Source organism: Sulfitobacter sp. 1A15258, assembly GCF_043557045.1.
GTDB classification, from domain to species: domain Bacteria; phylum Pseudomonadota; class Alphaproteobacteria; order Rhodobacterales; family Rhodobacteraceae; genus Sulfitobacter; species Sulfitobacter faviae.
Map to the genome: position 1 here is coordinate 1 of NZ_JBIFFK010000004.1, position 221,288 is coordinate 221,288.

General features: G+C 62.7%; 225 protein-coding genes and 1 tRNA gene (1 of these 226 running past the window's edge). 149 read left to right on the top strand and 77 right to left on the bottom strand.

Translation table 11 applies throughout. The features are described from left to right. Positions 1-481 precede the first annotated feature (481 nt). The 11 genes from ACGYK9_RS09565 to ACGYK9_RS09615 all read left to right on the top strand — a co-directional run bounded on the left by ACGYK9_RS09565 (position 482) and on the right by ACGYK9_RS09615 (position 14,671). Entirely contained in the window at positions 482-841 is a 360-nt protein-coding gene (locus ACGYK9_RS09565) for a hypothetical protein (RefSeq protein WP_394410784.1), read from the top strand. A gap of 76 nt (positions 842-917) precedes the next feature. After that, positions 918-1,115, top strand: coding sequence for a preprotein translocase subunit SecE (gene secE, locus ACGYK9_RS09570; protein ID WP_007118815.1), 198 nt, complete (start codon positions 918-920; stop codon positions 1,113-1,115). 206 nt (positions 1,116-1,321) lie between these two features. Continuing rightward, positions 1,322-1,855 carry a transcription termination/antitermination protein NusG gene (gene nusG, locus ACGYK9_RS09575; RefSeq protein WP_067264099.1) on the top strand — a complete coding sequence of 178 codons (534 nt, stop codon included), beginning with the start codon at positions 1,322-1,324 and terminating at the stop codon, positions 1,853-1,855. A gap of 145 nt (positions 1,856-2,000) precedes the next feature. Beyond that, positions 2,001-2,426, top strand: a complete 426-nt coding sequence (gene rplK / locus ACGYK9_RS09580) for a 50S ribosomal protein L11 (protein WP_067622128.1) — start codon at positions 2,001-2,003, stop codon at positions 2,424-2,426. A gap of 1 nt (position 2,427) precedes the next feature. After that, positions 2,428-3,126, top strand: a complete 699-nt coding sequence (gene rplA / locus ACGYK9_RS09585; RefSeq protein ID WP_168612833.1) for a 50S ribosomal protein L1 — start codon at positions 2,428-2,430, stop codon at positions 3,124-3,126. A gap of 272 nt (positions 3,127-3,398) precedes the next feature. Then, the gene (gene rplJ / locus ACGYK9_RS09590) at positions 3,399-3,914 is read left to right on the top strand and encodes a 50S ribosomal protein L10 (RefSeq protein ID WP_067267943.1); all 516 of its coding nucleotides are present in this window, start codon (positions 3,399-3,401) and stop codon (positions 3,912-3,914) included. 74 nt (positions 3,915-3,988) lie between these two features. Next, on the top strand, positions 3,989-4,360 hold the full coding sequence (gene rplL / locus ACGYK9_RS09595) for a 50S ribosomal protein L7/L12 (RefSeq protein WP_067267945.1): 372 nt from the start codon (positions 3,989-3,991) through the stop codon (positions 4,358-4,360). A gap of 243 nt (positions 4,361-4,603) precedes the next feature. Continuing rightward, positions 4,604-8,740 (top strand): DNA-directed RNA polymerase subunit beta, encoded by a 4,137-nt coding sequence (rpoB, locus tag ACGYK9_RS09600; RefSeq protein WP_394410779.1) that lies wholly within the window; start codon positions 4,604-4,606, stop codon positions 8,738-8,740. 94 nt (positions 8,741-8,834) lie between these two features. Continuing rightward, complete coding sequence (gene rpoC, locus ACGYK9_RS09605) at positions 8,835-13,085, top strand: DNA-directed RNA polymerase subunit beta' (protein ID WP_394410776.1); 4,251 nt, start codon at positions 8,835-8,837, stop codon at positions 13,083-13,085. A 180-nt stretch (positions 13,086-13,265) separates the two neighbouring features. Next, a complete protein-coding gene (locus ACGYK9_RS09610; RefSeq protein WP_067267950.1) occupies positions 13,266-13,670 on the top strand; it encodes a two-component system response regulator in 405 nt (134 codons plus the stop codon). Between the two features lie 113 nt (positions 13,671-13,783). After that, a complete protein-coding gene (locus tag ACGYK9_RS09615) occupies positions 13,784-14,671 on the top strand; it encodes a DMT family transporter (RefSeq protein ID WP_394410773.1) in 888 nt (295 codons plus the stop codon). On the opposite strand, the gene ACGYK9_RS09620 is transcribed toward ACGYK9_RS09615, so the two are convergent. Further along, entirely contained in the window at positions 14,644-15,447 is an 804-nt protein-coding gene (locus tag ACGYK9_RS09620; RefSeq protein WP_394410770.1) for a putative rhamnosyl transferase, read from the bottom strand. The two genes, ACGYK9_RS09615 and ACGYK9_RS09620, sit on opposite strands and share 28 nt — an antisense overlap. Before the next feature lie 401 nt (positions 15,448-15,848). Between ACGYK9_RS09620 and rpsL the strand changes: the two genes are divergently transcribed. The 15 genes from rpsL (at position 15,849) to rplP (ending at position 28,560) form a co-directional block, all read left to right on the top strand. Beyond that, entirely contained in the window at positions 15,849-16,220 is a 372-nt protein-coding gene (rpsL, locus tag ACGYK9_RS09625; RefSeq protein ID WP_007118826.1) for a 30S ribosomal protein S12, read from the top strand. An 87-nt stretch (positions 16,221-16,307) separates the two neighbouring features. Next, positions 16,308-16,778 carry a 30S ribosomal protein S7 gene (gene rpsG / locus ACGYK9_RS09630; RefSeq protein ID WP_067267956.1) on the top strand — a complete coding sequence of 157 codons (471 nt, stop codon included), beginning with the start codon at positions 16,308-16,310 and terminating at the stop codon, positions 16,776-16,778. Between the two features lie 65 nt (positions 16,779-16,843). After that, positions 16,844-18,970 carry an elongation factor G gene (gene fusA, locus ACGYK9_RS09635; RefSeq protein WP_209219795.1) on the top strand — a complete coding sequence of 709 codons (2,127 nt, stop codon included), beginning with the start codon at positions 16,844-16,846 and terminating at the stop codon, positions 18,968-18,970. 93 nt (positions 18,971-19,063) lie between these two features. Next, positions 19,064-20,239 carry an elongation factor Tu gene (gene tuf, locus ACGYK9_RS09640; RefSeq protein WP_067260569.1) on the top strand — a complete coding sequence of 392 codons (1,176 nt, stop codon included), beginning with the start codon at positions 19,064-19,066 and terminating at the stop codon, positions 20,237-20,239. A 427-nt stretch (positions 20,240-20,666) separates the two neighbouring features. Then, positions 20,667-20,987 (top strand): 30S ribosomal protein S10, encoded by a 321-nt coding sequence (gene rpsJ, locus ACGYK9_RS09645; RefSeq protein ID WP_067267998.1) that lies wholly within the window; start codon positions 20,667-20,669, stop codon positions 20,985-20,987. An 18-nt stretch (positions 20,988-21,005) separates the two neighbouring features. Next, the gene (rplC, locus tag ACGYK9_RS09650; RefSeq protein WP_082852159.1) at positions 21,006-21,884 is read left to right on the top strand and encodes a 50S ribosomal protein L3; all 879 of its coding nucleotides are present in this window, start codon (positions 21,006-21,008) and stop codon (positions 21,882-21,884) included. Next, positions 21,881-22,498, top strand: a complete 618-nt coding sequence (rplD, locus tag ACGYK9_RS09655; protein WP_067267960.1) for a 50S ribosomal protein L4 — start codon at positions 21,881-21,883, stop codon at positions 22,496-22,498. Before rplC ends, rplD begins: the two co-directional genes overlap by 4 nt. After that, positions 22,495-22,791, top strand: coding sequence for a 50S ribosomal protein L23 (locus ACGYK9_RS09660; RefSeq protein ID WP_067267962.1), 297 nt, complete (start codon positions 22,495-22,497; stop codon positions 22,789-22,791). The genes rplD and ACGYK9_RS09660 overlap by 4 nt, the downstream gene beginning before the upstream one ends. Positions 22,792-23,188: 397 nt before the next feature. After that, complete coding sequence (locus ACGYK9_RS09665; RefSeq protein ID WP_394410766.1) at positions 23,189-24,220, top strand: fatty acid desaturase family protein; 1,032 nt, start codon at positions 23,189-23,191, stop codon at positions 24,218-24,220. A gap of 242 nt (positions 24,221-24,462) precedes the next feature. Further along, the gene (locus tag ACGYK9_RS09670) at positions 24,463-25,605 is read left to right on the top strand and encodes a PRC-barrel domain-containing protein (RefSeq protein WP_394410763.1); all 1,143 of its coding nucleotides are present in this window, start codon (positions 24,463-24,465) and stop codon (positions 25,603-25,605) included. 312 nt (positions 25,606-25,917) lie between these two features. Then, positions 25,918-26,760, top strand: a complete 843-nt coding sequence (gene rplB, locus ACGYK9_RS09675; RefSeq protein WP_067267965.1) for a 50S ribosomal protein L2 — start codon at positions 25,918-25,920, stop codon at positions 26,758-26,760. Positions 26,761-26,763: 3 nt separating this feature from the next. Continuing rightward, entirely contained in the window at positions 26,764-27,042 is a 279-nt protein-coding gene (gene rpsS / locus ACGYK9_RS09680) for a 30S ribosomal protein S19 (RefSeq protein ID WP_067267967.1), read from the top strand. A 3-nt stretch (positions 27,043-27,045) separates the two neighbouring features. Further along, positions 27,046-27,426, top strand: coding sequence for a 50S ribosomal protein L22 (rplV, locus tag ACGYK9_RS09685; RefSeq protein WP_067267968.1), 381 nt, complete (start codon positions 27,046-27,048; stop codon positions 27,424-27,426). Then, on the top strand, positions 27,426-28,133 hold the full coding sequence (gene rpsC / locus ACGYK9_RS09690) for a 30S ribosomal protein S3 (RefSeq protein ID WP_067267970.1): 708 nt from the start codon (positions 27,426-27,428) through the stop codon (positions 28,131-28,133). Before rplV ends, rpsC begins: the two co-directional genes overlap by 1 nt. 13 nt (positions 28,134-28,146) lie before the next feature. Next, positions 28,147-28,560, top strand: coding sequence for a 50S ribosomal protein L16 (rplP, locus tag ACGYK9_RS09695; protein WP_007118841.1), 414 nt, complete (start codon positions 28,147-28,149; stop codon positions 28,558-28,560). A gap of 72 nt (positions 28,561-28,632) precedes the next feature. Here the strand turns inward: rplP and ACGYK9_RS09700 are convergent, their stop codons facing one another. After that, positions 28,633-29,187, bottom strand: a complete 555-nt coding sequence (locus tag ACGYK9_RS09700; protein WP_394410760.1) for a hypothetical protein — start codon at positions 29,185-29,187, stop codon at positions 28,633-28,635. A gap of 287 nt (positions 29,188-29,474) precedes the next feature. After that, the gene (locus tag ACGYK9_RS09705; protein ID WP_394410757.1) at positions 29,475-30,098 is read right to left on the bottom strand and encodes a TIGR02466 family protein; all 624 of its coding nucleotides are present in this window, start codon (positions 30,096-30,098) and stop codon (positions 29,475-29,477) included. A gap of 181 nt (positions 30,099-30,279) precedes the next feature. Here ACGYK9_RS09705 and rpmC point away from each other — a divergent pair, with 181 nt between their 5' ends. The 28 genes from rpmC to ACGYK9_RS09845 all read left to right on the top strand — a co-directional run bounded on the left by rpmC (position 30,280) and on the right by ACGYK9_RS09845 (position 50,806). Next, entirely contained in the window at positions 30,280-30,483 is a 204-nt protein-coding gene (gene rpmC, locus ACGYK9_RS09710; RefSeq protein ID WP_209218384.1) for a 50S ribosomal protein L29, read from the top strand. Between the two features lie 14 nt (positions 30,484-30,497). After that, positions 30,498-30,743: a 30S ribosomal protein S17 gene (gene rpsQ / locus ACGYK9_RS09715; protein WP_067267977.1), complete on the top strand. Its 246-nt coding sequence runs from the start codon at positions 30,498-30,500 to the stop codon at positions 30,741-30,743. Between the two features lie 63 nt (positions 30,744-30,806). Next, the gene (gene rplN / locus ACGYK9_RS09720) at positions 30,807-31,175 is read left to right on the top strand and encodes a 50S ribosomal protein L14 (protein WP_005621870.1); all 369 of its coding nucleotides are present in this window, start codon (positions 30,807-30,809) and stop codon (positions 31,173-31,175) included. 2 nt (positions 31,176-31,177) lie between these two features. After that, the gene (gene rplX, locus ACGYK9_RS09725) at positions 31,178-31,489 is read left to right on the top strand and encodes a 50S ribosomal protein L24 (RefSeq protein ID WP_067267981.1); all 312 of its coding nucleotides are present in this window, start codon (positions 31,178-31,180) and stop codon (positions 31,487-31,489) included. Next, on the top strand, positions 31,482-32,045 hold the full coding sequence (gene rplE / locus ACGYK9_RS09730; RefSeq protein WP_209218383.1) for a 50S ribosomal protein L5: 564 nt from the start codon (positions 31,482-31,484) through the stop codon (positions 32,043-32,045). The genes rplX and rplE overlap by 8 nt, the downstream gene beginning before the upstream one ends. Positions 32,046-32,063: 18 nt before the next feature. Beyond that, complete coding sequence (rpsN, locus tag ACGYK9_RS09735) at positions 32,064-32,369, top strand: 30S ribosomal protein S14 (protein ID WP_136720403.1); 306 nt, start codon at positions 32,064-32,066, stop codon at positions 32,367-32,369. A gap of 12 nt (positions 32,370-32,381) precedes the next feature. Beyond that, positions 32,382-32,774: a 30S ribosomal protein S8 gene (gene rpsH / locus ACGYK9_RS09740; RefSeq protein WP_067267987.1), complete on the top strand. Its 393-nt coding sequence runs from the start codon at positions 32,382-32,384 to the stop codon at positions 32,772-32,774. Positions 32,775-32,784: 10 nt separating this feature from the next. Further along, positions 32,785-33,318 carry a 50S ribosomal protein L6 gene (gene rplF, locus ACGYK9_RS09745; RefSeq protein WP_067267988.1) on the top strand — a complete coding sequence of 178 codons (534 nt, stop codon included), beginning with the start codon at positions 32,785-32,787 and terminating at the stop codon, positions 33,316-33,318. Between the two features lie 11 nt (positions 33,319-33,329). Beyond that, positions 33,330-33,689, top strand: coding sequence for a 50S ribosomal protein L18 (gene rplR, locus ACGYK9_RS09750; protein ID WP_271692971.1), 360 nt, complete (start codon positions 33,330-33,332; stop codon positions 33,687-33,689). Between the two features lie 170 nt (positions 33,690-33,859). Next, positions 33,860-34,441, top strand: a complete 582-nt coding sequence (gene rpsE / locus ACGYK9_RS09755; protein ID WP_067267992.1) for a 30S ribosomal protein S5 — start codon at positions 33,860-33,862, stop codon at positions 34,439-34,441. 2 nt (positions 34,442-34,443) lie between these two features. Next, positions 34,444-34,632, top strand: coding sequence for a 50S ribosomal protein L30 (gene rpmD / locus ACGYK9_RS09760; RefSeq protein ID WP_067267994.1), 189 nt, complete (start codon positions 34,444-34,446; stop codon positions 34,630-34,632). Positions 34,633-35,063: 431 nt separating this feature from the next. Further along, the gene (gene rplO, locus ACGYK9_RS09765; protein WP_067263142.1) at positions 35,064-35,546 is read left to right on the top strand and encodes a 50S ribosomal protein L15; all 483 of its coding nucleotides are present in this window, start codon (positions 35,064-35,066) and stop codon (positions 35,544-35,546) included. Positions 35,547-35,665: 119 nt separating this feature from the next. Further along, positions 35,666-37,048: a preprotein translocase subunit SecY gene (gene secY / locus ACGYK9_RS09770; protein ID WP_209218380.1), complete on the top strand. Its 1,383-nt coding sequence runs from the start codon at positions 35,666-35,668 to the stop codon at positions 37,046-37,048. Then, positions 37,045-37,692 carry an adenylate kinase gene (locus ACGYK9_RS09775; RefSeq protein WP_271688297.1) on the top strand — a complete coding sequence of 216 codons (648 nt, stop codon included), beginning with the start codon at positions 37,045-37,047 and terminating at the stop codon, positions 37,690-37,692. The genes secY and ACGYK9_RS09775 overlap by 4 nt, the downstream gene beginning before the upstream one ends. 260 nt (positions 37,693-37,952) lie before the next feature. Then, positions 37,953-38,321, top strand: coding sequence for a 30S ribosomal protein S13 (gene rpsM / locus ACGYK9_RS09780; RefSeq protein WP_067263150.1), 369 nt, complete (start codon positions 37,953-37,955; stop codon positions 38,319-38,321). Between the two features lie 15 nt (positions 38,322-38,336). Further along, positions 38,337-38,726: a 30S ribosomal protein S11 gene (rpsK, locus tag ACGYK9_RS09785; RefSeq protein WP_067263152.1), complete on the top strand. Its 390-nt coding sequence runs from the start codon at positions 38,337-38,339 to the stop codon at positions 38,724-38,726. A 114-nt stretch (positions 38,727-38,840) separates the two neighbouring features. Further along, complete coding sequence (locus ACGYK9_RS09790; protein ID WP_007118862.1) at positions 38,841-39,857, top strand: DNA-directed RNA polymerase subunit alpha; 1,017 nt, start codon at positions 38,841-38,843, stop codon at positions 39,855-39,857. Between the two features lie 163 nt (positions 39,858-40,020). Then, entirely contained in the window at positions 40,021-40,437 is a 417-nt protein-coding gene (rplQ, locus tag ACGYK9_RS09795; protein WP_271688296.1) for a 50S ribosomal protein L17, read from the top strand. A 117-nt stretch (positions 40,438-40,554) separates the two neighbouring features. After that, on the top strand, positions 40,555-41,928 hold the full coding sequence (locus ACGYK9_RS09800) for a trypsin-like peptidase domain-containing protein (protein WP_394410752.1): 1,374 nt from the start codon (positions 40,555-40,557) through the stop codon (positions 41,926-41,928). 1 nt (position 41,929) lies between these two features. Further along, a complete protein-coding gene (locus tag ACGYK9_RS09805) occupies positions 41,930-43,237 on the top strand; it encodes a replication-associated recombination protein A (RefSeq protein WP_394410749.1) in 1,308 nt (435 codons plus the stop codon). Positions 43,238-43,268: 31 nt separating this feature from the next. Next, entirely contained in the window at positions 43,269-43,622 is a 354-nt protein-coding gene (locus tag ACGYK9_RS09810; RefSeq protein ID WP_271688293.1) for a CrcB family protein, read from the top strand. Beyond that, a complete protein-coding gene (locus tag ACGYK9_RS09815; RefSeq protein WP_394410746.1) occupies positions 43,619-44,665 on the top strand; it encodes an RluA family pseudouridine synthase in 1,047 nt (348 codons plus the stop codon). The genes ACGYK9_RS09810 and ACGYK9_RS09815 overlap by 4 nt, the downstream gene beginning before the upstream one ends. Next, complete coding sequence (locus ACGYK9_RS09820; RefSeq protein ID WP_394410743.1) at positions 44,662-45,345, top strand: HAD-IA family hydrolase; 684 nt, start codon at positions 44,662-44,664, stop codon at positions 45,343-45,345. The genes ACGYK9_RS09815 and ACGYK9_RS09820 overlap by 4 nt, the downstream gene beginning before the upstream one ends. Next, a complete protein-coding gene (locus ACGYK9_RS09825; RefSeq protein WP_394410741.1) occupies positions 45,342-46,055 on the top strand; it encodes an ATP12 family chaperone protein in 714 nt (237 codons plus the stop codon). The genes ACGYK9_RS09820 and ACGYK9_RS09825 overlap by 4 nt, the downstream gene beginning before the upstream one ends. Before the next feature lie 193 nt (positions 46,056-46,248). Next, the gene (locus ACGYK9_RS09830) at positions 46,249-47,265 is read left to right on the top strand and encodes an amino acid ABC transporter substrate-binding protein (protein WP_209218372.1); all 1,017 of its coding nucleotides are present in this window, start codon (positions 46,249-46,251) and stop codon (positions 47,263-47,265) included. A gap of 242 nt (positions 47,266-47,507) precedes the next feature. Further along, positions 47,508-48,722 (top strand): amino acid ABC transporter permease, encoded by a 1,215-nt coding sequence (locus ACGYK9_RS09835; RefSeq protein ID WP_067263100.1) that lies wholly within the window; start codon positions 47,508-47,510, stop codon positions 48,720-48,722. Between the two features lie 3 nt (positions 48,723-48,725). Next, positions 48,726-50,024: an amino acid ABC transporter permease gene (locus ACGYK9_RS09840; RefSeq protein WP_394410738.1), complete on the top strand. Its 1,299-nt coding sequence runs from the start codon at positions 48,726-48,728 to the stop codon at positions 50,022-50,024. Positions 50,025-50,038: 14 nt separating this feature from the next. After that, positions 50,039-50,806, top strand: a complete 768-nt coding sequence (locus ACGYK9_RS09845) for an amino acid ABC transporter ATP-binding protein (protein WP_067263096.1) — start codon at positions 50,039-50,041, stop codon at positions 50,804-50,806. Positions 50,807-50,868: 62 nt separating this feature from the next. Here the strand turns inward: ACGYK9_RS09845 and ACGYK9_RS09850 are convergent, their stop codons facing one another. From ACGYK9_RS09850 to rpmH, 10 genes are all read right to left on the bottom strand, one after another. Then, a complete protein-coding gene (locus ACGYK9_RS09850) occupies positions 50,869-51,363 on the bottom strand; it encodes a SixA phosphatase family protein (protein WP_394410735.1) in 495 nt (164 codons plus the stop codon). Positions 51,364-51,429: 66 nt separating this feature from the next. Next, complete coding sequence (gene argB, locus ACGYK9_RS09855; protein ID WP_394410732.1) at positions 51,430-52,293, bottom strand: acetylglutamate kinase; 864 nt, start codon at positions 52,291-52,293, stop codon at positions 51,430-51,432. Between the two features lie 37 nt (positions 52,294-52,330). After that, positions 52,331-52,981, bottom strand: a complete 651-nt coding sequence (gene yihA / locus ACGYK9_RS09860; RefSeq protein WP_394410729.1) for a ribosome biogenesis GTP-binding protein YihA/YsxC — start codon at positions 52,979-52,981, stop codon at positions 52,331-52,333. After that, positions 52,981-53,718 (bottom strand): MOSC domain-containing protein, encoded by a 738-nt coding sequence (locus ACGYK9_RS09865; protein ID WP_394410726.1) that lies wholly within the window; start codon positions 53,716-53,718, stop codon positions 52,981-52,983. The genes yihA and ACGYK9_RS09865 overlap by 1 nt, the downstream gene beginning before the upstream one ends. Continuing rightward, entirely contained in the window at positions 53,718-55,589 is a 1,872-nt protein-coding gene (yidC, locus tag ACGYK9_RS09870; RefSeq protein ID WP_394422501.1) for a membrane protein insertase YidC, read from the bottom strand. The genes ACGYK9_RS09865 and yidC overlap by 1 nt, the downstream gene beginning before the upstream one ends. Positions 55,590-55,890: 301 nt before the next feature. After that, the gene (locus tag ACGYK9_RS09875; protein WP_394410721.1) at positions 55,891-57,432 is read right to left on the bottom strand and encodes a putative bifunctional diguanylate cyclase/phosphodiesterase; all 1,542 of its coding nucleotides are present in this window, start codon (positions 57,430-57,432) and stop codon (positions 55,891-55,893) included. A 107-nt stretch (positions 57,433-57,539) separates the two neighbouring features. Further along, positions 57,540-58,409 carry a tRNA 2-thiocytidine(32) synthetase TtcA gene (gene ttcA, locus ACGYK9_RS09880; RefSeq protein WP_067267458.1) on the bottom strand — a complete coding sequence of 290 codons (870 nt, stop codon included), beginning with the start codon at positions 58,407-58,409 and terminating at the stop codon, positions 57,540-57,542. 66 nt (positions 58,410-58,475) lie between these two features. Beyond that, complete coding sequence (gene yidD, locus ACGYK9_RS09885; RefSeq protein WP_394410718.1) at positions 58,476-58,697, bottom strand: membrane protein insertion efficiency factor YidD; 222 nt, start codon at positions 58,695-58,697, stop codon at positions 58,476-58,478. Next, a complete protein-coding gene (rnpA, locus tag ACGYK9_RS09890) occupies positions 58,694-59,116 on the bottom strand; it encodes a ribonuclease P protein component (RefSeq protein WP_394410715.1) in 423 nt (140 codons plus the stop codon). Before rnpA ends, yidD begins: the two co-directional genes overlap by 4 nt. A gap of 26 nt (positions 59,117-59,142) precedes the next feature. Continuing rightward, entirely contained in the window at positions 59,143-59,277 is a 135-nt protein-coding gene (rpmH, locus tag ACGYK9_RS09895) for a 50S ribosomal protein L34 (RefSeq protein WP_007118882.1), read from the bottom strand. Positions 59,278-59,593: 316 nt separating this feature from the next. Between rpmH and ACGYK9_RS09900 the strand changes: the two genes are divergently transcribed. The 4 genes from ACGYK9_RS09900 to ACGYK9_RS09915 all read left to right on the top strand — a co-directional run bounded on the left by ACGYK9_RS09900 (position 59,594) and on the right by ACGYK9_RS09915 (position 63,293). Then, positions 59,594-60,328 (top strand): TVP38/TMEM64 family protein, encoded by a 735-nt coding sequence (locus tag ACGYK9_RS09900; protein WP_394410712.1) that lies wholly within the window; start codon positions 59,594-59,596, stop codon positions 60,326-60,328. Further along, positions 60,325-61,746 carry a dihydrolipoyl dehydrogenase family protein gene (locus ACGYK9_RS09905; protein ID WP_394410709.1) on the top strand — a complete coding sequence of 474 codons (1,422 nt, stop codon included), beginning with the start codon at positions 60,325-60,327 and terminating at the stop codon, positions 61,744-61,746. Before ACGYK9_RS09900 ends, ACGYK9_RS09905 begins: the two co-directional genes overlap by 4 nt. 8 nt (positions 61,747-61,754) lie before the next feature. Next, positions 61,755-63,140 carry a sensor histidine kinase gene (locus tag ACGYK9_RS09910; protein ID WP_394410706.1) on the top strand — a complete coding sequence of 462 codons (1,386 nt, stop codon included), beginning with the start codon at positions 61,755-61,757 and terminating at the stop codon, positions 63,138-63,140. A 76-nt stretch (positions 63,141-63,216) separates the two neighbouring features. Further along, positions 63,217-63,293 (top strand) — tRNA-Arg (locus tag ACGYK9_RS09915). 38 nt (positions 63,294-63,331) lie between these two features. Here the strand turns inward: ACGYK9_RS09915 and ACGYK9_RS09920 are convergent. From ACGYK9_RS09920 to ACGYK9_RS09950, 7 genes are all read right to left on the bottom strand, one after another. Beyond that, on the bottom strand, positions 63,332-63,973 hold the full coding sequence (locus tag ACGYK9_RS09920) for a 2-hydroxychromene-2-carboxylate isomerase (protein ID WP_394410703.1): 642 nt from the start codon (positions 63,971-63,973) through the stop codon (positions 63,332-63,334). Positions 63,974-64,101: 128 nt separating this feature from the next. Further along, the gene (locus ACGYK9_RS09925; protein ID WP_394410701.1) at positions 64,102-64,245 is read right to left on the bottom strand and encodes a hypothetical protein; all 144 of its coding nucleotides are present in this window, start codon (positions 64,243-64,245) and stop codon (positions 64,102-64,104) included. Positions 64,246-64,404: 159 nt separating this feature from the next. Then, a complete protein-coding gene (locus ACGYK9_RS09930; protein ID WP_394410698.1) occupies positions 64,405-64,902 on the bottom strand; it encodes a GAF domain-containing protein in 498 nt (165 codons plus the stop codon). Next, positions 64,899-65,654 (bottom strand): ABC transporter ATP-binding protein, encoded by a 756-nt coding sequence (locus ACGYK9_RS09935; protein WP_394410695.1) that lies wholly within the window; start codon positions 65,652-65,654, stop codon positions 64,899-64,901. The genes ACGYK9_RS09930 and ACGYK9_RS09935 overlap by 4 nt, the downstream gene beginning before the upstream one ends. Beyond that, on the bottom strand, positions 65,651-66,490 hold the full coding sequence (locus ACGYK9_RS09940) for an ABC transporter ATP-binding protein (protein ID WP_394410816.1): 840 nt from the start codon (positions 66,488-66,490) through the stop codon (positions 65,651-65,653). Before ACGYK9_RS09940 ends, ACGYK9_RS09935 begins: the two co-directional genes overlap by 4 nt. Next, the gene (locus ACGYK9_RS09945) at positions 66,484-67,389 is read right to left on the bottom strand and encodes an ABC transporter permease (protein ID WP_394410692.1); all 906 of its coding nucleotides are present in this window, start codon (positions 67,387-67,389) and stop codon (positions 66,484-66,486) included. The genes ACGYK9_RS09940 and ACGYK9_RS09945 overlap by 7 nt, the downstream gene beginning before the upstream one ends. A gap of 9 nt (positions 67,390-67,398) precedes the next feature. After that, positions 67,399-68,430: an ABC transporter permease gene (locus ACGYK9_RS09950; RefSeq protein WP_394410689.1), complete on the bottom strand. Its 1,032-nt coding sequence runs from the start codon at positions 68,428-68,430 to the stop codon at positions 67,399-67,401. Positions 68,431-68,636: 206 nt separating this feature from the next. On the opposite strand from ACGYK9_RS09950, the gene ACGYK9_RS09955 reads away from it, so the two are divergent. The 3 genes from ACGYK9_RS09955 (at position 68,637) to ACGYK9_RS09965 (ending at position 72,083) form a co-directional block, all read left to right on the top strand. Then, the gene (locus tag ACGYK9_RS09955) at positions 68,637-69,245 is read left to right on the top strand and encodes a helix-turn-helix domain-containing protein (RefSeq protein ID WP_394410813.1); all 609 of its coding nucleotides are present in this window, start codon (positions 68,637-68,639) and stop codon (positions 69,243-69,245) included. A gap of 52 nt (positions 69,246-69,297) precedes the next feature. Next, positions 69,298-70,887 (top strand): ABC transporter substrate-binding protein, encoded by a 1,590-nt coding sequence (locus ACGYK9_RS09960; RefSeq protein WP_394410686.1) that lies wholly within the window; start codon positions 69,298-69,300, stop codon positions 70,885-70,887. An 89-nt stretch (positions 70,888-70,976) separates the two neighbouring features. Beyond that, positions 70,977-72,083 carry a M24 family metallopeptidase gene (locus ACGYK9_RS09965; RefSeq protein ID WP_394410683.1) on the top strand — a complete coding sequence of 369 codons (1,107 nt, stop codon included), beginning with the start codon at positions 70,977-70,979 and terminating at the stop codon, positions 72,081-72,083. Positions 72,084-72,164: 81 nt separating this feature from the next. Here ACGYK9_RS09965 and ACGYK9_RS09970 read toward each other — a convergent pair whose 3' ends face one another. The 5 genes from ACGYK9_RS09970 to ACGYK9_RS09990 all read right to left on the bottom strand — a co-directional run bounded on the left by ACGYK9_RS09970 (position 72,165) and on the right by ACGYK9_RS09990 (position 83,223). After that, positions 72,165-72,893, bottom strand: coding sequence for a hypothetical protein (locus ACGYK9_RS09970; RefSeq protein ID WP_394410680.1), 729 nt, complete (start codon positions 72,891-72,893; stop codon positions 72,165-72,167). Positions 72,894-73,118: 225 nt separating this feature from the next. Next, positions 73,119-78,860 carry a hypothetical protein gene (locus tag ACGYK9_RS09975; RefSeq protein ID WP_394410677.1) on the bottom strand — a complete coding sequence of 1,914 codons (5,742 nt, stop codon included), beginning with the start codon at positions 78,858-78,860 and terminating at the stop codon, positions 73,119-73,121. 119 nt (positions 78,861-78,979) lie between these two features. Continuing rightward, positions 78,980-81,613, bottom strand: coding sequence for a beta strand repeat-containing protein (locus tag ACGYK9_RS09980; protein ID WP_394410674.1), 2,634 nt, complete (start codon positions 81,611-81,613; stop codon positions 78,980-78,982). A 58-nt stretch (positions 81,614-81,671) separates the two neighbouring features. Then, complete coding sequence (locus tag ACGYK9_RS09985) at positions 81,672-82,184, bottom strand: hypothetical protein (RefSeq protein ID WP_394410671.1); 513 nt, start codon at positions 82,182-82,184, stop codon at positions 81,672-81,674. Positions 82,185-82,602: 418 nt separating this feature from the next. Beyond that, positions 82,603-83,223 (bottom strand): response regulator transcription factor, encoded by a 621-nt coding sequence (locus ACGYK9_RS09990; RefSeq protein WP_067267389.1) that lies wholly within the window; start codon positions 83,221-83,223, stop codon positions 82,603-82,605. Between the two features lie 251 nt (positions 83,224-83,474). Here ACGYK9_RS09990 and ACGYK9_RS09995 point away from each other — a divergent pair, with 251 nt between their 5' ends. From ACGYK9_RS09995 to ACGYK9_RS10035, 9 genes are all read left to right on the top strand, one after another. Further along, the gene (locus ACGYK9_RS09995) at positions 83,475-83,957 is read left to right on the top strand and encodes a molybdopterin-dependent oxidoreductase (protein WP_394410668.1); all 483 of its coding nucleotides are present in this window, start codon (positions 83,475-83,477) and stop codon (positions 83,955-83,957) included. A 78-nt stretch (positions 83,958-84,035) separates the two neighbouring features. After that, a complete protein-coding gene (locus ACGYK9_RS10000; protein WP_394422519.1) occupies positions 84,036-86,570 on the top strand; it encodes an ATP-binding protein in 2,535 nt (844 codons plus the stop codon). A gap of 529 nt (positions 86,571-87,099) precedes the next feature. Continuing rightward, on the top strand, positions 87,100-92,211 hold the full coding sequence (locus ACGYK9_RS10005; protein WP_394410662.1) for a GEVED domain-containing protein: 5,112 nt from the start codon (positions 87,100-87,102) through the stop codon (positions 92,209-92,211). Positions 92,212-92,397: 186 nt separating this feature from the next. Continuing rightward, the gene (locus ACGYK9_RS10010; protein WP_394410810.1) at positions 92,398-93,315 is read left to right on the top strand and encodes an iron-siderophore ABC transporter substrate-binding protein; all 918 of its coding nucleotides are present in this window, start codon (positions 92,398-92,400) and stop codon (positions 93,313-93,315) included. Next, a complete protein-coding gene (locus tag ACGYK9_RS10015; protein WP_394410659.1) occupies positions 93,315-94,316 on the top strand; it encodes a FecCD family ABC transporter permease in 1,002 nt (333 codons plus the stop codon). Before ACGYK9_RS10010 ends, ACGYK9_RS10015 begins: the two co-directional genes overlap by 1 nt. After that, positions 94,313-95,344 (top strand): FecCD family ABC transporter permease, encoded by a 1,032-nt coding sequence (locus tag ACGYK9_RS10020; protein ID WP_394410656.1) that lies wholly within the window; start codon positions 94,313-94,315, stop codon positions 95,342-95,344. Before ACGYK9_RS10015 ends, ACGYK9_RS10020 begins: the two co-directional genes overlap by 4 nt. Then, complete coding sequence (locus ACGYK9_RS10025; protein ID WP_394410653.1) at positions 95,341-96,165, top strand: ABC transporter ATP-binding protein; 825 nt, start codon at positions 95,341-95,343, stop codon at positions 96,163-96,165. Before ACGYK9_RS10020 ends, ACGYK9_RS10025 begins: the two co-directional genes overlap by 4 nt. A gap of 98 nt (positions 96,166-96,263) precedes the next feature. Continuing rightward, complete coding sequence (locus ACGYK9_RS10030) at positions 96,264-98,387, top strand: TonB-dependent siderophore receptor (RefSeq protein ID WP_394410650.1); 2,124 nt, start codon at positions 96,264-96,266, stop codon at positions 98,385-98,387. Positions 98,388-98,447: 60 nt separating this feature from the next. After that, positions 98,448-99,491: a siderophore-interacting protein gene (locus tag ACGYK9_RS10035; RefSeq protein ID WP_394410647.1), complete on the top strand. Its 1,044-nt coding sequence runs from the start codon at positions 98,448-98,450 to the stop codon at positions 99,489-99,491. 7 nt (positions 99,492-99,498) lie between these two features. Here the strand turns inward: ACGYK9_RS10035 and htpX are convergent, their stop codons facing one another. From htpX to ACGYK9_RS10050, 3 genes are all read right to left on the bottom strand, one after another. Then, positions 99,499-100,422, bottom strand: coding sequence for a zinc metalloprotease HtpX (htpX, locus tag ACGYK9_RS10040; protein WP_209218342.1), 924 nt, complete (start codon positions 100,420-100,422; stop codon positions 99,499-99,501). A gap of 159 nt (positions 100,423-100,581) precedes the next feature. Then, positions 100,582-100,830, bottom strand: coding sequence for a DUF6552 family protein (locus tag ACGYK9_RS10045; RefSeq protein ID WP_394410644.1), 249 nt, complete (start codon positions 100,828-100,830; stop codon positions 100,582-100,584). After that, complete coding sequence (locus ACGYK9_RS10050; protein ID WP_394410641.1) at positions 100,820-101,524, bottom strand: SDR family oxidoreductase; 705 nt, start codon at positions 101,522-101,524, stop codon at positions 100,820-100,822. Before ACGYK9_RS10050 ends, ACGYK9_RS10045 begins: the two co-directional genes overlap by 11 nt. Before the next feature lie 130 nt (positions 101,525-101,654). Between ACGYK9_RS10050 and ACGYK9_RS10055 the strand changes: the two genes are divergently transcribed. Next, positions 101,655-102,530 carry a LysR substrate-binding domain-containing protein gene (locus ACGYK9_RS10055; protein WP_394410807.1) on the top strand — a complete coding sequence of 292 codons (876 nt, stop codon included), beginning with the start codon at positions 101,655-101,657 and terminating at the stop codon, positions 102,528-102,530. Here the strand turns inward: ACGYK9_RS10055 and ACGYK9_RS10060 are convergent. Beyond that, complete coding sequence (locus ACGYK9_RS10060; RefSeq protein ID WP_271688255.1) at positions 102,527-103,183, bottom strand: GntR family transcriptional regulator; 657 nt, start codon at positions 103,181-103,183, stop codon at positions 102,527-102,529. The genes ACGYK9_RS10055 and ACGYK9_RS10060 overlap by 4 nt on opposite strands. Positions 103,184-103,356: 173 nt before the next feature. Here ACGYK9_RS10060 and ACGYK9_RS10065 point away from each other — a divergent pair, with 173 nt between their 5' ends. The 3 genes from ACGYK9_RS10065 to ACGYK9_RS10075 all read left to right on the top strand — a co-directional run bounded on the left by ACGYK9_RS10065 (position 103,357) and on the right by ACGYK9_RS10075 (position 106,132). Continuing rightward, positions 103,357-104,166: an ABC transporter substrate-binding protein gene (locus ACGYK9_RS10065; protein WP_394410638.1), complete on the top strand. Its 810-nt coding sequence runs from the start codon at positions 103,357-103,359 to the stop codon at positions 104,164-104,166. A gap of 81 nt (positions 104,167-104,247) precedes the next feature. Continuing rightward, positions 104,248-104,919 carry an amino acid ABC transporter permease gene (locus tag ACGYK9_RS10070; RefSeq protein WP_067265504.1) on the top strand — a complete coding sequence of 224 codons (672 nt, stop codon included), beginning with the start codon at positions 104,248-104,250 and terminating at the stop codon, positions 104,917-104,919. 73 nt (positions 104,920-104,992) lie between these two features. Beyond that, positions 104,993-106,132, top strand: coding sequence for an aminotransferase class V-fold PLP-dependent enzyme (locus tag ACGYK9_RS10075; protein ID WP_394410635.1), 1,140 nt, complete (start codon positions 104,993-104,995; stop codon positions 106,130-106,132). Positions 106,133-106,157: 25 nt separating this feature from the next. Here ACGYK9_RS10075 and ACGYK9_RS10080 read toward each other — a convergent pair whose 3' ends face one another. After that, complete coding sequence (locus ACGYK9_RS10080; protein WP_394410631.1) at positions 106,158-107,747, bottom strand: ATP-binding protein; 1,590 nt, start codon at positions 107,745-107,747, stop codon at positions 106,158-106,160. A 249-nt stretch (positions 107,748-107,996) separates the two neighbouring features. On the opposite strand from ACGYK9_RS10080, the gene ACGYK9_RS10085 reads away from it, so the two are divergent. Beyond that, on the top strand, positions 107,997-108,851 hold the full coding sequence (locus ACGYK9_RS10085) for a fumarylacetoacetate hydrolase family protein (RefSeq protein ID WP_394410628.1): 855 nt from the start codon (positions 107,997-107,999) through the stop codon (positions 108,849-108,851). A 31-nt stretch (positions 108,852-108,882) separates the two neighbouring features. Here ACGYK9_RS10085 and ACGYK9_RS10090 read toward each other — a convergent pair whose 3' ends face one another. Continuing rightward, a complete protein-coding gene (locus tag ACGYK9_RS10090; RefSeq protein ID WP_394410625.1) occupies positions 108,883-110,955 on the bottom strand; it encodes an ATP-binding protein in 2,073 nt (690 codons plus the stop codon). A 162-nt stretch (positions 110,956-111,117) separates the two neighbouring features. Continuing rightward, the gene (locus ACGYK9_RS10095) at positions 111,118-111,981 is read right to left on the bottom strand and encodes an alpha/beta fold hydrolase (RefSeq protein WP_394410622.1); all 864 of its coding nucleotides are present in this window, start codon (positions 111,979-111,981) and stop codon (positions 111,118-111,120) included. Positions 111,982-112,214: 233 nt separating this feature from the next. Here ACGYK9_RS10095 and ACGYK9_RS10100 point away from each other — a divergent pair, with 233 nt between their 5' ends. After that, positions 112,215-112,820 (top strand): helix-turn-helix transcriptional regulator, encoded by a 606-nt coding sequence (locus tag ACGYK9_RS10100; protein ID WP_067265514.1) that lies wholly within the window; start codon positions 112,215-112,217, stop codon positions 112,818-112,820. Between the two features lie 13 nt (positions 112,821-112,833). On the opposite strand, the gene ACGYK9_RS10105 is transcribed toward ACGYK9_RS10100, so the two are convergent. Then, complete coding sequence (locus ACGYK9_RS10105; protein WP_394403211.1) at positions 112,834-113,058, bottom strand: hypothetical protein; 225 nt, start codon at positions 113,056-113,058, stop codon at positions 112,834-112,836. 286 nt (positions 113,059-113,344) lie between these two features. Between ACGYK9_RS10105 and ACGYK9_RS10110 the strand changes: the two genes are divergently transcribed. Together ACGYK9_RS10110 and ACGYK9_RS10115 are read left to right on the top strand one after the other, a co-directional pair. Then, complete coding sequence (locus ACGYK9_RS10110; RefSeq protein ID WP_394410619.1) at positions 113,345-115,870, top strand: PAS domain-containing protein; 2,526 nt, start codon at positions 113,345-113,347, stop codon at positions 115,868-115,870. 1 nt (position 115,871) lies between these two features. Beyond that, complete coding sequence (locus tag ACGYK9_RS10115) at positions 115,872-116,510, top strand: response regulator transcription factor (protein ID WP_394410616.1); 639 nt, start codon at positions 115,872-115,874, stop codon at positions 116,508-116,510. A gap of 105 nt (positions 116,511-116,615) precedes the next feature. Here ACGYK9_RS10115 and ACGYK9_RS10120 read toward each other — a convergent pair whose 3' ends face one another. Continuing rightward, the gene (locus tag ACGYK9_RS10120; RefSeq protein WP_394410613.1) at positions 116,616-117,737 is read right to left on the bottom strand and encodes a Do family serine endopeptidase; all 1,122 of its coding nucleotides are present in this window, start codon (positions 117,735-117,737) and stop codon (positions 116,616-116,618) included. 162 nt (positions 117,738-117,899) lie between these two features. Between ACGYK9_RS10120 and ACGYK9_RS10125 the strand changes: the two genes are divergently transcribed. The 6 genes from ACGYK9_RS10125 (at position 117,900) to ACGYK9_RS10150 (ending at position 123,653) form a co-directional block, all read left to right on the top strand. Beyond that, the gene (locus ACGYK9_RS10125; protein WP_394410610.1) at positions 117,900-118,571 is read left to right on the top strand and encodes a response regulator; all 672 of its coding nucleotides are present in this window, start codon (positions 117,900-117,902) and stop codon (positions 118,569-118,571) included. Beyond that, a complete protein-coding gene (locus tag ACGYK9_RS10130; RefSeq protein WP_394410607.1) occupies positions 118,568-119,917 on the top strand; it encodes a sensor histidine kinase in 1,350 nt (449 codons plus the stop codon). Before ACGYK9_RS10125 ends, ACGYK9_RS10130 begins: the two co-directional genes overlap by 4 nt. Positions 119,918-120,007: 90 nt before the next feature. Beyond that, the gene (locus tag ACGYK9_RS10135; RefSeq protein WP_394410604.1) at positions 120,008-121,486 is read left to right on the top strand and encodes a cytochrome ubiquinol oxidase subunit I; all 1,479 of its coding nucleotides are present in this window, start codon (positions 120,008-120,010) and stop codon (positions 121,484-121,486) included. 1 nt (position 121,487) lies between these two features. Continuing rightward, positions 121,488-122,495 carry a cytochrome d ubiquinol oxidase subunit II gene (gene cydB, locus ACGYK9_RS10140; protein ID WP_209218325.1) on the top strand — a complete coding sequence of 336 codons (1,008 nt, stop codon included), beginning with the start codon at positions 121,488-121,490 and terminating at the stop codon, positions 122,493-122,495. Continuing rightward, positions 122,495-122,605, top strand: a complete 111-nt coding sequence (locus tag ACGYK9_RS10145) for a DUF2474 family protein (RefSeq protein ID WP_136720396.1) — start codon at positions 122,495-122,497, stop codon at positions 122,603-122,605. The genes cydB and ACGYK9_RS10145 overlap by 1 nt, the downstream gene beginning before the upstream one ends. Positions 122,606-122,687: 82 nt before the next feature. Continuing rightward, positions 122,688-123,653, top strand: a complete 966-nt coding sequence (locus ACGYK9_RS10150; RefSeq protein ID WP_394410600.1) for an NADPH:quinone oxidoreductase family protein — start codon at positions 122,688-122,690, stop codon at positions 123,651-123,653. On the opposite strand, the gene ACGYK9_RS10155 is transcribed toward ACGYK9_RS10150, so the two are convergent. Beyond that, positions 123,650-124,630, bottom strand: coding sequence for a DMT family transporter (locus ACGYK9_RS10155; protein ID WP_394410597.1), 981 nt, complete (start codon positions 124,628-124,630; stop codon positions 123,650-123,652). The two genes, ACGYK9_RS10150 and ACGYK9_RS10155, sit on opposite strands and share 4 nt — an antisense overlap. 103 nt (positions 124,631-124,733) lie before the next feature. On the opposite strand from ACGYK9_RS10155, the gene ACGYK9_RS10160 reads away from it, so the two are divergent. The 10 genes from ACGYK9_RS10160 to ACGYK9_RS10205 all read left to right on the top strand — a co-directional run bounded on the left by ACGYK9_RS10160 (position 124,734) and on the right by ACGYK9_RS10205 (position 133,378). Beyond that, the gene (locus tag ACGYK9_RS10160; RefSeq protein ID WP_394410594.1) at positions 124,734-125,255 is read left to right on the top strand and encodes a CoxG family protein; all 522 of its coding nucleotides are present in this window, start codon (positions 124,734-124,736) and stop codon (positions 125,253-125,255) included. A gap of 63 nt (positions 125,256-125,318) precedes the next feature. Further along, the gene (locus tag ACGYK9_RS10165; RefSeq protein WP_394410591.1) at positions 125,319-126,248 is read left to right on the top strand and encodes an ABC transporter ATP-binding protein; all 930 of its coding nucleotides are present in this window, start codon (positions 125,319-125,321) and stop codon (positions 126,246-126,248) included. Further along, complete coding sequence (locus ACGYK9_RS10170; protein ID WP_067265544.1) at positions 126,245-127,006, top strand: ABC transporter permease; 762 nt, start codon at positions 126,245-126,247, stop codon at positions 127,004-127,006. The genes ACGYK9_RS10165 and ACGYK9_RS10170 overlap by 4 nt, the downstream gene beginning before the upstream one ends. Before the next feature lie 59 nt (positions 127,007-127,065). Next, complete coding sequence (locus ACGYK9_RS10175; RefSeq protein WP_394410588.1) at positions 127,066-127,863, top strand: S49 family peptidase; 798 nt, start codon at positions 127,066-127,068, stop codon at positions 127,861-127,863. Positions 127,864-128,030: 167 nt separating this feature from the next. Then, positions 128,031-128,990 (top strand): calcium/sodium antiporter, encoded by a 960-nt coding sequence (locus tag ACGYK9_RS10180; RefSeq protein ID WP_394410585.1) that lies wholly within the window; start codon positions 128,031-128,033, stop codon positions 128,988-128,990. A gap of 12 nt (positions 128,991-129,002) precedes the next feature. Then, positions 129,003-129,782, top strand: a complete 780-nt coding sequence (locus ACGYK9_RS10185; RefSeq protein ID WP_394410582.1) for an SDR family oxidoreductase — start codon at positions 129,003-129,005, stop codon at positions 129,780-129,782. Positions 129,783-130,067: 285 nt separating this feature from the next. Further along, a complete protein-coding gene (gene uvrC, locus ACGYK9_RS10190) occupies positions 130,068-131,936 on the top strand; it encodes an excinuclease ABC subunit UvrC (RefSeq protein ID WP_394410579.1) in 1,869 nt (622 codons plus the stop codon). Between the two features lie 84 nt (positions 131,937-132,020). After that, positions 132,021-132,686 carry a CDP-diacylglycerol--glycerol-3-phosphate 3-phosphatidyltransferase gene (gene pgsA / locus ACGYK9_RS10195; RefSeq protein ID WP_067265553.1) on the top strand — a complete coding sequence of 222 codons (666 nt, stop codon included), beginning with the start codon at positions 132,021-132,023 and terminating at the stop codon, positions 132,684-132,686. After that, a complete protein-coding gene (gene moaD / locus ACGYK9_RS10200; protein ID WP_209218317.1) occupies positions 132,686-132,931 on the top strand; it encodes a molybdopterin converting factor subunit 1 in 246 nt (81 codons plus the stop codon). The genes pgsA and moaD overlap by 1 nt, the downstream gene beginning before the upstream one ends. Before the next feature lie 3 nt (positions 132,932-132,934). Continuing rightward, entirely contained in the window at positions 132,935-133,378 is a 444-nt protein-coding gene (locus tag ACGYK9_RS10205; RefSeq protein WP_394410576.1) for a molybdenum cofactor biosynthesis protein MoaE, read from the top strand. Positions 133,379-133,387: 9 nt separating this feature from the next. On the opposite strand, the gene ACGYK9_RS10210 is transcribed toward ACGYK9_RS10205, so the two are convergent. From ACGYK9_RS10210 to ubiA, 4 genes are read right to left on the bottom strand one after another with little or no spacing between them, the layout of a single operon-like run. Further along, entirely contained in the window at positions 133,388-133,783 is a 396-nt protein-coding gene (locus tag ACGYK9_RS10210; RefSeq protein ID WP_394410573.1) for a VOC family protein, read from the bottom strand. 23 nt (positions 133,784-133,806) lie between these two features. Continuing rightward, a complete protein-coding gene (locus ACGYK9_RS10215; RefSeq protein WP_007118939.1) occupies positions 133,807-134,130 on the bottom strand; it encodes a hypothetical protein in 324 nt (107 codons plus the stop codon). Further along, the gene (locus ACGYK9_RS10220; RefSeq protein ID WP_394410570.1) at positions 134,117-136,042 is read right to left on the bottom strand and encodes an OmpA family protein; all 1,926 of its coding nucleotides are present in this window, start codon (positions 136,040-136,042) and stop codon (positions 134,117-134,119) included. Before ACGYK9_RS10220 ends, ACGYK9_RS10215 begins: the two co-directional genes overlap by 14 nt. A gap of 59 nt (positions 136,043-136,101) precedes the next feature. Beyond that, the gene (gene ubiA / locus ACGYK9_RS10225) at positions 136,102-137,076 is read right to left on the bottom strand and encodes a 4-hydroxybenzoate octaprenyltransferase (RefSeq protein WP_394410567.1); all 975 of its coding nucleotides are present in this window, start codon (positions 137,074-137,076) and stop codon (positions 136,102-136,104) included. 12 nt (positions 137,077-137,088) lie between these two features. On the opposite strand from ubiA, the gene ACGYK9_RS10230 reads away from it, so the two are divergent. The 3 genes from ACGYK9_RS10230 to ACGYK9_RS10240 all read left to right on the top strand — a co-directional run bounded on the left by ACGYK9_RS10230 (position 137,089) and on the right by ACGYK9_RS10240 (position 139,822). Next, positions 137,089-137,808 (top strand): 16S rRNA (uracil(1498)-N(3))-methyltransferase, encoded by a 720-nt coding sequence (locus ACGYK9_RS10230; RefSeq protein WP_394410564.1) that lies wholly within the window; start codon positions 137,089-137,091, stop codon positions 137,806-137,808. A gap of 16 nt (positions 137,809-137,824) precedes the next feature. Then, a complete protein-coding gene (locus ACGYK9_RS10235; RefSeq protein ID WP_067265571.1) occupies positions 137,825-138,355 on the top strand; it encodes a hypothetical protein in 531 nt (176 codons plus the stop codon). A gap of 96 nt (positions 138,356-138,451) precedes the next feature. After that, positions 138,452-139,822 (top strand): glutamate--cysteine ligase, encoded by a 1,371-nt coding sequence (locus ACGYK9_RS10240; RefSeq protein WP_394410561.1) that lies wholly within the window; start codon positions 138,452-138,454, stop codon positions 139,820-139,822. 34 nt (positions 139,823-139,856) lie between these two features. Here ACGYK9_RS10240 and plsY read toward each other — a convergent pair whose 3' ends face one another. From plsY to ACGYK9_RS10260, 4 genes are all read right to left on the bottom strand, one after another. Next, complete coding sequence (plsY, locus tag ACGYK9_RS10245) at positions 139,857-140,465, bottom strand: glycerol-3-phosphate 1-O-acyltransferase PlsY (protein ID WP_394410558.1); 609 nt, start codon at positions 140,463-140,465, stop codon at positions 139,857-139,859. Further along, on the bottom strand, positions 140,465-141,745 hold the full coding sequence (pyrC, locus tag ACGYK9_RS10250; RefSeq protein WP_394410555.1) for a dihydroorotase: 1,281 nt from the start codon (positions 141,743-141,745) through the stop codon (positions 140,465-140,467). The genes plsY and pyrC overlap by 1 nt, the downstream gene beginning before the upstream one ends. Before the next feature lie 252 nt (positions 141,746-141,997). Then, entirely contained in the window at positions 141,998-142,531 is a 534-nt protein-coding gene (locus ACGYK9_RS10255; RefSeq protein WP_394410552.1) for a hypothetical protein, read from the bottom strand. Between the two features lie 56 nt (positions 142,532-142,587). Further along, positions 142,588-143,535: an aspartate carbamoyltransferase catalytic subunit gene (locus ACGYK9_RS10260; protein ID WP_067265620.1), complete on the bottom strand. Its 948-nt coding sequence runs from the start codon at positions 143,533-143,535 to the stop codon at positions 142,588-142,590. Between the two features lie 109 nt (positions 143,536-143,644). Here ACGYK9_RS10260 and ACGYK9_RS10265 point away from each other — a divergent pair, with 109 nt between their 5' ends. Genes ACGYK9_RS10265 through moaB form a run of 3 tightly spaced genes read left to right on the top strand, consistent with a single transcriptional unit; the run spans position 143,645 to position 145,555 of the window. Next, a complete protein-coding gene (locus tag ACGYK9_RS10265) occupies positions 143,645-144,409 on the top strand; it encodes a uracil-DNA glycosylase family protein (protein ID WP_394410549.1) in 765 nt (254 codons plus the stop codon). Further along, a complete protein-coding gene (locus ACGYK9_RS10270) occupies positions 144,402-145,016 on the top strand; it encodes a LysE family translocator (RefSeq protein ID WP_067265585.1) in 615 nt (204 codons plus the stop codon). The genes ACGYK9_RS10265 and ACGYK9_RS10270 overlap by 8 nt, the downstream gene beginning before the upstream one ends. Beyond that, positions 145,013-145,555, top strand: a complete 543-nt coding sequence (gene moaB, locus ACGYK9_RS10275) for a molybdenum cofactor biosynthesis protein B (RefSeq protein ID WP_394410547.1) — start codon at positions 145,013-145,015, stop codon at positions 145,553-145,555. Before ACGYK9_RS10270 ends, moaB begins: the two co-directional genes overlap by 4 nt. 9 nt (positions 145,556-145,564) lie before the next feature. On the opposite strand, the gene ACGYK9_RS10280 is transcribed toward moaB, so the two are convergent. Continuing rightward, a complete protein-coding gene (locus ACGYK9_RS10280; RefSeq protein WP_394410544.1) occupies positions 145,565-146,377 on the bottom strand; it encodes a protein-disulfide reductase DsbD domain-containing protein in 813 nt (270 codons plus the stop codon). 164 nt (positions 146,378-146,541) lie between these two features. Here ACGYK9_RS10280 and ACGYK9_RS10285 point away from each other — a divergent pair, with 164 nt between their 5' ends. Next, on the top strand, positions 146,542-147,096 hold the full coding sequence (locus tag ACGYK9_RS10285) for a YqgE/AlgH family protein (RefSeq protein WP_067265595.1): 555 nt from the start codon (positions 146,542-146,544) through the stop codon (positions 147,094-147,096). Here ACGYK9_RS10285 and ACGYK9_RS10290 read toward each other — a convergent pair. After that, the gene (locus ACGYK9_RS10290) at positions 147,093-148,034 is read right to left on the bottom strand and encodes an L-threonylcarbamoyladenylate synthase (protein ID WP_394410541.1); all 942 of its coding nucleotides are present in this window, start codon (positions 148,032-148,034) and stop codon (positions 147,093-147,095) included. The two genes, ACGYK9_RS10285 and ACGYK9_RS10290, sit on opposite strands and share 4 nt — an antisense overlap. Positions 148,035-148,192: 158 nt before the next feature. Between ACGYK9_RS10290 and ACGYK9_RS10295 the strand changes: the two genes are divergently transcribed. The 5 genes from ACGYK9_RS10295 (at position 148,193) to ACGYK9_RS10315 (ending at position 152,391) form a co-directional block, all read left to right on the top strand. Beyond that, complete coding sequence (locus ACGYK9_RS10295; RefSeq protein WP_394410538.1) at positions 148,193-149,920, top strand: acyl-CoA dehydrogenase; 1,728 nt, start codon at positions 148,193-148,195, stop codon at positions 149,918-149,920. After that, the gene (locus ACGYK9_RS10300) at positions 149,920-150,996 is read left to right on the top strand and encodes an MBL fold metallo-hydrolase (RefSeq protein ID WP_394410535.1); all 1,077 of its coding nucleotides are present in this window, start codon (positions 149,920-149,922) and stop codon (positions 150,994-150,996) included. Before ACGYK9_RS10295 ends, ACGYK9_RS10300 begins: the two co-directional genes overlap by 1 nt. Positions 150,997-150,999: 3 nt before the next feature. Beyond that, entirely contained in the window at positions 151,000-151,464 is a 465-nt protein-coding gene (locus tag ACGYK9_RS10305; RefSeq protein WP_394410532.1) for a DUF6173 family protein, read from the top strand. 150 nt (positions 151,465-151,614) lie between these two features. Beyond that, positions 151,615-151,749: an aa3-type cytochrome c oxidase subunit IV gene (locus ACGYK9_RS10310; RefSeq protein WP_067265607.1), complete on the top strand. Its 135-nt coding sequence runs from the start codon at positions 151,615-151,617 to the stop codon at positions 151,747-151,749. A gap of 33 nt (positions 151,750-151,782) precedes the next feature. Further along, positions 151,783-152,391 (top strand): hypothetical protein, encoded by a 609-nt coding sequence (locus ACGYK9_RS10315; protein WP_271688200.1) that lies wholly within the window; start codon positions 151,783-151,785, stop codon positions 152,389-152,391. Positions 152,392-152,400: 9 nt separating this feature from the next. On the opposite strand, the gene ACGYK9_RS10320 is transcribed toward ACGYK9_RS10315, so the two are convergent. Beyond that, a complete protein-coding gene (locus tag ACGYK9_RS10320) occupies positions 152,401-152,727 on the bottom strand; it encodes an AzlD domain-containing protein (RefSeq protein WP_067265610.1) in 327 nt (108 codons plus the stop codon). Further along, the gene (locus ACGYK9_RS10325) at positions 152,724-153,449 is read right to left on the bottom strand and encodes an AzlC family ABC transporter permease (RefSeq protein ID WP_394410529.1); all 726 of its coding nucleotides are present in this window, start codon (positions 153,447-153,449) and stop codon (positions 152,724-152,726) included. Before ACGYK9_RS10325 ends, ACGYK9_RS10320 begins: the two co-directional genes overlap by 4 nt. 49 nt (positions 153,450-153,498) lie before the next feature. Here ACGYK9_RS10325 and ACGYK9_RS10330 point away from each other — a divergent pair, with 49 nt between their 5' ends. The 3 genes from ACGYK9_RS10330 to ACGYK9_RS10340 are packed head-to-tail and all read left to right on the top strand — an operon-like array spanning position 153,499 to position 156,756. Next, positions 153,499-154,389, top strand: coding sequence for a formate dehydrogenase accessory sulfurtransferase FdhD (locus ACGYK9_RS10330; RefSeq protein WP_394401943.1), 891 nt, complete (start codon positions 153,499-153,501; stop codon positions 154,387-154,389). 4 nt (positions 154,390-154,393) lie between these two features. Then, entirely contained in the window at positions 154,394-154,996 is a 603-nt protein-coding gene (gene mobA, locus ACGYK9_RS10335; RefSeq protein WP_394410526.1) for a molybdenum cofactor guanylyltransferase MobA, read from the top strand. Continuing rightward, positions 154,993-156,756, top strand: a complete 1,764-nt coding sequence (locus tag ACGYK9_RS10340) for a bifunctional molybdopterin-guanine dinucleotide biosynthesis adaptor protein MobB/molybdopterin molybdotransferase MoeA (RefSeq protein WP_394410523.1) — start codon at positions 154,993-154,995, stop codon at positions 156,754-156,756. The genes mobA and ACGYK9_RS10340 overlap by 4 nt, the downstream gene beginning before the upstream one ends. A 9-nt stretch (positions 156,757-156,765) precedes the next feature. Here ACGYK9_RS10340 and ACGYK9_RS10345 read toward each other — a convergent pair whose 3' ends face one another. Then, positions 156,766-157,833, bottom strand: a complete 1,068-nt coding sequence (locus ACGYK9_RS10345) for a hypothetical protein (RefSeq protein ID WP_394410520.1) — start codon at positions 157,831-157,833, stop codon at positions 156,766-156,768. Between the two features lie 14 nt (positions 157,834-157,847). Beyond that, complete coding sequence (gene greA / locus ACGYK9_RS10350) at positions 157,848-158,318, bottom strand: transcription elongation factor GreA (protein WP_394410518.1); 471 nt, start codon at positions 158,316-158,318, stop codon at positions 157,848-157,850. 365 nt (positions 158,319-158,683) lie between these two features. On the opposite strand from greA, the gene ACGYK9_RS10355 reads away from it, so the two are divergent. From ACGYK9_RS10355 to ACGYK9_RS10365, 3 genes are all read left to right on the top strand, one after another. Next, positions 158,684-160,336: a 4Fe-4S dicluster domain-containing protein gene (locus ACGYK9_RS10355; RefSeq protein ID WP_394410515.1), complete on the top strand. Its 1,653-nt coding sequence runs from the start codon at positions 158,684-158,686 to the stop codon at positions 160,334-160,336. 162 nt (positions 160,337-160,498) lie between these two features. Continuing rightward, positions 160,499-162,208, top strand: coding sequence for a tetratricopeptide repeat protein (locus ACGYK9_RS10360; RefSeq protein WP_394410512.1), 1,710 nt, complete (start codon positions 160,499-160,501; stop codon positions 162,206-162,208). Beyond that, positions 162,205-163,077 carry a 4-(cytidine 5'-diphospho)-2-C-methyl-D-erythritol kinase gene (locus tag ACGYK9_RS10365; protein ID WP_394410509.1) on the top strand — a complete coding sequence of 291 codons (873 nt, stop codon included), beginning with the start codon at positions 162,205-162,207 and terminating at the stop codon, positions 163,075-163,077. The genes ACGYK9_RS10360 and ACGYK9_RS10365 overlap by 4 nt, the downstream gene beginning before the upstream one ends. Here ACGYK9_RS10365 and ACGYK9_RS10370 read toward each other — a convergent pair. After that, positions 163,074-164,072 (bottom strand): polyprenyl synthetase family protein, encoded by a 999-nt coding sequence (locus tag ACGYK9_RS10370; RefSeq protein WP_394410506.1) that lies wholly within the window; start codon positions 164,070-164,072, stop codon positions 163,074-163,076. The two genes, ACGYK9_RS10365 and ACGYK9_RS10370, sit on opposite strands and share 4 nt — an antisense overlap. A gap of 55 nt (positions 164,073-164,127) precedes the next feature. Between ACGYK9_RS10370 and ACGYK9_RS10375 the strand changes: the two genes are divergently transcribed. The 3 genes from ACGYK9_RS10375 (at position 164,128) to ACGYK9_RS10385 (ending at position 165,372) form a co-directional block, all read left to right on the top strand. Continuing rightward, on the top strand, positions 164,128-164,343 hold the full coding sequence (locus ACGYK9_RS10375; protein WP_394410805.1) for a DUF2007 domain-containing protein: 216 nt from the start codon (positions 164,128-164,130) through the stop codon (positions 164,341-164,343). Continuing rightward, entirely contained in the window at positions 164,340-165,107 is a 768-nt protein-coding gene (locus ACGYK9_RS10380; protein ID WP_394410503.1) for a tRNA1(Val) (adenine(37)-N6)-methyltransferase, read from the top strand. The genes ACGYK9_RS10375 and ACGYK9_RS10380 overlap by 4 nt, the downstream gene beginning before the upstream one ends. Positions 165,108-165,207: 100 nt before the next feature. Next, positions 165,208-165,372 carry a YdcH family protein gene (locus ACGYK9_RS10385; RefSeq protein WP_082852182.1) on the top strand — a complete coding sequence of 55 codons (165 nt, stop codon included), beginning with the start codon at positions 165,208-165,210 and terminating at the stop codon, positions 165,370-165,372. A 162-nt stretch (positions 165,373-165,534) separates the two neighbouring features. Here ACGYK9_RS10385 and phbB read toward each other — a convergent pair whose 3' ends face one another. The 3 genes from phbB to ACGYK9_RS10400 all read right to left on the bottom strand — a co-directional run bounded on the left by phbB (position 165,535) and on the right by ACGYK9_RS10400 (position 168,514). Further along, a complete protein-coding gene (phbB, locus tag ACGYK9_RS10390; protein ID WP_209218289.1) occupies positions 165,535-166,257 on the bottom strand; it encodes an acetoacetyl-CoA reductase in 723 nt (240 codons plus the stop codon). 75 nt (positions 166,258-166,332) lie between these two features. Beyond that, complete coding sequence (locus ACGYK9_RS10395) at positions 166,333-167,508, bottom strand: acetyl-CoA C-acetyltransferase (protein ID WP_209218288.1); 1,176 nt, start codon at positions 167,506-167,508, stop codon at positions 166,333-166,335. A 163-nt stretch (positions 167,509-167,671) separates the two neighbouring features. Beyond that, the gene (locus tag ACGYK9_RS10400; protein WP_394410500.1) at positions 167,672-168,514 is read right to left on the bottom strand and encodes an EAL domain-containing protein; all 843 of its coding nucleotides are present in this window, start codon (positions 168,512-168,514) and stop codon (positions 167,672-167,674) included. Between the two features lie 105 nt (positions 168,515-168,619). Here ACGYK9_RS10400 and ACGYK9_RS10405 point away from each other — a divergent pair, with 105 nt between their 5' ends. The 5 genes from ACGYK9_RS10405 to ACGYK9_RS10425 all read left to right on the top strand — a co-directional run bounded on the left by ACGYK9_RS10405 (position 168,620) and on the right by ACGYK9_RS10425 (position 172,956). After that, positions 168,620-169,189 (top strand): DNA-3-methyladenine glycosylase I, encoded by a 570-nt coding sequence (locus ACGYK9_RS10405; RefSeq protein WP_394410497.1) that lies wholly within the window; start codon positions 168,620-168,622, stop codon positions 169,187-169,189. A gap of 170 nt (positions 169,190-169,359) precedes the next feature. Then, complete coding sequence (gene rpsD, locus ACGYK9_RS10410) at positions 169,360-169,980, top strand: 30S ribosomal protein S4 (RefSeq protein WP_271693051.1); 621 nt, start codon at positions 169,360-169,362, stop codon at positions 169,978-169,980. 182 nt (positions 169,981-170,162) lie between these two features. Beyond that, entirely contained in the window at positions 170,163-171,245 is a 1,083-nt protein-coding gene (gene hisC / locus ACGYK9_RS10415) for a histidinol-phosphate transaminase (protein WP_271693052.1), read from the top strand. Further along, complete coding sequence (locus ACGYK9_RS10420) at positions 171,245-172,165, top strand: prephenate/arogenate dehydrogenase family protein (RefSeq protein WP_394410493.1); 921 nt, start codon at positions 171,245-171,247, stop codon at positions 172,163-172,165. The genes hisC and ACGYK9_RS10420 overlap by 1 nt, the downstream gene beginning before the upstream one ends. Next, complete coding sequence (locus ACGYK9_RS10425) at positions 172,162-172,956, top strand: extensin family protein (protein WP_394410490.1); 795 nt, start codon at positions 172,162-172,164, stop codon at positions 172,954-172,956. The genes ACGYK9_RS10420 and ACGYK9_RS10425 overlap by 4 nt, the downstream gene beginning before the upstream one ends. 7 nt (positions 172,957-172,963) lie before the next feature. Here ACGYK9_RS10425 and ACGYK9_RS10430 read toward each other — a convergent pair whose 3' ends face one another. After that, entirely contained in the window at positions 172,964-173,971 is a 1,008-nt protein-coding gene (locus ACGYK9_RS10430; protein ID WP_394410487.1) for a DUF2125 domain-containing protein, read from the bottom strand. A 66-nt stretch (positions 173,972-174,037) separates the two neighbouring features. Here ACGYK9_RS10430 and ACGYK9_RS10435 point away from each other — a divergent pair, with 66 nt between their 5' ends. From ACGYK9_RS10435 to ACGYK9_RS10445, 3 genes are all read left to right on the top strand, one after another. Beyond that, positions 174,038-174,568: a gamma-glutamylcyclotransferase gene (locus ACGYK9_RS10435; protein WP_394410484.1), complete on the top strand. Its 531-nt coding sequence runs from the start codon at positions 174,038-174,040 to the stop codon at positions 174,566-174,568. A gap of 71 nt (positions 174,569-174,639) precedes the next feature. Beyond that, complete coding sequence (locus ACGYK9_RS10440) at positions 174,640-175,839, top strand: biopolymer transporter ExbB (protein ID WP_394410482.1); 1,200 nt, start codon at positions 174,640-174,642, stop codon at positions 175,837-175,839. Beyond that, positions 175,839-177,776, top strand: a complete 1,938-nt coding sequence (locus ACGYK9_RS10445) for a peptidoglycan -binding protein (protein ID WP_394410479.1) — start codon at positions 175,839-175,841, stop codon at positions 177,774-177,776. Before ACGYK9_RS10440 ends, ACGYK9_RS10445 begins: the two co-directional genes overlap by 1 nt. Before the next feature lie 15 nt (positions 177,777-177,791). Here the strand turns inward: ACGYK9_RS10445 and ACGYK9_RS10450 are convergent, their stop codons facing one another. The 3 genes from ACGYK9_RS10450 to gloB form a co-directional block, all read right to left on the bottom strand. Further along, positions 177,792-178,745, bottom strand: coding sequence for a M23 family metallopeptidase (locus ACGYK9_RS10450; protein WP_394410476.1), 954 nt, complete (start codon positions 178,743-178,745; stop codon positions 177,792-177,794). Beyond that, on the bottom strand, positions 178,742-181,063 hold the full coding sequence (clpA, locus tag ACGYK9_RS10455) for an ATP-dependent Clp protease ATP-binding subunit ClpA (protein ID WP_394410473.1): 2,322 nt from the start codon (positions 181,061-181,063) through the stop codon (positions 178,742-178,744). Before clpA ends, ACGYK9_RS10450 begins: the two co-directional genes overlap by 4 nt. A 175-nt stretch (positions 181,064-181,238) precedes the next feature. Then, the gene (gene gloB, locus ACGYK9_RS10460; protein ID WP_394410470.1) at positions 181,239-182,006 is read right to left on the bottom strand and encodes a hydroxyacylglutathione hydrolase; all 768 of its coding nucleotides are present in this window, start codon (positions 182,004-182,006) and stop codon (positions 181,239-181,241) included. A gap of 63 nt (positions 182,007-182,069) precedes the next feature. Here gloB and ACGYK9_RS10465 point away from each other — a divergent pair, with 63 nt between their 5' ends. From ACGYK9_RS10465 to ACGYK9_RS10495, 7 genes are all read left to right on the top strand, one after another. Further along, complete coding sequence (locus tag ACGYK9_RS10465; protein WP_067262215.1) at positions 182,070-182,816, top strand: class I SAM-dependent methyltransferase; 747 nt, start codon at positions 182,070-182,072, stop codon at positions 182,814-182,816. A gap of 294 nt (positions 182,817-183,110) precedes the next feature. Next, positions 183,111-183,671, top strand: coding sequence for a F0F1 ATP synthase subunit delta (locus tag ACGYK9_RS10470; protein WP_394410467.1), 561 nt, complete (start codon positions 183,111-183,113; stop codon positions 183,669-183,671). Continuing rightward, positions 183,672-185,210: a F0F1 ATP synthase subunit alpha gene (gene atpA, locus ACGYK9_RS10475; RefSeq protein WP_209218275.1), complete on the top strand. Its 1,539-nt coding sequence runs from the start codon at positions 183,672-183,674 to the stop codon at positions 185,208-185,210. 15 nt (positions 185,211-185,225) lie between these two features. Then, positions 185,226-186,107: a F0F1 ATP synthase subunit gamma gene (locus ACGYK9_RS10480; protein ID WP_136720392.1), complete on the top strand. Its 882-nt coding sequence runs from the start codon at positions 185,226-185,228 to the stop codon at positions 186,105-186,107. Positions 186,108-186,125: 18 nt separating this feature from the next. Further along, positions 186,126-187,550, top strand: coding sequence for a F0F1 ATP synthase subunit beta (gene atpD / locus ACGYK9_RS10485; RefSeq protein ID WP_271693062.1), 1,425 nt, complete (start codon positions 186,126-186,128; stop codon positions 187,548-187,550). 12 nt (positions 187,551-187,562) lie between these two features. After that, a complete protein-coding gene (locus ACGYK9_RS10490) occupies positions 187,563-188,003 on the top strand; it encodes a F0F1 ATP synthase subunit epsilon (RefSeq protein ID WP_394410464.1) in 441 nt (146 codons plus the stop codon). Positions 188,004-188,114: 111 nt separating this feature from the next. Beyond that, the gene (locus tag ACGYK9_RS10495) at positions 188,115-188,465 is read left to right on the top strand and encodes an H-type lectin domain-containing protein (RefSeq protein ID WP_067262736.1); all 351 of its coding nucleotides are present in this window, start codon (positions 188,115-188,117) and stop codon (positions 188,463-188,465) included. 76 nt (positions 188,466-188,541) lie between these two features. Here ACGYK9_RS10495 and ACGYK9_RS10500 read toward each other — a convergent pair whose 3' ends face one another. Further along, positions 188,542-189,561, bottom strand: a complete 1,020-nt coding sequence (locus ACGYK9_RS10500) for a ribose-phosphate pyrophosphokinase (protein ID WP_067262737.1) — start codon at positions 189,559-189,561, stop codon at positions 188,542-188,544. Positions 189,562-189,663: 102 nt separating this feature from the next. Here ACGYK9_RS10500 and ACGYK9_RS10505 point away from each other — a divergent pair, with 102 nt between their 5' ends. Together ACGYK9_RS10505 and ACGYK9_RS10510 are read left to right on the top strand one after the other, a co-directional pair. After that, positions 189,664-190,260: a 2-hydroxychromene-2-carboxylate isomerase gene (locus ACGYK9_RS10505; RefSeq protein WP_394410460.1), complete on the top strand. Its 597-nt coding sequence runs from the start codon at positions 189,664-189,666 to the stop codon at positions 190,258-190,260. Further along, positions 190,257-191,054, top strand: coding sequence for an alpha/beta fold hydrolase (locus tag ACGYK9_RS10510; RefSeq protein ID WP_394410457.1), 798 nt, complete (start codon positions 190,257-190,259; stop codon positions 191,052-191,054). The genes ACGYK9_RS10505 and ACGYK9_RS10510 overlap by 4 nt, the downstream gene beginning before the upstream one ends. A 4-nt stretch (positions 191,055-191,058) precedes the next feature. Here ACGYK9_RS10510 and ACGYK9_RS10515 read toward each other — a convergent pair whose 3' ends face one another. From ACGYK9_RS10515 to ACGYK9_RS10540, 6 genes are all read right to left on the bottom strand, one after another. Then, positions 191,059-192,093 carry a threonine aldolase family protein gene (locus ACGYK9_RS10515; protein ID WP_394410454.1) on the bottom strand — a complete coding sequence of 345 codons (1,035 nt, stop codon included), beginning with the start codon at positions 192,091-192,093 and terminating at the stop codon, positions 191,059-191,061. Beyond that, positions 192,093-192,563 carry a YcgN family cysteine cluster protein gene (locus ACGYK9_RS10520; protein ID WP_067262747.1) on the bottom strand — a complete coding sequence of 157 codons (471 nt, stop codon included), beginning with the start codon at positions 192,561-192,563 and terminating at the stop codon, positions 192,093-192,095. Before ACGYK9_RS10520 ends, ACGYK9_RS10515 begins: the two co-directional genes overlap by 1 nt. Then, entirely contained in the window at positions 192,560-193,492 is a 933-nt protein-coding gene (locus tag ACGYK9_RS10525; protein WP_394410450.1) for a bifunctional riboflavin kinase/FAD synthetase, read from the bottom strand. Before ACGYK9_RS10525 ends, ACGYK9_RS10520 begins: the two co-directional genes overlap by 4 nt. A gap of 62 nt (positions 193,493-193,554) precedes the next feature. Continuing rightward, complete coding sequence (locus tag ACGYK9_RS10530; RefSeq protein WP_067267345.1) at positions 193,555-193,998, bottom strand: MaoC family dehydratase; 444 nt, start codon at positions 193,996-193,998, stop codon at positions 193,555-193,557. Between the two features lie 89 nt (positions 193,999-194,087). Further along, a complete protein-coding gene (locus ACGYK9_RS10535; protein ID WP_394410447.1) occupies positions 194,088-194,960 on the bottom strand; it encodes a TIGR01459 family HAD-type hydrolase in 873 nt (290 codons plus the stop codon). Positions 194,961-195,008: 48 nt separating this feature from the next. After that, positions 195,009-195,929, bottom strand: a complete 921-nt coding sequence (locus ACGYK9_RS10540) for a manganese-dependent inorganic pyrophosphatase (protein WP_394410444.1) — start codon at positions 195,927-195,929, stop codon at positions 195,009-195,011. Between the two features lie 151 nt (positions 195,930-196,080). On the opposite strand from ACGYK9_RS10540, the gene ACGYK9_RS10545 reads away from it, so the two are divergent. The 3 genes from ACGYK9_RS10545 to groL all read left to right on the top strand — a co-directional run bounded on the left by ACGYK9_RS10545 (position 196,081) and on the right by groL (position 198,923). After that, positions 196,081-196,761 (top strand): DUF2161 domain-containing phosphodiesterase, encoded by a 681-nt coding sequence (locus tag ACGYK9_RS10545; RefSeq protein WP_394410441.1) that lies wholly within the window; start codon positions 196,081-196,083, stop codon positions 196,759-196,761. Positions 196,762-196,927: 166 nt separating this feature from the next. Further along, complete coding sequence (gene groES, locus ACGYK9_RS10550; RefSeq protein ID WP_067267338.1) at positions 196,928-197,215, top strand: co-chaperone GroES; 288 nt, start codon at positions 196,928-196,930, stop codon at positions 197,213-197,215. A 64-nt stretch (positions 197,216-197,279) separates the two neighbouring features. Continuing rightward, complete coding sequence (gene groL, locus ACGYK9_RS10555; protein ID WP_394410438.1) at positions 197,280-198,923, top strand: chaperonin GroEL; 1,644 nt, start codon at positions 197,280-197,282, stop codon at positions 198,921-198,923. Positions 198,924-199,022: 99 nt separating this feature from the next. Here the strand turns inward: groL and ACGYK9_RS10560 are convergent, their stop codons facing one another. Beyond that, complete coding sequence (locus ACGYK9_RS10560) at positions 199,023-199,451, bottom strand: response regulator (RefSeq protein ID WP_067267334.1); 429 nt, start codon at positions 199,449-199,451, stop codon at positions 199,023-199,025. A 23-nt stretch (positions 199,452-199,474) separates the two neighbouring features. Next, positions 199,475-201,274 carry an ATP-binding protein gene (locus ACGYK9_RS10565; RefSeq protein ID WP_394422506.1) on the bottom strand — a complete coding sequence of 600 codons (1,800 nt, stop codon included), beginning with the start codon at positions 201,272-201,274 and terminating at the stop codon, positions 199,475-199,477. A gap of 290 nt (positions 201,275-201,564) precedes the next feature. On the opposite strand from ACGYK9_RS10565, the gene ACGYK9_RS10570 reads away from it, so the two are divergent. The 3 genes from ACGYK9_RS10570 to ACGYK9_RS10580 all read left to right on the top strand — a co-directional run bounded on the left by ACGYK9_RS10570 (position 201,565) and on the right by ACGYK9_RS10580 (position 204,867). Next, complete coding sequence (locus ACGYK9_RS10570; protein WP_394410432.1) at positions 201,565-203,013, top strand: extracellular solute-binding protein; 1,449 nt, start codon at positions 201,565-201,567, stop codon at positions 203,011-203,013. 70 nt (positions 203,014-203,083) lie between these two features. Then, the gene (locus ACGYK9_RS10575) at positions 203,084-203,833 is read left to right on the top strand and encodes an ATP-binding protein (protein ID WP_394410429.1); all 750 of its coding nucleotides are present in this window, start codon (positions 203,084-203,086) and stop codon (positions 203,831-203,833) included. 185 nt (positions 203,834-204,018) lie between these two features. Further along, positions 204,019-204,867, top strand: a complete 849-nt coding sequence (locus ACGYK9_RS10580; protein WP_394410426.1) for a DMT family transporter — start codon at positions 204,019-204,021, stop codon at positions 204,865-204,867. On the opposite strand, the gene ACGYK9_RS10585 is transcribed toward ACGYK9_RS10580, so the two are convergent. Next, the gene (locus tag ACGYK9_RS10585; RefSeq protein WP_394410423.1) at positions 204,833-205,297 is read right to left on the bottom strand and encodes an NUDIX domain-containing protein; all 465 of its coding nucleotides are present in this window, start codon (positions 205,295-205,297) and stop codon (positions 204,833-204,835) included. The genes ACGYK9_RS10580 and ACGYK9_RS10585 overlap by 35 nt on opposite strands. Before the next feature lie 66 nt (positions 205,298-205,363). On the opposite strand from ACGYK9_RS10585, the gene ACGYK9_RS10590 reads away from it, so the two are divergent. Together ACGYK9_RS10590 and ACGYK9_RS10595 are read left to right on the top strand one after the other, a co-directional pair. Then, positions 205,364-206,161, top strand: a complete 798-nt coding sequence (locus ACGYK9_RS10590) for an esterase/lipase family protein (RefSeq protein ID WP_394410421.1) — start codon at positions 205,364-205,366, stop codon at positions 206,159-206,161. Next, the gene (locus tag ACGYK9_RS10595) at positions 206,148-207,290 is read left to right on the top strand and encodes an alpha-D-ribose 1-methylphosphonate 5-triphosphate diphosphatase (RefSeq protein ID WP_394410418.1); all 1,143 of its coding nucleotides are present in this window, start codon (positions 206,148-206,150) and stop codon (positions 207,288-207,290) included. The genes ACGYK9_RS10590 and ACGYK9_RS10595 overlap by 14 nt, the downstream gene beginning before the upstream one ends. A 2-nt stretch (positions 207,291-207,292) precedes the next feature. Here the strand turns inward: ACGYK9_RS10595 and ACGYK9_RS10600 are convergent, their stop codons facing one another. From ACGYK9_RS10600 to ACGYK9_RS10610, 3 genes are all read right to left on the bottom strand, one after another. After that, positions 207,293-208,363 carry a 5-(carboxyamino)imidazole ribonucleotide synthase gene (locus tag ACGYK9_RS10600; RefSeq protein ID WP_394410415.1) on the bottom strand — a complete coding sequence of 357 codons (1,071 nt, stop codon included), beginning with the start codon at positions 208,361-208,363 and terminating at the stop codon, positions 207,293-207,295. Further along, on the bottom strand, positions 208,356-208,841 hold the full coding sequence (gene purE / locus ACGYK9_RS10605) for a 5-(carboxyamino)imidazole ribonucleotide mutase (protein ID WP_209218256.1): 486 nt from the start codon (positions 208,839-208,841) through the stop codon (positions 208,356-208,358). The genes ACGYK9_RS10600 and purE overlap by 8 nt, the downstream gene beginning before the upstream one ends. 96 nt (positions 208,842-208,937) lie before the next feature. Then, a complete protein-coding gene (locus ACGYK9_RS10610) occupies positions 208,938-209,162 on the bottom strand; it encodes a YdcH family protein (protein WP_067267347.1) in 225 nt (74 codons plus the stop codon). A 163-nt stretch (positions 209,163-209,325) separates the two neighbouring features. Between ACGYK9_RS10610 and ACGYK9_RS10615 the strand changes: the two genes are divergently transcribed. The 3 genes from ACGYK9_RS10615 to ACGYK9_RS10625 all read left to right on the top strand — a co-directional run bounded on the left by ACGYK9_RS10615 (position 209,326) and on the right by ACGYK9_RS10625 (position 210,919). Further along, a complete protein-coding gene (locus tag ACGYK9_RS10615) occupies positions 209,326-209,739 on the top strand; it encodes an Hsp20 family protein (RefSeq protein ID WP_067267324.1) in 414 nt (137 codons plus the stop codon). A gap of 4 nt (positions 209,740-209,743) precedes the next feature. Continuing rightward, complete coding sequence (locus ACGYK9_RS10620; RefSeq protein ID WP_007119022.1) at positions 209,744-209,962, top strand: DUF1150 family protein; 219 nt, start codon at positions 209,744-209,746, stop codon at positions 209,960-209,962. 78 nt (positions 209,963-210,040) lie between these two features. Next, the gene (locus ACGYK9_RS10625; RefSeq protein ID WP_394410412.1) at positions 210,041-210,919 is read left to right on the top strand and encodes a PhzF family phenazine biosynthesis protein; all 879 of its coding nucleotides are present in this window, start codon (positions 210,041-210,043) and stop codon (positions 210,917-210,919) included. A 59-nt stretch (positions 210,920-210,978) separates the two neighbouring features. Here ACGYK9_RS10625 and ACGYK9_RS10630 read toward each other — a convergent pair whose 3' ends face one another. Continuing rightward, positions 210,979-212,691, bottom strand: coding sequence for a bifunctional sulfate adenylyltransferase/adenylylsulfate kinase (locus ACGYK9_RS10630; RefSeq protein ID WP_394410409.1), 1,713 nt, complete (start codon positions 212,689-212,691; stop codon positions 210,979-210,981). Positions 212,692-212,884: 193 nt separating this feature from the next. Continuing rightward, positions 212,885-213,889 carry a thioredoxin-disulfide reductase gene (gene trxB / locus ACGYK9_RS10635; RefSeq protein WP_271688145.1) on the bottom strand — a complete coding sequence of 335 codons (1,005 nt, stop codon included), beginning with the start codon at positions 213,887-213,889 and terminating at the stop codon, positions 212,885-212,887. Between the two features lie 215 nt (positions 213,890-214,104). Here trxB and ACGYK9_RS10640 point away from each other — a divergent pair, with 215 nt between their 5' ends. Continuing rightward, positions 214,105-214,605 (top strand): Lrp/AsnC family transcriptional regulator, encoded by a 501-nt coding sequence (locus ACGYK9_RS10640; RefSeq protein ID WP_067267317.1) that lies wholly within the window; start codon positions 214,105-214,107, stop codon positions 214,603-214,605. A 2-nt stretch (positions 214,606-214,607) separates the two neighbouring features. On the opposite strand, the gene ACGYK9_RS10645 is transcribed toward ACGYK9_RS10640, so the two are convergent. From ACGYK9_RS10645 to lgt, 5 genes are all read right to left on the bottom strand, one after another. Beyond that, positions 214,608-215,321, bottom strand: coding sequence for a Hint domain-containing protein (locus tag ACGYK9_RS10645; RefSeq protein WP_394410406.1), 714 nt, complete (start codon positions 215,319-215,321; stop codon positions 214,608-214,610). A 271-nt stretch (positions 215,322-215,592) separates the two neighbouring features. Then, on the bottom strand, positions 215,593-215,736 hold the full coding sequence (locus ACGYK9_RS10650) for a hypothetical protein (RefSeq protein WP_169306083.1): 144 nt from the start codon (positions 215,734-215,736) through the stop codon (positions 215,593-215,595). 271 nt (positions 215,737-216,007) lie between these two features. Continuing rightward, positions 216,008-216,763: a peptidoglycan editing factor PgeF gene (gene pgeF / locus ACGYK9_RS10655; protein WP_394410403.1), complete on the bottom strand. Its 756-nt coding sequence runs from the start codon at positions 216,761-216,763 to the stop codon at positions 216,008-216,010. After that, positions 216,760-217,818 carry a class I SAM-dependent methyltransferase gene (locus tag ACGYK9_RS10660; RefSeq protein ID WP_394410400.1) on the bottom strand — a complete coding sequence of 353 codons (1,059 nt, stop codon included), beginning with the start codon at positions 217,816-217,818 and terminating at the stop codon, positions 216,760-216,762. The genes pgeF and ACGYK9_RS10660 overlap by 4 nt, the downstream gene beginning before the upstream one ends. Beyond that, complete coding sequence (gene lgt, locus ACGYK9_RS10665) at positions 217,815-218,699, bottom strand: prolipoprotein diacylglyceryl transferase (RefSeq protein ID WP_394410397.1); 885 nt, start codon at positions 218,697-218,699, stop codon at positions 217,815-217,817. The genes ACGYK9_RS10660 and lgt overlap by 4 nt, the downstream gene beginning before the upstream one ends. Before the next feature lie 94 nt (positions 218,700-218,793). On the opposite strand from lgt, the gene ACGYK9_RS10670 reads away from it, so the two are divergent. From ACGYK9_RS10670 to ACGYK9_RS10690, 5 genes are all read left to right on the top strand, one after another. After that, complete coding sequence (locus ACGYK9_RS10670) at positions 218,794-219,036, top strand: accessory factor UbiK family protein (protein WP_394410394.1); 243 nt, start codon at positions 218,794-218,796, stop codon at positions 219,034-219,036. A gap of 301 nt (positions 219,037-219,337) precedes the next feature. Further along, positions 219,338-219,838, top strand: a complete 501-nt coding sequence (locus ACGYK9_RS10675; RefSeq protein ID WP_271688136.1) for a YbjN domain-containing protein — start codon at positions 219,338-219,340, stop codon at positions 219,836-219,838. Between the two features lie 31 nt (positions 219,839-219,869). Next, positions 219,870-220,685, top strand: coding sequence for a pyrroline-5-carboxylate reductase (gene proC, locus ACGYK9_RS10680; RefSeq protein ID WP_394410391.1), 816 nt, complete (start codon positions 219,870-219,872; stop codon positions 220,683-220,685). After that, positions 220,678-221,016 (top strand): tRNA-binding protein, encoded by a 339-nt coding sequence (locus tag ACGYK9_RS10685; protein WP_394410388.1) that lies wholly within the window; start codon positions 220,678-220,680, stop codon positions 221,014-221,016. The genes proC and ACGYK9_RS10685 overlap by 8 nt, the downstream gene beginning before the upstream one ends. Beyond that, positions 221,013-221,288 carry the 5' end (the start) of a 2-hydroxyacid dehydrogenase gene (locus ACGYK9_RS10690; protein WP_394410385.1) on the top strand. It continues 675 nt past the right edge of the window, so the window shows 276 of its 951 coding nt (coding positions 1-276); it begins with the start codon at positions 221,013-221,015; its stop codon lies beyond the right edge, outside the window. The genes ACGYK9_RS10685 and ACGYK9_RS10690 overlap by 4 nt, the downstream gene beginning before the upstream one ends.

Sequence of the window (221,288 nt, forward strand, 5' to 3'; positions counted from 1 at the left end):
TCTTAAGACGTGGGAGAGTAGGTCATCGCCAAACCTAATAAGTTCCTAGACTACAGTATCTCTCTACGATGATCAGAATAACAAAACCGCCGCAGCGCAAAGCTGCGGCGGTTTTGCGTTTGAGGGGGGGGGAGGGTGATGCCCAATAACTGTCTATTTTCCGCCCTTCACTTGGCGCAATGGATCAGTAACTCTTTCGCAACTGCGTAGAGAGACTGATATGACGCCCCCCATTGATAAGGCTGCCCCTTCTTCGTCCGAGCTGGACCCCGCCGCGATGTCTGCGATCCGTAATGTCATGGCTGATGCGGAGGGTGCTCCGGACCCACGCGCCGGTTCGGGCGCGGCAGAGCCCCCGGTGGCCCCTCGGCGGTCGGGGCGCGTAGCTTTTCCGGACTTGCCGGAGCCGGCGGCCGTAGAAGTTGATATCAGGAAGCCATCGCGCCGTAAGCGTACTGCGAAACGTCCTCCGGTCCGGGCGGTGATCCTCAGCCTTCTGGCGCTGGCGGTGGTTCTGCGCCCTTGGTTGGTGTTCGGCGTGGTATTCGTCACAGTGTTTGTCGTGTTGGGGGTCTTCCTCGCCCTTGGCTACGACGGGTTTTGGCAACGGGCGATGGCGCTTGGGCGCTGGTATGCCGCGCGGCAGCCCGAGCGTGCGGCGGCGCTTCATGCGCGGTTGGATGCTTTCGCGATGAAATGGGACGCCGTGCTTGACCGATTCCCCGAAGGCACCGTCGACGGGCTGTATCTTCCCGACTTTGGCGAGATGGCGGCGGCTGAAGCGCGGCATGACGCGGCGCTTGACCGCCGGTTCGATCGTCTGCGCGACCCGGAAGCCTGAGGCGCGCGCGAAGACGTCTTGAAACTAGGGGGCGGACCCGTTACATCCGCCCAATCGGGCAACAGGGAAAGATGTCATGGCCACCACCAATCCGCTTCAGTTCATCCAGCAGGTTCGCACCGAAGTTGCAAAGGTTGTTTGGCCGACAAAGCGCGAAGTGATGCTGACCACGGTGATGGTCTTTATCCTTGCCGCGCTGACAGCTGTTTTCTTTGCAATTGTGGATATCCTGATCCGCGGCGGCTTGCAGCAGATCCTTGGGATGTTCGGCTGAGCACCGCCCGCATGGGTGATTTTATCTTTACACCCTTGAAACCTGCGTCTGCGCGGGCTATTGCGCAGACCTGACCTGAAAAGGGCGTGCGGCGATTCGAGTTGCGCGCCGATTTTTTGTTCAGATGTTGCGGGGTATCTCCTCGCGTTAATTGACGAATTTCATGCCGGGGCAGCCCGCATGGCAAGACAGGGACCAGAGTTCAGATGGCAAAACGGTGGTATTCGGTCAGTGTCCTGTCGAACTTCGAAAAGAAGATCGCCGAGCAGATCCGCGCGTCCGTGGCCGAGCAGGAACTTGAAGACCAGATCGACGAAGTGCTGGTGCCCACCGAAGAGGTGATCGAGGTCCGGCGCGGCAAGAAGGTGACAACTGAGCGTCGCTTCATGCCCGGCTATGTGCTGGTGCATATGGAAATGTCCGACGCGGGCTATCACCTGATCAACTCGATCAACCGCGTCACCGGGTTCCTTGGCCCGCAGGGCCGCCCGATGCCGATGCGCGATGCCGAGGTTCAGGCGATCCTGGGTCGCGTGCAGGAAGGCGAAGAAGCACCGCGCACGCTGATCCACTTCGAGGTCGGTGAGAAAGTCAAAGTCGCCGATGGTCCTTTCGAGGATTTCGACGGCATGATCGAAGAGGTCGACGACGAGAACCAGCGTCTCAAGGTTTCGGTCTCGATCTTTGGCCGGGAGACCCCGGTCGAATTGGAATTCACTCAGGTCAACAAACAGGTCTGAGTGTGCGGCGGGGTTCGCCCCGCCATCCCGGCACCCGAGGGTGCCGGTCATTGTGGGAGGGAAGGGGCGCCGCGGCGCCTAGGCCCGGACCACGCAACGAAGAACCCGCGGGGCGCGCCCCAAGGGTGTTGAAAGGAGAAGGCCAATGGCCAAGAAACTCGTCGGTACGATGAAGTTGCAAGTTAAAGCGGGTCAAGCAAACCCGTCCCCGCCCGTGGGCCCCGCCCTCGGTCAGCGCGGCATCAACATCATGGAATTCTGCAAGGCGTTCAACGCCAAGACCGCAGACATGGAGCCGGGCGCACCGTGCCCCACCGTGATCAGCTACTATCAGGACAAGTCCTTCACCATGGACATCAAGACGCCCCCGGCGTCCTACTACCTGAAAAAAGCTGCCAAGGTGAACTCCGGCGCGAAAACGCCTTCGCGTGAAACCGTCGGCACCGTGACCACCAAGCAGCTGCGCGAGATCGCAGAAGCAAAAGCCGCCGACCTGTCCGCGAACGACGTGGAAGCGGCGATGAAAATCATCCTGGGCTCCGCCCGGTCCATGGGCATCGAGGTGAAGTAAGATGGCAAAACTTGGAAAACGCACCCGCGCCGCCCGTGAAGCTTTTGCTGGCAAAGAAGAGATCACCGTTGAAGAAGCGGTAAGCCTCATCAAAGCGAACGCCACCGCGAAGTTCGACGAAACCATCGAGATCGCGATGAACCTCGGTGTTGACCCGCGTCACGCGGACCAGATGGTCCGCGGTGTTGTCGGCCTGCCCAACGGCACCGGCAAAACCATGCGCGTTGCCGTCTTCGCCCGTGGCGCGAAAGCTGAAGAAGCCGAAAAGGCGGGCGCAGATATCGTTGGCGCAGAAGACCTGATGGAGACCGTGCAGTCCGGCAAGATCGACTTTGATCGTTGCATCGCGACACCCGACATGATGCCGATCGTTGGCCGTCTGGGTAAAGTGCTCGGCCCGCGCAACCTGATGCCGAACCCCAAGGTTGGCACCGTGACCATGGACGTCGCTGACGCCGTGAAAGCGGCCAAGGGTGGCGAAGTGCAGTTCAAAGCCGAAAAGGGCGGTGTCGTCCACGCAGGCGTTGGCAAACTGTCCTTCGACGAAGCAAAGCTGGTTGAGAACATCCGTGCCTTCGTCGGCGCCGTGTCCAAAGCCAAGCCGGCCGGTGCCAAGGGCACCTATATGAAAAAGATCAACCTGAGCTCCACAATGGGCCCGGGCGTGTCGGTCGCTGTCGAGAACGCGACTGCCGAGTGATCCCGTGGGGTGGGGGCCAGCCTCCCACCTTACGACCCGAGATTTGGCGGCTTCGGTCGCCAAATACGCAAGGACCGGAACATCGGTCCGCGCGTCTGTCCGAGACGGAGGGTTTGGGCTTTGGCCTGAATAATTCCTTCCTGAGATGGGAAACCGGAAATTCCTGCCTTCGGGCGGTTTTGGCCGGGACCCTGACATTGGACCCGAATGGGGTGCAGAAGACCGCATCCTGAACTGAGCCGGGGGGCAACCCCCAAATTTGGAGTGAAACTGTGGATAGAGCACAAAAAGAACAGTTGGTCGACGAACTCGGCCAAATCTTTGAAAGCTCTGGCGTCGTTGTGGTTAGCCACTACGTCGGTTTGACAGTTGCCGAAATGCAGGACCTTCGGGCGCGCGCACGCGCAGCCGGTGGGGCCGTGCGTGTTGCCAAAAACAGGCTCGCCAAGATCGCCCTTGAGGGCAAGCCATGCGAAAGCATTGCTGACCTTCTGACGGGTATGACCGTTCTGACCTACTCTGAGGATCCTGTGGCTGCGGCCAAGGTTGCTCAGGAGTTCGCCAAGGAAAACAGCAAGCTTGTTATCCTCGGCGGCGCAATGGGCGAGAACGCGTTGGACGCCGCCGGTGTCGAAGCCGTGTCGAAAATGCCTTCGCGCGAGGAGCTTATCTCCTCCATCGCGGGCATGCTTGGCGCACCTGCTTCGAACATCGCCGGGGCCATTGGCGCACCTGCAAGCAACATCGCATCCATCTTGTCCACCATCGAGGACAAGGCGGCCGCGTAAGGCAAATCGTCAAACCGGCGCACGGGTTGAACACGCGCGTTGGAACACACATATCGTAACGGAAAGAGCTAAACATGGCTGATCTGAAAAAACTGGCAGAAGACATCGTTGGTCTGACTCTGCTTGAAGCACAAGAACTGAAAACCATCCTGAAAGACGAGTACGGCATCGAGCCCGCCGCTGGCGGCGCAGTGATGATGGCCGGCCCTGCTGAAGGTGGCGCTGCCGAAGAAGAAAAGACCGAATTCGACGTCGTTCTGAAGAACGCCGGCGCATCCAAGATCAACGTGATCAAGGAAGTCCGCGGCATCACGGGTCTCGGCCTGAAAGAAGCCAAAGACCTGGTCGAAGCCGGTGGCAAGATCAAAGAAGGCGTCGACAAAGCCGAAGCCGAAGACATCAAAGGCAAGCTGGAAGCAGCTGGCGCCGAAGTCGAGCTGGCCTAAGCCAGAGGTGCGTGTCCTCACGCACCACGCATGAACAAGGGCTGGACGGGAATTTTCCTGTCCAGCCTGACCTGTTTTGACGAATGTTCCCCGCGGGAGCATTTCTCTGGAGAGGTCCAAGGTCGGAAGGGGTGCAGTGGGACGCATTCCAAGAATTGACCCGGATTTTCCGCTCTTATGGGCGCGCACCACGGCCCCGGTGGTTGATGCGCTCGGCGAGAGACACGAAAGGTGACACGACACATGGCACAATCCTTCCTTGGCCAGAAACGTCTGCGTAAATATTACGGCAAAATCCGCGAAGTGCTGGAAATGCCGAACCTCATCGAGGTTCAGAAATCCTCCTATGATTTGTTCCTGAATTCCGGCGACGCCGAGACCCCCACCGATGGTGAAGGGATCACGGGCGTTTTCCAGTCGGTCTTCCCGATCAAGGACTTTAACGAGACTTCGGTACTCGAATACGTCAAGTACGAGCTGGAAAAGCCCAAGTACGACGTTGAAGAATGCCAGCAGCGCGACATGACCTATAGCGCGCCGCTGAAAGTGACCCTGCGCCTCATCGTGTTCGATGTGGATGAAGACACCGGCGCCAAGTCCGTCAAGGACATCAAAGAGCAGGACGTCTTCATGGGTGACATGCCCTTGATGACCCCGAACGGCACCTTCGTCGTCAACGGCACCGAGCGTGTGATCGTCTCCCAGATGCACCGCTCCCCGGGCGTGTTCTTTGACCACGACAAGGGCAAGACCCACTCCTCGGGCAAGCTGCTCTTCGCCTGCCGCATTATCCCCTACCGCGGCTCCTGGCTGGACTTCGAGTTCGACGCCAAGGACATCGTCTATGCCCGCATCGACCGTCGCCGCAAGCTGCCGGTAACGACCCTGCTCTACGCCCTGGGGCTGGACCAAGAAGGCATCATGAATGCCTATTACAACACCGTCACCTTCAAGCTGGAGAAGAACAAGGGTTGGGTTGCGCCCTTCTTCCCCGACCGCGTGCGCGGCACCCGTCCGACCTACGATCTGATCGACGCCAACACTGGCGAGATCCTCTTCGAGGCCGGCAAGAAAGTCACCCCCCGTGCGGTCAAGAAGCTCTTGGACGAAGGCAAGGTCAAGGAACTGCTGCTGCCGTTCGACCACATCGTCGGCAAGTTCGTCGCGCGTGACATCATCAACGAGGAAACCGGTGCGATCTACGTCGAGGCCGGTGACGAGTTGACGCTGGAATACGACAAGGACGGCACGCTGATCGGCGGCACCGCGAAGGAGCTGATCGACGCCGGCATCACCGAAATTCCGCTGCTGGACATCGACAACGTCAACGTCGGCCCCTACATGCGCAACACCATCGCGATGGACAAGAACATGAACCGCGACACCGCGCTCATGGACATCTACCGCGTCATGCGCCCGGGCGAGCCGCCCACCGTCGAGGCCGCCTCCGCGCTCTTCGACACGCTGTTCTTCGATAGCGAACGCTATGACCTCTCGGCTGTTGGCCGAGTGAAAATGAACATGCGTCTGGCGCTCGACAAGCCCGACACGCAGCGCACGCTGGACCGTGACGACATCGTCGCCTGCATCAAGGCGCTGGTGGACCTCCGCGATGGCCGCGGCGACATCGACGACATTGACCACCTCGGCAACCGACGTGTGCGTTCCGTCGGCGAGCTGATGGAAAACCAGTACCGCGTCGGCCTGCTGCGCATGGAGCGCGCGATCAAAGAGCGGATGTCCTCCGTCGAGATCGACACCGTGATGCCGCAAGACCTGATCAACGCCAAGCCTGCCGCGGCGGCGGTGCGTGAATTCTTCGGCTCCTCGCAGCTGTCGCAGTTCATGGACCAAACCAACCCGCTGTCGGAAGTGACGCACAAGCGTCGCCTTTCGGCACTTGGGCCGGGCGGTCTGACACGTGAGCGTGCGGGCTTTGAAGTGCGCGACGTGCACCCAACCCACTATGGCCGGATGTGCCCGATTGAAACGCCGGAAGGTCCGAACATCGGTCTGATCAACTCGCTGGCCACCTTTGCCCGCGTGAACAAATACGGCTTCATCGAAACGCCTTACCGCGTCGTGAAGGACAGCAAGGTCACCGACGAGGTGCACTACATGTCCGCGACCGAAGAAATGCGTCACACCGTGGCGCAGGCGAACGCCAACCTCGACGACGACATGAAGTTCGTGAACGAGATGGTCTCGACCCGTCAGTCCGGCGACTACACGCTGGCACCGACCGAGAACGTGGACCTGATCGACGTGAGCCCGAAGCAGTTGGTCTCGGTCGCTGCCTCGCTGATCCCCTTCCTTGAAAACGACGACGCCAACCGCGCTCTCATGGGCTCGAACATGCAACGTCAGGCCGTGCCGCTTCTGCAGGCCGAGGCGCCGCTCGTCGGCACCGGCATCGAAGAGGTCGTGGCGCGCGATTCCGGGGCGGCCTACACGGCACGCCGCGCGGGTATCATCGACCAAGTCGATGCTTCGCGTATCGTGATCCGGGCCACCGAGGATCTTGAGCTGGGCGACGCGGGTGTGGACATCTACCGCATGCGCAAGTTCCAGCGCTCGAACCAGAACACCTGCATCAACCAGCGTCCGCTGGTGAAAGTGGGCGAGAAGGTCACGAAGGGTCAGGTCATCGCGGACGGTCCGTCGACCGACATGGGGGAACTGGCGCTCGGCAAGAACGTCGTCGTCGCCTTCATGCCGTGGAACGGTTACAACTACGAGGACTCCATCCTGATCTCCGAGCGGATTTCCCGCGACGACGTCTTCACCTCGATCCACATCGAGGAATTCGAAGTCGCCGCGCGTGACACCAAGCTCGGGCCGGAAGAGATCACCCGCGACATCCCGAACGTCGGCGAGGAAGCCCTGCGCAATCTCGACGAAGCGGGCATCGTCTACATCGGTGCGGACGTAGAGCCGGGCGACATCCTCGTCGGCAAGATCACCCCGAAGGGCGAAAGCCCGATGACGCCGGAAGAAAAGCTTCTGCGCGCCATCTTTGGTGAGAAAGCCTCGGACGTGCGCGACACCTCGCTGCGGGTGAAGCCGGGCGATTTCGGCACTGTCGTCGAAGTGCGTGTCTTCAACCGTCACGGCGTTGAGAAAGACGAACGTGCGCTGCAGATTGAGCGTGAGGAAGTCGAACGTCTGGCCCGTGACCGGGACGACGAGTTGGCGATCCTTGACCGCAACATTTACGCGCGTCTCAAGGACATGATCCTCGGCAAGGTCGCCGTGAAAGGCCCGAAAGGCGTGAAGGCGAACAGCCAGATCACCGAGGAACTGCTGGAAACCCTGACCCGTGGTCAGTGGTGGCAGCTGGCCCTTGAGGACGAGGATGACGCGAAGATCGTCGAAGCCCTGAACGAGCAGTACGAAATCCAGAAACGGACTCTCGACGCTCGTTTCGAGGACAAGGTCGAGAAGGTCCGCCGTGGCGACGACCTGCCCCCGGGCGTGATGAAGATGGTCAAGGTCTTCGTCGCGGTGAAGCGCAAGCTGCAGCCGGGCGACAAGATGGCCGGTCGTCACGGGAACAAGGGTGTGATCTCGAAAGTGGTGCCGATGGAGGACATGCCGTTCCTCGCCGATGGTACCCCGGTCGATTTCTGCCTCAACCCGCTGGGTGTGCCATCGCGTATGAACGTCGGTCAGATCCTCGAGACGCATATGGGTTGGGCCGCACGCGGTCTGGGCCTGAACGTTGATGAGGCGCTGCAGGAATACCGCCGCTCGGGTGACCTGACGCCGGTGCGCGAAGCGATGCAGCTGGCCTATGGCGAGGATGTCTACGAAGAAGGCATCACCGGCATGGACGAGGACACGCTGCTGGAAGCGGCCGACAACGTACGCCGCGGCGTGCCGATCGCCACACCGGTCTTCGACGGCGCCAAGGAAGCGGACGTGAACGACAGCCTCAAGCGGGCCGGGTTCGACACCTCCGGTCAGTCGGTGCTCTTCGATGGTCGGACAGGCGAGCAGTTCGCGCGTCCGGTGACCGTCGGCGTGAAGTACCTGCTGAAGCTGCACCACCTGGTGGACGACAAGATCCACGCGCGTTCGACCGGGCCGTACTCCCTCGTCACACAGCAGCCGCTGGGTGGTAAGGCGCAGTTCGGTGGCCAGCGCTTCGGGGAGATGGAGGTCTGGGCTCTGGAAGCCTATGGCGCCGCCTACACCCTGCAGGAAATGCTGACCGTCAAGTCGGATGACGTCGCGGGCCGGACCAAGGTCTATGAAAGCATCGTCAAGGGCGAGGATAACTTCGAAGCGGGCATTCCGGAGAGCTTTAACGTTCTCGTCAAGGAAGTGCGCGGCCTCGGCCTGAATATGGAACTCCTGGATGCGGAGGAGGATGAGTGAGGTCTAAACGGAATTTTTTGAAAATTCCGTGCCGTTTTCTTTCAAAGAAAACGGCACCCCTCCCTCCTAACGCACCCCTTTCAAGGATTTGAAAATGAACCAGGAACTGACAAACAACCCGTTCAACCCGCTGACGCCGCAAAAAGCGTTTGACGAAATTAAGGTCTCTTTGGCCTCCCCCGAGCGGATCCTGAGCTGGTCCTTCGGCGAGATCAAAAAGCCGGAAACCATCAATTACCGTACGTTCAAGCCTGAGCGTGACGGCCTGTTCTGCGCGCGTATCTTTGGCCCGATCAAAGACTACGAATGCCTCTGCGGCAAATATAAGCGCATGAAGTATCGCGGCGTCGTCTGCGAGAAATGCGGTGTGGAAGTCACGCTGCAAAAGGTCCGCCGTGAGCGTATGGGCCACATCGAGCTGGCCTCGCCGGTGGCGCACATCTGGTTCCTCAAGTCGCTGCCCTCGCGCATCGGCCTGATGCTGGACATGACCCTGCGTGACCTCGAGCGCGTGCTCTACTTCGAGAACTACGTCGTGATCGAGCCGGGCCTCACCGATCTTCAATACGGTCAGATGATGACCGAAGAAGAATATATGGACGCGCAAGACGCTTACGGCATGGACGCTTTCACCGCCAACATCGGCGCCGAAGCGATCCGCGAAATGCTGGCGGCGATCGACCTTGAAGCCGAAGCCGAGAACCTGCGTGCCGATCTGAAAGAGGCGACAGGCGAGCTGAAGCCCAAGAAGATCATCAAGCGTCTGAAAGTGGTCGAGAGCTTCCTTGAGTCCGGCAACCGCCCGGAGTGGATGGTCATGACCGTGATCCCGGTTATTCCGCCTGAGCTGCGCCCGCTGGTGCCGCTGGACGGTGGCCGCTTCGCGACCTCCGACCTGAACGACCTGTACCGCCGCGTGATCAACCGGAACAACCGTTTGAAGCGCCTGATTGAGCTGCGCGCGCCCGACATCATCGTGCGCAACGAAAAGCGGATGCTGCAGGAATCCGTCGACGCACTCTTCGACAACGGCCGCCGTGGCCGCGTCATCACCGGTGCCAACAAGCGCCCGCTGAAGTCGCTGTCGGACATGCTGAAAGGTAAGCAGGGTCGCTTCCGTCAGAACCTTTTGGGTAAGCGCGTTGATTTCTCGGGCCGTTCGGTCATCGTGACCGGCCCGGAGTTGAAACTGCACCAATGTGGTCTGCCCAAGAAGATGGCCTTGGAGCTCTTCAAGCCGTTCATCTACTCGCGGCTTGAGGCCAAAGGTCTGTCCTCCACCGTGAAGCAGGCGAAGAAGTTGGTCGAGAAAGAGCGCCCTGAGGTTTGGGACATTCTGGATGAGGTGATCCGTGAGCACCCCGTCATGCTCAACCGCGCGCCGACACTGCACCGTCTGGGCATTCAGGCGTTTGAACCCGTCCTGATCGAAGGCAAGGCGATCCAGCTGCACCCGCTGGTCTGCTCGGCCTTCAACGCCGACTTCGACGGTGACCAGATGGCCGTTCACGTCCCGCTCTCGCTGGAAGCCCAGTTGGAAGCGCGTGTTCTGATGATGTCCACGAACAACGTTCTGTCGCCTGCAAACGGCGCGCCGATTATCGTGCCGTCGCAGGATATGATCTTGGGTCTCTACTACACGACCCTTGAGCGTGAAGGTATGGTTGGCGAAGGCATGGTCTTCGGCTCCGTCGACGAGGTGCAGCACGCCCTCGACGCCGGTGCGGTTCACCTGCACTCGAAGATCAAGGCGCGGATCAAACAGATCGACGCTGAAGGCAACGAAGTGATGATGCGCTTTGACACGACCCCCGGTCGTATCCGTCTTGGTGCGCTTCTGCCGCTGAACGCCAAAGCGCCGTTTGATCTGGTCAACCGTCTGCTGCGCAAGAAAGAAGTGCAGCAGGTCATCGACACCGTCTACCGTTACTGCGGTCAGAAAGAGTCGGTCATCTTCTGTGACCAGATCATGACCATGGGTTTCCGCGAAGCTTTCAAAGCGGGCATCTCCTTCGGCAAGGACGACATGCTGATCCCCGACACCAAATGGCCGCTGGTTGAAGAAACCCGCGAGCAGGTGAAGGACTTTGAACAGCAGTATATGGACGGCCTGATCACTCAGGGTGAAAAGTACAACAAAGTCGTCGATGCATGGTCGAAGTGTAACGACAAGGTAACCGAGGCGATGATGGGCTCCATCTCCGCCGTGACTCACCATGAGAACGGTTCCGAGAAAGAGCCGAACTCGGTCTACATGATGGCTCACTCCGGTGCTCGTGGCTCGGTCACGCAGATGAAACAGCTGGGCGGGATGCGCGGCTTGATGGCGAAGCCGAACGGCGACATCATCGAGACGCCGATTATCTCGAACTTTAAAGAAGGTCTGACCGTTCTCGAGTACTTCAACTCGACCCACGGTGCGCGGAAAGGTCTGTCGGATACCGCTCTGAAAACAGCGAACTCCGGTTACCTGACACGCCGTCTGGTGGACGTGGCGCAAGACTGCATCGTGCGCGAGCATGACTGCGGCACCGAAACCGCGATCACCGCCGAGGCGGCCGTCAACGACGGTGAGGTTGTCTCTTCGCTGGCCGAGCGTCTGCTGGGCCGTGTGGCGGCGGACGACATCCTCGTGCCGGGCACCGACGACGTGCTCGTCCCGGCGGGGACGCTGATCGACGAGCGCATGTCGGATGCCATCGACGAGGCCGGGGTGCAGTCCGCACGGATCCGCAGCCCGCTGACCTGTGATGCCGAAGAGGGCGTCTGCGCCATGTGCTATGGCCGTGACCTCGCACGCGGTACGCTGGTCAACCAAGGTGAGGCCGTCGGCATCATCGCGGCCCAGTCGATTGGTGAACCCGGTACACAGCTGACGATGCGGACCTTCCACATCGGCGGTGTTGCGCAGGGTGGTCAGCAGTCCTTCCTTGAGGCCAGCCAGTCGGGCAAGGTCGCTTTCGAGAACGCACAGACGCTTGAAAACAGCGCCGGTGAAGTGCTCGTCATGGGCCGGAACATGAAGCTGTTGATCGTCGATGAGAATGGTGAGGAGCGGGCCAGCCACAAGATCGGCTACGGCACCAAGCTGCACGTCAAAGAAGGCGACGACGTGGCGCGCGGTGACAAGCTGTTCGAATGGGACCCTTACACCCTGCCGATCATCGCCGAGAAACCCGGTACGACCAAATACGTCGACCTGGTGTCGGGCATCGCGGTCAAGGAAGACACCGACGAAGCTACCGGCATGACCCAGAAGATCGTGATCGACTGGCGCGCGGCCCCCAAGGGCAACGAGCTCAAGCCCGAGATCATCTTGGTGGGTGAAGATGGCGAACCGGTCCGCAACGATGCGGGCAACCCGGTGACCTATCCGATGTCGGTCGATGCGGTTCTTTCGGTCGAAGACCAGACGCAAGTTCAGGCCGGTGACATCATCGCGCGTATCCCGCGTGAAGGTGCCAAGACCAAGGACATTACCGGTGGTCTGCCGCGTGTGGCCGAACTCTTTGAGGCACGTCGCCCCAAAGACCACGCCATCATCGCGGAAATCGACGGCTATGTCCGCTTTGGCAAGGACTACAAGAACAAGCGCCGCATCGCGATTGAAAGCTCGGATGATCCGGACGTGAAGGTTGAATACATGGTGCCCAAGGGGAAACACATCCCCGTGGCCGAAGGCGACTTCGTGCAGAAGGGTGACTACATCATGGACGGCAACCCCGCGCCGCACGACATCCTCGCGATCATGGGCGTTGAAGCCTTGGCCGAGTATATGATTGACGAGGTGCAGGACGTTTACCGCCTGCAGGGTGTGAAGATTAACGACAAACACATCGAAGTCATCGTCCGTCAGATGCTGCAGAAGTGGGAAATCCAAGAAAGCGGCGACACCACGCTGCTCAAGGGTGAACACGTCGACAAGCAGGAGTTCGATCAGGCTAACGAGAAGGCGCTCAAGAAGGGTGGCCGCCCCGCCAAGGGCGAACCGATCCTCTTGGGCATCACCAAGGCGTCGCTGCAAACCCGCAGCTTCATCTCGGCCGCCTCCTTCCAAGAAACCACGCGCGTGCTGACCGAAGCCTCGGTTCAGGGCAAGCGGGACAAGCTGGTCGGTCTGAAAGAGAACGTCATCGTGGGCCGTCTGATCCCCGCCGGGACCGGTGGCGCGACGCAGGCGATGCGCAAAGTGGCGACAGACCGCGACAACGTCGTGATCGAAGCGCGCCGCGAAGAGGCCGAAGCCGCCGCCCGTCTGGCCGCCCCGGAAGCCTCTGTGGAGGACGACATCGTCGGTGGCGATGTGTTCAACACGCCGGTCGGTGACGACGAGAGCCGCGATTGATCGCAGCACCGCATTGAAGAACAAAAGCCCCCGCAGTGACGCTGCGGGGGCTTTTTTATGGGGTGGGCAAATGCCGCGGCCAGACACCGCCCCGGGGGGCTGGTTTCTGAGGCCAAAGCCTTATATCCGCCACATAGTCCGAATAGGTTTGCAAAAGCTTAACCGTCGTAAGGTGCTTTGATGACGTCCCGCATTCTACATATCGACGACGACCCGATCGTTCTGGAACTGGTCAAGATGATCTTTTCCGACGACAGGTCGCTGAGCTTTGTCTCCTGCCTGAACGCCCGCGACGCGCTGGCGGTGGTCGATGATCTCAAGCCTGACCTGATCATCAGTGATATCTCCATGCCGGATATGGGCGGGTTGGAACTGGCCCATCGGTTTGGCGAGAATCCGGCCATTGCCGGGACGCCGATCATATTTCTCAGCGGGCGCACCCGCGATCTGGAGGTCTATGACGCCTTCCGCGATCTGGCGGCGACGGTGATGCAAAAGCCAGTCGAGCCGGGGTTGCTGCGCAGCACGGTGCGCAATCTGCTGGCCAGCCAGCAGCAGCCGGTAGCGCAGGCTTCGAACCAGTAGAGCGCGCCAGTCTGGGCGGCGGGGGCCGCCGTTCTTGACAGCTCCCGTAGCCGCTGCCAGTCATTCGGGGGCGGCAATGATATAAGCCGCACCATTTTTCCCGGAGCGCTTTCATGTCCCCCAATACCATCGGCGCGCTGCTGATGATCGCCTCGATGGCCTGTTTCACGTTTAACGACACGCTGCTCAAAATGACCGACGGGGTGCTGCCCCTGTTTCAGCTGTTGTTCCTGCGCGGGGTGACGACATCGGTGCTGATCTTGGCCCTTAGTCGGCAGCTTGGTCGGATCGACTTTCGACTTCAAGCGCGGGACTGGCAGGTCATCGGGCTGCGCTCGGTGGCCGAGATCGCGGCGGCATATTTCTTTCTCACCGCGTTGTTCAACATGCCTTTGGCGAATGTCACCGCCATCCTTCAAGTCGTGCCTCTTTCGGTGACGCTGGCGGCGGCGCTGGTGTTCCGGCAGGCGGTCGGCTGGCGGCGTTTGGTCGCCATCGGCATTGGTTTCTGCGGGGTGCTGTTGATCGTCAAACCGGGGGCGGAAGGGTTCAATATCTGGTCGCTCTACGTTCTGATCGCCGTGCTCTGCGTGACGGTCCGTGACCTGTCGACCCGTGCCTTGTCACCGGCGGTGCCCTCGATGACCGTGACCTTGGTGACCGCCCTGTCGGTGATGACGGCGGCGGGTTTGGCGTCGCTGAGCGCGCCTTGGGCGCCGGTGACGCCCTCGGTCGCGGCGCTGATCGGCGGCTCAGGGGTCTTTGTGCTAGGCGGCTATTTCTTCTCGATCCAAGTGATGCGGGTGGGCGATATCGGCTTCATCGCGCCGTTTCGCTACACCGGCCTGCTCTGGGCACTCTTGCTGGGCTGGGTCGTCTTTGGTGACTGGCCGGGGGCCTTGACCCTCATCGGCGCGGGGATCGTGGTGGCCACGGGGGTCTTCACCCTCTACCGGGAGCGGAAGTTGAAGGTTCAGGCCCAGAAGACGCGCCGCACCTGAGCTTGGTCGATGGCGAAACGCTCCTGAAACAGCGCTTCGCCTTCGGCATCCAGAGGGGCCACCTCTACATGCCGCGCAAGCCCTTGCCGCGAATCGTTCGAGCCGTTGTGGCTGCGCACGAACATTGCGCCATCGGGCAGGCTGACGCAGGGCATGAAGCGCGGCAGTTTCTCATGGGCGAAGTTCATAATGGTGAGCGGGCTGCCGCCCTTCACATACATCGCAAGTGCCGCGACGTTGAGCGGGCGGTACACTTCGGCGGCGCGGATGCCCTGCGGGCCGAATTCCGCGACATAGCCCTTGGGCCAGTCAAAGGCGACGGAGCGCTGGCCTTTCAGCAGCCCCGCGCTTTGCGCGACCGTTTGGCGCAGCCGGGCAATGAAGTCGACCGAGACGGCATCATCGTCGTCGTAGCGGAATTGCAGGCAAGGTTCCTGCGGGTTGATCCGCGCGGCGTTCAGCACCTCCTTCATCACCTCCCGATGATTGCGCGGCGGCTCGCGATGAATAACCGCCTGCGGCAAGTCGGCCAGCAGCGATTCGAGGCGTCGGGCGTGGGGCGCCGGGAACTGGTCGCCGACGACGAAGACGATGGAGAAGTCCGGGTCGGTTTGGGCCTTGAGGCAGGGCAGGGCGACGGTTTCGAGCAGGCGGAAACGTTCTTCGAGCCGGGCCGCGTCATAGAGATAGGCGATGCGTTCCTCGGTGGTCTCGTGGCCGACTTGAAAGCCGCCCAAAGCCGGGTAGGAAAAGCGGCAAAGGCCGATCGCTTGCATGGAGGTTTCCTTCTGTCCTTCGCCGGACTATGGCGAGCGGGGCAGGGGCGTGGCAAGGGTGGAATGTGGCACCCGGGCCCGGAACCAAGCCGCAGGCGCTACGCCATCACCCGGCAAACCTCCGCGACCCCACCGGGGCCCCCCTGTTGACAGCCCCCGCGCAACGCTCTATACGCCCGCTATCTCGGAGGTGGAGGCCGCTCTGCCAGTCCGAATTCATAACTGAAGTGGTCACGATCCGGCCTACTACTGGCCCGATCCTCTGTTAACCCACCGCGTCGTTTTCCTCGGTACGGGAACGTTGCGGTCATTTTGCTTTGTGGACGCATGAAGTAACCGAAATTAGCCGCATGGGGGATCCCCCGTGTACACAATCTGAGCGATACGGGGATATAACCGGAATGCCAACGATCCAACAGCTGATCCGCAAGCCGCGGCAGCCGAAAGTCAAACGTTCGAAATCCATGCACCTGCAGGAGTGCCCGCAAAAGCGTGGCGTTTGCACACGGGTTTACACCACCACACCGAAAAAGCCGAACTCGGCGATGCGTAAGGTTGCCAAAGTGCGCCTGACCAACGGGTTCGAAGTGATCTCCTACATCCCGGGTGAGAGCCACAACCTTCAGGAACACTCCGTGGTTCTGATCCGCGGCGGTCGTGTAAAAGACCTTCCGGGTGTGCGTTACCACATCCTGCGCGGTGTTCTTGATACGCAGGGCGTGAAAGACCGTAAGCAGCGTCGTTCGAAGTACGGCGCGAAGCGTCCGAAGTAATCTCGCACCGGTGGGGCCCGCCCCCGCCGATCCACCCGATGTTCGGTGGGGCCATGCCCCATCACCCGCCAAGAGGAAGACACTGACATGTCACGCCGCCACGCCGCTGAAAAACGCGAAGTCCTGCCAGACGCCAAATACGGCGATCTGGTTCTCACCAAATTCATGAACAACCTGATGATCGACGGCAAGAAATCCGTCGCCGAGCGCATCGTCTACAACGCGATGACCCGCGTCGAAGACAAGATCAAGCGCGCGCCGATCGAAGTGTTCCACGAAGCGCTGGAAAACATCCAGCCCTCCGTCGAAGTGCGCTCGCGCCGTGTGGGTGGTGCCACCTATCAGGTGCCGGTCGAAGTGCGCCCCGAGCGTCGTCAGGCGCTGGCGATCCGCTGGTTGATCAAAGCCGCCCGTGCGCGTAACGAAAACACCATGGAAGAACGCCTTGCCGGCGAGCTGCTGGACGCTGTGCAGTCCCGTGGTACCGCTGTTAAAAAGCGCGAAGATACGCACAAGATGGCCGACGCGAACAAAGCGTTCAGCCACTACCGCTGGTAATCTCAACGTCGCGCCCGGTTTCGGGCGCGATCCGTTCGTACTGATATTTTCGAGGAAGCAGCCCCATGGCACGCGACTATCCGCTCCAACGCTACCGCAACTTCGGCATCATGGCTCACATCGATGCCGGTAAAACCACTTGTTCCGAACGCATCCTGTTCTACACCGGCAAAAGCCACAACATTGGTGAGGTGCATGACGGCGCCGCAACCATGGATTGGATGGAGCAGGAACAAGAGCGCGGCATCACCATCACCTCCGCCGCGACCACCACTTTCTGGCAGCGTCAGGAAGAGCCCACAGCCGATGCGACATCCGACACCAAGTTCCGGATGAACATCATCGACACCCCCGGCCACGTTGACTTCACCATCGAAGTTGAGCGTTCGCTGGCCGTTCTCGACGGTGCGGTTGCCGTTCTCGACGCCAACGCCGGTGTTGAGCCGCAGACCGAAACCGTCTGGCGTCAGGCTGACCGCTACAAGGTGCCGCGTATCGTTTTCGTCAACAAGATGGACAAGATCGGCGCGGACTTCTTCAACTGCGTGCACATGATCAAGGACCGCACAGGCGCCACGCCTGCTCCGATCCAGATCCCGATCGGCGCAGAGAACGAGCTGGAAGGCATCGTCGACCTCGTGACCATGAAAGAATGGGTCTGGGCCGGTGAAGACCTCGGTGCCGCCTGGGAACAGCGCGAGATCCGTGACAGCCTGAAAGAGACCGCCGACGAATGGCGTGCCAAGCTCATCGAGACCGCGGTCGAGATGGACGACGAGGCGATGGAAAACTACCTGATGGACGGCGCCGAGCCCGACGTCGACACCCTGCGCGACCTGATCCGCAAGGGTACTCTGGCCATCAAATTCATCCCCGTTCTCTGTGGTTCCGCCTTTAAGAACAAAGGTGTTCAGCCCCTCTTGAACGCCGTGATCGACTATCTGCCCAGCCCGCTGGACGTTGTCGACTACATGGGCTTCAAGCCGGGCGACGAGACCGAGACCCGCAACATCCCGCGCCGCGCGGATGACGACATGGCGTTCTCGGGCCTTGCGTTCAAAATCATGAACGACCCCTTCGTTGGCTCGCTGACCTTCACCCGCATCTATTCGGGCGTTCTGCGCAAGGGCGACACGCTTCTGAACTCGACCAAGGGTAAGAAAGAGCGCGTCGGCCGGATGATGATGATGCACTCCAACAACCGCGAGGAAATCGAAGAGGCCTTCGCGGGCGACATCATCGCGCTGGCGGGTCTCAAGGACACCACCACCGGTGACACGCTCTGCGCGCAGAACGATCCGGTCGTCCTCGAAACCATGACATTCCCCGATCCGGTGATCGAGATCGCGGTCGAGCCGAAAACCAAGGCCGACCAGGAAAAGATGTCCGCAGGTCTGGCCCGTCTGGCCGCCGAAGACCCCTCTTTCCGCGTCGAAACCGATCTGGAATCCGGTCAGACCATCATGAAGGGCATGGGCGAACTTCACCTCGACATCCTCGTCGACCGTCTGAAGCGTGAGTTCAAGGTTGAAGCGAACATCGGTGCGCCTCAGGTTGCCTACCGTGAGACCATCAGCCGCGAAGCCGAAATCACCTACACCCACAAGAAACAGTCGGGTGGTTCGGGTCAGTTCGGTGAGGTCAAGATGATCCTGACGCCGACCGAGCCGGGCGAAGGTTATTCCTTCGAGAGCCGCATCGTCGGTGGTGCCATTCCCAAGGAATACATCCCGGGCGTGGAAAAGGGTATCAAGTCGGTTCTGGACTCCGGTCCGCTGGCGGGCTTCCCGGTCATCGACTTCAAGGTTGCCCTGATCGACGGTAAGTTCCACGACGTTGACTCCAGTGTTCTGGCCTTCGAAATCGCCGCCCGTATGGGTATGCGCGAAGGCATGAAGAAAGCTGGCGCCAAGCTGCTGGAACCGATCATGAAGGTCGAAGTTGTGACCCCGGAAGAATACACCGGTGGCATCATCGGTGACCTGACATCTCGTCGGGGCCAGGTGCAGGGTCAAGATACGCGCGGCAACGCCATCGCGATCGACGCCTTCGTGCCGCTGGCCAACATGTTCGGCTACATCAACACCCTGCGTTCGATGTCGTCGGGTCGTGCGAACTTCACCATGCAGTTCGACCACTACGAACCCGTGCCGCAGAACATCTCGGACGAGATTCAGGCCAAGTTCGCTTAAGGAAATCGGCGCGTGGGAAACCGCGCGCCGACCCAAATCGTTGGGTGTGTGCTGCGCATACACCATTGAGAAAGACCAAAAGGAGCCAACACCATGGCAAAGGCAAAGTTTGAACGCACCAAACCGCACGTCAACATCGGCACGATCGGCCACGTTGACCACGGTAAAACCACGCTGACCGCGGCGATCACCAAATACTTCGGTGACTTCCAAGCGTATGACCAGATCGACGGCGCGCCTGAAGAGAAGGCCCGCGGCATCACCATCTCGACCGCGCACGTCGAGTATGAGACCGAGAACCGTCACTACGCCCACGTCGACTGCCCCGGCCACGCTGACTATGTGAAAAACATGATCACCGGTGCGGCGCAGATGGACGGCGCGATCCTGGTTGTGAACGCGGCCGACGGCCCGATGCCCCAGACCCGCGAGCACATCCTGCTCGGCCGTCAGGTTGGCATCCCCGCCATGGTCGTCTTCATGAACAAAGTCGACCAGGTCGACGACGAAGAGCTGCTCGAGCTCGTCGAGATGGAAATCCGCGAACTGCTGTCCTCCTACGACTACCCCGGCGACGACATCCCTGTTGTTGCAGGTTCCGCTCTGGCGGCGATGGAAGGCAACAAGCCCGAGATCGGCGAAGAGTCCATCAAGAAGCTGATGGCCGAAGTTGACGCCTACATCCCGACACCTGAGCGTGCCGTGGACCAGCCCTTCCTGATGCCGGTCGAAGACGTCTTCTCGATCTCCGGTCGTGGTACCGTTGTGACTGGCCGTGTCGAGCGTGGCGTGATCAACGTTGGCGACGAAATCGAAATCGTCGGCATCCGCGACACCAAGAAAACCACCTGCACCGGTGTGGAAATGTTCCGCAAGCTGCTGGACCGTGGTGAAGCAGGCGACAACATCGGCGCGCTGCTGCGTGGCGTTGAGCGTGACGGCGTTGAGCGCGGTCAGGTTCTCTGCAAGCCCGGCTCCGTGACACCGCACACCAAGTTCGAAGCCGAAGCCTACATCCTCACCAAAGAGGAAGGTGGCCGTCACACGCCGTTCTTCGCGAACTACCGTCCGCAGTTCTACTTCCGTACAACTGACGTGACCGGCACCGTTCAGCTGGCAGAAGGCACCGAGATGGTCATGCCCGGCGACAACGTGTCCTTCGGCGTTGAGCTGATCGCACCGATCGCCATGGAAAACGGCCTGCGTTTCGCGATCCGCGAAGGTGGCCGCACTGTTGGCGCGGGCGTCGTTTCCAAAATCACTGAGTGATTTTGAAACGGACCCGGTGGCCGGCAGTTGCTCCGCAGGAGCGATGAGAGCCCACCCCCTGGCCTGACCTGGGACCACGGTTCAGATATTCGAAAGGCCGCAGCGTTTGCTGTGGCCTTTTGCGTTGGCGGGAGAGGGGCCTTTGGCGTGCGCGTGATACGGAGAGGACGGCGCGTCTTCCGGGTGTGATTGAACGCTGACGGGGTGCGCGGTCACGCCGTGTCCGGCATGACTTTGCGCACTGGTTCTAAAAACACGGGGGTTTTTAGAACCCTCTTGCCACTTGCTTTGATTCCCCCTATAGGACGCGCATCGAACCGGGGTGCGTTAGACGCGCCCCGTTTGATTTATTACCAAGGCGCGAAGAGGGGGCCGGATGAGCCTGCTTCCTCCAATCCGTTAGAATCCCAAAACAAGGGATATGCACATGGCCGTTCAAAGCCAGAACATCCGCATTCGCCTGAAGGCGTTTGACTACCGGGTGCTCGATGCCTCCACTCAGGAAATCGTCAGCACCGCCAAGCGCACAGGCGCTTCGGTTCGCGGTCCCATTCCGCTGCCGAACAAGATCGAGAAATTCACCGTTCTGCGTGGTCCCCACGTCGACAAGAAATCCCGTGACCAGTTTGAAATCCGCACGCACAAGCGTCTGCTGGATATCATCGATCCGACCCCCCAGACCGTGGACGCGCTGATGAAGCTCGACCTCGCCGCTGGCGTGGACGTCGAGATCAAGCTGCAATCGTAAAGCCGGGAGGGTAATCATATGTTGCGCTCAGGCGTTATTGCAAAAAAAGTCGGCATGACCCGGCTGTTCATGGAAGACGGCAAGCAGATCCCTGTGACCGTTCTTCAGTTGGACAAGCTTCAGGTTGTCGCACAGCGCACCGCGGACCGTGACGGCTACACTGCCGTTCAGCTCGGTGCCGGTTCGGCGAAAGCCAAACGCACAAGCCAGGCCATGCGTGGTCACTTCGCCGCGGCGAAAGTGGAACCCAAGCGCAAGCTGGCCGAGTTCCGCGTCGACGCGGACGCGATGATCAATGTGGGTGAGGAAATCACCGCTGACCATTACTTCGCCGGTCAGTATGTCGACGTTGCGGGCACCTCCATCGGTAAAGGTTTTGCCGGTGCGATGAAGCGCCACAACTTCGGCGGTCTGCGCGCCTCGCACGGTGTGTCGATCTCCCACCGTTCGCACGGCTCCACAGGCCAGTGTCAGGATCCCGGTAAGGTTTTCAAAGGTAAGAAAATGGCCGGGCACATGGGTGCTGCCCGTGTCACCACGCAGAACCTCGAAGTCGTCAAGACCGACAGCGCGCGTGGCCTGATCATGGTCAAAGGCGCCGTTCCCGGCTCCAAAGGTGGTTGGGTCACCGTCAAGGATGCGGTCAAAAAGCCGTTCCCCGAAGACGCGATCCTGCCCGCCGCTCTGAAATCCGCCGCTGACGAAGCCGCGAAAGCCGCCGAAGAGGCCGCCGCCGCAGCCGCAGCAGAGGCAGAAGCCGAAGCCAAGCGTTTGGCCGAAGAGCAAGCCGCACAGGAAGCTGAAGCGCTGAAAGCCGCAGAAGCCGAAATCGCAGCTGAAGGTTCGGATGCCGACAATTCCGATGCCGACGCTGACAAGAAAGAAGGTGACGCATGAAACTCGATGTCATCAAACTCGACGGTGGCAAAGCCGGGTCCGTAGACCTGGACGAAGCCCTGTTCGGCCTGGAGCCGCGTGCCGACATCCTGCACCGCGTCGTGCGCTGGCAGCGTAACAATGCGCAGCAGGGTACGCACAAGGTCAAGACCCGGTCCGAGACCAGCTACTCGACCAAGAAGATCTATCGCCAGAAGGGCACCGGCGGCGCACGCCACGGTGACCGCAATGCGCCGATCTTCCGCAAGGGTGGTATCTACAAGGGTCCGACCCCGCGCAGCCACGGCCACGAGCTGACCAAGAAGTTCCGCAAGCTGGGCCTGCGCCACGCGCTGTCCGCCAAAGCAAAAGCCGGTTCGCTGGTCATCATCGACGAAGCAACTTCCGAGGGCAAAACCGCCGCTCTGGCCAAGCAGGTCTCGAACCTGGGCTGGAAACGCGCGCTGGTCATCGATGGTGCTTCGGTAAACGAGAACTTCGCACAGGCCGCGCGCAACATCGATGGGTTGGACATCCTGCCGTCGATGGGCGCAAACGTCTATGACATCCTCAAGCGTGACACTCTGGTGATCACCAAAGCGGGGATCGAAGCATTGGAGGCACGCCTGAAATGAGCGCCAAGCATCAGCACTACGACGTGATCCGCAAGCCGGTCATCACCGAGAAGGCAACCATGGCGTCCGAACAGAACGCCGTCGTCTTTGAAGTCGCGATCGACAGCAACAAGCCGATGATCAAAGAGGCCGTCGAGGCGCTCTTCAACGTCAAGGTGAAGGCCGTGAACACGACCATCACCAAAGGCAAGGTCAAGCGTTTCCGGGGCCAGATGGGCCGCCGCAAAGACGTGAAAAAGGCTTATGTGACGCTCGAAGAGGGCAACACGATCGACGTCTCCACCGGGCTCTGATTTCCGGTTAGACATTTGGAAAAGGCCTCCGCATTGCGGGGGCCTTTTTCGTTTCGGGGATGCGCCGGGGCCCGGGACAAGCCGCGGGCGCCGGACCATCGCCTGCCCGCCCGGACGGGTAGGCGATTTGGTGAGGCTGGACGTGACCTCGCAAAAGCACATCTCGGTTGAACCATAAAGTGGCGCCAAGGTCCATCAGATCGCCGACCCGCGGGCAGGCGCTGGCCCTCGGAGCATGAATGCCACCCCGGCCATGGACTAGCCACAGGGTCAACCCTCCCCCAAAGCAGGCTGTTTCCAGCCTAAATGCCGCGACGTAACGGCAAAGGGTGACGCGGGCGTTGCTTGCGGCGTGCTTTCCTCTACAAGACCTCGGATAACGACAAAAAGCAGGTCCATGTCCCACGAAAAATCTACCTCCGGCGCGTCTGCGGACGTGTCGAACGCGCGCGACTGGGTGCGCGTGCTGGCCCGTTACCGCGAGCCGAGCACTTGGCGCAGCAGTTTTGAACTGGCGATCACGCTTGGCCCTTTCATCCTCCTATGGGCGCTCGCTTGGTGGGCGCTCTCAATCAGCGGCTGGCTGACGCTTGCCATCTCGCTGGTGAACGCGGGCTTCTTGCTGCGGCTCTTCGCGATCCAGCATGATTGCGGCCATGCGGCCTTTTTCAGCAGCCGTCGCACAAGCGATTGGGTGGGCCGCGTGTTGGGGGTGCTGACGCTGACGCCCTATGATGTCTGGCGACGGACCCATTCGATCCACCATTCCTCGGCCGGGAACCTTGGCCGTCGCGGAATCGGCGACATCCATACACTCACCGTGGCGGAGTATCGCGAGCTCGGGCTGTTCGGGCGTTTGCACTATCGCCTCTACCGCAATCCGATCGTGCTCTTCGGTCTTGGGCCGAGCTATCTGTTTTTCGTGCAGAACCGCGTCCCGCTGGGGCTGATGGCGCAGACACGCTATTGGCTGAGCGCGATGGGCACCAACCTGACGATCCTCGTAGCACTTGCGGTGATCTTCTACTTCGGGGGGATCATGCCCATTCTGCTGATCTTCGTGCCCAGCACCCTTCTGGCGGCCACGGCGGGCATGTGGTTGTTCTATGTGCAGCACCAGTTCGAGACGACCCATTGGGAGGAGAACGACGCTTGGGACCTGCATGATGCGGCTTTTCACGGCTCTTCGCATTACATCCTGCCGCGCCCGCTGCAGTGGCTGAGCGCCAATATCGGCATTCACCATGTGCACCACCTCTACAGCCGCATTCCCTTCTATCGCCTGCCGGAAGTGCTGCGCGATCATGTCGCCTTGGCGGAGGGGAACCGGATGACCATCCGCGAGAGCCTCGCCAATGCGCGGCTGCATCTGTGGGATGAGAAAAGCAAGCGCCTGTTGTCTTTCGCGCAGGCGCGCCGGGTCGCCTGAAAAAGCAGGATTTGGCTAGGATCTAGGCCCCCGCTTTGGCGGGGGTCTTTGCATTTGGAGGGCTATCATTACCTTCGCGCGATCGTCTCGGCTGCGCGTTCAATCATGCGGCGACCCCGGAAAAGTTCCGAAAAAAAGCCATCAATTTTCTTGGAACAGAGCAGAAAGCTGCCGGTTGTCTCACCGTGGAAGACGGGGTGCTGCGCGCCTCACTTATCGTAAACGAACACGGGAGAGACCTAATGATCTATACCAAAACACTCATGGCTGGCGTATCCGCCGTTGCCCTTTTCGCGGCCGCTCCGGTTCTGGCGCAGGATGCGACAGAGAACGTCGAAGAGACCATCGAGCGCAATGCCGAAGTCGAAGCCGAGATGGAAGCCGAAGTCGAAGGTGGCGCAGCCGCGACCGCGAATGTTGCTGGCGGCCAAGTGGTTGTCGAGCAGGAAGACGCCGAAGTTGACGTGACCGTTCCCGAGCCCGATGTGAACGTCTCGCAGGACGCTCCCGTGGTGACTGTTGAGCAGGGCCAGCCCGAAGTGAACGTTGCCGTTCCCGAGCCGACCGTTCGCGTGCAGCAGCAGGCCCCGATCATCACCGTAGAGCAGGCGCAGCCGCAGGTCACCGTGCGCATCCCCGAGCCGGTCGTGACCGTGCAGGTGCCGAAGCCGCAGGTTGACGTGGACACAGGCGAGCCGATCGTCGATCTGGAGCAGCCCGAACCCGTCGTGAAGTTCGTGCGCCCGGAGCCGAAAGTGACCATCGAAGAAGCCGAGCCGCGCGTGACCGTTGAGCAGGCCGAAGCCAATGTGAATGTGGCCGAATCCGAAGAGGCCCGCGTCGATGTTGAGCAGCAAGAAGCCAACGTGAACGTGCAGCAGGGCGAAGACGCGAATGTCGTCGTCGAAGAAGCCGAAGCACCGCAGGTCAACGTTGAAGGTGCCGAAGGCGCCGAGATCGACGTCGAGCAAGAGCAAGCGCGCGTGCTAATGGAAGACTTCAACGCGGACGAGCAGGGCAATATGGCCGAAGAAGACCGCGCCCGCTATCAGGAGAACGTGCAGCGTCTGCCGATCTTTAACCTGACCGCCGAAGAACTGACTGGCCGCAGCGTTGCCACCGAGACCGGTGAAGATGTTGGCGAAATCGACTTCATTGGCGTCCGTGGCGACACCGTTGTTGCGATCATCGGCGTTGGTGGTTTCCTTGGTATGGGCGAAAACGAAGTCGCCATTCCGGTTGAGAAGCTGATCATGCGTGAAGACGAAGTTATTGTCCCCGGTGTGACAGAAGAGCGTCTGGAAAGCATGCCGGAATTCAACGAAGCCGAAGTTGAAATCCTCGACCCCGGTATGCGTCTGGCCGAGAGCATTGGCCTTGACTGATACCCGCCTCGGGTAATTGCTAAACCAATAGAAGAAGGCGCTTCGGCGCCTTCTTTTCTTTTGTGCGGGGCAGGGGAGAGGATTTTCGCCATGCCCACTGGACGGGCTGTTGCGAACCTGTTAGGTCGCCACATCGGCTCAGACCCCGGATTCGTCCGGGGTTTGGCTATTTGAACGATCCCGGTGGTTGGGATGCCTGCCTCGCAAGAGATTTAAACCCATCCACCACTCCCACAGGGGACCTTCGGGGCCCTATAACCAACGCGCTTTCACCTCGGTGCGAGCGTGCCTAGCAAACGGAAGACAGAGAACATGGCACTCAAGTCGTACAAACCGACGACGCCAGGCCAGCGTGGACTGGTACTGATCGACCGTTCGGAGCTGTGGAAAGGCCGCCCGGTCAAAGCCCTTACTCAGGGTCTGACCAAATCCGGTGGCCGGAACAACACCGGACGAATCACAATGCGTCGTACAGGTGGTGGTGCAAAGCGCCTCTACCGTATCGTTGATTTCAAGCGTAACAAGCTGGACATGTCCGCTGTTGTCGCGCGGATCGAATATGACCCCAACCGTACCGCCTTCATCGCACTGATCCAGTACGAAGACGGCGAGCAGGCCTACATCCTGGCCCCGCAGCGTTTGGCCATCGGCGACAAGATCATCGCCGGCGCCAAAGTGGACATCAAGCCCGGCAACGCGATGCCTTTCTCGGGCATGCCGATCGGTACGATCGTCCACAACATCGAGATGAAGCCCGGCAAAGGCGGTCAGATCGCCCGTGCCGCCGGCACCTACGCCCAGTTCGTGGGTCGTGACGGTGGCTACGCTCAGATCCGTCTGAGCTCCGGCGAGCTGCGTCTCGTGCGTCAGGAATGCATGGCCACCGTCGGTGCCGTCAGCAACCCCGACAACTCCAACCAGAACTACGGTAAAGCGGGCCGCATGCGTCACAAGGGCATCCGTCCCTCTGTGCGTGGTGTGGTGATGAACCCGATCGACCACCCGCACGGCGGTGGTGAAGGCCGGACCTCTGGTGGTCGTCACCCGGTTACTCCTTGGGGTAAGCCGACGAAGGGTGCCAAGACCCGCAACAAGAACAAAGCGTCCAGCAAGCTTATCATCCGCTCGCGTCACGCCAAGAAGAAGGGGCGTTAATCAATGGCTCGTTCAGTATGGAAAGGTCCTTTTGTTGACTCTTATGTCCTCAAAAAGGCAGAGGCTTCCCGTGAGGGCGGTCGTAACGAAGTGATCAAGATCTGGTCGCGCCGCAGCACGATCCTGCCCCAGTTCGTGGGTCTGACGTTCGGCGTCTACAACGGTCACAAGCACATTCCTGTCAACGTCAGCGAAGAAATGATCGGTCAGAAGTTCGGTGAATACTCTCCGACTCGGACCTACTACGGTCATGCCGCCGACAAAAAAGCGAAGCGGAAATAAGCCATGAGCAAGGATAAGAATCCCCGCCGCGTGGCAGACAACGAAGCAATGGCAAAGCTGCGCATGCTTCGTACGAGCCCGCAGAAACTGAACCTGGTTGCTGCCCTCATCCGTGGCAAGTCCGTGGACAAGGCGCTGACCGACCTGACCTTCTCCAAGAAGCGGGTCGCGCAGGACGTGAAGAAATGCCTTCAGTCCGCCATCGCCAACGCGGAAAACAACCACAACCTGGACGTCGATGAGCTGATCGTGGCCGAGGCCTATGTCGGCAAGAACCTGACCATGAAGCGCGGTCGCCCGCGTGCCCGTGGCCGGTTCGGCAAGATCATCAAGCCGTTTGCCGAGATCACGATCAAAGTGCGTCAAGTTGAGGAGCAAGCCTGATGGGTAACAAAGTCAATCCGATCGGTATGCGCCTTCAGGTGAACCGCACCTGGGACAGCCGCTGGTACGCCGACACCAAGGATTACGGTGATCTTCTGCTCGAAGACCTCGCGATCCGCGACTTCATCAAGAAAGAGTGCCACCAGGCCGGTGTTGCCCGTGTGATCATCGAGCGTCCGCACAAGAAGTGCCGCGTCACGATCCACACAGCACGCCCCGGTGTCATCATCGGCAAGAAAGGCGCGGACATCGAGACGCTGCGCCAGAAGATTGCCAAGATGACCAACTCGGAACTGCACCTCAACATCGTTGAGGTCCGCAAGCCCGAGCTGGACGCACATCTGGTTGGTGAGAGCATTGCACAGCAGCTGGAGCGCCGGGTGTCTTTCCGCCGCGCCATGAAACGTGCCGTGCAGAACGCCATGCGCATGGGCGCACTGGGCATCCGCGTGAACCTCGCGGGTCGTCTGGGTGGTGCCGAGATCGCGCGTACCGAATGGTACCGCGAAGGTCGCGTGCCGCTGCACACATTGCGTGCCGACATCGATTACGCGCATGTCGAGGCGTCCACCGCCTACGGCATCATCGGGATCAAAACCTGGATCTTCAAAGGCGAGATCATGGAACACGACCCCGCCGCGCGTGACCGCAAGGCACAGGAACTCCAAGACGGCCCAGCACCTCGCGGTGCCGGCGGTCGTCGCTAAGGGGGAATGAGAAATGCTTCAACCAAAGCGTACTAAATTCCGCAAGCAGTTCAAAGGCTCGATCAAGGGTCTGGCGAAGGGCGGGTCTGACCTGAACTTCGGCACCTACGGCCTGAAAGCACTGCAGCCGGAGCGGGTTACAGCCCGTCAAATCGAAGCGGCACGCCGCGCCATGACGCGTCACATGAAGCGTCAGGGCCGTGTCTGGATCCGCATCTTCCCGGATGTTCCGGTAACCTCCAAGCCCGTCGAAGTTCGTATGGGTAAAGGTAAGGGCTCCGTCGACTTCTGGGCCGCCAAGGTCAAGCCGGGCCGCATCATGTTCGAGATCGACGGTGTCGGCGAAGACGTGGCGCGCGAAGCCCTGCGTCTGGCAGCCATGAAGCTGCCGATCAAGACCCGGGTCGTGGTCCGCGAGGACTGGTAAGCCCGTAGCCCCGCAAGGGGTGGCTGTGAGAAAGGAAACCCCCGTCGAGCGATCGGCGGGGGTTTTGCTTTGTCAGTCTTCGCGGTCCAGTGCGAGCCAGAGTTTCCCGCCCCGGTAGCCGCCTTTCGCCAGATGGCCCGGGGTGCCGATCTCGGGGTGGGCCTCGCTCCAATCCCGGAACTGGTCCCTGCTGACGATCCGGCCGCGGTGATCGCGGGCCGCTTTCAAAATGTAGGGATCGGCGGGCGTGCCTTTCGGGACGACCATCACGCGGCTTGCGGGCAGGTCGAGCTGGCTGCTCAACGCCTTGTCATGTTGGTACCGGCCAATGAGGCGGTATCCTGCGTTGGCGTCGAAGACCACGCAAGGTGATTGTCCGCGCGCGCGGAGTTCGTCCACCACCTCGCGCACGGCGCGGATGTCAGGTGCTCCGGTTTTCCAGAACATGACGTTGGAGCCGTCAACGATGACCCAGTCTCTGCGCCCCCGGCGGAGCGATTGTAGGAGGAGGATCGCGCTGGCGATGACGCAGGGCAGGGCGATGAGCAGCAGGTCGCGGAATGCAGGGGTCATGAAAGCAGCAGCCGTGGCGGCGGCAGAGGCGAGGAAAAGGATGCGGAGAAACATGGCGACGCGAATGACCTTTTAAATGCGATCAACTGTTGGGCAAGTTTTCCATCAGGGCAAGAAGCATGTCATTGCCACCCCGGCCCGATCCGCGCCGCAGGCGCCGGGCCATCGCCTGCCCGCCCGTCACGCCAGAAGCGTGCCAGAATATACGAGGCGCACCTTTGGTGCGACCGGGTAGGCGATTTGGTAGAGTTGGACGCAACTTCGCGGGCGCACATCATGGTTGAGAGATAAAGTGGCACGAGGCACCGTTGGATCGCCCACCCGCGGGCAGACGCTGGCCCTCAGCTCTCCCAGGCGTAGTTAAAACTCACCGACACCCGATCTTCCTCGATCATGTTCATCGGCACCTCATGCCGCAACCAGCTTTCCCACAGCAGCACGTCGCCCGCTTTGGGTGCCACGTAGATGAAAGGCCGCAGTTCCTCGCGTGCATCTTGCACCCGACCGGGCGCGGCCATCATCATCGGCAGCCGCGGGTCTTCGAAACGGATCGCGCTGGCGCCCTCGGGCATGGTCACATAGGTCGTGCCCGAGATCACCGAATGCGGGTGGATATGCGAGGTGTGGATGCCGCCCTCGGGCAGGATGTTCAGCCAAAGCGAGTCGAGCACCAATTTACGCTCACCAAGATCGAATTCGAGGTCCTTGGCAAAGGCCGCGACATGTTTGTCGAGCGATTTGACCAAATCCTTAAAGATCGGAAAGCGGTAGGGCAGGTCATCCAGCGAGGCATAAGAGGTGTAGCCCGCATAGCCGTTCTCCTCGCACCAGTCCTGACCGGCCTCATCATCCTCGGCAATCGAGAAGCAAGAGGCGGCCAGTTCATCGGTGTCGATGGGCTTGCCATGGTCCGACAGGGCGGCGTGATAGAGGCGGGTGGCGAAAAGCGATTTGATGTTTGACATGGAACCTCCTTACGCCGAACATACCCCTATCGCCAGCCTATTTGCGCCAAAAGCGCAGATGCGGGCCAACGGGGGTTGCCATGTGCGACCTCAACGCGTATTGGCACATTTCATCATGAACTCCACCAGAATCATGGTCACCCTGACAGGGGCCTACTGGTGATGTTGAAAGGAAGAGGCCGTGAAAGCCAGCGAACTGCACGACAAGACGCCGGACCAGCTCCGCGACGAACTTGTGAACCTGAAAAAAGAATCCTTCAACTTGCGTTTCCAGCAGGCCACCGGCCAGCTGGAGAACTCCGCACGTCTGAAGACTGTTAAGCGTGACGTGGCCCGTGTCCACACCGTGCTGAACCAGAAAGCCGCTGCTGCGGCAGCCGAATAATAGGAGCCTGAAACATGCCCAAGCGTATCCTTACAGGCACCGTGACATCGGACGCCAACGCACAAACAGTTTCCGTTTCCGTAGAGCGCCGCTTTACGCATCCGGTTCTGAAAAAGACCATCCGTAAGTCCAAGAAGTACCGGGCTCACGATGAGAACAACACGTTCAAGGTGGGCGACACTGTGCGCATCATCGAATGTGCCCCTAAGTCGAAAACCAAACGTTGGGAAGTTCTGACTTCGGACAAAGCCGAGGCCTGAGCCCCTTAAACGAAACCCTGGGATGAGGGCCGCATCGCCCCCCAGAAGGTCGGGAGAAACCAAATGATCCAGATGCAGACCAACCTGGATGTTGCTGACAACAGCGGCGCGCGCCGTGTTCAGTGCATCAAGGTCCTGGGTGGTTCCAAGCGTAAATACGCGTCCGTCGGCGACATCATCGTCGTGTCGGTCAAGGAAGCCATCCCGCGTGGTCGTGTGAAAAAGGGCGACGTCCGCAAGGCCGTCGTCGTTCGCACCGCCAAAGAAGTTCGTCGTGAAGATGGCACCGCCATCCGCTTCGACCGCAACGCCGCTGTTATCCTGAATAACAACAACGAGCCCGTCGGCACCCGTATCTTCGGGCCGGTCGTTCGTGAGCTGCGCGCGAAGAACTTCATGAAAATCATCTCGCTCGCTCCGGAGGTGCTGTAATCATGGCTGCTAAACTTCGCAAAGGTGACAAGGTCATCGTCCTGTCCGGCAAGGACAAAGGCAAGACGGGCACCATCTCGTCCGTGGACCCCAAGTCGAACAAGGCCATCGTTGACGGCGTGAAAATCGCCATCCGCGCCACGCGCCAGACACAGACATCTCAAGGCGGCCGCATCCCCAAGGCGATGCCGATCGACCTGAGCAACCTCGCACTGGTGGATGCCAATGGCAAAGCCACCCGCGTGGGTTTCAAAATCGAAGGCGACAAGAAAGTGCGCTTTGCCAAGACCACGGGGGACGTGATCGATGCTTGATACCGCAACCTACACACCCCGCCTTCAGGCCGAATACCGCGAGAAGATCCGCGCCGCCCTGAAAGAGGAATTCGGCTACAAGAACGACATGATGATCCCCAAGCTGGACAAGATCGTTCTGAACATCGGCTGCGGTGCCGAAGCCGTGCGCGACAGCAAAAAAGCCAAGTCGGCTCAGGAAGACCTGACCGCGATTGCAGGCCAGAAGGCTCTGACAACCGTGGCCAAGAAATCCATCGCTGGTTTCCGCGTGCGTGAGGACATGCCTTTGGGTGCGAAAGTGACCCTGCGTGGCGACCGTATGTACGAATTCCTTGATCGTCTGATCACGATCGCAATGCCCCGTATCCGCGACTTCCGCGGCATCTCAGGCAAGAGCTTCGACGGCCGTGGCAACTACGCCATGGGCTTGAAAGAGCATATCGTGTTCCCCGAAATCGACTTCGACAAAGTTGACGAGACTTGGGGTATGGACATCGTGATCGCCACCACGGCGAAAACCGACGCTGAAGCCAAGGCGCTGTTGAAAGCATTCAACATGCCCTTCAATTCATAAGCGCGGGAAGGATTAGAAATGGCTAAGAAATCCATGATTGAGCGCGAGAAGAAGCGCGAAGCACTGGTTAAGAAGTACGCTGACAAGCGCGCGGCTCTGAAAGAGATCGTGAGCGACGAAAGCAAACCGATGGAAGAGCGTTTCCGCGCTTCCCTGAAGCTGGCGAAACTGCCGCGCAACAGCTCTGCTGTGCGTCTGCACAACCGTTGCCAGCTGACGGGCCGCCCGCACGCCTACTATCGTAAACTGAAAATTTCGCGGATCGCGCTGCGGGACCTTGGCTCTTCCGGCCAGATTCCCGGCATGGTCAAGTCGAGCTGGTAAGGAGCGCATCAGATGAACGATCCTATCGCAGATATGCTGACACGCATCCGTAACTCTTCGCTGCGCGGCAAATCCACCGTCATGACACCGGCCTCCAAGCTGCGTGCATGGGTTCTGGACGTGCTGGCCGACGAAGGCTACATCCGCGGCTATGAAAAAGTCACGGGCGCCGATGGCCACCCCGCCATCGAGATCAGCCTCAAGTACTACGAAGGCGAACCTGTTATTCGCGAGCTGAAGCGGGTTTCCAAGCCCGGTCGCCGCGTCTACATGGCCGTCAATGACATTCCCGTCGTCCGTCAGGGCCTCGGCGTGTCGATTGTCTCCACCTCCAAAGGTGTGATGTCGGACGCATCTGCACGGTCTGCCAATGTTGGCGGCGAAGTGCTCTGCACCGTATTCTAAGGAGAAGACAATGTCTCGTATCGGTAAGAAACCAGTCGCTATGCCTTCGGGTGTCTCGGCAGAGGTGAGCGGTCAGACCATCGAAGTGAAGGGCCCCAAGGGCACCCGCAGCTTCCGTGCCACTGATGACGTGAGCCTCGCGGTCGAAGACAACGCCATCACTGTGACACCGCGCGGCAAGTCCAAGCGCGCCCGTCAGCAGTGGGGCATGTCCCGCACCATGATCGAAAACCTGGTGACCGGCGTCACCACGGGCTTCAAGAAAGAGCTTGAAATCCAAGGTGTTGGTTATCGTGCGGCCATGAACGGCAACACGCTGAAACTGAACCTCGGCCTCAGCCACGATGTCGACTACGTTGCGCCCGAGGGCGTGACCGTGACGGCACCCAAGCAGACCGAAATCGTTGTGGAAGGCATCGACGAACAGCTCGTTGGTCAGGTTGCCGCGAACATCCGCGCATGGCGCAAGCCCGAGCCCTATAAGGGCAAAGGCATCCGCTATAAGGGCGAGTTCATCTTCCGCAAAGAAGGCAAGAAGAAGTAAGGAACGGATTGATGGCAAATACCAAACGACAGCTGTTCCTGAAGCGCCGCATGCGCGTTCGGAACAAACTCCGCAAAGTCAACGCCGGGCGTCTTCGCCTGTCGGTACACCGTTCGTCCAAGAACATCTCGGCCCAGCTGATCGACGATGTCAACGGCGTGACACTGGCCTCCGCCTCCTCCATGGAGAAGGATCTGGGCGTGGTTGGCAAAAACAACATCGAAGCAGCGACGAAAGTCGGTGCCGCGATTGCCGAGCGTGCCAAGAAAGCCGGCGTCGAAGAAGCATACTTCGACCGTGGCGGCTTCCTCTTCCACGGCAAGGTGAAGGCTCTGGCCGACGCCGCGCGTGAAGGCGGTTTGAAGATCTGATTGTGCGGTGCGTGGGCAACCACGCACCCGCTCTCATACGAAGGCTATGCCCCCGTGCATAGCTCTCCTGCGAAGAGGGCCGGGAAGGCCCTCTCGATGATCCGGGGGCCTTGGGCTCACCAGGATTGATCCTAAGGGCCGGTGAGGCCACAGAAAAAGGAAGATGCCAGATGGCAAGAGATGACAACCGTGGGGGCAACCGCCGCAACCAACGCGACGAGACCCCGGAATTCGCTGACCGTCTGGTCGCGATCAACCGCGTGTCCAAGACCGTTAAGGGTGGTAAGCGTTTCGGCTTTGCCGCACTCGTGGTCGTGGGCGATCAGAAAGGCCGCGTCGGCTTTGGTAAGGGTAAAGCGAAAGAAGTGCCCGAGGCCATCCGCAAGGCGACCGAGCAAGCCAAGCGTCAGATGATCCGCGTTCAGCTGCGCGAAGGCCGCACTCTGCACCACGACATGCATGGTCGTCACGGCGCAGGCCGCGTCATCATGCGCACAGCACCTGAAGGTACCGGTATCATCGCCGGTGGTCCGATGCGTGCCGTGTTCGAGATGTTGGGCGTGAAAGACGTTGTGTCCAAATCGGTCGGTTCGCAGAACCCCTACAACATGATCCGCGCCACTTTGGACGGTCTGAAGAAAGAGCAATCGCCCCGTTCCGTCGCGCAGCGTCGCGGCAAGAAAGTGGCTGACATTCTGCCCAAGCGTGAAGACAATGTAGAGTCCTCCGCTCAAGTGGCTGAGGAGGCATAAGCATGGCCAAGACACTCGTAATCAAGCAGGTCGGTTCGCCGATCCGCCGCCCCGCCAAACAGCGCGCAACGCTGGTCGGCCTCGGCCTCAACAAAATGGGTCGCACCCGTGAGCTGGAAGATACACCTTCCGTGCGCGGCATGATCAACAAGGTCTCGCATATGGTCGAGATCGTTGAAGAGAAAGGCTGAACCTAGGGTTCAGCGGTAGGGTGGGGGACCGTCCTATGAAGACGCCTCGCAGGGATCTGCGGGGCGTTTTGCGTTGTGGGGCAGGGGGTGTCGCTTCGTGGGGCCGCAGGCTCGGAATCAAGCCGAGGGCGCCGGGCCATCGCCTGCCCGCATCGGCAGGCTGGCGATTTGGTGGGGCTGGGCACGACCTTGATAGAGTACACTATCGCGGCGCCATGAAGTGGGTCGGATAGCCGTTAAGATCGCTACCCCACGGGCAGGCGTTGGCCCCGTGGCTGCGCAAAAAGCCCTAGGCTGCATGCCCCCCTTGTCACGCCCCCCGCCATCCCCTATACGCCCCCGGTGGCCCGTGTTGGGTCGCAATGGAATCGCAACGCCGCGTTTGGCCGCTCCCGTCGCTGGGGGCCATTTCCGGCATAAGGAGAAGCGACATGAAACTGCACGAACTTTCCGACAACGAAGGCGCAGCCAAGAAACGTATGCGCGTTGGCCGTGGTCCCGGCTCTGGCAAGGGTAAAATGGGTGGCCGTGGTATCAAGGGTCAGAAGTCCCGCTCGGGTGTGAGCATCAACGGCTACGAAGGCGGCCAGATGCCCATCTACCAGCGTCTGCCCAAGCGCGGCTTCAACAAGCCGAACCGCAAATCCTTCGCTGTCGTCAACCTGGGACTGATCCAGAAATTCATCGACGCCAAGAAGCTTGACGCGGGCAACACCATCGACGCCGCAGCGTTGGTCGCGTCCGGTCTGGTCCGTCGTGAGCTGGACGGTATCCGCGTTCTGGCCAAGGGTGACATCACCTCCAAGATCGACCTGAACGTCGCTGGCGCTTCCAAGTCCGCCATCGAGGCGGTCGAGAAGGCAGGCGGCAAGGTGACCGTGACCGCCCCCAAGGCGGCCGAGGCATCCGAGTAAAGCGGCCTTAAGGCTTGTGAGCGGCGCGCCAGCCGCTTACATAACCTCAAGTTTTCCCGAACGCCGCCCGCCGGAAAACGGCCCGGGCGGCGTTTTCGCAACAAGAGAAGAGACCCCTCATGGTATCTGCCGTCGAAAACATGGCCGCGAACACGAGCTGGTCCGCATTGGGCAAGGCAACAGACCTGCGCAACCGGATTCTGTTCACGCTCGGGCTGCTTATCGTTTACCGCCTTGGCACCTTTATCCCGGTGCCCGGCATCGATGGTGGGGCGCTGCGTGACTTCATGGAAAGCGCGGGCCAAGGCATCGGCGGCATGGTGTCGATGTTCACCGGCGGCGCGCTTGGCCGGATGGGTATCTTCGCTCTGGGCATCATGCCCTATATCTCGGCCTCGATCATCGTTCAGCTGCTGACCTCCATGGTGCCTGCGCTGGAACAGCTTAAGAAAGAGGGCGAGCAGGGGCGCAAGAAGATCAACCAGTACACGCGCTACGGCACCGTGGCGCTGGCGACTTTGCAGTCCTATGGCCTTGCCGTGAGCCTTCAGGCCGGTGACATCGTGGCCGATGGCCAGATGGGCTTCGGCTTTATCGCGGCCTGTATGATTACCCTCGTGGGCGGCACGATGTTCCTGATGTGGCTGGGGGAGCAGATCACCGCGCGCGGCATCGGCAACGGCATTTCGCTGATTATCTTCGTCGGCATCATCGCCGAGGTTCCCGCCGCCATCGCGCAGTTCTTTGCCTCGGGCCGATCGGGCGCGATCAGCCCCGCCGTGATCGTGGGCGTGCTGGTCATGGTGATCGCGACAATCATGTTCGTGGTCTTCATGGAGCGCGCCCTGCGCAAGATTCACATCCAATACCCGCGCCGCCAAGTCGGCATGAAGATGTACGACGGCGGCACCAGCCACTTGCCGGTGAAGGTGAACCCGGCGGGCGTGATCCCGGCGATCTTCGCCTCCTCGCTGCTGCTGCTGCCGGTCACCGTCAGCACCTTCTCGGGCAACTCCACCAGCCCGGTGATGTCTTGGCTGCTGGCGAACTTCGGCCCCGGTCAGCCGCTTTACCTGCTGTTCTTCGTTGGCATGATCGTTTTCTTCGCCTATTTCTACACCTTCAACGTCAGCTTCAAACCCGATGACGTGGCCGACAACTTGAAGAACCAGAACGGCTTTGTGCCCGGCATCCGCCCCGGCAAGCGCACGGCTGAGTATCTGGAGTATGTGGTCAACCGCATCCTCGTCCTCGGGTCGGCCTATCTGGCGGCAGTCTGTGTTCTGCCTGAGATTCTGCGCGGCCAGTTCGCCATTCCCTTCTACTTCGGCGGCACATCGGTGCTGATCGTCGTCTCGGTCACTATGGACACGATCCAACAGGTTCAAAGCCATCTGCTGGCGCACCAGTATGAAGGTCTGCTTGAGAAGTCTCAGCTGCGCGGCAAGGGCGCGGGCAAAGGCAAAGGTACACGCAAGAAACGGAGCCCCGTACGTCGATGAATATTATCCTACTCGGGCCTCCGGGCGCAGGCAAAGGCACCCAAGCACGTCATCTGGTCGAGACCCGCAACATGGTTCAGCTGTCCACCGGCGACATGCTGCGTGAAGCCAAGGACAGCGGCACGGAGATGGGCAAGATCGTGGCCGACGTGATGGACCGTGGCGCGCTTGTCACCGATGAGATCGTAATTGGCCTGATCCGCGAAAAGCTGACCGACAAGGCCGAACATGGCGGCTTCATCTTCGACGGCTTCCCCCGCACGCTGGCGCAGGCCGATGCGCTGGCCGATCTGATGGCGCAAGAGGGGCAGACCCTCGACGCCGTGATCGAGATGAAGGTCGACGATGAGGCGCTGGTCGCGCGCATCACCGCCCGTTCCACCTGCGCAAGCTGTGGGGAGGTTTATAACGACCTGACCAAACCGATCCCCGAAGATGGTAAGTGCACGAACTGCGGCGGGACCGAGTTCAAGCGCCGCGCAGACGACAATGAGGAAAGCCTCAAAACCCGTCTGATGGCCTATTACAAACAGACCTCTCCGCTGATCGGCTACTACTATGCCAAAGACATGCTCAGCGGCGTGAACGGTCTGGGCCAGATCGAAGAAGTGCGCGGCGCGATCGCGCAGGTTCTGGACAAGTGATTTCCCGGCGGCGCGGGGCAGAGGGCGCTGTCCTTTGCCTTCGCGCTGCCGATCAGCGCTGAGTTTTGTGCGGGCCTTGACGCCCTGCGCAAAACCTCATAGTCACCCCTATCTCGTAAGAGAATCAAATTGCGGCAAGGGTTCCGCCCAACCCCGCAAGATCACCTGATCAGCCTTAGCCCGATGGCCCTATGCCTCGGGCTTGTGTTGTGAAAAAAGGGTCTGGAATCACGGACCCGCAACGAAAAGGAATAGCTAACGTGGCACGTATTGCCGGCGTAAACATCCCGACTGCAAAGCGGGTTCCCATCGCCCTCACCTATATCACCGGTATTGGCAGCTCCTCCGCCAAGGCCATCTGCGAAGCTGTCGGCATCGACGAGACCCGCCGGGTCAACGAGCTGTCTGACGCCGAAGTTCTGGCCGTGCGTGAGCACATCGACGCCAACTACACCGTCGAAGGCGACCTGCGTCGTGACACGCAGATGAACATCAAGCGCCTGATGGACCTCGGCTGCTACCGTGGCCTGCGCCACCGTCGCAACCTGCCGGTTCGCGGCCAGCGCACCCATACCAACGCACGCACACGCAAAGGCCCCGCGAAGGCCATTGCTGGCAAGAAGAAATAAGGGAGGGTCCGATCAATGGCACGCGATAAGACACGCACCAAGCGTAAGGTCTCCAAGAACATCGCCGCAGGCGTGGCGCATGTGAACTCGAGCTTTAACAACACCAAGATCCTGATCTCGGACGTGCAGGGCAACGCGATCTCCTGGTCGTCTGCTGGCACCATGGGCTTCAAGGGTTCGCGCAAGTCGACACCCTATGCCGCCCAGATGGCCGCCGAAGACGCGGGCCGCAAGGCACAGGATCACGGCGTCAAGACGCTGGAAGTCGAAGTGCAGGGCCCCGGTTCGGGCCGCGAGAGCGCCCTGCGCGCCCTGGCTGCTGCCGGTTTCAACATCACCTCGATCCGTGATGTGACCCCGATGGCCCACAACGGCTGCCGCCCGCCGAAGCGCCGCCGCGTTTAAGCCGGGATTGTTTTACATGGGGTCGCGCCTTGCGTGCGGCCCCATACCGCTTTTCAGAAACCTCGAGCGTTTGTGTCATTTGGACATGAGGCACAAACAAGGATGGAGGGACGCATGATCCACAAGAATTGGGCTGAATTGATCAAGCCGCAACAGCTTGACGTCAAGCCGGGCAACGACCCCGCACGTCAGGCGACCGTCATGGCCGAACCGCTGGAGCGGGGCTTCGGTCTGACCCTCGGCAACGCGCTGCGCCGCGTGCTGATGTCCTCGCTGCAGGGCGCGGCGATCACCTCCGTGCAGATCGACAACGTGCTGCACGAGTTTTCCTCCGTCGCCGGTGTGCGCGAAGACGTGACCGACATCATCCTGAACCTCAAGGGCGTCAGCCTGCGCATGGAAGTCGAAGGGCCGAAGCGCCTGTCGATCTCCGCGAAGGGTCCGGGCGTCGTGACCGCCGGTGACATCTCCGAATCCGCCGGCATCGAGATTCTGAACCGCGAGCATGTGATTTGCCACCTCGACGATGGTGCGGACGTCTACATGGAGCTGACCGTCAACACCGGCAAGGGCTATGTCTCCGCCGACAAGAACAAGCCGGAAGACGCGCCCATCGGTCTCATCCCGATCGACGCGATCTATTCGCCGGTCAAGAAGGTCTCCTACGACGTGCAGCCGACCCGTGAGGGCCAGGTGCTGGACTATGACAAGCTGACCATGAAGGTCGAAACAGACGGCTCCATCACGCCGGACGACGCCGTGGCCTTCGCCGCGCGCATCCTGCAGGACCAGCTCGGCATCTTCGTCAACTTCGACGAGCCGGAATCGGCATCGCGTCAGGACGACGACGACGGTCTGGAGTTCAACCCGCTGCTGCTGAAGAAGGTCGACGAGCTGGAGCTTTCGGTCCGTTCGGCGAACTGCCTGAAGAACGACAACATCGTATACATCGGCGATCTGATCCAGAAGACCGAAGCCGAAATGCTGCGCACGCCGAACTTCGGCCGCAAGTCCCTCAACGAGATCAAGGAAGTGCTGTCGGGCATGGGCCTGCACCTTGGCATGGACGTCGAAGACTGGCCGCCAGAGAACATCGAAGACCTCGCCAAGAAGTTCGAGGATTCGTTCTAAGATACGGTGCCCGGAAACTTTCAAAGTTTCCGGGGCCGATTTCTTTCAAAGAAATCGGGTGCCGTAAGACCCGGGCGCAAGCCCCAAGGAGAGCTCGTGACACGCATCGCGGGCCAGACAAAGCAAAACCGCCCGTAGAGGGCATCACGATTGGAGTAAGACTATGCGTCACGCACGTGGATACCGCCGCCTGAACCGTACACATGAACACCGCAAGGCGCTGTTTTCGAACATGGCAGGCTCGCTCATCGAGCATGAGCAAATCAAAACAACCTTGCCGAAAGCCAAGGAACTGAAGCCGATCATCGAGAAGATGATCACGCTCGCCAAGCGCGGCGACCTGCACGCCCGTCGGCAGGCCGCGTCGAAGCTGAAGGAAGACCAGTATGTCGCCAAGCTGTTCGACGTGCTGGGCCCGCGCTACAAGGACCGCCAGGGCGGCTACGTCCGCGTCCTGAAGGCCGGCTTCCGCTATGGTGACATGGCGCCGATGGCGATCATCGAATTCGTCGACCGCGACCGCGACGCCAAAGGCGCCGCAGACAAAGCGCGTCTGGCCGAGGAAGACGCGGCGGAATAAGATCCCCGCCATCGTTATTCGGAAGGCCCCGCCACTCGGCGGGGCTTTTTCTTTTCCGGGCCCTCGCGCGGAGAAATCGCAGTTGCACCGGGACGGGACCCTGCGCATATCTGGGGTATGAGATACCTCCTGCTGATCCTGATGTTGCTCGCCGCCCCCCTGGCGGCGCAGCAGGTGCCAAGCTCGGCCGCGCAGATGCAGTTGAGTTTCGTGCCGCTGGTCAAAGAGGCCGCGCCGGCGGTCGTGAACATCTACGCCCGCACCATCACCGAAGCGCGCCGCACGCCGCTGCAGGCCGACCCTTTCTTCGAAAGGTTCTTTCGCGATCCTTTTTCCGAGCGGCCCCGAGTGCAGAACTCGCTTGGTTCCGGCGTGATCCTCTCGGAAGATGGGATCGTGGTGTCGAACTACCACGTCGTCGGTACCGCGACGGACATTCGCGTCGTGCTGAACGATCGTCGCGAATACAGCGCGCGGGTGCTTCTGGGCGATGCCGACAGCGATCTGGCGATCCTCAAACTCGGCGGGGCCGATGGGCTGCCCTTCCTCGACCTGCGTGACAGCGACGGGGTCGAGGTGGGGGAGCTTGTGCTGGCCATCGGCAATCCCTTCGGTGTGGGACAGACCGTTTCGAGCGGGATCGTTTCGGGGCTGGCACGTTCGGGCACGGCGGGCGGCGGCGGGCAGGGCTATTTCATCCAGACCGACGCGCCGATCAATCCCGGCAATTCCGGCGGGGCGCTGATCGATATGGGCGGGCGTCTGATCGGGGTGAATACCTCGATCCTCACCCGCTCGGGCGGCAGCAACGGCATCGGTTTTGCCATTCCCGCCGATCTGGTGGCCGCCTTCGTCGCACAGGCCCGCGCCGGGGAGACCGCTTTCCAGCGCCCCTGGGCGGGGCTTTCGGGCCAGCCGGTCGATGCCGACATGGCGGGGCCCTTGGGGCTGGACCGTCCGGGCGGGATCATCGTTTCCGGGCTGCATCCCGCCAGCCCCTTCAACGGCGCGGGGCTGATGGTTGGCGACGTGATCGTCAGCGTCGACGACCAGCCGGTGAACACGCCCGCCGAGATGATCTACCGCATGTCGGTGGCAGGTCTGGGCCATTCCGCGCGCGTGGGCGTCATGCGCGAGGGGCGGCTGCAGGAGGTGACCGTGGCCCTGATCGCAGCGCCCGACGTGCCGGACCGGGCCGAGGTCACCTTGGGCGCGCGCAGCCTGCTGCCGGGGTTGAAAGCGGCGCGGATCAACCCGGCGGTCATTGCCGAGATGAACTTGCCCTTGGAAAGCGCGGGCGTCGTAGTGCTCGACGCCGGGCGTTTCGGCCCGCGCGTGGGGCTCAGCGATGGCGACGTGATCATTTCAGTCAACGGCGTGGCGGTTGAAGATACCGCCGCCCTCGTGGCGCTGCTTTCGGGGCAGGTGCGTCGCATCCAGATGGTGATACAACGCGGTGACCGGCGCATGGCGCTGCGGTTCAGGGGGTAGCGTGGCGGATTTGTTCGGAGACACGGAAAAGGCGGAAGAGAGCGGCCACCGCCCCTTGGCCGACCGGCTGCGGCCGAAATCGCTTGGCGAGGTGATCGGGCAGGAAAAGGTGCTCGGCCCCGATGCGCCGCTGTCGGTGATGTTGGCCGCCGGGGCGCTGTCTTCGCTGATCTTCTGGGGGCCGCCCGGCGTGGGCAAGACCACGATCGCACGGCTCTTGGCGGATGAGACCGATCTTCATTTCGTGCAGATCAGCGCAATTTTTTCGGGCGTGCCGGAACTGCGCAAGGTTTTTGACGCGGCCAAGATGCGCCGCCGTCAGGGGCAGGGAACGCTGCTCTTCGTCGACGAAATCCACCGTTTCAACAAGGCACAGCAGGACGGTTTCCTGCCGCATATGGAGGATGGCACCATCCTTCTGGTCGGCGCTACCACGGAGAATCCGAGTTTCGAGCTCAACGCCGCTGTGCTCAGCCGCGCGCAGGTGCTGGTGCTGGAGCGCCTGCCGCATGACGATCTGGAACGCTTGGCGCAGCGGGCCGAACAGGAGCTGGGCAAGCCCCTGCCGCTGCAAGCCGAGGCGCGCGAGGCGCTGCTGGAAATGGCCGATGGTGACGGGCGGGCGCTGCTCAATCTGATCGAGCAGGTGACCGCGTGGAAGGACGACGCGCCGCTCGACAAGGCGGGCCTGTCGAAACGCCTCATGCGCCGCGCGGCGCAATACGACAAGTCGGGGGATTCGCATTACAACCTCATTTCGGCCCTGCATAAATCCATGCGCGGCTCGGACCCGGACGCGGCGCTCTACTGGTTGGGGCGGATGCTGGAGGGTGGCGAGGACCCGCGCTACCTGATGCGGCGGATCACCCGCATGGCGGTGGAGGACGTCGGCCTTGCCGATCCGCAGGCGCAGGCCTTCTGCCTGCAGGCATGGGAGACCTACGAGCGGCTCGGCAGCCCCGAGGGGGAGTTGGCCATCGCGCAGGCGCTGACCTACATCTGCCTCGCGCCGAAATCCAACGCCGTCTACAAGGCCTACAAGGGCGCGCGCCGTCTGGCGCGCAGCACCGGGTCGGAACCGCCGCCGAAACATATTCTGAACGCGCCCACCAAGCTGATGAAGGAACAGGGCTACGGTTCGGGCTATGCCTATGACCACGACGCCGAGGACGGGTTCTCGGGCCAGAACTACTTCCCCGACGCGATGGAGCGCCCCAGCCTCTACGAGCCGGTCGAGCGCGGTTTCGAGCGGGAGTTGAAAAAGCGGCAGGATTACTTCGCCGGGCTGCGCGCCAAGCGGAAAACTTGACTCCGGGCCGCGCAGGCGCGATGGGGTGTCGATGATGAAAACACTGATCATGGTGGCGCTCGGCGGCGCTCTGGGGGCCTGTCTGCGCTACCTTGTCGGTCTGGCCGTGGGCTTCCCGTTGGGCACGCTTGCGGTGAATGTCGCGGGCTCGCTCGCCATCGGGGTGGTCTGGGTCACGTTCGCCGACAAGGCGCTGCTGCTGCCCTTCCTGATGACCGGGCTTCTGGGCGGTTTCACGACCTTTTCGGCGTTTTCACTCGACACGTTGCGCCTGCTTGAGGCAGGCCGCGCCGCTGTCGCATTTTCATATGTGGGGGCCTCGGTGATCTTGTCGCTGGCCGCCTGTTTGCTGGGCCTCTGGTTGGCCCGAGAGGTATTGGCATGAGCCGCGTACAGACAATGACCGTCGCCGAGGGCGATGGCGACCAGCGGCTTGACCGCTGGTTCAAGCGGATGTTTCCGCAGATCAATCAGGGCCTCATCGAGAAGATGTGCCGCAAGGGCGAGATCCGTGTCGATGGGGGCCGGGTCAAGGCCAACACGCGGCTCGAGGCGGGCCAGCAGGTGCGCGTGCCGCCGCTGCCCGATGCCGCGCCGCCCCCGCCGCCCAAGCGGACCCGGATTACCGAGGCGGATGCCAAGATGATCCGCAACTGCGTGATCTACCGCGACGACCATGTCATCGCGCTGAACAAGCCCGCCGGACTGGCGGTGCAGGGCGGCTCAGGTCAGGCCGACCGCCATGTCGATGCGCTGTCCGAGGCGCTGATCTTCGACGCCGAGGAAAAGCCGCGCCTCGTGCACCGGCTCGACCGCGATACCTCGGGCGTGCTGCTCTTGGCGCGGACCCGCGCGGCGGCCAAGGCGCTCACAGCGGCGATGCGGCACCGCGAGACGCGCAAGATCTACTGGGCCATCGTCGCGGGCGTACCGACCCCGTACTTGGGCGAGATCAAGTATGGTCTGGTCAAGGCCGGCGGCCATGGTCGCAAGGGCGAGGGCGAAAAGATGATCGCCGTGCACCCGCACGACATGGACGATACGCCGGGCGCGAAACGCGCGCATACGCTTTATGCAACGCTGTTCCGCGTCGGCTCGCGCGCGTCTTGGGTGGCGATGGAGCCGGTCACGGGCCGCACCCACCAGCTGCGGGCGCATATGGCCGAGATTGGGCATCCGATCGTTGGCGACGGCAAATACGGCGGTTCGGGGCAGGAGAACCTTGGCGACGGCTGGGGCGCGCAACTGGGCGGGATCATCTCGAAGAAGCTGCATCTGCACGCGCGGATGATGCGTTTCGAACATCCGCACACGCGCAAGGTGGTGACGATCACCGCTGAACTGCCCGACCATATGGCGCATAGCTGGGACACCTTCGGTTGGACCGAGGATCTCGCCGAAGAAGACCCTTTCGAGTCGCTGCAATGAGCAAACCGCTCCGTTTGGTGATTTTTGACGTCGACGGCACGTTGGTCGACAGCCAGGGCGATATCGTCGCGGCGATGACGGCGGCCTTTGCGGCTGTGGAGGCACCCGCACCGACGCGGGCCGAGATCCTGTCGATCGTCGGCCTATCGCTGGATGTGGCGATGACGGTGCTGGCCCCCACGCGCCTGGCGGGGGACCATCTTGCGATGGTTGAAGCTTATAAGGCTGCCTATATGACGCTGCGGGCCGAGGCGGGGGTGGCGCAATCCTCGGCGCTTTACCCCGGCGCGGTTGAGACGTTGCGGCGTCTTCACGCAGAGCCGGAGGTGCTGTTGGGCGTCGCCACGGGCAAGTCGAAACGCGGGTTGGATAAGCTGATCGCCGGTCACGGGCTGGAGGGGCTTTTCATCACGCAGCAGGTGGCGGATTTTCATCCCTCCAAGCCGCATCCGTCGATGATCCATCAGGCGATGGCCGATGCCGGGGTGGGGCCTGAGGCCACGGTGATGATCGGCGACACCTCTTTCGACATGGACATGGCCGCCGCTGCCGGGGTGACCGGGATCGGCGTCAAATGGGGCTATCACGGCCCGGAACGGCTGGCCGCCGCCGCGCATCTGGTCGAGGATTTCGCGGCGCTGCCCGCCCTGCTGGAACAAATCTGGAGCATTCCCGCATGAGTGACTGGAAAGCCAAACGCTTTTGGAAAGACGCCGCTGTGGTCGGGGTCGAAGACGGTTTCACCGTCGAGTTGGACGGCCGCCGGGTGAAAACCCCGGCCAAGCGCCCCTTGACCCTGCCGACCCGCGCCATGGCCGAGGCGGTGGCCGCCGAATGGCAGGCGCAGGAGAAGCAGATCGACCCGCGTACCATGCCGGTGACCAAGACCGCCAATGCCGCGATCGACAAGGTCGCGGTGCAAAAGGCCGAGGTCGTCGAGATGCTCGCGGCCTATGGCGACAGCGATCTTCTGTGCTACCGCGCCGACAGCCCCGAAGGTCTGGTCGCCCGGCAAGCGTCTGAGTGGGATCCGATGCTGGATTGGGCGGCGCAAACCCTTGGCGTGCGGTTGGAGACGCGGGAGGGCATCATGCATGAGCCGCAAGCGCCCGAAGCCCTGGCCGAGTTGCACCGGCGGACGGCGGCGCTCGATCCCTTTGAACTGGCGGCTTTTCATGACCTTGTGAGCCTCACCGGCTCGCTGATCCTTGGCTTTGCCGCGCTCAAACAGGCCTTTGACCCCGAGGAGATTTGGGCCCTATCGCGGCTGGATGAGACATGGCAGGCCGAGCAGTGGGGACGTGATGACGTGGCCGAGCAAGAGGCCGAAATCAAGCGGCAGGCGTTTTTACATGCATGTGCAATAATAGTGCTTTGCAAAGCTGCTTAACTTGATAAAAGCTTTGCGACGCGATGTGAAAACCCGCCCTGATTTTGCCCATCGCGCCCTTGACCTTCAAACCTGAATCCGCCCACACTGCTTTTCATTGAGCAGGGGAAACCCTGCACAAGATCGCTTTCGGCGTCATCTGGCGTCGGATTAACCGCCAGTGAACGTGGCGGACTATCAGGAAGAGGTAAAAATGAAAAAAACCGTAATTTTTGGCGCGCTGACCGTTGCTGGCCTTGCGGCCGGCGCTGCTGGTGCCGCCACGCTTGATGACGTCAAGGCCCGTGGCAAGCTGAACTGTGGCGTGACCACCGGCCTTGCTGGCTTTGCCGCGCCGAACGCCAACGGCGAATGGGAAGGTTTCGACGTGGCCGTTTGCCGTGCCGTTGCCGCCGCCGTTCTGGGCGACAAGAACGCCGTGGAATTCGTGCCGACAACCGGCAAAACCCGCTTCACCGCGCTGGCCTCGGGCGAGATCGACTTCCTCGCACGGAACACCACATGGACCTTCAGCCGTGACACCGACCTGAAGTTCGACTTCATCGGCGTGAACTACTACGACGGTCAGGGCTTCATGGTCCCGAAGGCGCTCGGCGTTTCCTCGGCCAAGGATCTGGACGGCGCGACCGTCTGCATCCAGACCGGCACCACCACCGAGCTGAACCTCGCGGACTTCTTCCGCAAGAACAACATCAGCTACGAGCCCGTCCCGGTTGAAACCAACGCCGAAGGCCAGCAGCAGTACCTTGCTGGTGCCTGCGACACCTACACCACCGACGCCTCCGGCCTTGCCGCGACACGCGCGACCTTCGAAAACCCCGATGAGCACGTGCTGCTGCCCGAGATCATCTCGAAAGAGCCGCTGGGCCCGCTGGTCCGTCACGGCGACAACGACTGGGGCGACATCACCCGCTGGGTGCTGAACGCGCTGATCGCTGCCGAAGAGCTGGGCATCACCTCGGCCAACATCGAAGAGATGACCGGCAACACCAACAACCCCGAAGTCGCCCGCCTGCTGGGCACCGAGGGCACCTTGGGTGAGATGATCGGTCTCGACGCCGACTGGGCCAAGCGCGCCATCATGGCCGAAGGCAACTACGGTGAGATCTTTGCCAAGAACATCGGCGAAGAGACCCCGATCGGTCTGGCACGCGGGCTGAATGCCCAGTGGACAGACGGTGGCCTGCTCTACGCACCGCCCTTCCGCTAAATAGCGAAGCGAGGGGCGCGGGAATTCCTGCGCCCCTTGCGCCTCTGGCCGGTGGGGCTGCCTGCCTCTGGCCAACAAAAGCTCCCTACTGACAAGAAGAACGGTCAAAAAACGACTGACGAAACCCCAACGAGACAATAAAAACCCACGATCGAGATAAATCGATCTACGACCAAAAATGATTCGGCCAAGGTGCGCCAAATGCACCGATAAAAAACAAGCCGGAACACAGGGATACATACATGACGACATTCTCCGACCCTCCCAAGGCGTCGTTCCGGCCATCTATGCTGTTGAGCGACACCCGCTATCGGTCGATCACCTTTCAGGTGATCGCGCTGGCGCTGCTGGTCACGGCGATCTGGTATCTGGGATCGAACCTTGCCGCGAACCTGCGCGCCGCCGGTTTGAACATCTCTTTCCAGTTCCTCGGCAATCCGGCGGGCTATGACATCAACCAGACGCTGATCCCCTATACCAGCCAATCGTCGAACCTTCAGGCGGCTTGGGTCGGGATCATCAACACGCTGCTGGTGTCCTTCCTTGCCTGCGTCACGGCCACGATCTTTGGCGTCATCGCCGGGGTTCTGCGCCTGTCGAACAACTGGCTCGTGCGCAAGCTGATGGCCGGCTACGTCGAGATTTTCCGCAACATCCCGGTGCTGATCTGGATCCTGATCATCTACACCATCATGACCGCCGCGATGCCCGCGCCTTCGGCCTTCCGCGGTGACGATCCGGCCTCGACCATGATGCTGGGCTCTTTCGCCTTTACCAACAGGGGCGTCTATATTCCCGGGCCGGTCTGGGGGCCGGGGTCGATGATCGTGGTGGCGACCTTTGTCGCCTCGGTGATCGGCGTCTTTGCCTACCGCCGCTATGCGACCAAGCTGCTTTATGACACCGGTCGCCTGCTGCCGATGCTCTGGCCCTCGGTCGCGATCCTGTTGCTGCCGACGATCATCATGTTCTTCATCATGGGCATGCCGATCGGGCTCGACTACCCCGCGCTGAAGGGCTTCAACTTCCGCGGCGGCATCCAGATCGGTGCGCCGCTGATCGCGCTGTGGTTCGCCCTGTCGATCTACACCGGTGCCTTCATTGCCGAGAACGTCCGCGCCGGCATTCAGGCGGTCAGCAAGGGCCAGTCCGAAGCCGCCGCAGCCTTGGGTCTCCGGTCGGGCCGGATCATGAACCTTGTGGTGCTGCCGCAGGCGCTGCGCGTCATCATCCCGCCGCTTATTTCGAACTACCTCAACATCACCAAGAACTCCTCGCTGGCGATCCTCGTGGGCTATGCCGACATCACCGCGACGCTGGGCGGGATCACCCTGAACCAGACCGGGCGGGCGATCGAATGCGTGGTTCTTCTGATGCTCTTCTACCTCGTCATCTCGCTGGGCATCTCCATGGTGATGAACGTCTACAACAACGCCACGAAGCTGAAGGAGCGTTAAGCCATGTCAGACACACATGCTGAATCCATCGCCTTCGTGCGTGAAACCTCGCTGCCGCCTGCGGCCCCGCCGGATAAGGTCGGCGGCCCGCTGAAATGGGTGAAGGACAACCTTTTCCCGACATGGGCGAATGCGATCCTGACGATTGTAGCGCTCTATTTCCTCTATCTTCTGGTCTCGGGCTCTCTGCCCTGGCTGTTGAACGGCGTCTGGTCCGCGAGCAGCCTGTCGGAATGTCGCGAGATTTTGGACGGCGCGACCGGGGCCTGTTTCTCGGTGCTGAGCGAGCGTTGGCATCAACTGCTTTTCGGCTTCAAATATCCCAGCGACCAATACTGGCGTCCCACCCTCGCGCTGGTGCTGCTGTTCCTTGCCGCCGCACCCGTGCTCTTCATCGACCTGCCGCGCAAGCTGCTGCTTTTCACCGGCGTTTACCCGTTCCTTGCCTTCTGGCTGATCTGGGGCGGGCCAATCTGGGGGCCGATCTTCGCGCTTTTGGGCGTCATGGCGGGCTATGTCGTCTATAGCCGTCTGGTGCAGAAGAGCTTTGCCATGGCGCTGGCCGGCGGCGTCGTCGCTGCGGTGATCGTCTGGTATGTCGGTGGCTTCATTGGGGAGGCGCTGCGCCCCGCATCGCCGCTGCTGCAAGCGATCCCCAGCCGTGACCTTGGTGGCTTCATGCTCAACATGATGCTGGGCATCACCTGCGTGTCGCTGTCGCTGCCCATCGGCATTGCGCTGGCGCTTGGCCGGCAGTCTCACCTGCCGATCGTCAAGGGCATCTGCGTGGTCTTCATCGAGTTCGTCCGCGGCGTGCCGCTGATCACGCTGCTGTTCGTGGCGAACGTGATGCTGGCCTATTTCTTCCCGCCGGGCTCGGGTGTGGACCTCTTTATCCGCGTGGTGATCATGATCACCATGTTCTCCTCGGCCTATATCGCCGAGGTGATCCGGGGTGGCCTCGCCGCGCTGCCGAAGGGCCAGTACGAGGCCGCCGACAGCCTTGGCCTCGACTACCCGCAGGCCATGCGGCTGATCATCCTGCCGCAGGCGCTGAAAATCTCGATCCCGGGCATCGTCAACATCGCGGTGGGCCTGTTCAAGGACACCACGCTGGTCTCGGTGATCTCGCTGTTCGACATCATCGGCATGATCCGCGGACCGATCCTCGCCTCGACCGACTGGAACGGCGTTTATTGGGAGCTTTTCCTCTTTGCTTCCGTGCTGTTCTTCATCGTCTGCTACGGCATTTCTCAATACTCGCAGTGGCTGGAACGCCGTCTTGCGACTGACCATCGTTAAGGGAGGGTTCTCGCATGGCTGAGACCGCACAAATGAAAGTATCCGACGAAGTCGCGATCCGCATCGACAACATGAACAAGTGGTACGGGGCCTTCCACGTGCTGCGCGACATCAACCTGACCGTGCACCGGGGCGAGCGGATCGTGATCTGCGGGCCATCGGGCTCGGGCAAGTCGACGCTGATCCGCTGCATCAACGCACTGGAAGAGCATCAGAAGGGCACCATTGAGGTCGACGGCACGCTGCTAAGCTCGGACCTCAAGAACATCGACAAGATCCGCTCAGAGGTCGGCATGTGCTTCCAGCACTTCAACCTCTTCCCGCATCTGACGATCCTTGAGAACTGCACGCTGGCGCCGATCTGGGTCCGCAAGACGCCCAAGAAGGAAGCCGAAGAAACGGCGATGCATTTCCTTGAAAAGGTGAAAATCCCCGATCAGGCCAATAAGTATCCCGGCCAGCTTTCGGGCGGTCAGCAGCAGCGTGTGGCAATTGCCCGTTCGCTCTGCATGCGCCCGCGGGTCATGCTGTTCGATGAGCCGACATCGGCCCTCGACCCCGAGATGATCAAAGAGGTGCTCGACACGATGATCGAGCTTGCCGAAGAGGGCATGACCATGCTCTGCGTGACCCATGAGATGGGCTTTGCCCGTCAGGTGGCGAACCGCGTGATATTCATGGACGAAGGCCAGATTGTTGAGCAGAACGAGCCTGAGGCTTTCTTCAACAACCCGCAAAGCCCGCGCACGCAGCTGTTCCTGAGCCAGATCCTCGGGCACTGAACCGGGAAAATCGGACCAAGGTAAAACCTGCGCCCCGGCCATTTGGTCGGGGCGTTTGCGTTTCAAACCAGTTGTTTGGGGACGGTGAAGGCGTGCAGCACTCCGCTGCTGGGGGCCACCTCGGCCCAGCATCCAACCGCGAAATCCAACACCGTCGTCGCGCCCGAGGGGTAGCGATCAAAGGCTTCCTGTTCGGGCGGCTGCTGCAATAGCCCTGCGGCGGCAGCGGCGATGCCGGGGTTATGCGCCACCAGCAGCAGGGTGTTGCCCGTGCCGCGCTGGCGCAGGCTGGTGATGATCTGATCAGGCTCGGCGAGGTAGAGTTCGCGCAGGTACTCCACCTGACAGCCCTCAGGAAGCGCCAAACGGGCGCAGGTTTCGCGGGTGCGGGCCGCCGTTGAGCAGAGCACCGCATCAGGCAGCAGCGCTTCTGCGCGCAGCCAGTTGCCAAGGGCTTGGGCCGCCCCGCGCCCGCGGGCGTTCAGGGGGCGGTCGTGGTCGCTGGTTCCATGGGACCAGTCCGATTTCGCGTGTCGCATCAGGATCAGGCGGCGCATGTCGTTCCTTTCACTGCTCGACCCATCATAGGCGCGAAGCAGGGGCAGGGGGCAAGCGCTTTGGGCCTAGCCCTTGCGAATGATGCTGCCCGCGCCGTGTTCGGTGAAAAGCTCCAACAGGCAGGCATTGGGCGCGCGCCCGTCGAGGATGACCGCCGCCCGCACACCGCCTTCGAGCGCGTCCAGCGCGGTTTGCACCTTGGGAATCATCCCGCCCGCAATGGTGCCATCGGCGATCATCTCGTTGATCTGGCTCGCTGTGAGGTCGGTGACAACTTCGCCCTTGCCGTCCTTGACGCCCGCCACATCCGTCAGCAGCAGCAAGCGGTCGGCCTCCAGCGCGCCCGCGATGGCGCCAGCGGCGGTGTCGCCGTTGATGTTATAGGTCTCCCCCCCGTGGCCCATGCCGAGCGGCGCGATGACGGGAATGATGCCCTTGTCGGCAAAGTCCCGCAGGATGCGCGGGTTGACCTGTGTCGGGTTGCCCACGAGGCCCAGAGCGGGGTCTTCGGGGTCGCAAACGATCAACCCGCTGTCCTTGCCCGAGACACCGACCGCGCGGCCACCTTGCTCTGAAATCGCCTGCACGATCCGCGCGTTGACGAGGCCCGAGAGCACCATCTCAACCACTTCCATGGTCGCGGCATCGGTCACCCGTTTGCCGTTCACGAATTCGGATTTGATGTTCAGCCGCGCCAGCATGTCGTTGATCATCGGGCCGCCGCCATGGACGATCACCGGGTTCACCCCCACCTGCCGCATCAGCGCGACATCGCGGGCGAATTCGTCCATCGCTTCGTTGCTGCCCATAGCATGGCCGCCCAGTTTGATGACCACGGTGGCATCGGCGTAGCGTTGCAAAAAGGGCAGAGCTTGGCTGAGGGTTTGGGCGGTGGCGATCCAGTCGCGGTTCATGTCTTGCGTTCTCATCTGTTGACCCATGGGAAGCCGATAGCGGCGGGAGGTGCTATACCAGCGTGGCGATGATGGCACGCAGCGTAGGGATGCCCCAGCCCTTTTCCGAAGATGTCACGACAATCTCCGGGTAGGCGGCGGGGTGTTTGCTCAGCGCGTCCTTCACCTGCGTCAGGATCTTCTCACGCTCGGTCTCTTTGACCTTGTCGGCTTTGGTCAGCACGACCTGAAAGGTCACGGCGGAACTGTCGAGCAGAGACATGATCTCATTGTCGACCTTCTTCACACCATGGCGCGCGTCGATCAGCACGAAAGCGCGGCGCAGGGTCTGGCGGCCCGAAAGGTATTGTTTCAGCAGGCGCTGCCATTTCTCGACCACCGGTAGCGGCGCATTGGCATAGCCATAGCCCGGCAGGTCGACGAGGTAGTGCTCTTCCCCGGCGGTAAAAAAGTTAATCTCTTGCGTCCGGCCCGGCGTGTTCGACGCCCGCGCCAGCGCTTTCATCCCGGTCAGCGCGTTGATCAGCGTCGATTTCCCGACGTTGGAGCGCCCGGCAAAGCAGACCTCCATCCGGTCGGGGGGCGGCAGCCCATCCATCGCCACCACGCCTTTGACGAATGTCGTCTCCCCGGCGAAAAGCATCCGGCCCTTCTCGGCGCTTGGGGCGTCCGGCTCTTCGGCGATGGTATAGTTCACTTGCATCAGATCAGCTCCAGTTCGTCGCCCACGGCGATCTCTCCGCCCTTGGTGACGGTCAGGGTAACACCGAAATCCCGGTGACCCAATTGGTCGAGTGCGGCGAGCGTGTCCACGTCGCGCGCGCCGGTGTCGGTGTTTACGGTGGTGGCAAGGCAGCGGGTGATGCGTTTGGATACATGCAGCCGTGCTTCGCCGATTTTCAAGTCACGCCCCAGCCAATCAAACTCGGCCCAAGGGGCGGCGCCGTCAAACCAGATGTTGCCGCGCCAGCGGGCGGTTTGCAGCGGGGCAGCTGCCAATTCTTCGACCGCGCGATGGGAGGTGAGGCTGTTGAGCGAGAGCGTCGGCTCTGCGCTATCGGTATAGCCGCGGCCATCAAGGCGGAGGATATCCACCGGGGCAGCGCGGCCTTCGGCCACCAGCGGGCGCACCCAGTCGAGGAAGGCAGCCTGTTCGCGATCCGGGTGAAAGGTGATTTCGCCGCGCGTCGGGTGGCGCAGAGTGAGCATCTCAGTGGTCTCATCCAGCTTGGCCGTGATCGCCTGCAACTGCGGCGAAGAGGCCCCCCGGGTGAAATTCAAACACCGCGCCCAGTCTCCCGGCGCGGCTTTGGAGGCGTCATGGGCCACGGCCCAGAGCCGGTCGTAGGGCATGGATTGCCCGGCGCGCAGGGTCACACGCTCAACCGTCTCGCGGCCATGGGCCTTGAGCGGATGCCGGTTGAGCGCGGTGACCTGCATCACTTTTTCGACTTGCCCGATTTGGGCTTGGCATCCGCATTGGCGGCAGCGCTCTTGGGCGTGCGTTTGAAGCCGCCTTTGATGTTGCCCCAAAGGTCAGGTTTGTAACCCTGGCTGCGCATGATCAAATATTGCTGGGTGAAGGTGATCGTGTTGTTGGCGATCCAGTACACCACCAAGCCGCTCGCGAAACCGCCCAGCATGAACATGAAGACCCAAGGCATCCATGCAAAGATCATCTGCTGTGTCGGGTCGGTGGGCGCCGGGTTCAGCTTTTGCTGCAAGAACATGGAGATACCCAAGAGCAGCGGCAAGATACCGATGAAGATCAGCGCCAGCATCGAACCAGGCTCAGGCGCCGCATAGGGCAGCAGGCCCCAGAGGTTCATGATCGAGGTCGGATCGGGTGCGCTGAGGTCTTGGAACGGGCCAAAGAAGGGCGCGTGGCGCAATTCGATCGTGACGAAAATCACCTTGTAGAGCGAGAAGAAGATCGGGATTTGCAGCAGGATCGGCAGGCAGCCCGCAGCAGGGTTCACCTTGTTCTTCTTGTAGAGCTCCATCATGCCCTGTTGCATCTTCTGACGATCGTCGCCCGCTTCTTTCTTCAGCTTTTCCATCTCGGGCTGAAGCTCTTTCATCCGCGCCATGGAGACGTAGGATTTGTACGCCAGCGGGAAGAGGACCGCCTTGATCAGCAGCGTCAGGCCGATGATCGCGACACCCATGTTGCCGATAAGCTTGTTCAGCTCATGCAGCAGCCAGAAGATCGGCTTGGTCAGGAAGAAGAACCAGCCCCAGTCGATGCTGTCGATGAATTTGGCAACACCGGAGGATTGGTAATCCTGAAGGGTTTCCCATTCCTTGGCACCGGCGAAAAACTTGCTGGAGGTGCTCACGCTTTCGCCTGCCGCGACCGAGCGGGTGGGCTGGCGGGTGAAGGCGCGGTAGGTGTCCGCGCGCGGATCATAGGTGAGCGCCTGTTCAAAGGTTTCGCCCGCGTCGGGGATCAGTACCGCCTGCCAATAGTGATCGGTAAAGCCGACCCAGCCCTCGGTGACGCCTTCGGTGACCACGGCGGGGCGGCCCCAGGTGCTGTTCACATCGGCATCGGCGATATCGTCCCAATCGACTTCGGCAAGCTCACCATTGGCCATGGCCACGGCGCCTTCATGCAGGATGAAGAAGCTTTTCAGGTCTTCGGGCAGCCCGTGCTGCGCGATCATGCCGAAGGGGGCGAGGTTCACCGCGCCTTCGCCGTTGTTGGTCACGCTCTGGGTGATGTCGAACATATATTGGTCATCGACCGAGATGGTGCGGGTAAAGACCTGCCCGGCGCCATTGTCCCAAGTGAGTGTCACGGGGCTGTCGACGTCTAGCGTTTCGCCCTCGCTCAGGGTCCAAAGCGTGTCGACACCCGGCACGGCATCGGGGGCGAGGCCCGAACCGGCGGCCCAACCGTGCAGCGCATAGTAAGCATCGCTCGACCCTTCGGGGGAGAGCAGGGTCACGATTTCGGCATCCGCGTCGAGCGTGGTTTGGTAATCGTTCAGTTTCAGATCGTCGATCCGACCGCCCATGAGCGAGATGGAGCCGCTGACCTTGTCGGTCGCGATTGCCACGCGGGGCGCTGCTGCCAGTGCCGCGCGGCGGCCTTCGGGGGCGGCGCCTTCGCCATCTTCCGTGCCGGGCGCGGCCGCGGTATCGGCGGTGGAGGCGGGAACCGAAGTGCCTTCGACAGTATCGCTGATCTCACTGCCGGGTTCCAATGCCGGGTCGGCTTCGGGGGGCGGGAACAGGAGGAACCACACGAGGATGACGGCAAAGCTGAGCGCCGTGGCAAGGATGAGATTCTTGTTCTGTTCGTCCATGGGGACCGCCACCTGATGTCTTTGAATATCACGGGGGTTCAACAGAGTGCGGGGCCAAAGGTCAAGTGGAATCGGGCGGGATGAAGGGGGATGCAGGGTGGTTTTGGTCCATCTGGCATGGGTTTTGCGGAGTTTCGCCGGGGGCGGTTGCGGGGGAGCGGCGGCCCCGGCATTGAGCGAGGCGGGCGCGAAGGGTGTGACCGTACTTCGGGGTGGAGGGTGTTCTCCTCTGCCTCAGCCCCTTCGGCCGTCGCGACCACCGTCGCTTAATGCCCCGGGCCGGTGCTAAGCACAGAGCCCGCTAGGTGGCACGCCCATTCATGATGCGCGGCACGTCTTGCAGTTTCGCGTTGTGGCGGGCGATCCAATCGAGTGTTTGCTCAAACGGCATGGGGCGGGCGATGCCGAATCCCTGCACATGGTCGCAGCCGAGTTGGGCGAGCAAGACATGCTCCCCCACTGTTTCCACCCCTTCGGCGAGGGTCTCAATGCCCAGTCGTTCGGCCATGGTGAGAATGGCGCTGATCATGCGCTGTTGGTCGGGGTCGCGGTCGGCTTTCATGACGAAAGAGCGGTCAATCTTGATCCGGCTGACGGAAAAGCGGCGGATGGATGCGATGGAGGCATGGCCCGTGCCGAAGTCGTCAAGATCGATGCGGCATCCGAGCTTGCGCAGGGCGTTGATATTGCGGGTGATCACATCGTCGGCGGTTGAGGCGACGACGGTTTCCAGCACTTCGATGGCGAGCCGGTCGGGGGACAGGTCGAACCGGTCCAACTCCCAAGTGATTTTGTCGATGAGCCGGGGGTTGGCAAGTTCACCCCCGGCGAAGTTCACCCCGATCTGCGGCACCACGGTGCCGGACCCATCCCAGGCTTTGAGGGCGGCGAAGGCGTGGTACATCATGACTTCGGCCAAACGCTCCAACAGGCCGGCCTCTTCGACGGCGGGCAGGAAATCCGATGGGGGGATCATGCCCTGTACCGGATGGTTCCAGCGCGCCAAGGCTTCAAAACCGGTGATCTGGCCTGTGTCGGTTGAGATTTGCGGCTGGAACCATGGTTGAATTTGGCCGCTGTCCAAAGCCTGCGCGACCTCTTCGCACAGTTCGGCGCGGCTTTCGGTTTCCCGGCGCATCTGGTCGGAAAAGGCGCGAATGGAGGAGGGGCCACGCCGCTGCGCACTGCGCAGGGCGGTGGCAGCGGCGGCAAGCCATGCGGCGGCATCCCCGCCCGGGGTGCGGGTGTTAAGGCAAAAGCCGACGGAGGCCGCGAGGTAGATAGTAACCCCATCGACGAAAAACGGGTCTTCCAAAGCGGATTGTAGCCGCCCGGCCAGTTGAATGCAGAGTTCAAGGTCAAGCTGCCGTACCGGGGCCGTGCAAACGGCGAACCGCGCCTCTCCCATCTTGCCGATGAGATCATCGTCGCGCAGGGCGCCCTGCAATCGTTCGCCGCTTTGCCGCAGGACCGTGTCGGCGGCGGTCTGACCGTGGCGTTCGGTGATTTGGTCAAGCCCTTCGAGCGCAATGAAACATGTGGCCGACAAACGCCCCCGAGATTGGGCGGTTTGAAAAACTTGTTCTGTCAGCTCCTCAAAAGCGCTGCGTTGTAGGATGCCGCCGGGCGCGTCTTGGGGTGCCTGAGAATCACCGCCAAAGCGCTGCCCCGCAAGGAAAAGAAGCGGCAGCGCGGCGGAGGCGGCGATCAGGGCCATTTCGCCGCCGATCCAAAAGGCCAGCAACGTCAGCGCGGGGAGGAAGGCCAAAGCGGCCTGACCGCTGAGCAAAGCGGCGAACGACTGCCGCAGCTGCGTGAGCCCGGAAAGCCGGTGAGTTGCCATCGCGATATCCCTTCCCAATACGCGCAATGCCTGCGCTGACGGGGAAGGGATATCGCCTTTAGGGTGTGCTGTGGGTTAACAGAACCCGCTTTTTTGCGGATTATTATCTAAAATTGTTCTTGCTCCGTACCCTCAACGTTCCGCATGAGCCCGGCGAAGTCGAAAAGCTTGGGATCCAGCAGATGCGAGGGGCGGGCGTTCATCAGCGCGCGGAACATGACTTGGCGACGACCGGGGCTATTGGCCTCCCACCCGTCGAGAATCGCCTTTACCTGTTGGCGCTGAAGCCCGTCCTGCGAGCCGCAGAGATCGCAGGGAATGATCGGGTAGTTCATCGCCGTGGCAAAACGCTCGCAATCGCTTTCCGCGACATGGGCGAGGGGGCGGTAGACGAAAAGATCGCCTTCCTCGTTAACCAATTTGGGCGGCATGGTCGCCAGTCGCCCGCCGTGGAAAAGGTTCATGAAAAAGGTTTCGAGGATGTCATCCCGGTGATGCCCCAGCACCACGGCAGAGCAGCCCTCCTCCCGCGCGATCCGGTAGAGATTGCCCCGACGCAGGCGGGAGCAAAGCGCGCAGAAGGTGCGCCCGGCGGGGACCTTGTCCATCACGATCGAATAGGTGTCTTGATATTCGATGCGATGCGGTACACCCATCTTTTCAAGGAATTCCGGCAGCACGGTCGCCGGGAAATTTGGCTGCCCCTGATCGAGATTGCAGGCCAAAAGCTCGACCGGCAGCAGGCCGCGCCATTGCAGCTCGTGCAGAACCGCCAGCAGGGTATAGCTGTCCTTGCCGCCTGACAGGCAGACCAGCCATTTCGGCTTGGGTGCGCCTTGGGCGGTCGGCTCAACCATGCCGTATTGATCAATCGCCTCGCGGGTCATGCGTACGATGCGTTTGCGCAGTTTCTTGAACTCGGTGCTTTGCGGTGCACCGGCAAAGAGGGGGTGAATCTCGTCGGTTTCGTCCAGCATCGTCGGTCTCTCACTATCAGCTTGGCTTCACCTAGGGCATTTTGCCCCTTTGCCGCAAGCTCGGTGCTAATCGGGAACGTTGTCGATCCCGCTTTGCCCCCAAGGGTGGCAGCGCGCGATCCGGCGGGCGGCCAGCCATCCGCCGCGCAGCCCGCCGTGTTTTTGCAAGGCTTCCAGCGCATAGGCGCTGCAGGTGGGCTGATAGCGGCAGTTATGCCCGACCCATGGGCTGAAGATCAGCTGATAGCCGCGCACCGGCAGGGCAAGAAGCGCGGCCAGGGGAGTCATTTTCGGGCCCCATGCAGAATATCCAGCGCGCGGGCCAGATCGGCGAGCAATTGATCAAAGGGCAGGGCGGCTGTCGCTTCGCGCCGCCCGACAAAGACATAGTCCATGCCCGCGCGCCCGGCCTGCGGCAGGGTGAGCCGCGCGATCTCGCGCAGGCGGCGCTTGGCGCGGTTGCGGGCCACGGCATTGCCGACCTTCTTGGAACAGGTGAATCCCACGCGAATGGGCGCCGCGCTGGGCTCATCCTCCCGGCGGGGTCGCATTTGTAGAATGAAGCCGGGGGTGGCCACGCGTTTGGCGCGGCTGGCACGTTGGAAATCCGCCCGTTTGGTCAGGGTCTCCAGACGCAGAGAAACCGCCGGGGCAGGGTTCCCCTTCGTGGCGCAAGTGCCATTCAAGGGTGCCTCCGGCGGTGTCATATTCTGGTTCCGAAGATCGAGGGCGCTTATGCGCTCAGCGATTTCCGGCCCTGTGCGCGGCGTGCATTGATGATCTTACGGCCGGCTTTGGTGGCCATGCGCGCGCGGAAACCATGGCGCCGCTTGCGCACGAGGTTCGAGGGTTGAAAGGTGCGTTTCATCGCTCCGTCTCCATCTAAAGCTGGCTGGGCACGGAATCACTTGAAGGTTCCACCGCGGCCAGCGTCAATTCAAGCCCGTCCTCTAATGCGGCGGGACGCGCAAGTCAAACCCCCTGATAGGGAAAAACCGCGCTTTGCAACAAAATGCCGGTTTGCGGGGCCGGAATTGTTTCAGTTCACCCCGTAACTTTGCAAAATCGCCCTTTCCCGCACAAGTCCCATCAAGCGCGCGTGAGGAGCCTGTTCCCGCGCCCCGCTTCACGCCATCATTGAGGAAAGCGAAATTGGTCTGATGCAGGCCCAAGGAAGTGTGAAAATGAGCCGCAATGACCAAAGTAAACCCGCGCTGATGCGCTATCTGCCCCTTGCGCTGATCGCCGTCATCGCGGCCATCGGGGCCTTTACCCTGCGCGATTACCTGAGTTTTGACGCGCTGCGTGACAATCGCGAGGCGCTGATCGCCTTTCGCGACAGCAACTACCTGCTGACCGCGATGGTCTTTGTCGCCGCCTATGTGGTGATCGTGGCTTTCTCCCTGCCGGGGGCCACGGTGGCCACTTTGACGGGCGGCTTCCTCTTCGGGCTGTTTCCGGGCGTGCTTTATAATGTCAGTGCTGCGACCTTGGGCGCGGTGGTGATCTTTCTGGCCGCGCAATGGGGCCTTGGCGCACGGTTGAAAGACCGGATGGACGCCTCTGAGGGCATGGTGCGCAAGATCAAGGCGGGGATCGACGACAACCAGTGGTCGATGCTCTTCTTTATCCGGCTGGTGCCGGTGGTGCCCTTCTTTGTCGCGAATCTCCTGCCGGCCTTTCTGGGCGTGCCGCTGTTTCGCTTCGTGATCTCGACGTTTTTCGGGATCATGCCGGGGGCCTTGGTCTTTACCTCGGTGGGCGCAGGGCTAGGTGCGGTTTTCGCCCGGGGTGAGTCGCCCGACCTCGGGATTATTTTCGAGCCGCATATTCTATTGCCCATTCTGGGCCTTTGCGTGCTGTCGCTGCTGCCCGTGGCGATCAAGACATTTACCGGTAAGAAGGATCTGCTGAAATGACCAACCGTATCAAGACCGACGTTCTGATCATCGGCGCAGGCTCTGGCGGGTTGTCGGTGGCGGCGGGGGCCGTGCAGATGGGCGCGGATGTGACCCTGCTGGAAGGGCATAAGATGGGCGGCGATTGCCTGAACTATGGCTGCGTGCCCTCCAAGGCGCTGATCAAGACCGGCAAGACCGCCTATACCCAGCAACACAGCGCGCAATACGGGGTGGAGGCCGCCGCCGGGGTGGTCGACTACGCCGCTGCCAAGGATCACGTGGCCGATGTCATCTCGCAAATCGCGCCGGTCGATTCGGTTGAGCGGTTCGAGGGCTTGGGCGTGCGGGTGATCCGCGAATACGGGCGTTTCATTTCCGATAAAGAGGTGCAGGCGGGCGACACCATCATCGCCGCGCGGCGCATCGTCGTGGCCACCGGCTCCTCCCCGCTGGTGCCGCCGATTCCGGGGCTGGAGGATGTGCCCTATGAGACGAATGAGACCCTCTTTGATCTGCGCGAAAAGCCCGAGCATCTGATCATCATCGGTGGCGGCCCGATCGGGATCGAGATGGCGCAGGCCCATGTGCGGATGGGCTGCAAGGTCACCGTGATCGAAGGCAGCCGCGCGCTTGGCAAGGATGACCCCGAATTGTCCGAGGTGGTGTTGCAGACCATGCGGGACGAGGGGGTGGTTTTCGAGGAAGGCAGCGATGCGGCCAAGGTCAGGGGTGCGGCGGGGGCGATCACGGTCGAGACCAAGGATGGCCGCGTGATCAAGGGCTCGCATCTGCTGATGGCCGTGGGGCGCAAGAGCAACATCGACCGGCTCGATCTGGATAAGGCCGGGGTGGAGACCACCAAGGCAGGCATCAAGGTCGACGACAGCCTGCGCAGCAGCAACCGCCGGGTCTATGCCATCGGCGATGTGGCAGGCGGGCTGCAATTTACCCATGTGGCAGGCTATCATGCCGGGGTGGTGATCCGCTCGATCCTCTTTGGCCTGCCGAGCAAGACGAAGCTGCACCATATCCCATGGGTCACCTATGCCGCGCCGGAACTGGCGCAGGTGGGGCTGACCGAAGCGCAGGCGCGCGAAGAGCATGGCGACAAGCTGGAGGTCGTGCGGTTCCATTACAACCACAACGACCGCGCGATTGCCGAGCGTCAGACCAAAGGGTTCATCAAAGTCATGGTGGTCAAGGGCCGCCCGGTTGGGGCCAGCATCGTCGGCCATCAGGCAGGCGAATTGATCACCCTGTGGTCGCTTGCGCTGGTCAATAAGATGAAGATGAGCCAGATTGCTGCTATGGTTGCCCCTTACCCCACGATCTCGGAGATTAACAAACGCGCGGCGGGGGCCTATTTCAGCCCGCGCCTGTTCGAAAGCGCTCTGGTCAAAACGGTGGTGCGCGCCGTGCAGCGCCTCTTGCCCTGAGATCGCCCATGATCCACTCGCTTTCTGGCCGCCTGCTGATCCTCACCACCATCTTTGTGATGCTGGCCGAAGTGCTGATCTTTGTCCCCTCCATCGCGCGGTTCCGCGAGGAATATATGCTGACGCGGTTGGAGCGGGCGCAGATCGCGTCGCTGGCGCTTTTGGCCGACGATATGCTCGACCCGGAGTTGGAAGAGGAACTGCTGCGCAACGCTGAGGTGTTCAACGTGGTGCTGCGCCGGGATGAGGCGCGGCAATTGGTGCTGGCGTCGCCCATGCCGCGCATGGTGTCGCAGACCTATGATCTGCGCGATGCCTCGGCGACGGTCTTGATCCGCGATGCGATGCTACGGCTGTTCCGCCCGCGGAACGAGGTGGTCCGCGTGATCGGCGCGCCGGTGCGCGAAGCGGGGCTGCTGATTGAGGTCACGATGGAGACAGCGCCCATGCGTGTCGCCATGCTCGACTACGGGATTCGCATCCTCATCCTTTCGGCGGTGATCTCGGTCATCACGGCGGTGCTTTTGTTCTTTGCCATGCGGGCCTTGCTGCTGAAACCGATCAAACGGGTGGCGGGGCATATGCAGCGCTATGCCGCCGCACCCGAAGATGCGCGGCGGATCATTGAACCCTCCGCCAGCGTGACCGAATTGCGCGAGGCCGAAGAGGCGCTTCAGAAGCTGCAAACCGACCTCACGCAGGCGCTCAAACAGAAAGAGCGTTTGGCCCAATTGGGCAGCGCCGTCAGCAAGATCAGCCATGATCTGCGCAACATCCTCACCTCTGCCCAACTGTTCACCGACCGGATCGAAATGTCCGAAGACCCGACCGTGAAGCGCATGGCGCCCAAGCTTGTGGGGTCGATCACCCGGGCGGTGCACCTATGCGAATCGACGTTGGCCTTCGGCAAGGCCGAAGAGCCGGGGCCGACGCTAACGCTCATGCCGCTCGAGGAACTGGTGGAAGAGGTCATCGACGGCGAGCGTCTGGCCGATCCCGAAAGCATCGTGCGCTTTGCCGCTGATATTCCCGCGAATCTCACCGTGCGTGCGGACCCTGAGCAAATGTACCGCGTGCTGGCCAATCTCATGCGCAACGCCCGGCAGGCGATCACCGCCACCGGCAAACCGGGCGAGGTCTATCTGCGGGCCGAGGATATGGGCGAGGCATGGTGCATCACCGTCAGCGATACCGGCCCCGGCCTGCCGCCCAAAGCGCGGGAGCATCTCTTCACCGCCTTTCAGGGCGGGGCGCGCAAGGGTGGCTCCGGTTTGGGGTTGGTAATCGCCTCCGAACTGGTGCGCGGCCACGGCGGCAGCCTTGCGCTGCGCAACAGCGGGCCGGAAGGCACGGTTTTTGACATAACACTGCCCAAGGGGGACGGCGCCCTGTAGATTTTTGAAGAAAATTGCATTTCCTTGAAACGAGGGCTTGCAACTCCCCGGGGCTAAGACTAAACCCCCGCTCAGTGGACCGATAGCTCAGCTGGATAGAGTACCTGACTACGAATCAGGGGGTCGGGGGTTCGAATCCTCCTCGGTCCGCCACTACCCAAAATTGAAGAACACGGCGCTTTTGGGGCGTCTTATCCGTCTCGCGGCGGGTTGTAGAAGCCCGTGTCGCGGTAGGGCTGGTCAAAGGCGTGGTCCATCAGTTCCAGATGGTCTTGGCCGTAATACATGTCACCATTCAGAAAATAGCTGGGCGAGCCAAAGATGCCGCGGGCGATAGCTTCTTTGGTGTTTTGCGCGTGGATTGCCTGCACATTCTCTTCGATCGCCCGTGCAATCAGCCCGTCGCAGTCGGGATCGACCGCTTCAGTCGCGCGGCGCAGATGCTCGGGATTCGCGAGATCGATATCATCGCGCCAATGGGCCTGAAGAATCGCGAAAGAAAGCGCGTCGACATCCCGCCCTGCCTGAGCGGCGGCGATCAGGTAGCCGTTTGCAAGGTTCAGCGGGTTGTCGTGGTGGGTCGGGCGGTGGTTGAGAATCTCCAGCCCGCGATACTGCGCCCAACGCTCAATCTCTCGTCCAAAGAAATAGTCTATGTAATGGGGCGTGAAGCCGCGGAAGTGGTCCACACGGCCTGAGGCGATCACGGGGGTGAGGTCAAAGGGACGATGCACCAGCCGCGCACCGCGGGCCGCGCAAATCTCCAAGAGCTTGCGATGCCCCAGATAGGCGTAGGCGGAATGGGCGGAATAGAAATATTCAATGGTGTCCAAGGTCGGCTCCCTCCGGTTTTGCCAGCATCATGGCGGAAACCGACGGGGAGACAAGGACGGGGGCCGAAAGCCGAGTGCGGAATAGCGGGGGGGGCCCGTAACGGGGCGCTTCTAACCGCGATGACGCCTCAATACCGGCGGTTATGCAATCTGTTCGCGCGGGGCCGGGGCGCGATGGCGCGGACCTTCCGAGGCTGGGGGCGTTGCTTGGCCATGAATGCCAGTGCCGCCACCGCGGCCATGATCAGGATCAAGAGTTCGTAAGTCCACATGAGCCATTCCTCCTAGGGCATGTTCATAAGGTTAACCTTAGCGATGCCCAATGGGTTCCGTTTTGGCCGGGATGGTGGCGGCCTTTGGCCGGGGCCGCAAGTCAAAAAGGCCGCCGCATTTCTGCGACGGTCTTCTTCCGGCAGTGCCCGCTCCGGGCGTCAGCCCATTTGCCGCACCACGGCCATGGTGGCGATGGCGGGCAGAGTCAGCCGCGCTTTGACCTGTTCCACGCGGGTGGGGGTGTAGTAGCCCTCTTCGTGCAGGATGTTGACCGTGGCAACCATCTTGCCACCGATGATGATCGGCAGGTTCACGACCGAGGCGCAGCCCAAACGGCCGATCAGTTCCGCATCGGGAAAGACCGCGTCGATATCGGCCAAGGTGTTGGCTACAAAGCATTCCTGCCGCCCGTGGACCTGTTCGAACCAAGTGTCGATGGTGATCTCTTTGGTGCCGGAGGTTGGGTAATTCTCGGCGTCGTCGGTATAGACCCGCCGCGCCAGCATCGCGTCCATATCCGCTGTCATCACGGTAAAGAGTTTGGCCCCCGCGGTGGCCTTGGTCAGCGCGCAGAGCGCGTCGAAGGCCTGTGTTTCGGTGGTCGCCTGCTCAAGCGCTGTCTGAAAGCGTTGCATTGCGTCGGTGGTATCGGTCATGGGGCTTCCTTGCGGTCTGGATTGCCGCCCGAGGCGGCGTAGAGGGCTTGGGTATAGGGATCGGTAAAGCTGCCGTCATGCAGCGCGCTGGCCGGGGCGATCTCGACCACCCGGCCTTTGTTCATCACCGCCATGCGGTCGCACATGAAACTGACGACGGGCAGATTGTGGGTGACCATGAGATAGGTCAGCCCCTGTTCGCGGCGCAGCCGTTTCAGCAGGTTGAGGATCTCCGCCTGAACCGAGACATCCAGCGCTGAGGTCGGCTCATCCAGCAGCATCACCTTGGGCTTAAGCATCAGCGCGCGCGCGATGGCGACCCGTTGCCGCTGCCCGCCGGAGAGCTGATGCGGAAAGCGGAAGCGGAAACGTTTGTCGAGGCCGACGGCCTGCAACATCTCCACCACGCGGGCGCTGCGATTGCCAAGCCCGTGGATCATCAGCGGCTCGGACAGCACGCCGTCCACCGTCTTGCGGGGATGGAGAGAGGCATAGGGGTCTTGGAACACCATCTGACACTGCCCGGCAAAGGCGCGGTCCACCTTGTGACCACGCGGCTGGCCGAGCACGGAAATCTCACCGGTCCAATCGGGGGCCAGCCCCGCGATGGCCTTGAGCACCGTGGACTTGCCCGAGCCGCTTTCGCCCACCAGCGCAAAGCTTTCGCCCTCGGCCACGTCGATATTCACCCCGCTGACCACCTTGGTTTGCCCATAGGAGATGTCGAGGTTCTTGAGTGTAATCGCGCTCATGTGCCGCTCCATGCGCTGCGGTCGAGGACGGGCAGTTCATCGCGCGTCTCTTCCATTTTCGGAACCGCGGCCAAAAGGCCCTTGGTATAGGGATGGCTGGCCTTGTGCAGGTCGGCGGCGGCGCAGCTTTCCACCACCTGACCTGCGTGCATCACAAGGATCCGGTCGCAATAGCGCGCCACGAGGTTGAGGTCATGGGAGATCAGGATCAGCCCCATGCCGTGGTCGCGCACCAGCTCGTCGATGAGGTCGAGCACTTGCGCCTGCACGCTCACATCCAGCGCCGAGGTTGGCTCGTCCGCGATCAGCAGATCGGGGCGCGGTATCAGCATCATGGCGATCATGATGCGCTGGCCCATGCCGCCTGAGACTTCGTGCGGGTAGAGGTCGATCACCCGCTCGGGCTCGTTGATCCGCACCGATTGCAGCATTTCGATCACCCGGGCCTTCACATCGCGCCGGGCGAGGCGTTCGTGGGTCAGCAGCGCCTCGGCGATCTGCGCACCCACGGTCATCACCGGGTTCAGCGAGAACTTCGGGTCCTGCATGATCATCGAAATCCGCGCCCCGCGCAGGTGGCGCATTTGTCTTTCCGACTGGCTTTGCAGGTCGATCCCGTCAAAGCGCATCACATCGGCCTGTTGCCGCCCCGGATGACGCACCAAACGCAGGATCGCCCGCCCGGTCATGGATTTGCCCGAGCCGCTTTCGCCCACGATGCCAAGCCGTTCGCGACCGAGGGTGAAGGACAGCCCTTTGACTACCTCAACCCGGCCCTTGGGGGTGGGGAAGCTGACGGTGAGGTTTTCAAGTTCCAGCAGGGGCGCGGTCATGATTTGTCTCCTTGTTTGGGGTCGAGCACGTCGCGCAGCCCGTCGCCCAAAAAGCAAAAGCCGAGCGAGACAAGGATGATCGCAAAGCCGGGCATCGTCGCCACCCACCATTGATCCAAGATGAAGGCCCGCCCGCGCGAGATCATCGCGCCCCATTCCGGTAGCGGCGGCTGCGCGCCGAGGCCGAGGAAGCCAAGGCCCGCGGCGGTCAGGATGATCCCCGCCATATCCAGCGTCACCCGCACGATCATCGACGAGGTGCACAGCGGCAGCACGTGCCGCGTGATGATCCGCCCGTGCGACGCGCCGAGCAGGCGCATGGCCGAGATGAACTCGGAATTGCGGAAGGTCAGCGTCTCGGCCCGGGCGATACGCGCATAGGCGGGCCATGAGGTGATGGCGATGGCGATGATGGCATTCTCGATCCCCGGCCCGAGGGCGGCGACAAAGGCCAGTGCGAGGATCAGCTTGGGCATGGACAGGAACACATCCGTCACACCCATCAAGACCCTGTCGGTCCATCCGCCGAAATAGCCCGAGATCGCGCCGATCAGCAGCCCCAGCGGGGCGGCGATGACAGCGACCAAGGCCACGATCATCAGGGTGATCCGCGCGCCATAGATCACGCGGCTGAAAATGTCGCGCCCCAACTCATCCGTGCCCATCCAATGCGCCGCCGAAGGCGGCAGCAGTCGGGCGTCGAGGTTCTGCCCCAGCGGGTTTTGCGGCGCGATCCAAGGCGCGAAGAGCGCGGCCAGGATCAGCATCAGCAGGATCACCGCCCCCACCACCGCTAGCGGATTGCGCAGCAATTGCAGCAGCATGCGATAGGCGTTGCCCATATTCGCCTGCAATTTCGAGGCGGGGGAGTCGTCCAAAAGCCAGTTTCTTGCAGTGGTCATGACGGCCTCCTAGCGGCTGCGCGGGTCAAGGATGCGGTAGAGCACATCCGAGAGTTTGTTGATCAGGATGAAGACCGCGCCGATCACCAGCGTCGCCCCCAGCACGGCGTTCATATCGGCGTTGAGCAGCGCCACGGTCAGGTAATTGCCGATGCCCGGCCAGCTAAAGACCGTCTCGATCATCACCGACCCTTCCAGCAGGGCGGCGTAAGACAGGCCGATCACGGTGATCAGCGGCACGCGGATCGGGCGGAACCCATGCACCCAAAGCACCCGCCATTCGGCCACGCCCTTGACCCGCGCGGTGGTGATGAACTCTTGGCCCAGTTGGTCCAACATGAAGCTGCGTGTCATCCGCGCGATATAGGCGAGCGAGAAAAACCCGAGGATCGCGGCAGGCAGGATCAGGTGATCCAGCGCGTTCCAGAAGATGTCCCACTCACCCGCAAGGGCCGAATCTACCAGCATCAGCCCGCTGCGCGGCGCAACCATGCCTTCGTAAAAGATATCGACACGGCCCGGCCCTGCGACCCAGCCCAGATTGGCGTAGAAGATGACAAGTCCGACAAGCCCCAGCCAGAAGGCGGGCACCGAGTAGCCCAGCAGCGCGAAGACGCGGATGATCTGATCCACCCAAGTGCCTTGCCGCGCGGCGGCCCAGACACCGCAGGGCACGCCAAGGCCGATGCCAATCAGAATGCCCAGTGTCGCCATCTCCAACGTGGCGGGAAAGACCTTGGCGAGGTCCTGCGCCACGGGCCGGTTGGTCGAGACGGAATGCCCGAGGTCGCCTTGGAACACATCGCCGACATAGGAGAAGAATTGCATGATCAGGGGCCGGTCCAGCCCCATCGCCACGCGGGCGGCGTCATATTGTTCTTGGGTCGCACGGTCGCCGACCACGGCCAGCACCGGATCAATCGGAATGACCCGCCCGATGAAAAATGTGATCGCCATCAGCCCGATGAAGGTGAGCAGGGTCACCACCGCAAAACCGCCGAGAGAGGAGACCCCCTGCGCCAGCCTGCGGGCTTTTGTCATATTCGTATTCACGGGCCACGCCCTCCCTTCCTTCGCCGATGCCATTGATAAGCAAGCCATTTCCTGCGCCGACATGCGGCCTCAGGGTGCGGTGGCACCGTTCTGGATGCTTTATGCATAAAACAAATTTCGCCATTTGCAAAAATTTTTTTGCCAGACAAAATAATTTTTTGTAACGTCGGCGCAGAACAGGGGAGATGACCAAGATGCCGCGCGACAAAGCCAAGCCCGAGCCGAACCTCGGTGCCGCGATCCGCAAAAGGCGCAAGCAAATGCAGATGACGCTGCAAATGCTCTGCGACAAATCCGGCGTGTCGATGGGCTATCTCAGTCAGGTGGAGCGGGGCAATGCCACGCCGTCGCTCGGCACGCTGGCGCAGATCGCCGATGGGTTGGATGTGGCTTTGGAATATTTCATCGCCGCGCCCAAACCCTCGGACGGGCTGACCCGTGGCAATGAGCGCACGCAGTTCGCGCTGGCCAATTCATCACTCACCTATGAAAGCCTTGCCGCCACTTTCCCGGGCGCAGAACTGTCGAGCTATCTGCTTCACGTCCCGCCCGGCTACGAATCCGAGACGGTGAGCCATGAGGGCGAAGAGATGGTCTTTGTCCTTGAGGGAGAGATCGAGCAGACCCTCGACGGGCAGAAATTCCGCATGAGCGCGGGCGACTGTCTGCATTACAGCGGCCAGCTTCCCCATGCTTGGGCAAACCGAACCGACACGACTGCGCGCATCCTCTGGACCGGCATCTTGACGGTGCTGAACCGGGCAGGGGCCATCGAGCTGCCTGAACTGATCAAGAAAGCCTAGGCGCGCTGGGCAAATGACATTCCAACTTCAACGATCCAACAAGGAGACAATCATGAAAACACTTAGATCAACCCTATTGGCAAGCGCGCTGGCGCTGCCCTTGGCGGCGCCGCTGGCCTTGGCCGATACGCCCGAAGGCGTGCTGGTGGTTGCGCAGAACATCGACGACATCGTGGCGCTCGACCCTGCGCAGGCCTATGAGTTCACCTCCGGCGAGCTGGTCACCAACCTTTACGACCGTCTGGTGCAATATGACGCCGAGGACACCACGGTGCTCGCACCCGGGCTGGCCTCTGACTGGGAAGCCGATGCCGAGGCCAAGACGATCACCTTCACCCTGCGTGACGGCGCGACATTCGCCTCCGGCAACCCGGTGACCGTGGATGACGTGCTGTTCTCTTTCGCACGCGTGATCAAACTGAACCTTACCCCGGCCTTCATCCTGACCCAACTGGGATGGACGGCTGAAAACATCGACCAGATGGTCACCGCCGAGGGCAATACCGTCACCGTGAAATACGACGGCGATTTCTCCCCGGCCTTTGTGCTGAACGTGCTCGCCGCGCGTCCCGCCTCCATCGTCGACAGCGTGCTGGTGAAAGAGCATGAAGTCGACGGCGACATGGGCAATGCTTGGCTGAACGAAAACTCCGCCGGTTCCGGCCCCTTCAAGCTGGACCGCTATGCGCCCGCGCAGATGGTTCGGATGAGCGCGAATGAAGGCTATTTCAACGGCGCCCCCGAGATCGACAGCGTGATCATCCGCCATGTGGCCGAATCCGCCACCCAGCAGTTGCTGCTTGAGAAGGGCGATATCGACCTTGCGCGCAACCTGACGCCGGACCAGATCGCCTCGATCGACAACGCGGAGATCAAGGTCGAAACCTACCCGCAGGCGGCGGTGCATTTCCTGTCGTTCAACCAAAAGACGGACAGCCTGACCCCGCCCGCCGTTTGGGAAGCCGCCCGCTATCTGGTGGATTACGAAGGCATGACCAATTCGATCATCAAAGGTCAGATGGACGTGCATCAGGCCTTCTGGCCGAAAGGTTTCCCCGGCTCGTTCGACGAGACGCCTTTCACCTACGATCCTGAAAAAGCGGAGCAAATCCTCGCCGATGCCGGGATCGAGACGCCGATCACCGTCTCGCTCGACGTGATCAACGCGGCGCCGTTCACCGATATGGCGCAGTCGCTTCAGGCGAGCTTTGCCGACGCGGGGATCAACTTCGAGATCCTGCCGGGCACCGGCAGTCAGGTCATCACCAAGTACCGTGAGCGCAGCCACGAGGCGATGTTGCTGTACTGGGGCCCCGACTTCATGGACCCGCATTCCAACGCCAAGGCCTTTGCCTATAACTCGGACAACTCGGACGTCTCCTATGCCGCGACCACCACATGGCGCAACGCGTGGGCCGTGCCGGAAGAGCTGAACAAGCAGACCATGGCGGCGCTGTCCGAAGCCGACCCGGAAAAGCGGCTCGAGATGTACCGCGACCTTCAGAAGAATGTGCAAAAGGACTCGCCCATCGTGATCATGTTCCAAGCGGCCTATCAGGTGGCGATGGACGAGGCCGTGACCGGCTATGTGAACGGCGCGACATCGGATTTCGTCTTCTACCGCTTGGTGGAAAAGGACTGATCCCCCTTTCTTGATCTCTGCGCGGGCCGGTGGCCCGTCTTTCGGCCCGCGCATCCCAATACCCCTTTTGAATACCAAGGTCTTTGCCCATGTCCGCTTCCTCCCCCTTCGATACCCGCCTTGCCAACCTGCGTGCGCGCATGGCCGAGACGGGCACCGATCTTGTTGCCCTCGGCCCGTCGAGCCATATGGCGTGGCTATCTGGCGTGCACCCGCATGGCGACGAACGCCCGGTGATGCTCTTGGTCAGCGCCGATTACGCAGGGTTTCTGATGCCCGCCCTGAACGCCGCCGCTGCGCGCAAAGACACCGATCTGCCGTTTCATGCATGGAGCGACGATCAGGGGCCGGAGGCCGCCTTGACCGAACTGCTTGACGCCTGCGGCGCTACGGCCCCCGGGCTCTCGGTGGTGCTGGATGAGACCATGCGCACCGATTTCGCCCTGCGGCTTCTGGATGCGCTCGATCATCCGCGACGCCGCTTTACCGATGACACCGTCGGTCTGTTGCGCGCCAGCAAGGACAGCGAAGAATATGCCGCGATCAAAGCCGCGCATCTGTTGAACGACAGCGCCGTTCGGGCCGCTTTCGCCGCGCTGAAAGAAGGCATTACCGAGCGTGAGGTCGTGGCGCTGATTCAGGACCATTACAAAGCCAATGGCGCGGGCCTTGAATTCTGCTCGGTCGGTTTCGGCGAATCCGGCGCTTTCCCGCATCACTACCCCGGCGATACGGCATTGGCCCAAGGCATGGCCGTGCTGATCGACACCGGCTGCCGGTTGAACGGCTACCCCTCCGACATGACCCGCAGCGGCTTTTTCGGCACGCCGGATGCCGAGTATGAGGAGGTTTTCGCCACGGTCGAACGCGCGGTGCAGGCCGCGCTTGATGCTGCCCGCCCCGGCGTCGCGGCACGCGAGATTGACCGCGCCGCACGCGATGTGATCACGCAGGCGGGCTATGGCGAACACTTCCTGCACCGCACCGGCCATGGCCTTGGCATCGACATCCATGAGCCGCCCTATATCGCCGCGAATTCCGATGCGGTTCTGGCCGAAGGCAATGTCTTCTCAATCGAGCCGGGCATCTATTTGGAAGGCAAATTCGGCGTGCGTCTGGAAGAGATCGTGATCTTGCGCGCCGATGGGCCTGAAATCTTCTCGGAAATGCCGCGCGAGATGCAGCGCCGCGGCTAAAAAGGTGGCCAAAGCGGCGAAAATACGCGCGCTTTGGCCTGGAGGGAGACGGAGAGAGGGAGAAGAGAGTGGGGCGCGCGGTCAGGAGGTGCCGCGTGCCGTGTTTTCAAAGATGCTTTTCATATGGCTGTCGAATTCGTTCCAAGTGATGACAGCCCGGTTGCCCGCATGGCCGTGATAATAGGACCGGCCCGTCGAAGTGGGCAGCCCGGCCCAGATGCGGGCGAGGTTTTCCATGAAACGATGGCGGCTGATCTTGCCCTTCATAAAGGGGGTGAATCCCGCATCTTCGAGCAATAGATCGGCCAGCAGGTCTTGGACCTGCGGGGTAAACCGGTCGCTCTTGCTCAGCCCCGCTTCGGCGACGAGCGTTTTCAAAGTGTTGGGGATGAACTGGTAGCGCCCGATGGCATGGGGCTGGCCGGGGGTGGCCTTGATCCAGCGATAGATTTCGCCGATGGTCATGCTTGTGGGGCGCTTGGGCGGCTTGATCCGCGCCCCATGCTGCACCGCGTCATAGCCTTTCGCGCCCGCCTCGGCAGAGGCGATGACATGGCGCACCGCCGCCGATGGGCCGCCGCGCGGGGGCAGGGTCAGTTTGCGGCGGGCCTGTGCATGTTTGACAGGCGTCTGGATCATGGCCCGGTTGAGGTGGATCCGCGCATCCGAGGCGGAGGGCGACAGGGCGAAGTTCAGGCCGGTCACGGCGATTTTGCGGCTGTCGAAACGGGCGAAATCATTTGCATTTGCCGCGCCGGAGAGGGTGGCGGCGATCAGGCAAAAGGCAGTGCTGGCAGCGAGCTTTTTCATCGGAGTTTCCCATCGGGCTGGAGGTTTGCATTGTCCCTGATCATGCGCCTCTAAAATCGATATTTCATTAATGCGGACAGCTAGTTAGTGTCTCGAAAGGATAGTCGGCCCGGCGCTTGGAATAGGCCGGGTCGACTATGGAGCGACGCCGCGCTCTGAAAGAGAAATGAGCCACGTTCCAGATGCGCTTGGAACGTGGCTCTCCCTCGAGGCTGAGTCTCCCGGTCAGCTCCCGAGGAATTGGTCGAACTGGGTCCAGAGTGAGTTGTCCAACAGCAGGTTGAACCGGAAATAGAACCCTTCGTCATAGAGGCTGCTTTGCCCGGCCACCCGGCCACGGGCCTTGTTGTAGCCGAGTGCCAGCAGGACACCTTCGCGCGGGGTGAAGCCAAACTCGGCGCCGATCCCGTTGGAAGAATTGCCCTCGCTGTCCCACAGATGCGTGGCGTTGAGGCCGAGTTGGAAACGGTCGTCGCCGAATTCGTAGTTCAGGCCGCCTTGGATCAACTGCGTGGTGGTATTGGCCCGCGCGCCGGCATTGGTGCCGATCTTTTGGTACTGGCCAGCATATTTGCCGTTGATGCGCAGGTCGGTGTCGATCTCGTAATTCGCGTCAACCGACCACAGATGCGTTTCCGTGCTGGTGTGTTTTTCTTCCAGCCGGTGCTCGTACCATGCCAGCACATCGAGGCGCGCGTTATCCTTGGGGCGATAGGCCGCGCCGATGCGGGTGCGCATGCGGCGGGAGTCTTCGCCATCGCGGCGGTCGAGCGCGGCACGGCTGCGGGCCAGAACGGTCAGCTCAGGGGTGACATTGCCCGCGATGCCAAAGCTGGCGTAATGGGTCTTGCCGCTCTCTTCCCAAGTGGTTTCCAGCTCGGCATCACCGACCCAGTCACCATCCGCCGATTCCCAGCTTGTACCGATGGCGAAGGAGGTGAGCTCTCCGTCATTGGTCTCAAGGTTGCGCGAATGCTCAAGGTCGGCGCGCAGATTGGTGCTTTCGTTGATGTCCCAATCGACCGACAGGCCCTGAACCATGGTGGTGTCGCTGGTGCCGCTGGCCTTGGTCATCTCGGTCCGGCCGGTGACCCATTCGTTCATCGTATAGGTGAAGCCATAGGCCGCGCGGGTGACCAGAGCGTCGCTGCCGAACTGAAGCTCGATCTCGTTATAGACGCGCCAGCCGTTCTTGGGCTCGTCGTAAAGGCCGAGGGTCAGTTCGGTGGGGGCGTCACCGCTGAGCGGGGCGCGCAGCTTGGCCTCGATCACGGTGCCGGGGCGGGCCGCTGGGGTCCAATGTGCGCCGAGGATCAGGGCGGTGTCGGTCTCGCTGCCGCTGGCGGTGCGGTCCCGGCTGTACTCAAGGCCGATCTCGCCGCGCAGGGTCTTGCTCAGATGCCGGGAATAGATCGCGTCCACGGTCAGCCGCGTGCTGTCGTTGATCCGGTCGCGGGTGTATTCCGCGCCAAACGCGATGTCGCTGCGCCGGTCGATCTCTTCGCCATAGCTCAGGCGGACCTGCGTGGTGCCGGGGCGGGCCAACCCGCCTTGAGCGTAGAAGTCGCGGCCCGTGTGGATCGCCTCGAAAGCGAAGTGGCGGGTTTCGGTCTTCAGCTCATAGGACAGGCGCGCAGCGTTGTCCTTGTCGCCCATGGCGTTCTCCGACCGGGCCACCTCGGCCTCCCACAGCCCGCCTTGGCGGTCTTCGTGCTGGAGATAGGCAGAGTGCATCCGCTGGCGGGCCGCGTTGCCCAAGGGGGCGTCGGCATGGACCGCACGCGCGCCGACAGAGGTCCGCTCGGACAGGGCATAGTTCACCTCACCACCGTAGAGCCAGTAGGCCTCGGCACCTTCGGCTTCGACCTCATAGGTCACGCGGATCGACACGGGGTTGCCGTCAAGGTCGAACTGGCGCACGGGGCTGTCGAAGGTGATGGTGTTGCGGAAGAAGTCGAGCAGGTAGTCGGTGCCGCGCAGCAGGGGCGTGGCCGACAGGATATCGCCGCCGTCCTCGTCCCGCACGAGGATCTCCACCCGCTCGGACCCTTGCACATAGCCGCTCAGGTCAAGGTCATAGGGGCCAGAGACACCGCGCCCGCGGATTTCCTGAATCTGCTGCTCCTGCGCCGTCCGGGCGGCGAAGACGGTGACCGAGACGCGGTCGTTCTCCCAATGGCCCTTGGCGCCGGTGGCGACACGTTGCAGGCCGCCCAGTTTCAGCGCGCTGGCCTCGGGCGCGATGGCGATATCGCCGTAGAGCACATAGGAGCGGCCTTTCTCTACCTTCACGAAGAGGTTGGACGAAGATTGCGCATCGGCCCCGCGTTCGGAATTGTCGCCGTAGACGGGGTAGTATTCCTCTCCCCGGATGTCGCGGAACAGGCTGTCTTCGGTGTCCCGGTCCGAGCTGTAGCGCAGGGTCAGCAGGGCGTCGCCACGGATCACCCCTTTGAGGTACAGCTCACCCCGGATCCCGGTTGTCGTGTCTTCGAAAGCGCTGATGCGGTCTTCTTCGATGACGTTACCTGCATCCCCGCTCAGCGAAACCGCGCCTTCGATCACACCGATCAGCACACGTTCGTTCAGGTCGGGGGTGAAGGTCACCCGCGCCTCGGCCTCGCCAAAGGAGGAGCGCACGGTGATCAGATCGGGGCCGGAGGCCTGCGGCGGGATCAGGTTGAAGGTCGCCTCGCCATTGTCGAGATAGGCCTGCACGCCGGGCGCGCTGCTGCGGATGTCGGTCACATCCCAAAGCGACCGGCGGGCGGCGAGGGTCACGGTGCCCGATGCGGGCACCGGGCGGCCCCCGGCGTCAAGCACGCGCACCACGACCGGCACCACCGAGGCGGGATTGGCCGAAGCGGTTTCCGGCATCAGGATCTCGATCCGGGCAGGTTTGCCGGGGGCAGTCAGGCGCAGCTCTTTGCGGACGCGTTCGATGCCGAAACCATCACGGCCCACCAGCGTCAGCACATTCTCGCCCGAGGCCAGTTTCACGGCCACATATTCCAGCGCCTGCACGTTGTTCTTCGCCAGATTGGTGCGTTCGCCCACCCGGTCGCCGCCCAGCTCGCGCCCGTTCACCAGAAGCGACAGCGTGAGATCGGCCTTGCCCTTGATCCGGATGTTCTGTGTGGCGCGGGTGACAGACGTGTCTTCGGCAAAGTCGACAAAGCCCGGCGCGCTATCGAGGTTCTGGATCATGCTGTCGAGCGATTGACGCTGGGCCGAGGCACGCGCCGCTTGCGCGACAGAGGAGGGTTCACGCCCGGCCTCTTCGCTTTGTGCCGCGATCATGCCGGGGGTCAGCTGGGTGGTGGTGGCGATACCAGCCTCACCGCGCACGGAGCGGGTGCTGCTGCGCTGGCTGTCGATCGGCAGATCGGCTGAATTCATGCCGGGGGTCTGACGTTTGCCGGCGAAATGGTCGCGGCGTTTGCCGACTTCCTCAAGCGCTTCGGGGGTGCATTGGGCCACGGCGAAGTTCTCGGTCCGCAACTCGCCCTTCTTCAGCGGCACGATGCGCGAGCCACCCCGGCGCAGATCGTTGGTGCGGGTCACCTGCACCGCGGTTCCGGCGGGCAGAGTTTCGGGCTGCACGAGGAAGGCATGTGTCACCGGGCGCATGCCGTTGAGCGAATAGGCGCCATTGATATCGGTCACCACAAAGTGCCCTTCCTGGGTCACGATGCGCACACCGGGAATGCCGGGTTCATCCTCAACGCGGTCGCGCAGACCGTTGCCGTTGCAATCCATGAACACGGCGCCCAGCACGGTGCCTTGGCGTGCAAAGACACCCCCCGAATTGTCGAGCCGGACCATGGCGCGCGCGGTCTGCGATTGTTGCAGCGTCCCGGTGCCCGCTTGGCGGCCCGATAGGATGGCGGTGTTCTCGTTGCGGCCTTCGCGGGCGGCGGCAGAGAATTGCATCACATAGGACAGCTCATGGCTCGACAGCGGTTCAAGCATGCCCACATCAAAGCGCAGGTCGCCGTTGCCGATCTCCTGCGGATCGCCCAGCAGCTCACCATTCAGGGTTACCGTGCCGGGCACGAGGTTCACGCCATAGGCAGGCCGGTCAAGGATTTCGCCACCGATCAGCGCTTGGTGCATGTTGTTGGTGAAGCTCAGTGTATAGGTGACGAATTCACCGTGACCCACGCGGTCGAGGTCGGCGGCTTTGTCCAGCGCCAGCGGCGTGCCATAATTCGGATCAACCGGGATGTCGGAGACGAACAAAGCGCCGCCTGCGTGTCTGAACGCGCGGCCCCAACCGGCATCCATCACATTGCGGCCCATACCGGCATAGTCCAGACGCGCGGAAGGGAAGATCCATGCGGGCGCGTCCATCACGGCATAGCGGTAGTCGCCTGCGGGCATTTCGGTGAAGGTGAAAAAGCCGCGCTGGTCGGTCTGGGTGCGGGCCATTTCGTTGCCCGAACGGGCATCGACAAGCGCCACGGCCACGCCGTCAATCGGGGCGTTGGTGACGGAGTTGAACAGAAAGTTGCCGGGGTTGATCATCAGATCGTCCTCAAGCACCGCGCTGTCGCAAGAGGCTGTCGCGATGAAGCTATCGCCAAAGTCGGTGGCCATGACCTGATCCCCGGCCACGGCGGGCGACATCTGCGCCATCGGCAGTGCGGGGGTGAGGAAGACACCGGTGTTGGCCCCGGTCTCGGTCGCGATGATGGTTTCCACATCGCCGGTCAGCATGCTGCGGATGGTCACCGCCGTGCTGTCGACTTCGGTGCTGATGTTGCAGGCGCCCGAGGTGAGGCGCAGGCGGGTGTCGCTGCCCGGCGTGCCATAGGGCTGGTCCACGCCGGTCTCGGGGTGTTCAAAGACCAAGGTGCCGACCGTCTCTGTATCGCGGTCATAGACCACGGTGTTGGAGGCCAAGAGCAGGGTGCTTTCTTGGTTGTTGTAAAAGGCCGAGGCGGTATTCTGCACCTCTACCTTGCCCAGGTCGGCAGGCACCCGCACCGAAAAGCTGGGATCGGTCGCATGGCCGACGGCGTAGTCGCCCTCATGAAAGAAGGCCACCGCATCCACCTCATGGGAAAGCCCGGCCGGGGCGACGCTGACGTAGTGGTGGTCAGGCGCGCCGCGCATGTGAACCAGCGCGGTCATGGTGCCCGAATCCTGCACCGCGTGGAACACGGTGTTCAGTGGGATCGCATCGCGCAGCAAGACACCGGTCCGGGGCGTGCCGTCGATCACGATCGGCTGGCCTTCGATCTCGGGGTAGCCAAAGGCGTCACGCTCGGAATCGTTGCGCAGCCGCAGGGTGTAGGTGATGAGCGCGCCCGCGTCACTCTCGGCGACGACCTGCTCTTTCGAGACTTCGAGCCCGCCTTCCTCAACCCGCGAGACGCCCATCGCGTCGTCGGTCAGGCTTTGGCCATCCTCGGTCACGGCAGATGCGGTCAACATGCTGGCGAATTGGGTGCTTACGGGGGTCTCGGCAGAGATGCGGAATTCATAGATCAGCTGCAACCGCTCGCCCACGGCGAGCATGAAGGGCGCGGACATATCGAAGGCGCGGTCTTCGGTGTCGATCAGGCCGTTGCCGTTCAGGTCAGGGAAGAGCGATTGGCGCGACATCATTCTGGCGCTGCCTTGCTCGCCGATGCTGACCGATGTGGAAAGCGGCACGTTGCCGCTGTTGATGACGTCGAAATGGTAACGGCCAAAGGCACCGCGGGTCAGCAGAAGGTCGGAGTAGCCGGTCACTTCCAGCCCGGGAACCGCGGCGACTTCGGCCCGCACGGGGTTCGAGAAGACGCGTTCCATGATGCCAAGGGAGGTGTTGAAATAGCTGACTTCTGCCACGTTGCGGATGAAAGACCCACCGGGGGCCGGGGCGGCGGTGGCGGTCTGGGGCAGAAGGCTCAGGCCCAGTGCGGAGGCGCTGATCAGGGCCAGAGCCGAGCGGGCTTTAGACATAAGGAAACTGCGCATCAGCTTGCTCCTGTTGCGATCCCTGGGAAGGGAGTGAAAAATGGGGGAGACGGAAACGGGGGGAGGAGGGGGCGCCCCCGGGAGAGCATCGCTCAGCCCGGGGGCGCCCGAGAGGTCGCTTAGTCGTCGACCCGCACGGTGAACTCTACCCGGGCAAAGCCGCCGGGAAGGATCGTGCCATGCGTGCTCGATACGTTGGTCGAGGTGACGGTGGCCGTGCTGGTGCCCGGGAACAGGCTTTCAGGGCAGGCGCCGCCACAGTCCGTGATCGCGGTATAGGCCGGGGCCGCGTCCGTGATGATCACATTGTCCGCCGCAGAGGCACCTGTGTTCTCGGCTTCGACCATGTAGCGGATGCACTGGCCGGGCTCGACATCAAGACGTGTCTTGGTGAAGGTGCCCACGGTGCCATCGCAGCCCGCGTCGATGTACTGATACTTGCTCAGTGTGACATCGCCCGAGATGATGACCACGCGGTCTTCGACGGCGTTGTTGGTCTGGTCGATATCGGTCCCGACACCGTTCAACGTGTTGTTGATGGTGATGGTGCCGACTTCGGACACACCTTGGGTGGCTGTCGAAGGCGTCTGCACACGGTAGATCAGCGAGATGCTGTCGCCCGGGGCAAGGCCGTTGACACCCGGCGAGACACCGTCGGTCAGGTCATCGAAGTTGTCGATCACCGGTTCGGACGGATCGATCACGCCGTTGCCGTTCTGATCCCAGAAGATCGCACCGGAGAAGTTGGTCAGACCCGATTGCGTGATCGACGCCTCGGTGATGGCCACGTTCCCTTCGTTCGAGATGGTGTGGAGGATGTCCACGATACCACCCGGCGAAGCCTGCGCGCTTTGGTCTTCGATGATCTTCACGTCATAGATTTCATTGACCGTGACTTGGTTGACGATCCGGTCACCTTGGCCCGAGACGGAAGAGACGACCGCGACGTCGACCAGCGTGTCACCCGGCAGGGCGCCATCGGCTGGCGTGATCACGGCGCGGATGGCCTGCGATGCGCCTGCGGGGATGGTGCCGGTGTTCGACACGATCGAGCCGTCGGGCAGCTGGAACTCAACCGTCCAGCCTGCGGGCAGGGCCTGATCCAGCGACAGGTTGAAGCTGTCCGAGGTGGGGCCGTTGTTTTCGACCAGCATCTCGAAGACAACCGGTGCGCCCGGGTCTGTCGACTGGGTGACCCATGGGTTGCCACCGTTCGTCGGTGCCGCGCCATCGCCTTCGGAACCGACGACGGCGTTCTCAAGATCGACCGAAGCCGCAAGCACCGCGCCGGTGAATTCGGCAGTCGACACATCGCTGACGCCGGAGTTGTCCGAGGTCGTTGTGATGACGGCGGTGTAGTTGGTGGTGGCGGTCGGTGCGACATCGGTTGGCAATGTGGCGATCAAGGTCACCTTGGCGCTGTCACCGATACCCAAGGGACCGACAGAGCCGACCACCGGTGTGATACCGTCGGCGCCCACAAAGCGGAAGGTGGTGCCAGCCGGGAAGTCGCCATTGGTCACGTCGAGGGTCAGGCTGTCCGGGCTGTTGGAGAGGTTGGTCAGCACGAATTCCTGACGGATTGTGCCGCCCTGATAGACATCGCCGGATTCCGTGACGACATCGTTGTTGGCCGCGTCATCGTCGGTGGCCGAGGCAATCGCCGGGTTGGCCGTGCCGTTGGAGTTGATCGCCGTATCAGCAACCGCCACCGCATATTGGTTGTCGACGGTGACAGAGGCGGTGTTCGATGGCGGGAAGGCCACGCCGTCAACGTCCTGGGTCGCCACGTTGGTAATGATGCCCGCGTTGGCGGTATCCGCGATCACGGCGCGGAAGGTCACCTCACCCGAGCGGCCAGAACCGACAGAGGAGATCAGGAAGTTGACGTTCTGCGCGTCGTCATAGTCCCAAGCGATGGTCTCGCCAGAGCCGTTTGTCGTGTCGACCACGGTGGAGCCGTTGTTATCGTCCAGCGGTGTGGCGGAGTCAGACCAACGGGCCGAGCCGGGCACATAGGTCAGGCGACCATCAAGCACGTCCTGCACAGAGTAGTTGTTGGCCGCGGCCAGACCGGTGCTGGAGTAGGTCAGCGTGATCGTTACCGTATCGCCTGCGTCGATGATATTGGGGTTGCCGCCCGAAGCCGGGTCCGCGGTCATCGATTTGACCAACTCGACAATCGCGTCGTTGGAGATTGTCAGCGTGTCTGTGTTGGTGCTCAGCACCGTGCCGTCGAGGGTCGAGGCCGCTGTGACGGTGATCGTGTCGGAACCGGTGGCCGTGGAGGCGACGGAGGCTTCGATCACGATGCCGAACTGCTCACCGGGGGCGAGGGTCGGTGTCTCGGTCAGCGGGGTGGCGCTATCGGCCACGCCGTCCATGTTGGCGTCGGGGTAGAAAACCAGCTGCGAGGTGTCGAGCGTGCCGCTGTTGGTCTCAACCGCGGTCAGTGCGAAGGCATCCGGGCCGTTACCATCGTTGGTGATGATGTGCGGCAGGAACGCCTTACCGCCGGGGGCGATGGTTTCGGTGTTGTCGGAGGTCAGGGTGACGCCGGCAACTTGCTGAACGACTGTTTCAACGGTGTTGGAGGTTACCGTGATCGTGTCGCCCGCGGCGTTGGTATAGGTCGCCACGGCTTGGTTGCCGATGACAGAGCCCGCTTCGGGTGCCGCGAAAGCGACAGTGCCGATCACGGCGGTCAGAGCAACGGCGCTTACGGAGCGCAGGAAGGTTGTTTGGTGTTTCACGTTAATATTCCCTAGTTCTATAGTAGTTGGAGAGAGAGTGGAGAGAGAGGCGCCGGGATTAGTTCAGGCGCACGCGGTAGCTGTTGAAGGCGGAATCGCCTGCTTCGAGCGGTTCGGAGAGGGTCCAGCGCACGGCGGCAACGGCCTCTTCAGGGAGCGGCTCTTCGGTCATGTTGCCATCGGCATCGACGACCTTGCGGATGGCGGGAACGGTCGACCATTCCAGCCCTTCCTGTTCGGGGTCCATCTCGGCCTGGACTTCAAAGACCGCGGCGACAGAGGTCACTTCGGCACCCAATGTGATAGAGACGCCCTCGGGGACCGGTGCGGCGATGACGAGCCCTTCCATGGCGCCGTCGGTCATGTTCTGGTGACGCAGCTCATAAGAGATGACCTCGCCCGGGCGGACCGTCTCACGCTCTACGAGGACTTCTTCGCCCTCGGCATTGGTTTCCACCACGCGGAAGGAGAATTCGCTCGTGAGCGCGTCGGCGGCAGCCGCGAAACCCGCGAGCGACAAAGCCGTGCTCGCGATGATTGTCTTGGACAATTGGGAGATATGGATACGCATCTAGTAGTTCCCTTGTTGGCCGGTGAAGAGCCGGCGATTGCAATGAACGGACACGCTCATTGCGTTGTCCTGTTCTCATCTTCGGGGAACCGGATACCGATATCATCTGAGCGAACGGTTAACTCGCTGAGCCTGTGGTCAGGCGCTTAGCCGAAAGGATAGGTGGCCCTATCAGGTCGCGCCGCGGCCTATCATTTGGCGCGGAAATGGGGCCGGGCGCGGGCTCCGCAGATGGTTAATTTTGCTGGGAAAAATGGGGCTTCCGAATCTTTGATTCGTCGCGGGCCGCTATAGGCCGAACGCAAAAACGCCCGCACGAGGCGGGCGATTATGGTTTACGCTCAGGGGGAAATCGGGGGGCGCTACAGCGCACGCGCTGGGCCGATGCCGGGGGTGGTTCAGGGGTGTGAAACGGGCCTCAAACGAAGCCCGCGTCGCGCGCAATGATTGCCGCATCGGTACGATTCTTTGCGTCCAGTTTTCGGCAAAGTGTTTTGACATGCAGTTTGATCGTCACTTCCTGCAGATCGAGGTCGCGGGCGATCTCTTTGTTGGACTGCGCGTTCATCAATCCGCGCAGCACTTGGCGCTCCCGCTCGGACAGGGATTTCTCGAAATCCGTCTCTTCGGGATTGTCCTTGCCCGACATGAAGGTGACCGGGGCATAGGTCTCTCCCGCCGCCATGAAACGCACAGCGTTGACCAGTGACTTGGCGGGCAGTGTCTTGGGCAGAAAGCCGATCGCCCCCATTTCGAGCGCCTGTTCGGCAATGAGCCGAGTGGCAGTGCCGGAGATGAGCCCGACCGGGCGACCCTCATTGATATCAAGAACGGTTTGCAGACCCTGCAAGCCCTTCATGCCGGGCATCGTGTAATCCAGCAGCACCAGATCGTAGGGCGGCTCTGATTTGATCTTGTCCAGCGCTCCGGCCAGATCGCTCGCCGCTTCGGTGACAGTGGCCCCATCCGCATCAAGAAACATGGCGATGGTCTCTCGGACCATGTCGTGATCATCGGCAATTAAAATACGCAAAGACATAATAGATCTCCTGAAGCCAAAATGGCCGGCGTTCTCTAATTGGTAGAGTGTGCCCTTTTCAAAAGAAAGATGAAAGCCCAAGGGGAAAGGGGGGCAAAGGCATGCGCCGCTATCCTTTGGTATGGCAATGCGGGGCGCGCGGGGACAGGCGCACCTATCCTTTGGTATAGGGGGGATGCGCTTCTGCGCCTTCGCGCCTGTCATTCGGGCAGGGTATGGTCAGGTCACAACGCCAGATAAGGAAATTTGACATGACCTTTCAGTACCTCAGCAAGACCATCACCGCGGCCGCCCTCTCTCTGGGCCTTGCGTCGGTGGTTGCCGCTCAAGACGAAGAGGCCGTGCTTGAAGTGACGCTGGCCGAGGAAACCCATAGCTTCACCCTCTCAGATCTCAAATCCATGCCTGTCTCAAGCTTTGAGACAGCGACGATCTGGACCGATGGCACGCAGGCATTCGAAGGCGTGTCGCTGAAAGACCTCTTTGAGACGCTGAACGTCGAAGAAGGCACGATCACCGCGACGGCGATCAATGACTATGCGGTGGAAATCCCCATGTCCGACGCGGTCGAAGACGGGCCGATCATCGCCTACCATACCAATGGCGAGGAGATGTCGCGCCGGGACAAGGGGCCGCTTTGGGTGGTCTACCCCTATGACAGCGACATCGCCTATCAGACGGAACTGGTCTACAGCCGGTCGATCTGGCAGCTTGACCGAATTAGTGTCGAGTAACTGACAATGGCGCAGAGGGCTTGGATGAACGACGCAGGAAAATTCGGGCCCGCGCGCGCAAGAAGCCGACAGGTCTTGATGCTTATCCTCGTGCTGGGGATGAGCATCGCCGCCTATCTGGCCTATAACGTCTGGGACCGGATTCAGGCGCTCGACAGTGCGCAGCAAGACCACGCTGAATGGGTCTTTACGCAGATCGAGATCGAATTCCTGAAGACTGACCGCGCCTTGGCGCAGGCGAAATCCGCCACGCCCGAGGCGCTGGACGAATTCCGCAAAAGGTTCGACATCTTCTATAGCCGCGTTCTGTTGGCCGAACGGGTGCGCAACAACGCAAAGGCCAAGCCGAAAATTCGTGAGTTGCGGGCCCTGCTGGACGGGTTCCTGCCTGCGATTGACGGGTCCGACGCCGAACTGCTCGCGGCATTGGACGATATCGACGCCATGTTGCGCAGCATCGAAGACGTGCCCCGCGAGATTGCCCTCGCCTCCATCGCCATTGCCAGCGAGCTGTCCCAAAACGAACGCCATGAGATCGTGCGGCTGATCGAGGTGATGGCGGCGATCGTCTTGATCGTCACCCTTGCCTTGGTCGGGGCGGTTTATCGCCTCTCGCGGCAGGCCAGCCGGTTGAATCGCACATCGCAACTGGTCGAAGAAAACCACCTGCGCCTTGCGACCACCCTTCAGGCATCGCTCGACGCGATCGTCGTCATCAATGAGCGGGGGGAGATCGAAGATTTCAACGGTTCCGCCGAAGAGATCTTTGGCATCACCCATGAGGCGGCTAAGGGCAGGGACTATATCAGCCTGTTGATCCCCCCGGCTGACCGTACGATGCACCGCGAGCGGCTTGAAAGGTTCCGCATCACCGGCGAGACGGAGGTCGCCGACAAGGGCCGCCGCGAGTTTGAGATGATCGACCACGCCGGGCGCATTTTCCCGGTCGAGATGTCCGTGTCGCAATCGCCGATGGGGCAGGGGTCGCTCTTTATCGCCTATATTCGGGACATTACCGAAAAGCGCCTCCGCGAGGCCGAGATCATCGCCGCGCGGGATGAAGCCCTTGACGCCTATCAGGAAAAATCGCGTTTCTTCGCCATGATGAGCCACGAGATGCGCACGCCGCTCAATGGTGTGATCTCGGCCCTGCAACTGCTGCAAGATGACCGGCTTGATGATGAGCAAAAGCGCTATCTCGATGCGGCGATGACCTCGGGCGAGATTTTGTTGGGCCATATCAATGACGTGCTGGCCATTGAGCGCAGTGAGGCGGGAACCTATGAACAGGTGCGTCAGACCTGTGACATGACCGTGCTGATGGCGGGAATCATCAACACGATGGACCCTCTGGCCGAGGCCGGGGGCACCCGGCTGCACCTTGATCTGACCCAGCTAGACGACAAGGCCATTGTCACAGACCCGCGGGCGATCCAGCAGATTTTGGTGAACCTTTTAAGCAACGCGATCAAGTTCAGCCCCGGCGGCGATGTGACCTTGCGCGGGTGGTTCGCCAAATCCGCCACGGAGGGGGAAGAATTTCACCTTCAGGTCGAAGATGACGGCTCTGGCATTCCGGCGGGGGATATCGACCGTATTTTCGAAGATTTTGTCTCGCTCGACAGCCGCTATGAGCGCCGCACTGGGGGCACCGGTCTGGGGCTCGGGATCGTGCGCCGTCTGGTCAAACGTCTGGGGGGTGAGATCACCTGCGAGTCGACCGTGGGGGAGGGGACATGTTTCACCCTGCGCCTGCCGGTAGAGCTTGCCGATTTGGCCGAGATCGACAGCGATGCGGCCCCCAACTCGCAAAAGCGCGCCGAACCCGCGGCGGCTCAGCGGCTCAACCTTCTGCTGGTGGACGACAATGAGATCAACCGCGAGCTGATCAAGGCGATGCTTGAGAAGATTGGCCATGACGTCACCCTCGCCACCGGCGGGCGCGAGGCGATCGAACTGGCCGAAGACGCGCCTTTCGATGCGATCCTCATGGATATCTCCATGCCCGAGGTGAACGGCATTCATGCGACCAAGGCGATTCTTTCTGGCGAGGGCCCCAACCGCGAAACGCCGATCATCGCCGTGACCGCCCATGCCATGCCGAAAGAACGGGCGGAGTTCAGCGCCGTCGGGATGTCGGGGTTCATGCAAAAGCCGTTGGATATGAAGGTACTGCGCGCCAAGCTGCGCGAACTTTCGGGGCGCGCGGTAATGCCCGAACAGGCTCTGCCCGAGCGTTTGGCCAGCGCCCAGTCATCGGTACAGGCGAAATCCGCGAAACGGCCCCTGTTGAACGAACAACAAATCGCAGATCTGCTCGACCTGCTGGGCGCGGATAAGCTGCGCGAGCGGGTGGAAAAGCTCGACCAACAAGTCGCGACCGATCTGCCCGACCTGATGGCAGCCGATGCTCTGCCTGACCTACAGGCCCGCGCCCATGCCATGGCCGGGATGTGCGGCATGCTTGGCGCCGACCGGCTGCACGGGCTGCTCAAAGAGATCGAGACCGCCTGCAAGACCGACAAGGACGAAGAGGCCCGCGCGCTGGCTGAGGCTTTGCCCGCCACCTGCGACGCGACGCTGGCGGCGATGAAGGCGCAGCTTGACCTCTAACAAATCTGCTTGGGCGGAGCGGCGGAAACCTATCCTTAAGACTAGTCCGATTATACCCCCGCCCAGATGCAACGATGCGAGGCGCGACCTATAGTTAGTTATGCCCGCCGATAGACGGGTCTGCACGAAGGCGTCATTGACCAGACCAATGACCGCGTCCCAAGCTGGCAACCGGTTCATTTCGACCGTTTCGCCTGAAAATATGCTTCACGACGCGGGCCTTCTCGGGAGCTGCTGCCCGTTCCCCTACCCCAGGGAGCGGCTCCCTGATAGCTTTGCAGCGATGCGCCCCACCGGTTTTCCCCGTCCTCCCCTCGGGGGGAAGACCGGGGGCGCATTTGGCGATCTGGCCAGAGCTGTTTCACCTATCCGTAAGTATATCGCGCTATCCGCAGCGGCATCTGCTTTGACCGGACGCACCTTCGCATTGGCAACGACAATTCGCGATAAATGTCCGGTAGATATTTGTTCGTATTCTCGCTGGGGGCCTCGTTGCGCGGGTTCTCCGGTTCGGACCGAAAGGTGAATTGTGAAACGTCTCTCTAACCGAAAAGCGCTGCGCGGTGTCTCCCTCGCCGTTTGCGCCGCGCTTACCGTCTCCTCCTCTCCCGCGGATGCCGGGGATTTCTCGATCGATTGGTCCACTTTCGATTGGCCCGCAGGTTTTGCCGGGCCTTTGTTGCGGACGCTGTCGGACCAATATGGTTTCGAGATCGACACGACGGTCGAGATCACCGGCAATCTGCGCCCCTATAGCACTGATGCGCAGGGCAATCCGATCTTCACGCCCGACGATGTGAATGTTCTGGGCGGCGGTGTCGATTCGCTTGTCATCGTGGGCGATGCCGCGCCGAATGCGGGGCGGCGCGGCGATGACCGGATCACCGCCAGCGTCTCGGCCAGTTCCGGCGGCGTCGCGTTTCAGGTCGACAACCTTACCGTCGACATCCTCGACATCGACCCCACCGACAACCACAGCACCGGGGACCGCTGCGATTTCGTGACCGCCTTTGGTGATAACGGCAACCCAAGTATCACCACACTGGGGCCGGCACCCACCGTCGTGGTCGGCCCCGGGCCGGGGTCCGGCGACACCGGCCTGCTGAACGGGAACGAGGCGCAATGTCTTTTCATCGACGGCAGTGCCTTCCTCTCTCCCGGTTCGGGCGATGATACCAATGGGTCGATCCGGCTGAGCTACCCCAATGCGACCTCACGGATTGAGCTTTGGTACGACGAAAGTATTGGCGAGGTCCGCAGCTACTACAATCCGGTGACCCTGCCCTATGATGCAGGGGCGCGGGGGATCGGTATCTTCGCCGATGTCAATTTTACCACCGAACAGACCATCAGCCTTGCACGGTTCACCAGCCCGCTCTCCGCGCTTCAGGGTACGACGGTTACCTTTATCTATGAGGTGACCAATACAGGGGAGCTGCCCTTCAACCCGAACCAAGACGTGGTGATCGAAGACAGCCTTGTGGGCACGGTCACCTGTCCGGCCATCACCGCACCTGTGGCCCCGGGCGGCAAGGTGACCTGTACGGCGGAATATACCGTGACGGCGGCGGATGCCCTTTCAGGCGCGGTCGACAGCACCGCCACGGCGGGGATCGGTGCGATCGACACGCCTTTCGTGTCGCGCCTGCAGTCCAATCCGCAAAACGCCAGCATCGTCGCCAATGTCCTGTCCACCGACACCGGCCCGCAAACCTGTACGCCGCGGTCGGTTTTCGCGCAGCCGCGCACGCAGCTGGCAGGGGCGGGCAGCGCGGCGGCGCTGACGACCTCGGACATCTTCGTCTTTGATAATGTCACCACCGACATCAATGGCAACGATCTGGATGTCGTGTTCCAAGCGACCCAGATCAGCAACGCCACTGCGGTCAATATCGACGGCTCGCTCGAAGCGCGGATGACACCCGCTGACAACGGCTTCGTCACCTACCGTTTGCGCCTGGTCGAAGACGGCAGCGCCACCCCCTCGAATCCCCAAGGGCGGGCGGTCGAGCAAAGCCGTATCAACGGCGTGATCGTTCAGCAGACGGATGTGGACAGCCGTGGGACATCGGATGACAGTTCGGATGTGGTCGGCCCGCTGCTCGCGCCCGATGGCATTTCCTATTTCCACACCGCGCCGCTCGCCGGTTTTCCCGCCGGGGGGCAGGCGATCACGATGGACCCCGCCAAGGTGGGTGACCCGACCAATTGGACGGAAGAGCCGAACGAGACCGGTTTCGACAACTATGCCACCTATGAATATGGCACCTTCACCGAGGGGGAGTTCATCCACGGCTATACCGGCAGCTCGCTGAACAACGCGCGGCGCGGCTCGTCGATCCGGCTTTGCGCGGTGGCGAATACCTCGGCCAGCGTGGTGGCGGGCGACGATGACTATACCGCGACGCCGCTCAACAGCCTGCTTGGCGGCACGGCGGGAGAGGTCATGTCCAACGACACGATCAACGGGCTGCCTGCCGCCTTCCCCACCGCGACGCTTGCGGTGCTAACCGAAGCCATACCCCAGAACAGCGGTGATCCGGTGCCCGTGCTTGAGACCCAAGGCGCGGATGCGGGCCGGGTGATCGTCCCGCCGGGGGTGCCCTCGGGCACCTATCTGATCGACTATGAGCTTTGTGACAGCATTGACCCCACGCAATGCGACCGGGCGCAGGTCACGGTCGCGGTCTTTGATGGGCTCGGGGTCGACTTTGGCGATGCGCCGATCTCTTACCTGACCGCCTCGCATGGGGTCAGCGATACGCCGCAGGTCTATCTTGGCGATGTGCCGCCCGATATCGAACTGGTGGCCCAGTCCGATGCCTCGGCCACGGCGGACGACCTGTTGGACAGCGATGACGAAGACGCGGTGGTCTTTCCGGTGATGACCCAAGGGATGATCAGCACGCTCAACATTCCGGTCAAAGGGGCGGGCTACCTTCAGGCGTGGATCGACTTTAACGGCGACGGGGTCTTCGAAGGGTCTTTCGGCGAAAACATCGCCCGCGACCTGCGTGACGATGGCACAGGCTTTGACGATGTGGCGGGCGACGGCGTGATCCAGATCGACGTGACCGTGCCCAGCGATGCCACCACTTCTACCACCTTTGCGCGGTTCCGCTATTCATCTGAGGCCGGGCTGCCGGTGGCGAGCTTTGCCGTCGATGGCGAGATCGAGGATTACTCCCTCATCATCGCGGCTGCCGATCTAGTGGACCGGGGCGACGCGCCTGCCAGCTATGGTGAGCCGCGCCATATCATCGTGCCGGACATCTACCTTGGCGGTGGCCTCCCCGATTCCGAGACCGAGAGCATGTTCAGCGCCAATGCCGATGGTGACGACCTCGACGGGATCGACGACGAAGATTCCGTGGCCGAGTTCCCGGTGCTTGAGGCGGGCACCATCGTGCCGCTGACCATTCAGACCCATGAGACCCTCAGCGTGCAACTGGCCCTTGGTCTGCCGGTGACCGAAGGCATTACCAATCTTCAGCTCTGGATCGACTTCAACCAGAACAATGTCTTCGACCCGACCGAACAGGTGGCCATCAACTTTCGCGACGGCGGCTTGGGTGATACGGATGGCGCGTTCAACAACCAGATCAGCCTGAACATTCCCGTGCCGGTCGATGTGGGCAATGGCACCACCTATGCCCGCATCCGCTGGTCGACCTCTAGCGCCCTGACCCAAGACCCTTTCAGCGGTCTGAACTTCGATGGGGAGGTTGAGGATTACCTCGTGACTCTCGTCAATCTGTTGCCGCAGGGCCGGATCGGCGGAACGCTTTATGAGGACGCCGACAGTTCCGGCAGCCGCGACGGGGCCGAAGCCACGCTGCCCGCGGGCATCACCGTGACGCTTTTCGACGATGCTGGCACGCCCGCCGATCGGGCCGATGATACGCAGATGGCGGTGACCGAAACCGATGCGGCGGGGGCCTATTCCTTCAGCAACCTCGACCCGGCACGTGCCTATCTGGTCGAAGTGGATGAGGCCGACCCTGAGATACCGGCGGGCCTTACCCTGACCACCGGAAACCCGATCGCGAGCCTTGCCGTCGATGCGGGCAGCGGCAGCCCGGTAAGTTCCGATTTCGGTTTCGAAACCCTGCCGACTGAGGCCGATTTGGCCTTGACCCAAACCATCCTACGCGCGGCGGACGCCAGCCCCGCGACAGAGGCCACGGTGGGGGAGGCGCTTGACCTCGTGCTGACCGTGACCAACACCGGGCCCGGCAGCCCCTCGGATGTGCGGGTGCTCGATCTCATCCCCGATGGCTTCGCCTATGTCTCGGACGATGCGGCGGCGCAGGGCGATAGCTATGATGCTTCGACCGGTCTGTGGCTGCTTGGCGACGTGCCCTCGGGCAGCAGCCACAGCCTGACCATCCGCGTCACGATGCAGAGCGAAGGCGCCACGGAAAATCAGGCAGAGATCATCGGCGCGTCGCTTTCTGACCCCGACAGCGACCCCGGCACCGGCGCGCTGGTGGATGACCTCGGCGATGGGCTGGTCGATGATGACGAGGCGGTAGCCCGCGTGGCCCGGCGTTCCAACGGTCCGGTGCTTTCTGGCGTGGTGTTCTTTGACATCGGCGCGGGGAGCGACGCCTATGACGGGGCCCAGCAGACTGGCGAGGCGGGCACGGACCGCGCCCTGGTCGAGATTTTGGATGCCGGCGGCGCTTTGCTGGTCACGCCCGATCTTGCGGCGGACGGCACATGGCGCGCGGCCTTGCCTGAGGGGTATAGCGGCGCTGTCACCGTGGTGGCTCAGCCCGGCGCGGGTCTGCTCAATGTATCCGAGGGCGGCGCGGCCTTGCCCGGCGTCGTGAACGGCGATCCCCATGACGGGCGCTTCACCTTCACCCCCGCGGCGGGCACCGCCTACGCCGGGCTCGGCTTCGGCCTTATCGAAGCGGCGCGGCTGAACCAATCGCAGGACAAGACGATCCGGGCCGGGCAGGTCTTGGCGCTGCGGCATGAGTATATTGCCTCGGCCCCGGGAAACGTGGTGTTCAGCGTTACCGCCGAAGCCTCGGCCCCCGAAGGGGCCTTCTCGACCGCGCTTTACGAGGATACGGATTGCGACGGCACGCCGGACCAAGCGATCACCGGGGCGCTGCCCACCAATGCGGGCGGGCTGATCTGTGTCCTCGCACGGGTCACCGCCTCGGGCGCGGCAACGCAGGGATCGACCTATCGTTTCGATCTGGTCGCCGACACCAGCTATGGCTCCAGCGGCCTCGCCCAGCAAAACGTCAACACCGACCGGCTGGTGGTTGAGGCGGCGCAGGGCACGTTGAAACTGACCAAAACCGTCCGCAACGTGACGCGCGGCACGCCCGAAGGGGTGAGCAACGGCGCCGCTGCCGGGGATGTGTTGGAATACCGCATCTATGTCGAAACCGTGGGCACCGTGCCCGCGCGCGACATCGTCGTTTACGACAAGACGCCGCCCTACACGGCTCTGGCCGCGGCGGTGCCCAGCCCGGTCACCCTGGCCGATGGGGTGACCTGCACGCTGGACGCGCCATTGGCGAATGCGCCGGGCTATGACGGGGCGCTGCGCTGGTCCTGTACCGGTGCGCTGCAACCGGGCGCGCAGGGCTTCGTCGCCTTTGAGGTCAGCATTCAATAACCACAGCCGGGGCCGCTTCGCAGGCGGCCCCGGCACCGCCCGACCCGTGATTCGATGAACTGCCCTGTTGCATCCCCGCCCGCTGGGGCATAACAGGCAATAGTTTACTAAAAGAATCGGATTAAGGGGGCCGCGGTGCTCAGAACGTTGTCATTCATTTGCTTGGCCTTTGGCGCGACCGCCGCCATGGCGCAGGACTTTCCCGTCACCGTTGAACACGCCTTCGGCGAGACAACCATCGAAGAGCGCCCCGAGCGGGTTGCCTCGGTCGGTTGGGCCAATCACGAAGTGCCCTTGGCGCTTGGCATCGTGCCGGTTGGCTTCGCCCGCGCCTCATGGGGGGATGACGATGGCGACGGGCTGCTGCCTTGGGTGATCGAACGGTTGGACGAATTGAACGCCGAGGTGCCGACGCTCTTTGACGAGGGCGATGGTATCGATTTCGAGGCCGTGGCCAGCACCCAGCCCGATGTGATCCTCGCCGCCTATTCCGGCCTGTCGCAGTCGGATTATGAAACCCTCAGCCGCATCGCCCCGGTCGTCGCCTATCCCGAAGCGGCATGGACCACGACATGGCGCGAGATGATCCGCCAGAACGCGGCGGGCCTCGGCATGGCCGAGGAGGGCGAGGCGATGGTCGCCGGGATCGAAGAGCGTATCGCCAGCGCCCGTGCGGCGCATCCCGAACTGGCCGGCAAGACCGGCATGTTCGTGACCCACCTTGACCCGCGTGACCTCAGCACCATCGGTTTCTACGCCGCCGCCGACCAGCGCGTGCAATTCCTGACCGACCTCGGCATGGCGACGCCGCAGGCGGTGCGCGAGGCCAGCGAGGCCGGAAAATACTCGGGCCGTGTCAGTGCAGAACGGATCGACCTGTTTGACGATGTAGACGTTGTGGTGACCTATGGCGATCAGGCGCGCTTGGATGAACTGGCCAAAAACCCGCTGATCGCGCGCTTTCCGGCTGTCGCCCGCGGCTCGGTCGTGCTTTTGGCGAATGACCCGATGGGCACCGCCGCGAACCCGACACCGCTGTCGATCGACTATGTGCTCGATGATTACCTCGCGCGGCTGAGCGCCGCCGCCACGCGCGACGAGTAATGCAGGTGCAGCGCCCCCAACGGCTGGCGGGCCTCGCACTTTTGCTGGGCCTGCTTCTGCTGATGACCGGCCTGTCGCTGACCGTGGGCGCGCGCGCCGTGCCGTGGGGCGAGATCTGGGCGGGGATGACCGGCCGGATCGAGACCATCGGCGCCGCCGCAGTCGCGGTGCGGATGCCGCGCACGGCGCTGGCTGTTCTGGCGGGCGCGGCGCTTGGCCTTGCGGGCGCGGTGATGCAGGGCATCAGCCGCAACCCGCTGGCCGACCCGGGCATTCTGGGCGTTAACGCGGGGGCGGCGCTTTTTGTCGTGGTGGGCATCGCTTGGTTCGACATCAGCGGCGCGCAGAGCTTTCTGTGGCTCGGCATCGCCGGGGCCGCGGTCACGGCGGTTTTCGTCTATCTGATCGGCTCTGCCGGGCAGGGCGGGGCGACACCGCTCAAGCTGACTCTTGCGGGCACCGCGACCTCCGTCGCGGTTTCGGCCTTTATCATCGCGGTGGTGCTGCCGCGCAATGACATCGCGGGCTCCGTGCAATCTTGGCAGGTCGGCGGCATCGGCGGCGCGAGTTTCGAGACCCTCTTGCCCGCCTTGCCCTTCGCGCTGGTGGGGCTGGCGCTGAGCCTCGCCTCGGCCCGGGTTCTCAACGCATTGGCCCTGGGCGAAGAACTGGCCACCGGCCTTGGCCAAAGCGTCGCCTTGGGCCGGGTCATGGCGGCGGCGGGGGCGGTGATCCTTTGCGGCACGGCGACGGCGCTTTGCGGGCCGATCGGCTTTGTCGGGCTGGTGGTGCCGCATCTGTGTCGGATGATCGCGGGTGTCGATTACCGGCTGGTGCTGCCGCTCTCGGCCTTGGCGGGGGCCTCCATGCTGGGGCTGTCGGACGTGCTGGGCCGCGTCATCGCCCGCCCGAATGAGTTGGACGTGGGCATCGTCACGGCCTTTGTCGGCGCGCCCTTCTTTATCTGGACGGTACGCAATCACAGGATGCGCGGGCTATGAGCGATGTGACCTTCAGCGCGCCGCGCAGTTTTCGCCCCGCCGCCGCGCGCCGCATTCAGGTGCTGGGCGCACTGGCCGCGCTTGTTTTGGGCCTGATGCTTCTGACGCTGAGCTGCGGGCGCGGCTGCCTGCCGCCGGGTGACGTCTGGGCCGCGCTGACGGGGGCGCCGGGGGCCAATGCCTCATTTGTGGTTACCGATTTGCGCCTGCCGCGCGCGGTCATGGGGCTCTTGGCCGGGGCGAGTTTTGGCTTGGGCGGGGTGGCGTTTCAGATCATGCTGCGCAACCCGCTGGCCAGCCCCGATATCATCGGCATCAGCGCCAGCGCAGGTGCGGCGGCGGTCTTTGCCATCGTCATTCTGGCCCTCGACGGTTGGCTGGTATCGCTCGTCGCGGTCGTGGCGGGGCTTGGGGTCGCGGCGATGATCTGGGCGCTGTCCTCGCGGCGCGGTGCCGCCGGGGCGCGGCTGATCCTGATCGGCATCGGCGTCTCCGCCATGCTCGACAGTGTGACGGCCTATGTCCTGCTCGAAGCGCCCGCATGGGACCGGGCCGAGGCGATGCGTTGGCTGACCGGCAGCCTCAACGGCATGCAACTCGTTCAAGCGCTGCCCGTGGCGGGGGCGCTGTTGGTCTTCGGCGGGCTCTTGGCCGTTACCGCCCGCGACTTGGAGGTGCTGCGCCTTGGCGATGACACCGCCGAAGCGCTTGGCGTGCGCGCCGATGCCACGCGGCTGCGGGTGACACTGGCCGCCGTCGGCCTTGTGGCCATCGCCACGGCAGCGACCGGGCCGATTGCCTTTGTCGCCTTCCTCTCAGGCCCCATCGCGGCGCGGCTTTTGCCGGGCACGACCGGTTTGTTGCTGGGGGCCGGGCTGGTCGGCGCCGTGTTGGTCATCGCGGGCGATTTCGTGGGGCAGTTCCTGCTGCCCGCCCGCTTGCCCGTGGGGGTCGTCACTGGCGCGGTCGGCGCGCCCTTCCTTTTGTATCTCATCGTTCGCGCCAATAGAAATGGGGGCACCCTATGACCCACGACCACCGTCTTGAAACGCGCGATCTGGGCGCGGGCTATGAAAAGCGCGTGATTTTGGAGGGGGTAACGCTCACCGTCCCGGCGGGCAAGATCACGGCCATCGTGGGCGGGAACGCCTCGGGCAAGTCAACGCTTTTGCGGACGCTGGCGCGGATTTTGCAGCCCAAGTCCGGCGCGGTTCTGCTGGATGGCGAAGCGCTGCACCAAATGAAGTCGCGCAAGCTGGCGCAGGTCATGGGGCTGCTGCCGCAATCGCCCATCGCGCCTGAGGGGATCGCCGTGGCCGATCTTGTGGGGCGTGGGCGGCATCCGCATCAGGGGCTGTTCTCGCGCTGGTCGGCAGAGGATGACCGCGCCGTGGCCCGCGCGCTGGCCGCGACAGGGACCGAGGAACTGGCCGAGCGCGATCTCGATACCCTGTCGGGCGGTCAACGCCAGCGGGTATGGATCGCCATGGCCTTGGCGCAGGAGACCGATCTGCTGCTGCTGGACGAGCCAACGACCTTTCTGGACGTGGCGCATCAGGTTGAGGTGCTGGACCTGCTGGTCGATCTCAACATGGCGCAGGGCACGACGATCGTCATGGTGCTGCATGATCTGAACCTCGCCGCGCGCTACGCCGATCACCTGATCGCCGTGGGCGATGGCGGCATCCGCGCCGAGGGGCCGCCCGCCGAGGTCCTGACCGAGGAATTGGTGAAAACCGTCTTTGGCCTGTCGTGCCGTATCGTCAACGATCCGGTCTCGCAGACCCCCTGCATGGTGCCAATTGGGCGTCACAAGATCGGGCCGCCACGCAAGAATGCCGCGGCCTGAAAATAACTGACTAATTTAGTCAGATTGACTCTGGTCTCCTCCGTATCATAGGGGTAAGGGAATCCCGACTGATTCACTAGGTTATTACGGAGACCGCCATGTCCTCTTCCAAACTCATCCCCCTGCAACTGGGGCGCGGCTCTCTCAAGACGGCGCTTTTGTGCTGTACGGCGCTGGTGCCGGGCACGCTTTACGCGCAAGAAGCCTACCAGTTGGATGACGTGATCCTCGAAGCCGAAGCGCAGACTTCGGGCGCGGCGGATGCCGAAACGGTTGTGGCCAGCGAGATCAGCAGCGGCGGCAAACTGTCGGGTGAGATCATCGACATCCCGGCCAGCGTCTCGGTCATCACCAGCCGCGAGATCGAAGCCCGTGGCGCGGATAGCGTGGAGCAGGTGTTGAACTACACAGCCGGTGCCAGCACCGACAGCTATGGCGCAGATGATCGGTTCGACTATTTCATCCTGCGCGGGTTCGAAGCCTATACCTACCGCGATGGGTTGACATTGGGCGCGAACTTCGGATCGGTCCGGGAAGAGCCTTTCGCCTATGAGCGCGTCGAGGTGATCCGGGGCGCGTCGTCTTCGACCTTTGGCCTTTCCGATCCCGGCGGCTCGGTCAACTATGTCAGCAAACGCCCCCGCGACGAACGTTTTGGCAGTGTCTACACCTCGGTCGACTCCTATGGCAGCTTGGAAACCGGTGTGGATTTCGGCGACAAGCTGGATGAGGAAGGCACGCTCAGCTACCGTTTCACCGGTCTGCTGCGCAATGGCGAGCTTGAGTATCCCTATTCCGAGAACGATGAGATCTTCGCGATGGGCGGCCTGACATGGCGCCCCTCCGATGCGTCTGAGCTGACCGTGATCGTCGATCACCTCAACCGCGATTCCGTACCCGGCAGCGGCGGTTTCCCGGCGGGCGGCGATTTTGACCGCGGCGATGTGTTCTATGGCGAGCCTGACTATAACTACCGCGGCACCGAGCGGACGACCGTCTCTGTTCTGGGCGCGCATGACTTTGGCAACGGGCTGAGCTTTGGCGGCACCCTGCGCTACAGCGACAGCGCCGATGACTTCGGCTATGCCTATGTCAGCGATGGAACCCCGAATGACAGCACGGTGGACCGCGCCTTTTTTGCCAGCGATGGCACGAGCGAGAGCATGATCTCCGACCTGCACCTGACCTATGAAGGATTCTTTGGCGGGGCGGCCAGCACCACCACGGCAGGGGTCGAATTCTCCTGGTCCGATAGCACCGATCTGCGCTTGTATGGCGGGGCCCCTTCGGTTGACCTCGACAACCCGACGCCTACAGGCCGCCCCGACAGTGTCCCATTCTATCAGGAAGTGATTGAAGATACTCAAGGTAAAGCCATCTACTTGCAGCAAGAATTCAATTGGCAGGACCGTTTTCTTGCCTCCTTTGGATTGCGTCACGACTGGATCGACATCCACCAAACGCGGACAGATGTTGACTATGTGAACGGCGGAACCATCACAACTCAAGCTGACGGTGAAATCAGCGAGACGACAGGCCGCGTGGGTTTGACCTACAAGATCAAACCAAACCTTTCGGTTTTCGGTAACTACGCGCAATCAGTCGTGCCTGCGGGCATCGGCATTGAGCCAGAAGAGGGCGAGCAGTTCGAACTGGGCACCAAGTGGCAGCCGATCGGGACAAATGCGCTGTTAACGGCCTCGGTCTATGACCTGTCGAAAAGCAACATCACCCGTAACAATCCGAACAACAACAACCTGCCGGAAACCATCGGTGAGATCGGCGTGCGCGGCATCGATCTGGAAGCCAAGGCCGAGGTGGGCGCCTATACTCTCACCGCCGCCTACAGCTATCTGGATGCCGAGATCAAAGAGAACGGCACCGCGGGCAACGTTGGCAACCGCCCCGCTCTCGTGCCTGAAAACGTCGCCTCGATCTGGGCCAGCCGGACTTGGGAAAACCTTGGCCGTGGTGATCTGACCGTCGGTTTGGGCGCACGGTTCAACAGCGGCTACTACTACAGCGACAGCAACGCCACAGGCGAGACGGGCAGCTTTGTCGTGGTCGACGCCGCGGTCAGTTATGACTTGTCCGAGCAGACTACCCTGTCGGCCAATGTCACCAACCTGTTCGACGAAAAGCACACCTCCTTCGGCGGCTCTTACGCTGACTTCTACAGCCCCGGCCGTGAAGTCACCGTGAAGCTGGCCCATAGCTGGTGAGCCTAGAGCGCGGCACTCCCCTCGTGTGCCGCGCTTTCTTTTGACCGGGAGGAGCCACGGATGACCATCGCCAAAGCCAAGACCACCATCCCCATGGATGCCCCGCAGGAGATGCTGTCGCAAATCCTGTCGCATCTTGTCGATGACCACGGCATGGCGTTTCGCGCCAAGGGGCCGAGGGGTCATGTGTTTGAGCAAGACGGCTACCGGGTAGAGTTCGATCTTTGCCCGCGTGGGCTGGAGGTCAGCCTGCAAGCTCCCGGCGAAAACGCCATGCAATTCTCGAAAGAGGGCATGGTCCATCATGTGGCGGAGTTTGACCCCGCGCTGGCCGATCGCATCCGCTGGCAGGGTGTGGCGCAAGAGGCCGGAGAGACGCCGCAGAACTTCCGCTTGTTGGAGGTGCTGAACAGCGAAATCCTCTTCGAAGGGATGCAGCGCGTCACCCTGCATTACCCGGATATTGCCGAGCTTGCCCCGCAGGGCATCCATCTGCGCCTGATCCTGCCGCGCGATGCCAGCCGCACGCCGGTCTGGCCGGTGATGGGCGCCAATGGGGCGCCGGTTTGGCCCAAGGGTGCGGATGAGTTGCATGCCCGCTATGTCACGCTCAAGAACATCCGCCCCGAGCGCGAAGAGGTCGATATCGACGTGGTTCGCCACGGCTCCGGCCTGATCTCGCAATGGGCGCAGAACGCCCAAGCTGGGCAACGGATCGGCGCAATGGGGCCGGTGGGCATCAGCGCTTTGCCCGAAGCCTCTTCCTATTTCCTCGCCGCCGATGGCACGGGGCTGCCCGCCGTGGCGCAGCTTTTGGCGCGGCTGCCCGAGGATGCTGTGGGCGATGTGGTGGCGGCGCTGCCGCGCGGGGTGTCTTATCGCGACTACCTGCCCAAGACCAAGCTGCGCGTCCATGCCCTGCCGCCCGCCACCTTCGAAGCCGAAGTGCTTGGCCATGCGCAGGCGCTGACGGATGACGGTTTGGGCTATGCCTTTTTCGCCGGAGAGTTCCAGAACGCGCAGCAATTGCGCGGGCATTTCAAAACCCATCTCGGCATGGATAAAACCCGCCAGATTTGCACCGCCTACTGGCGGCGGGGCTAAGCGCGGCCTAGCGCCACGGCCCCGCGTCGCGGCGTCTGCCGGTTTTCGGGATGCGGCTGCTGCTGGTTGGGCGGGCGCTCTGTGTTCGCACTGGCGCGGCGTCAGGTGTCATCGCACGCAGGGCCGCGATGCGGTTCTCCGTCGCCGGGTGCGTGGCGAAAAGATTGTCGTGTTTATGCGCGTGTAGCGGGTTGATGATGAACATATGCGCCGTGGCCGGATTGCGCTCTGCCGCGTGATTGTCGATCCGCGCAGCCCCCATGGCGATCTTCTCGAGCGCCGAGGCGAGCCAGAGCGGATGGCCGCAGATCTCGGCCCCCGCCTTATCGGCGGCATACTCCCGGGTCCGGCTGATCGCCATCTGCACCAGCGCGGCGGCCATGGGGGCGAGGAACATCATCATCAAGGTTCCGATCATCCCCATCCGCTCACGCGCGCCGCCGAAGAATAGCGCGAAATTCGCCAGCATCGAAATCGCACCGGCGAAAGTGGCCGTCACGGTCATGATCGCCGTGTCATGGTTGCGGATATGGGCCAGCTCATGCGCAATGACGCCGGCCAGTTCCTCGCGGCTGAGGCTTTGCATCAGCCCCTTGGTCACCGCCACGGCAGCATTGGCCGGATTGCGCCCGGTGGCGAAGGCGTTGGGCTGGGGCGTGTCGATCAGATAGACCTTGGGCTCGGGGAGGCCCGCATTCCGCGCAAGCTCTGCCGTCATGGCGTAGAGCCCCGCGCGGTCCCCCGGCGAGACGGGCTGCGCATTGTGCATCTTGAGCACCATGCGGTCGGAGTTCCACCAGGTGAAGGCGTTCATCCCCGCCGCCACCACCAGCGCGATCAGCGCGCCGCCCGATCCGCCGATCAGATAGCCGACCCCCATGAAAAGCGCGGTCATCGCCGCCATCAGCATCGCTGTCTTTACATAGCCCATCTTGGTCTCTCGCGGTTGTTCTTTGCAAAGAGATATGGGGCAGCTTCCGCGTCGTGCAAGGTAGGCGGGGGAGGGGGCACGGTTCCCCCCGCCGGATGATATACTCGGATACGGGGCCGAGAGGGCGCCACGCAGACGACACCCCTCGGCACACCGCCGCTACTGACTGGCCATCCCCGCCAGCATCGCCCCCATGGCAACGAGGTGAACCAGCGTGATCGCCCGGTCATTCCAAAGCAGCCCCACGATCAGCCAACCCAGAACCCCCACCACGAAGAGGTAGAGGTTCCACGGCGTCCAGCCGAAACCTGTGGCGGCATAGCCTAGGATCTGGATCACCGAGGCGATCCATTTGACCAAAAAGGCCAGCCGCTGCGGCGTGGCGGGCGCAAGCGCTTCAGACGCCACGGGTCAGCCCGCCGTCGATGCGCCAGTTCTGCCCGGTGACATAGGCCCCGCCCTCGGAAGCGAGCCAGCCGATCAGCGATGACACCTCGGCCTCGGTGCCGTAGCGCCCCATGGGAATGCGCACGCGCCGGTCCTCAGTCTCGGGCAGGCTGTCGATAAAGCCGGGCAAGACGTTGTTCATGCGGATGTTCTGGCCCGCATATTGATCGGCGTAGAGTTTGGTGAAACCCGCCAGCCCGGCGCGGAAGACGCCCGAGGTGGGAAAGAGCGGGTCCGGCTCGAAGGTGGCGAAAGTCGAGATGTTGATGATCGCGCCGCCGCCCTGCGCCGCCATGATCGGCGTTACCAAACGGGTGGGGCGGATCACGTTCATCAGATAGACATCCATCCCATCGTGCCAATCTGCGTCGCTCATTTCCAGAATGTCGCCCTTCGGCCCATGCCCGGCGGAGTTCACCAGCACATCGACGCGGCCCCAACGGTCCATCGCGCCATCCACCAGCTGCGCCAGCGCGTCTGGCGATTGGTTCGAGCCGGTGATGCCAAACCCGCCAAGTTCGGTGCCGAGCGCCTCTCCCTTGCCGGAAGAAGACAGGACGCCGACCTTAAAGCCGTCTGCCGCCAGTTTGCGGGCCGCGCCGGCACCCATGCCGCTGCCGCCTGCGGTGATAAGGGCTACTTTTTCTGCTGTCATCGGGTATGCTCCATATACAAGGCAGCGATTGCGCTGCGGGGATATGCTGCGTCATTTAGGTGCTGTGATCCCGTGCAGCCAGCCAGATGCTTTGTTGTGTGACTGTAGGAAAACTATCGTGTCGAATGAGATGCCTCTGCCGCCCTTGAACGGGCTTCGTGCCTTTGCCGCCGCGGGGCGTCACCTGAATTTCCGGGCCGCGGCGGATGAGTTGGGCGTGACCCAAGGCGCGGTCGCCCAGCAGGTGCGCGGGCTGGAGGATCATCTGGGGCTGCGTCTGTTCCTGCGCGAGCTGCGGGGGCTGGCCTTTACCGACGAGGGGCGCGCCTATCATCTGTCAGTGTCGCGTGCTTTCGATCAATTGGCGGAGGCGACGGATGCCCTGCGCCACGCGCCCGCGCGGGTGACGATCAGCGTGACGCCGACCTTCGCATCCAAATGGCTGATCCCCCGGCTTTCGGATTTTACCCAAGCCCACCCCGGCATTGACTTGCGTATCACGGCGACAGAGCGGGTGGCGAGTTTTCATGCCGACGGGATCGACCTTGCCGTGCGGCAGGCGCGTCCGCCCTTTGGGGCGAGCCTGAGGGCGACCCTGCTTTTCGCGCAGGAGGTGGTGGCAGTGTGCTCTCCGGCGCTGATCGCGGGGGAGGGGGCGGTCGATGCCGCCACACTGGCGCGCATGACCCTGCTTCACGACACCCATGACCTCTGGCCGCGCTTTGCTGAAGAGGCTTTTGGCGGCAGCGTCAAACCGGCCCGCGCGCTGCGGTTCAATCAAACGACGCTGAGCCTCGATGCTGCTTTGGCGGGCCAGGGGGTGGCGCTGGCAAGCCGCTTTCTGGTGCAGCGCGATCTTGAGGCGGGGCGGCTGCTGCGCCCGGTGCCGCATGTGATGGAAGGCGGGCTGGATTTCTACCTGCTTTCGCTTCGGCAGGGGGTGTCGAGCGCGGCGATCATCGTGCGCGATTGGCTCTGTACGGTGGCCAAGGGCGAGGCGGGTTAATCCTGCGCGCGGGCTTTCAGCCGCAGGAAGCTGTCTTCTCCGGCCAGAACGTAGCGCAGCAGCAAAAGCTCCACCTTGGCCGCATCGCGGGCGGTAAAGGCGCGCAGCATGTCGCGGTGCAACTCCACGAGGGTTTCATGCGCGACGGCGTCGCGCAGGGTGGCCATGCGAACGGCCTGAATTTGGGCCATGTAGCGCAGGATCGTGTCGCGCAACTCGATGTTGGGCACCGCCATGATCCAAGTGCGGCGGATGTCTTCGGAGGCGGCGTAGAGGCTTTCGATATCGCCGGTTTCCAACGTGCGCTCGGATTGTTCCACCGCGCGGGTCAGGGTGGCGATGTCCTCATCGGTCAGCTGATTGGTGGCCAGCGCCGCGGCGCGCGGTTCCAGCAGGCGGCGCAACTCGAAAATCTCGCAAATCTGGCGCATCGACAGGTTGGGCAGGGTGAAGCCCCGCGTCGTGCTGTCGAGGTAGCCCTCATGCGACAGGCGCATCAGCGCATCGCGCACCGGCATCCGCGAGACGTTGAACTCTTCGGCGACGGCGGTGTCGACAAAGCGGTCCCCATGGCTGATCTCGCCCCGCTGAATGCGCCCGAGGAAGATGTCGTAAATCTGATCTTTCATGTGGCGCTTGGCTGAGCGGGGCATTCCGACCTCTCTGAAAAGTATGCGATTGCAAGCCGAGCATGCGCAAGAAATATGCTTATGGCTAGGTATAAGTTTGCATACTTGCAAAATTCAATTGAATTCGTATACGAAAACTGGCAGCCAATAGGGGAAAGCTTGCCGCGCTGCGCGGGGGTGTTCACAGGGAGCAAAACATGAATCTGAAAAATAATCTGATCGTTGGCCTCACCGTCGCGGCGCTGACGACACTGTCGGGCGTCTCTGCCATGGCGCAGGACGTGCTAAAAATCGGCTCTTACCCGGCGAACCCGCCGTGGGAGTTCAAGAACGAAGCGGGTGCCTTCGAGGGGTTCGAGGTCGACATCATCAATGAGGTCGCGGCCCGGCTTGGCAAGACGACCGACATCAGCGGCTACGACTTCCGCGCGCTTTTCGTGGCCACCGCCTCGGGCCGGGTCGATGCGGTGATCTCATCGCTCACCATCACCGATGAACGGCTTGAGGCGCAGTCTTTCACGCAGCCCTATTTCTCGGGCGCATTGGGGGTCGGCACCAAGACCGACGCCGGGATTGCCGATCTTGACGGGCTGGAGGGCAAGCGCATCGGTTCCATCGCCACCTCTTTCCCGGAGAATTGGTTGAAAGAACGGGAGGATGAGCTCGGCTATAAATCCTATTCCAGCTATGACACCACCGCCAATATGCTGACCGATCTGCGCAGTGGCCGGATCGATGCCGCGGTGAACGATATCGTCAGCCTGCGCTACGCCTTTGCCCAGCCGACGATGCAGGGCTTGCAGGTCTCGGTCGAGATTCCGACGGGCGATAAATTCGCGATTATGATGCCCAAGGGCTCTGAGCATCTGGAGGCGGTCAACGATGCGATCTCTTCCATGAAAGAGGACGGCACCATGGCGGCGCTCTATGAAAAGTGGCTCGGCGTGGCACCTGCCGAAGGTAGCCTTGCGGTGACCCCGTTGCCGGTGCCGACCTCGGCTGACTGATACCCATCGGGCCGCGGGTGGGGCGTTGCCCTACTTGCGGCCCATGGCTGGCTCCCTGCGATCAAACTGACGGACTGCGCAATGGAAATCATCGACATCTTCTTCAATCTCGACGTGATGCGCCGCGCTTTCCCGATCTTGATGCGCGGGCTGCTCAACACCATTCTGCTGGGCGCTTCGGCGATTTTCTTTGGCGGAATCCTCGGCGTTCTGGTCTGTCTGGTGCGGCTCTATGCGGCCAAGCCGTTCCGGCTGCTGGCGGTTCTGTATACGGATATCTTCCGCGCCATTCCGGTGTTGGTGGTGCTGATCCTCGTCTATTACGCACTGCCCTTCGCGGGCATCGTCTTTTCCTCATTCGTGGGGGCGACCATTGCGCTGGCGCTGGTGCTGGCGGCCTATACGGCAGAGGTCGTGCGCGCCGGGATCGAAGCCGTGCCGCGCGGCCAGTTTGAGGCCTGCGATGCGCTTGGCCTGTCTTTCTTTACCACCATGCGCAAGGTGATCCTGCCGCAGGCATTTCGGATGATGATCCCGCCGCTGGCCTCCTATGCGGTGGCGATTATGAAAGACACTTCGCTGGCCTCGGTCGTGGCGATGGATGATCTGCTGAAACAGGCCACCGACGCGCAGGCGCTTTTCGCCAATCCGACGCCGCTGCTGCTGGCCGCGCTGATCTACATCGCGATCCTTTGGCCAATGGTCCGTTTCACCGGCTGGCTAGAACAGCATTACAAGCGCGGCTACCGCTGAGCCGAAGCTGTCCATCCCCCCACAAAACTACCGCCCCGCGCGCCTGCGCGGCCAACACCCTACGGAGATTACAATGTCCACAGAAACAGGAACGGGCGACGCCTATCTCCTTTATCACTCCATCGGCCAATACCCCGGCAAACATGCGGATATGCTGGCCGGGCTCACCGATTTCACCGATGCATGGGCCGCGCCCAACGGCGACCAATGGGCCGATGTCTTGCCCAAACGCCAGCAGTTCATTGACCTCTGGGCCGAGTTGATCGGCGCGCCGAAGGGCACCGTCACCACGACAGAGAGCGTCACCACTGGGCTGATGGCCGTCATCGGTGCGCTGCCCGAAGGCACCCTGCGCGGCAAGAAGGTCTTGGTGGCAGAGGATGGTTTCCCCTCTCTGCACTTCCTGCTCACCGGCCTGTCGAAGCGGTTTGGTTTCACGTTGAACACTGTGCCGATCCGGCAAGGGGGGCACTGGGTCGAGGCCGAAGACATCATCGCCCATTGGGATGAGGAGGTGGCGCTGGCCCTGCTCACTTGGGTCAGCTCGACGACCTCGCACCGGTTGGACATCCCGCAATTGGTGGCGCATGGCCGCAAGATGGGATCGCTCATCGGGGTGGATATGACGCAGGCCGTGGGGCTGCTGCCCTATGACGTGACCGCGCCGCGCGTCGATTTCGCCCTGTCGACCAGCCTCAAATGGATGTGCGGCACGCCGGGGGCGGGGATCGTCTATATGGATGCCGATCTGATCCCGCAGTGCCAGCCCGAGATGCGCGGCTGGTTCTCGCAAGGCAATCCGTTCTCATGGGACCTGGACGCTTTCGAATTCGCGCCCGACATTCGGCGGCTCGACAGTGGCACGCCTTCGACCGTTCCTGCGGTGGCGAGCTTGCCAGCGATGAAATGGCGCATGGGGCAGAACACCGAAGCACTGGCCGCGCATAACCGCAAGCTGACCGCGCAGCTACAGGCGGGGCTTGAGGGGATGGGCCTGACCCTTGCCAGCCCGGCGGACCCGGACCAGCGGGGCGGCAGTCTCATGGTGGTTCTGCCCGATCACATCGACGCGGCGGATGTGGTGGCGCAATTGGCGGCGCTGGAGATTTACGTCGACAACCGCAGCCAGACCCTGCGCATGTCGCCGGGGGTGCTGACCACCGCCGCCGGGATCGACCGCACGCTCCACGCGCTTCGGGCTTTTCTGACTTGACGCTACCCGGGGCCGCGATGCGCCGTCAGGAGGCGGCCATCGCATCCGGCCGCCCTTCGAGCGGCGGAAAATTCACGAAAAAGGTCGTGCCTTCGCCCTCGGCGGTTTCAAAGCGGATTTCTCCAAGGTGCTGGTCGACAATGGCTTTGACGATGCTCATGCCCAGCCCATGCCCCTCTTTGACCCGGTAGCTGGAGCCCCGGGAAAACCGTTCGAAAAGAACCGGTTGCAGTTCCAAAGGCAGGCCGCTGCCGTGGTCTTTGACCCAGAACCCGGTGCCATCCTCCGAAAGACCAAGCTGAACCGTGCCGCCTTCGTCCGAGGCTTTGATCGCGTTGGACAGCAGGTTTGACAACAACCGCGTGAGCCGCCCTTCGTGCAGCCGCAACAGCGGTGCGGGGGCCTCGGAGGGGGTCATTTCCAAGCCAACGCCGCGCTCTTTCGCGTAGGAGACCAAGGTCTCCGAGGCTTGGGCCAAGAGCGGTGCCAAGGGGCGTTCGGAAAACCCCGATTGATCCGGTCTGCGCAGGGTTTCGACATCCAGAATATCCCCCACCATCTGATCGATCGCCCGCGCGTTGCGCATCGCGAGCTGCAACAATTTGCGCTTTTGCGGCGGCAGATCGTCCGGGTTCAACTCAAGCAGGCGCAGCGCCCCGGTCAGCGCGGTCAGCGGGGTTTTCATCTCATGGCTGACGGTGGCGATAAGCTGGTCCTTGGCGCGTTCAAACTCGCGCTGTTCGCTGACGTCGCGCACCACGCCAAGATAGCCCAGATGCTCACCGCGGTCAGTCTCGACCTTGGCGGTGGCGACTTGGCCTTCGAAGGTCGTGCCATCGGCGCGGCGACAGGCGACGGAAAATCCGCTCTCTTTGCTGGTGGTGCCGGCATTTGACAGCTCTTCGCCGACACGTTCATAGCTGCCGAGGGTCTCGTAAAGAACCGCCGTTTGCCGCCCCAAAAGCGCGTCAGGGGCGTAGCCGAACAGTGTTTCAACCGCCGGGTTCACCATGGCCACGCGACGGTTGGGATCGGCCATGATGATGGCCTCGGGCACGGCATCGACCATCGCCTTGAGCAGCCCGCGCTGTTCGCGCAGCGCGCGGCGCTCGGATTGCCGCGAGAGCTCGCTGCTCAGCCAGCGGGCGAGGAATTGAACGAATTGGGTCTGCGCCTTGCTGAACGGGGCGGGGCGCGGGGCGGTGCCGGAAAAGTTCAACGTCCCAAAGAGCGCATCGCCGATTTTCAGCGGTGCCCCAATGTAGCTTTCCAGCCCAAAGTTCTCATAGCAGGGATGGGCCGAAATCTCTTGTTGGCCCGCGTGGTGAAAAGAGGTCACATCGTCGTTGCCAAGCGTATGCAGGCAATAGGTGCCATTGATGTCGAAGGTGCTGCCGGGGGCGGGTGCCCAATCGGGCCCATGGACATAGACGCATTCATAGACCGGGTGATCCACGCGGGAGACGATGCCAAGTTCGAGGTCAAGCGCCTCTGTGCCCAGTTGCAAAAGCTTGGCGATCTTGTCTTCGACAGAGAGGTCAGGTTCGACAGCAAGCATATAGAGTTGCCGCAGCGGATCGTCGAAATCCGCCAGAGCGTTGTAAAAGTCGTTCATATTTGCCTCTGTCGTGATCTTTGCATCTGTCTTGGCGCGTGGGCAGATGTTCACCCAAGGTATCCCCCTCGGGCACCGCTGCCAATGCCGCAACGGCTAAATTGGGGCAAGAACAAGTCTTTTCACCCCGGTAAGCAGATGGATGCCGATTGGCAGGGGGTGAGTGCGCCACTTTGCAAAGCGGTGGCCATCGTAAATCGAGCAGCTATGGTACGGCCAACGAGGGTTGCGAAGAGGGGAGATTTGACCATGCAATTGATGCGATACGGGGCGCGGGACGGCGCGAAAACGCCGGTGGTGCTGGATGCGGCAGGGCAGGCGCGCGATGTCAGCAGCCTTGTGCCGGACTTCACGCCCGAGACGATCCCGACTTTGCGCGAGGTGCTGGACGGTGTCGATCTGGAAGGGCTGCCGCTGGCCCAGACCCAAGGCCAGCGCATCGCCGCACCGGTCAGCCAGCCGCGCAACATCTGGGGCGTCGGGTTGAACTATTCCGACCATGCGGCGGAGTCGGGCATGGAGGTGCCGCGCGAGCCGATCCTGTTCAATAAGGCCAGCCGCACCTATTGCGGGCCGAACGATCCGCTTCTCTATTCCAAGGAGGTGAGCAAGCTTGATTGGGAGGTCGAGTTGGGCGTGGTAATCGGGCGTACCACGCTGAACGTCAGCCGCGATCAGGCGTTGGATCATGTGCTGGGCTATTGCGTCGTCAATGACGTGTCCGAGCGCGCGTGGCAGGCCGAGCGGGGCGGGCAATGGGTCAAGGGCAAGAGCTTTCCCAACTTCTGCCCTACAGGGCCGCTTTTGGTGACGGGGGATGAGTTGGGCGATCCCGGCAAGCTGTCGCTCTGGACCGAGATCAATGGCGAGCGGCTGCAAGATGGTTCTACCGAAAAGATGATCTTCGATGTGGCGACGATTATCTCCTATATGTCCGAATTCATCCAGTTGGAGCCGGGCGACCTGATCTGCACGGGCACCCCGCCGGGCGTGGGCATGGGGCTGAAACCGCAACGCTATCTCAGCCCCGGCGACCGGGTTCGGCTGGGTGTGCAAGGGCTGGGCGAGCAGGACCAAGTGGTGGAGCACCTGCCCGCGCGGTGAGCCGCGATCTCGAAGCGCCGACGCGCGGCCTTCAGGCCAATTCGGCCTCCCGCGCTTCGGCGGCGGCGAGGGCAAGGGCAGGGCGCAGAGGCAGGGTCAGCAAAAAGCTACTGCCCTTGCCCATGATGCTGGTGGCGACAAGGCTGCCGCCATGGGCGGTGGCGATGTCGCGCGAAATGGCAAGGCCCAGCCCGGTGCCGCCAAAGCGCCGGGTGGCGGTGGAATCGACCTGATGGAAGGGTTCGAAAACGCGCTCCAGTTCATCTTCGGGGATGCCGATGCCGGAATCCGTCACGCGGAATTCCACCACCTCCCCCCGGATGCGGCAGGTCAGCGAGATGGTCCCTTCGTCGGAGAATTTCGTCGCATTGCTTAGCAGGTTGATCAACACTTGCTGAATGCGTTTGCCATCGGCCAGCATCACGCCGCTGGCCGATTTCACCTTTAACTCCAGCCCTTTGTCTTCGACCATCGGGCGCAGCTGATCTGCGGTCGGGGTGACGATATCGTCGATCTGCACCGGCTCCATCGCGATGGACAGGCTGCCCGCGTCGATCTTGGCAAAGTCGAGAACCTCGTTGATCAGGGTCAGCAGGTGATTGCCCGACCGCTCGACCGTTTGCATGATGTCGCCCAGTTTGGACATCGTCGCCGACAGCTTGGGGGAGAGCGTCTCGCGGGTCTGGGGATCAGCCTCGATGGCGGTGCATAGGTCACGCGCCGCCGGGGTCCGGTCGAAATGCCGCGCAAGGCGGACATGGCCCAGAATGACGGTCAGCGGCGTGCGCAATTCATGGCTCAGCACGCCCATGAAATCGGTCTTGGCCTTGTTCGCGTCCTCGGCGGTCAAAAGCGCCTTTTTCAGATCGGTCACGTCGATCCGCAGACCCACGACGCTGCCGTCCTTCATCCGCCGGTCCGACGTGCGGATGATGCGGCCATCGGGCATGCGCTGCTCGGTCTCGAAGGCGCCGTTCTCTCGTTTTTCCAGCCAGATGCGGATCCATTCTTCTTCCTTGCCGATGGCATCGGGGACCATGCCGCGGCGAATGCTGTCCCGCACGATCTGTTCATAGGTCGAGCCGGGCTTCACCACGTCGCTATAGCCATGAATCTCGCGGTATTTTTCGTTGCAAAGCACCAAAGTGCCCTTGGCGTCATACATGACGAAACCGTGGTCCAAGGCTTCGACACCGGTGCGCAGCCGTTCTTCGGCAAGTTTGCGGTTGTCGGCCAGACGCATGATGTACCACGCAAAAATCGTAACGCCGAGCGCGCCTTGCAGACGCAACAGCCAGTTCAGCCAGAAGTCCGGGCGGTGCTCTGGCCAGCCGCCTTTGACCGTGGCGGCTAGCTGCCAAGTGCCGAAGGCAAAGCTGAAGTCGAGCTTGATCGGGTCGACCAAGGTTAGTTCGGGGTCGCCGATGATGGTCTGTTCGACCTCTCCCTCTGGCGTCAACTCGCGGATGGCCAGATCGTATTTTTCGGTCAGTTCGGGGATTTGCAACCGGCTGACGAGGGCATCGTAATCCACCACCATCGAGAGGATGCCCCAAGGCGTGTCCGGCGCGGCATTGGTGCCGGTTGAATCAAAGATCGGATGTCGCAGGATCAGCCCGCGCCCGCCCTGCACCAGATCGACCGGGCCGGTCACCAGCCCTTCACCGCTTTGCAAAGCCTGTTCGACTTTCGGCAATTGCGCCGCGTTCTGGCGGTAGTCCAGCCCCAGCACGCCGCGATTGGCCTCATAGGGGTGGACGATGGTGACAACGAGGTCGGGGGCCACGGCGAGGTTGATGACATCCGGGTTCTCGGCCATGAACTCTGCCGCGCGGGCGCTGAATTCGGATTGGGTGATCGTCGGGTTCTCGCTGATGACGGTGGCCAATTCGCGCAGTTTCAGGATCTGCTCGAAGATATCCGCGCGGATCCGCTCGCGGACTTCGATCAGCTCCAAGGTGGTGTCGAGCTCCAGATCCTGCATGTAGGTCTGGTAGGACAGCGTCTCGATCCGATGGCCAAAGCCAAGGACAACGGCGCAGAGCGCGACCAGCACGACAATCCGTTTCGCACGCTGAGACAGCGCATTTCTGATCTTTTCCATGCCGGCTTTGCCCAAAATGGTCCCTGTCCTCCACGCTCCGGCCTTCTGAGGGCCGGATACGCCCCGGGGGCATTAGACCGCACAGTTCTTTGTTGACGCAAGAAAAATACCCGGATGCATGCAAATGCCGGGGCGGTAGCGTCAATTTTGCATAAATCGCGCCTATGGGGGTGCGGATTGTCCCCACAATTCAACCAGAACGCGACGCAGCAGGGCGATATCTTGGGGGTTGGACATGCTGGGGGCATGGCCGCAGCCGGGGAATTCGGTCATGCCGGGCCGGGGGCCGCTTTGCGTCATGCGCCTTGCGGCCTTGGGTTGCAGCAGGTCCGACTGCGCGCCGCGCAGCAGATGGGTGGGCGTGCGGGTCCGTGACCAACGGTCCCATGTCGACAACTCATGCGCCGAGGCGGTGAATTGCACGGTGATGCGCGGATCATAATGCAGGGTCAGCCCTCCATCCCCACGGCGCCGCAGTGACGACCGCGCCATGCGCTGCCAATAGGCATCTGCCGCCGGGCCGAAGGGGGCGTAGGTCTGGCGCAGCCAGGCTTCTCCTTCGGCGAAACTGTCGAAGGCGGGCAGGCTGCCCACATAGGAAAGGATCCGCTGCACCGCGGCCTCAGGCAGTTCGGGGCTGATGTCATTCACCACCAAGGCGCTGACGCGCTGCGCCTCGGGGCTAGAGGCGACATGCATCCCGATCATGCCGCCCAAGGAGGTGCCGAACCACGCGGCGCGGTCGATCTGGAAGTGATCCAAAAGCCCCGTCGCGATTTGCGCGTAATGTTCGACCGAATATTCCACCTCAGGGTCTCGCGCCCAACTCGACCTTCCGCGCCCGATCATATCAGGACAGAGCACATGGAAATCTCGCGACAGGGCAGCGGCGGCCTCATCGAAATCGCGCCCGGTGCGGGCCAGACCGTGCAGCATTAGCACTGCAGGCTTCTTACGATCACCCCATTCGGCGACATGCACCTCATGACCCATTACGGGGACAAAGTGGAACTGGGGGGCGGTCATTGGCGCGTGCCTTTCCGGGTCAGCATGGGCATAGCGCGGGTGATGCCACCCGCGCCCTTGCCCCCTGCCAGCCGTACCCGCGCGACCGCGGCCCGCGCGATCATGGCGCGTCCGCCATGCGCTTGCGTGTTAGCATCGCGTCCTCCCTGCGCGGGCCAGCGCCGTGTTGCGCCGCCTCCTCCCGTCGACTAGCTTGCGGTTTCAGCATCGGAAATAGAGTTAAACGGAGCAAGATGGTGGAAATACGTACCGACGATTGCTTTGCGCAGGGGCGCTTTGAAGAGCTTGCCTTTGTTCATGCGCCCGTCGGGCTTGTCGTGACCGAGAACCGCTGCATCCGTGATTGCAACAACGCCTTCGCGGCGATGTTCGGCTATGCGCGCGGCGATCTGCGCGACCAGCTTTTCGCCATTCTCTACCCCTCGGATGAAGAGTTCGTAAATATCCGCGACCGCGGCGTGGACCAGCTGCGCAAGACCAATACCTATTGGGACGAGCGTATCATGGCACGGCGCGACGGCAGCCTGTTCTGGTGCCGGGTGCGCGGCCATTCCTTCACCCCCGAACGCCCGCTCGACCGCGCGGTCTGGAGCTTTGCGGACCTCTCTGCCGAGCGGCCCTATCTGCCGCTGACCAGACGCGAGCGCGAGATCCTGAGCCATCTGGCAGAGGGGCTGACCAGCAAGCAAATCGCGCTCAACCTCGATATCTCGCACCGGACGGTAGAGGTCTATCGCGCGAAATTGCTCAAGAAATTCGGGGTCAGCAATACGTCGGGCCTGTTTCATTCGTTGGGCGGGATCGACAGTGACCATGTGGTGTCCAACAGTACGAAGTGAGCGGTCTCGGCGCTTAGCCCGCGTCATTCCATTCATCACCCTGTTCGGCGCTCTGTGGGGGCGGGGCCGCGGCAGGCTGCGCTTCACCGTCGGATTTGCCCGCTTTCTCAGCGGCTTCGGCCATCGCGTCGGCCCGAGCGTAGAGGCTGTGGATCTCCATCAGATCGGCCTGCGTGGGCGTCTTGCTTTCTGCCTTTGCGTCAGAGGGCTTCGAGGGTGGGGTTTCACTATCTGTCACTGCAAAATCCGCGTTTTGACCATGTATCACACGGCCAATTCCGTGGGGTGAGCACAAGCTACCGGCCTGAAATTGCGCCGCCAATTGGGCAAAGCCCCAGCCGGGTCAGGGTTATCCCCTATAGTCGGGAATAAGCTGCTGAAATTGGGGCGGATATTTTCACGAATTTATGGCGCGCCGTCGTATACCCGTTTTGCGAGGCGGTTTAATCGGCCCTTGTCAGGGTTTCCCCCAATAGACAGGGGAGCCGAAAAAGCAGACCTTTTGAGGGAAAGTAGAGGTGCGCATGAGCTTGGTCGCGGCGTTTACATTGATTGCGCTGTGCGGGATCGTCTTGTCCGGCGTGATGATCGCCAAGCAGATCGGCGATGCGATCAACCGTTTCGCCGTGGGGGGCGCGGTTGCGGTCTTGGCGCTTTATGTCGCCGTAGTATTGGCATCGGCCCCGCGCGGCGGCGCCTATGGGGATCCGATCGAACTGGTCTTTGCGGTGGCGGCGCTTGCGGTGCTGGTGGCGGAGGTCTGGCGCGTGATGCGCAACCGGCGCAAGCTGCAAAACACCGCCAACACCGATGAGACACGGCGCAGATTGCCCGACTTCCTCGACCATTTGCCGGTGCAGGCGGCCTTTCTCACGCCCAATATGACCTATGCTTTCGTCAATGACGCCTATAGCGCGTCCTTCGGCAGGCCAGCGGATGAGATCGTGGGCAAACACCTGTCGCAGATCGTCCCACCGGACCTGCTGGACGAGATTTCGGACAACCTTGAAAAGGCCTTGGCCGGGCGGCAGGTCACATGGCATTTCGATTTCTCGCGCCCCGTGCTGGACCGCACCCAAGGGGCGGCGGTCTATCAGCCGCTGTCCGACCGGGGGCAGGTGGTGGGCGTTTTGGTCATGATCATGGACCGCTCCGCCGTGCAGGACGCGGTGCATGAGGCAGAGGTCAGCGCGGCGAAACATGCGCTTGCAGCAGAGGTGGCGGGGATCGGCTATCTGGAGTGGGATCAGCAGGGCGCGCTGGTCGATGCCTCGCCCGAGGTGGAAGCGCTTTTGGGTCGCGACGCGCAAAACCTGCGCGAGATGTGGCAGCAGGGGCAGAGTTTCGTGGAGCCGCGAAGCCGCGCCACGATCCGCAACAACCTGCATATGGTGCATATGGCAGGCAGCCGTCCGCGCGATGTGGTGGAGAACGTCAAGTTTCTTGCCGCCAGCGGACGCCAGATCGAAGCGCGCGCCTGCATTCGCCGTTTGGACCGGGGCCGTCATGTGCATCTGCTGGCCGCGATTCAAGATGTGACGGATCAGCAAAACGTGCTGACCGAACTGGTGGAAAGCGAAACCCGCTTTCGCGACTTCACCGAAAGCGCGACCGATTGGGTCTGGGAGATGGACGCCGAAGGGCGTTTCACCTTTCTGTCTGGCGGGGGCCGTCAGACCGATGCGGAGAGCCCGATCTTCGATCTGGGCAAGACCCTTGCCGAAGCCGATGTGGCGAAAGACCAAGGGGATTACGACCTGCTGAAACAACGCTTCGCCGCGCGAGAAACCTTTCGCGATCTGCGATTGGTCTTGCCCTTGGGGGAGGGGCGGACACGGCAGATCGACATGTCAGGCAAACCTTTCTTCGATGCCGAAGCAGAACTGGCAGGCTATCGCGGCACCTGTTTCGACATGACCGAAATCGCCACCGCCGAGACCGAGCGCAAAAGCGCATTGGAGGCTCTGGCGCTGGCTTTCGAGAATATCTCGACCATGGTGGCGCTCTTCGACAGCAGCGACCGGCTGGTCTATTGCAACGAGGAATATCGCGCGACCTATGCCGGGATGGAGGGCGATATCATCGGGAAACATTTCGATGAACTGCTCGCCCATTTCACCCAGACCGGCAAATTGGCGACGACCACCGAAGGCAAGTTCCGCTGGAGCGCGCAGCGGCTCGACCGGCGCAACGCCCCGGCCAAGTTCTTTCGCGCGCGGACATCGACGGGCCGTTGGCTAGAAGTGACGGATTACCCCGTGGCCGCGGGCGGGCTTTTGACCATCGCATCCGACATCACCGAAAAGGTCGAGCGCGAAGAGCGGCTGCACCGGCATGAAACGGCGCTGCAACTGCTCAACCGGCGCGAAACTCTGGGCCAGATGACCGCCGCCATCGCCCATGAATTGAACCAGCCTTTAGCCGCTATTCACAATTTTGCCGCAGGCTGCGTGCTGCGTGCCAAGAACGACCAGCTTGAGAGAGAGGATATGATCGCCGTGCTCAACAATATGCAAAGCCAATCTGAACGGGCCAGCGCCATCCTGCGCTCCATGTCGAACTATCTGCATAGCGACGATGCCGACCGCAATGCGGTCCGCTTTGACGATATCCTCCGCTCGGTGCAGCTGCTGATCCAGCCAGAGAGCTCGGCCACCGGGGTCGCCGTGACCATCGACGATCAATGTGGGGAGGTCACCCTGCATTGCGCCCGGATCGAGATCGAGCAGCTGTTGATCAACCTGATCAAGAATGGCATCGACGCCTGTCGGGAGGCGGAGCGTGCGGATGCCGAAGTCTCGGTCACCGCGCGCTGCGAAGCCGGGGAGATCGTGATCGACGTGGCCGACGCGGGGCGCGGCTTTGCCCCGGACATGCCCGCGCAGACCGCTTTCAGCGCCTTCCGCTCTACAAAGGACAAGGGGCTTGGCGTGGGGCTGGCGATTTGCGAAACGATCGTTCTGTCCCATGGCGGAACGATCGCCGTGACGAAATCCGATGCCGAAGGCGCCTGCCTGACCGTGCGTCTGCCGTTGGAGGTGCAAAAGTAGAATGTCGCAAGAGGGGATCGTTTACGTCGTCGATGATGACGCCGCGGTGCGGGAGTCTCTGGTGTGGTTGCTGGGCTCCGTCGGACTGCGCGCCATTCCCTTTGCATCGGCGGCAGCGTTCCTTGATAGCTATGAGGACAACGGTTGCTGCTGCCTTGTGAGTGACGTGCGGATGCCGGGGATGAGCGGTTTGGAATTGCAAAAGGCGCTGAACGCGCGGGGGATCAAACTGCCGCTGATCCTGATGACGGCCTTCGGCGATGTCTCTACCGCCGTGACGGCGATGAAGGCGGGGGCGGTGGATTTTATTGAAAAACCCTTCAACAACCAAAACATGCTCGACCTGATCAACGCCGCCCTTCAGTCCGATGCGGCTCGGCGCAAGAGCAAGGCGGCAGAGGTCGAAAATGCGCAGCTTCTGGCCCGGCTCACCCCGCAGGAGCACCGGGTGTTCGAACGGGTGGCGGCGGGGCTTTCGAACCGCGAGATCGGCAGCGAGATGGACATCTCTATCAAGACGGTCGAGGTGCACCGCGCGCGGGTGATGCGCAAGCTTGAGGCGAATTCCGTGGCGGAACTGGTGCGGTTCCATATGCACAATGCGCCATCAGGCGAAGGTGATGGCGGCGAGGGCACATAAAAAGCCCCGGCAGTGCAGGACCACCGGGGCAGGCTGCCCAGCCCCCGGCGAGGGCGAAGGGCTGGGGGCTTCCCGGCGGCATGAGGAGCGCCGGGAAAGCGTGGATCACGCCGGCTTGGGTTCCAGCGCGCCCACGGTCACGTCGAGGGTCTGTTCAGACCCTTTGCGCAGCACGACGACCTCTGCCGCGCTCTCAGGCGTGGTGGTGGCCACGGCGCGGGTGAGGTCGCGCAGATCGTCCACTTCCGTGTCGCCGAAGGACAGGATGATGTCGCCCTTCTTGAGGCCCGCTTTGGCGGCGGGGCTGTCTTCGGTAATCGCTTCGATCACCGCGCCGCGCGGCTCGTCATAGCCCAGCACATTGGCGACCTCGGGGGTCATGGGCCGGATCTGCACGCCCAGCCAGCCCCGCTCGACCGACCCGTCATCGGCCAGATCGGCGACGATGGTCTGCACCAGATCCGAGGGCACCGAGAAGCCGATGCCGACCGAACCGCCGCCCGGCGACAGGATCGCGGTGTTCACGCCCACGACTTCGCCTTCGTTGTTAAAGAGCGGCCCGCCCGAGTTGCCGCGGTTGATCGCCGCGTCGGTCTGGATGAAGTCATCGAAAGGCCCGGCCTGAATGTCACGCGACAGGGCCGAAACGATGCCCGAAGTGACGGTGCCGCCAAGGCCAAAGGGGTTGCCCACGGCCACGACCTCATCACCCACGCGCAGGGTTTTCGAGGTGCCGAAGTCCACTTTGGGCAGGTCCACATCCGCAGAGACTTTCAGCAGCGCGATGTCGGTCATCGCGTCACTGCCCACTACTTCGGCGTCGAACTTACGGCCATCGGCGAGTTTCACGGTCACTGTCTCGGCACCTGCGACGACGTGGTGGTTGGTCACGATCTGGCCGTCCTCGGAGATGATAAAGCCCGAGCCCAGACCCTGACGCGGGGCGGGGGCGGCGCCATCCTGACCGGGCAGCATGTGCTCGAACCGGCGGCGCAGTTCCTCGGGCATGCCGGGGGGCAGCTGTTGCTGGGCCACGGCCTGCTGCTGCTTGCCGGTCACTTCGATGAAGACGACGGCCGGGGAGACGGCCTCGACCAGGTCGGCATAGCCGCCCGGCGGGACCGCAAGCGCGGCCGAGGGGGCCAGCGCCAGCATCGGCGTGGCGGCCATCGCGGCGCTCAGCGCAAGGGCGGCGGCGCGGGGGGCTTTGGAAAGGGTCTTGGTCATTGCATGCTCCTTGCTGTGCATTCGGTCGTTCCGGGAGCCTATCTGGACCTGCGGTTTTACAGTGCCTTGCCGCGCCCTATACAAATTTGTGAGATTGCCGACTGCGGGCTGCACGGGCGGCGAATTTGGCATAATTCATCGGCAATCCTACGTGAGGACACGATGAAACTGCTTGTTGTCGAAGACGATACCACCACCAGCACCTATATCGCGCGTGGCCTGCGCGAGGAGGGGCATGCGGTGGATGTGGTGGCCGATGGCCGCGACGGGTTGGTGCAGGCCACCACCGGGCAATATGACGTGCTGATCCTTGACCGGATGCTGCCCGAGTTGGATGGGCTGGCGCTGCTGAAAACCCTGCGCGGGGCGGGCAATACCACGCCGGTGCTGCTGCTGACGGCGATGGGCGCGGTGGAGGACCGGATCGACGGGCTCAATGCCGGGGCGGATGACTATCTGGTCAAACCCTTCGCCTTCGGAGAGCTCTCGGCGCGGGTCAACGCGCTGGCCCGCCGCCCGCAGGCGCTGGAGCAGGAGACGGTCCTGCGCGCGGGCGATCTGACCATGGACTTGATCAGCCGCAGGGTGACGCGGGCGGGCCAAGAGATCGACCTGCTGCCGCGGGAGTTTGCCCTCTTGGAGCATCTCTTGCGCCGAAAGGGCCGGGTGCAGACCCGCACCATGCTGCTGGAGGCGGTCTGGGAAATCTCTTTCGACCCGATGACCAATGTGGTCGAGACCCATATCAGCCGGTTGCGGGCCAAGGTCGACCGGCCCTTTGACAGCGAACTCATCCTGACCGTGCGCGGCGCGGGCTATAGGATCGACGCATGAGGGCGCGGCTGGCGGGGCTCTGGCGGTCGATGCCGCTGCGTCTGGCGCTTTTGCTGGTGCTTTTGTTCACCATCGTCAGCCTGCTCAGCCTCGCAGCCAGCTATGCGGTCACCCAACGGTCGTTCGAGCAAGCGATCCGCGCCGATCTGGCGCAGGACATGGCAGGCTTTCGTGCCGCCCCCGGCGCCGCCGCGCTCGCGCGGCTGGTCGAGGCGGAATCGCGTGAGACCGACCCGAACCGCCTGATCCTCAGCTACATCGGCCCCAACGGGCGCATTTACGGCAACGGGGCCATCGCGCGGGATAACGAGGGCTATCACATCGTCTCGATCGGCGCGGCGCGGGCGCAGTATACCGGGGTTTATCTGACCCTGACGGACACGCTTTATGGCGGGCTTCTGACCATCGCGCGCAGCCGGGCCGAAATCACGGCCCTGCGCGAGGTTTTCGTCAATATTCTGCTGGTAAGCCTGCTGCCCACGGTGCTGATCGCGCTCTCGGGCGGGCTGATCCTTGCCCGGCGCTCCAAACGCCATGTGGAGGTGATCCGTGCCACGCTAGACCGGCTGACGACAGGGGATCTGGCCGCAAGGGTCGCGCCGGGGCCGCGCTGGTCGGATGACCTGCTGCGCATCGGTGAGGCGGTGAACCAGATGGCCCGGGCGCAGGAAACCTCTGTCGCGGCGCTACGGCAGGTCTCTCTCGATATCGCGCATGACCTGAAGACCCCGATTCAGCGTGTCTCTGTCCATCTCGACGATCTGGACCGGGCCGAGGCTGCGGGCGCGGACCGCGCCGAACCGCTTGCCCGTGCCCGGTCCGAGTTGGAGGGCATCGCCGCGATCTTTCAATCGCTCTTGCAGTTGGCGCAGGTGGAGCAGGGCGAGGCCCGCGCCCATTTCTCCTCCGTCGACCTCACCGCGCTTTGCCGCACCATGGTTGAGCTTTACGAGCCTGCAGCAGGGGAGCAGGGCAAACGCCTGCTTTGCGATCTGCCCGAAACCCCTGTTCATGTCACCGGTGACCGCGCGCTTTTGGGGCAATTGCTGGCCAATCTGATCGAAAACGCCCTGCGCCATTCCGGCGATGCCGAGGCGGTGGAGGTCGCGCTGAGACAGGCGGCGGGGCAGGTCACGCTCACGGTGGCGGACGGCGGCCCCGGCATTCCGGCTGAGGACCGCGACAAAGTGTTGCAGCGGCTTTACCGGCTGGATCGCAGCCGGGGCACGCCGGGTCATGGGCTGGGTCTGGCGCTGGTCGATGGGGTGGCGAAACTCCATGGGGCAAGGCTGGAACTTGCCGACAACGCGCCGGGGCTGCGCGTCGTGGTGGCGTTCGACAGCTAGAGCGCGGGCCAAGCACTGCGGCAATTTAGCCTGTGCCGCTCCCGCCGCCCGGTCCTATATAGGTCAGGAAACAATACGCGGGGGCTTCATATGCTCGACGGTTACACCGCCGAAATCCTAGCGCGGGTGCAATTCGCATTCACGGTTTCGTTCCACATCATCTTCCCGGCCTTTTCGATCGGGTTGGCGAGCTTTCTGGCCGTGCTCAACGCGCTCTGGCTGTGGAAGCGCGAAGAGACCTATCTGAAGCTCTTTAACTACTGGAAGAAAATCTTCGCGGTGGCCTTTGGCATGGGGGTCGTGTCGGGCATCGTGATGTCCTACCAGATCGGCACCAACTGGTCGGTCTTTTCGGACAAGGCGGGGCCGGTGGTCGGGCCGCTGATGGCCTATGAGGTCCTCTCGGCCTTTTTCCTTGAGGCGGGCTTTTTGGGCATCATGCTTTTTGGCCGCAAACGGGTGGGCGACGGGCTGCATATGTTCGCCACAGCGCTGGTCGCGCTTGGCACGCTGGCCTCGGCCACATGGATCCTGTCGGTGAACTCTTGGATGCAGACGCCTGCGGGCTTTGCCATCAATGACGTGGGCCAGTTCGTGCCCGAGGATTGGTGGGCGATCGTTTTCAACCCCTCCTTCCCTTACCGTTTGGTGCATATGGTGTTGGCGGCCTATCTCACCACGGCGCTGGTCGTCGGCGGCGTCGGGGGGCTGCACCTGCTGCGCGACCGTGCGGATGCGGCGGCGCGGCGGATGTTCTCCATGGCGATGTGGATGCTTTTGCTGGTGACACCGCTGCAAATCCTCGCGGGCGATATGCACGGGCTGAACACGCTGGAGCATCAGCCCGCCAAGGTCATGGCGATGGAGGGGCATTACGACAGCCACCCCGAGGGCGCGCCGCTGATCCTCTTTGGTATCCCGAACCCCGAGGAAAAGCGCATCGACTATGCGGTTGAGATTCCCAAACTGTCGTCGCTGATCCTCAAACATGATCTGAACGCGCCGCTCGACGGGCTGGACACGATTCCGGACGCGGATGAGCCGCCGGTGGCCATCGTTTTCTGGTCTTTCCGCATCATGATCGCCCTTGGCTTTGCGATGCTGGGGTTGGGGCTTTGGGCCGCATTCGCGCGGTTGCGCGGGTGGCTTTACGATGCGCCAATGTTGCACCGTCTGGCGCTGGTGATGGGGCCGACCGGCTTTGTCGCGGTGCTGGCGGGCTGGATCACGACCGAGGTCGGGCGGCAGCCCTTCACCGTCTACGGGCTGTTGCGGACCTCGGAAAGCCTTGCCCCGATCGAGGCACCGGCGGTCGCGACCTCCCTGATCGCTTTCATTGTGGTGTATTTCTTCGTCTTCGGCGCGGGCACTTGGTATATTCTGGCGATGATGCGCAAGCCGGTTGTCGGCCATGTGCTGGAAGACGAGCGTGACGACGTTCAGGGGGACGACGCGCAAAACGGGGCGGCGCAGAACGACCCGGTGCGCGGCGAGGGGCCGATCCTTGCTGTCGGCGAAGAGGCGGCGGTCAGAGACAAGACCGCGCATAACAAGGGCGAGGAGAGCTGAGATGTTTGGACTTGAACTTTCGTTCATCTGGGCTGGGATCATCGCCGCAGCGGTGTTGATCTACGTCATCCTCGATGGCTTCGATCTGGGCGTTGGGCTGCTCTTTCCGATGACCAAGGATGAGGGCGAGCGCAATGTGATGATGAACTCGGTTGCGCCGATCTGGGACGGCAATGAGACGTGGCTAGTCTTGGGCGGCGGCGGGCTCTTCGCCGTTTTTCCGCTGGCCTATGCGGTGGTGATGCCCGCGCTTTACATGCCGATCATCCTGATGCTGCTGGGGCTGATCTTCCGCGGCGTCGCCTTTGAGTACCGTTGGCGCACGAAACGCTGGAAACCGCTTTGGGACATGGCGTTCTTCGGCGGCTCGCTGGTGGCCTCCTTCTGTCAGGGCATCGCCTTGGGCGCGCTGGTGCAGGGGATCGAGATCGAAGGCCGCGCCTATGCTGGCGGCTGGTGGGACTGGCTCACGCCCTTCTCGATCCTGACCGGTGTGGCGGTGACCACGGGCTATGCGCTCTTGGGTGCGACATGGCTCAACATGAAGCTTGAGGGCCGCATCCAAGCGCATATGCGCCGCCTTGCATGGCCGTTGGCGGTGGCGACACTGGTCTTCATGGGGCTGGTCAGCCTTTGGACCCCCTTCACCGATGCGGTCTATTTCGAACGCTGGTTCGCGTGGCCCACCGCGCTCTTCAGCGGCATCGTGCCACTTTTGGTGGCGCTGGCGGCTTTCGGCATGCTGCGCGGGTTGCAACGCCGCGGCGACAAGCAGCCGTTCTTCTGCGCGCTGGCGCTCTTCGTGCTGGGCTTCATCGGCATCGGGATCAGTTTCTACCCGCATATGGTGCCGCCCAGCCTGACCATTGCAGAGGCTGCCGCCCCGGATGAGAGCCTGATGTTCGCGCTGGTCGGCACGCTGGTGCTGCTGCCGCTGATCCTGAGCTACACCGCCTATGCCTATTGGGTGTTCCGCGGCAAGATCGACCCCGAGGAGGGCTACCACTGATGCGCCATTGGCTGAAACGCGCGGGCTGGTTCGTGGCGCTTTGGCTGGCCAGCGTCGCTTTGCTGGCGGTGGTGGCCTATGGGATCCGGCTGGTGATCATGCCCGGCTGACGCAGCGGCGCGGGCCACGGGTCTTGCCAAGCGCGCTGGCTTCTGGCCTCTTCGGGCCAAAGCAGCACGAAAGGACAGCCCGATGCGCGCCATGCAAGTCACCGCCTATGACGAACCGCTTACCCTGCAAGAGCTTGAGATGCCCATGCCGGGGCAAGGCGAGGTGCTGGTTCAGGTCGAGACCTGCGGGCTGAACTTTGGCGATCTGTTGATCATCAAAGGCACCTATCAGGAAAAACCGCCGTTGCCCTTCACGCTGGGGATGGAGATGGCGGGCACGATCACCGCTCTGGGCGCGGGGGTGGATCACCTGAAGGTCGGCCAGCGCGTGGCGGCCTATACCGGCTTTGACGGTCTGGCCGAATATGCCGCCATTCCGGCGGCAGTCTGCGTGCCGATCCCCGAAGAGATGACAGCGGTCGACGCGGCGGCCTTTCTGATCGCCTATGGCACCAGCCATGTGGCGCTGGACTATAAGGCGCGGTTGCAGCCGGGCGAGCGGCTGCTGGTCTTGGGCGCATCGGGCGGCATCGGGCTGACGGCGGTGGAACTGGGCAAGCTGATGGGGGCCGAGGTGATCGCCGTGGCGCGCGGTGAAGATAAGCTCGCCGTTTGCAAAGAGGCGGGTGCCGATCATCTGATTAATTCCGAGACCGACGACATCCGCGCCATCGTCAAAGAATTGGGCGGGGCCGATGTGGTCTATGACCCGGTGGGCGGCGATCAGTTCAAAGCCGCCATGCGCGCCTGCAACCCCGAAGCGCGGCTGATCCCCTTGGGCTTTGCCAGCGGCGAGGTGCCGCAGATCCCGGCCAATATCCTGCTGGTGAAAAACCTCACCGTCTTGGGCTTTTACTGGGGCGGCTATGCCAAGATCAAACCTTCGGTCCTGACCGACAGTTTCGCCGAGCTGATCAAATGGTATGTGGCGGGCAAGCTGAAACCCCATGTCAGCAACGTGATGCCGCTGGAACAGGCCAATGAGGCGCTGGCCCTGCTGCGCGACCGCAAGGCGACCGGCAAAGTGGTGGTCAAGGTGGCGGCTTAAGCCCGCCGCCCGCCCTGCAAACGGGTCACGCGCAGCGCCTTCTGGCGCTCGCGCAGGTAGACGAACAGACCCGAGGCAAGGATCAGCGCGATCCCGACCCAGACCTCCCAGACCGGCAGGTCGCCGAAGATCACGAAACCCCAGAACACCGCCAGCGGCAGGCCGATATATTCGAACGGGGCCACGGTGGCGGCATCCCCCAGCCGGTAGGCTTGGCTGAGGCAATAGCCGATCAGCGCGATGTTCAGCCCGATGCCGAGGAAGGTGAGGTAATCCTCCCGTGCAGGCCAAATCCACGCGCGCAGCAGAAACTGGAGCGAGGCGTTGCTGCCCTCATCCACGAACCGCCCATCGCCTGCGATGACGAAGAACCCCAGCGACACGGCGACGAAGGCGGCCTGAATATAAACCATCAGCGCCGAGGCTTTGGAGTTCACGCCCAGCTTGCGGGTCATCAACTGGTTCAGCGCATAGGTCAGCGCCGCCAGTACCGGCAGCAGCAGAACCCAGCGGGAGGTTTCGAGCGTCGCGGTACTGGCCCAAGGGCGCATCATGATGACAACGCCGATGAAGCCTACAATCACCGCGCCAAGGCGCAGCGGGCCGACCTTTTCACCCAACAGCGGGATCGACAGCACCGTGATGAAAAGCGGTGCGGCAAAGAACAGCGCTGTCGCTTCGGCCAGCGGCAAAACCGATAGCGCCAGAAAGAACGACATGTTCGAGATCACGATGAGCAGCCCGCGCAGCAGATGCAGCCCCGGCTGCCGCGTCTTGAGTAGTTGAAACCCGCCTTCCAGCTTGACCAGCACCAACCCCAGCAGAATCCCGATGGCCGAGCGGGTGAAGACGATCTGATGCAGCGGATAGCCGCCCGACAGACGTTTGATCAGCATGTCATTGACCGAAATCGCGGCGACGCCGAGAAGGATCAGCCCGATCGCCAGTCCGGCGCGGTTATGGGAGTTACTTGTCATGGCAAAGACCTATCAGCCCGGCGCGTAAGGTCCAGCGCTTTGACATTGGTTTGCGCAGAATTCCCCGCTAGACTGTTGCGATACGCCAAAGGGAGAGCCAGCCATGCAGATGTCCGACACCCGCCAGATCGCCGCCACCCCCGCCGAGGTTTACGCGGCATTGCTGGACCCGGAGATGCTGCAAACCTGCGTGCCCGGCGCGCAAGACGTCTCAGGCTCGGTCAAAGAGGGTTATGACGCGACGGTGGTGCAAAAGGTCGGCCCGGTGAAAGCGACGTTCAAGGGCCATGTCACGCTCTCTGATCTGGTGCCGAACGAAGCGCTGACCATCACCGGCGAGGGCAAGGGCGGTGCCGCCGGTTTTGCCAAAGGCGGGGCCGAGGTGCGGCTGGCCGAAAAGGACGGCGGGACCGAGCTGAGTTATGATGTCGAGGCCAAGGTCGGCGGCAAGCTGGCGCAGCTTGGCAGCCGGATCATCGACGGTTTCGCCAAGAAAATGGCGGATCAGTTCTTCGACAACCTGCAATCCTCGCTCGAAGGTCCGGCAGAGGAGGGCGCAGAGGCGCCGGCCACCGATGAAGACGAGCCTGCCAAAAAGGGCTGGTTCGGCCGCGCTAAGACCTGAAGGCATCTGTTCAGCCGGTGCAAAGCTGGTTAGGTTGCGCGCCTTACCAAAGCGGAGACGACCATGCCGACAATCGTGGATATTCAAAACCTGCGTAAATCCTACGCGGGCGGTTTCGAGGCGCTCAAAGGGGTCAACTTGCAGATCGAGAAGGGCGAGATTCTCGCGCTTCTGGGCTCGAACGGGGCGGGGAAGACGACGCTCATTTCGACCATCTGTGGCATCACCACCGCGACCAGCGGCAAGGTGACCGTCGGCGGCCATGACATTCGGGATGATTTCCGCGCGGCCCGGTCGATGATCGGGCTGGTCCCGCAGGAGATCAATCTGGAGCCCTTCGAGCGGGTGCTGAACACCGTGCGCTTCTCGCGCGGGCTGTTTGGCCGTCCGGCGGATGAGGCGGTGTTGGAGAAAATCCTGCGGCAACTCTCGCTCTGGGACAAGAAAGACAGCCAGATCCGCGAGTTGTCGGGCGGGATGAAACGCCGCGTGCTGATCGCCAAGGCGCTGGCGCATGACCCCAAGGTGCTGTTCCTCGACGAGCCGACCGCGGGCGTCGATGTGGAACTGCGCAAAGACATGTGGGAGATCGTGGCGGGGCTGAAAGCCTCGGGCGTGACGATCATCCTGACCACCCATTATATCGAAGAGGCCGAGGCCATCGCCGACCGGATTGGCGTCATCGCCAAGGGCGAATTGCTGCTGGTCGAAGAGAAACACGCGCTGATGTCGCGGATGGGCAAGAAGCAACTCGAAGTCCAACTGACCGAGCCGATCACCGAAGTGCCGCTGGCGCTGCAATCGCCGGACGTGGAATTGTCCGCCGATGGGCAATCGCTGATCTACACCTATGACACCAATGCCGAGCGGACCGGCATCACCAAACTGCTCTCCAAGGTCGCGGAAAGCGGTCTGGTGCTGCAAGACGTGGCGACACGGCAAAGCAGTTTGGAAGATATCTTTGTCGACCTGCTCAAGGAGGATGCGGCATGAACTGGACCGCGATCAAAGCCATCTACGCTTTTGAAATGGCGCGTTTCTTTCGCACCATCACGCAGAGCATCATCTCCCCGGTACTCTCGACCTCGCTTTACTTCGTGGTTTTCGGCGCCGCCATCGGCAGCCGCATCGATGAGGTCGAGGGCGTGAGCTACGGCGCCTTCATCGTGCCGGGGCTGATCATGCTCAGCGTCATCACGCAGTCGATCTCCAACGCCTCTTTCGGGATCTATTTCCCGAAGTTCATCGGCACGGTTTACGAGCTGCTCTCGGCCCCGATCAATTTCTTCGAGATCGTCATCGGCTATGTCGGCGCGGCGGCGACCAAGGCGCTCTTTATCGGCACGATCATCCTGATCACGGCCTTCTTCTTTGTCGACATCACGATCCAGCACCCCATCGCCATGGTGGCCTTCCTGATCCTGACTTGCATCAGCTTCGCGCTGATGGGCTTTATCATCGGCATCTGGGCGGGGAATTTTGAGCAGTTGCAACTGGTGCCGCTCTTGATCGTCACGCCGTTGGTCTTCCTTGGCGGGTCTTTCTACTCGATCTCGATGCTGCCGCCGGTCTGGCAGGTGATCTCGCATTTTAACCCGGTGGTCTATCTGATCTCGGGCTTTCGCTGGGCGTTTTTCGGCGCGGCGGATGTGCCGATCATCACCAGCCTTGCCGCCATCGCGCTGTTTACGGCGCTTTGCCTCGGCGTGATCTGGTGGATTTTCCGCACCGGCTGGCGTCTGCGGGCCTGAGCCTACGAAACTTGGGCGTCCGCCTTGTTTGCGCGGGGTGGGCGTTCTACATGGAGGGCATGAGAATTCGGCTGCCCTTCCTGAAAGCCCCGCCCAGCGTTTCCGTAATCCGGCTTTCCGGCATGATCAGCGCGCAGGGCCGCGCGGTGTTGAACGATGCCACCATGGGTCCGGTCATCGAAAAGGCTTTTGCCAAGGGCAAGCCCGCCGCTGTCGCCTTGGAAATCAACTCCCCCGGTGGCAGCCCGGTGCAATCGTCGTTGATCGGCGCGCGCATCCGGCGGCTGTCCGAGGAAAAGAACATTCCCGTCATCGCCTTCGTCGAGGATGTGGCCGCTTCGGGCGGCTATTGGCTGGCGGCGGCAGCGGATGAGATCTACGCGGACCCAAGCTCGGTCGTCGGCTCCATCGGGGTGATCTCGGCCTCCTTCGGGGTGCATGAGTTCATCCGCGATCATGGGGTCGAGCGGCGGGTCTATACGGCAGGGCAGAGCAAATCCATGCTCGACCCGTTCCGCCCGGAAAACCCCGAAGATGTCGCCCGGCTGAAGGTGCTGCTTGAAGACATCCATGAGAACTTCATCGACCATGTGAAGACCCGCCGGGCGGGCAAGCTGCCCGAGGGGCAAGACCTCTTCACCGGAGAAATTTGGCTGGCGAAACGCGCCGCCGAACTGGGGCTGATCGACGGGATCGGCCATTTGAAACCACTGCTGAAAGAGCGCTTTGGCGACAAGGTCAGGCTGCGCCGCTATGGCGTGAAACGCGGGCTGTTGTCGCGTTTTGGCGTTCAGATGATGCAGGACGCGGTGCAGGGCATAGAGGAACGCGCGGCCTTCGCGCGGTTTGGACTCTAGCCCATGGTTTTCAAGATCGTCCTGCTGTTTCTGGTGGCCATGGGCCTATTGGCTTGGTTTGGAAAAATGCATTGGCTGGGGGGCAAGCGCCTGACCCGGTCTAAATGCCGTGACTGCGGACGTTACCGCATTGGCAAAGGCGATTGTGCCTGTAAGGGAGGGCGTTGATGCTGATGCCATGGCTACTTTCGGGGCTTGGCCTCGTGATCCTGCTGTTTGCGGGGGATGCGCTGGTGAAGGGGGCGGTGAACCTGTCGCTGCGCCTTGGGGTGCCTGCGTTGATCGTCAGCCTGACCATCGTGGCCTTTGGCACTTCGGCGCCGGAGTTGCTGATCTCGGTCAAGGCGATTTTGGACGGGGTGCCGGGGCTGGCGCTTGGTAATGTCGTGGGGTCGAATACGGCCAATATCCTGATGGTGCTGGGCATTCCGGCGCTTTTGGCGACGATGCACACCTCGGAATGCAGCACCCGCAAGACCTATAACCAGATGATCGCGGCCTCGCTCTTGTTCATCGCGCTGGCCTTCCGCGGCGTCTTTGACTGGATCGCCGGGCTGATCCTGCTCGCCGGTCTGGCCTATATGCTTTTCGACGCTTTCCGCGATGCCAAGGACCACCGCCACGCCTGCCGCAGCGGCGCGGCAGAGGATGAGGAAGAGCCCGAAGGCGCAGACCCCGATATGGCGGGTTGGCAGATCGCGATGTTCCTGATCCTCGGGCTGATCGGCCTGCCCTTGGGGGCGAGCCTTTTGGTGGATAACGCCACGATCATCGCCCAGACCTATGGGGTCAGTGATACGGTGATCGGCCTGACGCTGGTGGCCGTGGGTACGTCGCTGCCTGAGCTTGCGACCACGGTGATGGCGGCGCTGCGCCGTCAGGCGGATGTGGCGCTTGGCAATGTGATCGGCTCCAACATGTTCAACCTGCTGGCGATCATCGGCATTGCGAGCCTTGTCGGTCCGATCTCGGTCGACGAAGCCTTCTTGCGGATCGACCTTTGGGTGATGTTGGGCGCGTCGCTCTTGCTGGTCCCCTTTGTCTATCTGGGGCGGGATATCACCCGGCTTTGGGGCGTGGTGCTGAGCGCGCTTTACGGGCTTTATTTGTTTATCATCCTGATCTGAGGAGGGCAGCAGATGCGGCGGGCATTGGTGACCGGAGCCGGGCAACGTCTGGGCCGTGCCATGGCGCTCTACCTCGGGCAGCGCGGCTTTGATGTGGCGGTGCATTTTGCCACCTCGCGTGCCGGGGCTGAGGCGACCGTCGCCGAGATTGCGGCCATGGGCCGTAGTGCTGTGGCTCTGCAAGCCGACCTTCTCGACGACAGCGCAGCCGCGGCGCTTCTGCCCCGCGCGGCGGATGCGCTCGGTGGGCCGATCACCTGCCTTGTGAACAACGCCTCGATTTTTGAGCAGGACGATATCGCCAGCGCCACGCGCGAAAGTTGGGATCGCCATATGGGCAGCAACCTGCGCGCGCCCTTCGTCTTGACGCAGGCGATGGCGGGGCAGGGGCTGAGGCCCAAGACCGACGCCGCGGAAGAGCCGCGTGCCAGTGGTTTGATCGTCAACATGCTGGATCAGCGGGTGCGCAACCTGACGCCGGAATTCACCACCTATACGATCGCCAAGATGGGCCTATGGGCGATGACGCGCACCACCGCGCAGGCGCTGGCCCCCGCGATCCGCGTGAATGGCATCGGGCCCGGCCCGACCCTGCAAGGCCCGCATCAAGACTCCGATGACTTTTCCGCGCAGCGCCGCGGCACAGTTCTGGGCCGCGGCGCGAACCCCGAGGATATCACGGCGGCACTGGGGTATTTCATCGATTCGCCGGGGGTCACGGGGCAGCTTATCTGCACCGATGGCGGAGAGCATTTGCAATGGGAAACAAGCCCTAAAAGCCCCCGAGACTGACGCGCATGCGGGAAGTTTTGCACGTCCTTAACCTATGTAACCAAAGTGTTACCGAAACCCTTTTGTTTTCAGAGGCTTGTTTCATGGTAAACAAAAGAATGAACGAAATCAGGATATTATGGGCGCGCCTAAAAATTAGGCAAATCAGCGAACCATGTTAAAAACAAAGAGAAATCCAAGATGCCCAGAAGTTATCGGCAGAGTTATCCACATGTTTGGTGGACATGTTAAAGCTTGCCCCCATTGCCGTCCTATTGCAGCGAAGCACGAGAATCAGCGCCTGAGATGACCACGCCCAACGACAGCCCTCCGCCGCAAGGCCGCAAGGTGATTCAAGCCTATCTGAAGTCGCTCGATTCCTCGCCGGGCGTCTATCGGATGCTCGATTCGGAAAGCCGCGTGCTCTATGTCGGCAAGGCGCGGAACCTGCGGGCGCGGGTGTCGTCCTACGCGCGGCCCACGGGGCATTCGGCGCGTATCTCGCGAATGATCGCCAATACCGCTTCGATGATGTTCCTGACCACCAAGACCGAGACCGAGGCGCTGCTGCTCGAACAGAACCTGATCAAGCAGCTCAAGCCCAAGTTCAACGTGCTGCTGCGCGACGACAAGAGCTTTCCCAATATCCTTGTCACCGCCGATCACGACTACCCTCAGATCAAGAAACACCGCGGCGCGAAAAAGGAGAAGGGCAGCTATTATGGCCCCTTCGCCAGCGCGGGCGCGGTGAACCGGACGCTGAACCAACTGCAACGGGTGTTCCTGCTGCGGGACTGTTCCAACGCGATGTTCGACAGCCGCACGCGGCCCTGTTTGCAGCATCAGATTAAGCGCTGCTCCGCCCCCTGCGTCGGCAAAATCTCGGCCGAGGATTACCGCGAGACCGTGCGCGATGCCGAGCGGTTTCTAAGTGGCAAATCGACGGATATTCAGGGCCGTTTGGCGCGGGACATGGAAGAGGCGTCAGAGGCGATGGAGTTCGAACGCGCCGCCGCCCTGCGCGACCGGATCAAGGCGCTGACGCAGGTTCAGACCGCCCAAGGCATTAATCCGCAGGGGGTGAACGAGGCCGACATTATCGCGCTGCATATGGAAAGCGGTCAGGCCTGCGTGCAGGTCTTCTTTATCCGCGCCAACCAGAACTGGGGCAACCACGACTATTACCCCCGGATCGGGAGCGAGATCGACGCCGCCGAGGTGCTGGAGGCCTTCATCGGCCAGTTCTACGACACCCGCGAGCCGCCGCGGCAGTTGATCCTCAGCAATGAGATCGAGAACCCAGATCTGATGGCCGAGGCGCTGAGCGGCAAACTGGGCCGTAAGGTCGAACTGCTGGTGCCGAAACGGGGTGAGAAGGCCGAACTGGTCGACGGAGCCCTGCGCAATGCGCGCGAAAGCCTCGCCCGCAAGATGGCTGAGACGGCCACGCAGACCAAGCTGTTGCAGGGGCTGGCCGATGCCTTCGACCTGCCCAAGCCGCCGCAGCGGATCGAGGTTTACGACAACTCGCATATCCAAGGCGCCAATGCCGTCGGCGCGATGATCGTGGCGGGGCCGGAAGGCATGATGAAAAACCAGTACCGCAAGTTCAACATCCGCGGCGATGACCTGACCCCGGGCGATGACTTCGGCATGATGAAAGAGGTGCTGCACCGCCGGTTCAAACGGCTTATCAAAGAAGACCCGGACCGCAGCCGCGGCCTTTGGCCCGATCTGCTGCTGATCGACGGCGGCGCGGGGCAGGTGAGCGCCGTGGCCTCTATCATGGCGCAGCATGGGGTCGAGGATATTCCCATGGTGGGCGTCGCCAAGGGCATCGACCGCGACGCGGGCAAGGAAGAGTTCCACCGCGTCGGCAAGCGCCCCATGGCGCTGCGCCACAACGATCCGGTGCTTTATTTCGTGCAGCGCCTGCGGGATGAGGCGCACCGTTTCGCCATCGGCACCCACCGTGCCAAACGGGCCAAGGGGGTCAGCGCCACACCGCTCGACGATGTGCCGGGCGTCGGCGCTGCGCGCAAGCGTGCGCTGCTGGCGCATTTCGGTTCGGCCAAGGCGGTAAGCCGCGCGAACCTCAGCGATCTCAAAGCGGTCGAGGGCGTATCGGATGCGCTGGCTGAGACGATCTACGGCTATTTCCATGAAAAAGGCTAGGGGGGCGGCCCCGTGGTGGCGACGGCCCGCAGGCGGGGCGGTTTCGTCCTTTCAGCCACGAACGGCGCAAGATAGGATAACGTCATGAAATGGAATTTGCCCAATATCCTGACACTGCTCAGGCTGGTCGCGGCCCCCGGTGTGGCGGTCATGTTTCTCTATTTTACGCGCCCCTATGCCGATTGGTTCGCCCTGCTGCTCTTTGTCGGGGCGGCGGTGACGGATTGGTTTGATGGCTACCTTGCCCGCGCTTGGGCGCAGGAAACCAAACTCGGCGCCATGCTCGACCCGATTGCCGACAAGGCGATGGTGGTGATCGCGCTGATGGTGATCGTCGCCTTCTCAAGCTGGTCGCCGTGGTTGGTGTTGCCCGCCACGCTGATCTTGTTTCGCGAGGTCTTTGTCTCGGGCCTGCGGGAGTATTTGGGCGATGTCGCCGGCACGTTGAAGGTGACTCAACTGGCCAAGTGGAAGACGACATTGCAGATGATCGCCATCGCCGTGCTGTTTTCGCAAGGCGTGTTCGAACATTACCTCGGGATGAGCGTTTTCGGGATGGACCAGCAGATGATCGAAGCGATCCTTGATGGCGAGGTCGAAGATCATCTCGGGCTGGGCTGGAAACTCGCCGGGATGGAATGGGCCGGGCTGCTGGGGCTGGCGCTCTTGTGGGTCGCCGCCGTGCTGACCGCCATCACCGGCTTTGACTATCTGCGCAAGGCGCTGCCGCATCTGAAGGAGCCACGCTAATGGATGTTTTGTATTTCGCATGGGTCCGCGAGCGCATCGGCCTGCCCCGCGAACGGGTCGAGAGCCAAGCCGCCACGGTGGCCGAATTGGTCGAAGAATTGCGGGGCCGGGAGGAGCGCTACGAAGTGGCCTTTTCCGACCTTTCCGCGCTGCGGGTCGCCGTGGATCAGGAACTGACCGATTTCGACGCCCCACTGCAAGGCGCGCGCGAGGTGGCCTTCTTCCCCCCAATGACCGGGGGCTGAGCGATGCGCGTCTTGGTGCAGGAAGCGCCCTTTGATCTGGGTGAGGAAGCCGCGCGCTTTGCCAAGGGCGAGGGGAGCAGCGGCGCGATCGTGACCTTTACCGGCGTGGTGCGCGACAATGATGCGGGCACGTTGAGCGCGATGGAAATCGAGCATTACCCCGGGATGACCGAAAAGGCCCTGCGCGAGATCGCGCAGCAAGCGATGGCGCGGTTCGATTTGCAGGATGCGCTGGTGATCCACCGTTACGGGCGTCTGGTGCCCGGGGAGCAGATCATGATGGTCGCCACAGCCGCGCGGCACCGCCGCCATGCGTTCGAGGCGGCGGATTTCCTGATGGATTACCTCAAATCCCGCGCGCCCTTTTGGAAGCGCGAGATCACGGCAGAGGGGGACACTTGGGTCGCCGCGAAAGACGAAGACGAGGCCGCGTTGGCGCGTTGGTGAGCCTTGGGCTCAGGCGAAGCGCCCGCCTTTTTCGATGACTTCGATCTGGTAGCCATCGGGGTCTGCCACGAAAAAGAACTTCGCTACGGTCTCTCCGGCGGGGCGGAAATCAACGATCTCGCGCGGGGTGGCACCGGCTTTGATCGCGGTCTCGCGCGCCGCTTCAAGGTCGTCGACCACGAATGCCAGATGGCCATAGCCGTCGCCCAGATCGTAAGGGGTCTCGCGGTCCTTGTTGAGGGTCAATTCCAGCTCGAAGGCGCCCGTGGCGTCGCGCAGGTAAATCAGGGTGAAACTGTCGAAATCCAGACGGTCCGCGATTTTCAGACCGAACACGTCTTCGTAGAATTTCACCGATGCCGCCTCATCAAAGACACGGATCATGGAGTGGGCGAGTTTGGCCATGGCAGGGCTCCGAAGGTCTGGGGTTAGGCTTTCTGACGTTCGATATAGGCGCGCATTTCCTCGGCCTCATGGCGGGCGTCGCGCAGCCCGTCCATCGCGGCGCGCAGCTCGGCCTCGGTCTGGGCCAGTTGGTTGGTCAACTCGGCCTCGCGCTGTTGCAGATAGGTGATCGCCTGATCGCGGGTTTCCTCGGCCTCATGCAGCTCTTGGCTCATCCGGTCCAGCTGGGCCACATCATCGGCGGCCACGCGGGTAAAGCGGTTCAGCAGCCAATTGGCGAACCATCCCATGCAGAAGGCCACGAAAAGAATGATGGCTGTTGCCAGGACAAACTCAGTTCTGCTCATCACCGCTGCCTTCTTCGGTTTCGTCGGATTCCCCGATCTCTTCTGCCGTGGTATCGCCCGTTTCTTCAGCAGATTCCAGCGCTGTTTCGTCCTCGGGGGTCTCGGCCTCGGGCTGGATCAGGCGGAATTCGATGCGGCGGTTGGCTTCGCGACCCTCTTCGGTCTTGTTGTCTGCGATGGGGTTTTCCTCGCCATAGCCTTTGGCCACGAAGGAGGAGGTCAGCACCCGGCGCGCGCGTAATTCGTTCAAAACCGATTCCGCGCGGCTTTGCGAGAGTGACAGGTTCATCGATTCGCGGCCCTGACTGTCGGTGTAGCCCTGAATCTCCAGCCGGATGTCGCCGCAGTTTTTCAGCACCTCGGCGATATCGTCCATCGTCCCGAGCGCGGAGGCGTCGATCGTGGCGCTGCCCGGCTCAAAGGTGATCTTGCCGATCTTCAGGATTTCGCGAATTTCGGCTTCGCATTCTTGGGGTGTCGGCAGACCCGCGATGGGGTCGAGCTTTTCTTGATAGGTGATGTCGATGCTGTAATCCGCCCCTTCGCCCAGCTTATCGGCCAAGAGCGAGGCGACGGTGGTATTGGCGTCTTTGTTGCCGGTGTTACCCATCACCTCAAGCCGGTCCGGGGTGACTTTGACAGAGCCATTGGCGAGGGAGGCCATGGCCTCAAGCCCGGTCAGAACGCGGGTGGCCCAATCGCCCGGCAGGGTCTCGTCCAGCCGCGCGGCGGTATAGACGTTGGCCGAGCCGAAATGCGATTTCGCGTAGCTGTCGGCCAGATCGCGCAGCCCCTCGGTCGAGAGCCGCCCACGCAGTTGCACCTGCCCCTCGGGCGAGAGGGTCGCGGTGAACTCGGGCGGGCCTGCGTCGGGGTCTTCGACTTTGGGCAGTTTCGCGGTCAGGGCGAAAACATCCGGAAGGGCGTTTTCCAACTCCCCCACGACGCGGTCGAATGTGGTGGACTCGGTGCCCGGCGCGGCCAGCAGGGTGATATCCGCATCGGCAAAAGAGATGCTGCCTTGGCCCAGGCGGCGCAGCGCGTCGATGGTCAGCGCCACGGCGCGGCCCCAGTTCGGGCTGGGCACGCCCAGACCGATGGTGCAATCGGCGCTCTCAGGCGCCCCGGCGGTGATGCCCGCTTTCAAGATACGGTCGGCGGCGGCTTCGGTATCGGCAGAGCAGGCATCGAAACGCGCGCCTTCCGCGTCGATCTCAAACCGCAGGGTGAAGGGCGTGATCACCGGGCGCGGCGCCGCGATATCCAGCCGCAGCCGCAGGCTGGGCGGGGCGGCGCGTTGCAGTTTACGTTCCATCTGCGCCTTGGCGGCGGCGCTGTCGGCGATGGCGGTGATGGTCACGCGCCCCGCATCAACCGAGGCTTTAGCCCGGGGCAGGTCGGCCATCGCCTGCACGGCAAAGCTCAGCGCGTCTTCCCAGCCTTCGGGGGCGGGATAATCTGCGGATTCCAAAAGGTCGGTGACCGAGGCGTCGCCCGCCATGTCGCCAAAGGCGTCGATCACCGCCTCGCGGTCGGTGCTGGTGGGGATCAGGCCGATGATCGAGATGCCCGCGTCATTGCGCAGCACCTCGGCAGAGAAACGCGGCGGGGCGATGCCGGATTGGGCCTCGACCTCCATTTCGTCGATGACGCGGGCGGCGTCGACCACGGTGCCTGCGGTCGACAGGGCGCGAAAGCGCACGGCCTCGGTCGGCGCAATCCCGGCGAGGGTGACCTGCAAGCCATCGGCCTGCACTTCGGCCCATGTCATGCCCTGCGCGTCCAGCGCGTCACGCACGCCGATTTCCGAGGTGTCTTCGATCAGTTGCACCGAAAAGCTCGCCGCCACCAGAGAGACCACCGCTGCGGCTGCAAAGGTCAGGGCGATCGTGAAAATGGCGGAGAGGCGCATGGGCGGACTTCTGATTGTTAAGCTTGCGACTTGATACGCGCGTCCTGCCGGGGGTGCAATCAGGCCAGCAAGCTTGCCGCGAAAAACAACAGCGGGATCATGCCGGTATCGCGGTTGGCCCGGAAGAGCTGCAAGAGCTTGGCGTTGTCCTTGGTATCCAAGCCGCGCAGCTGCCACGCCATATGCCATCCCATCGCCCAAGGCCCGCCAAGGGCCAGCGCCAGCGCCAGCACCGAGGCTTGGGGCAGCCCGGCATAGATCACGGCAATCCCCATCAGCCCCACCGTGGCCATCAGGAAGCGCCGCAGCCATTTGCCGGAATTCTCACCAAAGAGCCGTGCGGTGGATTTCACGCCGATCAGCGCGTCATCCTCGGCATCCTGATGGGCATAGATCGTGTCATAGAACAGCGTCCAAGCGATGCCCGCGAAGTAGAGCACCACGGCAGGCGCATGCAGCGTGCCCGCATGGGCCGTCCAAGCCAGCATGGCGCCCCAGTTGAAGGCGAGGCCCAGAAAGACCTGCGGCCACCAAGTGAAGCGTTTGGCAAAGGGGTAGACCGCCACCGGCAAAAGCGCCAGCACGCCCATGGCGATGGCCGCTTGGTTGAAGGACAACAGGATCAGCAGCGCCAGCAGCATCTGCCCCACCATCCATGCCAGCGCCTGTTTCACTGATACCGCGCCCGAGGGGATGGGCCGCAGCCGGGTGCGGGCGACCTTGCCGTCGATATGCCGGTCGGTGATGTCGTTCCATGTGCAACCCGCACCGCGCATCAGGAAAGCACCGATGCCGCAGCCTGCGAAGATCCACAGATCCTCCCACCGCGGCGACTGGTCGAAGAGGATCGCAAGGCCCAGCCCCCACCAGCAGGGAAGTAGCAACAGCCATGTGCCAATGGGCCGATCCGCGCGGCTCAGCCGCAGGTAGGGGCGCAGCCCCGCCGGGGCGTGACGGTCGACCCAATTGTCGGCCACCGCATCGGCAACAGGCGCATCGGGCGTAGCATCTGGCGAAGGCGGCTGGTTGTGCATATATCTGGCCCTATGAACGCGAAAATCAGATTGTATGTAGATCAGCCCTTGGGGCAGGGGCAAACGGTTCCTTTGGCGCGCGAGCAGGCGCATTACCTCTTTGGGGTGATGCGGCTCACGGTCGGGGCCGGGGTGCTTTTGTTCAACGGGCGCGATGGCGAATGGCTGGCCGAGGTCGCCGAGGCGGGCAAACGCGGCGGGGTGCTGACCTGTGTCGAACAGACCCGGCCTTTGCAAATGCCGCCGGATCTATGGCTGCTCTTTGCCCCGATCAAAAAGACCCGCACCGATTTCATTGTCGAGAAAGCGGCTGAGATGGGGGCCTCGCGCATCGTGCCGGTGATGACCGAATTTACCAATGCAGGCCGCGTGCAGCGGCCGCGCCTACAGGCCCATGCGGTTGAGGCGGCAGAGCAATGCGGCGGCACCTATGTGCCGGAAGTGGCCGAGGCTGAGAAGCTGGGGCGGCTGCTGGACCAGTGGGACAGCAGCCGTCAGATCATGTTCTGCGATGAGGCTTTGGCCGGGGAAAGCGGTGCGCTGCCCACAGGCGCGCAGGGGCCATGGGCCATCCTGATCGGTCCCGAAGGCGGCTTTTCCGAGGGCGAGCGCAAACGGCTGCACAGTTTCGATCACGCCCATGCGGTCACGCTCGGCCCGCGCATCCTGCGGGCCGATACGGCGGCCGTGGCGGCGATGACCATGTGGCAGCAGGCTTTGGGAGATTGGTGATGCAAAGGGTGGCCCGATGAGTTTCCTGCGCCAAGGCGCCCGCGACCAGCTTTGGCGCTGGCGCGAAGCGATTGTCGGCGGCGGGCTGATGGGCCTTGGCCTCTGGCTCGTGGCGGGGCCGGGGTTCCTGCTGGCGGTGCCGGGCTATGCGGCGCTGGCGGGCGGTGCCGCGCTGATCTGGCTTGGCGTGCAACGCGCGCGTTTTCGCGGGCAGGGCGATGGCGCGGGCGCGGTGCAGGTTGTCGAGGGGCAGATCACCTATTTCGGCCCGCTGACGGGTGGGACGGTGGCGCTGCGCGAATTGCAGCGGCTGAGCCTTGACCGGCAGATGTTTCCGGCCCATTGGCGGCTTGAGCCGCGCGACGATGAGACGCCCCTGTTGATCCCGGTGAACGCCGCAGGCTCCGAGGCGCTGTTTGATGCTTTCGCCGCCCTGCCGGGCCTGCGCACCGAGAGGATGCTCTTTGAGCTACGCAAGACCCGCCATGACGCCGTTGTGATCTGGGAGCGCGCGCCGCTGCGCCCGGCGCATGTCTTGCTGCATTGACAGCCCCGGCAAATCCGCCCATCCCTGCTAGACGCGACGCCACGTCGACAACTTAGAAGACACCCAAGACGATCCTTCAAAACGGAGCCCTCGCATATGTCCATTCCTCAATCCGGCGGCGGCCCGATCGAACATCACGACCAGATGGCGCAGTATCTGGCGGACGGCTGCAAGCCGCGCGAGCAGTGGCGCATCGGCACCGAGCATGAGAAGTTCGGCTATTGCAAGGACACTCTCAAACCGCTCCCCTATGAGGGGGAACGCTCGATCCGGGTGATGCTGGAAGGGCTGCGCGACCGCCACAATTGGTCCCCTGTCGAAGAGGGTGGCAAGCTGATCGGGCTTGAGAAAGACGGGGCCAACATCAGCCTTGAGCCGGGCGGCCAGTTGGAACTCTCGGGCGCCCCTGTCGAGACCATTCACGAGACCTGCGACGAGGTGAACACCCACCTGCGCGAGGTGAAAGACGTGGCCGATGAGATCGGCGTCGGTTTCATCGGTCTGGGGGCCGCGCCCGAATGGTCGCATGAGCAGATGGATCTGATGCCCAAGGGCCGTTACAAGTTGATGGACGGCTATATGCAGAAGGTCGGCACCATGGGCACCACAATGATGCGCCGCACCTGCACCGTTCAGGTCAACCTCGACTTCGCGAGTGAAGCCGACATGGTGCAGAAGATGCGCGTCGCCGTGGCGATGCAGCCCATCGCCAATGCGCTCTTCGCCAATTCGCCTTTCCTTGACGGCAAGCCCAATGGTGTGAAGTCGACCCGCGGGCTGGTCTGGCGCAATCTGGACGATGCGCGCACCGGCATGATCCCCTTCGTCTTTGACGAGAGCTTTGGCTTCGAGGCTTGGGTGCAATACGCGCTCGATGTGCCGATGTATTTCGTCTACCGCGACGGCAAATATATCGACGCGCTTGGCCAGTCCTTCCGCGATTTCCTGAAAGGCGAGTTGCCCGCGCTGCCCGGCGAGAAGCCGACGCTGAGCGATTGGGCCGACCACCTGACCACGCTCTTCCCCGAGGCGCGGGTCAAGAAGTTTATCGAGATGCGCGGCGCCGATGGCGGTCCGTGGCGGCGGCTTTGTGCCCTGCCGGCCTTCTGGGTGGGGTTGATGTATGACCAAAGCGCCTTGGATGGGGCATGGGATTTGGTCAAAGGCTGGGATGCCGAGACACGGGAAGAATTGCGCATCGCCGCCTCTACCCACGGCCTTCAGGCCGAGGTGGGCGGGCTCAAGATGCATGATCTGGCGCGGGAGGCCGTGGCCCTGTCAGAGGCGGGGCTGAAAGCCCGCGCCCGTCCCGGCGCCGGTGGGCTGGTGCCGGATGAGACGCATTTCCTCAACGCCCTGCGCGACAGTATCGAGACGGGCCGCGTGCCCGCCGACGATCTGTTGGCGGATTACCACGGCCCATGGAACGGCGATCTGAGCCGTATCTACGCGGAATATTCCTACTGAACGGGAAAGAGGATGATGCCGCCCTCGGGCGGTGTCAGCCTTTCTGGCCGATCCGCGATTCCGTACCTGCACGAATCCGGCGGATGTTGTCGCGGTGCCGCCAAAAGATCAGCAGCGTCAGGGCGATGCCCAAGAGCAGCATTTCCCCGTAGCCGAGAAACACCAGCAAAAAGGTCGAGCTTGCCGCCGCCGCCAGTGCGGAAAGCGACGAGATGCGCGAGACTGCCGCCGTAATCAGCCAGACCGCGCAGCAAGCCAGCCCAACCGGCCATGCCAGCGCGAGCATGAGCCCCAGAAAAGTCGCCACACCCTTGCCACCGCGAAAGCCCAGCCAGACCGGGTAGCAGTGGCCGATCATCGCACCAAGCGCCGCCGCCTGCGCCGCATCTTCGCCCGCAAAGGCACGGGCCAGCAAAACGGCCACGGCCCCTTTGGCCCCGTCCAGCACCAGCGTCAGCGCCGCCGCTTTTTTGTTGCCGGTGCGCAGCACGTTGGTTGCCCCGATGTTGCCCGATCCGATGCTGCGCAGGTTGCCCAGCCCCATCACCCGTGCCAGCAACATGCCAAAGGCGATAGAGCCGATGACATAGCCTGCCAGCGCCCAGAAAAGGATCAATTCGACGGAAGTCTCGAGTGGGGGCATCAATTCGCCTCGTAAACGCAGGAACCTGCTACATAAGTTGCCACGACCTTACCCTGCATCCGCATCCCGTCAAAGGGCGTGTTGCGGGATTTCGATCGCAGCGTCGCGCGGTCCAGCACGAAGGGCGCGTCGGGGTTGAACAGCACCATATCCGCAGGCGCCCCCACGGCAATCCGCCCGCCGGGCAGGCCGAGGCGTTTGGCCGGGTTCAGCGACAGCGCACGCCAGAGCGTGGGCAGGTCCATCATCTCGGCATGGACCAGACGCATCGCGGCGGGCAGCAGCGTCTCTAGCCCCACTGCGCCGCTGGCGGCCTCCTCGAAGGGCAGGCGTTTGCTCTCTTCGTCCTGCGGGGTGTGCATGGAGCAGATGATGTCGATCAGGCCGCTGGCCACGGCTTCGACCACGGCAAGGCGGTCTTCCTCATCGCGCAGCGGGGGTTTCACCTTGAAGAAGGTGCGGTAGTCGGCCACGTCGAGCGCGTTCAGCGTCAGGTGGTGGATGCCGACACCGGCGGTGATGTCGAGCCCGTTGCGCTTGGCGCGTTCCAGCGCGGGCAGGGCGCGGGCGGTGGTGATCTGATCCGCGTGGTAGCGCGCGCCGGTCATCTCAATGAGGGCAATGTCACGGTCCAGCCCCATCCGCTCGGCCATGGGTGAGACGGCAGGCAAGCCGCGCAATGAGGCGAATTTGCCAGAGGTGACGGTCGCCCCCTTGCTCAGCCCCGGATCCTGTGGGTGGGCGATGACCAGCGCGCCGAGGCTGCGGGCATATGTCAGCGCGCGGGAGAAGACCTTGGTATCCGTCACCACGCGGCCGCAATCGGTGAAGGCCGCGGCACCTGCGTCCATCAGGAAACCGATCTCGGTCATCTCGCGCCCTTCGCGGCCCTTGGTCAGCGCGGCCATGGGCACGACGTTCACCGGTGCCGCCTCATTGGCGCGGCGGGTGACGAATTCGAGCGTCTCGGGGCTGTCGATTGCCGGATCGGTGTCGGGGCGCGTGACCATGGTGGTTACCCCGCCCGCCGCCGCGGCAAGGCCCGCAGAGCGGTAGCTTTCCTTGTGCCGCTCGCCCGGTTCGCAAACTTTGACGCCGATGTCGACGATACCGGGGGCGAGGATATGACCGCCGCAATCGACCAGTTCCGCGCCCTCGAGCGCTGTGGCCCCATCGGCCAGCACCTCGGCAATCACCCCGTTGCGGACCAGAACCGCAGCAGGCTCAAGCGTGCCAGCCTGAGGGTCGAGAAGGCGCAGATTGGTGAAGAACTGGGTCATGGGCGGGCCTTTGGTGCGATAGCGGATGCGCCGCTGTCATGCCCCAAATTGCCCCCCAAACCAAGCGGTCTTTTGGGCGCGGGCGTGGCGCACGCGCCGCTAGCCGCCAATCCAAATCATCAGCCCGACCACGCCAAAGGCCACCAAAAGGGCGACCATGGCGATACGGCCGGACATTTTCGGATCGTGTTCAGGTTCTTGCATGGGCCAGATGTAGCCCGCCAGCCCCAAGGGTGCCAGCGGTTTTCGCGCTTAGGCCAGCAGCCACCAGATGATCAGTAGGATCAGTACGGCCACGGCGACGATCACCATGGTCTTGCCGCCGCCCCCCTTGGCGGGCTCGGACGGGGCGACGCGGGGGATGCCGGTGTAGGGCTGGGCGGCTTCGGCCTCCATCGCCTGCACCGATGTGTCAGGGCCGCCTTCGGTATAGGTGCCGATATGGGTCAGCGCCGGGATCGGAGCCAGTTGCAGCGACTGCCCGGCGAAGGCGCGGGAGTAGACGATCATTACCCAACCGTCGAGCGCGGCAAGCTTGCTGCGGTCCGTCTCAATCTGGTCGGGGTTCACGCCATTGCCGTCGCGCAGATAGCCCGCAAGCCCCAGTTGATCGAGGTCGGCCACCCGGAAGACCTCTGTATAGGCCGCGTCGATCCGCTCGACCCCGAGAGCCGCGGACTGAGCGGTCTCATCATCGCGCATCGCCCGCGCTTCGGCATCCGAGAGGGAGAGGGCATAGACGCGGACCTTGCCAGCTTCTTGCGGGGCGACTTCTGTATGGGGCATGACGGCTTCCTTTGACTGTTCTCAGGAAAACGCCGCTTGGCCCGTCGGGGTTCCGGTCAGGCCGCGCCGGGTTGGGCGGCGATGTGGTTGCGCGCCAGCAGGTCCATCGCGGCCATGCGCACGGCGACGCCCATCTCGACCTGATCCTGAATGACGGAACGGTTGATGTCGTCGGCCAAGGTGCCGTCAATCTCCACCCCGCGGTTCATCGGGCCGGGGTGCATGACGATGGCATCGGGGCTGGCATGGGCGAGCTTTTCAGCGTCCAACCCGTAGCGGTGATAATACTCGCGCTCCGACGGGATAAAGCCGCCGTCCATCCGCTCTTTCTGAAGCCGCAGCATCATCACCACGTCGACGCCTTCGAGACCCTTTTTCATGTCGTCGAAGACCTCGACGCCGAACTGGTCGATCTGGCTCGGCATCAGGGTCGGCGGGCCGACAAGGCGGATGCGGTTTTCCATCTTGCCCAGCAAGAGGATGTTCGACCGCGCCACACGGCTATGCGCGATGTCGCCGCAGATGGCGATGCTGAGCCGGTGCAGCCGCCCCTTGGCGCGGCGGATCGTCAGCGCGTCCAGCAGCGCCTGCGTGGGGTGTTCGTGCCGCCCGTCGCCTGCGTTCAGCACGGCGCAATTCACCTTTTGGGCCAGCAGGTCCACCGCGCCGGACTGGGGGTGCCGTACCACCAGCAGATCGGGGTGCATGGCGTTCAGCGTCATCGCCGTGTCGATCAGCGTCTCACCCTTTTTGATCGAGCTGGCCTGCATCGCCATATTCATCACATCCGCGCCAAGGCGTTTGCCCGCGATCTCGAAACTCGCCTGCGTGCGGGTGGAGTTCTCGAAAAACATGTTGATCTGCGTCAGCCCGCGCAGCGCGTCGGAATGTTTGTTCGGCTGGCGGTTCCGGTCGGCATAGGTGTCGGCCAAGTCCAGAAGGGTGGTAATGTCGGATTGCGAGAGCTGCTCGATGCCAAGCAGGTGGCGATGGGCGAATGACATGGTGGCGATCCCTTCTGCTGTTGCCGCCTTATAGGCGCGGGTGGCTTGGCGCGTAAAGCGCAGCGATAGGGCATTTCGCCCCCCGCCCACAGGGCGTAAGCTGCGGGTCATGGAATCATTCGATTATCATCAAGCGGCAGAGATGCTGGCGTGGCAGGTCGAGCTTGGGGCGACCGAGGCGATTTGCGACGCGCCGGTCAACCGCTATGAGGTGCCCGCAAGCCCGCCCAAGGCCAGCGGCAAGGCGACCAAGGGGCCGCAGCCCCTGCAAGCGGCAGAGACGCCCGACCCCGTGGCACTGGCCCGCCGCGCCGCGCAGTCCGCGCAGACATTGGAAGAACTGCGCGCCGCGATCCAAGGGTTCGAGCATTGCGAGCTGCACAAGGGCGCGCGCAATCTGGTTTTCGCCGATGGGGTGCCCGGCGCGCCGCTGATGATCTTGGGCGAATCCCCCGACCGGGACGAAGACCGCGCGGGCAAGCCCTTCGTGGGGCGGGCGGGTCAGATGCTCGATCGGATGCTGGCGGCGATCGACATGGGGCGCGACCGCAATGTCTATCTGTCGAACATCCTGCCGTGGCGCACGCCGCAGGGGCGCGACCCAAAGCCAGATGAGATCGCGATGATGCGCCCCTTTGTGCAGCGTCATATCGAATTGGCCAAACCCAAGGTTTTGGTGCTCTTTGGCAATTGGTCTTGCCAATCGCTTTTGGAAAAACGCAGCATCATGCGCCTGCGCGGAAATTGGACCAAGGCCGCTGATCTTTCTTGCATGCCGATGGTGCATCCCGGCTACCTGCTGCGCAATCCCGAGGCCAAGCGCGAGGCTTGGGCCGATCTGCTCAGCGTTCAGGCCAAACTGCGCGATGGTTGATGCGCTGACCCTTCTGGCTTTCGTGCCCGCCGCCTTGGCGCTGAACCTCACGCCGGGGGCGGATATGATGTTCTGCCTTGGGCAGGGGCTGCGCTCGGGCCCGCGGGCTGCATTGGCGGCGAGCGCGGGGATCTCGGCGGGCGTGCTGGTGCATGTGGCCTTGGCCGGGTTGGGGCTGGGCGCGGTTGTCGCGGCGCTGCCTTGGGCGCTGGACATGATCCGCTGGCTCGGCGTGGCCTATCTGCTCTGGCTTGCGGTGCAAACGCTGCGGCAGGCTGGAAAGCCGCGTGACACGACGCCCGGCATGGGCGGTTGGCGCGCTTTCAACACCGGTTTCGCCGTCAATCTGACGAACCCCAAGGTGATCCTTTTCGTGCTGGCCTTCCTGCCGCAATTCGTTGTGCCCGAGGCCGGGCCGGTCTTGGCGCAGTTCCTGACCTTTGGTGCGGTGCTGGCTCTGGGCGGTTTCGTCATCAACGGCGCGGTCGGGGTCTTTGCCGCCGGGATCGGACGGCGGCTGGCGGGCGGTGGGCGGCTGCTCGGCTGGATCAGCAGCGGTATTTTCGTGGCTTTGGCCGCGCGTTTGGCAATGATGGAGCGGACATGAGCAGGATCGACGACAGCCGGGAGTTCATCCCCGTAAGAATCGCCGTGCTGACCGTCTCGGACAGCCGCAGCTTGGCCGAGGACCGCTCGGGCGACGTTTTGGTCGGACGGATCGAGGCTGCGGGCCATGTGCTGGCCGCGCGCGAGATCGTGACCGACGACCGCCCCGCCATCGCGGCGCAACTCCGCGACTGGTGCGGGGCCCCTGAGATCGACGTGGTGATCAGCACCGGCGGCACCGGCCTCACCGGGCGCGACGTGACGGTCGAGGCGCACCGCGATGTCTATGAAAAAGAGATCGACGCTTTCGGCACGGTTTTCACCATGATCTCGATGGAGAAGATCGGCACCAGCGCGGTGCAAAGCCGCGCGACGGGCGGCGTAGCGCAGGGGACGTATCTGTTCGCGCTGCCGGGCAGTCCGGGTGCCTGTAAAGATGCGTGGGACGGCATTCTGCTGAAACAGTTGGACTACCGACACATGCCCTGCAACTTCGTTGAGATCATGCCGCGGCTGGACGAGCATCAGCGCCGCAAGTAGTGCGTGGGTTTAGCTTGAGGTGCAGCCCGTGACCTCCACCGCGTGGTTCTTGCCGATCACCGTGATCCGAATGGCGGAACGGTCGAGCGCCAGCGCGGTGCCATTCTCGGCGATCATCTCACCGCTGGCGATAAGCGTATTGCCCGACCGCTGGCTCACTGTCTCGCTCATCCACATGTTGGGATTGCCGGGTTCGATCACCACGGTCTCCTTGCCCCCGGCTGAGGGCAGGGCCAGCCGGGTTTCGATCTCCAGCCCACGCGCGGTGGGGCGCAGACTACAATGGGCGCTTTTCAGACCAGCTTCGGCCCCGGAATAGGGCCGCGCGGCAAAGGCGGCGGCGATGGCCGGGGTGGGCTTGCTGTCGCGGGTGTCAAGCAGGGCGCGCAGGTGGATGGTCTGCGGCAGGCAGATGTCGCTGCAGACGCCAAGGTCGATGCTGGTGTCTAATGTCACCGGCGCACCGGGGCTGCGCGGGGTGATGGTCAGCGGCAGGATCACCTCGCGGGCATAGCCGATGGAGTTCACCCCGCCTTGGTCAAAGACCTTGGGCGCGGGCCATGTGATCTGCACATCGCGCAGGTTGTCCGAGCCGGACCAGTCGAACTCCGGCGGAATGCCCGCGTCACCGGGGCTGCGCCAATAGGTCTTCCAACCCGGTGCCATGCGCAGCCGGATCGCCGCCACCCGCCGCCCGTCAGGCTGTTGCCAGCCAGTGAGCAGATCGCCCCGCAAGGGCGTGCCGACAGCATCCTGCGCCGCGGCGGGCAGGGCGAGGGTGAGACAGGAGAGAAGGGCGGAAAAGAAGCGCGATATGGTCATGCGGACTTGATGCGGTATCCTTTCGCGCCTGCCAAGTCACATTTGCATCATCCATGTTTCGCCGATGCGGCGGACGGTGGGGCGCCTCTCTTGTTTTGTGAGGCGCAAGCGGCCATGTTCAAAGAAAGGTTACCTTCAGGAGGTGGGCGTTGACGGGGCAGACGATGGAACTGACGGGCAAGCTGCTGGTCGCGATGCCGGGCATGGGCGATCCGCGTTTCGCGCATTCGGTGATCTATCTTTCCGCGCATTCCGAACAGGGGGCGATGGGGTTGATCGTCAACAAACCCGCCCCGGAACTGCGCCTGTCGGATGTGCTGGATCAACTGGTCGAAGACACACCGCCGCAGGCCAAATCGCTGGCCGTGCATTTCGGCGGACCGGTCGAGACGGGGCGCGGCTTTGTGCTGCATTCCGACGAATACCGCTCGGCCATTGAGACGCTGCGCGTGGGCGATGGCATCGCCCTGACCACCACCCGCGACATCCTCGAAGATATCGCCACCGGCAAGGGCCCGGCGCAGGCGCAGTTGATGCTGGGCTATGCAGGCTGGGGGCCGGGGCAGTTGGAGGGTGAGATTGCCCAGAACGGATGGCTGACCTGCGAAGCCTCGCCTGAGGTGATCTTCGACCTGCCGGACCCCGAAAAATGGGGCGCGGCGCTCAAGACGCTGGGAATCGACCCCTTGGGGCTGTCGGCCTCAGCCGGGCACGCCTAACGCGGTGCGGCGGCGCGGGCCAATCGGTCGTTGATCGCACGGCCCAGCCCGTGATCGGGGATCGGGGCCACGGCGATGGTCTGACCGGTGGCGTCCAACTGGTGCAGGTGGTCGAACAGTTTCGCCGCCGCCTCGGTTAGATCGCCGGAGGGGGAGAGGTTGAGATCGCAGATCATCTCGCCAAACCCAAGAAGCACTTCACCCGGTCCCGCCGTCCGCGCATTCAGCCGCACCGCCGCACCGGGCGCGTAGTGCGAGGCGAGCTGCCCCGGCGCGATGATTTCGGCCCCATTTACGACCTCCAGCGTCTGGCCAAGTGCGGGCTCGATCGCCTCGCTCGGCAGGCCGCCTGCGCGCAGCAGGGCGGGGCGGGGGCCGGTCAGGCCGATGATCGTGCTTTCCAATCCAACGGGGCAGGCACCGTCGTCCAGCACCGCTGCGATCTTACCGTCGAGGCCCGCCCGCACATGATCCGCCGTGGTCGCGCTGATCTTGCCCGACGGGTTGGCCGAGGGCGCGGCGACCGGCCCACCGAGTTCCTGCAAGACCTGCCGCATGGCGGGGTGGGCGGGCACCCGCACCGCAAGGCTCGGCAGCCCCGCCGTGACCAGCGACGACAGCCCGCTGTCGGGTTTCAGCGGCAGGACCAGCGTGAGCGCGCCGGGCCAGAAGGCCTGCGCCAGCCGGTCGGCCTGCTCGGTCCAGTCGACATAGCGTTTGGCGGTGTCGATATCCGGCAGATGCACGATCAGCGGGTTGAAACTGGGTCGCCCCTTGGCGGCATAGATGCCCGCGACAGCCTCGCCATTGCGGGCATCCGCGCCCAGGCCGTAAACCGTCTCCGTCGGCAGGGCGACCAGCGCGCCGTCTTGCAGCAGGCGTGCCGCGCGGGCGATGCCTTGGGGCGTGGCGGTCAGGGTCTCGGTCGGCTGGGTCATCGGGTGTTTCGGCCTGTCGGATCATGCAGCATCCCGTGACGCCGCGTTTGGGTTGCGGGGGGCGGCCGGGCATTTCATGCTGGCGGCAACATAAACCAGCCTTTATCAGGGCCATGTCAGGCTTGCCAGAACAAGCGCGCCTTTCAGGAGGATATGATATGCCGTACCGCGCCGCCGTGGATGACTACCGTTTTCTGATCGAGGACGTGTTGGATTTCGCAACGCTTCGGAGCACCGAGCGTTTCGCTGAGGCCAGTGAAGACGTCACCGGCGCGATCCTGTCAGAGGCCGGACGGCTTTGCGATGACGTGCTGGCGCCGCTGCAACGAGGCGGGGATTTGCACCCTGCCAAGCTGGAAAACGGCGTCGTGCGCACCTCTCCGGGGTTTGCCGAAGGTTTCGCCGCGATTGCCGAAGGCGGCTGGATCGGCATGTCGGCGGACCCGGAGTTTGGCGGCATGGGCTTGCCGATGACCCTGACCAGCGCGGTCAACGAGATGATGAGCGGCGCTTGCCTGTCGCTGCAACTCGCCCCCCTGATGAGCCAAGGGCAGATCGAAGCGTTGGAGCATCACGCGAGCGACGCGATCAAGGAATTGTACCTGCCCAAGCTGATCTCGGGCGAATGGACCGGCACGATGAACTTGACCGAGCCGCAGGCGGGTTCGGACGTGGGCGCGCTCAGCAGCCGGGCCGAAGACAATGGCGACGGGACTTATGCGGTCTCTGGTCAGAAGATCTACATCTCTTGGGGTGACAATGATTTTGCAGGCAATGTCTGCCATCTGGTTCTTGCGCGCCTGCCGGGTGCACCTGCGGGGACCAAGGGGATCAGCCTTTTCCTCGTGCCGAAGTTCATCCCTGATGAGAATGGCGCGCCGGGCCAGCGCAATGGTGTGAATGTGGTCAGCCTTGAGCATAAGATGGGCCTGCACGGATCGCCCACCGCGGTGATGCAATATGACAAGGCCACCGGCTGGCTAGTAGGCCGCGAGGGCGGCGGCATGGCGGCGATGTTCACCATGATGAACAACGCGCGCCTTGGTGTCGGCGAACAGGGCATCGGTGCAGCCGAAGGGGCCTATCAACTGGCGCTGGACTACGCGCTGGAGCGCAAGCAGGGCCGCTCCCCCATCGAAGGCGGCACCGGCACCATCGTAGATCACGCCGACGTGCGCCGGATGCTTCTGAGCATGAAGGCCGATATCTTTGCCTCCCGCGCGATTGCGCTGAGCTGTGCCTATGCCAGCGATATGGCGCGCGCAGGGCAGGGGGATGAATGGGCCGCGCGGGCGGCGTTCCTCACCCCGATCACCAAGGCATTCGGCACCGACGTGGGCATCAGCGTCGCCGAGATGGGCGTGCAGGTCCATGGCGGCATGGGCTTTATCGAAGAAACCGGCGCGGCGCAGTTCAGCCGCGATGTGCGCGTGACCGCGATCTACGAGGGCACCAACGGCATTCAGGCGATGGACCTTGTGGGCCGCAAGATGATGGATGGCGGCGAGGCGGCGAACCGGCTCTTGGATGAGATCGAAGCCCATGCCGAATCCGCACGCGGCCCTTTCCCGCGCATGGCCGATGCGGTCTGGCAGGCCAGCGAGACCCTGCGCGAGGCGACCGAGTGGATGACCGCGCAGAAGGACATGAACGCCCGTTTCGCCGGTGCCGTCCCCTATCTGCGCGCCTTCGCCCGCGTGCTGGGCGGTCATCTGCATCTGCAAGCCGCCATGGCCGAGAAGGCCGCCGGCGCGGGCGATGCGCGGGCCAAGCTGGCGCGGTTCTATATCCAACGTCTCTTGCCCGAGCATCAGGGCCTGCTGGCCCATGCGCAGGCCGGGGCGGAAGACCTCTATGCGCTTGATGTCGAAGACCTGAGAAGCTGATGACAGAGCAGGCCACCCTCTCCCCCGCCGAGCCAAAAACGCCCAAGGGGCTGCGCTATCCTTGGGAGGTGCCGCCCGCCGAGGGGGAGGCGGTCGAGGTGGCGCCGGGGGTGCTTTGGTTCCGCCTGCCGCTGCCGATGAAGCTGGACCACGTCAATGTCTATGCCTTGGACGAGGGCGATAGCTGGACGGTGATCGACACGGGCTTCGCCTCGCGCCGGGCCAAGGAGATTTGGCGCGGGCTGATGGCCGGGCCGCTTGGCGGCAAGCCGATTTCGCGCGTGGTCGTCACCCATCACCACCCCGATCACATCGGCCTTGCCGGGTGGTTGCAGACCGAGTTCGGGGCGGAACTGGTCACCACGCGCACCGCGTGGTTGACCGCGCGGATGCTGACGCTGGATGTTCAAGAGGTGCCGGTCGCCGAAGCCCTTGCGTTCTACCGCAAGGCGGGGATGGCCTCGGCGCTCTATGACAAACGCGCCAATGAGCGGCCCTTCAATTTCGCCGATGTGGTGGCCCCGCTGCCGCTGGGGTTCACCCGCATCCGGCAGGGCGATGTGATCCGCATGGGTGGCCGCGATTGGGAAGTGCATATCGGCAATGGCCACGCCCCCGAGCATGCGACCTTTTGGAGCCGCGACGACAATCTGGTGATCGCGGGGGATCAGATTCTGCCCTCCATCAGCCCCAACATCGGCGTCTACCCAACCGAGCCGATGGCCGACCCCATAGGCGAATGGCTGGAGGCTTGCGAGCGTTTCGTGCCCTTGGCGCAGGAGGATCATCTGGTGCTTGGCGGCCACAAGCTGCCCTTCACAGGCCTGCCGACGCGGCTGAAGCAGTTGATCGAAAACCATCACAGCGCCCTGCGCAGGCTTCTGGCCTATATCGACACGCCGAAATCAGCCTCGGAATGTTTCGCGCCGCTGTTCAAACGCAATATCGGTGAGGCGGAATATGGCCTCGCGCTGGTTGAAGCCGTCGCCCATCTGAGCCACCTTTACCAAGCCGGAGAGGCCACGCGCAGCTTGCGCGCGGCGGATGGCGCATGGGTGTATCAGCGCAAGGGGTGAGCGATGGGCGATGAGGTGAAAACGGCAGCCGAGGCCTATGAGGCTGCGGCATTACCGCGCATGCATGAGGTGCATACAGGCGCGGATCAGCCCAAGTCAGGCGATCAACCCCTGCCAAAATCCGTCACCGACAAGCCGGTGAAGCAGAAATCCCCCGCGCAATGGGCCTATGAGCGGGTGGTGCTTTATCTCAAGAATTTCGAGGAAAAGCTCGACAACGATCACGAGGCGGCCATCGGCTTTGCCGGGGGCGACGCCGGGGTGCTGCGGATCGAAGGCATGGGGTATTTCGACCCCGATATCATCACCTTTTACGGCGTCGATCCGGCAGGGGCGCGGGCGCAACTGGTGCAGCATGTGGGGCAGTTGAACGTGATGCTGCGGGCCTTGCCGAAAAAGGTGCCCGATGCCGCCCCGCAACGGATCGGCTTTCGACTGGTTGCCGATCTGGCAGACGACGAAACCTGAGAGACTCTATAACGTGCGGGGAAGTGTAAGATTCCCCTATAGCGCGTAGTTCTGCGCAAAGCTAGTATGGTTTTCTGCGCATCATCCCCCCGTGACAGGGTGATGCGAATAGGTTAATCAGCGCCAACAAATTGTCTTAGGGAGACGAAAATGGCTGAACATGAACACGGCAGCATGAATTACGAAGAGCAGCAAAAGACCTTTGACGGATTCATGTCCTTCGTGACACGCGGCACCGTCGTCATCCTTGTGATTCTTGTTCTGCTGGCGATCTTTGCCGGTTGATCACGTCCTATCCCTAGGCGCGAGGGTAACGGTTTGAGAACTCTCTTAGCGTCGATTGCACTTGTTGGCGTTCTGGCTGGCTGTTCGGTGGATCAAAGCCCCGATAGCCCGCCCGACGTTGTGGCGCGTGCAGCCTACCGCGCGCCCGAGCCGCCCTCCCTCACATTGATGACCATGGTGAACAACCGCACCGGCAGCGGCGGCCATAGCGCGCTGATGGTGAACGGCTCACAACGGGTGATCTTTGACCCCGCGGGGTCGTTTCGGGACGCGCGGATGGCCGAGCGGGGCGATGTGCTCTACGGGGTGACGCCTGCCTGGTTGCAGGCCTATAAATCCGCCCATGCGCGCAGCACCTTTCATGTGGTCAGCCAGGAAATCCCCGTCAGCCCCGAGGTGGCCGAACGCGCGCTTGAACTGGTGACTGCGAATGGCGCGGTGCCCGGTGCCTTTTGCGCCAATGCCACCAGCGGCATTCTCAGCCAGTTGCCGGGGTTTCGAAGCGTCGGGTCGACCTACTATCCCGTCAAGCTGCAAGAGCGGTTCGAGGCCCTGCCGGGTGTCACCACGACGAAATATTACGAAGACGATGAGGGCGATGTGATTGACGCCCTGCGCGCGGCGCAACTGGCCCAGCAGTAGCGCCCGCGCTTACCCCACCAGATAGAGCATCCCATAAAGCGCCGCGGCCCCCGACAGGATCGCGGCGAGGACGTTTTTGGTCACCAGTCCCACGCCCAAAGTCACCGCCGCCGCGGTGACGCGCGGCAGGTCGAACTGCCCCCCGGTGGCCGAGGGCCAGATCACCTGCGGTGCCACCAATGCTGGCAGAATCGCCACGGCGGTATAGCGCAGATGCCGCAACAGCCACGCGGGCATCTGTTTGTTGCCAACCAACCCGGTAAAGACAAAACGCAGGAAAAAGCTGCCCAGCCCAAGGCCGATGATCACGACCCAAAGTGCGGTTCTATCGATCATCGTGCCATGCTCCCCGGTTTGCGCCGTTCCATCCATGCCTCGACCTGCGCGCCGGTGATCATGCCCGCGAGCCCTGCGATGATCAGCCCAAGCGCATAGGGCACCTCAACGGCAAAAAGGCTGACGACCACGGCGACCAGCGCCGCCGCCACATGGGCCAGCGTGCGGAACATCGGCGCGATCATGGCCAGAAAGGTGATCGGAATGGCAAAATCCAAGGCCCAACTGTCAGGCACGCTGGAGCCGACCATCGCCCCGATCAGCGTGAAGATATACCAAAGCGGCACCACCGGCGTCACGGTCCCAAAGAAATAAGCCATCCGCTGCGGCACGGTCATCTGAGGGTCGCGCTCATATTGCGTCATCGCAGCGACATAGGATTGATCGACCGTCATATAGGCCGCCAACGCCCGCTGCCACAGCGGCGCGCCGCCAATCCACGGGGTGAGAGAGGCCGAATACATCGCCATGCGCAGGTTCACCGCCAGTGCAGAGGCGAGGATGATCGCCGTGGGCACGTCTTCTTGCAGCAGTTGCAGCGCCGTGAACTGCGCGGCCCCGGCGATCACCACGATCGAAAATGTCAGCGTTTCGAACACGTTCAACCCGGCCTCGGTCGCCAATAGGCCAAAGAGCGAGGCGAAGGGGATGATCACCAGCACGAAGGGCAGCGCGTCGACGATCCCTTTGCGATAGGCGGATTTGGTGGTGGTGATGGCCATGGCGAACTCTTAAATATAATGTCAAAGGCTTAGACCTAACCGCAGGGGGATACAATTGGCCCGAGACAATGAACTTAGCAATTATCTGATCGCCCCGGATCCGACTGCTGTTCGGCTGACGCGCAGCGTCTCTGGCGTGGATCACACCGGGGCCGAGGTGGCGATCAATGTGGTCGAAGAGCGCCCCCTGACGATATTCCTCAACCGGCAAGAGATCGTGACCGCCATGACCATTGGCGATTACCCAGCCTATCTGGCGCTTGGGTTTCTGCGCAATCAGGGGATGCTGCGCCCGGACGAAGAGATCACCGGTGTCGATTACGACGAAGAGCTTGAGACCGTCGTCGTCCGCACCAAACGGGCCACCGATTACGAAGACAAGATGCAGCGCAAGACCCGCACCAGCGGCTGCGCCGTGGGCACGGTCTTTGGCGATATGATGGAGGGGCTGGCGGAGGTGAGCCTGCCCGAGACGCCGGTGCGCACATCGGACCTCTATGCGCTGGCGGCCAAGATCAACCGCACGCCGAGCCTCTATCTGGAGGCCGGTGCGATCCACGGCACAGTGCTTTGCCAAGGCGATCGGCCATTGGTCTATATGGAGGATGTGGGCCGTCACAACGCGGTCGACAAAATCGCGGGCTGGATGCTTTCCGAAGGGGTCGGGGCCGAGGATAAGGTGCTTTATACCACCGGGCGGCTGACCTCTGAGATGGTGATCAAGACGGCGATGATGGGCATTCCGGTGCTGGCGTCCCGCTCGGGCTTTACCGCTTGGGGGGTGGAGATCGCCCAGCAGGTGAACCTGACCCTGATTGGGCGGATGCGCGGGCAGCGCTTTACCTGTCTGGCCGGGGAGGGGCGGCTCATCCGCGATGCGGATCCGGCCAGCGTGGCCGAAGAGCCGCGCAAAAGCGGGCGCAAGGGCGCGAAGGATTAGCCACATGAAACAACCACTTGGCGTCATTCTGGCGGGCGGGCAGGCGACCCGTATGGGCGGCGACGACAAGGGGCTGCTGCCGCTGGGGCAGGGCACGCTTCTGTCCTCGGTGATCGACCGGCTGGAGCCGCAGGTTGCGGAGCTGGCGCTTAATGCCAATGGCGATCCGGCGCGGTTTGCCGACCTCGGCCTGCCGGTGCTGGCCGACAGTATCGAAGGCTTCGCCGGGCCGCTGGCGGGGGTGCTTGCTGGGCTCGACTGGGCCGCCGAACAGGGGGCCGAGAGCATCGTGACGGCTGCCGCCGATACGCCTTTCTTCCCTTGCGATCTGGTGCCGCGTCTGCTGCTGGCCGCCGATGGCATGGCCCATCCGCTGGCCCTCGCCGCCACGCCGGACGCCAAACGCGGCACCGCGCGGCATCCGACCTTTGGCCTCTGGCCCGTGGCGCTGCGCGACGATCTGCGCAGCGCTTTGGCGGGCGGTCTGCGCAAGGTGGTGCTCTGGACGGAACGCCACGACGGGCGCGAGGCGCTCTTCCCCGATGAGGCGGCCTTCTTCAATGTGAACACGCCCGAAGATCTGGCGAAAGCAGAGGCGATGGTATGAGGGTTTACGGCGTTGTCGGTTGGAAAAACGCAGGTAAGACCGGGCTGATGGAGCGGCTGGTGGCCGAGATCACGGGCCGCGGCTTCACCGTCTCCACGGTGAAACATGCGCATCACACTTTCGACGTGGATCAACCCGGCAAAGACAGCCACCGCCACCGGATCGCAGGGGCGCGGGAGGTGCTTTTGGCCTCGGGCGCGCGCTTTGCCCTGATGCATGAGTTGCGCGGGGCCGATGAGCCGCCGCTAGAGGCGCATCTGGCGCGGCTCTCGCCCGTCGATCTGGTGCTGATCGAAGGCTACAAACGCGACGGTCATCCGAAGGTCGAAGCCCATCGGGCCGAGACCGGAAACCCATTGATCACGCCGGATGATCCGACGGTGCGGGCACTGGCCAGCGATGTGCCGCTTGAGGTGGATCGGCCCGTTTTCGATCTGAACGACACCGGCGCCATTGCCGATTTCATCCTGCGCGACGTGGGGCTGATCGCCACCCCGGCGGCCGCCGCCACGCCCGCGCCGCCGCCCTTGCGCAATAACTGTTTCGCCTTGCCGCCCGGCGTGCATTGGACCCCGGTGAATGAGGCGCTGGACCTGCTGCGCGCGCGGCTTCACGCGGTGACAGAGGCCGAGCCTTGCCCCGCCGCCGAGGCCGGGGGACGCATCTTGGCCGAAGATGTGACCGCCATCCGCGCCAACCCGCCACTGCCCAACACGGCAGTCGATGGCTATGGCTTTGCCGGGGGGCGGGGCGAGGGGCTGCATGAGATGCCGCTGGTGCCGGGCCGCGCGGCGGCGGGCGACCGCCCCGGTGCCGTGCCAGCGGGCCAAGCGATCCGCGTGCTGACCGGCGCGGCGCTGCCCGAAGGTGTCGATACCGTTATCTTGCAAGAGGATGTGACCGCTGAGGGCGGCGTGCTGCGCTTTCACGGGCCGGTCAAACAGGGGGCCAACACCCGCAAGGCCGGGGAGGATGTGCAGGCGGGCGACGTGATCCTTGCCGCGGGCACGCGCATCGGCCCGGCGGAACTGGCGCTTCTGGCTGCCGCCGGGGTGGCGGAGGTGTCTTTGCGCAAAATGCTCAAGGTCGGTGTGATCTCAACCGGGGACGAATTGGTCGAGATGGGCGCGGCGGCCCGCGCCGGGCAGATTTACGATGCCAACCGCCCAATGCTGCTGCAACTTGCCACCGATTTTGGCCATGAGGCGGTCGATCTGGGCCGCGTGGCCGACGACCGCGCCGCGCTGCGCGCGCGGCTTGATGCGGCGGCAGGGCAGGTCGATGTGATCCTCACCAGTGGCGGCGCATCGGCGGGGGACGAAGACCACGTCTCGGCCCTGCTGACCGAAGCGGGGGCGATGCAGCTTTGGCGGATCGCGGTGAAACCGGGGCGGCCTTTGGCGCTCGGGATGTGGCAGGGGGTGCCGATCTTTGGCCTGCCGGGCAACCCGGTGGCGGCGATGGTCTGTTCGCTGATCTTCGCCCGGCCAGCCATGGCGCTGTTGGCCGGGGGCGGCTGGCAAGAGCCGCAGGGTTTCGACGTGCCTGCCGCCTTCGAGAAGCGCAAAAAGGCCGGGCGGCGGGAATACCTGCGCGCGCGGATGCGCGATGGCCGGGCCGAGGTCTTTGCCTCCGAAGGGTCGGGGCGCATCAGCGGGCTCAGTTGGGCCGAAGGGCTGGTCGAATTGGACGAGGCCGCCCGCGACATCGCGCCGGGCGATACCGTCCGTTTCATCCCCTACGGCAGTTTTACCGGCTAGACCCGCGCGTCAATCGAAGGTGCCCGCGCAGCGGCCCAACAGCATGAAGGCGCGGGCGGTGCGGGTGTCGGCGAGCATCGAGATTTCTTCATCCGTGGCCTGTTTCTCAAACTCGGCAAAGGTCCGGTCAAAGCGGCGCAGGAAGTGATGCGCGGCGTCGCGGAAGATCGGGTCTTGCCGCATCCGCGCATTGGCCAGCGCCAGCGAGGAGCGATCCCGAATGCCGCCCAAAGGCGCGATGGTCCGGCCCCGCGCACCGCTGGCGAACTGCCGCCAGACCTCGGGGCGTGCGCGGTCGGGGCGCAGGTCATCCATATAGATGCCGTCTTGGCTCAGCAGGGTCAGCACGTCTTGCGCGGCCTGCACAAGCTGCGCGGCAGAACGATCCTTCAGGGCGCGGCGCAGGGCGTCGAAACCGGCCTGATCTTCCGCCGTTTCGGGGAAGTTCAGCGCGCGGGTGAAATCCTCGGCAGAGAGCGGCTGTGCACTGTCGCCCGTCTGCGTGCCAAGCGCCAGCGTCGGCTGCTCTTCTGCGGCGGGCGGTGTGGGTGCCGGGGCCGGATCGACGGGGCGCGAGGGCGCATCGCGGCCCTGAAGCCCGGCCAGCGCAATCTCGGTCTTGCGGACGCTGGCGGCGAGTTCATCGAGCTTGCGTGCAATGCTGCCTTCGCCCGCCGGTTTGTTGCCCTGCTGTTGCGAGATATAGGAATGTCGGATCGCGTCGATCGCGATTTGCAGACGTTGGCTTTCTTCACGCATGACCCGCCCGGCGCGGGCGGCGGTGGCCCCGACCCAGATCATCGCGACGGGCATGATCACCACCAGCAGGATCAACAGCCCGCGCAGCCCGCTGTCGGGCGCCCCCTCGGGCACCTCGGCGGCGATGAAGGTGAAATAGATCGCCGTGCCAAGCAGCCAGAGCGCCGAAAGCGCGCCTGCGATGACCTCGATCTCGGTGATGCTATTGGCCTTGGGCCGGTCGTAGATGCCCATCGGCGTGGGCCGTACCGCGCCGGTCCCGCCGCGTGGGGCGCGGGGGGCTTGCTGTGGGGATGCGGAAGCGTCGGGCTCTGCCATGTCAGCTTTCCCGTTCAAGCGTAGACGATCTTGAGAACCTCATAGGATTTTTGCCCGCCGGGGGTGCGCACCTCGACGGAATCACCCTCGTCCTTGCCGATCAGCGCCCGCGCGATGGGGGATTTGATGTTCAAAAGACCCTTTTCGATATTGGCCTCATATTCGCCAACGATCTGATAGGTTTTCTCTTCGTCCGTGTCCTCATCGACCAGCGTCACCGTGGCGCCGAATTTGATCGAGCCCGACAGTTTCTTGGGGTCGATCACATCGGCGAGCGAGATCACGCCCTCAAGCTCTTTGATGCGGCCTTCGATGAAAGACTGCTTTTCCTTGGCAGAGTGATATTCGGCGTTTTCCGACAGGTCACCATGTTCGCGCGCCTCGGCGATGGCCTTGATGATGGCGGGGCGTTCAACCGTTTTAAGCTGCTTAAGTTCGACTTCGAGCGCGGTGTGACCGTCGCGGGTCATCGGGATTTTTTCCATGGCGGTGTGCCTACATAATGAGGGCCGCACCCGGGTTTTCGCCGGGGGGCGGCCAATTGCGTGTTAACTTGGCAGATACCTGACCCAAACTGCCCGCCAATTGCAAGGGGCTAACGGCCCCGGGATCGGCGGTTGGCTGCCGTCAATCCGATCCCGTTTTCGCTGAATGAGCTTTGCAGGCCGGGTGGTGAAAGGCGCCGCAGTCGCGCTATCTGAAAGGGGAAGAACCGGCGGCCCGCAGGGTCGCGCGTCATGTTATGTCGTGGAGCCCACGTTTTGCGCAATAAACGCAGGGTCGCGATTGCATTGCGCGCGGCGGTGGTTTAGCCAAATCCAAACCGAATTTGCCGTGAGGGAGCACCAAAATGGCCGAGATTGAACGCGAAGCGATGGAATATGACGTTGTGATCGTCGGCGCCGGGCCTGCTGGCCTGTCGGCTGCGATCCGGCTCAAGCAGTTGGACGCCGATTGCAATGTTGTGGTGCTGGAAAAGGGCTCGGAAGTGGGCGCGCATATCCTGTCGGGCGCGGTGCTCGACCCCTGCGGGCTGGATGCGCTGATCCCGGATTGGAAGGAAAAAGGCGCGCCGCTGAACGTGCCGGTGAAGGAAGACAACTTTTACCTGCTGGGCGAGGCGGGCAAGCTGCGCATCCCCGAGTTTCCGATGCCCCCGCTGATGAAGAACCACGGCAACTACATCGTTTCCATGGGCAATGTCTGCCGTTGGATGGCCGAACAGGCCGAAGAACTGGGCGTCGAAGTCTTCCCCGGCATGGCCTGTTCTGAGCTGGTCTTTGGCGAGAACGGCGAAGTCAAAGGCGTTGTCGCCGGTGAGATGGGCAAAAATGCCGATGGCACCCCCGGCCCGAGCTATGAGCCGGGGATGGAACTGCACGGCAAATATGTCTTCCTCTCCGAGGGCGTGCGCGGCAGCCTCAGCAAGCAGGTCATCGCGAAATACGGGCTGGATGAGGGCAAAGAGCCGCAGAAATACGGTCTTGGCATGAAAGAGATCTGGGAGATTGACCCCGCCAAGCACCGCGAGGGCACCGTCACCCACACGATGGGCTGGCCGCTGAACAGCAATGCGGGCGGCGGGTCCTTCATCTATCACCTTGAGAACAATCAGGTTTACGTCGGCTTCGTTGTTCACCTCGGCTATAAGAACCCGCATGTTTTCCCATACATGGAATTCCAGCGGTTCAAGCATCACCCGATGGTGGCCGAGCTGCTCAAAGGCGGCAAACGCGTGGCCTATGGCGCGCGGGCGATCACCGAGGGCGGCTATCAGTCGATGCCCAAGATGGTGGCCCCCGGCGTGGCGCTGCTGGGCTGTTCGGTGGGCATGGTCAACGTGCCGCGCATCAAGGGCAACCACAATGCCATGCTCTCGGGCAAGGCAGCGGCTGAGGCCGCCTATGCCGCGATCCAAGCGGGCCGTGGCGGTGATGAGCTGACCGAATATGAGACCGATGTTCGTGAAGGGCCGATCGCGACGGACCTTAAGAAGGTGCGCAACGTGAAACCGCTGTGGTCGAAATACGGGCTCACCGCGTCGCTGGCGCTTGGTGGCTTTGACATGTGGACCAACACGCTCGGCTTCTCGCTCTTGGGCACGCTGAGCCACGGCAAATCGGATGCCGAGGCGACCGAGGCTGCGGATAAGCACAAGAAGATCGACTACCCCAAACCCGATGGCAAACTCAGCTTTGACCGTCTGACCAACGTTGCCTTCTCCTTTACCAATCACGAGGAAAGCCAGCCTGCGCATCTCAAGTTGAAAGACCCGAGCATTCCGGTCGAGGTGAACCTGCCGAAATACGCGGGCCCCTCGGCCCGCTATTGCCCGGCGGGGGTTTACGAGTTCGTCGAGGATGACAAAACCGGCGAGACGCGGTTCCAGATCAACTTCCAGAACTGCGTGCATTGCAAGACCTGCGACATCAAAGACCCAACACAGAACATCGTTTGGACCACCCCGCAGGGCGGTGACGGGCCGAACTACCCGAATATGTGAGCCATCGCCAAAGGCGCAATTAAAGGACCGGCACGCGCAGGCGTGGCGGTCTTTTCGTCTTTTCGGCGAAATCCTGTTCGCTCCGGGTGACATCACCGACCCGCCATTGCGCCCCGGCACGAAGATGATAGCCTGCGAGCAAAGCGATATGAGGCGGTTTGCATGTTTCGGAATGTCCTAGGTTTCACCAGCGTTGCGGCGCTTTGCATCGGCCTGTCGGCGCCGCTGATGGCGCAATCGGTCGCAGGCCCCTATCTGGCGGGGCGTCATGCCGCCGTGAACAGCGACTACCCTGAGGCCGCGCGGTATTATACCGAAGCGCTGGCGCGGGACCCGAAGAACATCGAACTGATGGAAAGCGCGGTGCTGTCCTATCTCTCGCTCGGGCGGGTGGACAAGGCGCTGCCGCTAGCACGCAATATGATCACCCTCGGCACCAAGAGCCAAGTGGCCGAGATGACCCTTGTGGCCGCCTTGGCGAAAGAGGGCGATTACATGGCCCTGTTCGAACGCGATACCTCGGCCATCGGCCCTTGGGTCGGCGGGCTAGTGCAGGCTTGGGCGCATATGGGGGCGGGCGATGTGACCGCCGCGATAAAGGCTTTCGACAGCCTAAGCGAAGAGGCCGGGATGCAGGGCTTCGTGATGTATCACAAGGCCCTCGCGCTGGCGAGCGTCGGCGACTTCGAAGGGGCGGAGGCGATCTTTGCCAGTGGTGAGGCAGGGGCCGCAGGCCAGACCCGGCGCGGCGTGATGGCCCATGCCGAGATTCTTGGCCAATTGGGGCGCAGCCAGGATGCGCTGGCGGTGCTCTCGGACGGTTTTGGCGCGGATAGCGACCCCGAAATCGCGCGGCTCATTGAAGGTTTGCAGCAGGAAACGCCCGCGCCCTTCAGCCATATGCCCGACGCCCAAGCGGGCATGGCCGAGGTGTTTTTCACCTTCGCCGCCGTGCTGCGCAATGAAGCGGCGGGGGACTATTACGTTCTGCTCTATTCGCGCATCGCGCGTTATCTGCGCCCGGACCATGTCGATGCGCTTTTGCTGACGGCAAGCCTGTTGGAGAACCTTGGCGAGCATGATCTGGCGATTGCCGAATATAAGTCCCTGCCTGCCGACAGCCCGGCCTATCACGCCGCCGAACTGGGCCGCGCCGATGCGCTGCGCCGCTCGGGCAAGACCGCGCAGGCGATCGAAGTGCTGGAACAACTCGCGCGGAGCCATGGTGATCTGGCCGTGGTGCATTCCACGCTAGGCGATATGCTGCGGGCCGAAGAGGATTATGAGGCGGCCATCGCCTCCTACGACCAAGCGCTCGCGCTGACGCCCGAAACCGCCCGTGCCCGCTGGGTGCTGTTCTACGCCCGCGCCATCGCCAAGGAACGCAGCGGCGATTGGGAAGGGTCGGAGGCCGATTTCCGCGCCGCGCTTGAGTTGAACCCCGAACAGCCGCAGGTGCTGAACTACCTCGGCTACTCGCTGGTCGAACAGCAGCGTAACTTGGACGAGGCGCTGGAGATGATCGAACGCGCCGTCGCGGCCAGCCCCGACAGCGGTTATATCGTCGATTCGCTGGGCTGGGTGTTCTACCGGCTGGACCGCTACGAAGAAGCGGTGGAGCAGATGGAACGCGCGGTCGAGTTGGAGCCGGTCGATCCGGTGGTGAACGATCACCTCGGGGATGTTTATTGGGCCGTGGGCCGCAAGCGCGAGGCTGAATTCCAGTGGCGTCGGGCGCTCTCTTTCGTTGACCTGACGGATGCGGATTCGGAGGCCGACCCCGAGCGGATGCGCCGCAAGCTGGAAGTGGGGCTCGATGCCGTGCTGGCCGAAGAGGGCGCGGCACCGCTCAAGGTTGCTGCGGACGAATGAGCTTTTCAAACGATGGGGCGCCCGCCGACCCCGGCGCTGCGGCGTCGCGGATGGCTTGGGCCAAGGTGAACCTGACCCTGCATTGTACCGGCCAGCGGGCCGACGGCTATCACCTGCTGGATTCGCTGGTGGTGCGGGCCGGTGTGGGCGATCGGCTGGATGTGGCCGCCGCGAATGATCTGACCCTGACGGTCGGCGGCCAGCGGGCCGAAGGGGTGCCGACCGATGCGCGCAACCTTGTCCTGCGCGCGGCAGAGATGCTGGACGCAGGCGCGGGCCGTGGCGCAGCACTGCATCTTGAGAAACACCTGCCCGCAGCGGCGGGAATCGGGGGCGGCTCTGCCGACGCGGCGGCGGCCTTGGAGCTGCTTGCGGCGCATTGGGGCGTTCCGCTGCCCACAGAGACGGCGCAGCTCGGGGCGGATGTGCCGGTCTGTCTGACTCGCGGCCCGCAGCGGATGCAGGGGGTGGGGGAGATCCTCGCGCCGCTCTCCGCGCTGCCGCCTTGCCATATGGTGCTGGTGAACCCTGGTGTCGATGTGCCGACGCCTGCTGTCTTCTCGGCGCTCAGCGACAAGAGCCAGCCGCCGATGCCGGAGGTGATCCCGAGTTTCGCGGGCTTTTCCGACTTCATCGATTTTCTGAGCGCACAGCGCAACGACCTTGCCGCGCCCGCCATCGCGCGGGAGCCGGTCATCGGGGTCTGTCTGGAGGCGCTGAGCGATGCGGCGCTGGCGCGGATGTCCGGCTCGGGCGCGACCTGTTTCGGCCTCTACGCCACGGCGGCGCAGGCCGAGGCCGCGGCCCATCGCATCGCCAGCGCGGCGCCGCGATGGTGGGTCGCCGCCGCGCCGATCTTGGCCGCTTAGCTGATCCGGGCGACGACGTAGTCGGCCAGATCGATCAACATGTCTTTCAACTCATGGTCGGGCAGGGGGGCAAGCGCCGCTTTGGCCTTCTCCGCCCAGTCACAGGCATCGCGCTGCGTCGCGGTGAGCGTGTCGTGTTTGGCCAAAAGCATCAGCGCATGGTCGAGGTCGCCCTCTTCCTGTTTGCCCTTCTCAATGGTGCGGGTCCAAAAGGCGCGCTCATCCTCGTCGGCCTTGGCCACGGCTTTGATCACCGGCAGGGTCAGCTTGCGCTCGCGGAAATCGTCGCCGACGTTCTTGCCCGTGGCCCCTGTATCACCCTGATAATCCAGCAGATCGTCGACGATCTGAAAGGCGATGCCAAGGGCGTCACCATAGTCGTAGAGCGCCTTGACCTGATCCTCCGGCGCATCGGCGATCACGCCGCCCACCTCAGTCGCGGCTGAGAAGAGCGCCGCCGTTTTGCCGCGCACGACTTGTAGATAGACCTGTTCATCCGTGGCCAGATTCTGCGCGGCGGTCAGTTGCAGCACCTCGCCCTCCGCGATGGTCGCGGCGGCGTTCGACAGGATGCGCATCACTGGCATCGAGCCCGGCTCGGTCATCAACTGAAAGCTGCGGGCAAAGAGGTAGTCCCCGACCAGCACCGACGACTGGTTGTCCCACAGAAGGTTCGCCGTGGGCCGCCCGCGCCGCTGCGCGCTTTCGTCCACCACATCGTCGTGCAGCAGGGTCGCGGTGTGAATGAACTCAACCGTGGCGGCCAGATGGACGTGATAGGGGCCGTCATAGCCGCACATCCGGGCCGCGGCCAGCGTCAGCATCGGGCGCAGGCGCTTGCCGCCCGCCTCGACCAGATGGGCGGTGACCTCGGGGATGCGGGGCGCGTGTTTCGACGCCATCCGCTCGCGGATCAGGGCGCTGACCGCCGCCATATCATCGCTTAGATAGGCCGCCATGCGGTCGTGCGGTTTGCCCGTTGCATCACTTTTCATCATCATTTCCCGCGTCCCGCTCGACATGCCGGTGATCCGGCTCTACATCTTTGATATGAAGGAACTTTTGCGCAGCACCGACATGACCATCATCGCCTTTGCCACCGCCCTTCTCAGGGGGGAGGATATAGACTGCTTTGAAATGGACGTAAACATGAGCGTGCTCGAAGGGGGCATCGGGATTTTCCCGCGCCGCCTGATGGTGCATCCTGATGATCATGACGCCGCCCTGCGGGTGATGCGCGACAATGATATTCCGCTGGGGCTGTGACCCGTTTCACCGAAGACGACCTGACCTGCGACGCTTTTCTCGGCGGCAAGCTGCACCTCTGGCAGCCGCGCCGGGGGCGGGGTTATCGTGCCGGGGTGGACCCGGTTTTGCTGGCCGCGAGCATCGAGGCCGAGGCAGGGCAAAGCGTGCTGGAGCTTGGCTGCGGGGCCGGTGCGGCGGTGCTTTGTCTGGGGGCGCGGGTGCCGGGGCTGACGCTAACGGGTTGTGAGCTGCAACCCGCCTATGCCGAATTGGCGCGGCGCAATGGCGGCGCGGCGCTGGAGGTGGTGGAGGCCGATCTGACCGAGATGCCCCTGCATCTGCGCCAGCGACAATTTGACCACGTTCTCGCCAATCCGCCCTATTTCGACCGGGCCGCCTCGGTCCAGTCCCGCGATCCCGGGCGCGAGACGGCCTTGGGTGAGGCGACGCCCCTGCGACAATGGGTCCGCACCGCCGCGCGGCGGCTAAAGCCCAAAGGGCATGCGCATTTTATCCATCGCGCCGAACGGCTGCCCGAGATTCTGGCGGCGCTGCCGCATGAGATGGGATCGGTCGAAGTGCTGCCGCTCGCCTCGCGCGCCGGGCGGATGCCGGAGTTGATTCTCTTGCGTGCGCGCAAGAACGGACGCGGTGCTTTTCGGCTCTATCACAGCTTTGTCATGCACCGTGGCGCGCGGCATGAGGGGAATGGCGATAGCTATGTGCCGGAAATCGAAGCGGTCCTGCGCCAGGGTGCGCCGCTGGTCTATCCTACTTCTTAAGCGTTTCTTTACCAACTTCACCCCTATGCTGCGGTGCCGCGTGACTTGTGGGTCGCGCTGTGGTCCACTGAAATTCCACACACCAATCATGGAGGATTGTATGGCTTTGAACGCACATCTGGATACCCTGAAGCGCAAGCATCAGGCGATGAGTGAGGCGGTGGAAACCGCGCAACGCGCCCCCGGTATGGACGATTTGAAAGTGGCTTCCATGAAAAAGGAAAAACTGCGTTTGAAAGAGGAGATTAGCCGCCTGTCGAGTTGACCCTTACCGCGCAATGCGGCGTTTTTGATCGCTGTCGTTCCGCTTTGGCGGGGCGGCAGACTGGATGGCCAGTAAGTGCCGCATTCGGCTTTCATTTGTCGCATTAAAAAAAGCCAGTCTTGGGAAAAGACTGGCCCATTAAATTTCCAGAACATCCGCCCGTTAGACGACGAATTGCGCCCCATTGGCCGAGATGGTCGAGCCATTGATGAAACCCGCATCGTCGGAGACGAGGAAGGCCACCGCGCGGGCGATTTCTTCGGGCTCTCCCAAACGTCCGGCGGGGATCTGCGCGATGATGCTTTCACGGACCTTTTCGGGCACGGCCATGACCATATCGGTCGCGATATAGCCGGGGCAGATGGCGTTGGCGGTGATGCCCGCGCGCGCGCCTTCTTGGGCCAGTGACTTCACGATGCCCAGATCACCCGCCTTGGTCGCGGCATAGTTCACCTGTGCGAACTGGCCCTTTTGCCCGTTGATTGAAGAGATCACGACAACGCGGCCGAACTTGCGTTCGCGCATGCCGGGCCAGACCGGGTGGATCGTGTTGAAAACGCCGGTCAGATTGGTGGCGATGACTTCATTCCACTGGTCGGGGGTCATCTTGTGAAAGGGTGCGTCGCGGGTGATGCCCGCATTGGCGACCACCACCTCGATGGGGCCAAGCTCGGCTTCGACCTGTTCGATCCCCGCTTTGGAGGCGTCGTAATCTGCCACGTTCCATTTATAGGTCTTGATGCCGGTCTCTTCGGTGAATTTCGCGGCGGCTTCGTCATTGCCGGCATAGGTGGCGGCGACGGTATAGCCTTTGTCCTTCAGCGTGGTCGAAATGGCCGCGCCAATCCCGCGACTTCCCCCGGTGACCAAAGCGATGCGTGACATGTAATCCCTCCCTCAAGGTAATGTTCTTGCAAATGCATGTTTCGACGCGCAACAAAGTTGCGCGCCGATTCAGTCTTAGGGGCGCTCAAGGCACATGGCAACACCCATACCGCCGCCGATACACAGCGTCGCCAAACCTTTCTTGGCGTCACGGCGCTGCATTTCGAACAGAAGAGTGTTGAGCACCCGCGCGCCCGAGGCACCAATGGGGTGGCCGATGGCGATGGCGCCGCCGTTGACGTTCACGATTTCCGGATCCCAGCCCATTTCCTTGTTCACGGCGCAGGCCTGTGCGGCGAAGGCTTCGTTGGCTTCCACCAAATCGAGGTCTTCGGGCGACCAACCGGCTTTCTCCAGCGCCTTGCGCGATGCATAGACGGGGCCGACGCCCATGATCGACGGGTCGAGACCGGCGGTGGCATAGGAGGCGATCCGCGCCAGCGGCTGAATGCCGCGCTTTTCGGCCTCATCCGCGCTCATCAGCAGCGCACCCGCCGCACCGTCGTTGATGCCTGAGGCATTGGCCGCGGTGACGGAGCCGTCTTTGGTGAAGGCCGGGCGCAGCTTCTGCATCGCTTCGATATTGGCGCCGTGGCGGATGTATTCGTCCTGATCGACGACCGTCTCGCCCTTGCGGGTCTTGATGGTGAAGGGAACGATCTCATCGGCGAACTTGCCAGCCTTCTGCGCGGCTTCGGCCTTGTTCTGCGAGGCGACGGCGAATTCGTCCTGCTGGTCGCGGCTGATCTGCCATTTCTCGGCCACGTTCTCGGCGGTTTGGCCCATGTGGTAGCCGTTGAAGGCATCCCACAGACCGTCGCGGATCATCGTGTCGATGAATTGCAAATCGCCCATCTTCTGCCCCGCGCGGAGGTTCTGCGCATGGGGGCTGAGAGTCATGTTCTCTTGCCCGCCAGCGGCCACGATATTCGCATCACCCAGTTGGATATGCTGGGCCGCCAGCGCCACGGCGCGCAGGCCCGAGCCGCAGACCTGATTGATGCCCCAAGCCGCGCTCTCTTTCGGCAGCCCTGCGTTGATATGCGCCTGACGCGCCGGGTTCTGACCTTGGGCGGCGGTCAGCACCTGCCCCAGAATGGTCTCGGAGACTTCGGACGGGTCCACCCCGGCGCGGGCCACCAGTTCTTTCAGAACGGCGGCACCAAGGTCATGGGCGGGCGTATTGGCGAACGCTCCGCCGAAACTGCCCACGGCGGTCCGGGCGGCGGATGCGATGACGACATTGGTCATGATGTGACTTTCCTCTACCTTGTTGGGCGGGGGCACACCGACACGCGCCATCGTCGGGCGTGGGCGCTCCCGTCCCTCTGAGGTAGTGATAGCGGATGCGCTGCAATGCGGCAACTGAGCAGGCAGCCCGCCGCCGCAGCCCCGGCGGCCTGCCCGCGCGGGCCTAGCCGGTAGCCCGCACCCGGTCGAAATTCAGCCATGGGGGCCGGGTGGTTGGCGCGGCGAAGTGGTAGCCTTGCAGGCAATCGACGCCCATCTCGGTCAGCACCGCCGCATCGGCGGCGTTCTCGACGCATTCGGCCACGGTCAGCATGTCGAAATGCGTGGCGATGGACATCAGTGCGGCGGTCAGGGCGCGGTTGTCGGGGTTGGTGGCGATGCCCCGAATGAACTGCCCGTCAAGCTTCAGGACATCAAAGTAGAAATCCTTGAAATAGCGGATCGCCGTTTGCCCCGCCCCGAAATCATCCATGGCAAAGCAGATGCCGTGGGGCTGCAACTGGTTCATGAAGCTCGTCACAAGTTCCGGCACCATCATGGCCGAGCTTTCCGTGATCTCAAGGATCAGCCGCTCGCCCAAGGTGGCATCGCGGGCCAGCCAGTGGCGCAAGACGCGGGTCCATTCCTGATACCCGATGGAGCGGGCGGACATATTGATCGACAGTCGAAGCCCGGGATGGTGGTGCAGCGCGTTCAGCCCGAGACGCAGGGCCAGAACATCCACCTGCCGCCCGGTATCCGTGTCTTCGATCGCGGGCATGAAATCCTTGGCCGGAATCACGCGGCCCGTGGGATCAAGCAGGCGGATCAGCCCCTCGTGAAAGGCGACATTCGCTGGATCGCTGGCCAGCATGACAGGTTGAAACGCCAGCAGCGTTTGGCGATGGGCCACGGCCTCGCGCACCATTTCAAGCGTCGCGGCATCGCGCTGCATCACCGCATGGTTCAGCGGGCTGTCCCCACCGGGGGGAACGTCGGCGAAAGGGCGTTGGAATCGACGGGGCACGGCGGTACTCTCTTGCTGTCCTGCGATTGGTATGGGCGCAAAGGTGATAATACGGTCTTAATCGGCGGCGATTTCCGCGGTGGATCGCGCGGAGGAGAGCCGAAGATGCAGCGCTGTGACTGGGCCGGGGATGACCCGATTTACCAAGCCTACCATGACACCGAATGGGGCGTGCCCGAATACGACAGCCGCGCGCTGTGGGAAAAGCTGATCCTTGACGGGTTTCAGGCGGGGCTGAGCTGGATCACGATCCTTAAAAAACGCGATAATTTCCGTGCGGCCTTTGCCGGGTTCGACCCGCATCAGATCGCCGAATGGGGCGAGGCGGATGTGCTGCGCCTGCTGGGTGATCCGGGCATCATCCGCCACAGGGGCAAGATCGAGGCCGCAATCACCAACGCGCGCGCATGGCAGGAGGTGGAGGCGCGCGAGGGGTTCGACGCCTTCATGTGGCGCTATGTCGATGGCAAACCGCTGCAAAACCGCTTCGCCACACAGGCCGAGGTGCCGCCGAAGACGGCCTTGTCCGAGCAGGTGAGCAAAGACCTGAAGAAAGCCGGTTTCAAGTTCTGCGGGCCGACGATCACCTATGCTTGGATGGAGGCCTGCGGGCTGGTGAACGATCATATCCTGACCTGTCACCGCCACGCGCCCTGCGCCGCCATGGCGCGGTAGCGGCGAGACGTATCAAATTCGCTCAAAATCCCCCGTTGACTCCCTGCCATAGCCCCGTATAAGCGCCCCTTCATTGGTGTTGGTGGACCCCGCAAGGGGAAGCCTGTCGGGCTTCGGCCAAAGGACAACGCCCTTTACCGCCCCTCGGGGCCTTATAAAGGAGATCAGCCGTGACAAAACGCACAGCTGCCAAGCACAAGCTAGACCGCCGTATGGGCGAAAACATCTGGGGTCGTCCGAAGTCCCCGGTGAACCGCCGTGAATACGGCCCCGGCCAGCACGGCCAGCGCCGCAAGGGCAAAATGTCGGACTTCGGCATCCAGCTGCGCGCCAAGCAGAAGCTCAAGGGCTACTACGGCGACCTGACCGAAAAGCAGTTCCGTCGCATCTACGGCGAAGCCGAGCGTGTTAAAGGCGACACCGGTGAGAACCTGATCGGCCTGCTCGAGCGCCGTTTGGACGCCGTCGTGTACCGCGCCAAGTTCGTGCCGACCGTTTTCGCTGCACGCCAGTTCGTGAACCACGGCCACGTCAAAGTGAACGGCCGCAAGGTTAACATCCCCTCCTACCGTGTGAAAGAGGGTGACGTCATCGAAGTGCGTGACCGTTCCAAGCAGCTGACTTCGGTTCTCGAAGCCGTGCAACTGCCCGAGCGTGACGTGCCGGACTACCTGGAGTGTGACCACTCCAAAATGACCGCGACTTTCGTGCGCACACCGAGCCTCGGCGACGTGCCGTACCCGGTTGTGATGGAGCCGAACCTCGTCGTGGAATTCTACGCGAAGAACTAAGCTTCTTCGCCTGTCGAATACCAAAGGCCGCGTGGTGCAAACTGCGCGGCCTTTTCTTTTTGCGCAGGGCGGCGGGCAGCAGGGCAACAGCCTGTCCGCTGGCGCCGGGGATGCAGAATGATTCTGGCATCACCGCGACACCCCCGATAGAAGGGCGGCAGTAGCGTGAGGATGAGAGCGAGATGACACAGATCGCACCGCAACCGGGCATTATGGAGATCGACCTTTATCAAGGGGGTGCGGCGCATGTCGCGGGCCTTGAGAATGTGGTCAAGCTCAGCTCGAATGAGAACCCGCTGGGGCCCAGCCCCGCCGCCGTCGAAGCCTATCGTCGCGCGGCCTATGACCTGCATCGCTACCCATCCTCCGACCATAGCGCCCTGCGCGCCGCCATTGCTGAGGTGCTGGACCTCGATGCCGAGCGGATCATCTGCGGCGCGGGTTCGGATGAGATCATCGCTTTTCTCTGCCAAGCCTATGCCGGTCCGGGCACCGAGGTGGTGCACACCGAGCACGGCTTTGCCATGTACCGCATTTCCGCGCTGGCCGCGGGGGCCACGCCCGTCGAGGTGCCCGAGCGTGAGCGGGTGACCGATGTCGATGCCATCCTCGCCGCCTGCACCGAGGCGACGCGGCTGGTGTTCATCGCCAACCCCAACAACCCCACCGGCACGATGATCGGTCTGGCCGAGCTTGAACGTCTGGCCGAAGCCCTGCCGCCGCAGGCGCTTCTGGTGCTCGACGGGGCCTATGCCGAATATGTCGAGGGCTATGACGGCGGCGCCGCCTTGGTGGACCGCCGCGACAACGTGGTGATGACGCGCACCTTCTCAAAGCTCTACGGGCTGGGCGGGCTGCGCATCGGTTGGGGCTATGGGCCAGCCCATGTGATCGACGTGCTGAACCGCGTGCGCGGTCCTTTCAACCTGTCGCAGGCCGCACTCAACGCCGCCGAGGCGGCGATGCGCGACCGCGCCTATACCGACCATTGCCGGGCCGAGAACGCCCGCTGGCGCACGTGGCTGGCCGATGCGCTGGCCGAGATCGGCGTGCCCTCGGACGTCTCGCTCGCCAATTTCGTGCTGGCCCGCTTCGCCAATCAGGCCGAGGCCGAGGCTTGTGACGACTACCTCAAGACCCAAGGGCTGATCGTGCGCCGGGTGGCGGGCTACAACCTGCCCAACTGTCTGCGCATCACCGTGGGCGATGAAAGCGCCTGCCGCCGCGTCGTCCATGCCGTGCGGCAGTTCAAGGGGGGCAACTGATGGCGCAGGTCTATGACAGGGTCGCCCTCATTGGGCTGGGGCTGATTGCCTCCTCGCTTTTCTGGGCGATGAAGCGCGGCGGTCTGGCGGGCGAAGTCACCGGCTATGCCCGCAGCGACGAGACCCGCGCCACGGCGCGTGAAATCGGGCTTTGCGACCGGGTCTGCGACAGCGCCGCCGAGGCCGTCGCGGGCGCCGATCTGGTGGTGCTCTGCGTGCCGGTGGGCGTTATGGGCGCCGTGGCCGCCGAGATCGCGCCGCATCTGGCACCCGGGGCCACGGTCACGGACGTGGGCTCGGTCAAGGCAGACGTGATCGCGCAGGTGGGGCCGCATCTGCCCGACGGTGTGCATTTCATTCCCGGCCACCCGCTGGCGGGGACCGAGCATTCCGGCCCGCGCAGCGGCTTTGCCGAGTTGTTCGACAACCGCTGGTGCCTTCTGGTCCCGGTGGAAGGCACCGATAAGGGCGCCATCGCGCGGCTGCGCGCGCTCTGGGAAGGGGCGGGTGCCAATGTGGAGGAGATGGACGCCGAGCATCACGATCTGGTGCTGGCTGTCACCTCGCACGCGCCGCACCTCATCGCCTATACGATGGTGGGCGTGGCCGACGACCTGCGCCGGGTGACCGACAGTGAGGTCATCAAGTATTCCGCCGCCGGTTTTCGGGATTTCACCCGGATCGCGGCGAGTGACCCGACCATGTGGCGCGATGTCTTCCTGACCAACAAGGATGCGACGCTGGAAATCCTTGGCCGCTTCACCGAAGAGCTTTTCGCCCTTCAACGCGCCATTCGGACCGGCGACGGCGAGCATCTGCACGCCTATTTCACCCGCACCCGGGCGATCCGGCGCGGCATTATTGAGGCGGGGCAGGATACCGACGCGCCCGACTTTGGCCGGGGCGCGCCCAAGTCATGAGGGGCTGGGCTGTCCTGCCGCTGATCATGCTGGGGCAAATCGCCCTGGCTGCGGGGCCGGACAGTTCTGAGCGGCCCGTGGCGCGTCAGCAGGGGGATAGCTTGCCGGTGAGCGTCGCCCCCGGCGGCGCGATCGCCCCGCCCGAACGTGACCCCGCCGCCCGTGCCGCCGCCGAGGGCGGGCAGGGGATGAAAGCATCGCTCCGTCCCACCCTGCGCAGCGCGAAGGTCGAACAGGCTGCTCGAGCACGCCAGCGGATGTTGGCCAAGGGTGCAGTCTGCGGCGATCTGGCGATACAAGGCACGCGGGTGGGCCGGGTGCCGGGCCGGATCAGCGGTTGCGGGGTTGATAATGCAGTCAAGATACGCTCGGTCTTGGGCATCCGGCTCAGCACCGCGGCGGTGATGGATTGCACCACGGCCAAGGCGCTGAACACATGGGTGCGCCAATCGGCGGTGCCTGCCTTGGCGGCGCAGGGCGGGGGGCTGAGGGAGCTCAAGGTCGCCGCGCATTACGCCTGCCGGACGCGGAATAACCGCAAGGGCGCTAAGATTTCCGAACATGGCAAGGGCCGCGCGATCGACATTTCCGGGTTTGCTCTGGCGGACGGCAGCACAATCAGCCTGCTGAAGGGCTGGCGCGCGCGGCGCAGCAGCGCGGCTTTGCGCCGGATGCACCGAGGCGCCTGCGGACCCTTCGGCACGGTACTGGGGCCAGAGGCGGACCGCTTTCACCAAGACCACTTTCACTTCGACACGGCGCGCTATCGCAGTGGTAGCTACTGCCGCTAAGCGGCCGTTAGGGCTGGACCAACCGCGGCGCGGGGCCAAGCGGAATTCCCGCCAGCATCATCTGACCATCCGTAAAGATCAGGTCGAGGTCCAATCCGCCCGGCGTGCCGCCCCGCGCTTCCAACAGCCGCAACATGGTGTCGACCTGCCCGCGCATCGACGGCGGCAGAAAACCCGCACGTTCGCCTGCGTCCAGCAGTTTGGTCCAATTGGTGACCCGCAGGCTCAGCACCCCATCGGGAATGCCCACAGCGTCAAAGGTAAGCGCCCCCTCGGCGCCCAAAGCCACCTCGCCCCAAGCGGCATCCACATTCTCAACCGTCAGCGCGTCGATCTGCGGCAGGGTGCCTGCCATCGCGCTGTGCCGGTCCAACGGGCGGGCAAAGGTCACGGCCATTCGCGCCGACAGGATCGGCTGCCCGCCGGGCTGGCCCGCGCCATCGCCCAAAACCTTGCGCAGCAAGGGGCCGGGGGTGATGCCGCCGGGCAGCAGCGCGATGTCATAGTCCCGCGCCGCATTGCCCGATTGCGCGATCCGCATCCGCGGCTCTTCCGCCTTCAGCAGCAGCCCGTCGGGGCCGTCGACCTCAAGATGCGTGCTGCGAAGCTCCATCGCCTCCAGTTGAAGCGAGGTGCCGGGGTGCAGTTCCAGATCGGCGCGCAGATCGCGCATCTTTAGCGTCAGGGGCAATGCGCCTGCGGGCAGGTCGGCCGCCGCAACGGGCGCGCGGGCGGAGAGATCACCGGGCCACCAGACCGGAGCGGAGAGATCAAGCTGCGGGGCCTCGAATGCCAGACCGCGGGCCGGGTCTGCCACGGCAAACCCGCTCAGCCGGTTTTGCAAGGACAGGGGAAAGCCCGCTTTGTCGATCTCTTTGAGCGTCACCTCCCAACCCGCCGCGCGGCGGGTGTCGAGCAGGCGGGTCAGGGTGCTTTGCATCTGCGTCGTGGCGGCAGCCCACCACGCGCCCCAAAGTGCGGCGAGCACAATCAGCAGCCAAACCAATTTCCGCATTTCGATAGCCCTTCAAATCGTGCTTCAGATGCGGTTTACCGAAGGCCAGCAGAAAGGACCAGCAGGATGACAATGTGGGTATTTGGCTATGGCAGCCTCTTGTGGAACCCCGGTTTCGAGGTAGCGGAAAGCGTGATCGCCACGCTGCCGGGCTATGCCCGATCATTCTGCATGCGCTCGATCCATCACCGGGGCACGGTCGAACAGCCCGGGCTGGTGCTGGCGCTCGACGAATCCGTCCGCTCGGCCTGCGAAGGCATGGCGATGCGGGTGGCCGCGGGGCAGGAGGCGCAGACGTTGGAGTACCTGCGCGAGCGTGAGCTGATCTCTTCGGCCTATGTCGAGAAAAACCTCACCGTGCATCTGACCGATGGCCGCGACGTGGAGGCGGTGACCTATGTGATCGACGCGGCGCATGAACAATATTGCGGCGGGCTACCCTTGGAAGAGCAAGCGCAGATTATCGCCCACGCCGTAGGCGGACGCGGACCAAATACCGAGTATTTGATCAACACCGCCGTGCATCTGTCCGAAGTGGGCTTGCATGACCCCGCGTTGGAGTGGTTGCATGATCGGGTGAAGGCTTTGACCTCATAAAAACTTGGCAACTCTTTGCCGTTTCAGTGTAGGCTGCGGCAAGAGCAGAACAAAGGGTCAGGAAAGGCCGCATGGCACAGCCAGACCGCAAGGCAAAACCGCAGTTTTCACAACCGGTGCGTCAGATTTCTCTGATGCTGATCGCGCTCGGCCTCACGGGGGCCGGGGTCTTTCTGGCGCTGCCACGGGTGCTGCCGATCTTTGCCGCGAACCCATGGCTGAATGGGGTCATCATCTTTGTCTTCATCGTCGGTGTGCTGGCCTGTTTCTATCAGGTGATGCAGCTTATCGGCTCGGTCCGCTGGATCGAGGATTTCGCCGCTGGCAATGCCGAACCCGATGCCAAACCGCCGCAATTGCTGGCACCCTTGGCGTCGCTTCTGCGCCAACGCGGCGCGCGGATGCAGGTCAGCACGACCTCCACCCGGTCGATCCTCGATTCCGTCGCCTCGCGCATCGACGAAGTGCGCGAGATTACGCGCTATATCGTCAATATGTTGATTTTCCTCGGCCTTCTGGGGACGTTTTATGGGCTGGCCACGACCGTTCCGGCGGTGGTCGACACGATCCGTTCCCTCGCCCCCGGTGAGGGGGAGGCGGGCGTCGATGTCTTTGGCCGTTTGATGACCGGGCTTGAGGCGCAGTTGGGCGGCATGGGCGTGGCCTTCGGCTCCTCGCTTCTGGGGCTTGCGGGCTCTCTCGTCGTGGGGCTGTTGGAGCTTTTCGCAGGCCACGGGCAGAACCGTTTCTATCAAGAGTTGGAAGATTGGCTGAGTTCCATCACGCGGGTCGGGCTGACCTCAGGCGACGATGTAAGCGATCAGAACATCATGGCCAGCGTGATGGATCAGATGGTCGAACAGATGGCCGAGATGCAGCAGATGTTCACCCAATCCGATGTCAGCCGCGCCATGGTCGACGACAAGCTGGGCAAGCTGGCCGATGCCGTGGACCGGATGACCACGCGGATGGAGCATGACACCACCACTAACAGCGCGCTGGAGCGGGTGGCCGATGGGCAAGACCGATTGATCGCCACGCTCGAAGGTCAGGTCGCGGGCGAAGGGATCGACGCGGAAAGCCGGATGCGCTTGCGCTCCATCGACGTGCAGATGCTGCGTATCTTGGAAGAGATTTCTGCCGGGCGGCAGGAAACCATGGCCGAATTGCGCAAGGATATCTCTTTGCTGGCCAAAGCGCTCTCCGGGCAACGCGCCCCTGAGGCCCGCCGCCTGCGGGCCAGCGATATCCCCGGTGGCGGGGACCAGTAATGGCACTTTCCCGGCGGACAGGCGCACGGTTTCAGGGCTCCATCTGGCCGGGGTTCGTCGATGCGATGACCGGGCTCTTGCTGGTTCTGATGTTCGTGCTGACCATCTTCATGGTGGTGCAATTCGTCCTGACAGAGCGGATCAGCGGGCAGGAAAGCGAGCTTAACGAACTGGCCGGAGAGGTCGCGGCCCTTGCCCAAGCGCTTGGCGTCGAGGAACGCACCACCGCGCGGTTGGAGGCGCGGCTTGGCGCGCTGAATGCCTCGCTAAACGACGCGCGTGATGAGGTGTCGCGGCAAGAGGCGGTGATCGCCGGGCTGACCTCTGAACGCGAAGCGCAAGCGGCTGCCTTGCAGGCGGCGGAGGCTGAGATCACCGGGTTTGAGGCGCGGGTGGCCGCGCTCTTGGCGTCGCAGGCCGAAGATCAGGCGCGCATCGGTGACTTGGAAGACCGCGAAGCCGCGCTGTTGGATGAGCAGGAGGCGCTGAACCTCGCGCTTAGCACCGCGCGGGAGGAGATCGACGCGCAGGCGGAAACGGCCCGGCTTGCCGCCGCGAAACGCGAGGCATTGGATGCGCTGGTGGCCGATTTGCGGGCGCAAAACGCCGAAGCCGAGGCCGAAGTCGCCGCCCTCAATGCCGAGGTGGCGGAGGCCGAAGAGGCGCTCAGCGCCGAGGAAGCCGCCCGTCTGGCCGAAGCGGCAGCGGCGCAGGCCCTGCGCGACCGGCTGGAGGATGCGGATGCAGAATTGACGGCCATGACCCTCTCGCTTGAGGCGCAGCGCAAGAAGGCCGAAGAGACGCTGACCCTTTTGGCCGCCGCCCGCGCGGCGCGCAGCGACCTCGACAGTGAGCTTGCCGCAGCGCTGCTGCGGATGGAGCGGCTGGAGGAGAGCGGCGCGGGTCTGGAGGCCGAGCGCGCCGCGCTCACCGAAGAGTTGGAAGCCGCGGAAGGCACCGAAGAGGACCTGCGCGCGCGGTTGGCGCAGGCCGAGGCGACCGAGCAGACGTTGAACGCCCGTCTGGCCGAGGCGCTGGCCCGTGTGCAGAGCCTAGAGGAAGAGGGAGAGGCGCTGAGCGGCACGCAGTCGGATCTGCGCGAACGTTTGGCGCAGGCGCTGGCGGCAAAACTCGCGGCGGAGACTTTGGCCGAGGATAAGACCACTGCCGCCGAACGCCGCGCTGCCCTTTTGGCGCAGGCCGAAGAGACGCTGGCCGAGGAGAAAGCCGTGAGCGCCGCGGCGCAGCGGCAGACTGAGTTGTTGAACCAGCAAGTCGCGGAACTGCGCGCGCAGTTGGGGAACCTACAGGCGCTGCTCGATGACGCCGTGGCGCGGGATGCGGCGAAATCGGTGGAATTGCAATCGCTTGGCTCCGAGTTGAACACCGCGTTGGCGCGGGTCGCGGCAGAGGAACGCCGCCGCGCCGAATTGGAGGCGGCAGAGCGCAAGCGGCTTGAGGAAGAGAGCAAGAACCTCGCCCAGTACCGCTCAGAATTCTTTGGGCGGTTGCGTGATCTGCTGGGCAATCAGGAGGGTGTGCGGATCGAAGGCGACCGTTTTGTCTTCTCCTCCGAGGTGCTTTTCGCGCCGGGCAGTGCGGTGCTGAGCCAAGACGGGCAGGGTGAGATCGCCAAGGTGGCGGGCATTCTGCGCAGCGTGGTGGACGACATCCCGCCCGAGATCGATTGGGTGATCCGCGTCGATGGTCATACCGACAATGTGCCGCTTTCCGGCTTTGGGGAGTTTGCGGACAACTGGGAACTCAGCCAAGCGCGGGCGCTGTCGGTGGTCAAATATATGGTCAATTTCCTCGGCATTGCGCCGGATCGTTTGGCCGCCAATGGCTTTGGCCAGTATCAGCCCGTGGCCGAGGGCAATACCGAGGCTGCGCGGGCGCAGAACAGGCGGATCGAGTTGAAGTTTACCGAGAAGTAGGCAGGCAGCCCCGGCCTATCGCAGGGTCAGAACGCCGGTCTTTTCGTCGATCACACGGCCCTCGCGCAGCAGGGTGACCCTGCCCGTATAGCGCCCGGCTGGCCAAGGCGCAGAAGCCGCGCGTTTGCCGATGGCGCGAAAGGCTTGCGCCTGCGGCTTCTCCATCACCACATCCCTTTCGATGACCGTGCCTTTTGGCCCGGCGAGGCTGAGGCGCAGCACGTCATCCTTTTGCGTGCCATAGCTGTAGCCATAGATGACCAAGGCAGGGGCCTCTTTGGGCAGGCTGTCGCGATGGGCTTCGCCCGCCTTGATCTCATCATAGCTGGGCACGCGGTCGGCAAAGCCAAGCGCAATCAGCCCGCCGGGGCGGTAGGGCGGGGTGTCTTGCCAGAGGGTTTTGCGCGGTTCGACGTCACAACCATGGCCTTCGGGGGCGAATGGATCGACGGGCTTGCCGTGATGGCGCAGCGACAGGTGCAGATGCGGAAAGGCCGCTTTGCCGGACTGGCCGACCAGCCCAAGGGCGTCGCTAACCGCCACCTCTTGCCCTTCCTGCACGCGGAGCGAGCCGCGGCGGAGGTGGCAGTATTGCGTCTCCCATCCCTCGCCGAGGTCGATCACCACGCCGTTGCCGCATTCGCGCCCTTGGACCTCCGGGAGCGGCGCACCATCTGGCATCCCGTCCCGCAGCCCTTTGACCACCCCCGCCGCCGCCGCGCGCACGGTCACGCCCGCGGCCATCGCCGCGCGGTCGGGCAGGGCGAAATCCGTGCCCTTGTGGCCGTCATAGGTCAGGCCGGAACAGCGGTAGTCCTCTGCGCCGCCGCTCGGGTCGCGGTCCATATATTGTTGGATGTGGCAGTCCTGCCCAAGGGTGCAATCCAGCGGAAAGGCCAGTTGCAAATCCTCCGCCAGCGCAGGGCTGGCGGAGGAGATGATCAGGGCCAGTGCGGCCCGATAGATCATTCCGCGGTGAGCAGCGGGGGCCGATTACCGGAAAGACGCTTGCTTTCGCTGCCCAAGACCTTGAGCGTCAATTCATCATCCTTGACACCGACCTTGACGACACCGCCCTTGGCCAGCTTGCCAAAGAGCAGCTCCTCGGCCAGCGGCTTCTTGATGTGCTCTTGGATCACGCGGCCCAAGGGACGCGCGCCCATCTTGTCGTCGTAGCCCTTGTCGGCGAGCCATTCGGCGGCCTTCTTCGACAGTTCGATGGTCACGTTGCGGTCCATCAGCTGCGCTTCGAGTTGCAGCACGAACTTCTCGACCACCCGCAGGATCACCGACTTCGGCAGCGGCGCGAAGGAGATCACGGCGTCCAGACGGTTGCGGAACTCCGGCGTGAAGGTCCGCTCGATCGCGGCGGTATCCTCGCCCTCGCGGCGGTCGCGGCCAAAGCCCACGGCCGCTTTGGCCTGTTCGGAGGCGCCCGCGTTGGAGGTCATGATCAGCACCACATTGCGGAAATCCACCGTGCGGCCATTGTGATCGGTCAGTTTGCCGTGGTCCATCACCTGCAACAGGATGTTGTAGACGTCCGGGTGCGCCTTCTCCATCTCGTCGAGCAGCAGCACGCAATGCGGATGCTGGTCCACGCCATCGGTGAGCATGCCGCCTTGGTCAAAACCAACATAGCCCGGAGGCGCGCCGATCAGACGGCTGACCGCGTGTTTCTCCATATATTCCGACATGTCGAAACGCAGCAGTTCCACGCCAAGGGTGTCGGCCAATTGCTTGGCGACCTCGGTTTTACCCACGCCAGTGGGACCAGCGAAGAGGTAGTTGCCGATGGGCTTGTCCGGCTCGCGCAGGCCCGCGCGGGACAGTTTGATCGCCGAAGACAGCGCCACGATGGCGTCATCCTGCCCGAAGACCACCCGTTTGAGAGAGCTTTCCAGATCCTTCAGCACCACCACGTCGTCTTTGGAAACATTCTTCGGCGGAATGCGGGCGATCTTGGCCACCACGGCCTCGACCTCCTTCGTGCCGATGGTCTTGCGGCGCTTGGAAGCGGCGACGAGGTGCTGGGCGGCACCGGCTTCGTCGATCACGTCAATCGCGCTGTCCGGCAGCTTGCGGTCATTGATGTAGCGATGCGCCAGTTCGACGGAAGTCTTGATCGCGTCTGAGGTGTATTTGACGCTGTGATGCTCCTCGAAATAGGGCTTGAGACCCTTGAGGATCTTGGTGGCGTCTTCGACCGAAGGCTCGCTCACGTCGATCTTCTGGAACCGGCGGCTCAGCGCGCGGTCCTTCTCGAAGTGCTGGCGGAACTCCTTATAGGTGGTGGAGCCCATGGTGCGCAGCTTGCCGCCCTGAAGCGCGGGCTTCAGCAGGTTGGAGGCATCCATTGCGCCGCCCGAAGTGGCACCGGCGCCGATCACGGTGTGGATCTCATCGATGAACAACACGGCGTCCTTGTGATCCTCAAGCTCGGTCACCACGGCCTTAAGCCGCTCTTCGAAGTCACCGCGGTAGCGGGTGCCCGCCAAGAGCGCGCCCATGTCGAGCGAGTAGATCGTGGTATTGGCCAGCACCTCGGGCGTTTCACCGGCAACGATCTTGCGCGCCAGACCTTCGGCGATGGCAGTCTTGCCCACGCCCGGATCCCCCACTAGCAGCGGGTTGTTCTTGCGCCGGCGGCAAAGCACTTGGATGCAGCGTTCGACCTCGCCTTCGCGGCCGATCAGCGGGTCGATGTCGCCTTCGCGGGATTTGGCGTTGAGGTCCACGCAGTATTTCGCCAGCGCGGATTCCTTCTTGTCGCCATCGGTGACGCCTTGGGCCTCTTCCTCGGTCTCTGGCGCGCCAGTGACGGGGCGGGATTCACCATATGCCGGGTCTTTGGCGACACCATGGGCGATGAAGTTCACCGCGTCATAGCGGGTCATGTCCTGCTCTTGCAGGAAATAGGCCGCGTTGCTCTCACGCTCGGCAAAGATGGCGACCAGCACGTTGGCGCCCGTCACCTCGGTCCGGCCCGAGGATTGCACATGGATCGCGGCGCGTTGGATCACGCGCTGGAAAGCCGCCGTCGGCACCGCTTCGGAACCGTCGATATCGGTGATCAGATTGCTAAGATCATCGTCGACGAATTCCACCAGCGTATCGCGCAGGTCAGAGACATCGACGGAACAGGCTTTCATGACCTGCACGGCATCGGGTTCATCGAGCAAGGCCAGCAACAGATGTTCGAGCGTTGCGAATTCGTGGCGGCGGGCATTGGCCAGCGCGAGGGCCGCGTGGATTGCCTGCTCAAGTGTAGTCGAGAATGAAGGCACGGGCGTGCTCCTTTTCGATCGGGGTCGGTGAGGTGCTGAGATGTCTCAGGCCTCGGTCCGACCATGGCCTCATAGTATTAGAGTTTGGTTGATCATGGCCCATCTTCAAGAAGATTCTGGTCCGAATCGGTCACATTTGCCGTGAGCGAGGACTTTGAGCCATGATTGCAGGCGCTCAGAACTGGTCTTTTCGCCTGCGGATTTCGGTGAACACTTCCGTGTCGGTGGCGTCTGGCATCCCCAAGGTCGCGCGAATGGCCGGGTCGGCGGGGCGCAGGAAGGGATTGGTTTCTAGTTCCAGTGAAAGCGACGAGGGGACGGTCGGCTGCCCCTTGGCGCGGGCGCTGTCGATGTCCTTGGCCCTTGATATAAGGGCGGCATTGTCCGGATCAACGGTCAGGGCGAATTTTGCGTTGGCGGCGGTATATTCGTGGCCCGAGCAGATCGTCGTGTCAGGGGGCAGGGCGGCCAGCTTTTGCAGGCTTTCCCACATCTGCGCGGGCGTGCCCTCGAACAGGCGGCCGCAGCCAAGCGCCATCAGGCTGTCTGCGGTAAAGGCCGCCTTGGCTTGGGGCACATGAAAGGCGATATGGCCGACGGTGTGGCCAGATACGTCGAGCACTTGGGCCGCAAGCGCGCCCAGCTCAATGCTGTCACCCTCGGCCACCGCGCGGTCGAGCGGGGGCAGGCGGCGGGCATCAGCCTTGGCGCCGATCACCTCGGCGGGGAAACGGGTGAGCAGTTCGGCCAGACCTTGAACGTGGTCGGGGTGGTGGTGGGTCAACCAGACTTGGCTCAGCGTCCAGCCGCGGCGGTCAAGCTCTGCCATGATCGGCGCGGCCTCGGGCACGTCGATCAGCGCCACCGCGCCGCTGTCATGGTCACGCAGCAGAAAGGCGTAGTTGTCCGACAGACAGGGAATCGTGACCAGATCAAAGGCCATGGCGTCTTACCTCGCTGTGTTGTTATGGTCCGGTAAGAGTGACACTCACCAAGGCGGGCTGCAATGCATCTTGATGTACAGGATCTGCGCAATTTCTATTATCGCAGCGCGTTGGGACGTGCGGCGCAGAAATCCCTGCGCGGGCGGTTGTTGGAGCTTTGGCCTGAGGCGAAGGGCCAGACGGTCGTCGGCTTTGGCTTTGCCGCGCCCCTGCTGCGCCCCTATCTGGCGGATGCGCGGCGGGTGATGGTCTTGATGCCCGGCCCGCAGGGGGTGATGCCTTGGCCGGCGGGGATGCCCAACACCTCGGTCCTGACGGAAGAGACGCTTTGGCCGGTCGAGACGGGGGCGGTGGATAAGCTGGTGCTGATGCACGGGCTCGAAACCTCCGAACGGCCCAGCGAGCTGCTGGACGAATGCTGGCGTGTGCTGGGGCCGGGGGGCAAGGCGCTGTTCATCGTGCCAAGCCGCGCGGGCATGTGGGCGCGGCGCGACCGCACGCCTTTCGGCTATGGGCGGCCCTATTCGCCGGGGCAGCTAGAGACGCAGTTGCGCAAGCATCAGTTCCTGCCCGAACGGCACCTTGGCGCGCTTTATCAGTTCCCTTCGCAACAGCGAATCTGGATGAAATCGGCGCCTTTGTTCGAGAAAATCGGACGTCAGATGCCGACGATGATGGGCGGCGGCGCGATCTTGGTGGAGGCCACGAAACTGGTTTACCCGCCGCGAGGCCGCCCGCAACGCAGCACCGCGAGGCGCGCCATCGGGGTGTTGGAGGGGATGGCAGAGCCGCAGGCCAAACCGGTCTAAACGCCTCAGCGCCTTGTAGACTTAGCGCATGCAGTAAGCGAGGGGGCTGGATTCGTGGGCCTGCTCCAGCGGTGAGTTGGGTGGCATTTTTCTGCGGCAAAGAGCCGCGATAGGCCGCAGCCCTTGCAATATTGCAGCACGCCGCGACATTACCTGCCTATACTGTGTTGCCGGGCGTGAACCTGTCTGCTACATCGCCCCTGATTTAGACGTCTTGGGTAACTTCAAGCCGCGCCAACTGCTGGTGACGCGACATCTTCGCATATCCGGCGCTTATTGAACGAGAGGATGGACGTGTCCGAACCTGCTTCCATTTCCACCGGTATCGCGGAACGTTATGCGACAGCCGTGTACGATCTGGCCCGCGAGGCCAATCAGGTCGATGCCATCGAGGGCGATCTTACCGCGCTTGAAGCGGCATTGAACGACAGCGACGATTTTCGCCGCCTGACCACTTCGCCGCTCTACACCCGCGAAGAGCAGGAACAGGCGATCAAGACGCTGGCCGAAAAGATGGGCCTGACCAAGACCATGGCGAACACGCTGCAACTGATGGCGCAAAAGCGCCGCCTGTTCGCGCTGCCCGCGCTGGTCAAAGCGCTGCGCGAGACCATTGCCGAAGCCAAAGGCGAAATCACTGCCGAGGTCACAACGGCCAAAGCACTGACGAAGACACAGTCGGACAAGCTGGCGAAATCGCTGACCGCTTCCACCGGCAAAAAAGTATCACTTCATGCGACCGTTGATGAAAGCCTCATCGGCGGTCTTGTCGTCAAAGTGGGCTCGAAGATGATCGACACCTCGATCCGCTCCAAGCTCAATTCCCTCCAGAATGTAATGAAAGAGGTCGGATAAATGGGTATCCAAGCAGCAGAGATTTCTGCGATCCTGAAGGACCAGATCAAGGATTTCGGTCAGGAAACCGAAGTGGCCGAAGTGGGTCGCGTTCTCTCCGTCGGTGACGGTATCGCCCGCGTCTATGGTCTGGACAACGTTCAGGCCGGTGAAATGGTCGAATTCCCCGGCGGCATTCAGGGCATGGCCCTGAACCTCGAAGCCGACAACGTGGGTGTCGTTATCTTCGGCTCCGACCGCGACATTACCGAAGGCGACACCGTCAAGCGCACCAACTCCATCGTGGACGTGCCAATCGGTGACGAACTGCTGGGCCGCGTTGTTGACGGTCTGGGCAACCCCATCGACGGCAAAGGCCCCATCGGCGCCACCAAGCGCGGCATCGCCGACGTGAAGGCACCGGGCATCATCCCGCGTAAATCCGTGCACGAGCCGATGGCCACTGGCCTCAAGTCCGTGGACGCGATGATCCCGATCGGCCGTGGCCAGCGTGAGCTGATCATTGGCGACCGTCAGACCGGCAAGACCGCCGTCGCGCTCGACGCGATGCTGAACCAAGCTCAGGTCAACGAAGCCGCTGGCGACGACGAGAGCAAGAAGATGTACTGCGTCTACGTCGCGATCGGCCAGAAGCGCTCGACCGTGGCGCAGCTGGTGAAAAAGCTCGAAGAGACCGGCGCGATCGACTACTCCATCGTCGTCGCCGCGACCGCTTCCGAGCCCGCGCCGATGCAGTTCCTCGCACCCTATGCCGCCACCGCGATGGCCGAGCATTTCCGCGACAATGGCCGCCACGCGCTGATCATCTACGATGACCTTTCCAAGCAGGCCGTGTCCTACCGTCAGATGTCCCTGCTGCTGCGCCGCCCGCCGGGCCGCGAAGCTTACCCGGGCGACGTTTTCTACCTCCACTCCCGCCTGCTCGAGCGTTCGGCGAAGCTGGGTGATGAGGCCGGCAACGGCTCTCTGACCGCGCTGCCGATCATTGAGACCCAAGGTGGCGACGTTTCCGCGTTTATTCCGACCAACGTGATCTCGATCACCGACGGTCAGATCTTCCTTGAGACCGAATTGTTCTATCAGGGCATCCGTCCCGCCGTGAACACCGGTCTGTCGGTGTCCCGCGTGGGCTCCTCGGCCCAGACCAAGGCGATGTCCTCGGTGGCCGGTCCGGTGAAACTGTCGCTGGCCCAGTACCGCGAAATGGCGGCCTTCGCCCAGTTCGGTTCCGACCTCGACGCCGCGACCCAGCAGCTGCTGAACCGTGGTGCGCGTCTGACCGAGCTGATGAAGCAGCCGCAGTACGCGCCGCTGACCAACTCCGAAATCGTCTGCGTGATCTACGCCGGTACCCACGGCTATCTCGACAAGGTGGACATCTCGGACGTCGGCCGTTTCGAAGCGGGCCTGCTGGCGCATCTGCGCAGCAAGCATGACGACCTTCTCAAGGACATCACCAACAACGACCGCAAGGTCAAAGGCGAGTTGGAAGAGAAGATCAAAGCCGCCATCGACGGTTTCGCCGCCGACTTCGCTTAAACGGGAGATAAGGCAATGCCAAATCTCAAGGACCTGAAGAACAGGATCTCGTCGGTCAAATCGACCCGCAAGATCACCAAGGCCATGCAAATGGTTGCCGCGGCGAAACTTCGCCGCGCGCAGGAGGCTGCCGAGGCTTCGCGTCCCTATTCTGAGCGGTTCAACGCCGTGATGGCAGGGCTCGCGGCCAGCGTCGGCGGTTCCGACAGCGCGCCCAAGCTGCTCAGCGGCACGGGTGAAGACAAGGTGCATCTGCTGGTGGTCATGACCGCCGAACGCGGGCTGTGCGGCGGCTTCAACAGCAACATCGCGAAGAAGGCCAAGGCCCATGCGCGCGATCTGCTGGCCCAGGGCAAAGAGGTGAAAATCCTCACCGTTGGTAAGAAAGGCCGCGACGCGCTGCGCCGCGATCTGGGCGATCATCTGGTGGGCCATGTTGACCTCAGCGAAGTCAAAAAGATCGGCTACGGCGACGCGCAGAACATCGCGCAGGACGTGCTGAACCGCTTTGACGCGGGCGAATTCGACGTGGCGACGATCTTCTACGCGAAGTTCGTCAACGTGGTCATGCAGACGCCGACGGCGCAGCAGATCATCCCCGCCAAATTCGACGGCGAAGAAGGCGACGACAGCGCAGCGTCCACATTGTTCGACTATGAACCCAGCGAAGAGGCGGTCTTGGCCGACCTTCTGCCGCGCGGGGTCGCCACGGCGATCTTCTCGGCCCTGCTGGAGAACGGTGCATCCGAACAGGGTGCCCGGATGTCGGCGATGGACAACGCCACGCGCAACGCGGGTGAGATGATCGACAAGCTGACCATCGAGTACAACCGCTCGCGTCAGGCTGTCATCACCAACGAGCTGATCGAAATCATTTCCGGCGCGGAAGCGCTGTAAGCAAATCGGAGACACGACATGGCAAAAGCTGTCGGTAAAATTACACAGGTCATCGGCGCTGTCGTTGACGTTCAATTCGAGGGCGACCTGCCCGAGATTCTCAACGCGCTCCACACCGAGAACCAAGGCAAGACGCTGGTTCTCGAAGTGGCGCAGCACCTTGGCGAAAACACCGTGCGTGCCATTGCGATGGACGCGACCGAAGGTCTGGTGCGCGGTCAAGCGGTTACAGACACAGGCGACCAGATCCGCGTGCCCGTCGGCAACGCGACCCTGGGCCGCATCATGAACGTCACCGGCGAAGCCGTGGACGAGCAAGGCCCGGTCAACGCGGACAACTCCCGCGCCATTCACGGCGAAGCGCCCGAGTTCGCGGCCCAGTCGACCGAGACCGAGATCCTCGTCACCGGCATCAAGGTCATCGACCTGCTGGCCCCCTACACCAAGGGCGGTAAAATTGGCCTCTTCGGCGGTGCCGGTGTGGGCAAGACCGTTCTCATCATGGAACTGATCAACAACATCGCCAAAGTGCACTCGGGTCTCTCCGTGTTCGCGGGCGTGGGTGAGCGGACCCGTGAGGGCAACGACCTCTACCACGAGATGATCGAATCCGGCGTTATCGTTCCCGACAACCTCGTGGATTCGAAAATTGCGCTGGTCTACGGCCAGATGAACGAGCCTCCGGGTGCGCGTATGCGGATCGCCCTGACCGGCCTGACACTGGCCGAGCAGTTCCGCGACGAATCCGGTTCCGACGTTCTGTTCTTCGTCGACAACATCTTCCGCTTCACGCAGGCCGGTTCCGAAGTGTCCGCCCTTCTGGGCCGCATTCCTTCCGCTGTGGGCTACCAGCCGACACTGGCGACCGACATGGGCGTCATGCAGGAGCGTATTGCTTCGACCAAGAACGGCTCGATCACCTCGGTTCAGGCCGTCTACGTTCCCGCGGACGACCTTACCGACCCCGCGCCGGCGACCTCCTTTGCCCACCTCGACGCGACAACGGTTCTCGACCGTTCGATCTCGGAAAAGGGCATCTACCCTGCGGTTGACCCGCTCGGCTCCACCTCGCGTCTGCTTGACCCGCTGATCATCGGCGACGAGCACTACAAGGTGGCGACGGACGTCCAGCAGGTGTTGCAGCGCTACAAGTCGCTTCAGGACATCATCGCCATTCTCGGCATGGATGAACTGAGCGAAGAGGACAAGCTGACCGTGGCCCGCGCCCGTAAAATCGAGCGTTTCCTCAGCCAGCCCTTCGACGTGGCGAAAGTCTTCACCGGGTCCGACGGCGTTCAGGTGCCGCTGGAAGAAACCATCGCGTCGTTCAAGGCCGTGGTTGCCGGTGAGTATGACCACCTGCCCGAAGGTGCCTTCTACATGGTTGGCGGCATCGACGAAGTGAAGGCGAAAGCCGAGAAAATGGCGGCAGACGCCGCTTAAGGAGCGCTGACAATGGCAGACACAATGCAATTCGACCTCGTTTCGCCGGAACGGCGGCTGGCATCGATGCAGGTGACGGCCGTGCAGATTCCGGGCACCGAGGGTGACATGACGGCAATGGCCGATCATGCGCCCACCATCACCACCCTGCGTCCGGGCCTTCTGCGCGTGGAAGGGCCGGAGGGCACGACAGAATACGTCGTGACCGGCGGCTTCGCCGAAATCGGCGGTCAGGGCGGCGTGTCTGTGCTGGCGGAACGTGCCGTGGCGCGTGCCGACATGACGCAGGAGCAGATGGACAGCATGGTGGCAGAGGCGCATGCCCTCTACACCCGCGCCAAGGACAACTGGGAGAATGAGCCCGGTCCCGTGGATGACGCCGCCAAGCTGCTCTCCGATATGGTTGCCGTTGGCGATCACATCGGGTTGTCAAGCAAGCAGCCCAACCTGTAATGCGTTGAAAATTCGTGAAAAGCCCCGCTTCGGCGGGGCTTTTTGCTTTTCTGCCTCTAGCTGCTGCGGCATCATTGTGCTGTGATCAAAAAAAGCGGGCAGGCTAGGGATATGAAACGACTGCGCAGCCATACCATCGGCGTGGACAACGGCGATGTCATGCTGTTTTCAGAGTTCGAAGACGGCGGTTCGATGTGGACGGGCCATGGCCAGCGTGAACGCCGCCGCCGGATCAATTTTTCCGAACCCTTCCGAGAGCCGCCCCATGTTCAGGTCACGATGTCGCTTTGGGACATCGACGCCAGCACCGTCACCCGCGCCGACATCTGCGCCGAGGCGGTGACCGAGGCGGGCTTTGACATGGTGTTCCGCACATGGGGCGACACCCGCGTCGCGCGGGCGCGGCTGGCTTGGACGGCGATTGGATCACTGGGAGAGGAGGATGACTGGGTCATCGGCTAGGCCCGTCGCTTCGGCGGGAGGGGCCCAGAAGGCGCGGGCGGCCCGTTGGGGCCGGCCCTAGATCACAGCACGCGGCTTAGCTCGCGGCATACATTCCGTCATAGATCGGGCCCAGCGTTTCGGCCTCGAACAGCGAGGAGACGGAGGTGCCGTTCCAGATGTTCAGGATCGCTTGGGCGAACATCGGCGCGGTGGGCACGATGCGGATGTTCGGCGCTTTCTTGACCGCGGGGGTCGGCGCGATGCTATCGGTGATAACAAGCGATTTCATGACCGAATTGGCCACACGTTCGACCGCCGGGCCGGACATGACGCCGTGGGTAATGTAGGAGTGCACTTCCTTGGCGCCGTTCTCCAACAGCACTTCGGCGGCTTTGCAGAGCGTGCCCGCGGTGTCGCAGATGTCGTCCACGATCAGGCAGGTCTTGCCCTTCACATCGCCGATCACGGTCATCTCGGCCACTTCGCCCGCTTTCTCGCGGCGTTTGTCGACGATCGACAGGGGGGAGTTGATCCGCTTGGCCAGTTCGCGCGCGCGGGCCACACCGCCAACGTCGGGGCTGACGACCATCAGCTCATCCATACGGTCTTTGAAAGCGTCCTTGATATCCAGCGCAAAGATCGGGGAGGCGTAGAGGTTGTCGACCGGAATGTCGAAGAAACCTTGGATCTGCGCGGCGTGCAGGTCCATGGTCAGGATCCGCTCGATCCCGCTGCCGGTCAGCATGTTGGCGACCATCTTGGCGGTGATCGGCGTGCGTGCCTTGGTGCGGCGGTCCTGACGGGCGTAGCCGAAGTAGGGCAGCACGGCGGTGACCCGCGCGGCCGAGGACCGGCGCAGCGCATCGGCCATGATCATCAGTTCCATCAGGTTGTCGTTCGCGGGGTTCGACGTGGGCTGGATGATGAACATATCCTCGCCGCGCACGTTCTCATAAACCTCGACGAAAATCTCGCCGTCGTTGAACCGTTCGACCCGCGCATCGACAAGGCCGACATTGACGCCGCGGTGCAGCGACATGCGCCGCGCGATGGCCTTGGCAAGCGGCATATTGGCATTGCCTGAGATCAGTTTAGGTTCTGAAGTGCGTGGCATAGGGGCTCCGGGGCAGCGGTAGGTTGCAGATTCGTGACGTTGACACCGCTTAGCATGCGCTTACGGTCGGGCAAAGCTGCACCGCCCCCGAAGGAGAGCCAAATGGCCCGGATCGACTATTTTTTCGCGACGCTGTCACCCTATTGCTACCTCGCCGGGAATCGGCTTGAGGCGATTGCCGAAAAGCATGGTGCCGAAATCGTATACAAGCCTTTCGACATTATCGCGGCCTTCCCGCGCACGGGCGGCATGCCACCAGCAGAGCGTCATCCCAGCCGGAACGAATACCGCGCCCAAGACCTGCCGCGACAGGCGCGCAAGCTGGGTCTGCCTTTCAACCTCAAGCCCGCGCATTGGCCGACGAACGGCGCGCCTGCGGCCTATGCGGTGATCGCCGCGCAGAACGCGGGCGGGGGCGATTTGGGCAAGCTGACCCATGCCATCACCCGCGCCGTCTGGGCCGAGGAGAAGGACATCGGCCATGACGATGTGGTCCGCGCCTGTCTGAGTGAAGCGGGTTTCGATCCAGCACTGGCCGACAGCGGGCTTCTGCAAGGGGCCGAGACCTATGCCGCGAACCTTGAAGAGGCCGTCGCGCAGGGCGTCTTTGGCGCGCCGTTCTATATCGTCGGGGATCAGAAGTTCTGGGGTCAGGACCGTTTGGAAGACCTTGATCTGCATCTCGGGGGCAAGCTGTGATTCCAGAGATTAACGCGCGCCGGTTCGGTCACGGCCCGCGTCCGGCCTTGGCGATCCATTGCTCGCTGGCGCATTCCGGCGCGTGGCGGGGCGTCGGCGCGGCCCTGTCGGATGAGCTGACCCTGCGCGCCTTCGATCTGCCGATGCACGGGCGCTCGGGCGATTGGGACGGGCAGGGCAATATCCACGACGTGGCGACCGACATGGCGCTGAGCCTGCTCGAAGCGCCGATGGACCTGATCGGCCATTCCTTTGGCGCAACCGTGGCGATGCGGTTGGCGATTGAACATCCCGAACTGGTGCGCAGCATCACACTGATCGAGCCGGTCTATTTCGCCGCCGCCAAACAGGATGACCCCGAGGCGATGGCCGAATACAACGAACAGAACGCGGCCTTTGAGGCGGCTTTGGCCGAAGGCGACGCGGAAACCGCCGCGCGGCTCTTCAACCGGGTTTGGGGCGATGGCACGAAATGGGATCAAATCCCCGCGCCGACCCGCGCCTATATGGTCGATCGCATCGGCTTCATCCCCGCCTCTTCGCCCTTCTTGGGGGAGGATAGCGCCGGCTTGCTGGCGCCGGGCATGTTCGACCGTGCATCGATGCCGGCGCTTTTGGTCGAAGGCAGCGCCTCTCCCAAAGCGGCCCATGCGATCAACGCGTCGCTGATGCGCCGCTTGCCGGACGCCCGGCGCGTCTCGGTCGAGGGGGCAGGGCATATGGTGCCCATCACCCATGCCGCCGAGGTCGCTGAAGCGATCCGTGATTTCCTGAAGGACGTGCCGCTGGCGTAAACGTCTAGAAGTGGCTTAGGAACTGGTCGATCCGCTCACGGCTGATCGACCAGTCGCAGACCATACGCGCCGCGACCATCTCGTCGTCATCGCCGTCGAGCGTGCCGTCCCACAGATAATAGCGCGCGCCTGCTTCATGTAGCTTGCGGTGAATGGCGCGGGGGAAGCGGGCGAAGATCATGTTCGCCGCAGGCTCATGCAGGAATTCCGCCCCCGCCGCGCGCAGCCCTTGGGCAAGATGGGCCGCATTGGCATTGGCTGTCTTGGCCGTTTCCAACCATGTCCCTTCCGCAAGGTAGCCCGCCATCTGAGCCGAAAGATACCGATGTTTGGAGAAGAGATGCGCCCCGCGCTTGCGGCGCAACTCGAACTCCCACGCTTTTTTGGGGTCGAAGAAGACCACGGCTTCGACACCCATGCAGCCGTTCTTGGTGCCGCCAAAGCTCACCACATCGACGCCCGATTTCCACGTCATCTCAGCCGGGGTGCAGCCCAGTGCCACTAGCGCATTCGCAAAACGCGCGCCGTCCATATGGACGGGCAGGTCGTATTCCTTGGCCACCGCGGTCAGCGCGCGTAGCTCTTCAAGGCTGTGCACCTCGCCGCGTTCTGTGACTTGCGTGATCGACACCGGACCGCGTTGCGGCGTGTGCACATCGCCCGCCACCCGCGCGACGATGGCGCGGCGCAGGGCATCGGGGGTCATCTTGTCTTCGGTCTCTACCAGCGTCAGCTTGGCCGCCCCTGCGTAGAACTCGGGCGCGTTGCATTCATCCTCTTCGATATGCGCGACCTTGGAACAGAAGATCGTCTGCCACGGCTGGGTGTAGCAGGCCAGCGCCAGCGCATTGGCCGCGGTACCGGTAGCAACGAGGTAGACCTCGGCCTCTGGCGCCTCGAACTGCTGCCTGATTTGGTCGCGGACCTCATCCATGATCGGGTCTTTGCCGTAGGGCATCGCGTAATCGGTATTGGCGGCGATCACGCGTTCCATCACCTTGGGGTGGACGGGACCGGCGTTGTCAGAGGCGAAAAACATCAGGTGGGCTCCTCGATAATATGGTCTTCCCATTCTTCGAACGGGGTATCAAATTCGGACACGGTATCAAATTGCACGCTGACCCCGGCGTCATGCACGCTATCGGGCGTGCCGGTCTTCAGCGGGTGCCACTCGGGCAGGGGCTTGCCCTCCCAGAGCAGGCGGTACGCGCAGGTCTGGGGCATCCAATAGGCATGGGTATCAAGGTTGTCGGGGCGCAGCACGATGCAGTCGGGCACGAATTCATGCCGGTTCTCGTAATGCACGCAGCGGCAGCTGCTGTCGTCGAGTAGGCGGCAGGCGACGCGGGTCAGGGCCACTTCGCCGCTGTCTTCGTCTTCGAGCTTGTTGAGGCAGCATTTGCCGCAACCGTCGCAGAGCGCTTCCCATTCGGTCTGGGACATCTCCGTCAGGGGTTTCTTCTCCCAGAACTTCGGGGTCAGGCCCTTGCGGGGGATCGGATCGCTCATAACGCCGCCAGAATGGTCCGGGCGCGGTCGCAGTCCTGCCCCATCTGGGTGATCAGCGCATCGAGACTGTCAAACTTCTCTTCGCCGCGCAGATGTTCGACCAACCCGACCGAGAGCGGCGCGCCATAAAGGTCGCCTTTGAAGTCAAAGACATAGGTCTCGATATTGGCTTTGTTCTCACCGAACATCGGGCGGGTGCCGATGCTGGCCGCCCCGTGATAGCTGCCCTTATGCGGCCCCTCCAACACGTCGACCAGCACGGCATAGACGCCGAAGGCGGGCGGGTGCAGGCCGTCGATGGACATATTCGCGGTGGGAAAGCCCAGCTCGCGGCCGCGCTGCTCGCCCGAGATCACCGGCCCGTCGATGCGGTGCCAATGGCCCAGCATGGCGGCGGCCTCACGCGGCGCGCCGCGGGTCAGTGCTTCGCGAATGGCGGTCGACGACACGGTCAGCTCATCGCGGGCCATCAGCGGGGCGATGGTGACGCCAAAGCCATATTGCGCGCCGAAGCGAACCAGATCTTCGGCCGTTCCTTCGCGGCCCTTGCCAAAGCAGAAGTCAGCGCCGACGACCACATGGGCCAGCCCCAGCCCTTCGTGCAGCACGTCGCGGGCAAAAGCCTCGGGGGAGAGGCCGGCCAGCGTGCTGTTGAAGGCCAGTTCATATAGCCGTTTGACGCCGATCTTCTCCAGCCGGTGCGCGCGGGCCTCGCGGCCCATCAGGCGGAAAGGCGGGGCATCGGGGGCGAAATATTCGCGGGGATGCGGCTCGAAGGTGACGACGCCGAGGGGCGCGTCGGGGGCCGCTTGCTGCGCCAGTTCGATCACCGACCGGTGGCCAAGGTGCACGCCATCGAAATTACCGATCGCGGCGGTGGCACCGCGATCTGGCAGGTCGACGAATTGATAATCTCGGATGATCCGCATGCGCCTTGCCTAGCCGTGCAGCGGGGCAAGAGCAAGATGCACAGGCGGCGAAAACCGCCCGCTCAGTCCAGCTTGGCCGAGGGGGCGAGGACCGTGGCCTCTCCGGCCAGCACGGGTTTGCCATCGACCGTACAGCGGCAGTCCATTTTCACACGGCGCTTGGCGATGTCCATGTCGGTCACGGTGACTTCGGCCAGTACCATATCGCCGGGGCGCACGGGGCCGAGGAACTTGAGCGATTGCCCGAGGTAGATCGTGCCATGACCGGGAAGCTGTTCCCCGATCACCGCCGAGATCAGCCCGGCGGTGAGCATCCCATGGGCGATGCGCCCCTCGAATATCGTCTCGCGGGCATAGTCGTCATCCAGATGCACCGGGTTGCGGTCGGTCGAGACCTGCGCGAAAAGTTCGATATCCATATCGGTCACGACCTTGCGCAGATGGCGCGACATGCCGATTTCGATATCTTCGATGCAGATCGTCCCGCGTGGCATATTGTCCAACATGACGGCTCCTTGGTAACAAAGTGACGCTAGGTTGCGTCGAGTTGCAACTTTATTACTTCGCAGGCGCAGAAAATCAAGCCCTTTCGGGGTTAGCGCAGGAATCCGATGGCATAGGTCGGGGCTGATGCTTCGCGGTCGAGATAGGCGCGGAGTTTGGCTTCGTCTGGCTGCTCGGTCGTGGCGGTTTCCGCGGCGGCCAGTCCGCCGGTGATGAAGAGCGAATCGATGGCTTCGTCCATCGCGCCTTTGACATCCGTCAGAATGCCGTCGCCGATGGCGAGGATGCGATTGTCGGGGATGTCGACCTCAAGCGCGGCAAGACGGCGGCGGGCGAGGTCATAGATCGGGGCATGCGGCTTGCCGAAATAGAGGCTTTCGCCCCCCATTTCCGTATAGAGCGCAGCCAGCGCTCCGGCGCACCATTCGCGCACCTCGCCCCGGTCGACCACGATATCGGGGTTGGCGCAGAGCAGCTTCAGCCCGCGGGCGATGGCCTGCTCAAACTCGGGGCGCATGACTTCCGGGTCGGCCATGGCATCGACGGGGCCGGTGCAGACGATGCCCTCGGCCTGCGCCAGCGGGACGGTCTCAATCTCGACCGGGTTTTTCAGAATGGTTAACGGCTCGAAAAACTTGCGCTCTCCGGGGTGGCCGATGAACCAGACCTTTTCGCCCACGGCCCCCCTAAACATCGCCGACCGGGCGGAATCGCCGGAGGTGGCGATGCTGTCCCATGCGTCTTGCGGCACGCCGAATTGCTGCAACTGTTTCTCCACGCCTTCGCGGGGGCGGGGGGAGTTGGTGACCAAGACGACCTTGCCGCCGGTCTTGCGATAGGCCTGCAAGGCCGCCACCGCCGCGGGCAGCGCTTTGCGCCCATCATGCACGCAGCCCCAAAGATCGACGAAAAGCGCGTCATATTGATCGGATACGTCGGGCAGAGCAGAGATAATGCGGGTCATGGGCGGCCTTTCAAAAAGTGAGGCGGGCACTTGGCCCGCCCGATTGGCTTACATCTTGAGGTTCGGGATGATCTGCTTTTTGCGGCTCATCACACCGGGCAGCACGACCGTGTCGCCGGAGACCTCAGCGCCGAAGCTCTGCTCGGCGATATGTTTGACCATGTCGTTGGGCACCAAGAGCGTCGCCTCTTCTTTCAGAATGTCGACGATGAACAAAAGCACCTGCGCGGCACCGTCGGCTTCGGCCACTTTGGGCATCTCGGCCATCAGCGCGTCCTTACGCTCGAGCAGCGGCGCGGGGGAGGTGGTTTCCAACACGCTCACGCGCAGGTTGGTACCATCAAGGTCGAAGCCCTTGCTGTCCATGCGCAGCAGTTCCGCTTCGCTGAAGGAGGACACATCGGATTTCGCGGCGAACATTTCGGTCGCATAATCCGTGATATCGACGCCGAGATCCTGCGCGATGTCATGGGCGATGGCGCGGTCTTCTTGGGTGGTGGTCGGGCTGCGGAACTCAAGCGTGTCCGACAGGATGCACGACAGGGCCGCGGCCTTCACACCGCGCGGGGCCTGCGCCCAATCCTTGCCGATCATCTTGTACATGATCGTCGCGGTGCAGGCGAGCGGCTGGATGTTGATCTCGATCGGGCCGCGTGTCTCAAGCCCCGCCACCAGACGGTGGTGGTCGATGATGCCGGTGATGTCGGCGTCATTGATGTTGTCGGGCAGTTCGGCGGGGTTGTTGGTGTCGACGATGACAACCTTGGTGTCGGCCTCAAGCTCGGTCAGGATTTCGGGCTTTTCGAGGTCCCATTTGTCGAGCACGAAGAGCGCTTCGGTATTCGGCTCGCCCAGCAGGACGGGTTTGGCGGGGATGCCTTTGATCTCATTAAGATACCATGCCCAAACGATCGGGCTGCCGGTGCTGTCGGTGTCGGGGGATTTATGGCCAAAAACAAGCGTTGTCATGGGGCGGTCCTGTCTGTTCGGGTGGATTTGCGCGCCTTATAGCAGGTTGAATAGGCTTGTCACCTGCGCGCGCTGCATTGCGGCATTGCGCGGCACATTCAGGCGCCGCTGCCCTTTGCATAGCGCCGCGCGATGGGGCAAGTTGCGCGCCATGAGCAATCCGCGCGAAACCGATCTTTACCCGCCGATTAAAGCCTTCCTTGAGGATCAGGGCTATGTGGTGAAGGCCGAGGTCGGCGCGGCGGATGTGGTGGCCGTGCGCGGGGCAGAGCCGCCGGTGGTGGTCGAGTTGAAGCTCGGCTTTTCGCTGGCGCTGTTTCATCAATGTCTGGCGCGGTTGAAAGTGGCGGATGATGTTTACCTTGCCGTGGCGCGCCAACCGGGAAAGCGCTTTGCCAAGGCGGTGAAGGACAACGTCACGCTGGCCCGGCGGCTCGGGCTGGGGCTGATCACTGTGCGGCTGTCGGATGGGCTGGTCGAGGTGCATTGCGATCCCGGTCCCTATGCGCCGCGCAAGAATGTCAAACGGGCGGCGTTGCTCTTGCGAGAGTTTGCCCGGCGGCAGGGGGATCCGAACGACGGCGGCCAGACCCGGGCGGGGTTGGTGACGGCTTACCGACAGGATGCGCTGAAGCTCGCGGTTTATCTGTTCGAAGCGGGCGCCAGCAAAGGCGCGGATGTGGCCCGCGCGACCGGCGTCTTGGCGGCGACCCGCATGATGCGGGACGATCACTATGGTTGGTTTGAAAAGGTCGACAAAGGCATATACGGGCTGACCCTAAAGGGGGCCGAGGCCGTCGCGACTGCGGGTCGCATTTTAGGGGCTGAATAATGGTTCCAATGCACTCAAAATTTTTCAACGCCGTTGTTGACAGGCCGCGGGCCGCTCCTTAGCTATGCATCGTTATCACTCACATGGGTCGAGTGCTAACGGCTGCACCCCTCGCCCGGAGGGGGTGGCTTGGAAGAGTAACTTTGAGCCTTAAGGAGCTGCAAAGATGGCATTGAAACCGCTTCATGACCGTGTGCTGGTCAAGCGCACAGAAAGCGAAGAGAAAACCGCCGGCGGGCTGATCATCCCCGATTCCGCCAAGGAAAAGCCTTCCGAAGGTGAAGTCGTGGCTGTCGGCACCGGCGCCCGCAAAGACAACGGCGAGCTGATCGAAATGGCCGTCGCACCCGGCGACAAAATCCTGTTCGGCAAATGGTCCGGCACAGAGGTTACCGTCGACGGCGAAGAAATGCTGATGATGAAAGAAAGCGACATCATGGGGATCATCGCGTAAGCCACTTGGCTTGCCGATCCTTTGAAAACGCTGACATCAATCCAAGATTTTAGGAGAAGACAACATGGCTGCTAAGGACGTCAAATTTGACACCGATGCCCGCAACCGGATGCTCAAGGGTGTGAACATCCTTGCCGATGCGGTGAAAGTCACACTCGGCCCCAAAGGCCGGAACGTGGTTCTGGACAAATCCTTCGGCGCACCGCGCATCACCAAAGACGGTGTATCCGTGGCGAAGGAAATCGAACTGGAAGACAAGTTCGAAAACATGGGCGCGCAGATGGTCAAGGAAGTCGCTTCCCGGACCAACGACGAAGCCGGTGACGGCACCACCACCGCGACCGTTCTGGCCCAAGCCATCGTGCGCGAAGGCATGAAATCGGTTGCCGCTGGCATGAACCCGATGGACCTCAAGCGCGGCATCGATCTGGCGACTGCCAAGGTCGTCGACGCGATCAAAGCCGCCGCACGTGACGTGTCCGACAGCGACGAAGTCGCGCAGGTTGGCACCATCTCCGCCAACGGCGAAAAAGAGATCGGCCGCCAGATCGCAGACGCGATGCAGAAAGTCGGCAACGAAGGCGTGATCACCGTCGAAGAGAACAAAGGTCTGGAAACCGAGACCGACGTCGTCGAGGGCATGCAATTCGACCGTGGCTACCTGAGCCCCTATTTCGTCACCAACTCCGACAAGATGACTGTCGAACTGGAAGACGCAATCATCCTGCTGCACGAGAAGAAACTGTCGAGCCTTCAGCCGATGGTTCCGCTGCTCGAGCAGGTGATCCAGTCCCAGAAGCCGCTTCTGATCATCGCCGAAGACGTCGAGGGCGAAGCCCTGGCGACCCTCGTCGTGAACAAGCTGCGTGGTGGTCTGAAAATTGCTGCTGTGAAGGCACCGGGCTTCGGTGACCGTCGCAAAGCGATGCTGCAAGACCTCGCGATCCTGACCGGTGGTCAAGTGATCTCCGAAGACCTCGGCATGAAGCTCGAGTCCGTGACCATGGACATGCTGGGTTCGGCCAAGAAAGTGTCGATCACCAAAGACGAGACCACCGTTGTTGACGGCGCTGGCGAGAAGGCCGAGATCGAAGCCCGCGTGGCTCAGATCCGCAACCAGATCGAAGAGACCACCTCCGACTACGACCGTGAGAAGCTGCAAGAGCGCGTTGCCAAACTGGCAGGCGGTGTTGCCGTGATCCGCGTTGGCGGCATGACCGAAGTCGAAGTGAAAGAGCGCAAAGACCGCGTCGATGACGCGCTGAACGCGACACGTGCCGCTGTTCAAGAAGGCATCGTCGTTGGCGGTGGTGTGGCTCTGGTTCAAGGCGCCAAGAAGCTGGAAGGCCTCACAGGCGACAACAACGACCAGAACGTCGGTATCTCCATCGTCCGTAAGGCGCTGGAAGCACCGCTGCGTCAGATCGCTGAGAACGCTGGTGTGGACGGTTCGGTTGTGGCCGGCAAAATCCGCGAAAGCGACGACCTGAAGTTCGGCTTCAACGCACAAACTGAAGAATATGGCGACATGTTCTCCTTCGGCGTCATCGACCCGGCGAAAGTGGTGCGCACCGCACTGCAAGACGCAGCTTCGATCGCAGGTCTGCTGATCACCACCGAAGCGATGGTTGCCGACAAGCCCGCCAAAGAGGGCGCAGCCCCCGCAGGCGGCATGCCCGACATGGGCGGCATGGGCGGCATGATGTAAGCCAGCCCTTTCGGCTAAGGTCCCGAGGCGCGCCAGCAATGGCGCGCCTCTTTTCGTTTCGGGGGGGCTTTGACTGGCGGTTAACCGGTTCTCATCGGGCTAACTGGGCAGCTCGACGATCCGCGCGTAGGTGTTAAGCATGTCGAGCGCATTGGCAAAGGTCTCTGACGGGTTCTCCTTCACGATATAGCCCGCGACATTCTTGCTATAGGCCGATTGCACATCCGTGGGCATATCGGAGGTCGTGAAGACGAAGACCACCATACGCTCCAAGGCGGGATCGGCGCGAACGACCTCCAAGAACTCAAGCCCGCCCATGCGCGGCATATTGAGGTCGAGCGTGATGATATAGGGCGGCAATCGCCCGTGCCGCTTCACCTCCTCCGCCAGAAACTCAAGCGCCTGCTGGCCGTCATGGCAAACCGCCGTCTCATTGACGATCTTCAACTTGCGCATTGCCCGTTGCATGGCCATCACGCTGACTTTGTCGTCATCGACGATAAGAAATTTCGCGGGCGTCGTTTTCATCCGATATTCCTTTCCGACTGCTGTCACGCCGCGGCCGCCACGGGCAGGGATTGATGTGCTTGTGGTGCCAGTGGAAGCTCAACCACAAAGGTCGCGCCGCGCCCTTTGTCAGGGTCGGAAAATAGCGTGACCTTGCCTTTTTGGTGGGCCGCAAGCTTGCTTACGATGGCGAGTCCCAAGCCGCTCCCCTCAACCTCATCGCGGGGTTTAAGGGTTTGAAAGAGTTCAAATATCTTTTGCTGATGTCGAAGCTCTATACCCGGCCCGTCATCGCGGACGGTCAAGACAAGGTGGTCCTGCCGACGCTGCGCACTGATATGGATCGTCCCATGAGCCCGGTCATGGTGTTTGATCGCATTCGAGATGAGATTGCCCAGGATTTGCTGCAAGGGTGTGAGCTGCGCGTCGACGACCTGCTCCGCCCCGGTAAAGGTGATCTTAAAACGGCCTTCGGTATCGATGTAGCGGGCGAGCTCCGTCACCAAGCGGCCAAGATGGACAGGCTCCGGCGCAGGCTGGTCCTGCCCGGCGCGGGCATAATCCAAAAGATCGGCCAAAAGACGGTTTAGCCGGTCAATCCGTTGTTGAGACATCAGCAAATAGCTTCGGCTTTCGGCACTTAGCGCGTTGTCTTCATCCTCCAGCACCCAAAGGCTCAATTCATGCACCGCCCGGAGGGGCGACCGCAGGTCGTGCGCAGCGACATAGGCGAATTTCTCCAACTCGATATTCGAGCGCCGAAGCTCCTCCGCCGTGGTGCGGAAGACGGTCAATGCGCGCGCCATCTCTCCAAGCTCGTCGCGCCCTCTCACGGTAATCGGATGGTCGAGATCCCCCCGAGCGATCGCGGTCACGGAATCGGTCAAGCGTCTGATGCGGCGGTTAAACTGCCGTTCAATAACCAAGCCGTTGGTCATTGCAATCACGAGAAAGGCGCAGGCCATGGTGAGGCCCACGGTCCAAATGACCTGGTTGATGGTATCACGCAGGGCCTGCGTCGCAGCATCCACCCGCTCTAGGGTGTTTTGGGTCAGATCGGAGGAGATATCGGAAATTTCCACGATCATGGGGAGATGTTCGGCTTGCAGCCTTTCGAAGCTATTATGGAACCGCAGGCGGGCCGTTGTATGGGCAAAGAACCCCGTTTCGGCACGAAGCAGCAGGTCGCGCAACGCGTCAATTTGGCGTGCAAGTGACCGCCTGCTTGCTGTCTCGTGAATGCGCGGTAAGCGGGTTATGGCATCCTGAAAATGTTCGTCGACAAGCAGTTTCGCGCGCGCGAGTTGAAGGGGGTGGTTCTGTAGCCCTTGCGACATGACGATATTGATGAGCGTGTCGAGACTGAGCCGAATGTCATTCAAATTGACCGCACTTAACAGCAATTCGGGAAAGCGGGACGTAGAATTTTTTTGCTGGCCGGAACTCGAAATCCCAGAGGGTTCGGCCAGAACAGCTTCGGTCTGCCTAGAAAGCCGATAGGCTAGATCGTCGATAATGAGGTGACTTTGCTCTTGAATTTGCTCGACAACATCGAGGGTTGAGACGATTTGCGCCTCCACGCCCCGCATCTCCTGAAGGCTGACTACTGTCGCATCCGTCGCACGCCGTGCCATCTGCAAACGCTGTTCCAGCCGGGCGGCCAAGGGGGGCGCGATCTCGGACGTCGACAGATCATCTAAAAGTTTGGAGATTTTGCTGATCTTTGTCCCAATTTCCTGCCCAAGGACTGATGGCGAAGCGGTGGTATCTCGCTGATTTAACTGTTCAATCGAAAGGAATACACCATTCAAAGACCGCTCAATCTGCTGGAAAATAGCCAACATCGGTAGCGCCGATTGGCTTAGATGAGCATGACTGGCCAAAACAGCGCGCATTTGCCCCGTAGCAACCCACCCGGCTAGGCCGATGATTCCCGCAACGAGCAGAAAAGCGGCCCTGAGACGGGTGCTGATACGGCTGCCGAAAAGCTGCAGGAGGCGCCAAGGGGGGTGCATCGTTTTCATACCTTGTGAATAGCCGTGACCGATTAACGCAATGTTAATCGCCGTCGCCCTAAAACCAGCGCCATGACAGCGGGAAGGGGTCATGCCCCGGCGTATTGGAGGATCGAATCGTGTCAGGCGGCCGCAGGTTAACAAGGCGAACGGTTTCAATCGGATTGGGCGCCGGGCTGAGCACGCTGATCGCCGCTCCGGCATTCGGTGAGGCGATCGATATAAAGGTGGCCGCGCAGGCCCGCGAATTGGGGGGAAACGCCAAGACGCTTTCGGTGCTATTGCCTGAAGGGTCGCGGGCCAATCTCGCGCCGGTTGCAAACGCCTTTACAGAACGGACCGGGGTCGCGGTCGACCTACAAGAAGTGCACGTAGATCAGATCAACGCGGAACTGATGCTTAATAGTGTGCTCGGGGAGGCGCGATATGATGTTGCTTTGCCCGCGACGTTTGGTCTTGCAGATCTGGTGGCCGCAGGGGCGGTCCATGCTTTGGATGGCTTCGCCGCACGCTATGAACCGCCGGGGTTTCGCGACCCTATGCTTTATCAAGAAGGGGACAAGTTCGACGGTAAAACCTATGGATTTCAAACGGATGGCGACGCCTATTTGATGTTCTACCATCGCGAGATGCTGCGCGATCCGCATGACCAAGCGCGCTACGCCGATCGTTTCGGCTATCCACTTGTTCAGCCAGAAACTTGGCAGGAACTGGACCGGCAAATCCGGTTCTTTCATGCACCAGAGGCCGGTCGATATGGCGGATTGTTGTTCCGCACGCCGGGGTATCTCGCATGGGAATGGTGGGTGCGGTTTCACGCCAAGGGCTATTGGCCTCTGTCCCCCGATATGACGCCGCAAATTGCAGATAATCCGGGGGTGGCGGCACTGGAAGAGTTGATCGCGATCACGGACTGCCTTGCCCCCGAAACTTCGAGCCTGGGGCTGTTTGGAAATTGGGCGCGATACGCGAAGGGCGATGTCTATTGTAACATCGGCTGGGGCGGAACGCAGAAATACCTTAACTCTCGTCGATCATCGATGCGCGGACGGATGGTTTATGGGCCAACCCCCGGAGGGCAGGTGGGGGAGGAACTGCTCGAAATCCCCTATTTCAATTGGGGATGGAGCTTTGTCATCAGCGCGGCATCGACCCAGAAAGAACTCGCCTATCTATTCGCCCTCTTCGCGGTCACGCCAGCAATGTCGACACTTGCCGTTCGGCAGCCGGATGGGTTTTTCGACCCTTTTCGTAATGAGCACTACAGTGACCCGGGAGTGGAGGCGGCCTATTCAAAGCCCTTTCTGGAGGTGCATCGCGCGGCGCTTAAAGGGGCGATTCCCGATTTCTATTTGAAAGGGCAATCAGAGTATTTCCAAACATTGGGAAGGGGATTGGATAAGGCGCTTCAGGGTGAGGTTTCGCCGAAAATGGCCCTGACCCGGGTTGCACAGCAATGGCAGTTGATCACAAGCCGGGTCGGACGCGAAAGGCAGATACAAAGGTGGGCGGGTCTGCGTGCGAAATATCCGCCCGCTGCGCGTCGTTTGCTACGGGAACTCGTTTGATGGAACCTTTGGTTTTAACTCGGGCTAGCAGGGCGTTTTGCTCATGCGCTGATCGCAGGGAGGTCGCGATATGACGCAGCGGCTGTTAAGGCTACCTAGCGACCATGAGCTACCTTCGCGCGAAGAAGGGCAACCTGCCGGGCCGGATGCAGAGGAGTTTATCCATCTGGTAAGCCACGATCTGCGCGGCTCCATTCGCGCGTTGTTGGAACTGCCTGAATGGATCGCCGAGGATATTGAGGAGGCGGGACTGGAGGTAAGCCCTTCAGTCAACAGCTCTATCGCCTTGATGAAGCGGCATACGCGGCGGTTGGATCGGATGTTAGTCGACCTGCTTCAATACTCACGCGCCGGAAGAGGGCGCGATGCGTCTGAGGTCGAACTTAAGCAGGCCTTTCATGCCGCGGTAGAGGAAGTCGGGCCGCCCAGTGGTTTCCGGGTTAATCATCACTTCGGGTGCGAATCTTTCCGCATTGACGATCAGAACCTGCACTGGCTTTTCGTGGCGTTGATTGGAAACGCGATCAAGCATCATGATCGGTTTTCGGGGCGGGTCGAGGTAGTGGTAAAAAACGAAGGGGAGGCCATGATGCTGACCGTTTCCGATGATGGGCCGGGAATACCTTCGCGTTATCATGAGCGTGTCTTCCAGCCGATGACAACATTGCGATCGCGCGATGAGGTTGAAGGGTCGGGCTTGGGGCTGGCCTTGGTTCGCAAAATCGCAGCGGCTTATGGGGGCCATGCCTGTTTGGTATCCACCGGTGCTGGGCGCGGTGCGACTGTATCCGTGCGTTTGGAGGGCGTGGCTATGACATAGCATAGGTGAAACCCCGGGGAGCCAAGGAACACCTCTGGCGCCACTATCGAATTGCAGCGCTCGCACCGCTTTATTCGTCCACGCCAATCGATGCGAAGGAGGAGATCATCACGTCACAGTTAGAACCTTGTGCAAAAGGCATTCCGCGCTTGGCGCGGCTGGAGAGGGACGCTAAGCGAGAGGCCATGCAGCTTTTCCTTCTTTCCGCCCTCACCATGTGCGCCTTTGCGGCGAACTCAATTTTGACCCGAATGGCGGTGGACGGCGGGCATATCGATCCGGCGGGCTTTGCCCTTGTGCGGGTCGGTGCGGGGGCATTGGTTTTGGGCATCTTTGTTGCGCTGCGGGGTGGACGGCTGCCGCTTTTGCGGCGCAACAGGATCGGCGGGGCCGTGAGTCTCGCTGTCTATATGATCGGGTTCAGTCTGGCGTATCTGACGTTGGACGCGGGGCTCGGGGCGCTCATCCTTTTTGGCGTGGTGCAGATTACCATGTTCACCTACGCCGCTTTGACCGGCGCGGCGCCCACCACGCGGCAAATCACAGGGGCTGGGGCGGCTTTTGCGGGCTTGGTTTTGGTCCTCTGGCCGGATGGGCAGGGTTCCACGGAGCCAATCGGCGCCGGGCTGATGGTTCTGGCGGGGATCGGCTGGGCCGCCTATACGATCATCGGTCGCACATCGGGCGATCCGCTGGCGGCGACTTCGGCAAACTTTTTGCTGTGTTTGCCGTTCATGCTCATCCTGCCCGCTCTTGCGGGGTCGCATTTCAGCCTGACGGGGCTTTTGTTGGGCGCGCTTTGCGGCGGGCTGACCTCGGGCCTTGGCTATGCCCTGTGGTATGCGGTGCTGACACGGATCGACGGGGGCACGGCGGCGGTGGCGCAGCTGAGCGTGCCGATCCTCGCCATCCTCGCCGGGGCGCTGCTTTTGGGTGAGCCGCTGAGCTTGACGCTTATCCTCGCGACGGCCTTGGTTTTGGGGGGGATCGCTTGGGCGATCAGCGCAAAATCGGCTCCAAAGGATCGTAGGTGATCGCCGCCTCCGTCGGGCCAAAGGCGACCGCGCCGAGGCTGTCGGGCTTGTGGGGAACCTGCTCCAACTCTGCTTGGGTGACCCATTGATGCCGGTTGACGATGGCCTCGCGGTCTTGCCAATCGGGGGCGATTTGGGCGGATCCGAGGATGTGGCATCTGAAATAGATATCCACCTGATGGAAATCGCCGCCGGGGTCGTGGAACTCATTGACCAAACAAGGCGCGCCGACTGAGATCGTGAGGCCCGTTTCCTCAAAGACCTCGCGCCGCAGGTTGTCGGGGAGGGAGGCGCCGGCCTCCACCCCGCCGCCGGGGGCGCACATCAGGCCCAGCCGATCATCGGCATAGGCGTTGACCAGCAGCAGCCGGCCTTCGTGCAGCAGCACGGCGCGGGCGGCCAATCGGGGGCAGGGTCGGGGCATCGGCATACTTTCGTCAGGTAACGCGCCAAGACCATTTCACAGTCGGGGCAATCAGTCTATCTGGGGGGCATGATGAGATTTTTCACCCTGCTGATTGCCGCGATCTGCTTGGCGATCCCCCTGCCTGCCGCGGCCGAAAACGCAGCGGGGCGCTGTGTGGTTTTGCTCCATGGGCTGGCTAGGACCGAGATGTCTTTTGCCGTGATGGAAGCCGCCTTGGTCGCCGAAGGCTACCGCGTGGTGCGCCCGGGCTACCCTTCGACTGAGGCCAATATCGCGGAATTGGCGAAACAGACCCTGCCGCGCGCGATTGAGGCCTGCGGCACCGAGCGGATCGATTTCGTGACCCATTCCATGGGCGGTATTTTGGTGCGCAAATGGGTGGCCGAGGCCGGGGCCGACCGGGTCGGGCGCGTGGTGATGCTGGGGCCGCCCAATCACGGCAGCGAGGTGGTGGACGAATTGGTCGAGAACCCTGCGTTCGAATGGTTGAACGGGCCCGCCGGGGCCGAGATCGGCACCGATGACGCGGCTTTGCCGAACCAATTGCCGCCGGTCCCTTTCGAATTAGGCGTGATTGCCGGCTCACAGTCGCTCAACCCCTATTTTTCGAGCCTTTTGCCGGGGCCGGATGACGGAAAGGTCTCGGTCGCCTCGACCCGTGTGGCGGGGATGAAAGACCATATCGTCTTGCCGGTGACTCATACCTTCATGATGAACAACCCGCGCGTCATCGCCCAGACCATGGCCTTTCTGAAAACCGGCAGTTTCGACCGGTCGATGACTTTCATCGACGGGGTCCTGAATGCGATCGGCTGCCCGGAAGCGGGCTGCCTGCCGGGGGTGGGAGGGGACGATGCCAAACCTTGATCTCGTCAATGCGGAGGTGCTTCACCCCGAGGGGCTGTGCCGTGCGCCGTTGTCTTTTGCCGACGGGGTGATTGCCGATGCCCCGGTCGGGCGGCCTGTCGATCTGACCGGCTTTCAAGTCATGCCGGGGATCGTCGATCTGCATGGCGACGCGTTCGAGCGGCATCTGGCACCGCGTCGCGGGGCGATGAAACAACTGTCCGAAGGGTTGGTCGCAGCGGAGGCCGAGCTCGCGGCGAATGGCATGACCACCGCGGTCTTGGCGCAATTCGTCAGTTGGGAAGGCGGGCTGCGGGGGCTGGCGTTCGCCGATCAGGTCTTTAGCGGCATCCGCGACACCGCGCCGGAATTGGTCACCGACATCCGCCCGCAGCTTCGGTTTGAGACCCATATGCTCGACCTTTACGACAGTCTGCCGCAGCGCATGGCGGATTGGGGCGTGGGCTATGTGGTGTTCAACGATCACCTGCCGCATGATCGTTTGGCGGCGGGCAAGACCCCAAAACGGCTGGTCGGGCAGGCGCTGAAGGCCGGGCGCAGCCCGGAGAGCCATTTGGCGCAGATGCAGGAGATGCACGCGCGGCGCGATGAGGTGCCCTCGGCGCTGGACCGGCTTTGCACAGAACTGGCGCAGCGTGGCATCAAGATGGGCAGCCATGACGACCAGACCGCCGAGGGCCGCGCCCTTTGGCGGGCGCGGGGCGTGACGCTGGCGGAATTCCCCGAGACGCAGGAGGCCGCCGAGGCCGCGCATGGGGCAGGGGATGCGGTCATCATGGGCGCGCCCAATGTGGTGCGCGGCGGGTCGCATAACGGCAACCTTTCGGCGCTGGACCTGATCACCATGGGGCTTTGTCACGCGTTGGCGTCGGATTACCATTACCCTTCGCCGCGCCGCGCCGCCTTGATGCTGGCGCAGAGCGGATTGCTGGACCTTGCGGGCGCTTGGGCGTTGGTCTCATCCGGGCCGGCGCAGGTGCTGGGGCTTTCGGATCGCGGTACGCTGGCGCCGGGTAAACGCGCCGATATCGTCGTCTTGCACAAGGTCACGGGCCGTGTTGCCGCCACTTTCGCGGCGGGGCGGGTGAGCTTCATGTCCGGCGCGGTGGCGGATCGGTTCTTCGGCTGACCTCAGCCGCGGGTGATCTGGTTTACATGACCCATCTTGCGGCCCGGTTTGACCTCGGCCTTGCCGTAGAGATGCAGCGCCGTGTCGCGGGCGCGGGCCAGTTCGGGCACGCGGTCCATGTCATCGCCGATGAGGTTGGTCATCACCACATCTGCATAGCGCTGCCCATCGCCCAAGGGCCACCCGGCCACGGCGCGGATATGCTGCTCGAATTGGTCGATGGTGCAGCCGTTCTGGGTCCAATGGCCAGAGTTATGCACCCGCGGGGCGATCTCATTCACGATCAGCCCCTGCGGCGTGACGAAGAGCTCGACGCCCATAACGCCGACGTAATCCAGTGCGTTCAGCACGCGACCGGCAAGCAGCACCGCGTCAGTGCGCTGTGCATTACTGATCTTGGCGGGCACGGTGGTGGTGTGCAGGATGCCATCGCGGTGGACATTCTCACCGGGATCGAAACAGGCAACTTCGCCCGTGGCACTGCGCGCAGCGATGACAGAGATTTCGGCGCTGAAATTGACGAAACCTTCGAGCACGGAAGGCGCGCCGTTCATCTCGGCCCAAGCGGCGTCAAGGTCGGCATCGTCTTTCAGCCGCGCTTGGCCCTTGCCGTCATAGCCGAAACGGCGGGTTTTGAGGATCGCAGGCGTGCCAATCTGGGCCACGGCGGCCTTCAGGCTGGCGGCGTCGGTCACATCGGCGAAAGGGGCCACGCGCAGGCCAAGATCGCCGAGGAAGGTCTTCTCGGTCAGCCGGTCTTGGGAAATGCGCAGCGCCTCGCGGCCCGGGCGCAGCGGGGTGATCGCTTCGACCGCGTCGAGCGCCTCGGTGGGGATGTTCTCAAACTCGAAGGTGACGATGTCACAGGCGCGGGCGAAAGCCTCCAGCGCCTTGTGGTCGTCATAGGGGGCGGTGGTCACCGCATGGGCAACATCGGCGGCGGGCGGGTTGGCGCCCGGCTCGAAGATATGGGTGCGAAAGCCAAGCCGCGCGGCGGCGACGGAGAGCATACGGCCCAACTGGCCGCCGCCCAGAATGCCGATGGTGGCGCCGGTTTGCAGGGGTTCAGTCATGCGGCACCTCGGGGATCGAAGCGCTGAGCGCATCGCGCCAATCGTCCAGTCGCTTGGCCAATTCCGGGTCTTGCAGCGCAAGGATGCCCGCCGCCATCAGGGCGGCATTGGCCGCGCCTGCAGCACCGATGGCCATGGTCGCGACCGGGAAGCCGCGTGGCATTTGCAGGATGGAATAAAGCGAATCCACACCCGAGAGCGCCTTGGTCTGCACCGGCACGCCGATCACCGGCACGCGGGTTTTAGAGGCCATCATGCCCGGCAAATGCGCCGCCCCGCCTGCGCCCGCGATGATGACTTGCAAACCCCGGTCCACCGCCGTCTTGCCATAGTCCCAGAGCCGGTCCGGCGTGCGATGGGCCGAAACGATGCGCGCCTCGAAGGGGATGTTAAGCTCGTCCAGCAGGGTTGCTGCTTCGCGCATGGTGGCCCAGTCGGACTGGGACCCCATGATGATGCCAACCGGGGGCGTGGTCATTGCTGCGGGCCTTCTCTTGGTGGATCAGAGCGCGCACTATACGCATCCCGGCCCATCTGGCAACGCCGATTGCCGCGGGCCATGGGGGATAATGGGTCAGGCGATGATATCGGGCGTCAGCCGGTCTTCGATCTGGGCAATCAAATCCTTGAGACGCAGTTTGCGTTTCTTGAGCCGTTGCAGGGTCAGTTGATCCCCGGTGCCGCGTTCGACCAGCGCATGGATGGCGTCATCCAGATCGCGATGTTCCCGTCGAAAGACCTCAAGCTCGACACGCAGCACTTCGTCCGTTTTCATCGACAGATCGGTAGGGGCATTCATGGGCAGGTGATTCCGTTGGGCATCTGAACCTTGAATATAAGCGGTTGAGATCATTTGGCATAGCCCTTGCGCCCTTGCCCAAGCCCCCCCATATTCAATGCAACGGGCTGCCGGTTGCGGGGCCTGTGAAACACTGTCGCTTGACCTGATAAGGACGTGTCGCATGACGAAATTAACGCTTGCCTCTTACCCGCATATGCTTGGGTTTGAACAATTGGAACGGGTGCTCGAACGCAGCGCCAAAGCCGGAAACGAAGGTTATCCGCCGTTCAACATCGAACAAACCTCGGACTACAGCTATCGCATCACGCTGGCGGTGGCGGGTTTTTCGGAACAGGATCTGTCGATAACCGTTGAGGATAGACAGCTCGTGATCCGTGGGCGTCAGTCCGACGATGGCGAAGACCGGGTGTTTCTGCACCGTGGAATCGCCGCGCGTCAATTCCAGCGCTCGTTCGTACTGGCCGATGGGGTCGATGTGGGCGAGGCGGTTATGGAGAATGGTCTGCTGCATGTCGACCTGACCCGCGCCAAGCCTGAAACGGTGGTTCAAACCATCAAGATCAAGAAGGGGTAACATCATGCAAGACGCAATCACCCACGGAAACGACCGTATGGTCTATGTCAAAACCATCGCTGTCGCCGACCTGCCGCGCGAGGTGCGCGATCAGGCCGAGGGGCTTGAGCTTCTCTATGCCGTTCACGATGCCGAAGGGCAGCAGCTTGCGCTGGTCGGCGATCAGAAACTCGCTTTCTCGCTGGCGCGAGAGCATGACTACCGGCCAGTGATGGTGCATTGACGCCGCCTGGCACGACGATACGCTAAGCCCGATGCAAGGCCGCAGTCCGCTGCGGCCTTTTTTATTGGGAGCGGGCTTATGGATTTCGATTTCGACTGGGTAGACGCCTTTACCGACCAAGTCTTTGGCGGCAATGGCTGCGCCGTGGTGCATGGCGGGGCAGGGCTGCCGGATGAGCTATGCATGGCCTATGTGCGCGAAACATCCCTCGTGGAATGCACCTTTACCGGCCCGTCGGAGGTCGCGGATTTCAAGGTGAAATACTACCTCGCCAGTCGTGAGATACCCTTTGCGGGCCACCCCACCATCGCCACCGTCGCAGCGCTGCGCCATCGCGGGTTGATCGGCGAAGGGCCACTGCGGTTGGAGACTGGCGCGGGGATCGTCGAGGTCGAGGTGCGCGGCTCCCAAATCGCCATGACCCAGATCGCGCCGGTCTTCGGGGAAGAAGTGCCTGCTGATCTCGTCGCCAAGGTGGGCGGCGTGGCACCCGAGGATATCATCGCGCCGCCGCAGGTAGTTTCTACCGGGCTGCCGTTTTGTATCACCGTTCTGCGCAGTCGCGCCGCCTTGGAAGGGCTGAAGCTTAACCCCGAAGCGCTCGCGGCCTATAATGCCCATCTGGGGCAGGGCAGCGATATGATGGAGCCCTTCTGGGTCACCCTCGAAGGCGCGACCGCTGCGGGCAATACCTATGCGCGGCTGCTGCTGGCCCCGCCCAGCCCTGCCGAAGACCCTTTCACCGGTTCGGCGACGGGTGCCATGGCGGCCTATCTTTGGGCGCGCGGATTGATTGACAGCCCGAATTTCGTGGCTGAGCAGGGGTACCTCATGGGCCGCCCCGGATGGGCGGAGGTCGAGGTGCTTGGCCCCCGCGATGCGACCACCGGTGTCCGCGTGGCGGGGCAGGGGCGCGTGGTAATGTCGGGCCAAGTTTTCATGCCCGAGGTGGCCTGACCCCAAACGCGAAACGCAGCCCCGAGGGGCTGCGTTGTTCTTAGCAGAGACTGAGCGGCTTACCCCGCGATCAGCCCCATGCTTTCGAGCTTCAGCAACACCTGATGCGCGCAGTTGTCGACCTCGACATTCTCGGTCTCCAGCACCAGTTCGGCGTTCTGCGGCACATCGTAGGGGTCGGAAATGCCGGTGAATTCCTTGATCTTGCCCTCCCGCGCCAGTTTGTAGAGCCCCTTGCGGTCGCGGCGTTCGCATTCCTCGATAGAGGTTGCGACATGCACTTCGACGAAGGCGCCGAAGTTCTCCACATCCTCGCGCACCGCGCGGCGGGTGGCGGCATAGGGCGCGATCGGCGCGCAGATGGCGATGCCGCCGTTCTTGGTGATCTCGGAGGCGACATAGCCGATGCGGCGGATGTTCAGGTCGCGGTGCTCTTTTGAGAAGCCGAGTTCGGAACTGAGGTTTTTCCGCACGATGTCACCATCCAGCAGCGTCACCGGGCGGCCGCCCATCTCCATCAGCTTGACCATCAGCGCGTTGGCAATGGTGGACTTGCCGGAGCCGGAGAAGCCGGTGAAGAAGACAGTGAAGCCCTGCTTGGAGCGCGGCGGGGAGGTGCGGCGCAACTCCTTTACGACCTCGGGGAAGGAGAACCACTCAGGGATCTCCAGCCCTTCGCGCAGGCGGCGGCGCAGCTCGGTGCCCGAGATGTTCAGGATGGTGACGCTGTCCTTGTCCTCGATCTCATCCATGGCCTCGTATTGAGCACGTTCCTGCACCCAGACCATATGTTTGAAATCGACCATTTCGATGCCCATTTCCTCCTGATGCGCGCGGAACAATTCCTGCGCGTCATAGGGGCCATAGAAATCTTCGCCGGCGGAGTTCTTGCCGGGGCCAGCGTGGTCGCGGCCCACGATGAAATGGGTGCAGCCGTGGTTTTTGCGGATCAGCCCGTGCCAGACGGCCTCGCGCGGGCCAGCCATGCGCATGGCGAGGTTCAAGAGCGACATGGAGGTGGTGGCGGCAGGATACTTATCGAGCACCGCCTCATAGCAGCGCACGCGGGTGAAGTGATCGACATCGCCGGGTTTGGTCATGCCGACAACGGGGTGGATCAGCAGGTTGGCCTGCGCTTCACGGGCGGCGCGGAATGTGAGTTCCTGATGCGCGCGGTGCAGCGGGTTGCGGGTTTGAAAGGCCACCACGCGGCGCCAGCCCAGCTTGCGGAAATAGGCGCGCAATTCGTTGGGCGTGTCGCGGCGGGCGCGGAAGTCGTAGTGCACGGGCTGCTGGATGCCGGTCACCGGGCCGCCGAGATAGACGTTGCCCGCTTGGTTGTGCAGGTAGTTCACCGCCGGATGCGCCTCGTCATCGGCGCCAAAGACCTTCTCGGCCTCGCGCGATTTGTTCGGGGTCCAGCGGTGGGTCACGGTCATGGTCGCGAGAATCACGCCCTCTTGGTCGCGCAGGGCGATGTCCTGCCCTACTTCCAGCTTCTCGGCGAAAGCCTCGGTCACGTCGAGGGTGATCGGCATCGGCCAGAGGGAGCCGTCCGCCAGACGCATATTCTCGACCACGCTGTCGTAGTCCTCTTCGCCCAAGAACCCTTTCAGCGGGTTAAAGCCGCCGTTCATCAAGAGTTCCAGATCGCAGATCTGGCGCGGGGTGAGGTCGAGGCTCACCAGATTGCCCGCCTCCACCTTCAGCTTTTGCGACGACTCGTAAGAGACGTAGAGTTCGGGGATCGGCGTGAGGTTGCTGGGCATCATGACTATCACTTTTCTTTAGGGAACAGGCGGCTTTGGTCCCGGCTGCCATAGCTGCAAAAGATGTGAAAAGTCTATAGAACTAAGGGGTGTCGCCCCGTTAAAGGCCGAAATCCCATGATCCGAGGGTGGCCTGCAATTCGGGTGCTGAGGGGCGGCGGAAACCGGAATTATCTCCGCCGCGCCTTCGTCTGACTTAAACGTCTTCCTTCACCTCGGCCCCGTAGCCGAGCGGGAGGGAGGTATCTTTGCCGTCATCGTCGCCCACTTCGGCAAGGAAGCGCTCGGCTTCGAGTGCTGCCATGCAGCCCATGCCGGCGCTGGTCACCGCTTGGCGGTACTTGTGGTCGGTCAAATCGCCTGCGGCAAAGACGCCGGGGATGGAGGTTTCGGTGCTGTCGGGTTTGGTCACGACGTAGCCGCCCATGTGGGTTTCCAGCGTATCTTTGACCAACTCGTTGGCGGGCGCATGGCCGATGGCGACAAAGACGCCCTTGGCGGGAATGTCGGTGATCTCGCCGGTCTTGGTGTGTTTGACCTTCACGCCCTCGACGCCGAGCGGGTTGTCGGTGCCGTAGACCTCGTGCAGCTCATGGAACCACAGCGGCTCGATCTTGGGGTTCTTCATCAACCGGTCGATCAGGATCTTCTCGGCGCGCAGCTCGTCGCGGCGGTGGATCAGCGTGACCTTGGAAGCAAAGTTGGTGAGGAACAGCGCCTCTTCCACGGCAGTGTTGCCGCCGCCGATGACCACGATCTCCTGACCACGATAGAAGAACCCATCGCAGGTAGCGCAGGCCGAGACGCCGAAGCCCTTGAACTTTTCTTCGCTCTCCAGCCCCAGCCACTTCGCGCGGGCGCCGGTGGCGAGGATCACGGAATCGGCGACGTAAGTCGTGCCGCTGTCGCCCTTGGCGTGGAACGGGCGGCTCGACAGGTCGAGGTCGGTGATGATGTCGCCGATGATCTCGGTCCCCATGGCCTTGGCGTGGTCCTGCATACGGATCATCAGGTCGGGGCCCTGAACCTCGCTGTCGCCGGGCCAGTTCTCGACCTCGGTGGTGGTGGTCAGCTGGCCGCCCGGCTCGATCCCCTGCACGAGGATCGGCTCCAGCATGGCGCGGCTTGCGTAGACCCCGGCGGTATAGCCCGCAGGGCCGGAGCCGATGATCAGTACCTTGGTTTTACGTGTCTCGGCCATCTGGCGCCCCCGGGCTGTCATTGATATTGCCCGCCTCATATAGCGATAGCCGCGAAGCCGTTAAACCCCTGCCGTCACCGCCCCGTCATTACGCTTGCGTGAACGGACGGGCGGCTGGCCTCAAGGGCCGTGATAAAGAATATTGCGCTTGTGTGAAACTTTATTGCGCGCACCACGCAGGCTGCTATAAGAATCGAAAATTCACTGAGGATGTTATGGCGGGTACACGACTTGATCCGATAGACCGGATGATCTTGGCCGAGTTGCAATCTGATGGCCGGATGACGAATGTCGAACTGGCCAAACGCGTCGGCATCTCTGCGCCGCCCTGTTTGCGCCGCGTGCGTACCTTGGAAGAGCAGGGCTATATCAAAGGTTATCATGCGGATGTCGATGCGCGCGAACTGGGCTTTGAGGTGCAGGTCTTCGCCATGGTCGGGCTGGCCAGTCAGGCGGAGGCTGATCTGAGCGCGTTTGAAGAGAAATGCCGTGGTTGGCCGCTGGTGCGCGAGTGCCATATGCTGAACGGTGAGGTCGATTTCATCCTGAAATGCGTGGCACCAGATCTGTCGAGCTTTCAAAGCTTCCTGACCGGGCAATTGCTGACCACGCCCAATGTGGAAAGCGTGAAGACCAGCCTCGTGATCCGCGGGGCCAAGGACGAGCCCGGCGTGCCCTTCGACGTGTTGGAAGCGCGGCTGTCGACCGCGCCTTAAGGTCAGCTATCGGCGCGGTCTTCTGCCGCCGCGGGCGCGCGGGGATGGGCGAGGGGGCCGAAATCCCGCCCATGCGCGATCTGCGGAAACATGGATAGAAAGCGATCCCACAGGCCGGGCGTTGCGTCACGCAGCGCTCGAGCGCCGGGGTGAAAGGTCTCCATCTCTAGCCCGCCCGCCTTGATCACCGCATGGCGCGACAGGCAGATATGAAACAGGCGCACCGGAGTTGGCGGAGTGACCTCGATCACATTGACCCCATCCACGAATTCGCGCAGCGGGGTGAGCAGGCGGCTGCCCTCCGCCTCGGCCCGCAGGTGGGGCGGCGTTTGGAGCACCCGCGCGGCGGGGCCGAGGGTGAGGAAAGAACTGGGGCGCCCCTCGCCGAAACTGTCGGGCATGATGCGGATGAGGGGCAGCCGCCCACTGTCCGCCGGGATGAAACGGCTCGACCCGATCCAGATCAACTGCGCCGGACCTCCGGCACTTGTGTTGATTATATCGCCGGGCTGGAGATCTTCGATGGCGATGTCGCCTTGCACCGTTTGGATTGGCGTCCCGCGGGCGAAGGCCGCGAAAGCGGCTTCGAGAAGTGGCGCGGCGGGAGCGGTGTCTTGGCCGATATAGAGCGACCCGTCGGCGCGGAGCGCGGCGACTTCATAGCTGCGCATCGGCGCGGGCGGCGGGCCTTCGGCTTTGGTGGCGGTCTCAGTCATGCAAAACCCTTTGTCGGCCCGGCACAGCGCTGCCGAGGGCGGCATGCACCGGCGCGGGCTGACGGATACTGCGCCATGTTCTGCGGGATTTGTCAAAATATCCGGTCTAGGTGCTGCGCTTTGCGCGCCAATCTCGGCTGAATGCGGGGGCTGTTTCCGGGCCGGGTGCGTGATCGCCATATTCAGATGAAAACGCCCCTCGCAACGAATCAACGTCACAAGGGGCGGTCTGCTATACCGGGCGCGTGGCACCGGTACCGGGGGAAACCTTTCAGGCGGTCTTGCGGACCGGGGCGTTGCCGGAGCGTTTGGCGATGAATGCGGCGCGGCGCGCACCGCGGGCCCAAGGCATGACGGTGTCGGTCTTGGCCGCTGTCTCGACAACGGATTTGATGAAGCGCGGGTTCTTTTTCATGGCTCTGTTCCTCTTCGGGTCACGCGGGCATCGTTGCATCCACTATCGCAGTGCAATCGGGCCGGTTTTTGACCGTGGGCGAGAAACTTGTGGGAAATTGACGGCTTGGAAGGGCGGTTTTGGACGCCTTTGCCATACTTCGAAAAACGTTAATTTTCGGTGGTTTGCAGGGGGTACGAGAAACAATGGGGCCGCAAGGGGCTGATTGTGCCAGATTTCGCTACAGCAATGCGGCGCGAAACGGGCAGGCTTTGCCGCAATCCCGCCCCGTTCAGAGGGTGATCGCCGAGAGCAAGCGGCCATAGTCCGCTTCCTTGGCGTGGGTCGTGCGCCGGTAGGAATAGAATCGCGAGGGATCGGCGTAGGTGCAATGCCGCGTCCATTCCGCATGGCCCACCCCTGCCGCGCGCAGCCGGTTGAGGCCAAAGCCGGGCAGGTCGAAATGCAGCCGGTCGCCTTCGCCTTGGGCAAAGTAGCGGGCAAACTCGGGGTCGGCATTCATGAAGTTGTCCAGAAACTCCGGCCCGACCTCATAGGCGCGCTGACTGATGGAGGGGCCGATCACCGCGGTGATCTTTTCGCGGGTGGCGCCGAGATCGACCATGGCGTCGACCGTCGCCTCGAGTATCCCGTCGAGCGCGCCGCGCCAGCCTGCATGGGCCGCGCCCACCACACCGGCCTGCGCATCGGCAAAGAGCACGGGCTGACAGTCAGCGGTCAGGATCGACAGGGCGATGCCGGGGGTCTTGGTGACCAAGGCATCGGCGCGGGGTTTGTCGTCGTGCGGCTCCGTCACTGTGACGACAGTGGCGGAATGCACTTGATGGACGCCGACAAGATGGTCGGCAGGCAGGCCCATCGCCTCGGCGGCACGGGCGCGGTTGATGCGCACGATTTCGGATTGGTCCGAGCTGCCGCTGCCGCAGTTCAACCCGGAAAACACCCCCGAAGACGCGCCGCCACGGCGGGTGAAAAACCCGTGCCGCAAAGGCGCAAGCGCATCGGATGTCAGAATTTCGAGCGTCATACTTCTGTCCCCGGGGGCGGGGTCTGACCTTTTTGGTAAAGCCCCATCACTTTGAACAGGTTTCCCATTTCCGCCGGGTGCGTCAACCGTCGATGTGCGGCAATATGGTTGCTGAGCGCGTCACCGGTCAGCGCCTCGGCCAGTTTCTGCGCGCGGGGGGTGATGCCCAATCGCTCCAGAAAAACGCCTTGGGTGACCACGCGGCTATGGGGGCAGGGGCAGGCGCGGGCCAGCGCCTCGAAATCGACATGGGCGGTCAGATCGGCGCGCCCGGGATTGGCGAGCGGATCGGCAGGGCTGTGGTTCTCCAGCGCTTGCAGCGTGTCACCCAAGGCGCGCCAATCGCCATAGTCGATGATCAGCCCCGCCCCGCCATGGGCGGCGATGCGTTTGCCGATCTCTTGCATGATCTCCGCCGCCGGGGCGCAAAGCTCAACAAGGTCGCCGTCCTTCGTATCTTCCAGCCGATGGGCAAGGGCGGGCTGTGGGGTCACGGGGCCGAGGCCAAAGGTCAGCGCCCCCTCTGCCGCGCCCACCCGGCGCTCGGCCCAGCCTGCGCCTTGGCGGATGAACTGCCGGACTGGCAGGGCATCGAAAAACTCATTGGCGACGAGGAACAGCGGCGCATCCGGCAGGTCAGCGGCACTCTCGGCCCAAGTGACCTCGGCCCCTCGCAACGTCTCGCGCTGCACATCGCGTAAAGAAGGAGAGGCTTCGACCAGCGTCACTTGCGCCGCGTCCTGAAACCCCGGCACCCGCGCCGTGGCGCGCAGAATGTCGGCCATCAATGTCCCCCGGCCCGGCCCAAGCTCGGCCAGTGTGAAGGGGAAGGGCGCGCCCTGATCCAGCCAGCGTTGCGCCAGCGACAGGCCGATCAACTCGCCAAACATCTGGCTGATCTCGGGGGCGGTGATGAAATCCCCCTCCGGGCCGAAAGGCGCGCGGGTGGTATAGTACCCCCAGTCGGGATGCAGCAGGCAGGACTGCATATAGGCGTCCAGCCGCATCGGCCCTTCCAGCGCGATCCGTGTGAGCAGATGGTCCTTCAGGCTCATGCCTGCCGCCGCGCTCGGATGATGAGGAAGACCCCCACGGCGATCATCGGCAGCGATAGGATTTGCCCCATGGTCAGCCCCCAGCCGCCGATATGCCACGCCAGCCCCAGCGGGTTGCCGGGGGTGACGAATTGCGCGTCGGGTTGGCGCAGGAATTCCACCGCGAACCGCGCCGCGCCATAGCCTGCAAGGAAAGTGCCGCCGATCAGCCCCGGCATTTTGAGCGCGCCGCGTTTCCACGCCATCCAGATCAGGACGCCGCCCAAGAGCAGCCCCTCCAGCAGCGCCTCATAGAGCTGCGAGGGGTGGCGCGCGCAGATGCCCGCCACATCGGGGCAGAACTGCGCCGCCTCACCGGGGAAGGCCACGCCCCAAGGCAGATCGGTCGGGCGGCCCCAAAGCTCGGCATTGATGAAATTCGCAAGCCGCCCCAAAAACAGCCCCGGCGCCAGCCCCAGACAGACCATATCCCCGGTCGAAATCACCGGAATCCGGTGCCGCCATGTATAGAAAAGCCCGGCCAGAATGACCCCAAGCGCGCCGCCATGGAAGGACATGCCGCCCTCCCAAAGCTGCAAGATCGCGGCGGGGTTCGACAGATAATAGGCCGGTTGGTAAAACAGCACATAGCCCAAACGTCCGCCAAGGATCACGCCCAGAATGACCCAAAAGAGCAGGTCCTCGACCTGACCGGGCTTCATGACCGGCGTGTCGTTCTTCCACAGATGGGGCCGTTTGACCGCCGCGGTGGCGACGCGCCAGCCCAGCAGAATGCCCACGATATAGGCCAGCGCATACCAGCGCAGCGCGAAGGTGGAACCAAACAGGGTCACCGAAAAGATTTCCGGCGCGATATCGGGGAAGGGGAGCATGGCTGTCATGCTGCTGATTGAGCAAGGCCGCGCGGGGAAGTCAACCTTGCGAGCAAGGGCGTCGCGCCCCATATAGAGGCTAACAAACCTCCGGAGGCCAGACATGCAGACCCGTAACAAGTTTTTCGACGACGTATCACAGATGATGACAAATGCGATGGGCGTCGCCCAAGGCGCCAAGGACGAGGCCGAAACCGCTTTCAAAGGCATGCTTGACCGTTGGCTTGCCGATCGCGATTTCGTCACCCGTGAGGAGTTCGACGCGGTGCGCGCCATGGCGCAGAAGGCCCGCGAAGAGAACGAAGCGGTGAAAGCGCGGCTCGACAAGCTCGAAGCCAAAAACTGAACCCGATAGAATTCGATCAGCCGCCCCGGGCCGGGGCGGCGATCCTTCGCGTGGACAGGGGCCGTTTGCGACCCCTCGCGCCCTCTCCCTGCAATTTATAGACGATTTCCGCGATTTACCCACAAGTTATTGCGGTTATCCCCTATCAATTGTGGTTATCCCCAAGAAAAACCTTGCCAGACTGTTCCGCTGCAAGCACCATATCTTGTATAGGTGATGTGAACCTACACGCCTATTTGTGCAGGCTTCCATGCATGGTGGGCCAGGTCCCGCCTCGTGGAACAGATTGAGAGGTGGCGAAATGGCCCTGTCCGAGCATTACCTTGAAGAAGAAATCCACCCCATTGATATCGTTGAAAATCTCGCGGCCCATCACGATTGGGAATTCGACCGCGTGGCGGATGATCAGATCGCCATGGCGGTCGAGGGGCAGTGGCGGACCTATTCCATCACGCTGGCATGGTCAGCTTACGACGAAACGCTGCGGCTGATCTGCACCTTCGAGATGGAGCCTCCGGCTGAAAAACTGCCGGAACTTTACGAATTGTTAAACCTCGTCAACGATCAATGCTGGGCGGGGGCCTTCAGCTTTTGGGCCGATCAGCAGTTGATGGTCTACCGCTACGGGCTGGTTTTGGCGGGCGGACAGGTCGCGGGGCCAGAGCAGATCGACACGATGATCGGTGCCGCCGTCATGAGCGCGGAACGCTACTATCCTGCGCTGCAATTGCTGGTCTGGGGCGATCAATCCCCAAAGGCCGCGATGGACGTCGCCATTGCAGAGGCTTACGGCCGGGCGTAACAAAGTCCCCGAACAACTTCGGGGGATGACGATGAAAGACGGGAGAGTTGCACGCGACGGTCTGGTTTTGCTGGGCTGTGGCAAAATGGGATCGGCCATGTTGGAGGGCTGGCTGGCAAAGGGACTGCCTGCAAGCTCGGTCTGGGTCGTGGACCCGAAACCATCGGATTGGCTGCAAGACACTGGCGTGAATCTGAACGCCGACCTGCCTGCCGCCCCAGCGGTGGTGCTGGTCGCGGTCAAACCGCAGATGATGGCGGACGCGCTGCCGACGCTTCAGGCGATGGGCAATGGGGAGACGCTGTTCGTCAGCGTCGCGGCGGGCACGACCATCGGCTATTTCGAAAGCGTCCTCGGCGGCGACACGCCCATTGTGCGGGCCATGCCCAACACGCCAGCCGCCATTTCCAAAGGGATCACCGCCATCGTCGGCAACGCCAAGGCGGGCAGCCGGTCTTTGGATGAGGCCGAGACCCTGCTGAGCGCGGTGGGCGAGGTCGTCCGCCTGACCGAAGAGGCGCAGATCGACGCGGTCACGGGGGTTAGCGGCTCCGGCCCGGCCTATGTCTTTCACATAATCGAATGCATGGCCGCCGCCGGTGTGGCCCAAGGCCTGCCCAAGGAATTGGCGATGCAATTGGCCAAGGCAACGGTCGCCGGGGCAGGGGCGCTGGCGATGCAGGCTGAAGAGGATCCGGCGCAGCTGCGCGTCAACGTCACCAGCCCCAATGGTACGACCCAAGCGGCGCTTGAGGTTTTGATGGATGAGGCCGAAGGCTTCCCGCCCCTTCTCAAGCGCGCAGTCGCCGCCGCGGCGGACAGATCGCGGGAGCTGGCCAATGGCTGAGATCACTTTCGACGATTTCCTGAAGGTCGACATTCGCGTCGGCATCGTGACCCGGGCCGAAGCCTTTCCCGAAGCACGCAAACCGGCGATCAAACTCTGGGTAGATTTCGGCGAGGAGATCGGCGAGCGTAAGACCTCGGCCCAGATCACCGCGCATTATACGCCGGAGACGCTGGTGGGGCGGCAGGTCGTGGCCGTGGTTAACTTCCCCGCCCGTCAGATCGGGCCTTTCATGTCCGAGGTGCTGGTGCTCGGCCTGCCCGACAAGGACGGAGAGATCGTGCTTTTGTCGCCCGATCAAAAAGTGCCCGAAGGAGGGCGGATGCATTGAAAAAGATATTGATTGCCAGACCCTTGCCCAAAGAAGTCACCGAAGCGTTGAAGGGCTGCGAAGTGACGGTGCGCGAGGAAACCGCGCCGCTTTCGGGCGAAGAAATGCGCGCCGTGCTGCACGACTATGACGGGGTGATGCCGACCCTGGGGGATGCTTTCTCGGCCGAGGTTTTCGCCGATGTGTCCGAGCCGCGCTGCAAGATCCTTGCCAATTTCGGCGTCGGTTATAACCACATCGACGCGGCCGCGGCCCGCGCGGCGGGGGTGGAG

Excerpts from the sequence above, each read along its gene's own strand:
- rpmD (WP_067267994.1), top strand. The coding sequence starts at position 34,444 with ATGGCCAAGACACTCGTAATCAAGCAGGTCGGTTCGCCGATCCGCCGC.
- ACGYK9_RS10425 (WP_394410490.1), top strand. The coding sequence starts at position 172,162 with ATGAGGGGCTGGGCTGTCCTGCCGCTGATCATGCTGGGGCAAATCGCC.
- ACGYK9_RS10150 (WP_394410600.1), top strand. The coding sequence starts at position 122,688 with ATGCGCGCCATGCAAGTCACCGCCTATGACGAACCGCTTACCCTGCAA.
- ACGYK9_RS10145 (WP_136720396.1), top strand. The coding sequence starts at position 122,495 with ATGCGCCATTGGCTGAAACGCGCGGGCTGGTTCGTGGCGCTTTGGCTG.
- ACGYK9_RS09945 (WP_394410692.1), bottom strand. The coding sequence starts at position 67,389 with ATGACCACTGCAAGAAACTGGCTTTTGGACGACTCCCCCGCCTCGAAA.
- ACGYK9_RS10675 (WP_271688136.1), top strand. The coding sequence starts at position 219,338 with ATGGCCCTGTCCGAGCATTACCTTGAAGAAGAAATCCACCCCATTGAT.
- ACGYK9_RS10630 (WP_394410409.1), bottom strand. The coding sequence starts at position 212,691 with ATGATGCCCAGCAACCTCACGCCGATCCCCGAACTCTACGTCTCTTAC.
- ACGYK9_RS09615 (WP_394410773.1), top strand. The coding sequence starts at position 13,784 with ATGTCCCCCAATACCATCGGCGCGCTGCTGATGATCGCCTCGATGGCC.
- rnpA (WP_394410715.1), bottom strand. The coding sequence starts at position 59,116 with ATGACACCGCCGGAGGCACCCTTGAATGGCACTTGCGCCACGAAGGGG.
- ACGYK9_RS09840 (WP_394410738.1), top strand. The coding sequence starts at position 48,726 with ATGTCAGACACACATGCTGAATCCATCGCCTTCGTGCGTGAAACCTCG.
- ACGYK9_RS10465 (WP_067262215.1), top strand. The coding sequence starts at position 182,070 with ATGCATCTTGATGTACAGGATCTGCGCAATTTCTATTATCGCAGCGCG.
- ACGYK9_RS10125 (WP_394410610.1), top strand. The coding sequence starts at position 117,900 with ATGAAACTGCTTGTTGTCGAAGACGATACCACCACCAGCACCTATATC.
- rplA (WP_168612833.1), top strand. The coding sequence starts at position 2,428 with ATGGCAAAACTTGGAAAACGCACCCGCGCCGCCCGTGAAGCTTTTGCT.
- ACGYK9_RS10165 (WP_394410591.1), top strand. The coding sequence starts at position 125,319 with ATGCCGACAATCGTGGATATTCAAAACCTGCGTAAATCCTACGCGGGC.
- ACGYK9_RS10585 (WP_394410423.1), bottom strand. The coding sequence starts at position 205,297 with ATGCCGATGCCCCGACCCTGCCCCCGATTGGCCGCCCGCGCCGTGCTG.
- ACGYK9_RS10085 (WP_394410628.1), top strand. The coding sequence starts at position 107,997 with ATGCAATTGATGCGATACGGGGCGCGGGACGGCGCGAAAACGCCGGTG.
- nusG (WP_067264099.1), top strand. The coding sequence starts at position 1,322 with ATGGCAAAACGGTGGTATTCGGTCAGTGTCCTGTCGAACTTCGAAAAG.
- ACGYK9_RS10575 (WP_394410429.1), top strand. The coding sequence starts at position 203,084 with ATGACGCAGCGGCTGTTAAGGCTACCTAGCGACCATGAGCTACCTTCG.
- ACGYK9_RS09990 (WP_067267389.1), bottom strand. The coding sequence starts at position 83,223 with ATGTCTTTGCGTATTTTAATTGCCGATGATCACGACATGGTCCGAGAG.
- ACGYK9_RS10100 (WP_067265514.1), top strand. The coding sequence starts at position 112,215 with ATGGTGGAAATACGTACCGACGATTGCTTTGCGCAGGGGCGCTTTGAA.
- rplC (WP_082852159.1), top strand. The coding sequence starts at position 21,006 with ATGTTGCGCTCAGGCGTTATTGCAAAAAAAGTCGGCATGACCCGGCTG.
- ACGYK9_RS10120 (WP_394410613.1), bottom strand. The coding sequence starts at position 117,737 with ATGACCAAGACCCTTTCCAAAGCCCCCCGCGCCGCCGCCCTTGCGCTG.
- ACGYK9_RS10345 (WP_394410520.1), bottom strand. The coding sequence starts at position 157,833 with ATGGCAGAGCCCGACGCTTCCGCATCCCCACAGCAAGCCCCCCGCGCC.
- ACGYK9_RS10295 (WP_394410538.1), top strand. The coding sequence starts at position 148,193 with ATGCCGTACCGCGCCGCCGTGGATGACTACCGTTTTCTGATCGAGGAC.
- ACGYK9_RS10670 (WP_394410394.1), top strand. The coding sequence starts at position 218,794 with ATGCAGACCCGTAACAAGTTTTTCGACGACGTATCACAGATGATGACA.
- rpsK (WP_067263152.1), top strand. The coding sequence starts at position 38,337 with ATGGCACGCGATAAGACACGCACCAAGCGTAAGGTCTCCAAGAACATC.
- ACGYK9_RS10255 (WP_394410552.1), bottom strand. The coding sequence starts at position 142,531 with ATGCCCCATACAGAAGTCGCCCCGCAAGAAGCTGGCAAGGTCCGCGTC.
- ACGYK9_RS10545 (WP_394410441.1), top strand. The coding sequence starts at position 196,081 with ATGAGCAATCCGCGCGAAACCGATCTTTACCCGCCGATTAAAGCCTTC.
- ACGYK9_RS10215 (WP_007118939.1), bottom strand. The coding sequence starts at position 134,130 with ATGAGCAGAACTGAGTTTGTCCTGGCAACAGCCATCATTCTTTTCGTG.
- ACGYK9_RS10370 (WP_394410506.1), bottom strand. The coding sequence starts at position 164,072 with ATGAAAAGTGATGCAACGGGCAAACCGCACGACCGCATGGCGGCCTAT.
- trxB (WP_271688145.1), bottom strand. The coding sequence starts at position 213,889 with ATGGCCGAGACACGTAAAACCAAGGTACTGATCATCGGCTCCGGCCCT.
- rplE (WP_209218383.1), top strand. The coding sequence starts at position 31,482 with ATGCTTGATACCGCAACCTACACACCCCGCCTTCAGGCCGAATACCGC.
- ACGYK9_RS10090 (WP_394410625.1), bottom strand. The coding sequence starts at position 110,955 with ATGGAAAAGATCAGAAATGCGCTGTCTCAGCGTGCGAAACGGATTGTC.
- ACGYK9_RS09925 (WP_394410701.1), bottom strand. The coding sequence starts at position 64,245 with ATGTGGACTTACGAACTCTTGATCCTGATCATGGCCGCGGTGGCGGCA.
- ACGYK9_RS10065 (WP_394410638.1), top strand. The coding sequence starts at position 103,357 with ATGAATCTGAAAAATAATCTGATCGTTGGCCTCACCGTCGCGGCGCTG.
- rpoC (WP_394410776.1), top strand. The coding sequence starts at position 8,835 with ATGAACCAGGAACTGACAAACAACCCGTTCAACCCGCTGACGCCGCAA.
- ACGYK9_RS09965 (WP_394410683.1), top strand. The coding sequence starts at position 70,977 with ATGTCCGCTTCCTCCCCCTTCGATACCCGCCTTGCCAACCTGCGTGCG.
- ubiA (WP_394410567.1), bottom strand. The coding sequence starts at position 137,076 with ATGCACAACCAGCCGCCTTCGCCAGATGCTACGCCCGATGCGCCTGTT.
- pgeF (WP_394410403.1), bottom strand. The coding sequence starts at position 216,763 with ATGACGCTCGAAATTCTGACATCCGATGCGCTTGCGCCTTTGCGGCAC.
- ACGYK9_RS09970 (WP_394410680.1), bottom strand. The coding sequence starts at position 72,893 with ATGAAAAAGCTCGCTGCCAGCACTGCCTTTTGCCTGATCGCCGCCACC.
- ACGYK9_RS10075 (WP_394410635.1), top strand. The coding sequence starts at position 104,993 with ATGTCCACAGAAACAGGAACGGGCGACGCCTATCTCCTTTATCACTCC.
- ACGYK9_RS09985 (WP_394410671.1), bottom strand. The coding sequence starts at position 82,184 with ATGCGTATCCATATCTCCCAATTGTCCAAGACAATCATCGCGAGCACG.
- ACGYK9_RS09900 (WP_394410712.1), top strand. The coding sequence starts at position 59,594 with ATGAGCCGCAATGACCAAAGTAAACCCGCGCTGATGCGCTATCTGCCC.
- ACGYK9_RS10285 (WP_067265595.1), top strand. The coding sequence starts at position 146,542 with ATGGAACTGACGGGCAAGCTGCTGGTCGCGATGCCGGGCATGGGCGAT.
- ACGYK9_RS10405 (WP_394410497.1), top strand. The coding sequence starts at position 168,620 with ATGCAGCGCTGTGACTGGGCCGGGGATGACCCGATTTACCAAGCCTAC.
- ACGYK9_RS10685 (WP_394410388.1), top strand. The coding sequence starts at position 220,678 with ATGGCTGAGATCACTTTCGACGATTTCCTGAAGGTCGACATTCGCGTC.
- ACGYK9_RS10385 (WP_082852182.1), top strand. The coding sequence starts at position 165,208 with ATGGCTTTGAACGCACATCTGGATACCCTGAAGCGCAAGCATCAGGCG.
- ACGYK9_RS10205 (WP_394410576.1), top strand. The coding sequence starts at position 132,935 with ATGCGCGTCTTGGTGCAGGAAGCGCCCTTTGATCTGGGTGAGGAAGCC.
- yidD (WP_394410718.1), bottom strand. The coding sequence starts at position 58,697 with ATGACTCCCCTGGCCGCGCTTCTTGCCCTGCCGGTGCGCGGCTATCAG.
- ACGYK9_RS09995 (WP_394410668.1), top strand. The coding sequence starts at position 83,475 with ATGACCTTTCAGTACCTCAGCAAGACCATCACCGCGGCCGCCCTCTCT.
- ACGYK9_RS10440 (WP_394410482.1), top strand. The coding sequence starts at position 174,640 with ATGGCACAGCCAGACCGCAAGGCAAAACCGCAGTTTTCACAACCGGTG.
- rpsN (WP_136720403.1), top strand. The coding sequence starts at position 32,064 with ATGGCTAAGAAATCCATGATTGAGCGCGAGAAGAAGCGCGAAGCACTG.
- ttcA (WP_067267458.1), bottom strand. The coding sequence starts at position 58,409 with ATGCTGGACGAAACCGACGAGATTCACCCCCTCTTTGCCGGTGCACCG.
- ACGYK9_RS10505 (WP_394410460.1), top strand. The coding sequence starts at position 189,664 with ATGGCCCGGATCGACTATTTTTTCGCGACGCTGTCACCCTATTGCTAC.
- htpX (WP_209218342.1), bottom strand. The coding sequence starts at position 100,422 with ATGGGCTATGTAAAGACAGCGATGCTGATGGCGGCGATGACCGCGCTT.
- ACGYK9_RS10030 (WP_394410650.1), top strand. The coding sequence starts at position 96,264 with ATGTCCTCTTCCAAACTCATCCCCCTGCAACTGGGGCGCGGCTCTCTC.
- rpsL (WP_007118826.1), top strand. The coding sequence starts at position 15,849 with ATGCCAACGATCCAACAGCTGATCCGCAAGCCGCGGCAGCCGAAAGTC.
- ACGYK9_RS10070 (WP_067265504.1), top strand. The coding sequence starts at position 104,248 with ATGGAAATCATCGACATCTTCTTCAATCTCGACGTGATGCGCCGCGCT.
- plsY (WP_394410558.1), bottom strand. The coding sequence starts at position 140,465 with ATGCCCCCACTCGAGACTTCCGTCGAATTGATCCTTTTCTGGGCGCTG.
- ACGYK9_RS10615 (WP_067267324.1), top strand. The coding sequence starts at position 209,326 with ATGACGAAATTAACGCTTGCCTCTTACCCGCATATGCTTGGGTTTGAA.
- rplX (WP_067267981.1), top strand. The coding sequence starts at position 31,178 with ATGGCTGCTAAACTTCGCAAAGGTGACAAGGTCATCGTCCTGTCCGGC.
- ACGYK9_RS10280 (WP_394410544.1), bottom strand. The coding sequence starts at position 146,377 with ATGACCATATCGCGCTTCTTTTCCGCCCTTCTCTCCTGTCTCACCCTC.
- ACGYK9_RS09610 (WP_067267950.1), top strand. The coding sequence starts at position 13,266 with ATGACGTCCCGCATTCTACATATCGACGACGACCCGATCGTTCTGGAA.
- ACGYK9_RS09705 (WP_394410757.1), bottom strand. The coding sequence starts at position 30,098 with ATGTCAAACATCAAATCGCTTTTCGCCACCCGCCTCTATCACGCCGCC.
- phbB (WP_209218289.1), bottom strand. The coding sequence starts at position 166,257 with ATGTCACGCATCGCTTTGGTCACCGGGGGAAGTCGCGGGATTGGCGCG.
- ACGYK9_RS10010 (WP_394410810.1), top strand. The coding sequence starts at position 92,398 with ATGGCGCAGGACTTTCCCGTCACCGTTGAACACGCCTTCGGCGAGACA.
- ACGYK9_RS10080 (WP_394410631.1), bottom strand. The coding sequence starts at position 107,747 with ATGAACGACTTTTACAACGCTCTGGCGGATTTCGACGATCCGCTGCGG.
- uvrC (WP_394410579.1), top strand. The coding sequence starts at position 130,068 with ATGACCACGCCCAACGACAGCCCTCCGCCGCAAGGCCGCAAGGTGATT.
- ACGYK9_RS10560 (WP_067267334.1), bottom strand. The coding sequence starts at position 199,451 with ATGAAAACGACGCCCGCGAAATTTCTTATCGTCGATGACGACAAAGTC.
- gloB (WP_394410470.1), bottom strand. The coding sequence starts at position 182,006 with ATGGCCTTTGATCTGGTCACGATTCCCTGTCTGTCGGACAACTACGCC.
- rplB (WP_067267965.1), top strand. The coding sequence starts at position 25,918 with ATGGCACTCAAGTCGTACAAACCGACGACGCCAGGCCAGCGTGGACTG.
- ACGYK9_RS10060 (WP_271688255.1), bottom strand. The coding sequence starts at position 103,183 with ATGCCCCGCTCAGCCAAGCGCCACATGAAAGATCAGATTTACGACATC.
- ACGYK9_RS10595 (WP_394410418.1), top strand. The coding sequence starts at position 206,148 with ATGCCAAACCTTGATCTCGTCAATGCGGAGGTGCTTCACCCCGAGGGG.
- ACGYK9_RS10435 (WP_394410484.1), top strand. The coding sequence starts at position 174,038 with ATGACAATGTGGGTATTTGGCTATGGCAGCCTCTTGTGGAACCCCGGT.
- ACGYK9_RS10290 (WP_394410541.1), bottom strand. The coding sequence starts at position 148,034 with ATGACCCAGCCGACCGAGACCCTGACCGCCACGCCCCAAGGCATCGCC.
- proC (WP_394410391.1), top strand. The coding sequence starts at position 219,870 with ATGAAAGACGGGAGAGTTGCACGCGACGGTCTGGTTTTGCTGGGCTGT.
- rpmH (WP_007118882.1), bottom strand. The coding sequence starts at position 59,277 with ATGAAACGCACCTTTCAACCCTCGAACCTCGTGCGCAAGCGGCGCCAT.
- purE (WP_209218256.1), bottom strand. The coding sequence starts at position 208,841 with ATGACCACGCCCCCGGTTGGCATCATCATGGGGTCCCAGTCCGACTGG.
- ACGYK9_RS09865 (WP_394410726.1), bottom strand. The coding sequence starts at position 53,718 with ATGCAGGTCACCGCGCTCAACCGGCATCCGCTCAAGGCCCATGGCCGC.
- ACGYK9_RS10395 (WP_209218288.1), bottom strand. The coding sequence starts at position 167,508 with ATGACCAATGTCGTCATCGCATCCGCCGCCCGGACCGCCGTGGGCAGT.
- ACGYK9_RS09660 (WP_067267962.1), top strand. The coding sequence starts at position 22,495 with ATGAGCGCCAAGCATCAGCACTACGACGTGATCCGCAAGCCGGTCATC.
- rpsG (WP_067267956.1), top strand. The coding sequence starts at position 16,308 with ATGTCACGCCGCCACGCCGCTGAAAAACGCGAAGTCCTGCCAGACGCC.
- ACGYK9_RS10500 (WP_067262737.1), bottom strand. The coding sequence starts at position 189,561 with ATGCCACGCACTTCAGAACCTAAACTGATCTCAGGCAATGCCAATATG.
- ACGYK9_RS10025 (WP_394410653.1), top strand. The coding sequence starts at position 95,341 with ATGACCCACGACCACCGTCTTGAAACGCGCGATCTGGGCGCGGGCTAT.
- ACGYK9_RS10355 (WP_394410515.1), top strand. The coding sequence starts at position 158,684 with ATGGCCGAGATTGAACGCGAAGCGATGGAATATGACGTTGTGATCGTC.
- ACGYK9_RS10265 (WP_394410549.1), top strand. The coding sequence starts at position 143,645 with ATGGAATCATTCGATTATCATCAAGCGGCAGAGATGCTGGCGTGGCAG.
- mobA (WP_394410526.1), top strand. The coding sequence starts at position 154,394 with ATGAAACAACCACTTGGCGTCATTCTGGCGGGCGGGCAGGCGACCCGT.
- ACGYK9_RS10650 (WP_169306083.1), bottom strand. The coding sequence starts at position 215,736 with ATGAAAAAGAACCCGCGCTTCATCAAATCCGTTGTCGAGACAGCGGCC.
- ACGYK9_RS09955 (WP_394410813.1), top strand. The coding sequence starts at position 68,637 with ATGCCGCGCGACAAAGCCAAGCCCGAGCCGAACCTCGGTGCCGCGATC.
- ACGYK9_RS09975 (WP_394410677.1), bottom strand. The coding sequence starts at position 78,860 with ATGCGCAGTTTCCTTATGTCTAAAGCCCGCTCGGCTCTGGCCCTGATC.
- hisC (WP_271693052.1), top strand. The coding sequence starts at position 170,163 with ATGACACAGATCGCACCGCAACCGGGCATTATGGAGATCGACCTTTAT.
- rplV (WP_067267968.1), top strand. The coding sequence starts at position 27,046 with ATGAGCAAGGATAAGAATCCCCGCCGCGTGGCAGACAACGAAGCAATG.
- ACGYK9_RS09950 (WP_394410689.1), bottom strand. The coding sequence starts at position 68,430 with ATGACAAAAGCCCGCAGGCTGGCGCAGGGGGTCTCCTCTCTCGGCGGT.
- ACGYK9_RS09910 (WP_394410706.1), top strand. The coding sequence starts at position 61,755 with ATGATCCACTCGCTTTCTGGCCGCCTGCTGATCCTCACCACCATCTTT.
- rplR (WP_271692971.1), top strand. The coding sequence starts at position 33,330 with ATGGCAAATACCAAACGACAGCTGTTCCTGAAGCGCCGCATGCGCGTT.
- rpsE (WP_067267992.1), top strand. The coding sequence starts at position 33,860 with ATGGCAAGAGATGACAACCGTGGGGGCAACCGCCGCAACCAACGCGAC.
- ACGYK9_RS10525 (WP_394410450.1), bottom strand. The coding sequence starts at position 193,492 with ATGCGGATCATCCGAGATTATCAATTCGTCGACCTGCCAGATCGCGGT.
- ACGYK9_RS10160 (WP_394410594.1), top strand. The coding sequence starts at position 124,734 with ATGCAGATGTCCGACACCCGCCAGATCGCCGCCACCCCCGCCGAGGTT.
- ACGYK9_RS09905 (WP_394410709.1), top strand. The coding sequence starts at position 60,325 with ATGACCAACCGTATCAAGACCGACGTTCTGATCATCGGCGCAGGCTCT.
- ACGYK9_RS09825 (WP_394410741.1), top strand. The coding sequence starts at position 45,342 with ATGAGTGACTGGAAAGCCAAACGCTTTTGGAAAGACGCCGCTGTGGTC.
- rpsQ (WP_067267977.1), top strand. The coding sequence starts at position 30,498 with ATGCCCAAGCGTATCCTTACAGGCACCGTGACATCGGACGCCAACGCA.
- ACGYK9_RS10520 (WP_067262747.1), bottom strand. The coding sequence starts at position 192,563 with ATGAGCGATCCGATCCCCCGCAAGGGCCTGACCCCGAAGTTCTGGGAG.
- ACGYK9_RS10360 (WP_394410512.1), top strand. The coding sequence starts at position 160,499 with ATGTTTCGGAATGTCCTAGGTTTCACCAGCGTTGCGGCGCTTTGCATC.
- ACGYK9_RS09830 (WP_209218372.1), top strand. The coding sequence starts at position 46,249 with ATGAAAAAAACCGTAATTTTTGGCGCGCTGACCGTTGCTGGCCTTGCG.
- ACGYK9_RS10155 (WP_394410597.1), bottom strand. The coding sequence starts at position 124,630 with ATGACAAGTAACTCCCATAACCGCGCCGGACTGGCGATCGGGCTGATC.
- ACGYK9_RS10450 (WP_394410476.1), bottom strand. The coding sequence starts at position 178,745 with ATGATCTATCGGGCCGCACTGGCCCTGATCATCTCCTCCGCCAGCCCT.
- ACGYK9_RS10000 (WP_394422519.1), top strand. The coding sequence starts at position 84,036 with ATGCTTATCCTCGTGCTGGGGATGAGCATCGCCGCCTATCTGGCCTAT.
- ACGYK9_RS10135 (WP_394410604.1), top strand. The coding sequence starts at position 120,008 with ATGCTCGACGGTTACACCGCCGAAATCCTAGCGCGGGTGCAATTCGCA.
- ACGYK9_RS10230 (WP_394410564.1), top strand. The coding sequence starts at position 137,089 with ATGAACGCGAAAATCAGATTGTATGTAGATCAGCCCTTGGGGCAGGGG.
- ACGYK9_RS09960 (WP_394410686.1), top strand. The coding sequence starts at position 69,298 with ATGAAAACACTTAGATCAACCCTATTGGCAAGCGCGCTGGCGCTGCCC.
- groES (WP_067267338.1), top strand. The coding sequence starts at position 196,928 with ATGGCATTGAAACCGCTTCATGACCGTGTGCTGGTCAAGCGCACAGAA.
- argB (WP_394410732.1), bottom strand. The coding sequence starts at position 52,293 with ATGAGAACGCAAGACATGAACCGCGACTGGATCGCCACCGCCCAAACC.
- ACGYK9_RS10325 (WP_394410529.1), bottom strand. The coding sequence starts at position 153,449 with ATGGCCATCACCACCACCAAATCCGCCTATCGCAAAGGGATCGTCGAC.
- ACGYK9_RS10305 (WP_394410532.1), top strand. The coding sequence starts at position 151,000 with ATGGGCGATGAGGTGAAAACGGCAGCCGAGGCCTATGAGGCTGCGGCA.
- ACGYK9_RS10050 (WP_394410641.1), bottom strand. The coding sequence starts at position 101,524 with ATGACAGCAGAAAAAGTAGCCCTTATCACCGCAGGCGGCAGCGGCATG.
- ACGYK9_RS10540 (WP_394410444.1), bottom strand. The coding sequence starts at position 195,929 with ATGACAACGCTTGTTTTTGGCCATAAATCCCCCGACACCGACAGCACC.
- greA (WP_394410518.1), bottom strand. The coding sequence starts at position 158,318 with ATGGAAAAAATCCCGATGACCCGCGACGGTCACACCGCGCTCGAAGTC.
- ACGYK9_RS10055 (WP_394410807.1), top strand. The coding sequence starts at position 101,655 with ATGCCTCTGCCGCCCTTGAACGGGCTTCGTGCCTTTGCCGCCGCGGGG.
- ACGYK9_RS10320 (WP_067265610.1), bottom strand. The coding sequence starts at position 152,727 with ATGATCGATAGAACCGCACTTTGGGTCGTGATCATCGGCCTTGGGCTG.
- fusA (WP_209219795.1), top strand. The coding sequence starts at position 16,844 with ATGGCACGCGACTATCCGCTCCAACGCTACCGCAACTTCGGCATCATG.
- ACGYK9_RS10110 (WP_394410619.1), top strand. The coding sequence starts at position 113,345 with ATGAGCTTGGTCGCGGCGTTTACATTGATTGCGCTGTGCGGGATCGTC.
- ACGYK9_RS10565 (WP_394422506.1), bottom strand. The coding sequence starts at position 201,274 with ATGTTGGCTATTTTCCAGCAGATTGAGCGGTCTTTGAATGGTGTATTC.
- ACGYK9_RS10175 (WP_394410588.1), top strand. The coding sequence starts at position 127,066 with ATGAGAATTCGGCTGCCCTTCCTGAAAGCCCCGCCCAGCGTTTCCGTA.
- ACGYK9_RS10035 (WP_394410647.1), top strand. The coding sequence starts at position 98,448 with ATGACCATCGCCAAAGCCAAGACCACCATCCCCATGGATGCCCCGCAG.
- rpsJ (WP_067267998.1), top strand. The coding sequence starts at position 20,667 with ATGGCCGTTCAAAGCCAGAACATCCGCATTCGCCTGAAGGCGTTTGAC.
- secE (WP_007118815.1), top strand. The coding sequence starts at position 918 with ATGGCCACCACCAATCCGCTTCAGTTCATCCAGCAGGTTCGCACCGAA.
- rpsC (WP_067267970.1), top strand. The coding sequence starts at position 27,426 with ATGGGTAACAAAGTCAATCCGATCGGTATGCGCCTTCAGGTGAACCGC.
- ACGYK9_RS10580 (WP_394410426.1), top strand. The coding sequence starts at position 204,019 with ATGCAGCTTTTCCTTCTTTCCGCCCTCACCATGTGCGCCTTTGCGGCG.
- ACGYK9_RS10480 (WP_136720392.1), top strand. The coding sequence starts at position 185,226 with ATGCCAAATCTCAAGGACCTGAAGAACAGGATCTCGTCGGTCAAATCG.
- rplK (WP_067622128.1), top strand. The coding sequence starts at position 2,001 with ATGGCCAAGAAACTCGTCGGTACGATGAAGTTGCAAGTTAAAGCGGGT.
- cydB (WP_209218325.1), top strand. The coding sequence starts at position 121,488 with ATGTTTGGACTTGAACTTTCGTTCATCTGGGCTGGGATCATCGCCGCA.
- rplN (WP_005621870.1), top strand. The coding sequence starts at position 30,807 with ATGATCCAGATGCAGACCAACCTGGATGTTGCTGACAACAGCGGCGCG.
- ACGYK9_RS09835 (WP_067263100.1), top strand. The coding sequence starts at position 47,508 with ATGACGACATTCTCCGACCCTCCCAAGGCGTCGTTCCGGCCATCTATG.
- ACGYK9_RS10020 (WP_394410656.1), top strand. The coding sequence starts at position 94,313 with ATGAGCGATGTGACCTTCAGCGCGCCGCGCAGTTTTCGCCCCGCCGCC.
- ACGYK9_RS10600 (WP_394410415.1), bottom strand. The coding sequence starts at position 208,363 with ATGACTGAACCCCTGCAAACCGGCGCCACCATCGGCATTCTGGGCGGC.
- ACGYK9_RS10490 (WP_394410464.1), top strand. The coding sequence starts at position 187,563 with ATGGCAGACACAATGCAATTCGACCTCGTTTCGCCGGAACGGCGGCTG.
- ACGYK9_RS10660 (WP_394410400.1), bottom strand. The coding sequence starts at position 217,818 with ATGAGCCTGAAGGACCATCTGCTCACACGGATCGCGCTGGAAGGGCCG.
- ACGYK9_RS09775 (WP_271688297.1), top strand. The coding sequence starts at position 37,045 with ATGAATATTATCCTACTCGGGCCTCCGGGCGCAGGCAAAGGCACCCAA.
- ACGYK9_RS10340 (WP_394410523.1), top strand. The coding sequence starts at position 154,993 with ATGAGGGTTTACGGCGTTGTCGGTTGGAAAAACGCAGGTAAGACCGGG.
- yihA (WP_394410729.1), bottom strand. The coding sequence starts at position 52,981 with ATGCAAGTGAACTATACCATCGCCGAAGAGCCGGACGCCCCAAGCGCC.
- ACGYK9_RS10445 (WP_394410479.1), top strand. The coding sequence starts at position 175,839 with ATGGCACTTTCCCGGCGGACAGGCGCACGGTTTCAGGGCTCCATCTGG.
- ACGYK9_RS10420 (WP_394410493.1), top strand. The coding sequence starts at position 171,245 with ATGGCGCAGGTCTATGACAGGGTCGCCCTCATTGGGCTGGGGCTGATT.
- ACGYK9_RS10310 (WP_067265607.1), top strand. The coding sequence starts at position 151,615 with ATGGCTGAACATGAACACGGCAGCATGAATTACGAAGAGCAGCAAAAG.
- ACGYK9_RS10130 (WP_394410607.1), top strand. The coding sequence starts at position 118,568 with ATGAGGGCGCGGCTGGCGGGGCTCTGGCGGTCGATGCCGCTGCGTCTG.
- tuf (WP_067260569.1), top strand. The coding sequence starts at position 19,064 with ATGGCAAAGGCAAAGTTTGAACGCACCAAACCGCACGTCAACATCGGC.
- ACGYK9_RS10515 (WP_394410454.1), bottom strand. The coding sequence starts at position 192,093 with ATGTTTTTCGCCTCTGACAACGCCGGTCCCGTCCACCCCAAGGTGATG.
- ACGYK9_RS09815 (WP_394410746.1), top strand. The coding sequence starts at position 43,619 with ATGAGCCGCGTACAGACAATGACCGTCGCCGAGGGCGATGGCGACCAG.
- rpsS (WP_067267967.1), top strand. The coding sequence starts at position 26,764 with ATGGCTCGTTCAGTATGGAAAGGTCCTTTTGTTGACTCTTATGTCCTC.
- rpsH (WP_067267987.1), top strand. The coding sequence starts at position 32,382 with ATGAACGATCCTATCGCAGATATGCTGACACGCATCCGTAACTCTTCG.
- lgt (WP_394410397.1), bottom strand. The coding sequence starts at position 218,699 with ATGACAGCCATGCTCCCCTTCCCCGATATCGCGCCGGAAATCTTTTCG.
- ACGYK9_RS10365 (WP_394410509.1), top strand. The coding sequence starts at position 162,205 with ATGAGCTTTTCAAACGATGGGGCGCCCGCCGACCCCGGCGCTGCGGCG.
- ACGYK9_RS10115 (WP_394410616.1), top strand. The coding sequence starts at position 115,872 with ATGTCGCAAGAGGGGATCGTTTACGTCGTCGATGATGACGCCGCGGTG.
- ACGYK9_RS10590 (WP_394410421.1), top strand. The coding sequence starts at position 205,364 with ATGAGATTTTTCACCCTGCTGATTGCCGCGATCTGCTTGGCGATCCCC.
- ACGYK9_RS10170 (WP_067265544.1), top strand. The coding sequence starts at position 126,245 with ATGAACTGGACCGCGATCAAAGCCATCTACGCTTTTGAAATGGCGCGT.
- moaD (WP_209218317.1), top strand. The coding sequence starts at position 132,686 with ATGGATGTTTTGTATTTCGCATGGGTCCGCGAGCGCATCGGCCTGCCC.
- ACGYK9_RS09810 (WP_271688293.1), top strand. The coding sequence starts at position 43,269 with ATGATGAAAACACTGATCATGGTGGCGCTCGGCGGCGCTCTGGGGGCC.
- ACGYK9_RS10220 (WP_394410570.1), bottom strand. The coding sequence starts at position 136,042 with ATGCGCCTCTCCGCCATTTTCACGATCGCCCTGACCTTTGCAGCCGCA.
- ACGYK9_RS09845 (WP_067263096.1), top strand. The coding sequence starts at position 50,039 with ATGGCTGAGACCGCACAAATGAAAGTATCCGACGAAGTCGCGATCCGC.
- ACGYK9_RS09850 (WP_394410735.1), bottom strand. The coding sequence starts at position 51,363 with ATGCGCCGCCTGATCCTGATGCGACACGCGAAATCGGACTGGTCCCAT.
- rplQ (WP_271688296.1), top strand. The coding sequence starts at position 40,021 with ATGCGTCACGCACGTGGATACCGCCGCCTGAACCGTACACATGAACAC.
- ACGYK9_RS10260 (WP_067265620.1), bottom strand. The coding sequence starts at position 143,535 with ATGTCATTCGCCCATCGCCACCTGCTTGGCATCGAGCAGCTCTCGCAA.
- ACGYK9_RS09665 (WP_394410766.1), top strand. The coding sequence starts at position 23,189 with ATGTCCCACGAAAAATCTACCTCCGGCGCGTCTGCGGACGTGTCGAAC.
- ACGYK9_RS10095 (WP_394410622.1), bottom strand. The coding sequence starts at position 111,981 with ATGACCGCCCCCCAGTTCCACTTTGTCCCCGTAATGGGTCATGAGGTG.
- atpD (WP_271693062.1), top strand. The coding sequence starts at position 186,126 with ATGGCAAAAGCTGTCGGTAAAATTACACAGGTCATCGGCGCTGTCGTT.
- rplF (WP_067267988.1), top strand. The coding sequence starts at position 32,785 with ATGTCTCGTATCGGTAAGAAACCAGTCGCTATGCCTTCGGGTGTCTCG.
- pyrC (WP_394410555.1), bottom strand. The coding sequence starts at position 141,745 with ATGACCCAGTTCTTCACCAATCTGCGCCTTCTCGACCCTCAGGCTGGC.
- ACGYK9_RS10235 (WP_067265571.1), top strand. The coding sequence starts at position 137,825 with ATGAGTTTCCTGCGCCAAGGCGCCCGCGACCAGCTTTGGCGCTGGCGC.
- ACGYK9_RS10375 (WP_394410805.1), top strand. The coding sequence starts at position 164,128 with ATGAAGGAACTTTTGCGCAGCACCGACATGACCATCATCGCCTTTGCC.
- rplO (WP_067263142.1), top strand. The coding sequence starts at position 35,064 with ATGAAACTGCACGAACTTTCCGACAACGAAGGCGCAGCCAAGAAACGT.
- ACGYK9_RS09790 (WP_007118862.1), top strand. The coding sequence starts at position 38,841 with ATGATCCACAAGAATTGGGCTGAATTGATCAAGCCGCAACAGCTTGAC.
- atpA (WP_209218275.1), top strand. The coding sequence starts at position 183,672 with ATGGGTATCCAAGCAGCAGAGATTTCTGCGATCCTGAAGGACCAGATC.
- ACGYK9_RS10300 (WP_394410535.1), top strand. The coding sequence starts at position 149,920 with ATGACAGAGCAGGCCACCCTCTCCCCCGCCGAGCCAAAAACGCCCAAG.
- ACGYK9_RS10640 (WP_067267317.1), top strand. The coding sequence starts at position 214,105 with ATGGCGGGTACACGACTTGATCCGATAGACCGGATGATCTTGGCCGAG.
- ACGYK9_RS09875 (WP_394410721.1), bottom strand. The coding sequence starts at position 57,432 with ATGGCAACTCACCGGCTTTCCGGGCTCACGCAGCTGCGGCAGTCGTTC.
- ACGYK9_RS10430 (WP_394410487.1), bottom strand. The coding sequence starts at position 173,971 with ATGCGGAAATTGGTTTGGCTGCTGATTGTGCTCGCCGCACTTTGGGGC.
- ACGYK9_RS10270 (WP_067265585.1), top strand. The coding sequence starts at position 144,402 with ATGGTTGATGCGCTGACCCTTCTGGCTTTCGTGCCCGCCGCCTTGGCG.
- ACGYK9_RS10015 (WP_394410659.1), top strand. The coding sequence starts at position 93,315 with ATGCAGGTGCAGCGCCCCCAACGGCTGGCGGGCCTCGCACTTTTGCTG.
- ACGYK9_RS10495 (WP_067262736.1), top strand. The coding sequence starts at position 188,115 with ATGAAACGACTGCGCAGCCATACCATCGGCGTGGACAACGGCGATGTC.
- ACGYK9_RS10610 (WP_067267347.1), bottom strand. The coding sequence starts at position 209,162 with ATGAATGCCCCTACCGATCTGTCGATGAAAACGGACGAAGTGCTGCGT.
- groL (WP_394410438.1), top strand. The coding sequence starts at position 197,280 with ATGGCTGCTAAGGACGTCAAATTTGACACCGATGCCCGCAACCGGATG.
- ACGYK9_RS09670 (WP_394410763.1), top strand. The coding sequence starts at position 24,463 with ATGATCTATACCAAAACACTCATGGCTGGCGTATCCGCCGTTGCCCTT.
- ACGYK9_RS10185 (WP_394410582.1), top strand. The coding sequence starts at position 129,003 with ATGCGGCGGGCATTGGTGACCGGAGCCGGGCAACGTCTGGGCCGTGCC.
- ACGYK9_RS10180 (WP_394410585.1), top strand. The coding sequence starts at position 128,031 with ATGCTGATGCCATGGCTACTTTCGGGGCTTGGCCTCGTGATCCTGCTG.
- ACGYK9_RS10645 (WP_394410406.1), bottom strand. The coding sequence starts at position 215,321 with ATGACTGAGACCGCCACCAAAGCCGAAGGCCCGCCGCCCGCGCCGATG.
- ACGYK9_RS10530 (WP_067267345.1), bottom strand. The coding sequence starts at position 193,998 with ATGTTGGACAATATGCCACGCGGGACGATCTGCATCGAAGATATCGAA.
- rplD (WP_067267960.1), top strand. The coding sequence starts at position 21,881 with ATGAAACTCGATGTCATCAAACTCGACGGTGGCAAAGCCGGGTCCGTA.
- ACGYK9_RS09620 (WP_394410770.1), bottom strand. The coding sequence starts at position 15,447 with ATGCAAGCGATCGGCCTTTGCCGCTTTTCCTACCCGGCTTTGGGCGGC.
- rplL (WP_067267945.1), top strand. The coding sequence starts at position 3,989 with ATGGCTGATCTGAAAAAACTGGCAGAAGACATCGTTGGTCTGACTCTG.
- ACGYK9_RS09930 (WP_394410698.1), bottom strand. The coding sequence starts at position 64,902 with ATGACCGATACCACCGACGCAATGCAACGCTTTCAGACAGCGCTTGAG.
- rpoB (WP_394410779.1), top strand. The coding sequence starts at position 4,604 with ATGGCACAATCCTTCCTTGGCCAGAAACGTCTGCGTAAATATTACGGC.
- ACGYK9_RS10240 (WP_394410561.1), top strand. The coding sequence starts at position 138,452 with ATGTCCATTCCTCAATCCGGCGGCGGCCCGATCGAACATCACGACCAG.
- ACGYK9_RS09800 (WP_394410752.1), top strand. The coding sequence starts at position 40,555 with ATGAGATACCTCCTGCTGATCCTGATGTTGCTCGCCGCCCCCCTGGCG.
- ACGYK9_RS09700 (WP_394410760.1), bottom strand. The coding sequence starts at position 29,187 with ATGTTTCTCCGCATCCTTTTCCTCGCCTCTGCCGCCGCCACGGCTGCT.
- moaB (WP_394410547.1), top strand. The coding sequence starts at position 145,013 with ATGAGCAGGATCGACGACAGCCGGGAGTTCATCCCCGTAAGAATCGCC.
- ACGYK9_RS09935 (WP_394410695.1), bottom strand. The coding sequence starts at position 65,654 with ATGAGCGCGATTACACTCAAGAACCTCGACATCTCCTATGGGCAAACC.
- pgsA (WP_067265553.1), top strand. The coding sequence starts at position 132,021 with ATGAAATGGAATTTGCCCAATATCCTGACACTGCTCAGGCTGGTCGCG.
- ACGYK9_RS10625 (WP_394410412.1), top strand. The coding sequence starts at position 210,041 with ATGGATTTCGATTTCGACTGGGTAGACGCCTTTACCGACCAAGTCTTT.
- ACGYK9_RS10620 (WP_007119022.1), top strand. The coding sequence starts at position 209,744 with ATGCAAGACGCAATCACCCACGGAAACGACCGTATGGTCTATGTCAAA.
- ACGYK9_RS10535 (WP_394410447.1), bottom strand. The coding sequence starts at position 194,960 with ATGACCCGCATTATCTCTGCTCTGCCCGACGTATCCGATCAATATGAC.
- ACGYK9_RS09820 (WP_394410743.1), top strand. The coding sequence starts at position 44,662 with ATGAGCAAACCGCTCCGTTTGGTGATTTTTGACGTCGACGGCACGTTG.
- yidC (WP_394422501.1), bottom strand. The coding sequence starts at position 55,589 with ATGGACGAACAGAACAAGAATCTCATCCTTGCCACGGCGCTCAGCTTT.
- ACGYK9_RS10210 (WP_394410573.1), bottom strand. The coding sequence starts at position 133,783 with ATGGCCAAACTCGCCCACTCCATGATCCGTGTCTTTGATGAGGCGGCA.
- rplP (WP_007118841.1), top strand. The coding sequence starts at position 28,147 with ATGCTTCAACCAAAGCGTACTAAATTCCGCAAGCAGTTCAAAGGCTCG.
- secY (WP_209218380.1), top strand. The coding sequence starts at position 35,666 with ATGGTATCTGCCGTCGAAAACATGGCCGCGAACACGAGCTGGTCCGCA.